Origin of the sequence: Parachryseolinea silvisoli, assembly GCF_021190955.1 — a bacterium.
In the GTDB taxonomy this organism is placed as follows: domain Bacteria; phylum Bacteroidota; class Bacteroidia; order Cytophagales; family Cyclobacteriaceae; genus Ohtaekwangia; species Ohtaekwangia silvisoli.
Genome location: NZ_JAIOAO010000002.1, coordinates 1,152,449 through 1,383,134 on the forward strand (window position 1 = coordinate 1,152,449; position 230,686 = coordinate 1,383,134).

Sequence of the window (230,686 nt, forward strand, 5' to 3'; positions counted from 1 at the left end):
GCCGATCAGTTTGCGGAAATCTTCTACGGCGTTGTCTTTCTCGAGGATCATCGGCACGATGGTGCCAGAGGACATATACGCGCAAAGCTCGTTGTAGAAAGAGCGTTCTTTGTGGATGGCATAGAACTGGCCAGCCAACGCAGCAGAAAGTTGAGTTTTCTTCAGTGCGATGATCTTAAAGCCTGCTTCTTCGATCCGTTTAATGATCGCTCCGGTATTGCCCGCACTGACGGCATCGGGCTTCAGCATTGTGAAAGTTCTGTTTGTAGCCATTTTTTGTTATTGTTATTTCGTTTGGTTTATGGATCGCGGCCGGAGAATGTTTTAAACGGCGTCCGGCAAGCGGCGGCAAAAATAGAAAAAAAGGTGGTCTGTGCACTGTTAAAAAAAATACTCATTTTTGCGCCTTGCTATAACCCTGACCATGCAAAACATCCAGGCCTTTAAGGATTATATGGATCAGCCACGGAAAGTGGTTATTCTCACGCATTTTAAGCCCGATGCCGACGCGCTTGGCTCGTCGTTGGGGTTGGCCGGCTATCTGAAGAAAAAAGGCCACGCCGTGCAGGTGATCACGCCCAGTGATTATCCCGATTTTATTGCCTGGATGCCGGGAAACAGCGAGGTGCTTGTTTTCCAAAAGGACCGGCCGCAGAAGGCGCGCCAGGTGGTGGAGGCCGCCGATATTATCTTCTGCCTCGATTTCTCCAGCCTCAACCGCATTCACGACCTGGGCGAAATGGTGAAAATTTCGACGGCCCGCAAGGTGCTGATCGATCACCACCTCGAGCCCGAAAAGTTTGCCGACTTTGAGCAGTGGGACGAAACCGCGGCATCAACTGCCGAACTGGTGTATCAGCTGATCGAGCAACTGGGGGACAAATCGCTGATTGATGCCAATATTGCGAGCTGCCTATACGCAGGCATTATGACCGATACCGGGGGATTTCGCCATCCCAACACCACGCATAAAGTATTTCAGATCGCGGGCGAGCTGGTGGGCCTGGGGGCGGAACCGGCCAAGGTCTCGAAGCAGATTTACGATACCAACTCGCTGGAGCGCCTCCGGCTGATGGGCTATGTGCTAAGTGAAAAGCTGCAGGTACTGCCCGAATACAGAACGGCCTACATGGCCCTGTCGGCCGAAGACCTGAAGAAATTCGCTTCGCAGACGGGCGACACGGAGGGACTGGTGAATTATGGCTTGTCGATTAAAGGCGTGCGCCTTTCCGTGATGATCTCGGACCGGCGGGATAATATTAAACTGTCGTTCCGGTCGCTCGGGAGTTTTTCCGTAAACGACCTGGCGCGTAAACATTTTGAAGGGGGAGGTCACCGCAATGCCGCCGGCGGCCAGACCAATCTGACACTGGACCAGACGTTGCAGAAATTCCTGGACCTGTTGCCCACCTACAAAGACGAGCTCACGGCCGATGAGCCCTAAAAAAGTGTTACCTAATTCCAACTTTATAATCTAAATACTTGTCTAATCATGAAGATGACCAAACTCGCGAACGTGCTGATGGGATTGCTGTTACTCGGTGTAGCCGCATGCAAAAACGCCGAAACAAAAGAAACTCCCAATGGCTTTAAGTACCAGGTAGTAGAAGCTGGTGACGGCATTGTGCCGAAGCAAGACCAGTTGCTGGTATTTGAATACATCATGAAAGATTCCAAAGATTCCGTTTGGATCGATACCTATGAAAATGGCTTTCCCGGCGTGATCCGCATTCAGGACACTTCGGCGCTGAAGACCGAAATCGGCATGATGCAAATGTTCCGCCAGCTGTCGGACAATGACAGTATCACGATCAGCAAGCCTGCCAAAGAATTCTTCAAGGACGTGCTGGGCCGCCCCCTCACGCCGGAAGTTGACTCGACCGTCACCATTACGTGCAACCTGCGCGTGATTGAAATTCTCGACATGCAGAAGTTCAACGAATTCCAGGCCAAGTTGTACGAGAAGCGCAAAGGCAAGCAAAAAAGCAAAGACGAAAGCGCGATTGACAAATACATCGCCGAGAAAAAGGTCGCCGATGTGAAGACCGACACCAGCGGTATTCGCTACGTAATCCACAACAACGCCGGTGGCAAGAAACCCACCGCCGCTAGCTGCGTGGAAGTGAAATACGAAGGTAAATTCCTGAAAGACGAGCGTATTTTCGACAAGAATGAAAAGATCGCCTTCTCCCTGGGCCAGGTTATTCCGGGTTGGAGAATCAGCATTCCGATGCTGGGCATTGGCGATTCGGCAACATTCTACATCCCCTCTGCGCTTGCCTACGGACCACAAGGCTACCCGGGCGCTATTCCGCCGGACGCCATTTTGATTTTTGACGTGACGCTGCTGGGTGTAGGCGATACCTACGACCAGGAAGCACACGGCTGTAAGTAGAAAAACATCCATACCCATCATGAAGAGAAGTGTTCATAGATTTTTCGGAATTGCCCTGGTAGCCGCGGCGCTGCTTGGCGTGAGTAGCTGCCTGGATTCACCGGACGACATTGTCGACCCGAATATTCAGTTGCAAAAGGATATCGCGACCATCGACAATTACATGTTGACAGAAGGTGTATTCGGCTATCGCGAGGACGAGTATACCAAGATCCGTTTCGTTATCAAGAAACTGGGAACCAAGCTGCCGGCACGCACTACGGCGACAAAGATTTCGGCTGACTACAAGGTCTTCTCGATTCCTCCGGGAACCACACCGTATGACCAGGGAAACATCACCAGCACGCAGTTGGGTACGTTGATCTCGGGTTGGCAAACCATGGCGATGAAACTTCCTGTGGGTACAATCGCGGATCTTTACATTCCTTCTCTATGGGCATATGGCACAGGGGGCAAAGGCGAGATTCCTGGCAACATGCCGCTGCTGTTCGAAGATTTTGAAATACTCAACGCCGAAATCACCAGCGCAGAGCAAAACCAGTTTAAGTCAGACACCACCGCTATTCGCACATACCTGGAAGGGAAAGATTACACGGATGTAGTCTACGACACCACGGGTATTGCGTACCGGGTCACGACGCAAGGCGGCGGTTCCCAACCGAGCTGGTTCAGCAAGGTAACGTTCAAGGCGCAGTACAAGCTGCTCACAGACGATACCCGCGCGGTGACCGATGTACTGGAACTGAAGCCGCAGGAAAACGTAACGGATAGCCGCCCCGTCGATTATATCCAGGGTCTCATGATCGGGTTGCAACAGCTGCGCGAAGGCTCGAAAGCCACGTTCTACATTCCGTCGGGATTGGGCTTTGGCGTGCAGGGTGCCTCTAACAATGCTGGTACGACCGTCATTCCCGCGAATTCCAACATTATTGTCGACATCGAAGTGATTGCCGTTAGTCAATGATTAAACTTTGTTTTGCCTCCAATAACAAACACAAGCTTGAGGAAATCAGCCAGGTGGTGGGAGGTTACGTTGATCTGTTAAGTCTGAACGATATTAAATGCTTTGAAGAGTTGCCCGAAACCCGTGATACGATGGAGGGCAACTCTTTACAAAAAGCAGTCTACGTGCTCGATCATTATCACGTTCCTTGTTTTGCCGACGATTCGGGCCTGGAGGTGGAAGCCTTAAAAGGCGCCCCCGGCGTATACTCAGCGCGTTATGCGGGCGACCACCGCAGCAACGAGGACAACATCGACCTGTTACTCAAAAATCTGTACGGTGACACCAACCGGCGGGCGCGCTTCCGCTCCGTCATTACGTTGGTAGGCCTGGAGGAAAAGCCGGTATACTTTGAAGGCATTATACCGGGCACCATCATTGCCGCGCGGCGCGGTACGGGAGGCTTTGGCTACGACCCGATTTTTGTTCCCGAGGGTCACAATCGTACCTTTGCAGAAATGAGCCTGGAAGAGAAGAATGCCATGAGCCATCGCGCCATTGCGGTGCGCAAGCTGGCTGACTATCTCAAGGAGAGATAACCGCACGGGAGCTACCATGAAACCTGTTTACACCATCGGCATTACCGGCGGCAGTGGCTCCGGTAAAACGCACTTCATAAAACAGCTGGCCGGCCGGTTTCAGCCGAACGAGATTTGCCTCATTTCGCAAGATCATTATTACAAACCCATTCATTTGCAGGTGCGTGACTCCGAAGGCATCGAAAATTTCGACCTGCCGGAGGCCATCGACCGGGAAGCCTTTCACCAGGACTTGCTGAAGCTTAAGCGCGGCGAGACATTGCTGAAACAGGAATATACGTTTAACAATGTCGATGCAAATCCCGGTATACTGACGTTTACTCCGGCGCCCCTCCTGATCATCGAGGGGCTGTTTGTGCAATATTTTCCGGAGATTGAACAAGAGCTCGACCTGAAGCTTTTTATAGAAGCCAAAGACCACCTGAAGCTCAGCCGCCGCATTCGCCGCGACAGCGAAGAGCGGGGCTATCCGCTGGACGATGTGCTGTATCGCTACCAGCACCACGTCATGCCGATTTACGAAGCTTATATCAAGCCGCTGCAGCACAAAGCCGATCTGGTCATTCCCAACAATCACCATTTTGAGCGCGCCCTCGACCTGCTCACGCTGGCGCTGAAGCACCGCATTTCGCAAATGGAATCGTAGATCCAGCGATCAAAAATGCAGGCCAGGCAGGCCCGCCTACCGGCAGGCAGGCCTAAAAACGCTGTTTTCAGGCTTCCTCAAACGAAATCTTGCACATTGCCGCCAAATGTCTACTTTTGTACCCCTTGTATAGACATGGCAGGAAGAGCTGACATACGATTTGGAACCTTGGCGGCGGGCGTTTTAACGGCCGTGATCGTCATTGTTTCGCAGCTTTTTTACTTTCAGACGGCTGCCCATCATCCCAAAAAAGAAGTAAAGACCGAGCAGCAGGATTCGTCTACGCCCGACGGTACTTACATCACGCTGCCGTCGAGTACCTTGCCTTCATCCTCCCACGTCGTTTTTCAGCAACAGGTTTTCTGCCTTTTCACTGTACTGGTGAAAACGGTAGAGACATCCGCACCTGATCGCAGCGTTTCGCCGACACCCAGCCGGTTTTTTAGAACGCTCTTCAGGACCATCATTTCTCCGAACGCACCCTAAGGCTTCAGCTTCCTGGTACTTGCCTGAACTGACCGGTTTGAGCCGGCAGAACTTCAGCTATTCTTTTTCTCCTGTATTTTACTTTTTACCAAACCATATGCAAAACAAAGGATTAGTAATTTCTCTCGCGGTAGTGATCACACTACTGTGTTTTTACTACCTGTCGTTTACGTTCGTCTCCTACAACGTGCAACGCAAGGCAGTAGCCGCCGCCGCCGATGCGAGCGGTAACATCGACATTAACAAAAAGCAGGCTTACCTGGACTCCGTGTGGACTACACCGGTATACAACTTGCTGGGGGCAGAATTTACCTACAAAGAGGTAAAAGACTCTGAGCTTAGCCTTGGCCTTGACCTGCAAGGCGGTATGCACGTTACCCTGGAAGTATCGCCTGCCGACATTATCAAAAGCCTGAGCGGCAACAGCCAGGACTCTGCTTTCCTGAGCGCCCTGCGTGTAGCCTCTAAAGAACAAAAGACCAGCCGCGACAACTACAGCACGCTGTTCTTCCGCGCGTTTCGTAAGGCTAACCCCGACAAGCGCCTGGCTTCTATTTTCGCAAACTCCTCTACGCGCGATAAGATCGCTACCAACGACGACGACAAGAAAGTGATTGACGTTGTAGACAGCGAAATTGAAAGCGCCATCGATCGTTCCTTTACGATCCTCAGCAACCGTCTCGATCAGTTTGGTACGTCGCAACCTAACATTCAGCGCCTGCCGGGCACCGGCCGTATTCAGGTAGAAATTCCGGGTGCTGACAACCCGGCGCGTGTACGCAAGCTGTTGCAAGGTGTGGCACGTCTCGAATTCTGGGATGTGATTGAGCCCAACACGCTGAATACGCAATTGCTCGCCATCAACGACGTACTCGTAAAAGAACAAAAGGCTGCCGCCAAGCCGGCTGTAGCTACTGGTGCAACGACCAGCACCGATACTACCAATGCTGACGGCGACGATCTTTCTTCCCTGCTCGGCGATAGCACCAAAACTTCTTCGGCTGATTCTGCTGCTGCCCAAAAAGGTCTGGACTCGCTGCAGAACATGGCGAACGTGTCGGCTCTCTTTTCTCTGAGCAATCCTCCGAGTGCGTTCCGCTATGCGCTGAAAGACACCGCTAAAATCAACGACATCTTCCGTCGTCACGACATCCGTAACCTGCTGCCCCGCACGGTAGGCGTTTTCTGGGCGAACAAGCCTGACCAGGTGGGCAACCAGGAGTCACTCGAGCTTTTCTTCCTTGATATCGGCCGCGACGGCAAGTCCCGCCTGACGGGTGAAGTCATCACCGATGCACACAGCGACCTGGACGAGTATGCCCGCCACGCAGTAAGCATGAAAATGAACGCGAAGGGTACACGCACGTGGGCAAAATGGACGGCAGAAGCTGCCAGCAAATCACCGAAAGGTAGAATCGCTATCACGCTGGATAACACGGTATACTCAGCTCCTTCAGTAAACGGCGAGATCCCCAACGGTAACTCGCAGATCTCCGGTAACTTTACCGACATTGAAGCGAAAGACCTTGCCAACGTGCTGAAGGCTGGTTCGCTGCCGGCACCGACGAAGATCGTAGAAGAATCATCGGTTGGACCTACACTGGGTGCTGAGTCAATCCGCAACGGTATCCTGTCGATCATCGTGGGCTTCCTGATCATCATCTTCTTTATGCTGGTGGTTTATAATACCTCAGGTTGGGTAGCTGACCTCGCGGTAATCCTCAACTTGATCTTCCTGTTGGGTGTTCTGGCGTCGTTAAACGCAGCGCTCACACTGCCTGGTATCGCCGGTATCTTGTTGTCACTGGCCATTGCGGTAGATGCGAACGTACTGATCAACGAACGTGTAAAAGAAGACCTGAATTCTGGTAAGAGCCAGGAAGCTTCTATTCGTGCGGGGTACAAAGGTGCCTTCTCGGCCATTATCGACTCGAACGTAACGACCTTCATTAAAGGTCTTGTGCTGTTGGCCTTCGGTACTGGTCTGATCTATGGCTTTGCGCTGAACCTGATCATCGGTATCGTGTGTTCGTTCTTTACATCGGTATTCTTTACCCGTGTTATTTTCGAATACTACACACGTCGTGGTAAGAAGATCGCCTTCTCACGCAGCTGGTCCAAGACACTGTTCCGCAGCATCAATTTCGACTTTATCGGCAACCGTAAGATTTATTATACCATCTCGGGGGCCATTGTAGTAGCCGGCATCGCCATGATCGCCTTCAAAGGCTTTAACTACGGTGTGGACTTCAAAGGTGGTCGTACATATATCGTGGGGTTTGAAAAATCAATCTCGGCTTCTGACGTACGCGGTGCGCTGACCCAATCGTTCGAAGAAACCCCGGAAGTAAAAACCTTTGGCGGCACAACGAAATACAAAATAACCACGAGCTACCTGGTGGACGACGATTCTGATGAAGCAACTGTAAAAGCAGAACAGCGGCTCGAAGAAGGTCTGGCGAAGATCGGCGACAATAAGGCTGAAGTATTGAGCTTCTACAAAGTAGGCCCGACGATTGCAAACGACATCAAGGTGTCGGCTGTATGGTCGCTGCTCATTGCCGTAGTACTGATGTTCCTCTATATCCTGATCCGTTTCCGCAAGTGGCAGTTCGCCCTCGGTACAGTAGTGAGCTTGTTCCACACGGTGTTAGTCGTGCTGTCGCTCTTCGTACTGTTGGAGCCGATCATGCCGTTTACCATGGAAATCGACCAGGCTTTCGTCGCCGCGATCCTGACGGTAATTGGCTACTCCATCAACGACTCCGTGGTGGTGTTTGACCGCGTGCGCGAGTTCCTGTCGCTGAAGAAAAGCTCTGAAAGCACCTCTTCGGTGGTAAACAATGCCTTGAACGACACGTTGAGCCGTACCCTCATTACCGGTATGTCGACGCTGTTCGTACTGGTGATCCTCTTCTTCTTTGGAGGCGAAACGATCAAAGGCTTTACGTTTGCCATGTTGATCGGTGTATTGATCGGTACCTATTCGTCACTCTGTATCGGCACGCCGGTACTGGTTGACTTCTCACCCGAAGAAAAACAAGCCGAGCCGAAGCCCGTTGCGGCGTAAGCATACGCTTAATAATACTGAAAGGCCGCCTCGATCGAGGCGGCCTTTTTTGTTTTTAAGGATATGTCAGATTTTGGAACTGTGTATAGATGCCAGCAATATCTTTCTATTACCGGAAGCTTTTCCCGAGGTTCTTTTGCTTCAGCTGATCACGAAACTTCCGCGCGTTCCAGAGCGCCTGTTGGCGGATAGCGTGGTGCAGCGTGGCATTTACCTCATAGCCGATCAGCAACACGACGGTAACCAATTGTACCCATACCATAATGGCAATCAGCACCCCGATCGAGCCATAGACCTTGTTATAGGTGGCGAAGTTGGTGATGTAATAGGAAAATCCGTAACAGACTACCAGTGTGAGCAGGGTGGCGATGAACGATCCGATGGAAAAGAAGCGCCAGTTGTAGTGGATCGCCGGGCCGAAATAATAGAGAGCCGAGATGGCGATAAAGAATACGATGAAGATGACCACGAAGCGTAGGGAAAACAGCAGGAATACGGTAAAGCTGCTGAGGTGCAGCCAGGAGAATTGCTCGAAGTATTCCAGTACTAACTGACCTACTACCAGCAGGATAATGGCCAGGAACACTACAAAGGCGAGGTTAAAGGTAAGCCCTGTGGCGATGAGGCGGGTCTTGAGGCCGCTGCGGCGCTCGACTGTGCGGTAGCAGGCGTTGAAGGCGCGGATGAGGGCCATCGTGCCGTTGGTGGAGAGGTATATCGAAAACACAAAGCCTAACGAGAGGAGGCCGCCGCGCTGGTTGCTGACGATGTCCATGACGGTAGGGGAGATCACATCGTACATACTGGCAGGCATCATGTCGCCCAGAAACCCCAGAATGCTTTCGTTGGTGATGTCCGGAAAGAACCGGGTGATGTAGGGGATCAACGTAAAGAGAAAGATAATGGCGGGGAAAATGGCCAGGATAAAATTATAGGCCACGGCGTTCGACCGGTCCATGATCTCATCTTCTGCCAGGTTGTGAAAGAACAGCTTGATGATCTTATACAACGAAACGTTCTCGTATTTCTTTAGCCGTATTTTCCGCAATCGTGTAATGAATCGCCGGCCGGGATTCCATTGGAGGATAATGCGTTTGTGTTTATACTTCATCGTGCGCTGTGCATTTGCCGTAGACGATGTGCTACGGTTGTTAAAGCTAACGACTGGCGGCTAATAACAAAAGCCTAAAAGTAGGGTGCGAGCAGATCTTCCATGGCCTGCGGCGGGCGGCAAGGCCGGCTGGTCGTTTTGTTGACAAAAACCAGAAGGGTTTCACCCTGGTTGATCAGCTTATTGGCCTCGTTGAAGATCTCGTATTCAAACTTGATGCGAATGCCGGGCTTCTCGCGAATGGTTGTGACGATGCGCAGCAGCTCGTCGTAACGGCCCGGCGCCAGGTATTTGGCGTGGTTTTCCAGCACCGGCAGCATCACACCCATGTCTTCCAACGCCTTGTAGCTCATGCCCAACTGGCGCATGGCTTCCACCCGGGCTACTTCGTAGTACATGGCGTAATAGCCATAATACACATAGCCCATCTGGTCGGTCTCGCCGTAGCGTACCCGCACGGTTGTTTCGGAACGATACATGCTACTGCTGTTGTCTTCTCAGGGCTTCGCCCTTTTTCTGTTCGATGGTAAGCGCTTTTTGGTAACGGGCGGCGTTCCGCATGTGCTCCTCGTAGCTGTTGGTAAAATTATGCTCACCCGAAAAGTCCTCCTTTGCGCACATGTAGTAATAATCGGTAGGTGTATAATTCAACACGGCGTCGAGCGAATGGATCTCCGGCATGTTGATCGGCCCCGGTGGTAGTCCCGGGTATTTATAGGTATTGTATGGCGAGTCGATTTCTTTGTGACCGTTCAGCACGCGTTTCAGCGAAAAGTCACCGACCGCAAAGACCAGGGTAGGGTCGGCCTGCAGGGCAATGCCTTTGCGCAGGCGGTTCAGGTATAAGCTGGCAATGACGGGGGCTTCGCTTTTACGAATGGACTCGGCCTGTACGATAGACGCCAGGATGGAAACCTCCATGGGTGTGAGGCCGGCCTTCTTGGCTTTCTCAACGCGCTCGGGGCTCCAGAAGCGATCGTACTCTTCGTGCATGCGATTGACCAGGCCATCGGGTGAAATGTTATAGTACACTTCGTAGGTATTGGGAATGAACATGGCCAGTACGTTGTCTTTCGTAAAGCCATCGTGGTTGTTCATGGTAAACTTGATCACCGCCGCTTCAAACTCCTCGGGCGTCATGCCCAGGTTGCGGGTGATGCGTTGCGCCAGGTCTTTCACCAGCCGTACGTTGTTAAACGTGATCTTCACGGGCTCCTGCTTGCCCGCCCGCAATATGCGCAGGGCCTCCAGATTAGTCATGTTGCTGCGGAGCACGTAGCGACCGGCCTTTATTTGGTTGGCGTAGCCGGTCAATTTGGCCAGAAAACTGAAGGAAATGAGGTCGTTAACATACCTTCCCTTGTGAAGCTTTGCCTGGAGATCCTTAAAGTTGTCTTTTTCGTCGACAACGAGGAGCTTGCTATCCATCTGCACCAGGATATTGGGCGTGTACACGATCTGATAGGCGTAATACGCAAACGAAATACCGAGGACGGAAACTACCAGAAAAACAACAATACGTTTATTCGCTTTCATAACACTCTTGAGCTGCAAAAATACTAAAATGCCCCGGAACCGCGCCCGGGCGGGAATGGTTATCTTTCCAGCATGGCAGCCGAATTAATAAGCATACACCCCCGTAACCCCGAACCCCGTAAAATCGAACAGGTGGTAGCGGTATTAAAACGTGGGGGCATCATAATCTACCCCACCGACACCATTTACGGCATTGGTTGCGACCTCATGAACCGGAAATCGATCGAACGGCTGTGCCAGATCATGAATATCAAACCGCACAAGCTCGATCTTTCGTTCATCTGCAACGACCTCAGCCACATTTCCGAATTCGCCAAGCGCATCGACACGCCGGTGTTTAAAATTCTCAAAAAAGCCCTGCCCGGACCTTATACGTTTATCCTCGAGTCCAGCAGCCGTGTGCCGAAAATATTGGATGTAAACAAAAAGACCGTCGGCATCCGCATTCCCGATCACCACATTCCGCGCATGTTGGTAGAAAAACTTCAGAACCCGCTCATCACAACGTCTATCAAAGACGATGATGCGATCAAAGCCTATACCACCGACCCCGAGGAGATATACGAAGATTTTAAACACCAGGTTGACGTGGTTATAGACGGCGGCATCGGCGGCAACGTACCCTCCACCGTCGTCGACTGTACCACTGACCCGATAACCATCATCCGCCAGGGGTTGGGTGATATTGAACAGTATTTATGAACGGTTGGGCAACATTGGCACGTATTGTGTAAAATTGTATAGACTAAAAAACAACCGCCCATGCGAATAATTCCCACGCTGACACTAACGCTGTGTGCTTTTGGCACATGCTATGCACAGCAATCCACCAACTTGTTTCAAACCCGCGATTTCACCGCCGAAAACCTCTTTACCGAAAACATCGAAGGCCCCGCCTTTGACGCCGCCGGTAAACTGTACGTCGTAAACTTTCAGCAAGATGGCACCATCGGTCAGGTTGCGCCCAACGGTGAGGTATCGCTCTTTGTAAAACTGCCCGACGGTAGCACCGCCAATGCCATTCAGTTTGGCAGTGATGGCACCATGTACCTCGCCGACTTCGCTGCCCATAACGTGTTACAGATAAACATGAAAACCAAAGCCGTGCGTGTCTATGCACACACCGACGGCTTCAATCAACCCAACGATATTTGTATCAACCGCCGCGACCAGATCTTCGCTTCTGACCCCAACTGGAAAGAAAGCACCGGCAAGCTCTGGCGTATAGACAAGGGTGGTAAACCCGTGTTGCTCACCGACAAAATGGGCACTACCAATGGCATCGAGCTGAGCCCCGACGAAAAGACCCTATACGTAAACGAAAGTGTACAAAAGAAGATCTGGGCGTTCGATGTCGATAAGCAAGGTAACATCTCTAATAAGCGCCTCTTTGCCGAGTTTCCGGACTTTGGGTTTGATGGGATGAAGTGCGATAAGAAAGGCAACCTATATGCCACCCGTTATGGAAAGGGTGTTGTCGTGGTACTATCCCCGCAAGGGAAGATTATTCGCGAGGTGGTGTTGAAAGGGAAAAAATGCAGCAACCTGGTATTTGGTGGTGCCGGCGGGAAGCATGTATATGTGACGTTGCAAGACCGGAAGGGGATGGAAACATTTGAGAATGATATAGCCGGCAAGAATTACTAATTCAATACCTCCCGCAGCACGGGAAGTGATTTAACTTCGCCGATCGTCTCGATGTGATCGGTGTAAAATTTTAGAATAAGCTCCAGCAGCTCACGGCGTTGAAGGTTCGTGAGCTGCAGCGGGGCGTCGTACTCCGTTTTTATCAGCGTTTCCAATAGTCCCTCGGTTTCTTCCGTGGCAAAACGCCCACCCACCACTTCGTTTTTAGTATGTGCGCCAAAGCCCAGGTGGCGGCTTAGCTTTAAGAGAAAGAGCAGGTGGAAATTCTCGACGCCTTCTGTCTGGCGATCCAATGCCATAAACGAGTGGATCAGAAATTGACATAGCTCCTGCGCGTGGCTTTCCTCCTTGATGGTCTTGTTGATCATCTCGTTCAGAAACATGGCGATGGTCGACTTGCGCACATCGGTCGGTATAGATTGATAGGGGTAGAGACATTTGATCTCCTTGATGCGCATGATGCCGGCGTTCTCTTTATGATAGACCACAAGGTCCAGCAACGTCATGGGTTGGTATAATGCAATGCGGCTGCGGGCCGACTTGCTGCGCACGCCGTTGACGATGTAGGCCTGCATGCCAAACAGCTCGGTAAAGATGTTGACAATAATGGAGGTCTCGCCGTACTTGGTAAACCGGAAAACGATGCCCTGTGTTTTGTGCAGCATGTTAGTCGATCACGGCAATTTTACCCACGGCACTTTCGCTGCCATCGGGTGTAGACGCAAAAACAAGGTATATACCGGTAGCGGCGCGTTTGCCGTGATAATCTTGTACATTCCAGGAGGCCGTGCCTCCCTGCGCCTGGGTCTGCCAGATCATTTTGCCGCTGATGTCGGTGATCTTGACAATGGCGTCGGTCGTCAAGCCGTTGATCGCCACGGTACCCATAAACGCCGAGGTGACCGGGTTGGGAAATATTTTGACTTGTTGGAATACTGCCGTGCCTTCGGTGGCATCACCGCGGAACGATACCAGGCCCTTATCGGTGGCGAAAAATACTTCGCCCGTTTGGGCATTGATTTCGATGTCCAGGATGTTGTCGGAAAGGAGCGGGCTGTTGGCAGTCGTAAAGTGATGCACGAGGGCTTCGCCCGTGGGATTAAACAACCAGACACCGCGGCCGGTGCCCATCCACTTGCGATTGCCACCGTCGATGGCAATGCTGGTCACCTGGTCGTCACGCAACAGAAAGCGACTTTCAAAAATAGGTCGCGAGGCGTCGTTGGTTGGGTCGAAGAAATAGGATACACCCGCCGCCGTTCCGGTCCAGACGAGGCCGTCGCGGTCGGTCACCGCGGTCAGGACACTGCGATTCGGCAAAGCGCCCGACCCGGCTGTTTCTGTAATGTACTCCGAGCCACCGGTGGCCAGGTCATACACCAAAATACCGCCGTCTACTTCCGGATCCAACACCGCCCACACGTAACCGAAGGGGTCAAGGGCGAGGTCGATCGGATAACGCGCTGCCGTAAAGGGTGCCGTCACCGACTCCCACGTGTTGTCGGGCTTGAGTAAATGAAGGGGTGTGCTGGCGCCGTAGTTTGCTACCCATAGCCCCTCTGTTGCGGGCGCCAGGGCAGTGACCTTCACGGCCGCGCCATCGCTCTTCAGCGGGCTGTTGCCAGCCGTCAATACCTTAATGTTTTCACCCTGGCGTACTTCCAGGCCACCCTGGAACGACGCCGCGTATACAGTAGCGGTGTGGATGTCCACCGCCACATCGGTAATGTCGGGCAGCGTAGCCGTTGTGGCCGACCAGGTGCCCTGCTCAAATTTGTTGATTATCCCGGCGTGGTTCAGCGGCTGGCGTGAGGCGGAATATCCTCCCGACACCGCGTAGATCACGCCGCCCGCATACGTCAGCCGCGATGCCGGCGGTCCTGCAGGGCCATTGGGCAGGTACTGTTGAAACGCCCCTGTGTCGTCGGAAATTAGGCCGTTAAGCCCGTCACCGATCCAATATTTACCACGGTTTTCTAGTAGGGTTAGAGGCTGCCGAATAAGCGCGTCGGTAATGGGCGCGGGTTCGCCGGTACCGGTAAAGCGCCAGACTTTTCCACTTTCAATTACGAGCAGCGCCTGACTCGTAGCCGACACGGCCTGAAAAGTGCTGCCTACAAAAACACTTTCTTTCGCCCAACTGCCGGCGGCAGTATACCGGTAAAGGCCGCGTGTGTCTAGCGCCGCGTATAGCGACCCTTGAAAGATCGCTACCGTCTTTGCGGCCGCGTTGAGCTCGCCGCTGTCGAAGTGTCGCCAGTTTCTAAAGTCCAGGAGGTTGGTGCTGACACGGCCTGCCAGGACACCTTTTTCAGTCGCCAGGAAAATGCTGTCTTCGCGCACAGCGGCGGCGTTGATCTTCAAGGTATTGCCGGTGCTGCCCAGGTCGCGCCACGTTTCTTTTACTTCGGCGCGCGGCAGGTCGAGCACCAGCACACCAAAGTCTGTGGAGAGATAGGCCAGGCTGCCTTGTACTAAAATATGGTTGATGCGTCGCGAGCCGGTAATGGTCGACTGGCGCAGTGGGTCCAGGGTCTTGAGGGTATTGTTCCAGAGTATATCGATCACGCCGTCGTCGTAGGCGATGAGTAGCTGTTTTGTGGTGGCGTCGGCCTGAATGGCGGTGATTGTGCCGCCGTGGAGGCCGTCGAGCTTCGAAATGACCGAAAGACTTTTGTCCTCGCGCGTGAAGATCATGATCGCATTGGCGGAGGCGCCATATACGTGCGCGTCGTCGGCCGTGATGGCGGAGATGGCATTAAAGGAGGCGTGCACACGCCAGGTGCCCAGCGGGATGTCTTGTGCCGTGGCCCAGAGGGTCGGCAGCAAAACAGCGGCCCAGCAAAAGAAGTTACGAAAGTCTTTCATCCCCAGGAAATTTCTATCGGTCCGGATCTTTTTTTCGTTCTTTCAAGCCTTGCATAAACGCCTGGCGGCTTCGCGCTTCATATTCGGAGCGCTGTCCCAGCATGACTTGTTGCTCGTGTTCGGTGAGCCGAAAGGAGAACGACGCCAGCTCGCCCGTTTGTGCGCAGATGGCGTGAACTTTTGTGACAAATTCCGCCACAGCCAGCAGGTTTGGCATCGACCCGAATGGCTTGCCTTCAAAATCCATGTCCAACCCGGCGACAATCACCCGCTTACCGGCATTGGCCAGGGCGTTGCAAACATCGACTATGGCCGGGTCGAAAAATTGTGCTTCGTCAATACCCACCACGTCGCAGTGCCCTGCCAGCAGTAAAAGGTCACTGGCAAAATCCACCGGCGTCGAGCGGATGGTCCGTTCGTTATGCGACACGATATGCTGATCGTGATACCGCTTATCGATCACGGGCTTAAAAATCTCTACCTTTTGACGTGCGATAATGGCGCGGTTTAGCCGGCGAATCAGCTCTTCGGTCTTGCCGGAAAACATGCACCCGGCAATGACTTCAATCCATCCGCCGCGTCTTCCCAGCTGTGGTTCGATAAACATGCGCTAAAATTAAGAGACTTTGCACATACGACCTACACCGCGTATGGGCGATTCACTGAATATCCATTAACTTTAAGGCCAGAGAAAGCTGTAAAAATCACAAACGAACTCATGGACGAAAAGATCAGTCTGGAAGCGATTGCCCTCTATGGAGATATGTATGCGGATGCCGTGCTGAAAGGATTCTTCGCGTCCAGGGACAAGATCACCGGACCTGATATCCTGAAGCTGTGCAACGTACACCAGGTCAACCTGTTTGTGATTCGCGAGCTTTTGCGAAGCTGGAAGGACGAAGCCAGGAAATTGAAGAGCCCCTACTTCGACTACGAGCACCCTGACGTGCGCGAGGCGCTGGATAATTTTATGGGCACGCTCTCCCAACAGATATCCATTGACCGGCAGCACTTTGCCCCGCTGTTAAAGAAGGCGTCGAGCCAGGCTCTCATGGCCATCTTCGACCCCTATGACTTTTACGTCATGATCCTGACCGGTAAAAACAACAAGCTTGAAGTAGCCTCCTTCCGCGACGAGATCAAATACATGAAGGTCAACAAGGCTCCGCTCGATAGAATGTTGCTGCGCATGGAGCAGCGCAACATGACGGAGCTGGCCGGCAACGAGGCCTTTGCCGTACTCGACGAGATTCTCGAAGAGGTGAATTTTACGCCCGAAGACGTAGACGAATATATAGAACAATTTTCGGCGGTCGTGCCACTGGATCCTGCGAGCTTCTATGTGTCGACAGCCCCCATCGTACCGCCGGTAAGGCAGGCTCCGCCGCCGCCCCCTCCCGTCGAAGTGCGCCGACCGGCGCCACCACCACCACCGGTGTCCACGCCGCCCATTTCGACTCCACCTGTTTCGCAGGCGCCGCCACAGCCCAAGCAACACAATACCATGCGTCCACCGGCACCTACCGGCGCGGCTGCATCGCTCAACGAAAAGCATAGCCGCGAGAGCCGCTCCTCGCTGGGAAATAACCTGCACAAGATCTCACGCATCAAAGACAGCCTGACGATCAACCAGAAGTTTATGTTCACCAAAGTGCTCTTTCACGGCGACTTCGAACTATTCAGCAAGGCTATTGATCGCCTTGACCAGCTCGACACCATCCAGTCGGCACTGCGCTACATTGAAGAAGAGCACGCGTCCACCTGGGATCGCGACAGCGAAGAGTTTCATGAATTCATGGAGCTTGTCGAGAAGCGCTTTATCTAGTGCCTACTTCTTTTTAGGCAGGCGGAACTTCAGCCGCACTTTTACATTGTCCTTGACCGGTTCGTCCGCACGTTTAGAAGGTTGCCATTTGGGCCCGTTTTTAATGAGGCGGATCACCTCTTCGTCGCAACCATAGCCGAGACCCTTCAGTACTTTAAAGTCCGTCATCCGGCCGGAGGATTCTACGGTGAACTGGATCGTTACCTTGCCTTCGACCTCGTTGGCGAGTGCCTGCTCGGGATAGTGCAGGTTGGTCTCCAGGTATTGTTTGTAAGCGCCACGGCCGCCGGCGGGGACTGCCAGCTGGAAGGTGGCGAGGTCTTCTTTCAACGGACCATTGTCGGTACCAAACCCGGTCACAACAACTTCACTCAATTGCGACACGTCCTGGTCCAACTGTACATCTACATTTTCGGTATCGCCGAGCGGCACTTCTTTGCTTTGCATGCCGATGAATGAAAAAGCCAGCGCGGTGTTGTTTTCATCTTCCACGCGAATGTGATAGTTGCCATTGATGTCGGTCACGGTTCCCTGATCGGTACCCACTACCATCACGTTCACGCCGGGGATGCCGGTGCCGTCGTCTGAGAGCGTTACTTTACCATGAACGGTTTTTGTCGGCATCGTGACATAGTTCAGGGTGTCGGCAGCACGCCTGGTCGATATACCGGCTACACGGCCCGAAAGAGTTGAAGGAGTGTATGCCAGCTCCTTTTTCGTCTCCATGTTTTTGTCTGCGTTTTGCATCGCGAGAGACTTGCGCTTGCGTGTGGCATCCTCCCGGTCCTCGGCTGGTTCGGTCCTGAGTTCAGCTTCTGGTGCTGCCGGTGGAGCCTGCTGGACTTCTGCAACAACAGGTTGTTGTTCTTCAAAATAGTCCGCCGATTCCCCGGCATCTGCTATTGGGCTTGGCGTTGACGTAGGTTCCGGGGCGCGGTTAAGGTGGAAAGATACAGGTTCATCTGCGGTATGCTCTTCGGGCTTGCTCGCAACAACGCCTGGTTTGGGAGGCGATGTCACGACGGAGTCAGCGTGTGGCCGGGCAGGAGCGGGGGCTTCTTCCTGGCGAGCCTGGGGTGGTGTTTGCAGGGCCAGCCGTTTGTCCGGGGTCGATACAATGCGCACAATGATCGCCGTAGCGACAGCCAGCAACAGCAGCGTGGCGGCAATGCGCAACGCCCAGACGCGTAGCGAGACCCCAGGGTCTTTTTGAGAGGCTTGCCGCAACGAAGCCTGCAACTGCTGCAGGTCGGCCGATAGATCCGCCGGGGCAAGCTGCGCCGCACCTTCCAGCGCTTCGGCCAGGAAGGGATCGTACAGCGCCTTTTTCTCCAGGGCGTGCATTTCCGCCGGCGAAAGCTCGCCGTTCAGGTATTGTTCGATATCGTGATGGTCGTTAGCCATGTTGTTCCATACAGATCTTCAGGTTCCGTTTGCCGTTCTGGATGTAGCTTTTTACGCGATTATCCTCAAAGCCCGTGGCCTGCACAATCTCTTTATAGCACAGTTGCTTTAGGTAAAACAATTGTACGCACTGTTTCTGTTCAGGGGCCAGCGTTTCGATGCATTTCTCTAATTTACTGAGATTTGCTTCCGTTTCTGGTGCCTCTTCCGGATGCGTCGCCAGCGCATTTTCCATAAGAAAACCTGGCATTTCTTTCTGTTGCCGGCTTTTCTGGGCCCGCAGCTGCATCAGGCAATGGTTGCGGGCCGTGACGTACAGCCAGCTTTTAAAGTTGGCGACCTCGTGCTCGCGCAGCACGGTGACCAGTTTCTCAAACAGCTGCATCACGGCGTCACGGCTTTCCTCCCGGTCCTTCAGGTACTTGAGGCAGACGCCATACACCAGCGGCATGTACCGGTTGTAAAGCTCGCCGGCCACGTCCAGACTTCCCTCCTTTCGATACAACGCCACCAGGGTGTCATCAGTACTATTTCTATAATGCGTGGCCTCCGGCATGGGGTTGAAAAATAGTGAAAAAAACACGGCGTTTTGAATGTTATCACAAGAAGGTACACACGTTGCACTTTTTTGCTATTTTTAAGACCGCATATGGAAGAACTCCCGAAACAACAATATACAGACGCCGAAAGACAGCACATCTTCAACGACGAGTTTATGCCCCACATAAACGCCATGTACAACTTTGCCTATCGCCTTACTTTAGACGGTGACGATGCAAAAGATCTGCTGCAGGACACGTATTTAAAGGCGTATCGATTTTTAGATTCATTTCAACAAGGAACTAATGCGAAGGCATGGCTGTTTCGGATTTTGAAGAACAGCTTCATCAATGACTACCGGAAGAAGAGTAAAGAACCTTCCAAGGTGGACTATCAGGAAGTTGAGAGCTATTATAACTCTGAGGAGGTAGATAGGCAAATTACGCCGGATCTGCGTGTGGAGGCGCTGAAAGACATGATCGGCGATGAGATTTCCAATGCGTTGAATGCTCTTGACGTTGATTTCAGGACGGTCATTATACTATGCGACCTGGAAGGTTTCAAGTACGAGGAAATGGCGAAGATACTGGATATACCAATCGGAACCGTTCGTAGCAGACTTCACAGAGCCCGTAATCTGCTGAAGGAAAAACTAAGTGAGTACGCGAAAGAAATGGGTTACAAAACCGTCTAACATCAAATGGATTCAGATAAGAGTTTTATGAAGCAAGACTGTCCTGAAAAGAACGAATGTCTTAAAAAGCTCCAGGCTATTCTGGACGGCGAAGCGACTCCCGAGCAGCGAACCGATTTTCTGGAACACCACCTGGAAGAATGTTTACCCTGCTATAAAAACTATCACCTCGAAGTGGCTATCCGCCAGTTGTTAAAAGCAAAATGCTGCCAGGAAGCTCCGCAGGATCTTATTGAAAGCATCAAGAGCAAGTGTACTGAAAAACTGTCCAGCTAATGGCAGGCAAAGCGTTGATTTTCTGTGCCCCCTCCGGCTCGGGAAAAACCACCATTGTAAGACACCTGCTCGCCAACAATCCATCCCTGGGTTTCTCCATTTCGGCATCCACCCGTGATAAACGCGGTCGCACCGAAGCACATGGCCAGGACTACTACTTCCTATCGCCTGACGAGTTCAAAAAGCGCATCGACGCCGACGAGTTTATAGAATGGGAAGAAGTATACGAAGGTAATTTTTACGGCACCCTCAAATCAGAGATCGAGCGCATCTGGAAAGAAGGCAAAGACGTCATCTTTGATGTCGATGTAAAAGGTGGCCTTGCCTTGAAAAAATATTTCGGCGACAAAGCCCTCGCTATTTTTGTAAAAGTCCCCTCCCTGGAAATTCTCAAAACCCGTCTCAACGACCGCGGTACAGAATCTCCCGAAAGCCTCTCCCGCAGATTGTTCAAAGCGCAGTTCGAAATGTCCTTCCAGGATAAATTCGACCAGGTGCTGGTGAACGAAACCCTCGACACCTCGCTGCGCGAAGCCCAAAAACTCTACGACGATTTCAAAACCCACTAAAAGCCGGTGAAAATCGGACTCTTCTTTGGCTCCTTCAATCCCATACACATGGGACACCTCATCATTGCCAACCTCATGGTGGGGTCCACGGACCTGAAGAAAGTATGGTTTGTCGTGTCGCCGCAAAACCCGTTCAAGTCAAGCAAAGGCCTGTTACACGAATTCGACCGGTACGACATGGTGCGGGCCGCGATCCACGACAATTATTCGCTGGAAGTATCCGACGTAGAATTTAACCTTCCCAAGCCCAGCTATACCATACACACCCTCGTGCACCTGCGCGAGCGGCACCCCGACACCGAGTTCAAAGTGATTATGGGCGAAGACAACCTCGCGTCGTTCACCAAGTGGAAGAACCACGAGCGTATCCTGGATGACTACGGTTTATATGTATATCGCCGCCCCCATGTGCAACTTTCGGAGCCGGTTACGCATCCTAACATTACCTTTGTGGAAGCCCCGCTGTTGGATATTTCGGCTACTTTTATTCGGAACTGCATCAGAAACAACCAATCTATTCGTTATCTGGTGCCGGATGTGGTGGCGGAAATAATTCGCGCAAAAGGATTTTACCAGGAGCACTAATAAACCCAGTTGTATGTCTTTTCTACCCCTGCTGCCCCGTCGTTTTATGGATCAAGGGCTGGCTTGCTATAAAACCCTTTGCCTCGCGGCGGGCATCGTTATGCTTTCGCTGCACGGCTATGCGCAAGGTATACGCGGTACGTTGCAAGACGAGACTGGTAAGCCCTTGCCCTATGCTACTATCTTTGTGCGGCAGATCGGTACCGGCACCACCTCCAACGAAAACGGCCTGTACGAAGTGGCGCTCGACTCGGGCCACTATGAGATTGTATACCAGTACCTGGGCTACGAAACCGCCGTGCGCATCATCGACGTCGACAAGAGCTTCCGCGAAGTAAACGTTTCTCTCAAGCCCCAGGCCACCGTCCTGCCCACCGTGGTGGTGCAGGACGGCAAAGAAGACCCCGCCTATACCATTATGCGCAAGGCCATCGCTAAAGCAAAGTACCACACTCAGCAACTCGATGGTTACTCCGCCCGCGTGTACATAAAAGGTGCCGGCAAACTAAAGGATTATCCCTGGCTGGCCAAGCGTACGCTGCAAAAAGAAGGCATCGAAAAAGGCCGCGTGTATATTTCGGAGTCCGTCAGCGATGTAAAATACACCCGACCCAAGAAGTTTGAAGAGAAAGTGATTTCCATTCGCAGCGATGGCAAAGACAACAATACTTCGCCCAACCAATACATCTTCGGCAGCTTCTACGAATCCGAAGTTGCAGAGACCGTCTCCCCTCTTTCGCCCCGCGCATTTTCATACTATAAATTTGAATATCTCGGCACCTTCCAGGATCGCGACTATGCCGTAAGCCGTATCAAAGTCATTCCACGCGTCAAAGGTGACAACGTCGTGGACGGCGTCATCAACATCGTCGAAGACTGGTGGAGCATCCACAGTATGGACATTCATACCACCCGCCTGGGAATAGACATCTATATCAAGGCCGTCTACGCCCCCATTGAAGACAAAGCCTGGCTGCCGGTGTCGCACCAGTTCCGGATTGATGGAAAGGTCTTTGGCTTTGAGTTTGAATATAAATACCTCGCCACGGTGAGCGACTACAAAATCAAGCTCAATCCTGCGCTCTACGTCGAGACGGACAAAATGGAAGTGATCGACGAGAAAATCCAAAAACAGGAAGCACGGCAGGCGAAGACCACGGCCCCACGTCGCCAGCCTGACAATGCCAAACAATTGCAAGAACGGCTGCAGTCCGGCAAAGAGATCACCCGCAAGGAACTAAAGACGATCATGAAGGACTACGAGAAGCAGGAGCTGCGCCAGCAAAAAGAGCCGGAGGTCCTCTCTGAAACGTTATTCGAAATCGACAGCGGCGCTTTTAAAAAGGACTCAACCTATTGGGCGTCTATGCGCCCCGTACCCCTGACGCCGGAGGAAGTAAAAGGCTACCAGAAGTCCGACAGCACCGCCGAAATTGAAGCCCGTAAAGACGCCGGTGATACCTTGAAGCAATCCAAACACGCCGGGTTCCAGCCGTGGGATCTGTTGATCGGCGACACCTACAAAGTCGCCAAGCACTCCAACATTAAAATACACTTTCCGATGCCCGGTTTCAACACCGTCGAAGGCTGGAATTTGGTATACAAAGTGTCGTTTGGCACCATCCTGCAAGACACCAACAAGACACGCCTGAGCATCACGCCCGCCTTCCGCTACGCCTTCTCCCGCAAGGTGGCATCCGGCAATCTGAAATTTGCATTGCGCAACAAGGTATACCGATTCGAGGTGGAGGGCGGCCGGTATGTGCGTCAGTACAATGCCGATCAACCGATCCTGCCGATCGTCAATGACTTCATGACCCTGTTATTGGAAGAGAACCTCATGAAGCTCTACGAGCGACGCTACGTAGATGTACTATACCGCCGCAACCTGAGTGACTTTGTGTCAGTAGAAGGCACGGCCTCCTGGCAACGCCGCCACATGCTGCAAAACACAACGAACTATAAATGGATAGATCGCAAGAGTATCGAAGATTATACTTCCAACATTCCGGTAAACTCCGAGCTGTTGGATACATCCTTTCCAGACCACGAGGCCCTCACGGCGTCCGTTAGCGTTGTAACACGCCCCTGGCTGAAATATCGCATTCGCAATCGCCAGCGCAACGAAGTGGAAAATTCTTCACCGACGTTGAGCCTTACGTATAGAAAAGGGATCTCCGACGTTCTCGGCAGCGACGTTGACTTCGATCAGCTCGAAGTAGGTGCGAAACATCAGATTGCGATCGGTGTGCGTGGTCGCCTGCATTTCGCTGTGCGTGCCGGCACGTTCCTGAATGACCGCCGCATGTATTTCATGGACTACAAACACTTCCTCGGAAACCGTACGCCTTTCAGCACCACCGATCCGGTGGGAAGCTTCCGTTTGCTGGATTATTATACCTATTCTACGCCCGACCGTTATTTGGCGGGTAATGTGTACTATCAATTCCGCCGCTTCCTTGTTACCAGCTTCCCGTTTGTGCGTATGATGGGGATTCGTGAAAACATCTTTGTAAACTATCTTGCCACGCCGACTTCTAAGAACTATACAGAGGTAGGATATTCTATTGATGGTATCTTACGCTTCTTCCGTTTGGAAGGTGCAGTGTCATTTCAGGACGGGCAGTATCATGACTATGGCTTTCGCGTAGGGATAGCTAGTTATTTGACAGTAAACTTCTCGGACAACTAATTGAATTGTGTTATAGTACCTGTGCCAGACGTACACTTAATGATCACCTGTTAGTCACCTGTTGGATCAGGTTTGACAGGTTGTTTTGAAATAATTTTCGTTGGTTTGAAAAAATGGAATTTGGGGTTCCGCGGAGGAGAGAAGGAGTTGCGGGACGGGTCGGAGCCAGGACGGAAAAAAGGCATTCTTCGCCGGGGATACTTCGAGTCTGCCACAGGGTTCCTCCATAGATGTTCCACGGATGAACCACGGATGATCTACGCTATATAGGAGTAGGACATGGCTGGGGCAGGCCTAAATCCAGGGAGATAAGAGCGCAGGTTAAATTGGCATCATGAGGCCACCCCGCGGACACCCTATTGTCTGTTTTCGGGAAGTGACGTAAATATTAGCTGTTTCAGGATGTTATTCATCCCACTCAAAATATTCATCCTTTGCCAGTTCGGCTTCTTTCTTCTTCTGCGTGCCTTTATTCTTAAATGCGTCCTTCAGTTCCTTCACCTCGTTCTTTAGATCCGAAACAATCTTCTTTTTCACTGCATCCGTATCGTACTGCACGCGATAATTATCCGCCGTTCCCGTAATCTTCAAGTATAGCTTGCTGCCCGAAGCGTCCTCCTCCACGGCCTGCATTGCCTCCGGATCGCGCTGCCGGGCCAAACGCAGCGGCGTAATGACCCGGTAGTCAATCTGCTGGTCAAACGTATGCGTACCGCTCACCCGCAGACTGGTGACATTGGTTCGTATTTCCATCTGCGGTATATAGATGGTTTTATTTTCAATATGAATATCATTCTTGATATCCGAGAAACGCAGATGGCTTAGCTCCTTATCATTCACATACCGATTCAACTTCTGCATGGGCTCGAAGTTGTTTAGCTCTCCACCTTTGATGGACACACCGATATCGGCAATCAACGTCTCCGGGAACAATCGCAGGCTCGGCTTTAATGCCATCTCCAGGTTCACGTCGGCATAGGCGCGGCCGCGCAAGTGTTTGTCTTCGATAAAGCTCTGTTGGAAATTTTCAAAGACATAAAAGGCACTATCGAGGTATACGCCGTTCACCTTGCATGTGCTCACGACATCGATCGCCTTTTTGTTCTTGGCGTCGATAATGCCCGAGAGCATCATGTCACCGCCCATGGCATGCAGTGTGATATTCCGCGATACGGCCATCTCGTTCTTCACGAGTAGGTCGCCGGTCAGGTTGGTGGCGTGAAAACGCTTATATGTCATCGCCTTCACATCGCAATTGAAGTTCAGATTGATATTTTTTGAAATGCTGAAGGCATACTCCTGTTCCTGTTTGCCGGTGGTCTGGCCAAAGCCAATCGCGAGCAGTTGGTTCATATCGATATAGTTCGACTTGAGGTCTGTTTCGATGCCGATGGGTTGGTTCTCAAACAGCAGGAAGGTGATGATATTCTTAAAGAAGCCGTTCAGCAAAAAGTCGCTGTTGCCCAGCTTGCCCGACACGTTGCTTAATGCCAGGTCGTTGTTGCTAAACTGCAGGTTGCCGCGCATACCTTCCAGGGGAATTTTACCTGCGCCGAATTTTAAACGAATCTCTTGTAATTCAATCGTCCCTTGTGTCGATACTTTTTGAGCAGTAGCCCGTCGTTTCAGTAGTCCTACCTTGCCCTCAAACGAGACATCGGCAAAAAGGTAGCCCGACACATCCGAGACGTTTTCCACAGGGTAGAAGTCCAGCAGCGAGCCCGCATCAACACGTCCCTTGAAATGGCAGATGACCTCGGGATCGTTAAAGTTCTGGAGCACGAAGTCAGCAACAAAAGACTCGTGATTAAGCTTGCCTTGAACGTTCTTCAATATCAGCACGGCCTTCGACAGGTCCGTAATGTCACCGCTGGCAAACGAGCCCTCCAGGGTAGCCTCTTCAATGCGTGACTTATACTCCGGGTGATAGATGGTGGCGTTGTCAAATCCGAACTTCACCGAAAACGCAGGACTTTTACGACGGCTGATCACGCCCTTTAATGTTGAAGAGAAATATACATCGCCTTTGCTCTGATACTTCTCCAGTCCATGCGTGGCCGACTCGGGCAACAAGGATACAATAGTTTGAATGTCGGTATCCTGGCCGTCTACCGTCAGGTCTATTATGTTGTCATCCTGCCAGCCGTAGCTGCCGCGAACGGCAAAGGAGGATTTCTTCAGTTTCAAGGTAGAAGGGTTGATAGTGAGCAGTCGGTTCTGATCGTCGTAGGCCAGGTCACTGTCGATTGTAAAGTTCTTTCCCGCGAGGTAGGCGGAGCCACCAATGTCGAGTGTTTCCGTGATTAGCTGGCCGTGTGCTTTAATGTGATAGACATTCTGCACGGAATGAATAGACGCATCCAGCGCATCGCTGGTGAACGTCATGTTCTTGTGGTCGTGCAGATCGACATAGTGAAATCGCGTCTTCTTCAGGGCTACGTGGCTCAGCTCAAAGGTTACTCCGCCGCCCCCTGTTCCATTGTCGCTTTCGGTGGCTTTAAAAATGGTATAGTTGTTTTGACCCTTGGCGTCTATGCGCAAGTTCGTTTCGCTGTTGTGGATCTGTACCCCGCGAATAGTATACTTGCCGCGCCAGAGCTCCAGGGGGTGTAACTGAAATGCAAGGGTGGAGGCTGTTAATAGTGGGTATTGCCCCGGATGGCTATCCTCGACATACACATCGCGGAGCACGATCGAGATTTGTGGGAACTTCTCAAACACCGAGACATCCATCTGGCCGATCTTGACCGGCGTCTGCAGGTTCTTGTTCGCCTCCTCGATGAACTGACGAATGATCTTGTCTTTAAACAGGAACACCGATGCCGTGAGGGAAAGTAAAAGCACGACAAGGGTCAGGACGAGATAAAAAAATATTTTCCGGACTGTCTTCAAAAGCTTAAAAAATGGTTTGCCAAAAATACAAGGCAAAATTCAAACCACAGAAAGACAGGCGGATAGAAAGCTGTAAAGTCAGTCCGGCGGACCCTACAGGGGCATCACTACTCACTCAGGGAAATCTTCTCAGGAATGAGGATAGCAGCCGGGAAATAGCGTTTTACGGCTGTATAGTCCTGCTGGGCCTCCATGCGGCTATAATATTTGCCCACCTTCACACGAAAAATGGGTTCGGTGAACTGCACCTCGGATTCCAGTCTGGGGAGGGAAGTCGTCAATTGTTTTTTTGCGTTCAGCGCCTCTTCCCGACGTCCGGAGTACACTTGAATGGTAAACCCGTCAATGTAGCGACGGTTCAGGTTGGTCCGGTCGATGCTGTCCAGCACCGTGTCCAGCTGCCTGTTCACGGAAAATCGCGCCTCCGTATAGGGCTGGGTCTTGCGGTCTTCCGGAGCTCCGGTGGTGGGAGGGGCTGTGGTAATAACGGGGGTGGTAGTAGTCGACTCAACCTTTGGGCGCCATACGGAAAGGTCTTCCGTATACTTGCTCACTTGTGAGGTACTGCTGGTTGTTTTTTGAGTGGTCTTGCACCCTGCCAGTAGCAGGATGCAAGACGTATAGATCATTCCTTTTGACAGGTGCATGCTATTCAATTATGATACAGCGGTTGTTGGCGATGTCTTCTTCTACTTTCTTATACTTCACGTCGCGCAGTACGCGGCCGTCCGGGTATTGAACGCTCACCTTGTCGTTACGGTTGGCTACCTTGTCTGACTTGATGGGCATTACCTTCTCCTGCGGTCTTTCGTAGGGAGCCTGGGCGCGGCCATTGCCGCCATCGCGCGTCTCGCCGTTGCCACCACCGCTCAGCAGTGAACGGGACTCTTCCTTCTGCTCGCTCAGGCGTACTTTGCTGCGTTGTATACGGGCTTCCTGTACCTGCTGCTCCTGCTCTTGTGTTGGGAAGTCAGCTTTTGACAGGAAAGCAATTGTGTCTTCGTTTACCTTGGCCACAAACCGTTTGAACAGGTCAAACCCCGAGAACTTATAGATCAGGAGCGGGTCCTTTTGCTCGTATACAGCATTCTGTACCGATTGCTTCAGGTCGTCCATCTCACGCAAGTGCTCTTTCCATTGCTGGTCGATGATGCTCAGCGTAATGACCTTTTCCATCGCCTTGATAAACTCGCCGTTGTTGGAGGTAATGCATTTGTTCAGGTTGGCCACGACGCCAATCTGCTTCTGACCATCGGTGACCTGAACCATCACGTTTTCAATGGTGGCGCCGCGCTCGCGGTGCAGCTGCGTGAAGCCCGGCAGGGCGCGCTCAGCCATCAGCTTGTTCTTATTATGATAACGCTCGAGGGCCTTATGGTACAGGTCGTCGCCGAGTTGCGCCTCGGTCATCTTGTTAAAGGCCTCTTCGGTTATGTCGTAGTCGAGACCGAACGTGCTCAAGGCACTCAGGCGCAGGCTTTCGTAGTCCGCGCCGTTCTTGGCATTGATTACCATGTCCTCCGACGTATCGTTCAGCATCGTCAGGATATCCAGCTCCAGACGCTCGCCAAACAAGGCGTTGCGGCGGCGCTTGTAGATAACCTCGCGCTGCGAGTTCATGACGTTATCGTATTCCAGCAGGCGCTTACGCGTGCCGAAGTTGTTCTCTTCTACTTTCTTCTGTGCGCGTTCGATGGAGCTTGTCACCATCGAATGTTGAATGACTTCACCCTCTTTGAGGCCCAGTTTGTCCATGATGCGGGCAATACGCTCCGGCATGAACAGACGCATCAGGTTGTCTTCCAGCGACACATAAAACTGCGATGTGCCGGGATCACCCTGACGACCCGAGCGACCGCGCAGCTGGCGGTCTACACGACGCGACTCGTGACGTTCCGTACCGATAATGGCCAGGCCACCCGCGGCGCGGGATTCCGGCGTAAGCTTAATGTCGGTACCACGACCAGCCATGTTGGTAGCGATTGTTACAGTACCCGGCTTACCAGCCTCTGCTACAATCTCTGCTTCGCGTTGGTGCTGCTTGGCGTTCAATACCTGGTGCTTGATCTTGCGCATCTGCAACAGGCGGCTGACAACTTCCGAAATTTCGACAGACGTTGTACCGACCAGCACCGGGCGTCCTTCGTTGGTCAGCTTGACGATATCATCAATCACCGCGTTGAACTTCTCCCGCATGGTTTTATATACCATGTCGTCGTAATCTTTCCGTACTGCCTGTTTGTTGGTAGGGATTACGACTACGTCCAGTTTATAGATATCCCACAGCTCGCCGGCTTCCGTTTCGGCTGTACCGGTCATACCGGCCAGCTTGTGATACATACGGAAGTAGTTCTGCAGGGTGATGGTCGCGTAGGTCTGGGTGGCGTCTTCCACCTTCACGTTTTCCTTCGCCTCGATCGCCTGGTGCAGGCCGTCGGAGTAACGACGACCGTCGAGTACACGACCAGTTTGCTCGTCTACGATCTTTACTTTTCCATCTACCAGGATGTATTCGGTATCTTTTTCAAACAGCGTATAAGCCTTTAGCAGCTGATTCACACTGTGAATGCGTTGTGTCTTGGTTTGATAGTCGCGGATGAGCTCCTCTTTGCGTTGGAGGCGTGTTGCATCGTCCAGGCCGGCTTCTTTTTCAAGCTTTGAAAGCTCGGTGCCGATTTCCGGCAGGATGAAGAATTTTGGATCTTCCCCTTCGCCCGTGATCAGGTCGATACCTTTTTCTGTCAGCTCCACGCTGTTGTCTTTTTCGTCGATGACGAAATACAGCGGAGCGTCGGCCTCCGGCATGTTGCGCTTGTTGTCCTGGAGGTAGTAGTTCTCCGTCTTTTGCAGAATGGCTTTGTTACCCGACTCGCTCAGGAACTTGATCAGTGGCTTGTGCTTCGGCATGGCGCGATGCGCGCGGAACAGCGGCAGGCCGCCGTCCTTTTCATTGCCTTCGGTTATAAGCTTGCGGGCGGTGTTGAGGTATTCGTTTATCAGCTTCTTCTGGGCTTCTACCAGCTTAAAGATGCGGGGCTTGAGGTCGTAGAATTCGTGCTCGTCGCCGCGGGGCACGGGGCCGGAGATAATGAGGGGCGTACGGGCTTCGTCGATCAGTACAGAGTCCACCTCGTCCACCATGGCATAGTGGTGCTTGCGTTGTACGAGGTCTTCCGGCTCGCGCGCCATGTTGTCGCGTAGGTAGTCGAAGCCAAATTCGTTGTTGGTGCCATAGGTGATGTCGGCACGGTATGCGTTGCGGCGGGCGCTGGAGTTGGGCTCGTGTTTGTCGATACAATCTATGCTGATGCCGTGGAACTGGAAGATCGGCGCCATCCACTCGCTGTCGCGGGTGGCCAGGTAGTTGTTTACGGTAACGATGTGCACGCCGCGTTTGGCCAGGGCGTTCAGGAAGGCCGGCAGGGTAGCCACCAGGGTTTTACCTTCACCCGTAGCCATCTCGGCGATCTTGCCTTCGTGCAGTACGATACCACCGATGATCTGTACGTCGTAGTGTACCATCTCCCACTTCTGCAGCGTGCCTGCGGCAATCCACTGGTTGGCCCAGCGGGCTTTGTCGCCGTCGATCTGGATATGCTCACGGCCGGCGGAAAATTGTATATCGAAATCCTGGGCGGTAACTTCCAGGTAGTCGTTCTCCTTGAAGCGGCGTGCGGTCTCGCGTACAATGGCAAACGCTTTCGGGAGCACTTTCATCAATACTTTTTCGAGGTCCTTGTTCCGCGTAAGCTCCAGCTCGTCGATCTGCATAAAGATGGCCTCCTTGTCCTGGATCTCCAGGTCAGGGTTGTCGGCGATCCTTTGGTGCAACGCCGCCAGCTGATTGTCGATGCTCTGCAGCTCCTGGTTGATGAAGTTCTGGATATTCTTCGTTTCGGCCCGTAAAGCGTCGTTGCTAAGCGATTTCAGCTTCTCACCTTCCTGTTGGGTTTGCTCCACCAACGGCATGATGCGCTTGATGTCTTTCTCTGACTTGGTTCCGAAGATCTTGGCAATGAATTTCAGCATATAATGGTCGTTATACTTTCGCCGCGCTGCGCCTACCGTTGTTCGCCCAGGGTAGCGTGTCACGGCTAAACCGGTGGGTAGAAAAAACGGATGACAAAGAGCGATCAGCCCTGTTTAGGGGGCTTAAAGTTAAATTGTTTTTTGAGATTTCAGGGGGAGCAATAACAGTTCCAACGCTTCTTTAAAGATCATTTTGGCAGGAAAGACAAGAAAAGAATCCGAAACATGCCAAGGGGACCGGCATGTCGACGCCGAGGTTCCTACACTCGGACAGTTTTTGGGGAAATGGGAAATTATGTCAGCTTTTGAAGGCGCTAGACTTCTACGTCGCCTTCAAAGACACACTGCGCAGGGCCGATGAGATAGACATTCGTAAAGCTACCATCGCCTGTCCGGGTAAACTCTACCGACAGCTCGCCGCCCAGGGCCTTGATTGCGACAGGTGAGGAATAACCCTCCAGCGCTGCGGCCAGTGCCGCCGCTGTAATGCCGGTACCACACGACAGTGTTTCGTCTTCAACACCGCGTTCATACGTGCGGACAAAAAGCGTGTTGTTTGGCAACCGTTGTACAAAGTTGACGTTCGTGCCGCCCGGTTTGAACGCGTCGCTGTAGCGGATCTTCCGTCCTTCTTCTACCACGGGGTAAGCCTTCACGTCGTCTACGAAGCGTACGTAGTGCGGTGAGCCGGTGTGAATAAAGTAGTCGTCGCCGTGCCGGGTGTGGCTGGCCACGTCGCCCATGCGCAGACGGATAATGCCCGTCGGCAAGAGCTCGGCGTCGTGGGGGCCGTCGTAGGCCTGAAAGGTAGCCGCCTTGTCAAGCAGACCGAGTTGCGCGGCCATGTGTACCGCGGCGCGGCTGCCATTGCCGCAGAGGCTCTGCGAGCCGTCGCTATTATAGTATTCCAGGTGAAAGTGCAGGGAAGGGTGTTTTTCGATCAGCATCAGCCCATCCGCCCCTACGCCAAACTTCCGGTGGCACAGGCGTGCAATCTGCTCCTGGGTAAGTTGCAGGCTGCCGGCGCGGTTGTCCACTACCACAAAATCGTTTCCAGTTGCCTGGTATTTATAAAAATGAAGTCTCATGAATGCCTCCCCGAAAATGGGATTATTTGATCTCCTCGTAGTCTACGTAGTCGCCGCCTTTTACGCCGCGTTTCTTCGTTTTTTTGTACGAATCGGCGTCTTTTTGCTGGTTTTTGTAATTCTTCAGTTGCTGCGCAGCTGCGCCGGCCCGGAAGAAGAATGAGCCTATTTTGTAGAAAACGTACGAAATGATGCCAATTATTAAAAGGAATCGAAACATAGCTGCTGTTATTAAAGCTTAACAGAAACGTAAAGGTAGAGGTTCGCCGCCAAATCCCCAACCGTCGGAAAATTGCGACTGGTGCGCACACGGGCGTCCTTTTCCTGTCAAACGTCTCGCCTACGGTGACGAATTCCAGTCATTATTTAGTTTAATAGGTATACCGGAAAAATTAGGTTTTTCTCCATTTCCTACATGGGTATGCACGTTCGGAGTTCTCTTATAATTGATAGTGTAGACCATACGTTATTCGCACCCACATTAAAACCTAAAAATTATATATGTTATTATCCCTGAAGAAATTCTCCGTTAGTTGTCGGGTACTTTTTGTACTATGCCTGGCTGTACTGGCAGCAAGCTGTAGCGACGACGACGCTGATCCTGCCGTTGTAAAAAGCAGCGCTAAGGCAATCACCTCCTTCAAGTTTGCTACCCCGGCAGCAACAGGTACTATCACTGAAAGCGACAAGAAGATCGCTGTAACAGTACCCGCAGGTACAAACGTTACTGAACTCGTGCCGACGATCGCTGTTTCTGAGAAAGCAACGATTGATCCGACCACGGGTGTGAAGCAGAACTTCACAAACGCTGTTACCTATACCGTAACAGCTGAAGACGGATCTACTCAAAAGTATGTCGTTACTGTAACAGTAGGAACAGATGACGAGGGGCCTGGTGAAGATGATATTACGGTAACGGGTATTTCGTCAGTAGAGGTGGCCAAGGGAGCAGAGTTCTATGTCACAGGCACAAACTTCGCTGTATTTACGGACAGCGAGATTGCTCTCACCAACATTGATTCCAAAGAGAAGTTCACCATTGGCGCTAACGAAAATTCGACGACGACGCGTCTGTACTTTACGATGCCTTTTATCATCGAGGTGGGTGAGTATGCGATTACTGTAACGAGCAAAAATCAGTCTGTTACGCTGGACGTTACACTGACAGTGAAGATTCCGGCTCCGGCAATCTCCGGAATTAGCACCGAAGAAGTTAATCAGGGTGGCAGTGTGACCATCACGGGTATAAACTTTTCAGAAACCGGCAACCTGATAAAACTGGTAGACGATGGCGGTATCCGTTACGGAATGGAAATTCTAAACGAATCAGCGAATTCGATCCAATTCACAGCGGAAGTACCCAACTATGGTTCCTATACCATATTGATTATCACGGCAGATGGCCTGGAAGTTGAATCGGTATTTTCAATTTACGTAGGCAATCGCCCACGCGTTACGTCGATCAACAAGTTAACCTTTGCCAGAGGCGAGCAGATCGTCATAACAGGTGAAAACCTGAAAGCAGAGGGCACCTCGGGCATATTCTACTTCTGGCCTGAAGTGGGCAATGGCTTCCAGAGGATTGTTACGGTGAAAGCCGACGGCACGGAAATGACCTATGTGATTCCTAACGACTTCACTCCCGGCAACTACGAAATGGAAGTACAGGTAGACTTCGAGATGATCGAGAAGTTTGATATTGTAATACAATAACGAAAAGAAGTTAAAATCATAAAAACAGGCTGCTCTCATCGGGCGGCCTGTTCTTTTATATCCATGCACAGGGTAGCCATTGCCATCAAAAACAAAGAAGGCGTCCTGGTGGGCGCCTTCTTGCTGTAGATCAATATGGTCAGATTTATTTGCTCAGATACAAATTCCGCTCGGAGTAAATCTTCATGAAATAATCGTCCATCAGGTCGTCGATAAAATAGATTGCCTCACCGGTGGATTTCATTTCAGGACCAAGCTCCTTGTTCACGTCCGTGAACTTGTGGAATGAGAAAACGGGCTCTTTGATGGCGTAACCTTTGCGTGTCGGATTGAACGTAAAGTCCGTTACTTTCTTCTCGCCCAGCATCACCTTCGTAGCATAGTTCACATATGGTTCATCGTAGGCTTTGCAGATGAACGGCACTGTACGCGATGCGCGCGGGTTGGCTTCGATGATATATACCTTGTCGTTTTTGATCGCAAACTGAATGTTGATCAGACCGACCGTTTGCAGCGCTACCGCGATCTTATTCGTGTAATGCTCGATCTGTTTGATCACCAGGTCACCCAGGTTGTATGGCGGCAGCACGGCGTAGGAGTCGCCGGAGTGGATACCCGCTGGCTCGATGTGCTGCATGATGCCGATGATATAGACATTCTCACCGTCGCAGATCGCATCGGCTTCTGCTTCAATTGCCCCGTCGAGGAAGTGATCCAGCAATACTTTGTTGTCGGGCAAGTGCTTCCAGATGTCGATGATATGATGCTCCAGCTCTTGCTCGTTAATCACGATCTTCATGCCTTGTCCACCCAGTACGTACGAAGGGCGAACCAGCAGCGGGAAGCCGATGGTCTTACATACCTCCAGTGCCTCCTCGGCATTGTTTGCTACGCCAAATTCCGGGTACGGTATACCGAGATCTTTCAGCAGGTTGGAGAACCGCCCGCGGTCTTCTGCCAGGTCCAGTGCCTCGAACGAGGTGCCGAGGATTTTGATGCCGTATTTATCCAGCTTCTCTGCCAGCTTCAGCGCCGTCTGACCGCCCAGCTGTACGATCACACCTTCCGGCTTTTCGTGCTCGATGATGTCATAGAGATGCTCCCAGAATACCGGCTCGAAGTATAGTTTGTCAGCAATATCAAAGTCCGTTGAAACCGTCTCGGGGTTACAGTTGACCATGATGGTCTCGTAGCCGCACTCTTTTGCGGCCAGTACACCGTGCACGCAGGAGTAGTCAAATTCTATACCCTGACCGATGCGGTTCGGGCCAGAGCCCAGTACGATGATTTTCTTACGGTTCGATACGGTTGATTCGTTTTCTTTGTCGAACGTCGAGTAGTAGTAGGGTGTCTTCGCTTCAAACTCCGCGGCACACGTATCGACCAGCTTGTAGACACGCTTGATGCCAAGCTCGGTTCTTTTCTTAAATACTTCGCTCTCGTAGCAGTCCAGCATGTGCGCGATCTGACGGTCGGCAAAGCCTTTTTCTTTCGCCTTGCGCAGCAGGTCGGTGGGAATCGTTGACAACTCGTACGTTGAGATTTCTTTTTCGAGCTCCACCAACTCCTCGATCTGTTTCAGGAACCAGCGGTCGATCCGCGTCAGCTTCTGAATGGTCTTCATGGCAATGCCCAGCTTGATCGCATCGTAGATGTGGAACACGCGGTTCCAGCTCGGATGCTCCAGGCTGTACAATAGTTCGTCCTGGTTTGTGAGCTCCTTGCCGTCAGCACCCAGACCGTTGCGTCGGATCTCCAGTGACTGGCAGGCTTTCTGCAGTGCTTCCTGAAAGTTGCGGCCAATGCCCATGGCTTCGCCCACAGACTTCATTTGCAGACCCAGCGTGCGGTCTGTTCCGGGGAACTTATCGAAGTTCCAGCGCGGAACTTTCACGATAACATAGTCAATCGCAGGCTCAAAATAAGCCGACGTGGTGCCTGTGATGGCGTTTTTCAATTCGTCCAGGTTATAGCCAATCGCGAGTTTGGCAGCAATCTTGGCGATAGGATATCCCGTAGCTTTCGAGGCCAGTGCCGACGAGCGTGATACACGCGGATTGATCTCGATGGCGATAATATCTTTGTCGTCGTCAGGGTTCAGTGAGAACTGCACGTTACAGCCACCCGCGAATTGGCCAATGCCGTTCATCATCTTGATGGCCAGGTTCCGCATGTTCTGGTATACGGTGTCGGGCAGTGTCATGGCCGGTGCGACCGTAATAGAGTCGCCGGTGTGAATACCCATGGGATCGAAGTTTTCGATCGAACAGATAATGATCACGTTGCCTGCGCTATCACGCAGGAGCTCGAGCTCGTATTCTTTCCAACCCATGATGCTTTGCTCGACCAGCACCTCGTGAATTGGTGATGCGTGCAGGCCCCGGTTCAGCGCTTCGTCAAAATCTTCGGGGGCATTTACAAACGCGCCACCCGTGCCGCCCAGGGTATACGAGGGACGAATAACCAGGGGAAAGCCGATGTCCTGTGCAATCTCTTTGCCTTGCAGGAAAGACGTTGCGGTACCACCCTCACAAACGCCGACATTCAGCTCCAGCATTTTCAGACGGAACTTCTCGCGGTCTTCGGTTGTCTCGATCGCCTTGATATCAACACCGATGATGCGCACACCGTAATGCTGCCAGATGCCCGCCTTATCGCAATCGATGCACAGGTTCAGCGCGGTCTGACCACCCATGGTCGGAAGAACGGCGTCGATGTGATGGCGCTCCAGGATCTCCCGAATTGACTTCTTGGTAAGCGGCTTCAGATACACGTGATCGGCCGTCACTTTGTCAGTCATGATGGTGGCCGGATTGGAGTTGATCAAAACAACTTCAATACCTTCCTCACGGAGTGAACGGGAGGCCTGCGAGCCGGCGTAATCGAATTCACAGGCTTGCCCAATGATAATAGGACCGCTACCGATGATCAGTACGGAGCGAATACTTCTGTCTCTTGGCATTATCGTAGTGGAATGGGATGTACAAAATTGCGCAAAAATATAACATGGCATGGAATCGTAAAGGGATTGGCCAGATTAAATATTCCCTGTAGGGGAGCGAGCCGCCAAATGCCGTCATATCGATGAGTTCAGCCGGACGTGACCCGAGACTGTTACCGTTTGAAAAACTTATTTTCATCGTTCAATAGGTTTTTTACATCTTTTGATTCGAAAAGAAGTGTTATGAATTTGAACCTGAGGGCGCGCGCGGAAAACACCTATGATGCCATCGTAGTGGGATCAGGCATCAGTGGGGGATGGGCGGCAAAAGAACTGTGTGAAAAAGGACTGAAAGTGTTGATGTTGGAACGCGGCCGCAACGTCGAGCACCCCAACTACCCCACCACGGCCAAAGATCCGTGGGAAATTGCGTACGGCGGGCGGCTGACGCGCGCGGAAAAAGAAAAAAGCCATGTGCAGACACGACACTACTCATTTCGGGGTGACAACAAACACTTCTATATAAACGACCTCGAAAACCCCTACACCGAAGTCCAGCGCTTCGATTGGGTGCGCGGCGACGTTGTCGGCGGCCGCTCCCTGTTGTGGGGACGCCAAAGCTACCGGTGGAGTGACGTCGATTTCTCCGCCAATGCCAAAGACGGCCACGGTGTAGACTGGCCGGTGCGCTACAAGGACCTCGCACCGTGGTACGGCTACGTCGAGTCGTTTATCGGCGTCAGCGGCCAGGCAGAAAAGTGGCCCAATTTACCCGATGGCAATTTTCAGCCACCCATGGAAATGAACTGCGTCGAGCAACACTTCCGGGGGGCAATGCAGAAGAAATTTCCGGAGCGGCTCGTCACCATCGGCCGGGTGGCAAACCTCACCGCCCCCGTAAAAGGCCGGGGCGTATGCCAGTCGCGTAACCTTTGCCACCGCGGTTGTTTGTACGGTGCTTATTTCAGCACCAACGCCAGCACCCTGCCCGCAGCATTTGCCACGGGCAACCTCACGCTACAGCCACAATCATTGGTTAACCGCGTGCTGTACGACGAGCAAGGAAAAAAAGCCACCGGCGTGGAAGTGGTCGACACCGCCACTCGCACCGTAACGGAATATTACGCGCGGCTTATTTTTCTGAACGCATCCACGTTGAGCACTGCGTTTATCCTGTTGAACTCAACGTCCGGTAGATTTCCGAATGGACTGGGCAACGACAGCGACCAGGTGGGGCGAAACCTGATGGATCACCACAAACACGCCGGCGCATATGCTGACGTCGAAGGCTTTGAAGATCGTTACTACATCGGCCGGCGTCCCAACGGGTTGTACGTGCCGCGGTACAGGAATCTACACGAGCAACGGACGGACTACATCCGTGGCTTTGGTTATTTGGGTGGAGCGTCGCGTGCGGGGTGGGGCGACCTGAACGGGCAGGACGTGATCGGTGCCGCGCTCAAAACAAAAGCGCAGACGCCGGGCCCGTGGCACTTTAGCCTTAATGGCTATGGCGAGTGCCTGCCTTACGCCGAAAACAGGGTAACACTGAATACCTCCGTACAAGACGTGTACGGACGCCCCACGCTCACGATCGACTGCTCCTTTAAGGACAACGAAAAGGCTATGCAACAAGACATGGCCAACTCGGCAGCCGAAATGTTGGAAGCGGCGGGCTATAAAAATGTAAGACCGTACGTCACGACCTCGTATCCTGGCAACGCCAACCACGAGATGGGTACCGCCCGCATGGGCAAAGATCCGAAGACCTCGGTGTTGAATGCCTTTAACCAGGTACATGCCGTGCCGAACGTATTCGTCACCGACGGGGCGTGCATGACGTCTAACGCGAGCGCTAACCCGTCGCTGACCTATATGGCACTGACGGCCCGCGCGTGTGACTACGCCGTAAAAGAACTAAAACGACTAAACCTATAACAACGTAGCATGAAACGACTTATCGTATGGCTGTTTGCCTGTTCTGCACTGGCGGGCTATGCCCAGAAGAAGGATAAAGACTGGCGACCGCTCTTTAATGGTAAAGACCTGACGGGTTGGAAACAGATCAATGGCAAAGCCCCCTACAATGTCGAAAACGGCATGATCGTCGGCACGACGATAGACGGCTCGCCCAACTCCTTCCTGATGGCCGATGGGACATATGGCGACTTTGTACTCGAGCTCGAATTTAAAATGGACGACGGCACCAATTCGGGTGTGCAGTTCCGCAGTGAAAGCAAACCCGACTACCTCGATGGCAGGGTATTTGGCTATCAACTCGACTTCGATCCCAGCCCCCGCAAGTGGTGCGGCGGTATATACGACGAAGCCCGCCGTCAATGGCTCTACCCGCTGGACTATAACCCGATCGCAAAAAGCGCCTATCGCAATACCCAATGGAATAGCGTACGCATTGAAGCGATCGGCAACAGTATCCGCACATGGATCAACGGTATACCGTGCGCCAACCTGGTGGACGACATGACACCGAAGGGTCTCATCGCGCTGCAAGTACATGCTGTGGGCAAAGGCGAGACGGCCGGTAAACATGTATGGTTTAAAAACATTCGCATCAAGACCGAAAACCTGCAGCCGTCACCCATCGACAATATTTACGTCGTAAACTTTGTGCCCAATACGCTTACGGAACAAGAAAAGAAAAACGGCGTCGTGCTGCTGTGGGATGGTAAGACCACCAACGGCTGGCGGGGAACAAGCAAAGATAGCTTCCCCGAAAAGGGCTGGGAGATTGTAGATGGTACCCTCAACGTTGTAAAGTCTGCCGGCGCGGAGTCGCAGAATGGCGGTGACATTGTCACAACAGACGAATATGCAGCGTTCGACTTACAATTCGAGTTCCGCCTGACGGAAGGTGCGAACAGCGGCGTGAAATACTTTGTCACGGAAAAAGAAAAAACACAAGGCTCGGCCATCGGCCTGGAGTACCAGATACTCGACGATGAGAAACATCCTGATGCCAAGCTGGGCGCCGTAGGCAACCGCACCCTGGCATCGCTGTACGACCTCATTCCTGCCAACCGCAATCCGCGCGGTGTGCATAAAATCGGTGAGTGGAACCTGGGTCGGGTTATTGTATATCCCGATAACCGCGTAGAGCACTGGCTGAACGGCTACAAAGTGGTGGAATACGTACGCGGCAATAACATCTACAAAGCCCTGGTGGCGCGTAGTAAATATGCACAGTGGGAGGACTTCGGCATGGCCGAAAAAGGCCACATCCTGTTACAGGATCATGGCGACCGCGTGTCCTATAGAAGTATCAAGATCAAAACCTTAAAATGACCAACAACCCCTGAATCCTATGAGTCACTCGAGAAGAGATTTTATCAAAAAAGCATCGGTCGTTACCCTGGGCGCGGCGGCCTTTAGTGCCAAAAGTTATGCAAACATCATCGGCGCCAACGACCGTGTGCGCGTAGGTGTCGTAGGCTTCTCCGACCGCTTCCGGCAGTCCTTGTTCCCGGCTTTTCAGAACCACTACCAGGAGCTGAACTTCGACATCGTGGCTGTCTCTGATCTGTGGAAGAAACGTCGCGAAGAGGGCCAGGCCTTCCTGAAAGAAAAATTCGGACACGACGTCCAGGCGTGCGTCAACAATGACGAGCTCTATAAGATCAAAGACCTGGACGCAGTCATCATCAGCACGGCCGACTTTCAACACGCGCTGCACACCATCGAGGCTGTGAAGGCCGGCTGCGATACGTATACCGAAAAGCCGTTTGCCGAGACGATGGAAGATGCTCGTGCCGCACTGAAAGCAGTAAAAGAATCGAAAAAGATCGTGCAGATTGGATCGCAGCGTCGCAGTGGTAAAAATTACCACGCAGCAGCGAAGTTCATCAAAGAAGGAAAGTTCGGTCCCATCGTCATGGTAGAGCTTACCTGGAACGTAAACCAACCCGGCCGTTGGCGTCGTCCGGCGCTGGTGGCAGAGCTGCGCGAACAAGACACCGACTGGAAACGTTTCTTGCTGAACCGCCCCGTGGAAGCCTTCGACCCGCGCAAGTATCTGGAGTACCGTCTCTTCTGGCCATACTCGTCGGGCATGCCCGGTCAGTGGATGAGCCACCAAATCGATACCGTACACTGGTTCAGCGAGCTGAAGCACCCACGCAGCGTCGTGGCCAACGGGGGAGTATACTTCTGGAAAGACGGCCGTAAAAATTGGGATACGACCACCGCCGTATTTGATTACGGCGATGACAAACAGGGCTTCCAGGTGCAGTTTACGTCCCGCATGATGAACGGCGACGAAAGCCCCGCCGAGATATACTATTCCAACGGCGGCGAGCTCAACCTAAACACCAACAAAGTGTCGTCGCGCGGCGGGCTCAAAGAAGGCCCTGCGGCGGCCATGAGCATGAAGCCCAACTTACTTGCCGACATGGACCTGACCATGACGGCCGAGAAAGTAGTGGCTTCCGCCAACACGGGTGGCGACGCGCTTACCTCCGCGCACATGCGCAATTGGATGGAGTGCGTGCGCAGCCGTCAGGAAACCAACGCACCCGTAGAGGCTGGTTATTCACATTCCATCGCCACGATCATGACCAACGCCGCGGTGCGCACGGGCATGAAGGCCACCTTCGACGAAAAGACACAAGAGGTGATGGCCGGCGGAAAAGTTTTTAAATACTGATTATTACGTTAGTTTCGGGACCACGGGCAGAGGACGTTATGTTCTTTGCCCGTAGTTTTTTATAGCGTCCACTACTGCATGCGCGGTGCTTCTTCTACCTTGCCCCCTCGTTCGTATATAATAACCCTGGCGATATGCTTGTTCTCTTCGACGAATTCAAACTGGAGGTCGCGGTTCCGGAGAAAAAACTTCGTGGTCGTCTCTGGAAAAGCTATTACCTGGAAGTTCGACGTTGTTATTTTTAAGGCATTGCCTTCCTGCTTTACGGTGAGGGTGCCGGCTTGTGATGAGTTGTAGGTTCCATTCAAACGCTTCAGCTTCGCCGTCGGTACCGGTATGATCTTCGTCTTCGCTGTATAGACCGCAGGCTTATGATCATAGCTCAGCACACGCGCCATCTTCCAGGCCCCGTCCTTGTTGAGCCACAAGTGACTAAAGCGCGCATGGCCGTCCAGGTATTCTTTCTTGCCCGCCTCGTGTACATAAAAGACATGCTCTCCCTGGAGAATGGCGCCATATAACATTCCGCTGTTATACATCGGAAAGAACTTGACCGTACCGGGCACTGCTTCACGGCGTAGCTGCCAGTTGGCGGTATTGCCACACAACCCCGTGCGGGTAGTCTCGCCAAACTTCTGCAGCCCCAGCGTCGGGCCACCTTTGTCGTGGTAAAATTCCAGGTCGTCAACAAAGAACAGTGTCATACTGTCGGCATTGCAGGTGTTATACGCGTGCCAGAAGAGGCTGTCCCGGTGGAGGATCGTTGCTTGTAATGCAGCAGCATCGCTGTGTTGATTAGATTGTGCCGCGGCAGGTGTATATACTATACAACAAACAAGAGCAGCGGTAAGGATACTGACAAAATGTATTTTCATAGAAACGTTGGTTTAAGAGTTGCATTACTATATCTACTATGATGCCAGTTGCAACACCTGCGTTACACGCACGGAAATGCGGGTTGCTTCCTGAAGTTTGTTCACCGCTGAACAAATCGACGAACAGATGTGAACACCGACCGATTTGCCCGCGTACCGATCACACACTGCACACATCGGTGAGATGGTGCCCGCTTCCGGACATTATTGTTCAGATACGATCGTAACGAGTCAGTGGATAGTGATGATTTTTTCCTTCTGGTGGGTATTTATAGAATGGCACTGGTTTAGTGACCTTCCTTCATTATTTTCGTGCACGTATGCTTCGTAACTATATCATTCTTGCCTGGCGCAACATCCTGCGCAGCAAGGTTTACTCCTCGATCAATATCTCGGGCCTTTCCCTGGGGATAACCTGTTGTCTGCTCCTGGCGCTATACATCCAGGATGAAATGGCGTACGACCAGCACCATGAGCGGCTGGGTGACCTCTACCGCGTTTACACGCACTTTGATACGGACTTCGGCTTCGGTCAGCCGAATATTCCCAGTATCTCGCCGCCTATTTTGCCGGCCGTGCGTGCGGAAGTTCCTGAGATCGAGGCAGCCGCCCGGTATGTCGGCGCCGGCGCGCAAAGCCTGATCACCTACGGTGACAATGTGTTTTATGAAGCCGACGGTGTTGTGGCAGACTCATCGCTGTTCAACGTGCTTACCTATGAGTTTATCGAGGGCAATCCGCGTCATGCGTTGGTCGATGCCAATACTGTTGTTATTACGGATCGACTGGCTCACAAACTTTTCAACAACGAGTCTGCACTCAACAAGCTCATTGAGATAAACCAGCAGGGTATACCGGTAACCTTTAAGGTCACCGGGGTCATAAAAGATCAGAAGAAGACCTTCGCGCACATCAACTTTGCTACCTCTATGACCAGCGAGGGCTATGCCAAGGACCTGCGCTCGGAATATATGATGAACCAATGGGCAGGCGAAAATTTCTTCAACGCCGTAGTTCGCCTCGCCCCCGGCCATGACATCAAAACAGTGGAGGCCAAGATGGACCAGGTACTGGCAAAGTACGGTACCGAAAGCCTTCGGGCACTTGGTTTTGCCAAATCGCTGCACCTCGAGCCGGTAAAAGATATATACATGCGTTCTGACATCGGCCAAAGCCCGCGTATTCGCTATATCTATGTTATTGCCTCCATCGCGATTTTTATCTTGCTGATCGCCTGCATCAACTTCATGAACCTGTCTACCGCCCGCGCCGGCAAGCGCGCCGCCGAGATCGGGATTCGTAAAGTGATGGGCGCCTTCCGCAGTACGCTGATACAGCACATTCTCGGCGAAGCCATGGTCATCGTATTGCTGGCTGTTGCCATCAGCTTAGTGCTGACACAGGTATTCCTGCCGTACTTTAATTATCTCACAAACAAGACGATCTCATTTGATACAGGCAACGCCGGCTACTTTGCCGTGGCACTGCTACTATTAACGGTCTTTACGGGATTGCTGGCCGGCAGCTATCCGGCATTCTACCTGTCGTCGTTTCAACCGGCGGAGGTACTAAAAGGCAAGTTTGCGTTAAGCAATGCCTCCGGGTTTTTGCGGCGGTCATTGGTGATCTTTCAGTTTGTAATAGCCATTACATTAGTGTCGGGCATGATCATCATTTCCCGCCAGCTCAGCTTCATGCAGAACAAAAACCTGGGTTTCGATGCTCATGCCAGGATTGTATTGCCGTTGCGTACGGTTGAGGCACGCAATCGCTATGAAGGCTTACGCAGTGAATTGCAGAAGTACGAAGCGGTAGAAATGGTGTCGGGCGCGCGTTTCGCGCCGGGTACCCGCGTTTTTGGCGACATGATATTTTATGCGGAAGGCGGATCGATGGAAACCGGCCGGACCAATTTCCGCAACGAGGTCGACCAGGGTTACATCGAACTGTTGGGCATTCCGATGCTGGCAGGCCGTACCTTCACAAACAATCGTGACATGGAGAGCCAGAATAAGATCATTGTAAACAGATCTTCGGCCAAACAATATGGCTATGCGCCGGAAGAGATGGTCGGCAAAAGCATATACTTCGATTGGGATAAAAAGAAGCATTCGTTCGAGGTGATTGGTGTCATGGAAGACTATCACCATATTTCCACCCGGGAGGAGATCAAACCACTCATCCTCGTTATGCCTGATACAATCAATGAGTACGAGGTAATGATTGCAAGCTTGCGTCCGGGAGGCGACTTCGAAAAGGCCGTAAAAGGCGTCGAAAAGATCTGGAAAGCACAAGTGGATAACACACCGTTTGAATATTCCTTCCTCGATGAAAACGTTCAGAAGCAATACGATGAAGATCGTCGCGTAGCGCGTATCATTACGGCGTTTACCTGTATGGCTGTGCTGATCTCCTGCCTGGGATTGTATGGTCTCTCGACTTACATGGCGGAACGTCGTTTCAAAGAGATCGGCGTGCGCAAGGTCATGGGCGCCAGCGTAAAACAAATCGTCACGCTCATGTCGTCCGAGTTCATCAAACTGGTATTGGTAGCGTTGGCTTTGTCAGTGCCCTTGTCGTGGTACCTCATGGACCTGTGGTTGCAAGGATTTGCCTACCGGGTTTCCGTCGATGTGCTTATATTTGTTTACGCTGGAAGTATCGCGTTGATCATTGCCCTGATCACCGTAAGCTTCGAGTCGCTCAAGGCTGCTTCGGCAAACCCGTTGACTGCCCTGCGGAGCGAGTAAATGTAGCTGTACAACCCAATCCGAATGAAAATAAACATCCTCGCCGGTGCATTGGCACTCGCTTGTGCCGGCTGCACGCCGGCGCATCAACCCGAATCCCAAGCCCCGAAAAACAACGCCATGGGCACCTGGCAGCTGGTAGCCAAGACCACATACATTGGAGACACAGTCAAACACGATAAAATTGAAGGCACAAGAACCATCAAGATCATCAACGACACCCACTTCGCCTTCCTTACCCACGAGGCACCCATACCCGGCGACACTGCCAAGGCGGCCCCTGTGTTCGTCGCCGGCGGCGGCACGTACACTTTACGCGATAGCATTTACACCGAGGTACTGGAATATTGTAATTTCCGCGAGTGGGAAAACCACGAGTTCACCTTCACGCTGAAAGTGAAAGGCGACAGCCTTATCCAGTCAGGCGAAGAGAAAGTGGAGGCTGCCAACATCAGCCAGACCATCGTCGAAAAATACCTGCGTGTTAAACCGTAACAAGGCAGTATACTTCGCAAAAAGAGGTTTTGCCAAATAAAAAACGGCAAAACCTCTTTTCATAAAAGAGCCTTTGGAACTGCTGAGAGGCTGGTAACGATTGCGTAATTTGGTGCATAAACCACAAGATCTATGTACTATTACCGATTGGGCAACATTCCTCCCAAGCGTCACACGCAATTCCGGCAACCCGATGGCAGCCTGTATAAGGAAGAGCTGGTAAGCTCCGAAGGATTCTCCGGCATCTACTCCAACTTATATCATACCTACCCGCCCACGCGTATCAAGGCCATAAAAGATCCCGTTAAATACGGGCCGACCCGCATCAATGATTACGCCCTGCGGCAAACCCACCTCAATACCTCCAAGGTTGCCACTACCGGCGACGACTACCTGAACGCCCGCAAGGTGCTACTCACCAATGCCGACTGCTCGATCTCCATTTGCGCCCCCCGCCAGCGCAAAATGGACTATTTCTATAAAAATGCAGAAGGCGACGAGGTACTGTACATACACGATGGCAAGGGCACGCTCATCTCACCCTTTGGCAAACTTGACCTCCGCCAGGGTGACTATATCGTTATACCCCGCACTGTAATCTATAAGCTTGAATTTGAAGAAGGCCCGTTGCGGCTGCTCATCATCGAGTCATCATCGCCCATCGAAACCGTGAAACGTTATCGAAATCAACTGGGCCAGCTCATGGAGCACTCGCCCTACTGCGAGCGTGACATCCGTCCGCCACACGAGCTGGTCACCGATACACGTCCGGGCGAATATTTACTGCAAATCAAAAAGCAAGGATACCTGCACCAGTATATATATGATTACAGTCCGCTGGACCTTGTGGGGTGGGATGGATTCCTCTGGCCTTACGCCTTTTCCATCCACGACTTTGAGCCTATCACGGGCCGCATACATCAGCCACCCCCGGTACACCAGACGTTTCAGGCACACAACTTTGTGATTTGCTCGTTTGTGCCGCGCTTGTTTGATTATCACCCCCAGGCCATACCGGCTCCCTACAACCACAGCAACATCGACTCCGACGAAGTCTTGTATTACGCCGAAGGTAATTTCATGAGCCGTCGTGGTATTGAACGTGGTTCTTTTACGCTTCATCCGGGCGGACTGCCGCACGGGCCGCACCCGGGAACAGTAGAGAAAAGCATTGGCGCAAAGGAGACCCACGAATTGGCAGTAATGATCGACACATTCAGACCATTATTCCTCACCAGTGATTCTTTGGAATTCCTCGACGCCAACTACCCCATGAGCTGGACCGATCCCGCTTCGGGACCCTTTCATGAGGTAAATACGCCATAATAACCGTTTTTCTGTTGATTCAGCGGGTACGGGCGATGAGCGATTTGTTTCCTTTTCGCCCGAAATATTACTACTGTGTTATATACGCATCATTGCCTAAACAAGGGGCATGTGATTTGCGTTTATTGTAGTGTCAAACAACCACTACATGTATGACGAACTTTGATCAGAAACACAAGATTTTGGCGTCGTTAGATTCGCTGGATCAGGAACAGACCCAGCAGGTCATGGCGTACATCAAAAGCCTGACGTACCGTTCGGCTGAAGAAATGTCGTACCAGAAATTTAAGCGCGAAGCATTGAAAGAGATCCGCCAGGCATTGGGTGGCACTCGCAAGATGCGACCGTATTTCTAGGCGTAACGCATCCGGACGGCCTACACCGGGATGATCAACATCCCGGCAGGGAATCATATCCTTCTCCAATAACTTCGGTATGCACCGAAGCAGGAAAGTTACCCTCTAAAAATACCCGCCGTATGGGAATACCCTACTAATTAAACTTTACGTAGTGCTCCCACTTCTCTAAGACATCCACAAAGTCTTGCGGCAAAGGTGATTCGAATTGCATAAACTGTTTCGTTATGGGGTGGTTAAAGCCCAGCGTCTTCGCATGCAGCGCCTGCCGTGGCATCAACTTAAAGCAGTTGTCAACAAATTGTTTGTATTTGCTAAAGGTGGTGCCCTTCAACACCTGGTCACCCCCATACATGGCGTCATTAAAGAGCGGATGCCCTAAATATTTCATGTGCGCACGGATTTGGTGTGTACGACCCGTTTCCAACTTGCACTCCACTAACGAAACATACCGCAAATCTTTTAAGAGGCTGTAATGCGTAATGGCATGACGGCCCATGGTGCCATCCGGAAAGGACGTTGTAATACGCCGGTCCTTTAAGCTGCGTCCTACGTTCACGTTAATAGTACCCGCCGGCGGTTCAGGCACCCCCCACACCAGGGCGTTATAGGTACGCTCGATCGTATGGTGAAAAAATTGCCGCGCCAGTCCGGAGAGCGTCGCTTCGTCTTTTGCAATTACCAGCAGTCCCGAAGTATCCTTGTCGATGCGATGCACCAGGCCGGGTCGCCCGGCATTGCCCTTCATTTCGGGCAGGTTCTGGAAGTGGTATACCAGGGCGTTCACCAGGGTGCCGCTCCAATTTTGGTAAGCAGGGTGCACCACCATGCCTGCGGCCTTGTCGACGATCAGCAAGTGCTCGTCCTCAAAAACAATATTTAGGGGGATGTTCTCGGGTGCAACCTCCGTATCACGCGGTGGCTCGGGAAAAGAAACGGTAACGACATCGTTCGGATGCACCTTGTAATTAGGTTTCACATCCTTGTCATTTACTTTCACAAAGCCGTCATGAATGCCGTTCTGTACTTTTGTACGGGTCACGTTTGCCATCCGGGCCTGCAAAAACTTGTCGATGCGCAGCAACGCTTGCTTGCGATCGGCCACAAACCGGTGATGCTCAAAGAGGGAATCATCTTCTTCCTGCTCCTGCCCACCGGGGGGTATCTCGTCTTCTTCGATCATAATCGACACAAAGGTAACGAAAGCAGCGTACCAATACCCCTCCGTATAAGTACGTACGGGCATACTTTTTACAAGGAAATACGGATAACGTTGAAACCTTACCCATCGTTGGCTTGTTCTACCTAAACCACTTAATGTACACTATGGTCTTTGCTGACGACATCCGGAAAACGATCTTGAAGCTCGCCGAAGAGCGGGGCGGAAAAGGTACGTTTGACGTAGCGGACATCGCCCGCACCATCGATCAGCAAAACTGGCGTATGCTCATCGACCAGGTTAAACTTGTCGCCGCCATGCTTGTGCGCGAAGGAAAGATCAGCACGACCCCTTCTGACGCGGCCGCATACATGGCGTCCACCAAACGTACGGGTAAACCGGGCGCTAAATCGTAACTCTCCTTTACCTTTTGGCATAAATTCATTTCTTTACCTGCGTGAAATTTCTTTCTTCACGTAGCGAAAACAATCTGTATGAAGAAAATCGCTTTGCTCCTGGTGCTGCTCATCTTAGGATCGTGTTTTTCAAAACATACACCCCCGGGGCCGTCCAATGCCTTTCAACCGGCCCGCAGAGTTTCCACGCTCACGGATAAGACACTCGAGGAAGTATCGGGCCTTGCCGCCAGCATCACTAACCCCGGCTACCTGTGGGCACACAACGATAGCAATTCCGGCCCTGAAGTATTCCTCATAGATACGGCACTCAACGTACGCCTTACCTGTGTCCTGAAGAATATCGACAACCGCGACTGGGAAGATATCGCCGTAGGCCCGGGGCCCGATCCGACGAAAAACTATATTTACGTAGGCGAGATCGGCGACAATCTTGCCAAGCATACCTACAAGTATATTTACCGGTTTGAAGAACCCGTGCTTACTTCCGGACAAACGCAGTTGGAGATAACCGACTTTACCACGCTATGTTTCCGGCTGGAAGACAAAAAGAAGGATGCCGAAACACTGCTGCTCGATCCCGCTACCAGGGACCTCTACGTCATCACCAAACGGGAAGAGCCCGTGCATGTATACCAGCTGAAATATCCCTACGATGGCGGCGATACGCTGGTGGCTCGCAATGTGGCTGCCCTGCCGTTAACGCAGTTGGTGGCCGGCGACATCCTGGCCCACGGCGGCGAGATTGTACTGAAGAACTACAAGAAGATATATTACTGGCCCAACGAGTCTCACTTGCCACCGGTGTCGGCCCTGGCCGAGCTGCCGCAGGAAATACCCTATGAAGAAGAGCCCCAGGGCGAGGCCATTGCCTGGCGCCGCGACGGCCGCGGATTTTACACGCTGAGTGAAACGAAAGGCAAGAAAAAAACGTACCTGTACTTCTACGCGCGCAAATAAATCCTCTCTACCTTCCGGCATGAAAAAGCTCCTGCTCCTGCTGTTGCTAGGCACTCCCTGGGTGGCCCCGGCACAAATCCATAGCTTTTACGACACCACGTTCTTTTTGCCCGGTCAGCGGCTGACGGAATCCAAAGCCCCCAAGCTGCAGGAAATCTCCGGCATCGCTGCCAGTATACGCAACCCCGGCTACCTGTGGGGTTTGAACGACAGCGGCAATCCGGCCGAAGTGTTACTTATGAACGACAGCCTCAGCATCAAGCTCGTCGTCGGCTTTGGCAAACAGCTCGTCAACCGTGATTGGGAGGACATTGCTGTAGGTCCTGGTCCCAAGCCCGGCAGGTCTTACCTCTACGTGGCCGAGATCGGCGACAACCTGGCGTTGTTTCCCTATAAAATTATTTATCGCTTTGAAGAGCCATCGCTGGCCGACGCCAAACGCGGCCAACTCGTCGTAAGCGACGTGACCCGCATCGTATTCCGGTTTCCCGATGGCGTAAAAGATGCCGAAACCTTGTTGCTGGATCCCGCCACGAAAAACCTGTACGTCGTCTCCAAGCGCGAGAATCCCGTGCACATCTATGCTTTAAAATATCCGTACGACAACGCCGACACACTGGTGGCGCCGATCGTGGCCGAATTACCCCTGACCATGATCGTCGGGGGTGACATTCGTCCCGACGGTTCCGTGGTGTTGAAAAATTACCGGCGTGTGTTCTATTGGGACAACCCCACCCATAAGCCATTGGAAGAATTGTTAAAGCAAGATCCTTCCATCATTCCCTACGAAGAAGAGCCTCAGGGAGAGGCTATGACCTGGCGCCGCGATGGCTCCGGCTTTTATACCCTCAGCGAGCGCAACCCGGGCAAGAAGACCTATTTATATTTTTACAAGCGTCGCGACGGAAAGACCGCTAAATAATTTTGGCTTTCCACTTGCCGGAGCGGATGTAGAAGAAGGCCATGCTGAACATCGACGTCCAGTATACCCACTCCGAACCCCACCCCCAGGTAATAGGCAAATGGAGGTATTCCAGCACGATGAATACATACCCGCAATAAATAAAGATTGTAATAAACTCGATGCGCAGGTTCACCACGGTGTTGCCGGTGCCCGTTACGGCGTTCAGCCACACCGTACCCACCGACATGAGCAACAACGCGATCGAAACAATGCGTACCACCGGTATTGCCTCGCGTATAAAGTCGTCACCTTGTCCATAGAATGACAGGAACCAATGCGGCACCAGGTTTAAACAGATAAAGATCACCAAAGAGATTGTAAAGCTGATGCCCGAGATGCGTTTGATGAGCGGCACCACCTCGGGGATTCTTCCTTGCCCGATAATATTGCTGACCATCGTATTGGTTGTGGAGGCAAAAGCCCACGAAAAGATGCCAAACAGTCCAAAGATGTTACGCATGGTATTGGAGATGGCCAACGCACGTGCACCGTGGTGTTCGATGAGGAGGTAAAAATACTCCCAGCTGGCAATGCTGATTGCATACTGCAGAATCAATGGCAGCGACTGCGTCAGGATAAGTTTTGTCGTGGGCCAACTGGCCGAGATGTCGTCAAAGAAGGCAAACGACCGGTGTAAGCCTTTCAGTCGGATTACCGCATAGATCACCAACAGGCCTATGCCTTCTGCGATGATCGAAGCATAGGCGGCCCCGTTAAACCCAAGTTCCGGAAAACCGAGCTTGCCATAGATTAAAGTATAATCGAGGAAAATATTCACGAGGGCCTCGCTCAACGTGCCCCATACCAGGAAACGCGTTTGGTTGGTGCCCACCAATAGTGCGTTGCGCATCACATACAGATATAATAGCGGCAACCCCCAAATGCGGATCAAAAGAAAATCGATCACTTGCTCAGCAATCGCTGGATTGTGAATTACAGCCCGCATCACCGTCGGTGCCAGCATATACGTGATCAGAATGCCAAGACCGGCAATGCCCAGGGCGATCCATACGCCGTGCAAGAACAGCCGGCCTATTTCATGCGGTAGATTCTGACCCGCCCGACGAGCAATGAGTGCCTGCAGACCGTTGTTCAAGCCGCTGCCGATCACCGCAAAGATCAAATAGTACACACCCGTAATACCGGCACTGGCGAGCTCTTGTTCACCCAGTCCGCTCAGAAAGATGTTGTTTGTAATGAAATTGATCTGCGGCACCAACATCGAAAGCGTGATCGGCAACGCCATGCCCAAAATAGACCGATAGCCGGTTTGTAACTTCAATTCCATACGCCCGCAAATATTGGCAATGTGTCTCTCATACAGGTATAGTTAGGCGGAAAGTTTTTAGGAAACGGGTTTTCGACTCCAACTGGATTAGAACACCCCTATACCAGAAGCGCCCCCATACTTATGGGGCTCCGTGTTTTCCCAGGTTTTTGTTTTGAAACCAAACCTCTGCCTGCTTTCTTCGTTGTTTAGCTTTCAAACATCCCACTCTATGAAATCAAAAATTTTACTGGTAGGGCTGCTGGGCGCGGCATCTCTGGCGTCGACCATGCCAGTGCGCGCGCAGGGGCTCATGAACAAGCTCAAGCAGAAGGCTGAACAAGCGGCCGAGAAAGCGCTGGATAAGAAAGCACAGGAGAAAACGGGCGTAAACACCGGTGGCTCGTCAGACACACAAAGCACGGGCTCGTCTGGGAGCAGCAGTTCCGGCAATCCCAGCAACAAAGGCGGTGGTGGTCTGGTCACAACACCACCCGATGTAAAAGCAAACCTCGCCGAGGCCGAAACAGCGTTCAAGGCAACAAGCTATGGCGAAGCACGTTATGCCGTGCAGCAAGCCATGCTCGGCGTGGAAATGGAGATCGGTAACAAAGTATTGCTATCACTCCCCGAGACCGTCAGCGGTCTTCCGTTCCAGAAGCCGTCCGACAAAGTGACCTCTACCGGCTGGGGCTGGGTAGGCCTTACCATCGAACGCGAATACCTCAAAGATGATAAACAACTGCGTACGCTCATTGCCAACAACTCGGCGTGGATGTCCGCCATTAACCTCTACCTGGCCAACGGGGGCTATGCGCAAACCACCGGCGGCGAGCAGAACTGGAAACAAACCAAAGTAAAAGGCCATCGCGCCGTGATCGAATACGATGAGTCGAGTGGCTACAAGCTCAGCGTACCGCTGGGGCAAACTTCGCTCATTGTATGGGAAGCTGTCAACTTCGCCACGGAACAAGAGGTTATGACCGCCGCCAATGCGTTTGACATAGATGGTCTCATCAAGACCCTGGGCGAACAATAGCCCGTTTATTCACCCTGTTAACAACGATCATCATGAAGAAACTAACCATACTGATTGTCGCGTTGCTGCCCCTTGTGGCCTACGCACAAGATTTTAACAAAGACCTTGCCTCAGCACGCACAGCCTATAGCGGCGGCAAACTCGAGGATGCCCGCTTCGCCATGCAGCAGATGCTGAACGATATAGACGTGCTGGTAGGAAAAGAGATCATCAAAATATTGCCGACCAAGATGGATGCCCTCGCGTCCAACGCCAAAGAAGATCAGGTAACGGCCAACACCGGTATAGCAGGGGCGCAGGTTCAACGCACCTATGGCACCGGCCCAAAAAACGCAACAGTCGACATCATGAGCAATTCGCCGCTTATCGGTTCCGTTAATGCCATTTTATCCATACCATTCGTAGGAAATTCAAGCGACGGTACGCAGAAGGTTGTGAAAGTACAAGGCTATAAAGGAATCTTACAAAAGAGCACGGACACGGAAACAAACAAGGAGAACTTTACCCTGCAGGTGCCGCTGAACTCCGCGCTGCTCACCTTTACTGTAAACGAAAGCAACGAAGCCGATGTGCTGCGATTGGCCAACACCATTCCTGTAACACAGATCGCTAAAATGGTGCAGTGATACTTTAAGAATATACTCAGACGCGTAGCGCAAAGAAATAGCCCGTCCGAAGAAAGGAGTTTCCGTTACCGGAGCTCCTTTTTTATGTCTTATTAGTTCAGGCGCAGCTCGGCCTTCATGCCGCGCAGCTGGTTTAAGAGCGCCTGCTGCCACGTTGTGTCCGCATCCCACTTGGTACCCAGGAACACATTGCCTGAGTCGATGTGCTTAAAATATATCTTGTACACGACCTCGTCCGAGGGAATGTTCCTGAGCTCTTGCTGCGGACCAGGGTAGGCCACCGATACCAGGGCTGTCTCACCCGGTTTTACCTGGTAGCCCAGCAATTCCTTGGCCACGCTGCCGCGTGTACGCACAATACAAAGCACATATAACGAGCCCTGCTTGCGTAGATCTTTTTCGGGAACGCCGGGCTCCGTCATTTTATACTTGAGGGTATAGTTGTCTTTAAAAATCTGCTCGAGTTCTTTATCCAGCGCCTCGTCGCCAAACTTCGGCACCGCCAGGGGATCTACTTTCAGGTCCATGGCAAAGAACTCATTGCGCTTACCCAGGATAGGATTAACTGTCAGGCCCGTCTCGGGCTGATCATTGATCAGCAGATTCAATTTCTTTAAACCGCTGGAGCTGGTGCGGTACACCGTTTTCAGCGCCTCCGTCAGGTTGCTATTGGTTACCGACCACGCAGATTGCTTGCCATCGAGCACCGTCTCCTTGCCGTTGAATACCGTGATCGTGATGCGATACCCTTTGCTGTCTTTCTCGATAAATACCAGGTTGGAGAACTCGCGCTTCAGCAGGTAATCGCCGAATGCGCGGGTGATGTCCTTGCTGGCCATGAGCATATCCAGATCGAAGTATGCCACGGCATCGATGCCCGACCGCTGAAAATACTCTTGTGCGACCAGTAGTTCTTTTTCCGTGAGGGTATAACTGTGAAAGACCGCCGTGCGGGTAGCCAATAGCTTCTCGGGCAGCGGGCCGGTGAGGTTCAACCGGTCGATCCAATTGTCGGGAGTAAAATAACTTTGGGCGCCGGCGGGTTGAAACAGGCCGGTATACAAAACAAGCAGGAAACACGCAGACAGAAAGCGCAGGTCCTTGGTCACAGGGGGCATCGGCATGGGTTAAAAACGCAAATAGCGACGAATGTATTTTAAATACCAATAAAAAAACCGCTTTCATCCGTTTTAATCGGATAAGTTGCCAGGGCGCGGCAGCTGGAATCCATTGCCCGGCCGGTTTTTAGCTCAAAACGGTAATTGTGCCACGGGCAAATGATTTCCCCCACATGGTTGACGTGCCCCTTGCTAAGCGACTCCTGGTTGTGAGTACAGGCATCCTGCACGGCATAAAAATCGTCGCCGTAATGCACCAGTGTGATGCGCCGGCCATACACCACAAGCAGCCGCGGCTTGCCAGACAGTAACTTTTCTCTTGCCTCCGCGAGGCTGGAAAAGATTTTGACCCACTCCATATTCTTTGTCGTTGGTTGCCAGACTGGGAATCAATATCTTGTCTCCCCCACATCCGATCCTATGATGAAGATACGCGTTTGTAGTCTACTTTTACTAACCCTTGCCTCGGGCGCCATCGCCCAGGTGAGCCCCAAGCTGCAGGCTAAGCTCGAACAACAAGCCCGCCAGCTCGAACCTTCCGTCATCACCTGGCGCCGCCACCTGCACCAATATCCCGAGCTGTCGAACCGCGAAGTAAAGACTGCCGCCTATGTCGCCGAACACCTGCGCAAGCTGGGCCTCGAAGTACAGACCGGCATAGCCCACACGGGCGTGGTGGCCCTGTTGCGCACCGGCAAGCCCGGGCCGGTTATTGCCCTGCGCGCCGACATGGACGCATTGCCTGTAACGGAACGCAACAGCCTGCCTTTTGCCTCCAAAGAGAAAACCACCTTTAATGACCAGGAGACCGGCGTCATGCACGCGTGTGGTCACGACTCGCACGTGGCGATCCTCATGGCCGTAGCTGAGATCCTCAGCAAAAACAAAAACGATCTCAAAGGCACCATCAAGTTTATCTTCCAGCCCGCCGAAGAAGGGCCACCCAAAGGCGAGGAGGGCGGGGCCGACCTCATGGTGCGCGAAGGCGTGCTCGACAATCCTAAGGTAGAAGTAATCTTCGGCCTGCACATCCAGGGCATTCGCAAGCTCGGCCAGATCGCCTATAAACCTGCCGGCATGATGGCCGCCTCCGATTGGTTTACCATCAAAGTAAAAGGCAAACAGTCACACGGTGCCGCACCGTGGCTCGGTATAGATCCCATCGTCGTGTCAGCGCAAATCATCAATGGTATTCAGACTATTGTGAGCCGACAAACCCAGCTGACAAAAGAACCCGCCGTTATCTCCGTCGGCATGATCAATGCCGGTGTGCGTCAGAACATCATTCCCGAGACGGCCGAAATGAGCGGTACCATCCGCACATTCGACCCCGCCATGCAGCAAGATATACATGAGAGGCTAAAACGCACTGCCACGCTCATCGCTGAAAGCGCCGGCGCCACGGCCGAAGTAACGATCGACCGCAAGACCCCGGTAACATTCAACGACCCCGCCCTGACGGAGAAAATGGTCGCCAGCCTCGTGAAAGCCGCCGGTGAAGAAAACGTGGCCCGTATTCCCGCCGACACCGGCGCCGAAGACTTCGCCTACTATCAGCAGAAAGTCCCCGGCTTCTTCTTCTTCGTAGGCGCCTGCCCGCCCGACACAGATCCCGCCAAAGCCCCTTCACATCACACTCCCGACTTCATGATGGACGAACGCGGCATGCTCACCGGCCTCAAAGCCATGCTCAACGTCACTGTCGACTACATGTACAATAAAACAGAGTGAGTGTGAGAGCGAATACTGGTATTTTCCTTCGCTCTCGCGCTCACACCCACACTGTTTTTACTTCCCCACTAGCCAGTAATTCCCTCTACAGCACGGTTCCTCCGCAAAGGTTTCCGAAGAAATATACTATACCACACATTGTAGAAAAATGGGGAATTAAAAACCATTCATAACATTTCCCCAAATAACATGCAGATATAGTTGACATTACAGTGTCAATAAGACAATATTGCGCCGTGAAATAGGTTTGGAATATAGATAGAAAACTAAACCCCATTAACAATTTGATAACACCCAACCAAAAATGACCCAATCCCTAACCTTCCTCTGTCGCTTTGTAGTTCTGCTTGCCTGCTTAACGATCTCCGCCGGTGCTTTCGCCCAGCACGAGTATCGTATCAAACTGTACCAGCATACATCTTCGCTGGAGACAGTGTATCAATATCAATCGGATGGTGCAACAAGCGAGAAGAGTGGTGACCGGCATTTCACCACGGGTACATTTTCGGTTGCATTCAACCTGGTGTCGCTCCGCGGCGGGTTCCATCATGAAGTAGAGATTTTTATGCCGGAGATCGACCGCTCAGCGCAAAACATACAGTTCCCCAAGAACTTTGGACTATCCCAAAGCGCGCGGACAAGAGATGTTATCAGCACGTATGCTGCCCGCTACGAGATCAATCAGGACATCACCAATGTGACCAAACGTTTTGTTCTCAATCTCGGACTCGCTGTTAATCCATATCATATCGAGATGGAGTTTAATCCACGCGAAGGCAATGTATACAATCGAAATGTGCGCGTTACGGGCGCAAACATCAATATTATTCCGCGTGTCAGCTGGCAGCTGACCGATCGGCTTAGCCTGGAGTTGAATGTTCCCGTAAATGTTTTCAATGTATACAGAAGCAAACAGCACGTCGACAACCCTATACTTCCGAAGGAGGGGCAAACCAACGCCGGCACGGAGCATAAGTTCTTCGAGGACATATACACCGTGCGCTTTGGCGTAGCCTATACTCTTTAATCCATAATCGCGACCACGCGCGCCGGCGCCGCCGACGCACCTTTGATCTTCAGCGGAAAGAGTGCCACTTTAAAACCCTGGAAGGGTAGTGCATCGAGGTTGGTAAGCTGTTCCAGGTGGCAATACTCTTTTTCACGACCCACGAGGTGGCCTTCCCAGAAGAGCTCGGCATTGCCGCGCTCCCTGGCCTTTTGCACCATGTAGCGCAGCGGCAAGTCCCAACCCCACTGGTCGATGCCCATCACCTTGATGCCCTGGTCGATTAGCCAGGTCGTTGCTTGCGCGCTCATGCCCGTGCCGCGCTCAAAGAACTCCTTTGTGCCCATATGCTTGTCGCGCCCGGTTTTGATCAATACAATCAGCCCGGGCTTTAGCGACAGGTTGTTCTTCGAAAGGAACTGCTGTAGATCTTCGACCGTGATGGCCTCGAAGTCGGCCTTGTGTTTCATGTCAATGACAATGCCGTCGCCATAGCACCACTCCAGCGGCACCTGGTCTATTGTTTTAGCCGGTTTGCCTTCGCTGGTAGGCGCATAGTGCCACGGCGCATCCAGGTGCGTAGTGGAATGGACACCCATTTGTTGAATCGAATCGTCGGCCCAGCCAGTAAAGTTCTTGGGGAATAAGCGGAACGGTAATCCCAGGTAGCGGATCAACCAACGCGCCTTGCGGTGCGGCTTGTGTTTGATCTTGACCTTCATAAAGAAAGGGTCGCCGGGGTTGTACTGGATGGTCTTGGAGAGATCGATAATTTTCATGTCAGTCGTTTTACCTGTAACGAGGGGCTTTGTGGCTGCAAAAAGAAAGACTGCGGCGCAGCTTTACAACTTTTTAGTGTCACTTTCTTTTTTCAATACGGCTCCTCGTACCACCGGTATTGATAGCACCAGGCTCGCCAGCACTATGCCCAGGGCCGCCCCTGCACTAACATCCCGCGCGGTATGCACCCCCATCGCTACGCGGGATATCGCCACCAGCATCGCCCACGCCAACGGGAGCAGGTGCAACCAGCGGAATCGTTTTCCCGCTAAATGATAGATAAAGAACGCGAGGATCGTACCGAGTAAGAAGGTGTTAAAGGAATGCCCCGAGGGAAAAGAATATCCTACCTCGTCAATCCAGTGCGCCACGACACGCGGATCCATATTCCGGAAAGTAACAGTATCCGGTAATATCAGGTTTTCATAAAACTTCCGCCGCTCGGGCTCAGCCAATGAATAAAGCGAATCCAGGTCGGCGGTAGATTTCGACTCGTGTAAAATATAGGTGTGGCTTGGCCGGTGTACACGAATGAGCGTCTTGATTACATTCTCATTGAGGTACGCAAACGACGCAAGAATTGCACCAAGCGTTAGTACCGTCAGAAAAAATACCCTGGCCTTCTGCGTCAGCGAGTTGAACGAACCGGCATATAAGATCGCTGCCAACAGTACAATGACGGTCGTGCCCCGTTGGCCACCCGACTCCGTCATACCATACATAAAGGCACACCATGCGCTATCGCGCGAGCATGCACTGAATGCCACGGGCAACACAAAAACAGTAAAAACCAGCAGCCCGTAAAATGACAGAACTGCGGGTAAGATCGGACGGAGAAGGCGCATGATACTAGCGTGATTACTTCAACAGCTCGCGCGAGATCACCATCTTCTGAATCTCGGTGGTGCCTTCATAGATCTGTGTGATCTTGGCGTCGCGCATGAGCCGCTCTACGTGATATTCTTTTACATAGCCATAACCGCCGTGAATCTGTACAGCTTCCGATGTTACCTCCTGGGCGATCTGTGAGGCAAACAGTTTTGCCATGGCGGCGGCCTTTACAAAATCTTGCTTTTGATCTTTGCGCCACGCCGCCTGGTGTACCAACAAACGTGCGGCATCGATCTTGGTGGCCATCTCGGCCAACTTAAATTGAATAGCCTGGTGTTCCGAGAGGTTCTTGCCAAACGCTTTGCGTTCCTTCGAGTACTTCAGCGCCAGCTCGTACGCACCGGCAGCAATGCCCAGTGCCTGCGAGGCAATACCGATACGGCCACCATTGAGTGTGGTCATGGCAAAGCTAAAGCCAAAACCGTCGTCGCCGATGCGATTGGCCTTTGGCACTTTTACGTCGGTGAACATGAGTGAGTGCGTGTCCGACCCGCGAATGCCCATCTTGTCTTCTTTCTTGCCCACTACAAAACCAGGCATGCCCTTCTCAACGATTAGCGCATTGATGCCTTTGTGTTTCTTCGCAGCATCGGTCTGCGCAATGATAATATATACACTTGCACTGTTGCCGTTGGTGATCCAGTTTTTAGTGCCGTTCAGCAGGTAATAGTCGCCTTTATCTTCGGCGGTTGTGCGTTGGCTGGTAGCGTCAGAACCGGCTTCGGGTTCGGAGAGACAGAAAGCGCCAATCAACTCGCCGGTCGCCAGGGGCTTCAGGTATTTCTCTTTCTGTTCTTCTGTGCCGTATTTTTCCAATCCCCAGCAAACAAGGGAATTGTTAACGGACATACATACGGACACCGACGCATCTATTTTCGAAATTTCCTCCATGGCCAGCACATACGAAATGCTGTCCATGCCGCCGCCGTTGTATTTCGGGTCAACCATCATGCCCATAAAGCCGAGCTCGCCCATTTTTTTTATCTGGTCCTTCGGGAATTTTTGTTCGGTGTCTCGTTCGATGACCCCTGGTAGAAGCTCATTCTGTGCAAAATCGCGTGCTGCCTGCTGTACCGCCAGGTGCTCTTCAGTAAGTTGAAAATTCATAAAATAATAGCGTATGGGTTAATGATAGACAGGCAATATACTGTGTGTTTCTTTTTCTTTATAGGCAGAACGCCGAAAAAAGAGAAGCCCGGGCGGAAGACCCGGGCTTTGGATAGTATAGTCTTAATAAGATGTTACTCGTCGCGCTGACCGAGGAACAGCATCACGTAATAAAACAGCGTTGTCAGCGCACCGATGGCGGCAACCACGTACGTCATAGCGGCCCATTTCAGCGCATCTTTGGCCATATCGTATTCGGCATTGTTTACAATACCGCGGGATTGTACCCACGCCAATGCGCGCTTGCTGGCGTCAAATTCCACCGGCAGGGTAATCAGCGCAAACAGTGCAAACACACCGTAACACGCAATGATGATCAGCAACGCCAGGTTCCAGGGAAGGACGTGCGAGGCAAACATAGATCCGAATATCATCACCATAAACAAGAAGTTAATCACGCGTGCGCTGATGTTTTGGATCGGCACCATGGCCGAACGAAACTCCAACATGCTGTAGGCGCGGGCGTGCTGCACAGCGTGACCGCATTCGTGCGCGGATACGGCCGTTGCGGCGGCGTTGCGACCGTGGTATACACCTTCGCTCAGGTTTACCGTTTTGGTCGCCGGGTTATAGTGATCCGTCAGCTCGCCCTCTACACTAATGACTTGTACATCGTGAATGCCGTTGTCGGCCAGCATCAGTCGTGCCACTTCCGCACCGGTCAGGTCACGCGTGAGATGCGTCTGTGAATATTTTGCAAACTTGCTTTTCATCCGGGCACTGACAATCATGCCAATGATCATGAAGAAAATACCAATAACGAAAGCTCCCATGTGTATTCTATTGATTTAAAAAGGTTATTTCTATTTACTTGAACAGGCTAAGTATCAAGGTTTGCGCCAAACCCGAAGGACTGCCAATTCGACATAATAACAAACGAAATTAAAGGGTTTCGGGTTCTATAAAACCGATTCTGGCGCCGGTATGCCGGGACGACAGGGAGCAAGTGGCAGGCTGATGCTCACCTCGGTGCCTTCGCCGGGTGTGCTCGAAAGGTCAAGGGTGCCGCTGTTGCGGCTGATAAATTCCTGGCACAGCAAAAAGCCCAATCCTGTGCCTTTTTCTTGTTGTGTGCCTGACTTGGTAAAATATTCGTGACTGTTTAACAAACGCGCTTTTTCATCGGCAGTAAGGCCGATGCCGTAGTCGCGCACGCGCACCGTGCACATGGTGCCCTGGCCGACGGCCGAGATCACCACCATCCCACCCGATTTGGAGAACTTAATCGCGTTGTGCAACAGGTTGCGGAGAATAAGCTGCAGTTGGTTGGTGTCGGCGAGAATATCCAATCCTTCTCCGATTTGTTTTTCCAGTGTCACTTGCTTGCGTTCGGCAAATTCCGCCAGCAGCGCGCAGGCTTCGTCTACTGCCTGTTGTACGGCAAGGGTCTTCTTTTCGGTGCGAATGCCGTCCATTTGGCTCAGCGACCAGCTGAGCAAGTTCTCTAGGGTGCGCTGGGTGCTGTTAAGGTTTGTTTTTAGTTTGTCAGACACCGCGATAAATTCCTGTGGCGTCATGATGTTCGCCGTCAGCAGGTGCAGCAGCGATTGCAGGTTGGCAACGGGGCCGCGCAGGTCGTGGCTGATGACGGAAAAGAGCTTCGACTTTAATTGATTAAGCTGTTGCAGAAACTCCGCCTGTGACTCGACCTCCTCTTTTTGTTGTTCAATAGCCAGATTGCGCTCCGCCAGCGCCTGGTTAGCACGTTGTTGTGAAATGCGCAGGCGCACCAGCAACAGTATAACCACTACCAGCAGAACAACACCAACCGCCAGCACAATCATCAGCATGCGCTGAATTTCCACCCGGTGCTTCTGGGCCATATTCTTGTGGGCCAGCGTTTCGATTGTACGATCTTTTGTCTCCAGTGCATAGAGCGATTGTATTTCCTGGATTTGCCGGTTCTTCTCGGCATTATACAAACTATCTTTTAAGATACTTACCCGCTTGAGTTGCTGTGCAGCGGGAATGCCCCGGCCCATTTGCATATAAACTTCTGCCAGCAACGTGTGCGCACGTACTTGTAGCGTCAGGTTGTGAATACGGTCGTTTAAGGCCATTGACTGTCCCAGGTAATGAATCGCACGGTCGTATTGCTTGCGGCGATACGCAATGTCAGCTGCGTAGAAATAAGAAAAGCCCAGGGCGCGGGTATTTCCCACCAGGCTGTCAAGTGTCATCGACTTGCGGTTATACAAATCACTTTTTTCATAATCGCCCATGTCCAAATATGCCCGCGCTTTGCGGCCATAGAGGATGCTTACGCGCAAGGAGTCATTTATCCCCCGATAATAAGCAATTCCTTTGTCGGCATAGGCTAAGGCCGAATCGTAATGTTTCGTTTCTGCCAGCAGCGTAGACTTCTCGCGATAGGTGTCGGCCAGCAATTGGTCATCGTGGTGCTTCTCCGCCAGGCGCTGTACTTTGTTGAGAAATTCTTCCGCCTGTACATAGTCATCCCGGTCGATGAACGTACGCGCAAGCCCCAACATGACCCGGCCACGCAGGTTTGTATAGGCATGCGAATCTTGATCCAGCAAACGCAGCGCTTTGTAGCCATACTCCGTGCTAAGCCGGTAATTGGTTTTGGTCCAATTCGCTTTGCTTAACACATAATAACTATATGCCTCGAGGTAAAGATTCTTTTTCGGTTGGACTTGACTGAGCACTGCGTGGGCCAGTGCAATCGATGAATCAGGTTGAGACAGAATAAGACCGTACGCCTGGGAAGCTACGCTGGCGAGATGAACGCTGTCAGCCGTTTGCAGCACCGGGGCAGTAGTAGAAAGCCCTGCTGCGGCATACCATAAAAGCGCTATAATTCCCTTCATTCGTCATAAAACGTTGAAAGTAAAATCTTTCCGGCATGACATAAAAATCAAATCACCGTAAAAAGGCATGTAAGATTCGCCGTTCATAAAATACATTTTTTTAAAACATTATGCTGCCGCTGTAAAGTATAACGTGGCCCGGATATTGTTTCGTTACCTTTGTACGTTACAGCGTAACAATATGCTGCGGAGCCTAAGCCTGATAATACTCGTGTTGATGGATTTTGTTGCGGTGGCGCAACAAATAACCGTCAAAGGTACCGTGCGCGATGCCAGTGGTGAACGTTTACCTTCTGCCTACGTGCTTTTTACCCCCGATTCTATTCACACCACGACCGACAACCAGGGTCATTTTTCGGTGCGCCTACCTACGGGCTCCAAGGTATGCCAGGTCACCTACATTGGGTACGAACGCTATCAAAAGTCGTTCACGCTGCGGGGCGACACAACCCTTACCGTTGCGCTACGATCCGCTCCAGGCCAGTTGCAGGAAGTGGTCATCACCGGTACACGCAATGTCCAGCAAGACGTCTTTAACTCCAACCGCACCAGCACGTACCTTCTGACGAAAGAAGACATCAACGCGTTGCCTGTATTGGGCGGCGAAGCGGATGTTATTAAAGTATTGCAACTGTTGCCCGGTACGTTGCGCGGCGCCGACGGAAGCTCTGATCTCTTCGTGCGCGGCGGCGCGGCAGACCAAAACCTCGTGCTGCTCGACGACGTGCCCATCTACAACACCAGTCACCTCTTCGGATTTCTATCGGTGTTTAATCCCGACATCCTCGACCACGTAGAGGCTATCAATGGTGGCTTCCCAGCCGAGTTCGGCGGTCGCTTATCGTCTATCCTCAACATCAAAACCACCACCGACGTTCCCGAACGCACACATGTTTCCGGCGACATCGGTGTCCTCGCGTCGCGTCTCTTCATCGAGCAGCCGCTCGTCAAAGACAAAGCAAGTATTTGGATTGCCGGTCGCCGCACGTATATCGACCAGGTGGTAAAGGCGCTCGGCGAAGAGCTGCCCTATTTCTTTTACGACCTCAACGGCAAAATAGTGCTGAAGCCCACACCGCGGGACCATATAGAAATGAGCTATTACGGTGGCGAAGACGTACTCGACTTCTACCGTGACCGCGACAACGACGGCAGCGGATTCACGACTACTTACGAAGCCGGCAATAACAGCCAGTCAGCCCGTTGGACACATGCCTTCGACCACGGGTGGAAAAGCGAGCTCTCCGCCATTCGTTCGGAATACCGGTATAACATTCGCAATGCCTTTGAAGACAACGAGCTGGTGGCGTTCTCTGACATCGAAGACTACGGTGCCCGCTGGTCGATACACAAAGACTCTTTGCGCGGTAGTGCCTCATTTAAGACCGGCGCTGAATGGACACGGCACGCAGTAAGTCCCAACATTATTAATACTCAGGGCACGTTTTCTCAGATCTTTGAAAGCAGCATTGCCCAGGGCCGTATTGCCAATGAGTTTGCCGTACATGCGCAATACGAATGGTCACCTCTGACACACCTGCGTATCAATGCCGGTATGCGCGGATCCATGGCCGCCGTCACCAATCGCAACTACGTCAATCCCGAGCCCCGGCTGTCGGCGCGCTACTCGCTGACAAACAACCAGGCGCTCAAGCTCAGCTATTCGCGCATGGTACAGTACATACATCGCATATCAAGCTCCGCGGTATCGTCGCCCACCGACATCTGGTACCCGGTAACCGATGCCATTGTGCCGCAGACATCAAACCAACTGGCCCTGGCGTGGCAGAATACCTTTCGTGAAGACAACATATTCCTAAGCGTGGAGGCCTACTATAAATCCATGAACCACCTTATTGGCTACGAGGAAGGCACCAACCTGTTCATGAACAACGACTTTGAGTCAAGGCTTATCCAGGGCCGTGGCCGCGCCTGGGGACTGGAACTATTGCTGCGCAAAGAAGCGGGCCGTTTCAAAGGGTGGATCAGTTATACCCTGTCATGGTCACGACGCCAGTTTGATGAGGTGAATGACGGAGCCTGGTTCTACTCGCGCTACGACCGTCGCCACAACGGAGCAATTGTGGGACAGTATGCCCTGGGCAAACGCTGGGCCGCATCGGTGGTATGGGAGTTTATATCGGGCTCGCGCTTTACGCCGGTTATTGGGCAGTATGCCGTCGCCGCCCCCACGCTAACCGGTGTCGACCTCATTCCCATATTCTCTGGCATCAACGAGGTAAAGCTGGCCAACGCACACCGCCTCGACATCGGCATCAAGTTCAAAAGCCGTCCGCACCGCCGTTACCAGTGGGAGTGGTTTGCCGGCGTATACAACACGTACAACCGCGCCAACCCGGTGGCGATTACCATTGAGCAGGACGACGACGGCACACTGCGTTACGAACAGCCGGGCCTGTTCGGTGCCATTCCCTTTATCAGCTACGGTTTTAAATTTTAAGGATACCCTAACATGAAGCAACACTACCTCACACGGCAACAAGGTCTGATCGGCGCAAAGCTTCTCACGCTGGGACTACTGGTGGGCAGCTGCTTGCCGGAGCCGCTGCCAGTGGACGGCATCCCGGTGCTCAATCCGCAGATTGTAGTGTCGACACAAATCGTTCCCGATCAATTGCCGAATGAATCATTTATCGTGTTGCTCACCAAGACCTTTGGCGCGCTCGATGCGAGCGATGACACCGATCCTTATGAGCTTATTGAACAGATTGCTGTAGACGATGCCGTCGTCACCATCACCGGTCCCGACAGTACGTACAATCTGCTTAATATCGGAAGTGGTATATATGGAGGAGTGTTTATACCATTTTTGCCAAATGCTTCGTACCGGTTGGATGTTGTCAGTGAGTCCCTCGGATCCGTAACGGCCACGACCACTGTGCAGCCGCCCATCACCTTCGATGAGCTTATCACCGAGTTGTACTTTAACGGTTATGACGACACTTTGCTGCAAGTCACACAACAGTTTACCGACCCTGTGGGCAAGGATTATTATATGGTCAATGTACAAGACATCAGACGCCAGGATGTCTTTGAGAACCTTCTCAATCCACGGGACTTCACGCGACTGATTGACGATGTGAATTTTGATGGGGAAAAACACCGCGAATCGTTCCGCGTCGTGTATCGCGATTACTACGCCGGTGACACAACGGCTATTTACCTTGCACGTATCAGCGAAGAATATTATAACTTTATGAAACTGCGGCTCGACAATCGTTATAGTTTTGTTGAATACCTCAGCGAACCGGTAAACTATCCTACCAACGTAGTCGGTGGAAAAGGTTTTTTTAACTTATACGTGCCCGACGTGCGGATCAAATATGTGGGGGTGGATTGACAGCGGTGCAACCACGCGGCACGTTCTTTTAGTAGGTGATTCGGGAATTATTAAACCGCACGAACGGCCATGGAAAATAAAAGCAAGCGTGACGAGATCATCGAAGTTGTCAATAAACTGTTCATCTATACCGACACCCGGCAGTGGAGTCGCTTACAAGAGGACGTGTTTACTCCCATCGTACAATTTGATCGGGGACAGGAAGGAATTGTAGGCCTGTCCGGGACGGACATCGCCAGGTTGTGGGACGAAGGTTTTCGCGATCTGGGAGCCATTCACCACCAAGCCGGGAACTACCTGGTGAATTTCGGCCACGAGTCCATTGAAGCAGACGTCTTTTGTTATGCCGTGGCCTATCACTTTACCAAAAAAGATCCCGTAGAAAAACTGCGCGAATTTATTGGACAGTACAATCTGCATGTTGTCCTGACAGACCTGGGGTGGCGTATCGATAGCTTTAAATATACGCCTACCTACCGTAGCCCCGACGCCGCGACCGTGTAGCCTGAGAAGGATTATTTCTGGATTGGGGTTGGGGCGTTGCTCTCAAAGAAATTGTTGAGCAACGAGATCAGCTCCGGGGCGGTGAGGTAATACATCACCTTCACATTGCGCGTATTAAAATCGGCCAGTAAATCATAGTACGCGGTTTCGGTCAGGGCATACTTTTGCATCAACCCGCTTTTGGTTTCCGGAGTATTAATGACCACATCGACATATGTCTGCGCCCGGGCGTTGTCTTCCTTGAGCCAGACCAGCTTGCGCTTTTGTTTCTTCGTCCGCGATAAATAAAATGGTACTCGACGGCGGTCGATCTTTTCGTTCTCCTCGTCAAACAGGCCCTCATACGGATCCATCCGTCGCGATTGCACCGTAACAGTACTAAGCAGAATGCTCTTGTCACGCATGCGGATAACGCTCGGCTCCCAATCCCACAACGGTTGCTCGATGGTTTGGTAGCCTACCACCGACAATATCAGCGTATCCCGTCGCGTAGCGGTAATCGCAAAGTTTCCCTGCATGTCCGTAGAGGTGCCGCGCATAGAATTCTTCACACGCACATTCACAAACGGCAACGCCGCAAACGTAGTAGAATCCACCACCACGCCTTTAAACGTTTCCTGCTGTGCAAACAATGCTGTGACCGAGCACAAAAGAAAGGAGAGGAGGAAGGAGAGTCTGCGCAGCATCAACAGCATTTACGGGTTTGTCAGCGACAGTATGATGTCGGCATGGCCCGAAAAAGTTTTAAGCAGCGTCGCGCGATCGGCCATTTCAAAGTCTGCAAAGTCAAATCCCGGGGCTACCGTGCAACCCGCCAGCGTATAGCGGCCAGGTGTTTCCAGGCGCGCGCCAAACCAGGTGTTGGCAGGTACGACCACTTGCAACGAGTCGCCATGCTCGATATCAGCGCCTAACCGGTGCACCGTCAGCCCGGTTTCTTCGTGCAATACATAAATGGAAAGACTGTCGCCGGCGTGGTAATGCCAGAGCTCGTCGGAACGGATGCGGTGAAACACCGAACGATCCTGATCCCGCAACAAAAAATAAATGGCAGTAGAGAAGCTCCGCCCGCCGGTAAAGCGTGCCGGCAGGCCGGAGGTCTCGATAGATTCCGCAGCGCGGTACGTCTCACGGTAAAAGCCTCCTTCCGGGTGAGGCTTCAGGTCTAAACAACGTACCCAATAGGCTGCGTCCTGCATGATGTGATATTCGATTAAAGGTGATCGTTCTGCTCGTGTAATTGCGCATCCACTACAGCGATGGCTGCCATATTGACAATCTCGCGAATGGAGCTGCCCAGCTGCAGCACGTGCACCGGCTTCTTCATGCCTAACAAAATCGGACCAATCGCGTCCGCACCACCGATCTCCATCAACAGCTTGTACGCAATATTACCCGACGCCAGGTTGGGAAAGATGAGCGTGTTGGCGGGCTGGTCCGCCAGGGCGCTGAACGGGAATGTTTCCTGTTGTATCCTCGTATCAAACGCCACGTTGCCTTGAATATCACCTTCTACCACCAGCGACGGATTTTTTTCCCGCGCCAACCGCACCGCCTCGCGTGTTTTGGTTGGCACTTCACCCTTCGACGAACCGAAGTTGGAGTACGATAATACTGCGATGCGTGGGTCCATATCGAAGAACTTCACACCGCGCGCGGTGAGCTCAATGATACCGGCCAGCTCTTGCGCATTCGGATTGACATTTACCGTAGTGTCAGCGAAGAAGAACGTGCCATTTTTGTTCATGATGATATACATACCCGCTACGCGGTCGACGCCGTCGGCGGTGCCGATGATCTGGAGCGAAGGCAGAATGGTTTTCGGATAGTCTTTGGTCAGACCGCTGACGAGCGCATCGGCGTCGCCGAACTCCACCATCATCGCGCCAAAGTAATTGCGCTCGCGCATCTGGCGCATGCTGTCCAGGTAGGAGAGACCCTTGCGCTGGCGCTTCTGGTATAAGCGCTCGGCGTAGCGGGCTACTGTAGCGTCGTCTTCGCGCGGGTAGATGATCGGGCAATCCGCCAGGTCGAGGTCGTACTCTTTGATCAACGCGAGGATCTCTTCGCGATTACCCAGCAGGATCGGATGCGCGATGCCTTCGTCTTTGAGAATCTGTGCCGCCTTAAGAATCTTGTGGTGATTTGCTTCGGCAAAGACCACGCGCTTGGGATTCTGTTTGGCGCGCTCGATGATACGCGAAATAAGCTTCTGATCGATACCGATGCGGCGCTGCAGGTCATGGTGATACGCCCCCCAATCGGTGATCGGGTGTTTCGCAATACCCGAGTCCATCGCCGCCTTGGCCACCGCCGGTGATACGGTGGTAATCAGGCGTGGGTCGAGCGGCTTGGGAATGAGGTACTCGCGACCAAACTGAATGCGGTCGGTTCCGTAGGCTTTTGCCACCATGTCGGGTACGGGTTCCCTGGTCAGTTCCGCCAAGGCACGCACCGCGGCGAGCTTCATCTCCTCGTTGATCTCCTGCGCGCGTACGTCTAGCGCACCGCGGAAGATATAGGGGAAACCCAACACGTTGTTTACCTGATTAGGATGATCGGAGCGGCCTGTTGCCAGGATAGCATCTTGCCGCGTGCGGCGTGCCAGGTTATAGTCGATTTCCGGGTTCGGGTTGGCCAGCGCAAACACGATCGGGTCTTTGGCCATGTTGTTAAGGTCTTGTGGCGTAATGGCGTCGGCGACCGAGAGGCCTATAAATACGTCCGCACCGACCATTGCTTCTTGCAGCGTGTTGAAGGGCACGTCGAGTACAAACTGTTGTTTGATGGAATCCAGGCCCGTGCGCCTGGTGTTCAGCACGCCCTTGCTGTCGCACATAATGATGTTTTCCTTCCGGGCGCCCAGGGCGATGTATAGCTTGGTACAGCTCACCGCGGCGGCACCCGCACCGTTCACGACGATCTTGACGTCGGCCATTTTCTTGCCTACAATCTCGAGCGCGTTTAGCAACGCCGCGGCCGAAATGATCGCGGTGCCGTGCTGGTCGTCGTGCATGACCGGGATGCTCATTTTCTCCTTCAGCTCCGTTTCGATCTTAAAACACTCAGGGGCTTTGATGTCTTCGAGGTTGACGCCACCAAAGGTGGGCTCCAGCGATTTCACGATCTTGATAAAGGAGTCTGGATCCTTCTCGTCGATCTCAATGTCGAATACATCGATGCCGGCGAACTTCTTGAACAAAACACCTTTACCCTCCATGACGGGCTTGGACGCTTCCGGACCAATGTCGCCCAATCCCAATACGGCCGTACCGTTGGAGATCACGGCAACGAGGTTGCCCTTTGCAGTGTACTTATAGACGTCCTCCTTATTGGCGGCAATTTCTTTGCAGGGTTCGGCCACCCCGGGAGAATACGCTAACGCGAGGTCCAGCTGGGTACTCAGTACTTTGGTCGGTACTACTTCAATCTTTCCCGGCTGCCCTTGCATATGGTAATTCAGGGCGTCTTCCTTTCTGATTTTAATAGACATGCAGTCGTTGGTTGTTAAAGGGCCAAATATAATCACCTTAAATTTATTGTGATTTGCGAATTGATTTTTGGAATTTTACCCGAGATGGAAAAATCAGACATGATCTACGGCACCCGGGCCGTGATAGAGGCCATTGTGGCAGGAAAGGAAATCGAAAAAGTGATGATTCAGTCTGGGTTGACCAATGACCTGATAAAAGAGCTCATCGCGACAGCCAAAAATCATCGGGTACCTTTCACATTCGTGCCGGCCGATAAGCTCAAACGCATGTCTTCCCGTAACCACCAGGGCGTCATCTGCCTGTTGGCCGCCGTAACCTTTGTGCCCCTGGATAATCTCATCGATAAGGCCTTTAGCGAAGGCCGTGAGCCCTTTTTCCTGCTCATGGACCGCGTCACCGACGTTCGCAACTTTGGTGCCATGGCCCGTACGGCGGAGTGCGCCGGCCTGGACGGTATCATTATTGGCGAAAAAGGCAGTGCCCCCATTACCAGCGACGCCATGAAAACCTCGGCTGGCGCCCTTAATCACCTGCCGGTAGCACGTGAAGCCGACCTGAAAAAAACCGTCAAACTGTTGCGTGACAGCGGTATACGCGTAGTAGCATGTACAGAAAAGGCCAAAGAAGACCTCTACGACGTAAACCTGACAGGCCCGATCGCCGTCATTCTGGGCTCAGAAGAAGATGGCATTTCAGATGTATTGATCCGCGAAGCAGACGAACTGGCCCGCATCCCCATGCAGGGAAAGATAGGCTCCCTCAATGTATCGGTCGCCGCCGGCGTCGCCATCTATGAAGTAGTGCGCCAACGCCGCAAAGGATAAGATAATAAGGGCGTTCCATAGGGGCTTCTCTATGGCATACTTATAGGCATACCTATACCATAGCTATGGATACCTTATAGTAAGCTTATAGTGAGTTTAGTATAACCCATCCAAACCGATCACCGCCAACATTAAAATAAGCCTCGGATTGAGGCGCGTATCTGGCGTATGAGTCCTAGCCCGCCTACCGGCGGTATGCCAACACCGCACGTTCAATCATATCACAGCAATCATGCAACTGCTCTTCCGTAATAATAAGCGGTGGAGCAAAACGAATGATATTGCCGTGCGTAGGCTTCGCCAGCAGCCCTTCCTTCATAAAATCCATACACAGATTCCAGGCCGTCTTGCTTTCAGCCGTATCGTTGATCACAATCGCATTCAACAATCCTTTTCCGCGTACCAGCGTAATCAGATCCGTCTTGCGAATCAACGCTTCCATACGCTGACGGAAAACCACGCCCAACTGCGCCGCATTCTCCGCAAGACGCTCATCCAACACCACTTGCAACGCCTCGATACAGACTGCCGCCGCCAGCGGATTACCGCCAAAGGTAGAGCCGTGCTCGCCCGGGCGGATCACCAACATAATATCGTCGTCCGCTAACACACAGGATACTGGCATGGTACCGCCTGAAAGCGCTTTGCCAAGGATCAACAAGTCAGGCCGTACATCTTCATAATCAGATGCCAACATTTTACCGGTGCGTGCAATGCCCGTCTGGATCTCATCCATCATGAGCAATACATTGTTCTTGCGGCACAGCAGCTCCGCTGTTTTCAGATAGCCTTCTGCTGGAATATACACGCCGGCCTCCCCTTGGATCGGCTCGATCCACAGTCCGCAGACATTCGGATTCGCCAACGCCGTTTCCAGTGCCGCCGTGTTGTTATACTCGACTATTTCAAAGCCCGGCATAAACGGCCCAAAGCCGCCGCGTGAGTCGGGATCGGTAGAAGCAGAAATAATGGTAGTCGTACGACCGTGAAAGTTTTTGCGGGCAACAACAATAACCGCCTGATCCGTGGCAATACCTTTTTTGGTATAGCCCCACTTGCGCGCCAGCTTGATTGCTGTCTCGTTGGCCTCCGCGCCACTGTTCATAAAGAGCGCTTTCTGATATCCGAAGAGCTCACAGATATACTTCTCAGCACGCCCGAGCTTGTCGTTGTAAAATGCACGCGAGGTGAGCGTAAGCTCTTTCGCTTGCCGGATCAGCGCATCGATAATACGCGGATGGCAGTGTCCCTGGTTGACGGCGCTATACGCCGACAAAAAATCATAGTAACGTTTGCCCTCTACATCCCAGACAAACACACCTTCGCCCCTGCACAGCACGACGGGCAGCGGATGGTAATTGTGCGCTCCGTACTGATCTTCCAGCGAAATAGCTTCTTGACTTGATGTGATGGCATGCAGCATATACAATAAACTTCAGGGTATCAGGCAAATTTACCAAATCACGTCCGTAAACCCTAAATAGAACCCCTCCCTTCGCCAAAAATGAAAACTTTAAAGTTTTTACGACTGTTTTCGAAAGAAATAGGATCAGACATGACAAATTGCACCCCAAAATTAAAACGTATTTAAAACAACTAATAGATAGGGGCTGGCGCAGCCCTGACGCAAAAGGTAGTAGACTGGAAAAAGAAAAAAGCAATTCCGGAAAAAATAATAGACCAAGAAAAAAGAAAAGAGATAAACCGGTTCGTTTAACCCACCGAACCAGGAAACCGCAAACAAAAGAATGGAAATAGTACTATTGATAATAGGTCTCGCCATCGGCGCCCTCGCTGCCTGGTTCATTGCCAAATACAAATTCACCGCCGAAACCCAAAGCTTTTCCGGCCCGCTGCTGGCCGAACAAGAGCGTAGCAAAGTTTTGCAATCGCAATCGCAAGTACTCAAGCTTGAGCTCGACGCCGAACGCGCACGCCTCCTGGAAATGAATCACAAGCTCGCCGCCGCGCAAGCCGACTACCGCAACCTGCAAGAGCGTTTGCAAGATCAGCGCAAAGAAATGGAAGCGCTCAATGAAAAGTTTGCGCTACAATTCAAGAACCTCGCCAACGATATTTTTGAGGAAAAGAGCAAAAAGTTCACGGAGCAAAACCGCACAAACCTTTTCGACATCCTCAAGCCGCTCGGCGAAAAGATTACCGACTTTGAAAAACGCGTCGAAGACACACACAAAGACACCATCACGCGCAACGCGGCCCTACGCGAGCAGCTCGAGAACTTGCAAAGGCTCAACGTGCAAATGACGCGCGAAGCCGAAAACCTCACCCGCGCTTTACGCGGCGACGCAAAAACCCAAGGTGCCTGGGGGGAGTTTATACTCGAAAGCATCCTCGAAAAATCGGGCCTCGAAAAGGATCGCGAGTACTTCATTCAGGAATCTTTCACCACGGCAGAAGGCCGTCTACGTCCGGATGTAATTATACGCTTGCCCGAAAAGAGACACGTCATCATAGACTCAAAAGTGAGCCTCACGGCCTACACAAACTTTGTCAACGCAGCAACGGAGGAAGAAAAAGTGGCGGCCCTTAAAAGCCACCTGATATCGATTCGCCAGCACATGAAATTGCTGGGCGATAAAAATTACCAAAAGAATATAAGCGACAGCAGCCTCGATTTTGTCATCATGTTTATACCGGTAGAACCGGCCTATATTCTCGCGATCCAAAGTGAGCAGATGTTATACGAAGAAGCGCTCGAACGCCGCATCGTTTTCGTAAGCCCTACGCTATTGATTCCTTCGCTTCAGCTCATTAAGAATAACTGGAAACAAGAATATCAGACACGCAATGTGATCGAGATCGCCAGTAAGGCCGGCGATCTGTACGATAAATTCGTGGGCTTCTCAGACGACATGATTTCCCTGGGACGCCATCTGGAAACATCCAAGAAGTTTTACGAAGAGTCCATGAAAAAACTCTCCGTAGGCAGTGGCAACCTGGTAGGGCGTGTAGAAAATCTTAAAAAACTCGGCGTCAAAGCCGGCAAGTCGATCGACGCTAACCTATTAAAGCGCTCGGAAGATCAACCCGATATGTTCGAACGGTAAGCATTTAGGTGATGCCGGTGCGAGTCTTAGCCCGTGTCGGGCGGAGACTCGTACCTACCATCGTGCCAGTCTTAGCCTGTATTAATAAACCCTCCCGATCTGTTCCACAATAACCTTCTTCAGCGCCAACGCATCAATCACTCCCTGCTTGCCATAAATGATCTTTCCCCCCGGAGCAATAAACAGCGTATACGGCAACGACCCCTCCCAATTCTTATCCAGCGCCTCAATAAAAGCGTACTTATCTCCATTAAATATATAGTTCTTCGTCGATGCCTGTTTCTTCGTCAAAAAGTTCAATGCATTCGGCTTTCGATTGATATCGTCCAAACTAATGGTCACCAATTCAAACTCCCGGTTCCGATACATCCGGTTCATATTCACAAACTCCGGAAACTCCGCTACACAAGGCCCGCACCACGTGGCCCACACGTTAATGAGCTTATAATTTGTACCTTCATTCTTCAGCAACGCCTGTAGTTGCTCGCTATTTAATTCATCAATCGTCACTTTTTCTTTTGCCCACTCGCCCGCGGCCTGGTTAGCAAAGTCGCGTTTGTCGGGCCACTTGATCGAGCAACCAAAGGTTTTGGTTTTCTCCACCGGGACAGGCTTGCCGGCGACCAATGCGTCGAGCGCTTGCCGCGTATCGTGCACCGTAGCAGTGCCGGGCTTTTCCTTGTCGTCGATGCGCCCGGTGTAGCGCAACGTACGCTTCGCGTCGAAGATAAAGACGTGTGGCGTGGCCTGCGGACCGTAAAGCTTTGATACAGCAGACGTTTCACCATCATAGAGATAGGGAAAATTAAATTGTTTGTCGCGGGCGCGGATCTTCATTTCTTCAAACGTGTCGCTCAGGTCGGTATAGCCGAGTTCATCGAGACGTATGGCTTGCGGGTCGTTAGGCGAGATGGCGACCACGCCTACGCCTTTGGGATTATAGTCGGCGGCGAGTTGTTTGATGCGGTCTTCATAGGCCTGGGCCGTGGGGCAATGGTTGCAGGTGAAAACAACCATCAGGAACTTGTATTGGGCAAAGTTTTTGAGTGTGTACGTTTTGCCGTCCGTGCCGGGCAGCGAGAAGTCGGGTGCAGCGGCGCCAATGGCCAACGGTACGGGGTCGGAGGCATGTAGGGTTTCCGGCACGCAAAAGACCAGCAGGGTGATAAGGGCAAGGGGTTTCATGGGTGCAAAGGTTTGTTTTACCGAATTTAACCATTCTGCTTTATTCTCCGCGACCGAATACACTGACGGTAAGACCTGCATCCCGGCGACCGCATTTACCGGCTGTCGATGGTTTGCCATGTACCATAACCCTCGTTTATACTATTTCCCCTGGAGAATAGTTAATATCTTTGTAATCAAGCTTATGAAGTCATTTCTTTCCATTCTGCTGGTGTTGGTGGTCTGTACGGCCTACGGTCAATCGTCCAAAAAGCGCAAGCGCGACGGCGATACTTTCCAAAATTCACCGTCGACGGTGGACCCGAACTTTGCGCCAGCGGAAGCACCCCGGCATCATTCCAAACGCCGTAGCGGCAAAGGCCCCACGGTGGAGTCGCAGAAAGAATATGCCGACCGCATGCATGCGACCGTAAAGGCTAAACGCCGGGCAGAGAAGGAGATGATGAAGCCCCAATACTCCGATCCCATGTACTTTGGCCATAAGCGTCCGCCCAAAAAACGCCCACCCGGCAAAATGAAGTTCTGTAAGGTATGCGGCATCCGGCATTGATTTGACTTGATTAAGGGAGTACATTGCAGGGATGACTTGCCAACCTCCTTAAATTAATTCATACATGAGCCAAATTCTAGCCAACGTCTTCCCGGCGGAAGACGTCATTCCCGAAGCATTCCGTCTTGCCCAGCCTATTGACCAGCGCGAGTACCTCGTCGGTGGCGAGCTCAAAACCTGGACCGGCAGTCTCAATCCCGTCCTCAGCCCGGTATTTGTAAAAGACGGCGCCGGCTATACGCAGAAAGTCATTGGCAGCACGCCGCTGCTCACCACTAAGGAGTCTCTCGAAGCCCTCGACGCTGCCGTAAAGGCATACGACCTTGGCCAGGGTTTCTGGCCCACGCGCAGTGTCACGGAGCGCATCGCCCATGTCGAGAAATTCCTGGCCGCCATGCGCCAGCGCCGCGACGAAGTAGTCAAGCTGCTGATGTGGGAGATCGGCAAGACCCTCAAAGACTCCGAAAAAGAATTCGACCGCACTTGCGACTATATCGTCGATACCATTAAGTCCTATAAAGATCTTGATCGCAATGCTGCCAAGCTCGTAGAAGAGCAAGGCTTCATGGCACAGATCCGTCGCGTGCCCCTGGGAGTATCGTTGTGCATGGGCCCCTATAACTATCCACTGAACGAAACATTCACCACACTCATCCCCGCACTGATTATGGGCAACACCGTGATCTTTAAGCCGGCCAAATATGGTGTATTATTGATCCGCCCACTACTCGAAGCCTTCCGCGACAATTTTCCCGCCGGTGTGATAAACATCATCTACGGCCGCGGTCGCGAGACTGTCGGCGCGTTGATGGAATCGGGCAAGCTGGATGTGTTTGCGTTCATCGGCACCAACAAAGGCGCCAACGAGCTGAAGCGCCTGCACCCCAAGCCGCACCGCCTCAAAGCCATCCTCGGCCTCGACGCCAAGAACCCCGCCATCGTCCTGCCCGACGCTGACCTGGATATAGCTGTCAGCGAATGTATCACGGGTAGCCTGTCGTTTAACGGCCAGCGGTGCACCGCGCTGAAGATCTTATTTGTACACAACAGCATTCTCTCGAGGTTCCTGGAGAAATTCCACGCAGAAGTAAAGAAGCTCAAACCCGGCATGCCGTGGGAAAATGGTGTATCACTTACGCCACTACCCGAACCTGGTAAAGTAGAATATCTGCAGGAGCTGGTAGAAGACGCCCGCAAACACGGTGCGCAGGTAACAAACGAAAACGGCGGCGAATCGCTCAACGCCTTCTTCTATCCGGCAGTAGTATGCCCCGTCAACGATAAGATGCGTTTATACTTTGAAGAGCAGTTCGGCCCCGTCATTCCCATCGTGCCATTTGAAACTGATGACGAGCCAATCCAATACGTAGTCAACTCCAACTTTGGTCAGCAGGTAAGTATCTTCGGCACGGAGTCAAAACGCATTGCCCTTTATATCGATGCCTTCGTCAATCAGGTTGGTCGCATCAACGTTAATGCACAAAGCCAGCGCGGCCCCGACACCTTCCCCTTCAACGGCCGCAAAGATTCCGCCGAAGGAACCTTGTCCATCGCCGATGCGCTGCGCGTATTTTCTATCCGCACGCTCGTGGCCACGAAGAGCACTGATAAAAACAAACAGATTATTAGCACCATCATTCGTAACCACGAATCAGCATTCCTGAGTACCGACTATATCTTTTAACACCAATAGGTAACAAAAAAAACACCCGGAGGTCTCGATTAATCGAAACCCCGGGTATCGTTCTTCCTCGTAGTGGTTACTTCTTATCGTCGTCAAATAGCTCCTGGAACTTTTGTCCCAGCTGGCGGAAGCCTAGCCGTACTTTTTCGGCCGTATTGCGGGCGCCCTTTTTCACATCGTCCCAGGTTTCTTCGGTAGAGTTCTCAACTTTGTCGAGGGCCTTATCGAGTTCCTGCTTCTCTTCATTAAGCTCGCGACGGGCTTCTTCCATTTTGGCTTTGCCGTCGTCTGAAGCGTTATCGATCTTGACACCGAGTTCGTCGATCTCCCGGTCGATATCTCTTCGTAACGAGCGAAGCTCCTCTTTTACTTCTTCCCGCTCCTGGTCGAATTTACGACCGGCGGCTTCTCCTTTGTTGCCTTCACATTGTGTCAGCATCAAAGCTACAACGGTAACGCAAACAAATGCGAGGATAATCTGCAAAAACTTCATGACGTAATTAGATTTCCGATTCGATTATCTGGCGAATCTCTTCTTTCTTTTTACCCAGCTTTTGTTGCAGGCGTCCCAGCAGCTCATCTTCCTTGCCTTCAGCAAAGACCAGATCATCGTCGGTCAACTCACCGTATTTTTGTTTCAGTTTGCCCTTTACTTCGTTCCAGCGGCCTTTCAAATCGAGCGTTGTCATAGTCGTATGATTTAAGTGATTTACTGTTGAATTGTTTGCGGTCATAGATCAAACAATCATACCGTTGTTGAAAATCAATAGAATAATGCTGGGAGAGAGAAATTCCTAAGAATGTATGTGTATTTCATTCTACAGTATCATGTCGCGCGCTATGATATAATTATAGAGCAAGGTATGTCGCTCTTAACAAATATACACGTTGGCATGAAATTCTATTGGATATGCTCAAGTAACTAAAACGAAAATATTATGATACGCTGGACTGTAATCTTTCTGATAATAGCGATTATCGCCGCTATTTTTGGATTCGGCGGAATTGCTGCAAGTGCAGCTTATTTTGCCAAAGTAATTTTCTTCATTGCTGTAGTGATCTTCCTGGTGTCTTTGATTGCCGGTGCTACACGGAGAAATTGATGTTGCAACAACGCCGATCTATAGGATTGGCATACCTTTCAAAAGATCCCCTGTTATACGTGACAGGGGATTTTTTTGTTTATAGGATTTACGTTTTGCTTCACAACGTCTGCCCCTGTACGCAATCTAATATTATATATAGGGTCATGCTGTCTCTAAACAGATGAATGCGGCGCGTTAGATATGCTCATAATGAGGAATAGAACGTCCTAAAATGGGGAGGCGATTGTACGGATGAGCGGCCATAAGAAGGGCTTTTCGGTAAAGCGCCAAGTGGCATAGTTATTTTTCCCATGTTGGTACAAAACTCAAAACAAACTTGTACTTAAGAACTAGACTATGAAAACACAATTGAAACACATTCTGTTGGTTGCGGGGATAACGATATTGACCTCAGCTGCGACTACGACATTCGCCCAGGACCGCAAAGCGGGTATCAAAGGCGGCCTGAACGTCAGCAATATGTATGTTGACGATGTAGACGATGAAAATGCCCGTTTCGGCTTCAACGCCGGTGTATACGGCGAGATCATTTCTACAGAGACATTCGGCCTGCAAGTGGAATTGTTGTATGACACAAAAGGTTCCAAATTCCAAACCGATGGTGCGATTGACCAGGAGTTTAAGTTTAACCTGAACTACCTCGATTTGCCGGTGTTGGCAGTCTTTAAATTGGGTGAAGCAGTGGAGATTCACGCCGGTGGTTATGCAGGTTACCTGTTGAATGCCAGCACTAAAACCGAAGGCGATCTGGGCAACAGCACGGATGAGCTTGATAAGGACAATTTCCGTTCGTTAGACTACGGTTTGATCGGTGGTATCGGTTTTAACCTGGGGGCAGCTCAAATCGGTGCCCGCTATAACTATGGTCTGGCCAGAATTGCCGATTCTAACACTGCCGAAGACTTCCTGGGTAATTCCAAGAACTCTTACGGCCAGGTATATCTGGCACTCAATCTCAATCACAAGCCGTAGTACAGGTTTGTTGCGGTAATGATTGAAATTGCCGAGGCCCGGAGATCTTTCTCCGGGCCTTTTTTTGTTCTATAAAGGCCTTAGGCATACCGCTCCGCCGACCATCGTTCCCTAACGCGACCGTTAAAAAGGAGGTAATATTGTCATTTCGACATGCCAGGCTGAAGACCGGCACCAGCCGGCGGTAAAAAGACGGGTTATGGCCTTGCGCAAGAATAGTATTTATCGTCGTGTATTCATACGGCTTTGATAGGGCTTAAGTACGGCTTTAGTAGGGCTTTAGTGCGGAGTATCCCGCGCCTACTTTTCCTTTTCTCCAGGTACTATGATAGTTCCATTTTTTTGAAAGGCCGTATAGCCTTATCCGGATTACGGAAAAACTGTATAGTTTTTTCCGTATCGGACAAATGTGCCCTTTTCTGGGAACTGTTGGGAACATGTGGGAATATGTGAGAACATGTGGGAACTGTTATTATGATTTGCCTCGCGCTGCGGATATGTTTGAGTCGCTGCTGCATAGAAGGCGGCCATTCAGCCTGTAGTGGCTGGATGAATACTTAATATTTTTCTTTTATGGCAGCAAACATGAACCATACCAAAGCCCCCGTGGCGATGCTAAAGATAGCACGCGACAAGGGCCTCTTTGTTTACTTATATAACGACCTCCGCTATCGGACAACATCAAAAGCGAATCAATGTATAGCGTCTTTCAGCTTCTCCCGTTGTTTATCCGCACTAGGGTCGCCCATCAACATCCCCCATGCTTTCAAACCATCCACACGGTCAAAAATCACTTTAAGCACCGCTACGCCCGGAATTGCCAGGAACATACCCGGCACGCCACACAGCGCACCACCGATCAATACCCCAACGATGGTAGCCAACGCGTTGATCCGTACCTTCGAGCCCACGATCAACGGCATCAGGAAGTTGTTGTCGATGAACTGAACGGCCATCAGGACAACACCCACCCACAAAACGTCACTGAGTTCGGGGCTGGATATCATGGTAATGATCATACAGAATACATTTGCCACCAGCATGCCTACGTAGGGAATGAGGTTCAGCAGTGCGCCGACAAGCGCCAGAAATATGGCGTAGTGAATGCCCAGGATCAAAAAGCCTGCAGCATTGAGGGTAAAGACGATGGTCATTTCGATGAGCAGCCCGAGAATATAATGTTGGGATACATTTTGGCACTCTTGTAGAATTGTAACGACATGTTCTTCACTGCTGTTCTTAAACGAGTCCACCAGGAACTTTTTAATGAGGTCTTTGTAATACAACAATAGAAACGTATAGATGGGAATAAATATCAGATAGGAGAATATTTCCGTCAGTGAAAGAAATGTCTTGCCGACCAGGGCCGGGCCGGAAGTTTTGATCTTTTCAGCCGTATCGTGTATATATTGGTTTTGTTTACGAATGCCGACGTGGAAGTTTTGTGATACCCATTTTTGACCATCGTGCAACAGGCCGTCGAATTTTTCCTTGATCATGTCAGAGTCGTCAAGGAAGTTTAGTACCTGCGTTGTGAGGAAATAGAGAACACCAAACACCAATACGAGCGAGATGATGAGCGACAGAATCACGGAAAGGATTTTTGGTATTTTTTTGCGTTGCAGGAATTTGACTGCTGGCAACAGCAACGCTGCCAGCAACATGGAAAAGAAAAGTGGCAGGAGTATGTCCTGGCCGATGTAAAGTGCTGTGGCGATCAGGCTGATACTGATCAGGTTAAAAGATAGCCGTCTGTAAAATGGGTCGGATTCTTTAGAAATGGTCATAATAGGCGGTTCGGGAAGATGTTTAGTGATATATACTGTGTAAAATCGTGCCCTTTCGTTAAAGGTAACAGTTCCTGAAATCCGTGTAATTCTAAAGGGATATCCCTATAAGTGGGGAATTTGCTCTACGCGCCCCTTGCGCCGGATGCACTCGGCGCGGGCACAGTTCTTTTGGCAGAAGGGGAAAGGTACTGTTCGACATATAATGTTATGAAGCACTCCCGCGAAATCAGCCAATTAAACACCCTCGTTAGTTTGCACTTTGACCGCATTGCCTGTTATGCACAAGCAACTGACTTGTTGACACCAAGTGCGAAGGGCCTTGATGCGGCGCCTTTTTTCGGCCAGTTGGCGCAGGGTTGTTTGCATGCGGTAGAAGAGCTTGCAGCGGAGATCAAGCGACTGGGCGGCATGCCGACCGAAGGGCAGACGCTGGCGGGAAAAACATTATTGCTGTGGATGGAAGTGCAAACCGCCGTCTCCGGCGATACGCTACAAACTATTATGGGCTCGTGTCTGCGGATGAACCGCCTGGCGGTACGTGGCTACGAGCGTGCCATTGGCAGCCAGTCGGCGTTTAGCGACATCGTGCGGCAGCACCTGCTCGACCACAAGATCGGGCTCGAAGCAACTTCGACGCTGATTCAGAGCTACAAGGAGCTGCAGAGCTCGTGCCTGGTCAGCGAGCATATATAGACGAAATAAGTAAGGTTATGAAATACGCCACATTCATCCGCCTATGGGCAATTGTTGCATGTGTCACCGTTGCCGCCTGTAGCCGGCCGCAGGAAAGCAAAGACGCGGCTGAAGAAAAGAACCGCGAGAAGTTCGAGAACAAAACCGATGAGCGCGACGCGCAGTTTGTGGTCGAAACGGCCAACAGCCTGCACACCCTGATTGCATTGGCCGACGTGGCCATTGAAAAAAATTCCCCCCGCACCAGCAACGCTGCTATGGCGGTGAAGCCCGACTTTCAAAGTCTGTTGAGTGAGATGGAGGTATTTGCAACGTCGCAGGTAATAACACTGCCTGACGAGGCGACAGCGTCGGACGTCGACCATGTGCGCGCGTTGCTGGATGAGAAGTCCAGCAAGTTTGATGAAAAATGGTGTGCGGAGATTCGCGAAGAAAATAAACATTTGATCGGCGAGATCGAGTCGTATGGTGCGACCACCAACGACCTGAACTTAAAGACCTGGCTGAACAGCGCACTGCCGCAGGTGCGTGCCGTGCAAGATAAGCTCGTCGACTTGGAGAATGCTATTTCGGAACGGTAAGGAACAAGTATCATGACAAAGAACGCCACAGAGATACCCTACATGAACACCCTGCGCGCATGTCGCACGCGTATGTCGCAGGAAGGTTACAACGACGACTTCCGCGCTACAACGGCGGGGATTCGTTCGATGCAGGCTGACACGATATATAAGGTGGAAGACGTGCGGGTTATTACGTCATATCGGTTCGAAGGGCTCACCAACCCCGCCGACCATGCTGTGATGTACGTCATTGAGACAAACGACGGACGCAAAGGCACGTTGGTAGATCTGTACAGCACCCATACTCACACCCACCCTTCGGTTGCCAGGTTGCTGGCAAAGGCGGGAGCACGATAACATGCGCATACTACGGCAAATATGGTCCGTGTTAAAAAAGGCCGGTACTGAGTTCATCGAGGACAATGGTATGAAGCTCAGTGCTTCACTTTCTTACTATACCCTATTTTCCCTTGGCCCTATTCTCATCATCATCATTTCGTTGGCAGGTGTGTACTGGGGAAGGGATGCTGTGGAGGGCCGTATTTACGATGAGATCAACGGGCTGGTCGGAAACGCCGCCGCCTTGCAAATACAAGACATTATTAAGAACATTGAAAAGTCCCAACTGGGTGCTTCTGGGGCTGTGATAGGGTTTATTGTTTTGCTGGTAGGGGCGACCGGAGTATTTACCGAAATACAAGATTCGATCAACTACATCTGGTCTATTCGCTCAAAGCCCAAGAAGGGTTTGCTCAAACTTTTAATAAACCGACTGATCTCATTCTCGCTCATTGTCAGCGTAGGCTTTCTGCTGATGGTGTCGCTCATTCTAAATGCCTTACTGGATCTGCTGCACGACCGGCTGGCGATATACTTCAACGATGTGTCGGTCTACCTGTTTCAAGGGTTGAATTTCATGCTGATCTATGTCGTGATTGCGTGCCTGTTCGCCATCATCTTTAAAGTGCTGCCCGATGCGTCCATTCGCTGGCGCGACGCCTTCGTGGGCGCCGCCTTCACAGCTGTATTGTTTTTAATCGGCAAGTCGCTGATCAGCGTGTATGTCACCAATTCCAGTATTGGCGTAACGTATGGTACGGCGGCATCGATTGTTATTTTGTTGCTGTGGATTTATTATACCTCCATCATTCTTTACTATGGCGCCGAATTTACGAAGGTATATACTGTTAACTATGGCGGGGGTATAAAACCCGACAAGACTGCAGTCTTTATCATAAAACAGGAAACGCGTGAGGTGCCCGGAGACCAGCGCATAAACGTTTTGCACTAGGCATGCTTACAATTCTATGGACCTACGTTCTAACGCGCCCTTCTGGCTTCTGAAACATGGCATTCTTAATAGCTATCCCTCACTGCCGACGTCGACCCGGGCAGACATTGCTATTATTGGCGCGGGCATTACCGGCGCGTTGATGGCGGACCATCTGTGCAAAGCAGGCTTTGATGTATTAATGCTGGACCGCCGTCATGCAGGCCATGGCAGCACAGCTGCCAGCACGGCCTTGATACAATATGAAATTGACACCCCGCTACATAAGCTTATTCCGCTCGTCGGCGAGCAGCACGCAGTCCGCAGCTATGCGCTGTGTTTGGAAGCGATCGACCGCTTGGGTGCCATTGCCGGAAGGTTTAAGGGTGTAGAATTTGTGAAGAAGCCCAGCTTTCAATTCGCTTCCTTTCGCAAGCACGTAGAAAATCTTCGGAAAGAGTATACACTGCGGCGTCAGCACGGCATTTCTATTGTGCATTGGCTGGAGGAGAGCGACGTACGTGAAAAATATACTTTCGCCGCTCCCGCAGGCCTGCTTTCAAGTGATGGCGCCGAACTGGATTGTTACCATCTTACGCATGCCTTGCTATCGTCCAATCAACGGCGTGGTTTACAGGTTTACGATAACACCGAGGTTGTGGGTATACGGCATCGCAAACGCAGCGTTGAACTGCTCACGGCGGGTGGGAATACCGTCACCGCCCGCAAGCTTATTATCTGCTGCGGCTATGAATCACAGCGGTATATACCAAAGGTGATTGAATCGCAGCATTCGACGTATGCGATCGTGAGTGAGCCTTTCGAGGAAGAGAATTTCTGGCATCGCAACAGCCTGATCTGGGAAACGGCGATGCCCTACCTATACATACGCACAACGTCCGACAAACGTATCCTCATCGGCGGCAAAGACGATGACTTCTATCAGCCCGCCAAACGTGACGCCCGCATCCCGCAGAAGCGGCAGCAATTGGAACATGCTTTTCGGAAGTTATTTCCTGCTATAGCTTTTAAAACAGACTTCTCGTGGGCGGGTACATTTTGCGGTACGAAAGATGGGTTACCGTATATTGGCAGCATCCGGCAGCGGCCGCATACATACTTTGCACTGGGGTTTGGCGGAAATGGTATAACATTTAGTGTTATCGCCGCGGCGATCGTGCGGGACTTGCTACTGGGCAAAAGTAATCCGGATAGCAAGATTTTTACGTTCAACCGTTAGCCCGACCGTATGCCACAAGACCAGTTCCTCAAGTTCCCAGGCTGATCGGGTAATTCCACCCTCAACGGATGTAACGCTACGTTCAAATTCCAGGTTTGTGACGTTTTTCACAGCCTGGCACTATATTTTATTATCCGTTGCCGGATAACACAATACCGTATGAAACGCCGTCGCTCTATCGTCATTGCCGCCCTGGTATTCGGGAGTATGACGGCGTATAGCCAGGCTACCGACAATGTTGGCATAAAAGACTCTCTTCAGGTAGCAATGGAACGTGAGCAGCTTTCCACGGCACTGATGCAACTGCGCGATTCGATCGTGCAATCGGTGCAGCATTTGGAAGCACGCAAGCCCGGTATGGTGGCCAAGGCCAAGCGGCCGGTCGACAAAGCCCTCAAAGACCTTCATGTTTACCAAAAACGCGTTCAAAAGGACCTGGACGAACTTGTAGCAGCCTCTAAAAAGGGGTGGAACACTGATGTGGCTACGCGGCTGCGCGCCAGTCTTAACAACGTACGTCGTGAACATAACCGCATTCGCCAGAACCTCCAGTCATTGTTAACCTCTCAATCTTGAATGACGTTTAATTATGTTATCTTTTATATAGTGCTTTAATCTCCGGATTGTCTCTCTGTGTTTGTTACAGCCCTGTCTATAGCTGTAATGACACAGGGAACCCTCCAGGAAAAATTCACGTTATCAAAACAGCGCAAAAAAGCACATCAGTTTTTCCATAATTCCGTCGCTTTTCGTGTAAATCCGGGTATTTTATCCCAGTCGTAGTACCCTTTTTGAGTAAAAAAATCTACATATTTGTACAGGTGCTTTTGTACAGCACCTTGTCGATAAATATTTATTGGCCTGGTTTTCAGTCGTTTGCATAAAATTTTCAGACGGGTCAGATTTTTGGTGCTGAGGTTGCATAAGCTTTTGTTCGATAAACCCGAAACATTATGCTTCACCAGAACCTTACACAGAAGCAACAGCTTAAGATTAATCCCCAGCAGCTACAAATGCTGGAGCTGTTTCATTTGACAACACTGCAACTGGAACAACGCATAATTCACGAGCTCGAAGAGAATCCCATCATAGAGGAAAAAACTGATAACGACGACACCGCCGCTACGACCAGTAAGGACGATGTTCAGGAGTATCAGGATTGGGACGAGTATGGTTATGACGATGTTCCGGACTACAAGACGGAGAACAAGCATTACTACCAGCAGGATGATATGCCGGACAAACCGATCATAGCACGACGTGATTTTCGCGAAGACCTCAAAGAACAGCTCTCGGCCATCAAGATGTCGGAAGCTGAGGCGACCTTTGCGCATTTCATTATCGATAACCTGAATGAGAAAGGTTTCCTGGAAACATCCCTCGACACGCTGGCGGATGATTACTCTCTGAAGACTATGAGCTGGATTGAGGCTGACGATGCCGATAAGATCCTGAAAAATATCCAACACCTGGAGCCCGCCGGTGTGGGTTCCCGGACACTGCAGGAATGTATGATGCTGCAACTGCGCCGCATGAACACGAAACGTCCCGACGTAAAGGCCGCTATTCGCATCCTGGAAGATTTTTATACGGACCTCAAAGGCCGCAACTTTGAGAAGATCGAAGAAGCATTGGGCATTGACGAGGAAGAGCTGCGTATGGTACTCGAGTTGATGGCCAATCTGAATTTGAATCCCATCGGTACAACCGAGGAAAAGACTAACGTCGAAAGCATTATTCCCGACTTTATCGTTACGCATCGTGACGATGGCGTGGAAGTATGCCTGGCCAACCAGCGTTCATCCAACCTGTTCATCAACAACCGTATGAAGTCGATGGTGAAGGATGCTGAGAAAGGTAAAGATCAACGTACCTTCCAATACTTGAAGAGCAAGCTCAACTCCGCCGAGTGGTTCGTCAACGCCATCCGGCAGCGGGAAGGCACGATGTTGAATGTGATTAATGCTATTGTGCAGTATCAGTACGACTACTTCCTGGAGGGCGACAAGTCGTTGCTCAGGCCGATGATCCTGAAGAACATTGCTGAACGCGTCGGGGTTGATATTTCAACGGTATCGCGCATCACCTGTAACAAGTATGTACAGACGCCGTTTGGCACCATCCTGCTGAAAGACATCTTTAGCGAAGGCATTGAAAACAAACAAGGTGCCATTGTCAGCAACAAGGTCATTCAAAAAGAAATTGAGGAAGTGATCAAGACCGAGGATAAAAAGACGCCGTACTCAGACCAGCAACTGGCGGCGGTGCTGGCGACCAAAGGATTTAACATCGCCCGGAGAACGGTAACGAAGTATCGTGAGCATCTCCAAATCCCGGTAGCACAGATGCGTGCTTTCTGGGCTTGATTTTTTCGTCTTGAAAAAGGTTACTAAAAGATATGGCAGAAAAAATTCTAATTATTGATGACGACAAGGACATGTGCCTTGTGCTAAAGCGCTTTTTATCGAAACATGGCTTTGAAGCCGTGGAAGCCAACAGCGGTAAGAAAGCGCTGGAGGTGCTGGAAAACACAAGTCCCGATCTGATCTTGTGTGACTTCAAGCTCGAAGATATGGATGGCACAACTATCCTGAAGAACATCAAAGAACGGCTTCCGGCCGTACCTGTGATCATCATTACCGGTTATAGCAACATTAAGACAGCCGTGGAAGTCATGCGGCTGGGCGCGATCGACTATGTCACCAAGCCCTTGCTGCCGGACGAGATTCTGCTGACCATCAAACGTGCGCTGGCCAACCCTTCAGGCCCCGTCGAGTCGATGCCTTCCAACGAGTCAGCATCGGCCTCCTCTTATACGCCTAAGTCTCAAACGCAGTATGCCAAGAAAAGTGATCGTCAGCAGTATATCTTCGGCAACAGCCCGGACTTTAAAAATATACTCAACCAAATTGACCTGGTAGGACCTACCAACTATAGCATCATCATTTATGGTGAGAGCGGTAGCGGTAAAGAAGCGATTGCACAGGAAATTCACAAGCGAAGCAAGCGCAGCGATAAACCTTTTATTGCCATAGACTGCGGTGCGCTTTCTAAAGAATTAGCCGGCAGTGAGCTGTTCGGTCACGAGAAAGGCTCTTTTACCGGCGCCCTGAACCAAAAGATCGGCAGCTTCGAGCTTGCTAACGGTGGCACGATCCTGTTGGACGAAATCGCCAACCTTCCGTATGATGTGCAGGTATCGCTACTGCGTGTAACGCAAGAGCGTAAAATGAAACGCGTCGGAGGCACAAAAGACATCGACCTCGATGTGCGTATCATCGTGGCGAGTAACGAAAAGCTCTGGGACGCTGCCCGTACCGGCCGCTTCCGCGAAGATTTATACCACCGTTTCAACGAATTCCAGATCAACGTACCGCCGCTGCGTGAACGCAAGAACGACATCATGACGTTTGCGATGCACTTCCTGACCATTACCAACCAGGAGCTCGGCAAGAACGTAAAAGGCTTCAGTGCCGAGGTAGAAAATATATTTAAGAACTACATATGGCACGGAAACCTGCGTGAGTTGAAGAACGTTGTGAAACGTGCAACACTGCTGAGTGACACCGATATTATTGAGACGCGTACCATTCCATTTGAGGTATCCAACTACAGCAAGCTTCAGTTCGACGGAAACGGCGGAGATGCAACCCCGATGGGCAGCAGCTCGTCACCTGCCGACCATGGACTGCCGTATCAGCCTACCCCTTCACGCCCTGTAATCAAAGAGTCCGGCTTGAAGGGCGCGGGCATTGACGCGGAGTATGAAATTATCCTCGAAGCCCTGAAGCGTGTAAATTTTAATAAAAGTAAGGCAGCCAAACTACTGAAAATCGATCGTAAGACGTTATACAATAAGATCAAGCAATATAAGGAGCTCAATAATATTGAGTTTCAGCAGGAGGTATAAGCGTGGAGGGCATAAATTATCTGAGCGAAATATTCGACATGGAAGAAGGCAAAGACTCTTTTGATGGGAGACTCGCTGATTTCTTTCCGGGGATAGTCTATGTCTACGACGTCGACCGCCGTTGCTTGAAGTATATAAACAAACGCGTCACAGATTTTCTGGGACTGCCGCTGGAAGATCTGAAAGACTGCTCACTCGATCAATTCATTTTTCCCGAAGACTTAGCGCAGGTACAACGCGAGCTGGAGAAATTCTACGATTTACAGGATAATGCGTCGCATGCCTACAATAGCCGCATGACACACCGTCAGGGTGGCTGGCGTTACTTCCGCACCCAGGGCTCGGTGCTCCGGCGTAAGGCGGATGGCACGGCGTCGTCGCTACTGTTCATAGCGCAGGATATTACTGATCAGTGGAAAGGGCAGGAGGAAGTGCAGGCGTTACGTGAGCTGCTCCACGAAACGGAGGCACTGTTACAATTCGGCAGCTGGAATTGGGATGCTGCTACAGATACCACACAGTGGACACAAGGTCTGTATCAGCTATTTGAATACCTTCCCGAAGAAGTTGCGAGCATTACCCGCGAGTTCTTTTTTAAGCATCTGTCGCCGGAAGATGCCGCTAGCTTCCAATATCACGTGAAAGAAGCTATCGATACACAAACAGGTTTTGAGTGTGAGTATGGCATTACGACACGCGCCGGCGTACAGAAATTTGTTTCGACCAAAGGCAAAGTGATTCTGGGAGAAAAGAACGAAGTCGTAAAGATGATCGGTATTACCCGTGACATTACACCCTTACGATATTTTGAGCGCGAACGTGAGCGCAGCATTCGCGAGCTAAACCGCTCTAACCGGGAACTGGAAGAATTCGCCTATGTGGCATCACATGACTTGCAGGAGCCGCTACGCAAGATATCGACGTTTAGTGAGCGATTGAAAGCGAAATTTATGACGCAGCTGGGCAGCGAAGGTTCGTTGTACGTAGAGCGTATTCTGGCGTCGACAGAAAACATGCGCATTCTCATCGACAACCTGCTCGAATTTTCGCGCATGGCCCGGAGTTCCTATGCATTTTCGCGTACAGATCTTAAGAAAACTATACAGTCTGTTACGACCGACCTGGAGCTGAAGATTGAAGAGACCGGTGCTCAGATCATGATCGGTCCGCTGCCGGAAGTGGAAGTGGTCGAGGCGGAAATGAAGCAGCTGTTTAACAATCTGCTTGGTAACGCCATCAAGTTCCGCAGCGAAGGAAAGCTGCCAGTCATCACGATCAGTAGCGACAAAGCTACGCGCCGCGACAAAGAAGACCAGCATTTGCCGGCGGACAAAGAATTTATCAAGATCACGATACAAGACAATGGTATCGGTTTTGAAGAAGAATATGCTGAAAAGATTTTTCAGATCTTCCAGCGGTTGCACGGCAAATCGGAATACCCAGGATCGGGCATCGGCCTGGCCATTTGTAAAAAAATCATGGACAACCACAACGGTGCGATCTATGCCGAAAGTACACCGGGCCACGGTGCCGCCTTTCATCTGCTCCTTCCCGAAAAACAATTCTGACCGTATATAGAGTACATGCAGCAGTCCAACGTTACACGAATTCTCATTGTAGACGACGATGAAGATGATTTCATCATAACCAGTGATTATATCCGCAGCATCGAGGGCGTGCGCTATGAAATCGATTGGTGTCCGACATATGCCCGGGCTGTGGAGCATATTCGTCAGCGTCAGTACCAATTATACCTGGTAGACTATCGCCTGGGCGCGAAAACGGGTCTGGACCTTTTGAAAGAGGCCGTTAAACTGAACTGTGAAGAACCTATCATTCTCCTGACAGGGAAAGGCAACAAAGCAGTCGATAATGAGGCGATGGTGATCGGAGCCATGGACTATCTCATCAAGTCAGAGCTGAACACCGAGAAGCTTGAACGCAGCATTCGCTACTCGCTCGAACGTGCGGGGGCGTTGAAAGCATTGCGTTCGAACGAACGCAAATACCGCATCATTTTTGAGCGTTCTAAAGACGCCGTCTTTATTGCCGATGAAGGCCTGCGTTTTCGAGACATGAACAGTGCCACGTCGGAGTTGTTGGGCTATGCACAGGGAGACCTTTTAAACCTGTCGTTATACGACCTGATCCTGGAGGGCAAAGACAAGGTATATGACGGTTTGTCGCGTTCGAAGGAAATTGACGATGTCGAGATTACCCTGGCCGACCGGCAGGGTGAAAAAAAATACTGTATCATTTCGGCTTCGCTGGAAACCGGCAACGACGACAGTCCATACGTGCAAGGCATCATTCACGATATTACCAACTTGAAGAAAGCCGAGAAAGCTACGCTCCAGGCCGAAAAGCTGGCCGCGACAGGTCGATTGGTCCGCACATTGGCACACGAGGTGCGCAACCCGCTGAACAATATTCAGATGTCGGTCGAACAGTTGATCCCCGGTAACCAAAGTGACGACGACACTCCTTTCTTAGAGATCATTCACCGTAACTCTAAACGCATTAACGACCTCATCACCGAGCTGCTGGATTCGTCGAGGCCGACGGAGATGATCTTCAAACGCGTCATTCTACAGACGGTGCTGGACGAAAGTATCAGTGCGGCGCTGGATCGCATTACACTGCAGCGCATCAGCATGAAGGTAAGCTATCCGGATGTACCGTGCTATATTCAGGCCGACGCCGACAAACTGAAGGTCGCGTTCCTCAACATTATTATAAACGCGGTAGAAGCGATGCGCGACCGGCCGGGCGAGCTAAGCATTAAGGTGACACCGTCGGCGTCGCAATACGCGGTCGAGATTGCAGACAACGGATGTGGTATACCGCAAGAGAGTATCTCCAAACTTTTCGAGCCCTACTTCACGTCTAAACGCAACGGCATGGGCCTTGGCCTGGCGGCGACGCTGAATATTCTACAGACGCACAAAGCGCACATCGACGTACGTTCCAAAGAGAATGTAGGCACTACCTTTGTGATCGCTTTCCCGGTGCAATGATCAAATAAAAGCTACCATTTTGCTGAGCGTGCTTTCCCAATAGTGGGCCTCCTCAGGCACAACACGGATCAGGCATAATTTAGGATCATCCAACCCTAATGGGAACCATTCGGTAAGGGGCGGCACCCACAGCTCGTGTTCTTTTGCTTTGTCGCGTACGATGGTGCACGTACCGTTGATGTGTATATAGATATTTTTTGACGGCCGTGCATAGATAAGCGCGACAGCCGCGTGCTCACTGGCGTCTTGCACTTTGTCGGAGAGCTCATTGGTAAAAAACCAGACGCGCCCGTCGCGGTCGACGTCCAGGGTCATCATCGGGCGGCTGGTGGTTTTACCGCCGCTGTCGGTCGTCATAAGCATGCATACTTCAACATCGTTGAGCAATTCCTTAAATTTTTGGATCGCGGGCGGATACGCAGGTGCGGTTTTCATGGCGTTGGTGATACAAGGGTGGAGAATGCAGAGTGGGTGTGGCAAATAGGGTATTCTTATTCGCTTTCGCTCTCACACTCACTCTGTTTTATCAGCGTCCCCGCGGTTGACGGCTTTTCGTTGCTCATCTTCGTTTACCCGTACATTGTCGGGGGTGCTATTTTGTACGGTAGGTTGCCGTGCGTGTTCAGCTTCCTCCTGCAGGCGTTCCTCTTGAGCCGTGGTTTTCTTTTTACGGCCAGGTTTAGCGGGTTTTTCTGTTGTTCCAGGTTTTCGGGAAGCGGGAGAGGCCGGAGTGGTATGTTGCGTTTTCATGATGTTTCATTTAAGTGAACAACTAAAAAACGAATGCCAACACGAGAGCTTTTTCGAAGATACCGGTTTTTTTTCAAAATACAGTGCAGGCGCGATATTGTATGCTTTCGCAAGTGAATCCGTATATTTGGTTAATTTATTCACTTTATGAGTAAGGCATTTATCCTGGTGGCTGAAGACGATGCCGACGACCGTTATCTCATGCAGACTGCGTTCCGCGAAAAAGGTTATTCAGACAGGATTGAATTTGTGGAAAACGGCGTAGAGCTGCTCCGTTTTCTGGAAATGGCAGAAAACACCCACGGCGGGCCGGAATTCCCGGGATTTATCCTACTCGACCTGAACATGCCAAAAAAAGACGGCCGTGAAGTACTGCGCGACCTGAAGCAGCATCCCGTATTTAAGCGTATCCCGGTCGTTGTATTCACCACGACAAAGAATGACTCCGAAATAAAGCGCTGTTATGAATTGGGTGCGAACAGCTATGTTGTAAAGCCCACCAGCTTTGAATCGCTATTAAGCGTTGTCGAAAATATTCGCAATTACTGGTTCCAGGTTGCGTCTACTCCATAGCGGCTACACCATTCGGTTTTGCTTTCTTTTTAAAAAGCCTGCCCAGGAAAGGCGCCAGGTTGTTATAGATGACGTGCGACGATACATTTTTCAACATCGGTGGCAGGAACAGTCGTGTGAGTAAATTCCCCGACAGAAATTTCTTTACAATCAGATCGATGGCCAGTGATGAGCCCGTCGTAACGAGCGCTTCGTTGCGGGTTTCCCGGTTGGTAAACTTGCCAATGACGCGAACCAGGCCCAGCACCGGTTTAAACTCTTCTTTGATCTCGAGCATGTCTTCGCGAATTTGTTCTTTTTGCACCTTCAGCTGTGACCGTAGGCGCTCTTGTTCAGCAAGCAGGTCATTATACGAGCGTATTGTGCTATTCATAGATTTTTTGAATGATAAAATCGCGTATAAAAGGTGCAATGTATTTCTTCCGGAAAATGAAGATAACGCCGATGAAGAGCAAGTATATACCGGCCATGATAAAAAAGCCGCCAATCATGTTGTCGATCGCTTTGCCGATCCACCAGCTAAATCCAAAGCCGGAAAACAACAGGACAAACAATACCAGGAAGCCGATAAAGATGGCGGTGATGCTTACTGAGGCAATTCCTGCGGTTTTTTCGGTAGCGTTGAGAACGGTTAATTTATAATAGGTTTCCAGGTAATCACTTACATGGTCCGTCAGGTTTTCAGCCTTGTTTTTAAGCTCGTCCATGATACAGTTAGGTTTGGCGGTGGTTGACAAAAGGCATCGGAAGCACCCGTATTGACCGGCTGCTTCCGGCACCGTGTACACGTGCTCGACTTACGGAGCCATGTACGCTGTTTTTGTTAGGTTAGCGATTCCTTTACGCGGCTGTAACGGGCTGCAGCGTCGTGGCCCAGACCTCGCGCTTCTTTCAGGATCGTATCTTTTGCGTCGCTTGCCTGCTCGCGGCCGGAAATGATCGCTTTGGTCAGATCCTCCGCGAAGTCGGAAGCGGCTTTGGAGATTCTCTTGCGCATGTCGTTACCACTGTTGGGAGCAACCAACATACCGATCACAGCACCGGCAGCTGCCGCGCCCAGGATCCCGAGGATTATTTTACTACTCTTATTCATACCCTTATTTGGTTTGATTTGCAAGAAATAGGTAAAAAATTGTTCCCCTCACGAAAGCATATGCACAAGGCCCGTCAGCTGGGTATGAATATCTACAGCAGCCAAAATGGGGTTTTACGGGATTCTTTTACGCATCTTTTGTATAGATTTTGTATCATTGGACTGAGTTGATGAAGCGTATACTAATTATCGATGATGAAGAAGACCTATGTGTGCTGATGCGCGCATACCTTCAGCCCCTGCAGTTCGATGTACACCTGGCATTTACCCTACGGGATGGGTTGCAAAAAGCCCGGGAGTTGTCTCCGGATATATTGTTCCTGGACAATAACCTGCCCGACGGCCTGGGCTGGGACACCGTAGGCCAATTGCGTACGCTTTTACCACAAAGTAAGATCAACCTGATGAGTGCCTTTACACATTTGCCCCAGGAGCTTGAAAATATACCGTTGGTAAGATTTCTGGAAAAACCGATCAGCCTCAGCACGCTGAAGAGCTTCCTCTGATCTATTCTTTGTTGCGCTTTTTGCCACGCGCTTTGTCGTTTTCAATGTTGAACGACGACTTAATGCCGGAAAAGAGCGATTTCCACCAAAAATTAAAGATGGCCTTTTTACGGTCGCGGTAGAACAGCACGGTCCCCGTTTTCTTCTCTCCCGTAAAGAGTTTACCCGCGTCGTCCTGAATGAAAGTATTCAGCGCAAAGCTCAGGAACTCATTCTTGAGCGTACCGTCTTTGTCTTTATCGCGATCTTTCTTGCGATCCTTCTTTTTGGGTTTGCGCAGGCCGGCAACTTTCAGGTCATGATAGCTTAAGTCGACGGAGCCATCGGAGCGGATGTCGTTGAACCGGAATTGGAACGCCAACCGGGTCATCACGCCGCTTTCAATCTTAATCTTGGCCTGAGGCTGTAATATATCATTCAGGCTGGGCAACGGAAACGCTAGCAGGGTGCCTTTGAGGAAAGCGGGTTTCTTTGTACGCGAAAAGGTGCACTGTATAGCCAGCTTCCCCTTGCCCATAAAGTTGGCCGCGGCAATTAGTACCGGGGCCTCGGCCGTGCTGTCTTGTGTAATATGCGTGAGCGTGGCATTCAACTCGTCAAAGAAGACGGTGCCACTGGAGTCGGCTTTTTCGCCCACCTCTTCGTATGAAATAAAGCTCTTCACCAAATGCAAGGTATCGATGCGCAGGTAAAACGGTATACGCTTTATTGCGTCGATCGGCAAGGGTGTATACGTCTTATTGGGAAAAGGGTAATGTTTATTGCGATAAATACGTAATGTGGTGCTCGTCTCCAGGCGGTCAGCGGTGAAAAATGTAGAGTCTCCCATACCCACTTGAAAATTGCGCAGGCTGAGATAAGGAATGAGACCTTCAAAACGATCCACCTCTTGCCCCATGCGGCGGGCAAAGGCACGTTTGGAGTATCGCGGCTTAATCGTGATGGTGTCGGCCTCTAATTGTTGTAAGGTTTTGTTGATCGTCAGTTGGTGGATGCCAAAAGTATACAGGGCTGTGACGATCCGGGTGGAATCAAGACGGATGCCGCCGACGTCGAAGGCCTGTGGTAAACGCTTATCAAAGGTGAACGCCGCTGCGGCGAAGTGCAATGAAACAGATAACGTATCGTGTTGCACGGTATCGGTTTGTACCAGGGTGAGACCAGGGATGTGCAGCGAATCTATTTCCAATACGAAGGACGATGTCTTTTGTTTTTTTGCTGTCGCCTCGTCCACTTTTGCGCTGTCTTCTGCAGCAGGCTTTGTTAGCAGTAGCATAGGGTGGTCGATGTGGGCGCGAGCGATATGGAGGCGCTTGCGGAACAGTAATGGTAAAAGCTTGATGGAAGAAATTTCAATGCGGGAAGATCGCAGGCGCAGGTGTTGTGCAGGCACACTCAGTTCGAACGAGTCGACGACCACGTTCATGCCTGCGAGGTCGATGTGTAACGAATCGTAATGAATGTCGATACCTTGCTGCTTCAGGTCGGCTACGGCTATGCGGGCTTTTTGTTGTAAAAAGGCAGGCAGGCGGGTGTAGCCCACAAATGCCAACACTCCCAATACAAGGACGCCGGCGGCGAAGATTAACAGAATTTTTTTGCGTTTCATGATATCACCCCGGCGGGGCTTTCAGAAAAAAAATCCCTGAAGGAGTATAGCTCCTCCAGGGATCCAGAGATAGCGGATGGTATCGCTACGAATTGCCAAGCTGATTTTTTTCAGCAAGCTTCTTCATTTTTTTGTTTGCGAAGATTGCTACTTCTACCCGACGATTTTGGTTGCGGCCCGCATCGCTGGCGTTGTCGGCAACCGGTTGGCTTTCGCCATAACCCACTGTCGACAGCCGTGTATTTTTTACAGCCTGCGCAGTCAAATACGAAGCTACAGCCTTTGCACGCTGCTCTGACAGTGTTTGGTTTAGTTCGTCGCCGCCCGTGTTATCGGTGTGACCCTCGATGAGAATCTCAGTATCTTCGTACTTGTTCAGCGTGGCGGCCAGCTCGCGCAGGTTTTGCTGCGTGGTATTGTTAAGCTGTGACGAGTTCAGTGCGAAGAGTAATCCTGAATTGAAGGTGATCTTGATCCCTTCTCCTACGCGTTCTACTTGTGCCCCTTCGAGGTCGCGCTTAATTTCTTCTGCTTGTTTATCCATCTGACGGCCGATCAACGCGCCGGCCGCACCGCCTACCGTCGCACCGATGATGGCGCCGACGGCTGTGTTACCCGACTGGTGGCCGATTACGCCCCCGATAGCACCTCCGGCACCGGCGCCGATGGCACCACCCTTCATGGTATTATTTGCCTGGCAGCCGCCAAGCAAACCTGCTGTGATGGCCGCTGTGGCCAACAGCAAGGTCGATCTTGAAATCAATTGCTGTACGGTTTTCATATCTTCATTAGTTTAGTTTATTTACTCGCTGCCCGCCAACGTTAAAACTTCGGCGGGCAGGCGATAGATTGTCACGCTCGTCGAATCACGCCCAGTAACAGCGAGACGATAGCCAATACGATAAGAACATGGATCAAGCCTGTAGCGCTATAATAGAATACGCCCAGCAGCCAGCCGATAATCAAGATGACCGCAATTAAATACAATAGTGATCTCATATAGGGGTTTGTTAGTTGTTATTAATATGGTTTCGGAGTATGGAATAAAAAAGCTTGCCATTGCAACACACGCAGGTGGTGCTCTATACACAATGCTTATTATACGCACCTGTAGGGGTCTGGGAAATAACGTTCGGTTATCGCTATTGGGTATTTTTTTGCACAGCGACCCGACGCATGGGCGATTGCGAGCGGGGTACAAGTTTTACACTGTACTGGCGAGAGCATAGTACTTTACCGCATGAAAATCAGAAATTTCTTAATACGCATAGCTGATATATACCGATTTGTTGCCCGTGCGGTGCGTGAAACCATCCTTCCACCCTATGAATGGAAGGAAACGTTGCACCAATGTTTTGTCGTGGGCAACCGGTCCCTGTTCCTCATCGCCTTTACGTCCTTTTTAGCGGGTGTCGTATTTACGCGGCAATCGCGACCGTCACTTGCGTCGTTCGGTGCCGAGTCGTGGCTACCCTCGCTGGTATCACAAGCGGTAATACGTTCATTGGGGCCGTTGATCACAGGGCTGATCTGCGCAGGCAAGCTAGGCTCTAATATTGGTGCCGAGTTGGGCAGCATGCGTGTATCCGAGCAGATCGACGCCATGGAAGTGTCGGGCACGCGGCCGTTTTCGTACTTAGTAGTAAGCCGCGTTACGGCGACGACACTGATGCTACCGTTACTGGTAGTGTTCGCAGATGCCATGGCATTGCTGGGGTCTTATCTGACCGTGAACACGATCAACAGCACTGGCTTTATGCTATATTTTAACGACGTGTCCGTATCCGTCACGTATGTTGATATATTTTCATCGATCATCAAGGCCGGGTTCTTTGGCTTTGCCATCGGCATTGTAGGATGCTACGCCGGTTACCATGCTGAACGTGGCACGACAGGGGTTGGGCGCGCCGCCAATACCGCTGTCGTGGCATCGATGATCCTGATCTTTATCGTAGACTTGTTAAGCCTGCAATTCATTAATCTCTTCCGCCGATGATCACGCCTTTGCAAAATAACCGGCATACCTCTGCCGCCGGAACACAGCAAGCTGACGACGCCGTAGTCGCCAGTGTACGCAACTTACAAAAGTCTTTCGGCGATGTAATCGTGTTGCGTGATGTAAACCTGGACCTCTACGCTGGCGAGAACCTGGTCATCCTTGGACGTTCGGGTACTGGCAAATCGGTCCTGATCAAATGTATGGTGGGTTTAATTAAACCCGACGCTGGCTCGATCAACATTCTTGGCTACGATGTATTGAAACTAAATCAGGACGAACTAAACGAAATGCGCCTGCAAGTGGGATTTTCGTTTCAGGGTAGCGCCCTTTACGACTCCATGACGGTGCGCCAAAACCTGGAATTCCCGCTTCAACGCAATCTGGGCATTTTTGATCAGACAGAATTAAATGAGCGAGTGGTGAATGCGTTGGAGGATGTGGGGTTGGAATCGGCCATTGATAAAATGCCGTCGGAGCTTTCGGGCGGTATGAAAAAGCGCGTAGGCATTGCCCGCACGTTGATTCTGAACCCCAAGATCATGCTGTACGATGAACCTACGGCCGGGCTGGATCCGATCACCTCGATCGAGATCAACGATCTGATTGTAAAGGTGCGCGACAAATATAAAACAGCCTCCATCATCATTACGCACGATATCAGTAGTGCCCGCCATACAGCGGACCGCGTCATTGCGTTGGTGGGAGGATATAATAAACAGGAAGGAACATTTGATGAGATCAAGCAAACTACGGATCCGGAACTCCAGCCCTTCTTTAACTATTGACAGTATTATCTGAAAACATTAAGTCTATACGATTATGAAAACAGCGGAAGTAAAACAGGACATAAAGCTCGGCATCTTTGTCGTAAGCGGAGTGCTGCTATTTGTCCTGGCGGCGTTCTTTATTGGTAGTGAGAACAATTTGTTCAGCCGCACCTTTACGGTGATGGCCGTTTTTAAAAACGTGGAGGGTCTCAAGCGCGGCGACAATGTGTGGTTGTCCGGTGTAAAAATCGGCACCGTACGGGATGTAACGATCGCCGCCGAAGGCAAAGTATTGGTGACCATGTTGCTGAAGGAAAAACAGAATGAATTTATCCGGCGTGATGCTACAGCGTCGGTCGGCTCAGATGGACTGGTTGGTAACAAGATCGTGGTGATACGCCCGGGCGTTGCGCCCCAAAATATTGCTGATAACGACACGATCAATTCATTGTCGCCAACAGACACGCAAGACCTCATCAACATCGCGAAAGATGTAGGAGAAAATACACGTTCACTGACGTTCAATTTGAAGGAAGTCGCACGCCGGGTGAGTGACGGGCAAGGCATCGTAGGGGACCTGATTACTGACAAGGGCTCGTTCTCACACGATCTGCGTGAGACCGCCACCAACCTGCGGCAAGTTGGCGCGAATATGAGCAAAGCATCGGCACAGTTGAATGACCTGGTGTATGAAATGAAAAACGGCCAGGGGGTAATTCACAAGCTGGTGTCGGACACGACGATGGCAGCCGTATTTGACGACGCGTTAGCAAATGTCCAGAAGGTGTCGGCTAATTCGGCGAAGATCGCCAGCGAACTGGAAGAAGTAGTATCAAAAGTAAATAACAACGACAACGCCTTGGGTAAGCTGCTGGCCGATACAACCTTTGCAAACCGCATGGAAAAAACGATGGTCAATGCGCAGAGCGCCTCGGCAAAGCTGGATGAGAATATGGAAGCGATGCAGCACAACTTTCTGTTGCGAGGATATTTCCGCAAAAAAGAGAAGCGCGAACGCAAGGCGGCCGAAGCTGGGGATAAATAGAGTCAGTGCGGACAAATATGCCGCACGCGTAGATGTTCATCTACAGCGCCAGCGTCTACTGGCAAGGCATAACGGGTATACGATTTTTTACCGTTGCCTACAGCAACCCATTAAAATTCAGGATATCATGGAAAAGACAACATCAAAATCAAAGAAGACCGCGTCAAAAGACGACGCGTCCTTATTAGAGAATTTCTTTGTAGAAGAGCTCAAAGACATCTATTGGGCTGAAAAACATCTGACGAAGGCTCTGCCGAAAATGCAGAAAGCCGCTACATCAGAAAGTCTTGCAACCGCATTTGCTGACCACCTGGTGGCAACCCAGGAACACATCTCACGCCTCGAGAGAGTATTTGAAATGCTGGACAAAAAGCCGCAGGCTAAAAAGTGCGACGCGATGGAAGGCATTCTCAAAGAGGGCGAGAGCATTATCTCAGAAACCGAAGCAGGATCGGCTACGCGCGATGTGGGCCTGATTCTGGCTGCGCAGAAAGCCGAGCACTACGAAATTGCTACCTATGGCGGTTTGGCCCAATTGGCCAAGACCATGGGCCGTGAAGACATCAAGAATTTGTTAGGCCAGACACTGGACGAAGAAAAAGAGTGCGATGAGCTGCTCACTTCGCTGGCCGAAGAGGATATCAACGAAACAGCTGACCAGGAGTAAGGTTACAGCTTCCTGTCAGCTTTATAGGTCAGGGCATAGCCCTGACTTTTTTTCGATATACTGCTATGGATATACCTGCTGTATCACTAACACACCGCGAGTTCCTTCGCATAGACCGCAATTACGCACAAGCGGCGAAGGCGGCATCATTAAAATATATAACGGACACGTCACGTGGCATTACACGCCTGCGTAAAGGGAAAGGCTTTGCCTATATGCTGGAGCGAAAAGCAATACGTGATAAAGATGAAATTCTGCGCATTCGCAAGCTGGCCATTCCGCCCGCGTGGACCGATGTATGGATCTGTGTTGACCCCATGGGGCATATACAAGCCACGGGCTTTGACTTGCGTAAGCGCAAACAATATCGCTACCATCCGTTATGGTCGGCCTTGCGTAATGAAACCAAATTTCATCGGTTATATGAATTTGGTAAAGCATTGCCGGCGCTACGATTACAATTAGAGAAAGATTTGAGCCGGCAGGAGCTTCATGAAGAAAAAGTACTGGCTGCCGTGATTGCGCTCATGGAACGTACCTATATCCGCATTGGTAATGATGGATATGAAAAACTTTACGGCTCGTACGGATTGACCACATTAAAAGACAAGCACGTCTCCATTGAGGGCAGTAACCTTCAGTTCTCCTTTAAAGGCAAGAAAGGCATCTTTCACAATGTGTCACTGCGTAACAAGCGGTTGGCGTGTATTGTAAAGGAGTGCCGGGAGATTCCGGGCAAGGAGTTATTTCAATACTATGACCGCGCCGGCGTGCGCCACCCGATCGATTCGGGCATGGTCAATGGCTATATCCAGCATGTTACAGGATTTGAATTTACGGCGAAGGACTTTCGTACGTGGGCCGGATCGCTGCACTTTTTGCGCGAGATAAAGACGATGGGTGAGGTGGAGCGGGCGGCCGAAGTGAAGCGTAATATACTCCGTGCGCTTGACGCGGTAAGTAAGAAGCTGGGGAATACGCGAACGGTGTGTCGTAAGTATTATGTACACCCGTCGTTGGTTCGCCTCTACGAAGAGAACAACCTGCAACGTTACTTCAAGGAGCTGGACGCGATCGAAGTAAACGACGGACAGGCTGATCTCACCGCAGAGGAAAAAGTATTGATGAAAATTCTAAAGGCCATGCACTAGGGCGGTGCTTATTTCTTCCGGCCGACCAGGTATCCTTTGGTACCGAAATACAAGATATACAGATAGCAAGGCAGCATAATCCAGTAAGCCGATTGCGCATTGTGCAGTTTATCCGACAGCGAGCCGTAGATCAGCGGAAGAATAGCACCACCGGCAATGGCCATGACCAGCAGACCCGAGGCTTGCTTCGTAAATTTACCGAGGCCGTCCAGTGCCAATGGCCATACAGCGGGCCAGATAAGCGAGTTGGACAGACCGAGCAGCGCGATGAAGAGCACCGACGTAGCACCGGAAGTCAGCACGGCCAATACCGTAAAGATGGCTCCTGAGATAGCACAGATCTTCATGGCGAGCTCTTGTGAGAGTATCCGGGGAATGGTAAAGATACCGGTGATATATCCCACCAGCATAAAGGCCAGCGTAGCTTGCGAGAAGTAGCGGGCCGTAGACATCTCAATATTTAAGTATTTACCATAGCTGATGATGGTATCGGCGGCCATTACCTCCACACCTACATAGACGAACAGTGCCAGTGCACCGAGAAACAGGTGCGGGAACTGGAAGATGCTGGTTTTGCCGGGGACGGATGCGTCATTGCTTTCCTCGGAATCTTCTTCGTTGATCTCCGGTAATGACGACAGGATAACGGCGACAGCCAGGACCACGAGGACTGCTGTGATAATAATATAAGGAACGATTACGCGTGAAGCGAGCTCTGCCAGTTGCGCTTCTTTCGCCGCAGCATCCATGACCTTCAGGGCGGCCGTCAATTGATCTGCGTCTTTCAGCGCAATATAACCGAAGACAATACCCGCCAGGATACCGGCTACTTTGTTACATACCCCCATAATGCTGATACGCTGCGCGGCACTTTCGATCGGGCCGAGAATGGTAACGTACGGGTTAGATGCCGTTTGCAACAAGGCAAGGCCAGTACCAATAATAAAGAGGCCGGTCAGGAACAGGTTGTAGTTACGGGATTGTGCTGCCGGTATAAAGATCGCGGCACCCACGGCCATCACAAGCAAGCCAAGTGCCATCCCCTTTTTATACCCGGTAAGGTTCAATACATACGAAGAAGGTATACCCATCACACCGTAGGCAATAAAGAAAGCAGTGGTTACAAGATAAGCCTGGAAGTCACTCTCCAGCTGACAGGCTATTTTCAGGTACGGTATCAGCGTACCGTTGACCCAGGTAACAAAGCCGAAAATGAAGAAGAGTGTTCCGATGATGATCATCGGCACCAGGTAGCCTTTCCTTTCGTTGGTCATACAGGTGGTGTTTTTTAGGTTTTAGGTTAGGTAAATAGGTTATTATTGTTCGTGTGTTCTATGCACACATGTCTTAAAACTTCTATTTTTGGGGCCTTATTACTTTTTAAAGCGCGAGGCCTTGAGTATTATTTTTTTGAATTTATCAGGAGGAAATTTTGTAAAACTTCCCATAAGCCCGTCAAAATCCTCCTAAAATCAAAATGTTCGCGCAAACACTTCGTTTTATCGATCTGAAATAAACTAAAACCCCATGGACACACCAAATCGCACGCAAAAAAAAGTCACCCTTTTAGTTATGGCCGCCGGCATGGGAAGCCGTTACGGAGGCATTAAACAGATCGATGGTTTTGGTCCCAGCGGCGAGACCATCATGGATTATTCCCTTTTTGACGCAGTGCGTGCGGGTTTTACAAAGGTCGTCTTTATTGTGCGTGATGAAATCCTTGAGACGGTAAAAGAAAAATTCCTGCCAAGGCTGCAAGGCAAAGTAGAGGTTGAATTTGTCGTGCAGTCCATTGATAAGCTGATCCCTTCCTCCTATAACATCACCGAGCGCACCAAGCCCTGGGGTACAGGCCATGCGTTGCTGTGCGCCAAAGACGTCATTCAAGAGCCGTTTGTGGCCATCAATGCCGACGACTTTTACGGCAAAGATGCATTCGCGTCGGTAGCAAATTATTTCAAGAACGATACGACGGGTGCTCACGCCATGGTTGGCTTTACGTTGAGCAACGTGCTGTCGGAACATGGCAGCGTATCGCGCGGTGTAGGCGAGCAGGATGCCGAAGGTTATTTGCAATCCGTCGTTGAGCGCACGACCATCGTACAGGAGAATGGCAAAGTCATTTCGAAAGAAGCTGCCGGCGACCGTGTGCTGGATCCATCGGCGCCCACGTCGATGAACTTCTGGGGGTTCCATCCTTCCGTGTTTGCACTGGCCTCGTCGATGTTCGACGACTTCCTGAAAGAAAATAATCAGAACCTTAAGTCGGAGTTTTATATACCCCTGATCGTAAACGAGCTGATCCACCGCGGCCAGGGCAAGGTGAAAGTGCTGGGCGGCGGCAACATATGGTTTGGCGTTACCTATAAAGAAGACAAAGAAGAAGTGTCATCTAAAATCCGGGCGTTGATCGAGAAGGGCGAATACCCTTCAAAGCTCTGGTAAGAATTATAAGAAGTCGTTGGAGTTCGGGCGGGCTTTCAGGTCATTGACAAACCGCCTGAACTGCTCTTCCTTATCTTTTTCACAAACGATCACCACGTTGCCGAATTCCCCGACGAGGTAGCCGTTCAATCCCTGTACAACGATAAGCTTATCCGGCGAGCCCTTGACAATGCAGTTGCGGGAGTCGTATAGCTGTGCGTTGGCGCTGATCACGTTGTTATTCTCGTCTTTGGGAGAAATGTCGTGTATGGATCCCCACGAGCCCAGGTCGCTCCAGGTAAAGTTGCCCAGGCACACATACACGTTAGTGGCTTTTTCCATGACACCGTAGTCGATGGAGATGCTCTTGCATTGCGAGTAGGCGCTGAGAATGGCTTCCTTCTCGCCGGGCGTATCGAGGCGGGGCTTTACGCCCTCATCAAACACTTCTGACATTTCGGGCAGGTGTTCGTGAAAAGCTTTTAAGATGGCCTGTACACCCCAGATAAAGATGCCGGAGTTCCACACGAAGTCACCACTCTCGATGAACTTCTTGGCGAGCGATAGCTCAGGCTTTTCAGTAAAGGTCTTCACCTTTTTTGCAAAAGCCTTTTCGGTGTGGTATTGAATATAGCCATAGCCCGTCTCGGGACGGGTGGGAGTGATGCCAAGGGTAATGAGCTTGTCCTGCGCGCGGCCCTGATCAGCGGCCTTGCGAATCACGTCCTGGAACTCCTGTTCTTTCAGGATGAGGTGGTCGGACGGTGTCACGACGATCACGCCTTCACTATTCCGTTTTGCGATCTTATAGCTGGCGTATGCGATGCAGCAGGCGGTGTTCTTCCGCATGGGCTCGGCCAGAATCTGGTCTTCATGCAGGGTTGGCAGCTGTTGGCGTACGAGACCGGCGTGCTCTTCATGCGTGACGACAAATATGTTCTCCTGGGGGCAGATCGGAAGGAAACGCTCAAACGTGGATTGGAGTAAGGTTTTTCCTGTACCGAGAACGTCTAAGAATTGCTTGGGTTTAGAATTACGGCTATATGGCCAAAAGCGCACGCCCACGCCACCGGCCATGAGGACAACATACAGATTTTGATTCATTTAAGTGTTTTGTCGATAAGACGTTTTACAAAAGACGTTTAATGCAGAATTTTATAAAAGACTTTTCTGTTTTTTTAAACGATTCCTTCCTTTAGCAGGTCGTGCAGGTGAATAAAGCCGGCTACTTTGGTGCCTTCCAGCACAACTAATTGGGTGATATTGTTGGCCTGCATCTCATGTAAGGCTTTGACTGCAAATTCATCTTTTTCGATCCTTTTGGGATTGGGGCTCATAATACTGGCAGCTTTAAGGTGAGCGAGTTGGGTGAGGTCGCTGCTCTTCTCGAGCATGCGTCGCAAGTCGCCGTCGGTAATGATACCCAGGAGGTTACGATCGCTGTCAACGACAGCCGTACAACCTAACCTTTTCGATGAGATTTCCATGATAACATCCTTCAACGGCGATTCAGGGCTTACCAGCGGTAGCTGGTTATTGATATAGATGTCGGAGACCTTTAGGTATAATTGTTTGCCCAGGGAGCCACCAGGATGGAACTCGGCAAAGTCTTTGCTACTAAAATTGCGAAGCTCGAGCAAGCATACTGCCAGGGCATCGCCTATAGCCATATGGGCCGTGGTACTGGTGGTCGGTGCAAGGTTGTTGGGGCACGCTTCCTCCGCAATCGTTGCATTGAGTATAAAATCGGCCTGCTGTGCTAAATATGAATTTGTATTGCTCACAAGGGCAACAAGCTTGGAGCCTCTACGTTTCAATAACGGAATTAGTACTTTGACTTCCGGGGTGTTACCACTTTTGGAAATACAAATGACAATGTCCTGTTTTTGGATCATGCCCAGATCGCCATGTATAGCATCGGCAGCGTGCATAAACAGCGCCGGGGTTCCGGTAGAGTTCAACGTGGCAACAATTTTATTGGCAATGATGGCACTTTTGCCAACGCCTGTAATGACAACTCGCCCGCTTGCAGAATAAATTTCGTTCACGCAGGCTTCGAAGCTATCGTCAATAAAATTGGTGAGATTCTGAATTGCTAAGGATTCGTTTATTAATACCTCCTGTGCAATTTTTTTGATATTTTTTCCTAAATTCAATGCCTTTTCAAAATTATCTTTGTCTGTTGACAAAGATATATAACTTATCAGACGAAATGATGTTGGTAGAAGAGAAAGATGCGCTAAAAGAAAGACTTAAAGAAGTATTCGGTTACAGCCAGTTTAGAGGTAATCAAGAGACGATTATCCGCAATCTACTGGATGGTAGAAATACATTTGTCATCATGCCGACGGGCGCTGGTAAGTCATTATGCTATCAGCTGCCGGCGATGATGAAAGACGGCCTTGCGATCGTTATATCACCGCTCATCGCACTCATGAAGAACCAGGTGGATCAAATGAATGCCTACGGTGTAAACGCACGCTTCTTAAACTCTACCCTGAGCAAGAGTGAGATCACGCGGCTGAAGAAAGATTGTATGAATGGCAACGTAAAGCTTTTATACGTTGCACCGGAGTCGCTGAACAAAGAAGAGACAATAGAGTTCCTCAAGAAAGTGAATGTAGCCTTCGTTGCCATTGACGAAGCGCACTGTATATCAGAATGGGGCCATGACTTCCGTCCGGAATACCGCCGTATTAAGAATATGATTCAGAACCTGGGCGATATGCCGGTGATCGCGTTGACCGCCACCGCCACGCCCAAGGTACAGATCGATATTCAGAAGAACTTGCAGATGGAAGAGGCCGATGTATTTATCTCTTCCTTCAACCGTAAGAATCTGTACTACGAGGTTCGTCCTAAAAAAGAGACGAAGAAACAGCTGATTAAATTCCTGAAAGAACATAAAGGCAAGTCGGGTGTGATCTATTGCCTCAGCCGTAAGAAGGTGGAGGAGATCGCCCAGCTGCTGAACGTAAACGGCTTTAAAGCCGCTCCGTACCACGCCGGGCTTGATCCGGATGTGCGGATGAAGAACCAGGACGATTTCCTCAACGAAGAAGTAGACATCATCGTGGCAACCATCGCCTTTGGGATGGGTATCGACAAGCCCGATGTGCGCTTTGTGGTACACTACGATGTGCCCAAGTCGCTGGAGGGGTATTACCAGGAGACCGGCCGCGGTGGTCGTGATGGACTGGAAGGGCTCTGCCTGATGTTCTATAGTCATAACGACCTGAGCAAGCTCGAGAAGTTTAATAAAGATAAGCCGGTGCAGGAGCGCGAGAATTCGCGCATCCTGCTACAGGAAATGGAATACTATGCAGAGTCGCCGGTATGTCGCCGTCGCCAGCTGCTGCATTACTTCGGTGAAGAGTATACACAAGAGAACTGCGGTATGTGCGACAACTGCGTACATCCGCGCGAGCGCTTTGACGGCACGGAAGCCGTGAAACTGGTGATACAAGCCGTAAAACAAACCAACGAGCGCTTTGGTCTGAACCACCTCGTGAACGTTATCCGTGGCACAGAAGATGAATATGTGAAAAGCTACGGCCACTTCGACCTCGCCGTATATGGCAAGGGTGGTGACGAGGACGTCGACTACTGGAAATCGGTCATTCGCCAGACGCTGATCTATCAATTCCTGGAAAAAGACATTGACAATATCGGCGCGCTGAAGGTCTCACAAAGAGGTGAGGACTTCCTGCGGAAGCCGCACGCAGTAGAGCTGGCACGCGATCACGACTTTACCACGGAGATTGACGAAGAAGAAGAGTCAGCCGAACGCATGCCGGTCAACACTAAATCGTACGACGTGAAGTTGTTCGAGATGCTGAAAGCCCTGCGTAAGAAGATTGCCAAGGATAAGAATCTGCCGCCGTATGTGATCTTCCAGGATCCGTCGCTGGAAGAAATGGCAACGACCTATCCAACCACCAAGGACGAGCTGGCCCAGGTGAACGGTGTGGGCATGGGCAAGGTGAACAAGTTTGGTGATGAATTCCTGACACTTATTCAGCAGTTCGTAGACGAGCACGACATCGAAACCGCCAATGACGTGGTGGTGAAGTCGTCGGTAAACAAGTCGAAGACGAAGATCCTGATCATTCAGCAGGTTGATCGTAAGGTGGACCTGGAAGAAATTGCCGAAACGGTGAAGCTGTCGTTTAGCGACATGCTGACGGAGATCGAAAACATCTGCTACTCGGGCACAAAACTGAACCTGAACTACTACATCGATCAGGTTCTGGACGAGCATAAGCAGGACGATATACACGATTACTTCATGAACGCCGATACAGACAGCATGGAGGCCGCCCTGAACGACGATTCCATCGCCGACTATTCAGAGGAGGAAATCCGCCTGATGCGTATCAAATTCATGTCTGAATACGCGAACTAAGAAATCCAATCTGCCGGCTGGCGGTGGCGCACCTTTTCAGAGGAGTGCCACCGCCGGCCAGATTGTTTTTATTACCGGATTTCGCGTCTATCTTTGAGGTTCAACGAGATTTGAACCCATGAATATCCTCATAATTGGTAACGGCGGCAGGGAGCATGCTTTGGCCTGGAAGATTCGTCAGAGTCCCCGGTGCAGCAAGCTGTTTGTGGCCCCCGGCAACCCGGGCACGGCCCAGGTAGCGGAGAATGTGCCCATTGCAACCGACGACTTTTCCAGCCTGGGCGAATTTTGTCTTGCCCAATCCATCAGCCTGCTGGTGGTCGGCCCTGAGGCGCCGCTGGTAAAAGGCATCCGCGACTATTTCGAACAAGACCCCAAGCTTCAACATATTCTAATCGTAGGGCCCGGCAAAGTGGGTGCTCAGCTGGAAGGAAGCAAGGATTTCTCCAAGCAGTTTATGGTGCGCAATGGCATTCCCACCGCCAAAGCCCGCACCTTTATGGCCGCCGAGTTGGACCAGGCCATGGATTATATCAGCACGTGTAAGCCCCCGATCGTATTGAAGGCCGACGGCCTCGCCGCTGGCAAAGGCGTGATCATCAGCCTGAGCCAGACAGAGGCCAAAGCCGTGATCAAAGACATGCTGGTGAACAAGAAGTTTGGTGAAGCCAGCGCTAAAGTGCTGATCGAAGAATTTCTGAACGGCATCGAAGTGTCGGTGTTTGTACTGACCGACGGTAAAGATTATGTCATTCTGCCTGAAGCAAAAGACTATAAACGCATTGGCGATGGTGATACCGGTCCGAATACGGGCGGTATGGGCGCAGTGTCGCCCGTGGTGTTTGCTACCCCGGCTTTTATGAAGCGGGTAGAAGACGAAGTAGTAAAACCTACGATTGCGGGCCTCCAAAAGGACGGTATTGACTATAAAGGATTTATATTCGTAGGAATTATGAACGTGGGTGGCACCCCTTATGTAATCGAGTACAACGCCCGCATGGGCGACCCCGAGACACAGGCGGTAATGCCCCGTATTAAAAGTGACCTGGTCGATCTGCTGGAAGCTGTGGGCAAAGGTGCCCTGCAAGGCAAGACCATCGAGATCGATCCGGACCATTCCGTAACGATCGCGCTGGTATCCGGCGGCTACCCGGGTGAATATGAAAAAGGCAAGGCGATTGATGGCCTGGGCAACTATGAGCCTACGCTGGTCTTCCATGCCGGCACCAAGCAGCAACAGGACAAGGTTGTGACCGAAGGTGGGCGTGTGCTGGCCGTGTCGGGTAAAGGATCGTCGCTGGAAGATGCTCGTGCAAAGGCCTACGCAGTGGCCGATCAGATTCAATGGGATGGCCTGTACTTCCGGAAGGATATCGGCCAGGATTTGTTGAACTTTAAAATATAACCACTATGGGATGTTCCTGTGGAACGAAAAGTAAAGACGGTAAAGTCGCCGGCTGCCAGAACAACGGCGCGTGTGAGACCGGCGGCTGTAATAAGATGAATGTATTCGACTGGCTGTCGAACATGGATGTGCCGGTAGAAGATAAATTTAATATCGTAGAAGTGCGCTTTAAGAATGGCCGCAAGGAGTTCTTTCGCAACGTCGATAGGCTGGGACTAACCACGGGCGATGCCGTGGTGGTAGAAGTTCCCAACGGTCATCACATCGGCCACGTATCGCTGCAGGGCGAGCTGGTGCGGTTGCAGATGCAAAAGAAGAAGATCGCCAACGACGGCGAGATCAAAAAGATATACCGCCTGGCGCACCAGAAAGACCTCGAGAAATTTGAAGAGGTAAAGAAACGAGAGCTGCCTACGCTATACCGCACGCGCGAGATTGTCCGTGATCTGAAACTCGAAATGAAGCTGTCGGATATCGAATACCAGGCCGACAATATCAAAGCAACATTCTTTTATTCGGCCGACGACCGGGTAGACTTCCGCGAGCTGATCAAGCTCCTGGCAGGCGAGTTTAAGATTCGCGTAGAGATGCGGCAAATCAGTCTGCGCCAGGAAGCAGGCCGCCTCGGTGGCATCGGTGTCTGTGGCCGTGAGCTGTGCTGCTCCACCTGGCTAACCGATTTTAAGAACGTGGCAACGAGCGCGGCGCGCTACCAAAACCTGTCGTTGAACCCCAGCAAACTGTCGGGCCAATGTGGACGCCTGAAGTGCTGTCTGAATTACGAGCTGGAAACCTATATGGACGCGCTGGAGGATATACCGAAGATCGAAGCGCCGTTGCAGACCGAAAAAGGTGAAGCAACGCTGCAGAAGACCGATATCTTCCGCAAGATCATGTGGTTTGGCTTCAAAGAAGAAAACACCTGGTACCCGCTCAACATCGAGCGCGTGAACCACATCTTACGCATGAACCGCGAGGGCAAACGCCCGGCGACACTGGATATCGACATTGTAGAAGAGAAAGTCATGGGCGGCCCGCTGAACAGCGATCTGGACCAGATGGACAAGAAGTTCAAGAACAAGTCGCGCACCAAGAAGAAAAAGAAAAAGGGCCCCGAGAGTGGTCAGGGACGTGGCAATACCAACGCTCAGGCCGCTGGTGCAGAAGGTGCCGCGCCAACAAAAGACACACACAATGCTGCGGGCGACCAGGTGCAAAGTGGCGGCGGCCGGCAGCAACAGCGAAATTCGGGCGGCAACAACCCGCAGCAAAAAAATAACCCGCAGAACCGCCAGGGACAAGGCCAGGGAAATCCTCGTGGCAACCGCGAACAACGCGGCGGTGGTGGCAGTGAAGGGGGTGGCGGTAACCGCGAAGGGCGGAGCCGTAACCGTAACCGTGGGAATCGCGGCGGCGGACAAGGCCGGGAGAACCGCGGTGGAGGAGAAGGTCAAACGCCCAAACCCGATAACCCGCAATGAGCGTGAGAGCCGTATGGATGATCGTCGCAGGACTGCTGGTAGCGGCCTGCGGTGACGACAACCGTGTGTACGAGAAGTATATAGACTTTGAAGACCGCCATTGGTTGGTATCCGAAAAGCCCGAGTTCGAATTCGACATACAGGATACACAAGCGCGGTATGACATTATCGGGAACATCAGAAACGAAGTGTCCTATCCGTGGTCAAGAATTTTTATTACCTATTATCTGAATGACTCGACCGGCAAGCAGCTGCATAAAAACCTGCTCGGCAATTACCTGTTTGACGCCAAGTCAGGTAAGCCGCTAGGCACGAGCGGGCTGGGCGATATATATGATCACCAGCTGGTATTGTTAAGTAACTATCAGTTCTCCAAGCCGGGGAAGTATACTGTAAAGCTGGAGCAGTTTATGCGGAAGGATACGCTCGATGGCGTGTTGGCCGTGGGCCTGCGGGTGGAGAAGATTGTGCCGTAAAGTAAGTAAAAGCCATAAAAAAGAAGGGCGGGATATACATCCCGCCCTTCTTTTTTATTACGCCTTTATTTAAGCCACAACTTGTTCTTTCTTTACAGTGCTGGCGATCGGTGTAAAAGTAGCACCCTGCGCCAGGATAATACCCACACCATCCTGCTGAGACCACTCGCGCAGCTTAGACAGGCGCACTTGCCCAACCATATACTGTTTGCCGCTCGCAGCATAACCCGACTGGAACTGCTCAAAATCCTGAATCGAAATTTTGATCGTGTCATCGAAGCTGACGTGTGCATCTACAATGAGGTCGTTCGAGAACTCGAAGCGATCAGCCTGGTGGAATTTTTTATACTCATAGGCATAGTCATACGACAGCGCGGAGATGTCAGACAATACCGCCGATCCGGTAGGGTAACTACCAGCGCCCTTGCCGATAAACAATTGTTTTTCAGCGAAGGCACCTTGCACTTGTACGGCATTATACTCGTTGCGTACGGAGGCGAGCGGGTTAGTGGCTTCTATGAACTGCGGTGCCACGAAACCATATACCTTGTTCTGAATGCGGAACGAACGTGCGATCAATTTGATGAAGTAGCCGTTGTCACGGGCGAACTTCAGGTCCTGGTCGGAGATCTTATCGATGCCGATGTTGATGATGTCTTCAGGTTTGAGAAACAGGCCAAAGGTGTGGGCAATGGCAATGACCAGTTTATACTTGGGGTCGTAGCCTTTCACGTCGAGGCTCGGGTCGCTTTCGGCAAAGCCCAGCTCTTGCGCTTTCTTTAGCGCATCGGCGTAGGTCTTCTTTTCTTCGAAAACTTTCGTGAGGATATAGTTGGTGGAACCGTTGAAGATACCTTCGATGCTGTTCAGCAGATCGTTGTCATAATACTCTTCCAGGTTGCGCAGGATGGGAATGCTACCGCAGACGGCTCCTTCGTAAAGCACTGGAAGGCCGGTTTGCTTTTGCAGGTTGTAGATTTCCTGCAGGTGTTCGGCCAGCATCTTTTTGTTGGCAGTGATTACAGCTTTGCCGTTGAGGAGGGCGGTCTTTACTATTTCAAAAGCAGCACGGGCGTCGTCGATGAGCTCGACAACAACATCAATCTCGGGATTGTTAAGAATCTCTTCTTTGTCGAAGGTAAAGAAGTCATCGTTTACGGGACGTTCTTTGGTTTTATTTTTAACGCAGACCTTTTTGATCTCGGCCTCTACACTGCCATGTGTTTCGTTCAGTACGTGATAGAGTCCTTGTCCCACACATCCGAATCCAAACAAACCTAACTTTAGTTTCTTTCTCATGATAATACCGTGCTTAATTGCTTTTGCTGATAAAAGTGTTTTATGACTGAATCCAATTGTTCGAACTCCACCAGGAAGCCGTCGTGTCCATAGAGCGAAGTAAGCTCAATGTACGTGGCCCCCGGAATGTTAGCGGCCAGGAATTTTTGCTCGTGTACCGGAAAGAGTATATCGGTGTCGATGCCGACTATAAGAGTCCTGGCCTGGACAGTCTGCAGCGCTGCTTCGATGCTTTCGCGCGTACGGCCTACATTGTGGCTGTCCATCATTTTAGAAAGTGTATAGTACGAAAAGGCATCGAAGCGATTCACGAGCTTCTCGCCCTGGTATCGTTGGTACGTGGAGGCGCGAAAGTCGTCGAGCTTATCGTGGTCCTTTTCGATCTGTGTCTGGTTGAATGTTTCGTAGTAACGATAAGAAAGCATACCGATAGCACGGGCAGCCTTGAGGCCCTGGGCACCGGCGCGTGGATCGTTTTCTTTCCACGTAGGATCGGCTTCGATCGACAGGCGCTGTGCTTCGTTAAAGGCAATGCCCCACGGTGAGTGCGCAGCGTTTGTCGCGAGGGCAATAAGATGTTTGAAGACACCGGGTTGCTGAATGGCCCATTCCAACGCTTGTTGTCCACCGAGAGAGCCGCCGAGCAATGTATGGATACTATCGATCTGTAATTCCCGACGCAGCAGGTCGAAGGCACGCACCGAATCGCGGTTCGTCAACGTCGGAAACGCGTGATAAAACGGCTTGCCGGTTTCGGGATTGATCGAAAGTGGGCCGGTAGAGCCATAGCAGCCGCCGAGCATGTTCGCGCAGATGATGAAATAATGTTTGGGATCGAACGCGCTGCCCTCACGGAACAGGTCGCCCCACCAATCGGTGAAATCAGAACTGCCCGTCAGTGCGTGACAAACCCAGACGATGTTGGAACGATCGTGGTTGAGCTTCCCTAATGTGGTATATCGCAGTTGAAAACCTGGCAATACGCCGCCGGCTTCGAGCGGAAAGGGATGCTGGTGGTGGAATGTATGATCGTGCTTTTGCATGCTTCACTTACTCTCCCCGAAGTCGCCTTTCCGGGTTTACCGGAAAGGGACGTTCAGGTACTCTATAAACTACTTTAACTTAGGATACTAATTCTCCTTCGAATACTTTCTCGAAGGCTTGCTGCAAATCTGCCTTCAGGTCATCGATATGTTCGATGCCCGCGGAGATGCGCAGCTGATTCGGTAAAACACCCGCAGCGGCCTGCTCCGCATCGCTAAGCTGCTGGTGCGTGGTGGCCGAAGGTTGTATAATGAGCGTTTTGGCATCGCCCACGTTTGCCAGGTGGCTTACCAATTTCAGGCTATCGACAAAACGCGTCGTGTGCTGTTTGGTGCCGCGCAGCGTGAACGAGAATACACCGCCAAAACCATTGCGCAGGTATTTCTTCGCCAGCTTGTGATGCGGGCTGCTCGGCAGGCCGGGATAATACACTTTCTCCACCAGTGGGTGCTGCTCCAGCCATTGTGCCAGTGCCAGCGCATTATCGACGGAGCGTTGTACACGCAGCGACAGTGTTTCCAATCCTTGCAGTAACAAGAAAGCGTTGAAAGGGCTCAGTGCCGGACCAAAGTCGCGCAAGCCTTCTACGCGTGCGCGAATGATAAAGGCAATATTGGGAAGCCCCAGTGGATTACCTTCACCAAATACTTCCGCGAACTTCAAACCATGATACCCTTCGGAAGGCTCCGTAAACTGTGGGAATTTACCATTGCCCCAGTTATAGTTACCACCATCAATAATGACACCGCCAATAGAAGTACCATGGCCGCCAATCCATTTGGTAGCGGAGGCGACGACGATATGTGCGCCGTGCTCGAGTGGACGGAAGAGATAACCTCCCGCGCCGAACGTATTGTCGACGATGAGCGGCAGGTCATGCTTCTTGGCAATCGCGGCGATTGCTTCGAAGTCCGGTATATTAAAGCCCGGGTTACCGATAGTTTCCAGGTATAAGGCTTTGGTGTTTTTATCGATCAGTTTTTCAAAGGATTCGGCTTTGTCCCCGTCAGCGAAACGCACATCGATACCGAGGCGTTTGAAGGCTACTTTGAATTGATTATAGGTACCGCCGTATAAGAACGACGTAGTCACAAAATTGTCGCCAGCCTGAAGTATATTATTGAGGGCAATGAATTGCGCGGCTTGTCCTGAAGCCGTGGCGAGGGCGGCGACGCCGCCTTCCAGTGCTGCGAGGCGTTTTTCAAACACATCGTTGGTTGGGTTCATAATGCGGCTATAGATGTTGCCAAATTCTTTGAGGGCAAAGAGGTTGGCGCCATGCTCGGAGTCGCGAAACCCGTACGAGGTAGTTTGGTAAATGGGTACGGCGCGTGCGCCTGTAGTGGGATCTATTTCCTGGCCTGCGTGAAGCTGTAATGTTTCGAAACGTAAGGTCGACATAATGTTAATGTTTTATTCAGTGAATGATTTGTTGTAGAAGTTGCGCGACGTGGACGTAGCCGTAATCGTACCTGTCACCGGGTAGATCGTACGCTAGTGTGTTGCTAATGGCGGTGCGCTGCTAGCAACGACACATACAACAACAGGCGTTGTTGCACATACAACAAATAATAGAGCTGAATAAAGCAGAGACGTAAGCACGCGGACCCTGAAGAAGGGCCGATCCGGGAAAGATGGTGTTGATGATGCTTTTCATTTTCATCGTTTTATATTTCCCGGCCTGGACCATCCAAGCCGGAGTCAGGATTTAGCACCTTTTCCCTATTGGGAGTGGTTGCTAGCGCTTCTTAGAGCCTGTCTCTCCGCGCTTCTTTATAAATCGATTGGCAAGATGTGCCTATTCGACTTTGATACTACAAACCTAGAGCCTGAAAAGCTGCTTTCCAAACGCTGTCAGAAAAAAATTATGGCAAAACACCGTACGAGTGTTCGGAGAATTGCGTAAAAACCGCACTGGAAATGTCGTGAAGGCGCTTTTGAACCGCGCCGGATGGAATCTGAAAAAGACCCGCCACACCTGGTTGACAGCGTGTGGCGGATGAATTTTGAATATCTTAGGTCAGCATGCCGCCGTCAACCTGCAGCACCTGGCCGGAGATGTACGTGGACATATCCGAACCCAGGAACACACACGCATCGGCGACGTCTTCGGGACGGCCGCCGCGCTTCAGCGGAATGGCGTCGCGCCAGGTTTGCACGACTTTCTGATCGAGCACGGCCGTCATTTCGGTCTCAATAAAACCGGGCGCCACGGCATTTGAGCGGATGCCACGTGAGCCAAGCTCCAGGGCAACCGACTTCGTAAAGCCAATGATGCCGGCTTTTGATGCCGCATAGTTAGCCTGACCGGCGTTGCCCTTCAGACCTACCACCGACGTCATGTTGATGATCGAGCCGCCTTTCTGTTTCATCATTTGTTTGGTGACAGCCTTTACCGTATTGAAGCAAGACTTCAGGTTGACATTGATGACCTTGTCCCACATCTCTTCCGTCATGCGCAGCAGGAGTGTATCGGCTGTGATGCCGGCATTGTTTACGAGGATGTCCAGCGAGCCAAAGTCGGCGATCACATCGTTGATCAGCTTCTCCGCTTGCGCGTAGTCGGATGCATCCGAACGGTAACCTTTCGCCTTCACACCTTTAGCGGAGAGCTCCGCCTCGAGGGCTTGTCCCTGCTCTACGCTGGACAAATACGTGAAGGCTACTTGTGCGCCTTGCTCGGCATACTTCAAGGCAATAGACCTTCCGATGCCTTTTGATGCGCCTGTGACAAGCGCTGTTTTTCCTTGTAATAGTTTCATACCAAAAAGTTCAAATTCCGGTGTTAAAATTAAATGTTGCACCCTCCGGTTTTGCCGGAAGGATTGCTGCCAAAAAGTGCCAAAAATAGTCAATTCCTGCAAAAACACGAGAAAAGGGCGCCGGGAGCATTCCTTATTTCAAACGTTGCGTAAATGTAGTGGCACCGCGTATATTTGGCAGCGAATTATAAATCCTATACTATGTCAAAATATGATCTGATTGTGATCGGGAGTGGTCCCGGGGGGTACGTGGCAGCCATCCGTGCCTCTCAACTGGGAATGAAGGTAGGGGTAGTGGAGAAGGCCGAAATAGGTGGTATCTGCCTCAACTGGGGCTGTATCCCCACCAAAGCATTGTTGAAAAGCGCAAACGTTTTTGAATACATCAAGCACGCCAAAGATTACGGTGTAGAAGTAAAAGACTTCAAAGCCGATTTTACAGGTATAGTAAAGCGCAGTCGTGACGTGGCTGCCAGCAACAGTAAAGGTGTACAATTCCTGTTCAAGAAAAATAAGATCGACCTTCTCGAAGGGTTCGGTAAACTGAAGAAAGGCGGCAAAGTGGAAGTGACCGATGCTGCCGGTAAGAAGACCGATTACGAAGCGAAACATACGATCGTGGCAACCGGAGGTCGCTCACGCGAGCTGCCTGCCATGAAGATCGACGGCAAGAAGATCATCGGCTACCGCGAGGCCATGGTGCTGCCGGAGCAACCCAAGAAAATGCTGGTCGTAGGCTCCGGCGCTATCGGCATCGAGTTTGCGTACTTCTATAACGCACTGGGCACGGAAGTGACTGTCATCGAATTCCTGCCACGCATTCTACCGGTTGAAGACGAAGAAGTGTCCAAAACACTTGATAAGATCTTTAAGAAGGATGGCATGAAGATCTATGTCAACTCGGAAGTAACGAAAGTTGACACCTCCGGCAAAGGCTGTGTGGCCACCGTAAAAACGCCCGATGGCGAGATCAAACTGGAAGCAGACATCGTACTGTCGGCCGTAGGTGTAGCAACAAACCTCGAAGGTATAGGCCTGGAAGATGTGGGTGTGAAGACCGAGAAAGGAAAAGTGTTAGTAGATGATTTCTACCAAACCAACGTGCCCGGCGTATATGCCATCGGTGATATTGTAAAAGGCCAGGCCCTGGCACACGTAGCGTCTGCCGAAGGTATCATTTGCGTAGAAAAGATCGCGGGTCAGAACCCTGAACCGTTGAACTATAACAACATTCCAGGCTGTACCTATTGCACACCAGAAGTTGCTTCGGTAGGGTATACCGAAGAAGGCGCGAAGAAAGCCGGCTATGAGATCAAAGTGGGCAAGTTTCCGTTCTCCGCTTCAGGCAAAGCAAAAGCTGCCGGCGCCACCGACGGCTTTGTGAAAGTGATCTTCGATGCGAAATATGGCGAATGGCTAGGTGCGCACTTCGTCGGTGCGAACGTAACGGAGATGATTGCCGAAGTTGTAGCCGCGCGTAAGCTGGAAACAACAGGCCACGAGATCATCAAGTCCGTGCACCCGCACCCGACAATGAGCGAAGCGATTATGGAAGCAGCGGCGGCTGCTTATGGTGAGGTGATTCACTTGTAAGTCGCCTTACTGAAAAGATAATATAAGAGCGGCTGCCCAAAAGGTAGCCGCTTTTTTTGACGGTCGTATAACAACGAGAGGCATTAAGAATAAATGACAATGAAAAAGAATCTGATTTTGTGTATCTGTTTTCTGCTCGTGCTCGCGGGATGCAGCAAACCAGAGCTGTTTAAGGCAAATCAAATCGAAGAAATCAGAATTGAAGAAAATACTTCCTCCCTGGATGCTGCCAAAATCGTCACCGATCGTGAAGTTGTAAAGCAGTTTATTGAAGCAATAAATAACGCCGAGCCAGATTCAATAAAGTTCTCTCCAAAATGGCGGATATTAATGACCGACGAAAAAGGAAATGTACACATGGTTTTCTGCACGAAGCACAACTTCAAGTACAAAGGGAAGTTCTACAAATCGGAAGAAGACATGGAGCAGATTCTTATGCGTGAAGATCGCGAAGGGAAAAGAAAATGAAATAAGATCACCCACCTCATCCCGTCGCTCACACACGCAAGCGATTATTTTGGATTAAATAAGATGCTTGATCGAGGCAAAAATTTCGTCGTGCACGATGGTGAGACAGTACTCCATCGCTGCCTCGTGATCCGGATCTTCTTGTAACGTTAGCATGATCGGACTGTAGTGAACCCAATTGACAGGTGCTATCTGCAACTCCTTCAGGGATTTCCACATGAAGGTTGTTTTTACTTTCGATAGATTTTCAATCTGATACCGTTCTGAGAGATAAGCCCTTAGACTTGCTTCGCTAAGGATTTTCTTGATTTCATAATTTCGAAGTTGCTTTACAAACGAGGTGGCATCGTTGATGTTGAATACCTGATCTTTAATCTTCTGCATACGGTTAAAGGCCAAATATAATTCATCGCGATAAATTAGACACATAAATTTTCAAACAACGCGAAAATCATCAGCGTCCGGCCATAGAATGCCTAGGGGCCACGTTGTTTCCAATGCGTGGAACCGCGGGTCTGGCGCGAGCGGTAAACACTCGCGCCAGAATATATTATGCGCCTGCAGCGCCGAGGATCTTCGCGGCGCCGGCGTATTTCACTTCTTTGACGATGCTATCGCCGTATAGCGCTCCGAAGCGGATGCCGATTGTAAGTACCAGCGTATAGGCTTCGTCTTCTGGTATCCGGTCCAGCGCTATTTCCAATGTGGAGGATGGGCAGCCTTGCTTAGCGGGATACCAGGGTGTTTCTGAATTAACCGTACCCGTACCGTTAGTGAGGCCTCCATACCATTTCGGAGGCAGAAGCTCTTTGCGGTCGAGGTCATAGAGGAAGTCGGGGGCCATGCCCAGCGAGATCTCGAAGCGAAACAGCGCGTGATCGTCTTGTGGAAGAAAATTGATCCCTCGCATCAGTGCTGGGATCTCTACACGGGCTGTGAGGGTGGCGCGGTCCAGGGACCACTCCAGTGTGGTCCGGACGATCGTATCGAACAGATTGATTTTATTGAGTGGGAACCCTCGCAGTACATCGGGATATCGGGAGAGAACAATGTTACGTGTGCCCCATTCGCTCAGGCCATCTTGCTTTTGTACGAGCCTGATTAGCGCGTTGATGGGCCCGGTGAAGTTGAATCCGCCAGACAAGTCCCGAAGGGTGTGAAAGGTCCACCGCACATGCTGTGCAGCCAGCGTAACAGCCGTAAACTCTCGGTGATGCCGTCGTGTGTTGGAAAAGTTTTCGCCATGCAGCACGTCTTTGCGGTCAGGGCCGCCTTTCTGCCGAACAATTTTTTTGTCTACACCACGCATCTCGTAGATGCTGAAATCTCCTAATGGCCCGGTTATATCGAGCCCTTTTAATGTTGCCATACGTATATAATTGGTTAATTGATTACAATAACATCCCAGGGTAACCTCCAAAGAGGTCACCGTAAGTCAGCAAAATCTATTCATAATATCGATATACCCGTGTCTGTCGCGAGGGGCGAGCGACTATTGTGCTAGTCCTTTCTGTACTAGCTTATCTCTAGCATAAGTCTAGCTTGACTCTAGCTCAAGACTAGGTCATCCCCCCTCTATCCCGCCTCCGTAAAACAATTTTTGGGAAGCCGTGATATCTTTTTTTATACTGCTCTAAAAAACACGATCGCGGTGATCTTTGCAAATGCAGGGATGCGTGGACTGCCGGATATGGCCGTTTTGTCCTATAATGTCCTAAAATGTCCTATTATTTCCGCGTACGATTGCGGTATGGAATTGAATGCTCCTGCTAACGCTCGCCGTCATACTCGGCACAAGTGCCGCATCGCTGATGCGAACACTTGCGCAGAGGGTAGACTTAGAAGAAAAAAGAAAGGCCCGTCTTAAAGAAGAAAGGCGTGCCGGGTGTGAAGTGTATTTCGGAAACCGGGTCGATCTCGTTTTGAAGTCTTGACTCGGTGTCGAACTGGGCTTCGTTCCATGCGTCATTGAGCAGGTTCTCGGCTACAAAGCTTAACTCGAACCTGGAGCGTGTATACTTCAACACGGCGTCGGCCAGAAAGTATCCTTTTGCTTCGACGGAATTGTCTTCGTTGGCCGCGCGATCGCCCATGTAACGGTAGCGGAGGCTGCCGTTGATGCCATTCTTTAACCGGAACGAAAGACCGCCGATGCTGGTAAACGTTGGTGCCAGCGGAATGTAATCTTCGCCTTCGGGGGCATCTTCTACTTTGGGATTTGTCAGGTTTACGTCGCCGTCGAGGTAGAGCCAGGGCATGATCTGATAACGTAAGGAAAGGTCAAGGCCCTGGCGCAAGGTCTTTCCACCGGGTTCGACGACGCCTTCATCACCGACGTAGACAAATTCCTGATCCAGGCGCAGTGTCCAGGCGGCGGCGGTCAGCAGCAGCTTGTTGCTTATCTTCACCGTTGCGCCGACATCCACGCCGTAAGCCTTCGGGAGGATGTCTTCGCCGCGTTGGGCTACGACTACGCGCGTATCATTAGAGTGAAAGCCGATGCCGCTTTTTACAAACAGGTTTAGCGTGCGCGTCGCATTATAGCTGACATTAAGCTTGGGGCTGACAGTGGCTTTGCTGACACTTTGCCGATCGTACTCGGGCGTAAGCGCATCGATATAATTGAAGGTGAAATGGTCGAGGCGTACGGCGGCGTTTACCGAGAGCTTCTGCGAGAGGCGCAATGTTTCCTGCACGTAGGCATACAGGTTTGTCTCGTCGATGTCGCCGCGTGCGATGTCGTTTAGAAATATCTTGCGCGACCGGGTATGGTACAGGTGTAGATCGTTGATGTCATCGTATCGGAAACCTGCTCCGACTTCGCTTTGCACGGGCCGGCTGGCGAGCGCAAGATCCTGCGTGTAGCTACCGCGATAACCATAGATGTTGCGGGTTTCGCTTTGAGTGATCTGGTCGCCGTTGACTGGGTCGTTCAGGAAGAACGTGAAATTCGAGATGAGGTTAAAATCGTACCGGCTGTAATATAGCTGGTTTTCGATCATGGCCCCGTTGTCGAGCGTCTTCAGGTGTTTGATCCAGGCATTCGAACGTGATGTCTCGCCGCCTTCCGTGGGGTCGATCGAGCCAAAACGGGTGATGGCGCCGTTGGCGACGGCGCGCTCAGGTACCTGCCCCGAGGCATCCCAATGGCTGTTGAACGTCGACAGCCCTGCCGTGACGAACTGACTGCTGTCGAGATAAGCAGTATACTTGCCCATCAGATTCAGCCGGTTGAAGTTTTGGTTTGCGTCGAAGAACCCGTCGGTGCGGAAGTATTCGGAAGCGATGTAGGCGTTGCTGCGCCGGTCATCGTGCTGCTTGTCGAACAAGGTAATGGCATTCACGTTGCGGAAGGTGCCAAAGCGGCCGCCTTCGATCTTGATCATATCCTGGTCGAGGGCATCGCGGGTGTGGAATGCGGCGTAGCCAGCCGTGGTCATGTTTCCCTTGGCGGCATAGTAGGGGCCTTTGTTAAAATCTACGGTGCCGACGATCTCAGGAATAAGAAAGTGCAGGTCAGAGTAGCCCTGGCCGTGCGCGTGTGACACCATGTTGACGGGCATGCCGTCTACTTCCAGGTTGATGTCGGTGCCGTGGTCGATGTCGAATCCGCGCAGGAAGATTTGCTCGGCTTTACCCCCACCGGCGTGCTGCGCGATAAAGAGGCCGGGAACCATGCGCAGAATATCTTGCGACGTGTTGATCAGACGCAAGCGGATGTCTACCTGCGAGAGTGTGTTTGTCTCCCGTACCCGTTGATCCTGTACGACGACGTCTTCCAGTAGTAAGTCGCCGGGCTTGAGCATGGCGTTGAAGACGGCTGTTTCGCCGGATTGGATCATGACGGGTTGTTGCACGGCGGCGTAACCGACGAATGTTATCTGTATATCATATTGGCCGGCGGGTAGGCCGGTGACCCTGAAGTGGCCGAGTTTGTCTGTGGAGGTGCCGCGGTTCAATGACGGCAGGTAGACGTTTACGTCTGGCAAGGGGACCTTGCCCTCTTGCGTGATGGTGCCAGTTAGCGTGCCCGTGTTTTGTGCAAACAAGAGGGTAGGAGCTAACAGTACTATGTATAGTATTGATAGTATACTTTGTTTCATAGAAGAAATGGTGAAAAAATAATTGGGGTTCAGGCATGCCATGTATCGGCGATCGGCGCAAGTATTCGTGCCATTGCGTCTATCGTTGGCATTCTCCACGCCAGTCTGAAGACTGGCACCATGGTAGGCACTCCCGATAGCTATCGGGATCTCCGCCCCGAGACGGGGCTAAGACTTGCGCCAGATGCGCGTTTTTATACACGGGATTAATGAACCTCTAAATGTTAATGGACGTGCGGTTAATCCGAGGAGGTGGAGTCACAGGAGAACGGTATGAGGAAAGAGGTACGTTTGTCCTGCTCGGTGGTATGCGGTTCAGGAGTTGACGTATGAAGAGAATGTCTGTGATGGATTGTGTATATAAAAATAGGCTTACCAATGACGGCAGCTCCGCACTAGCCGGCTCCGGCGCGTGGGTATGGACTTCGTTAGATGCGTGATGATGGTGGTGATCGTCGAAGGAGTGGTCATGCCCATGATCGTGGTGATGGATGTGAATATGGCTGTGGGCGTCGAGGTAGTGCAGGAGGTCGTGCCCCATTTCCAGTGCGCCGTAGCTGAGCATGGTCATGGCGTATACGATCAGTATCAGGGTGCTTCCGCGGGTCACACAGCAAAAGTAGGAAAATGGGTGGGCTATAAAAGAAAAAGAGGTTGCCGGATGGCAACCTCTTTTTGGTATTGGGTGATGTTTTTGATTAGAAGTTCGAGCGGTCGAGCTGTAGGGCGGCGCCGTGCTTTGAGTACGCATTCTCGACCTTCTCGGCCAGCTCTTTCTCGCCGTATTGTGCCAATACGCGTTGCAGCTCGCCGAGGATGATGACGTTTACCTGCAGGTCGCGGCCGTAGTCGCGCGTGCGGATGTAGTAGTCGGCCAGGGCGTCGGCGCGGGGCCACATGATATTCGCAATCTCGATGGCTTTTGCTTTTTCGCCCACTTCGAAGAGTAAGGCGACAGCTTGCGCCGACGTATAGTCATACGGGATCGACGTGTCGGGCATGTGCGAGAGGCTAAACAGCAATACTTCGCGGGCTTTGGCGGTTTCACCTTTGTTGACGAGTGCCTGAGCCAGGGAATTGAAGCTGCTGCGGTGGTTGAGCACGAAATTACGATAGTCCTGTGTATAGTATACGTTTGGATCGTCCAGGTTACGGAACTGGAATTTCTTCAACATATTCTCCGTGCTCACTTTGGTGTTGACCAATTCAGATTGGTTGAACGAGTTGGGGTTAAACACCGGCAGGATACGATAGGCATTGCCTTCCTGTACTACGTAGCGGCTCAAGTCTACATTGAATTGCGCCAGTGACGTGTTGTTGACATAGAGCGGACGCTCCCAGTTGGCGGAGGCCAGCATATCGAGCATCGCGAGGTCTTTTCTTTCCAGGGCGTTGCCTTTTACGCGCAGGTGCATTTCGGGTACCACGAGGCTGTCCATGCCTTCGGGGATGATGCCCAGGCTACGCACTTTGTCGACGTCTACTTTCAACACGATGTCCTTGGTGGGCAACATATAGCGCTCGCCGCGGTATTCGGGGTGCAGCAGGCTCTTGTTGTTGTCGCGTAGCAGCTCCAGGTATTTTTTCAGGTCCATCTGTTTGATGCCTGCATTGTAGTACGGAATGTACTGTGTCTTATCGTCGCGGTAGTTTTCTACCGTAAGGGTGTATGGGAATGGCTTCGATTCATACGCAGCGCGTGTAGTCTGCTCGATGTACCAGTCGGTGTTGTAATAGCTCAACACGATTACGCGTACGTCGGTGCGCACACCCTCCACGTCCTGTGCATACCAGAGGGGGAAGGTATCGTTATCTCCGCCGGTGAACAGCACGGCTTCCGGCGCGCAGGATTGTAAATAGTTTACCGCTGAGTCTACGGAGAAGTAACGGTTTGCACGGTTGTGATCATTCCAGCCTTGTTGTGCCATGAGCACGGGCGCCGAAAAGCAAACCAGTGTAGCGATGATGGCCGCGGTCTTTAGGTTGCCCATTATTTTACCTAACCACTCTGCGATGGCAATGACGGCAAAACCGATCCAGAAACAGAAAGCATAATATGAGCCTGTATAGATATAGTCACGTTCGCGCGGCTCGGTAGGCGGCGAGTTGAGGTATACCACCAGTGCTACACCCGTGAGGATGAAGAGCAGGGCTACCACCACGAAGTTGCGCGTGTTGTGTACCGATTGCCAGAACATGCCGATGAGGCCAAGCACGAACGGGATCATGAAGAAGTTGTTACGGCCGGCATTTTCGGCCAGCTCCGTTGGCAGCTTGTCGAACCAGTGCAGCGGACTGAGCCAGTCGGCGCCCTGAATGTCGCTCTCGCGGCCGGCAAAGTTGAACATGAAATAACGCATGTACATGTTGCCGATCTGGTGGTCGAACATGAAGTACAGGTTGTCGGAAAAGAACTTCGGCTTTTCGCCTTCTTGCAGGCCCAGCTCGGAGCGGTAAATGCGTGCGTGTTCCGGGTCGCTGCTATAGATCCGTGGCAGAAAGGTTTGCTGACCGGGGTCGTACTCGTATTCGAATTTGTGGTCTTTGATCTCGTATTTGTCTTTGCCTTTTTTGTAGATGGCGGCGCCTTCTTTAATGCCGGTTACCTGGGCGGTGAAGTACGGGCCATACAGTAACGGGCGGCTACCGTACTGCTCACGCTTGAGGTAGCTTACGAAGCTCATTACATCTGACGGGTCGTTTTCGTCAATCGGTGGGTTGTCGTTCGAGCGGATCACGACCAGGGCGTACGATGCGTAGCCGATGAGGATGAAAGCCACTGCGTTGAGGAACGTGTTGAGCACGACGCGCTGCCGCTTTTGTGAGAACACGATGCCCCACACCAGTGCGGAAACCAGAATGATTGTAAAGACCAACGCGCCGGTGTTAAACGGCAGGCCGAGGGTGTTGACAAAGAACACTTCGAAGTGGCCCGCGAACGTCGGCAGACCAGGGATGATGATCTCGTTGATAAAGAAGATGATCAGGAGGCTGATCAACATCGAGGCGATCACCCCCCACATGGTCGGTGTATATTTTTTGAAGTAATACACCAACGCCAGTGCAGGGATCGTTACAAGGTTCAACAAGTGGACGCCGATGGAGAGGCCCATCATGTAAAAAATCAGGAGCAACCAGCGGTTGGCTTTGGATTCGTCTTCAATAACATCCCACTTCATCATGGCCCACACCACAAAGGCGGTGAAGAATGACGACATGGCGTACACTTCCGCTTCTACGGCTGAGAACCAGGCGGAGTCGGAGAAGGTGTAAGCCAGTGACCCCACGAGGCCGGCGCCGAGCAGCACCCAAATTTTGTCGGACGGGATTTCCTCCGAGGCGCCGATTTTCATCAGCTTGCGGCCGAACAGGGTAATGGACCAGAACAGGAACAGCACGGTAAACGCGCTGGCGAGTACGCTGCTGAAGTTAATCCAGTATGCAACTTTCGTAACATCGCCCATGGCGAGGAAAGAGAACATGCGCCCGATGAGGAGGAATAACGGAGCTCCCGGAGGGTGGGGTACCTGCAGCTTGTAGGAAACGGAAATGAACTCACCGCAGTCCCAATAGCTGGCTGTTTCTTCCATGGTAAGCCAGTAGCTTATGAGCGCAATCGCGAAGACGCCCCAGCCAACGATGTTGTTGAATTTCTGAAAAGTTGAATTCATGAGGTTTTAAAGACTTAGGGGGCGAAAATAAGTAAATAATGCCTAAAAACGGTGTCCCAGGGTTATTTGTAGACGATCACATAAAACACCAGCCAGAGTAGGAAAATAAGCACATACGAGCACAATACGATGGTCCAGACGTACCGCCGGTCTTTTTGTGCATAGTGGTGGATGCCGGCGACCAGGGCGAAGCAATAGGCGATCTCAAATACGTTGAGGGCTCGCAGAGGGTAGGCCCAGCGTTTGTCGAGGGTGTTGTAATCAAAAAAATGTATCAGGGATAACGGGTAAAACCCACGTATGTCGTTATAAGTAGGGTCGGTCTCGATAACCATGAACCAGGCGATTTTCAAGACCTCGGGAAGGAGGAAGATAAATTCGGCGCCGATGACAACCCCGAAGCATTGGCTGTAGGTGACGCGGTAGCCAAACATGAAACATCCCACCCAGATGACAAAGGCGATGACGACGAATTTCCAGGCGTAGATAAAGGGGATGGAAAAGTATTTAAGGGCGTTGATGATCTGCAGGATGCCGCCCTGGGGGCGATCTTGCAGGAATTCGAACGCGGCGGTCTCGTTTTCAATAAATGCAATTTTGATGTATAACAACAACAGGGAGGCCATACACAACAGGATAAAAAGCAGCTTTTTGTCGGCAGCAAAGAAAGATTTAGTTTCGTGCATGGAGTGTTCTGTATTCAAGATTTTCCTTCTCGTGGTGGTTCTCCTGCTGGTTGCCGACATCCCGGGCCAGGCGCAGCCGAGCACCCGAAAAGATACGACCATCATTTTGCTTTCCAATGTGGGGGTCCAGTTGGAGTGTACTCAGGCGTTGAACGATCTGTATAATTTTAAGTTTCCCCAGGCGGAGTTCCAGTTTCAATACCTGCGGGCCCGCTACCGGTGGCACCCGCTGCCGTATTTCCTGATGGGACTGATCGAGTGGTGGAAGATCATGCCGAATACCAAGGACACCTCGCACGACGAGAAGTTCCTGGCGTATATGGACTCAACCATCGAGGTGGGCGAGAAACTGTATGACGATTACCCGGCCTACAAAACGGAAGCAGCCTTTTTTCTGGCGGCGGCCTATGGTTTCAAGGGCCGCCTGTATTCGGATGAAGAGCGTAAGAACTGGCGCAAGGCTGCCTCGGCCGGGAAAAGCGCGCTGAACTATCTCGAGGAAGGCAAGGAGCAAGAAAATCTGAGCCCCGAATTACTCTTTGGCGATGCGCTGTATAATTATTTTTCGGTGTGGGTGCCCGAGAACTATCCCGCCTTGCGACCGGTGCTTTGGTTCTTCCGGAAGGGTGACAAGGCCTTGGGGCTAAAGCAGCTGAAAGAGGTGTCGTACAACGCCTTTTATACACGCACGGAGGCCATGGTCTGGCTGATGCGTATTTTGAACAGCTACGAGAAAGACCAGCAGCAAGCCTTTCAAATCAGTGAATATCTTTTCCAAACCTATCCGGATAATCCCTATTTTCATCGGTATTATGCCCGGATGTTGTATTCGCTGGGCCGGTATATGGAAGCAGAGCCGGTTTGCAAGAACATCCTGGCGAAGATCGACAGTGGTCAGGTAGGCTATGAAGCCACCAGCGGCCGATACGCGTCCTTCTTCCTGGGGCAAATCTACGAGGCGCGGCGTAAGCTCGACGATGCCAAGAAGCAGTACGAGCTATGCATGAAGTTTGCCGAGCAGATCGGCGCGACGGAATCGGGTTATTACCTCTACTCCATGATTGCCCTGGGCGAGATTGCTGAAAAACAAGGACATAAGGCGGAGGCCAAGACCTGGTTTAAGGCGGTGCAGAAGAAAGCAGGGCGTAAGGACGAGGCCTACAAAGATGCCAAGTGGAGGCTAAAACGATTAGAGAAAGGGGACTAGTGAATCCCACTAAAAAACAATAAGTGGAGCTCAGGGATCTTATCGTTACACCGTTTTTGATTGTGCTGGTGTATGTCGGCGCGTATCTGGTTTACCTACGGGTAACAGATGACTGGACGCGTCGCTATTTTTTTCCGGCGCTGACAGCGAAGATCGTGGGGGCGCTGGCACTGGGGTTTGTATATCAATTTTATTACAACGGCGGAGATACCTATAATTTTCATACACACGGCAGCCGGCACATTTGGAGGGCCTTTATGGACAACCCGGAGACGGGATTCAAGTTGTTGTTTTCAAACGGAAAAATGCACAGCGATGTGTACGAGTACGCAAGCCGTATCGCCTTTTTTCGGGATGCTCAATCGTACGTTGTCATCCGCATTGCTGCGGTGTTTGACCTGATCACATTTTCATCGTATTCGGCCACGGCGGTATTATTCTCGGTCGTGAGCTTTATCGGTTTATGGATGCTCTTTCGTTCATTTTACGAACTTGCGCCCGAGCAACACAAATGGATCGCCCTGGCAACGCTGTTTATTCCGTCGGTTGTTTTTTGGGGGTCGGGGTTGCTCAAGGATACCATTACGCTGGCAGGCCTGGGTGTCGCAACGTTTTGCGTCAAACGCATTTTTCTGGATAGGCAATTCAGCATATCGCGGTTGATCACGCTAATCATATCCTTCTATTTGATTTTTCTGATCAAGAAGTATATCCTTTTATGTTATCTGCCGGCCGTCATGGTATGGGTATATGCCGTCAACCTGACATATATACGCTCGGCGATGTTGAAAATGCTGATGTTTCCGGTCATTACCATGCTCGTGGCAATACTGGGATACTATGCAGTAGCACAGGTGGGGAAGGATGATCCGCGGTATGCGCTTGAGAAGCTGGGAAGCACGGCAAAGCTTACGGCGTATGATATTGCGTATCAAACGGGCCGCGATGCCGGCAGTACCTATTCGCTGGGAGAGCTTGATGGATCTTTCGGCGGCATGATGAAGCTCGCCCCGCAGGCAGTGAACGTATCATTGTTCCGGCCCTACCTCTGGGAGGTTCGTAATCCGTTGATGCTGATGTCGGCGCTCGAGTCGACGGCATTGTTGGTATTGACACTTTATGTACTGGTGGCGAGACGGCGTATGATCACGCGTTCGCTGGCAAACCCGCACGTCATTTTTTGCCTGGTATTCAGCATTACCTTTGCTTTTGCCGTGGGCGTGTCGTCGTTTAACTTCGGCACCCTAAGTCGGTATAAGATTCCGTTGCTGCCATTTTACACCCTGATGTTAATTCAGTTGTATTTTGTGAACAGACCGAGTACCGTAGATGCGTTGGAGCGTACGGAGTAGGCACGGAGGATCTTTTCCCGTCCCTTTTCGCCCATGCGGCGGCGCCGGTCTTTGTGTTTAATCAACACTTCCAATGCGTCTAGCCATTCCGGTGGGGTGCTGCATAAGAACCCGTTTTCCCCCGGGTCAACGATCTCCGTATTAACGCCAACCGGCGCGACGACGGCGGGTATCTCCAGCGCCATGTATTGCAGAGCTTTGAAGCCGCATTTGCCTTTGGCCCAGATGTCGTCGGTCAGGGGCATGATGCCGATGTCGATCTGTAAAAGATCCTGTGCCTCTTGCTCTTTGCGCCACGGCACAAAACGAAAGTGTTTGAGCGCCAGCGTCGGAGCCTTGTCGGCAATGACGACGAACTCGATGCTATTGCCGTGCCGTGCTTCCAATGTTTGAAGCACAGGGACAATGTCGTCGAGATACTTGAGTGTAGAGTGCGAGCCCGTCCAGCCGATGGTGGTGACAGTCCGGGGAGGTTGCGGTGGATAGAGGGTTGGATTGTGAAGGTGGTCGGTGTCGATGGTGGTCGGGTTGATCACGACATGTGGTGTAAACTGCCGGGCGTAATCGGCTAAGTAAGCATTGCCGCAACTAACCTTATAGCTCCACCGGCAAATGGCGGCCACCTTGCTGTGCCATTTGATACGTGCCGCGATGCTGTTGGCATCAGACGTATTGGGAAGCCAGATTGCGTCGTCGAAATCATAGATGATCTTTTTACGCAATACCCTGGCAATGAACCACTCCAATACCGGCGGACCTACGGGCAACGCTTCGCGGTGAATGAAGACCATGTCGTAGGAGAGTATCAGGAACGGTGCGAACATTCTGCGCAGCACGCCGCGCACAAAGCCCATGACTTTCTGAACAGCGTGACCTTTTTTATACAGGATTCTCCATGCCCTGATATCCCAAAAGGATTGGTATCGATAGGTGATACCGGCTGTTGTCAGTAAGGGAAAATACTGTTCAAAGCGAAAGCGCTGGGACGGCGATTCTTTTACCGGGTACGGTATGAGCAAAAATAATTTCATTGTAAATTCACCTAAAAATCGGGAATTAGAGAGAATTTAGCGTCCTTCTATCACAGGAACTTTTCTGAATGACTCCACAGATATCCTTCATTATTCCGCTGTACAACGAGGCACTGGTGTTTCAAAAGCTCATTCAACGGATCGATGCGTTGGCGGAACGTGTGGAGCAGACACTGGAAGTAATTCTCATTGACGATGGGAGCCGGGACGAGACCCCATACCTGATGCGGCAGGTAGCCCTGAACAATCCTCGGTATCATTGCATTTTTCTTTCGCGCAACTTTGGTCACCAATATGCGCTTAGCGCAGGCCTGCGGTATGCACGCGCGACGGAAGCTGTCATGATTCTGGATGGCGACCTGCAAGACCCTCCGGAATTGTTTTTTGAATTCTATCAATGTTACCTCGAAGGTTTTGACGTCATTTATGGCGTGCGGAAAAAGCGGAAGGAAGGAGCGTTTAAGAGAGTGAGCTATTTTTTGTTCTACCGCTTGCTCCAACGTATTTCCAATACACCCGTGTTTCTGGATTCGGGTGACTTTTCGATGATCAGCAGACGGGTGACCAATATCATCAACAGCATGCCCGAGGACAACCGCTTCCTGCGCGGACTGCGCAGTTGGATAGGCTTCAACCAGAAGGGAGTTCCGTATGAGCGGGATGCGCGGGCAGGCGGCGAGCCGAAATACACACTGGCGCGGTTGATGAAGCTGGCCTATGAAGGCGTATTTAATTTCAGCGTTTTCCCCATCAAGTTTCTGACCTTTTCCGGGGCATGTTGCCTGATTCTTGCCGTGGGCTACTTTGTTATCACCCTTGTGCGCAAACTGGTGTGGGGCGATGTGCCGGTGGGATTCACGGCGCTGCTGTTTATGGTCATCTTATTCGGCGGCATTCAGCTTGTTTCGATCGGTATCATCGGCGAGTACGTGTCGCGTACGTTTTTGCAGGTAAAGAACAGGCCATTGTTTATTGTCAAAGAGCGAATTACTGAAGGACAAATTATTCATGACTAGAGAAGTGATCATGTTATCACCGGCGGCCCCGGTGAGTATGGCAGATGAGTGGTACGCGATTGCCTCACCCGACCATTTTTGGATGGAGTGGCGCTTTCGTGCGATTATACATAACCTGCATAAAGCCGGTAAATTGACACCGGGAACCGGCGGACGTTTTCTTGAGATCGGTTGTGGACATGGCGCCTTCATTCAACAGCTCGAGCGCGACCCCACCATCGTTACCGATGGGTGCGATCTGAACCTATATGCATTGCAACAGATCCCTCCCGTGAAAGGCAATATTTACGTATACGATATATATAAGCAACAGTCAGAGATGCTCGGCAAGTATGCCGGTGTATTTCTGCTGGATGTGATCGAGCATATCGACGACGACCGCAGTTTTTTAAAGGCGGCGCATGACCACGTGCAACCCGGTGGCCTGGTGGTCGTAAATGTTCCGGCCTTGCAGACGCTTTTTAGCAAGTATGATACAGCGGCGGGTCACAAACGGCGGTATACACGGCAAAGCCTGCGCGCCGCGTTGGAAGCCAGTGGCCTGGAACCGCTGCATGTTGGCTATTGGGGACTGTCGCTGATACCTATAGCTGTTTTGCGCAAGCTATACCTGGCGTTTGTGTCACCAGACAAAGTCATCGAACGCGGATTTAAACCACCTGCTCCGGTGGTGAATATGTTGTTTAAAGTGTTGATGAAGTTGGAGATGGCTATCTTCAAAGCACCCCTACTCGGTACGTCTGTATTGGCCGTAGCCCGAAAGCAAGCAAAATGACCGAAGCGCGCTTCCTGTTTGTTCAATATGGTGTGGTGCTCCTGCTGACGGCGGGAGTGCTTTGTCTGTTGGGAAGCATCGGGCAGCGTATTGTCGGATGGCGCATAGGCAATCCGTATGCGTCGTGGCTGGCCCGGGGATTTGTGGGGTACCTGTTGGTCCTGATCGTCTATGCGGTGGTATGTACAGGAGGTGTAACGGTAAATCTTGTTTTTGTCCCGATACTGGCGTTGGCATTCTGGGAAGTTCGGAAAAACCGGGCAACGATCGCGCCTGTCGTGCGGCCTGCCCGGTCCGTTGTAGGATCTGCGCTGGCGGCACTGGTGCTGCTGTTCGCGTGGAGTTGGTGGACGTTGTATACCGATCTGCACGACATCATGGCCGACTATGGATACGCAGATTATGTGCTGTATAGTCGAATATCTCATATGATTGGTGTCGCCGGATATGAGAACGGATTTAATTTTCTGAATACCTATGATGCGACGTATCACGGTGCGGAACCCTATCATTATTTTGATCTGTGGGGTGGCTCGGTGGTGGCGACGATATTCTCTTTGAATCATTACCTCACACTAAAGTTGGTGGTATACCCGCTCTTTTTCTGGTTTATATTTTTGGGATATGGCGCGCAGGTTCACCGGCCTGATACGCCCTGGCGTTCGTTTTTTGTGTTGATTCTGCTGTTGTTTATCAGCGGAGTATACTTTCATTTTTATCGATACCATCCTTTTCTGCAATCCCTGGCAAGCTTGCAATTCAATGTGCTGACGCCGACGATCAACAAGCTGTCCTATTTTTATGTTTTTCTGTTGTCGGCTTTGTTGTTGTATCGACACGGGCAAACGAATCTGGCGTTGCTTTGCCTGTGTAGTCTACCCGTGGCAAACATTGTTTCGTTTCCGGTTTGGTGCGCTGCCGGTGGTGTTGTCGTCGTGGCGTATTTGAGGAAGGCTGTACCGGCAAACATGTTCTGGCAGCAAGTTCTTTGTATCGCAGTGCCGGTGTGTGGTGTTTTTATCTTTTATGCGATCTTCAAACAAAATGAGCTGGGATTGGGAGGGGCGGAAATTGCCGCGCCCGCAAAATTGTTGGTGCAGGCAGCGGACGGCTTTCAGTGGCGCACGCGGTTTAATATTGTGGTGGGGAGTGTGCTGCACTTATTTATTTTATATGCGCCTATTGTATTGCCGCTGCTGATCTTTTTTGTTGTGAATAAGATATGGCCGACAAAGCGTTATTTCTTGCCGGCAGGTGTTGTTGCACTGTGCATCCTGGGTGGTATCGGCGCCTGGGCTTTGTTATACCAGGAACTGAATTCCTTTCAGGTGTTTAGCAATATCAGCATTGTGTTGTTAAACATCCTCGTGGCAGTCGGTGTTATATACGTGTATAACCGGCTTCCGAGTCGGTCGGTAAAGTATAGCATAGTATGTTTAACGCTGATGATGGCCCTGTTGCTTGTGCAGGGAGCCCAGGCATTTTCACGGCTGCATGCGCCGGACGTGCATTCGTCCGAATATCTGGGCGCGGTGCAACGGGCTGTGGCGCAATACCGTCTTCGGGCCGGTGTTTCGATTAAGGACGCCAGGGCCTTGCAGGATATTTTCTCGAAATATAACGCGGCGTATCCCATGGGAGATTATTTGGTCGTCATGCGGGATGGTCTTTCGGTTGTGAATATCGGCGACTTCAACACACCCATAGACTCGTCGTCGGTATTAAACCAATACCGGTCGGTGAAAGCTATTCAAAACGGATTGTTTTATAAGCAGGTAATGCAGGCGCACAAAAACGAGGTTCCGTCCGGGGACGTTATCGAACGTGAGCAGGTGGCGTTTATTCGCCGCCATCGCATGCAGTTTGTGATCCTGTCGGCCAACGCAGCCTTGCCGGAAGCATTGGCAGCGGAGGTGGTGCACGAAATAACGGATTCAAAATCAGGTGAGCGCTTTTTGATCTTAAAGTAAGGGAATGACGCAATACACAAGGAGATCATTGACCATAGCCCGAAAGCGGTAAAATTGAGATGGAACTGAACAGAACAGATATGCATCTGGGACACATTCTGGTGCGCTGCGCGGACGGGATCATCGGCGCGACCGCTGCGCTGGTAAAGAAGCGATACGCGATGGTGGTCATACCGTTCTTCGCGGCAGTACTTTCGTTATTTTTTGCATTTCCATCGTACGATGTTGCCAGTAAGCCCGAAATGGCCCACAGTTGGGATGCGGTATTGTTACAATCTCACAATGTTCTGAATGCAGTTGAGTACGATCCTGCCAGCCATGCCGCAAATATCGCTTTTCGGTTTACTCCCACGTTGTTGGGCGGTTTGTTGGGGATTCACACGCTGAAGGCTTTTCTCGTGTTTCAGGGTGTGGCCCTGATTATCCTGTTTGTGCTGATTGGCCGATTGTTTCAGCGGCTCGTTACTGATAATGTGGTGGCCTGTTTGCTTACGCTGGCCACGGCATTTGTGTTTATCGGCAACGTGCTGTGCTCGGATTATCGCGGATTCTTCGACGTATTTGCTTTTCTTTTCCTGGTAGCCGGTATGCTTGCCGGACCCTCCATCCTGACATTTCTTTTTTTACTGCTGGCATATTTCACCGATGAACGCGCGTTGATTGCCTCTAGTCTGGTATACCTGCTCTTTGTGTTTGCCAATCTGCGCGACCTGACGGACTTGAAATTTAAGCATCTGTTTTTTTTTAACAAGCAGATGGTGGCCGTACTGGCGTCGTGGGTTGTTTATTTTGGGATTCGATCCTATCTGTCGCATGTATTCGGTTTTCGGACCAACGCGACGGGCCTGACAGATTACCTGGCATTAACCCAGGGGAGACAGATCAACCTGGCGCCGTTTGCTATGTGGACGGGGCTGGAAGGTTTTTGGATCCTGGTGATAGTTGCTCTTTTTGTATTGGTCTACGCACGTAAGTATTCCTTTGCTTTCTTATACATCCTGGGTATGGGCGTGATTATCTTTGTGGCTGTCTGTGTGTTCGACATGACGCGAAGCATGGCCTATCTGCTGCCTGCGATATTTGCGAGCCTGGTGGTGCTGCAGAAAACACAGACAGAACGCACGCTGCGTTACATCGCCCTGGGCGTATTGGTGGTTTGCTTGTTTCCAACCTACTATGCCGGCGGAACAAGCGATATCAGCGTCTTTTATCCGATGCCCATGCAGGTGTTCAGGATGATGCGGTAACGGGGATGGATGCCATGGAAAATAGTCGTACTATGAAGAATCTCGAAGATGTATTAGTTATAGAGCCCCCGCGTAAGTTCTCCCTGAACCTTACCGAAGTCTGGCAATACCGGGAGCTGTTCTATTTTTTCACCTGGCGCGATGTCAAGGTCAAATACAAACAAACTGCCCTGGGTGTGATCTGGGTCGTCATGCAACCTTTGCTGATGGTGCTTATTTTCACCTTGTTCTTCGGCCGTGCGCTGAATATCAAGACCGATCCGCTGCCATACCCCTTGTTTGTTTTTTCCGGCTTGCTGCTGTGGAATTTTTTCTCCTCCAGTATCATTACGGCGGGCAACAGCATGCTGAACAATGCACCCATCATCAAGAAGATCTATTTCCCGCGGATCATCATTCCGACATCGTCGCTACTGGTATCCTTTATTGATCTGGCCATTGCCTTTGTGGTATTTGTCGCCATGCTGGTGTACTATGCCGTAGACGTGGAGTTGCTGTCGATCCTGCTCTTCTGGCCGCTCGGGTTACTGATTACCCTTGTCGGCGCATTGGGCATCGGCAGCCTGCTGTCGGCGCTGACCGTGAAGTATCGGGACTTTCGCTACGTTGTGCCTTTTGGCCTGCAGCTGGCGCTGTTTGTAAGCCCGGTGATCTATCCCACCACCGTCACAGGCCATGCCTGGATTGGCTACTGTCTGGCTATCAACCCCATGTACGCGGCCATAACATTGTTCCGTGCCGGGTTGATGCATATGACCTTCGACCTGCCCCTGCTGTACATAAGTACGGTATCGACAGTTATTTTTCTGGTACTGGGATTGTATTATTTTAGAAGAACGGAAGCATACTTTGCTGACATTGCGTGAAATCCATCCTCGACATTGAGCATATCTCCAAGCTCTTTCTGATCAGTCATCAAGGGCTGCCTTATTTAAGTCTGCGTGAGCGTCTGACGGGTCTTTTCCGTGGCCGTGAAAAACAAGAGCCCTTCTGGGCTTTGCAAGATGTTTCATTTTCCGTGACACCTGGCGAGTCGCTGGGGATTATTGGTAAGAATGGTGCCGGCAAGTCTACCTTGTTGAAGATTCTCTCCCGTATTACGCCGCCCACGAGCGGCCGGATCGTAAGCCGGGGCCGCATTGCCAGCTTGCTGGAAGTGGGAACGGGCTTTCACCAGGAGCTTACCGGTCGGGAGAACATTTTTATGAACGGCTCGATCCTCGGCATGCGCCGGTCGGAGATCACGGCGAGCTTTGACCAGATAGTGGACTTTAGTGGCGTAGAGAATTTTCTCGATACACCCATCAAGCATTATTCCAGCGGAATGCAGTTACGCCTGGCGTTTGCTGTGGCGGCACACCTGGAGCCGGAGATATTGATCGTAGACGAAGTATTGGCCGTGGGCGATGCCGAGTTTCAAAAGAAGTGCTTGAAAAAAATGGAAGACGTGGCCGGCCAGGGGCGGACAATTTTATTTGTCAGTCACAATATGGACGCCGTGACAGCCCTGTGCAAAAAGGGTGTCTTTTTGAAGCAAGGTCAGGTAGAAGGTTATGGTGACATTCACGAGATCGTGCGCAGCTACCACGACGAGACGCACCATAACAGCATGACACTCGAGAAAGGTTCGGTTCGCTCGGTAGAGATCCAACAACAAGGCGAGACGCTTGTGCTGACTGTAAGCTACCAGCACGACGCGGTGATTGATTATCCCAACCTCGGCTTTTCTATACGCGATATGTTTGGCCATCCGCTGGCGGGTACAAACCCGATGAAGTCACAAGTAAATATGTATCCCTACAAACCTTCGCGCGAGGGACGCATCGAGGTAACGATATCGTCGCCGAAGTTCATGGAGGGCACCTATCAGCTATACGTATGGTTTGGCGATAGCCGGCGCAACTTTTTCGAGACAAAGGACCCCATCCTGTTTCAGGTAACAAAGATGAGCCCTGAACAAGGCCGCAATGCAAAATTTGACGGCTATATAATTCCTGAGTGCCAGTGGAATTTTTTCTAACGACATGCTATGCTTGAACCATTGAAAAAGGTATACCGGAAGATCAAGTACGGTTTTTTTACGACACCGCAGAAAGAATATATCAATTTTCATAAACGGCGGCAGCAGACGCTGTTGGACGCATATCGGAAAACGAATGTCGTTCGAAAGCTTCAGATCGGTGCGCAAAGCAACTCGATCGAAGGGTGGCTGAACGTAGATATTTTGCCGAAGGCCAACACCGTGGCCTATATGGATGCCACCGAGACCTTTCCTTTTGAGAGCAATTCATTGGATTATGTTTTTAGCGAGCACATGATCGAGCATGTGAGCTATGAAGGCGGGCGAAAGATGTTGCAGGAGTGCTATCGGACTTTGAAGCCGGGCGGCAAGATACGGATCGCTACACCCGACTTGCAGACGGTTGTACGTGTGCTGACCAATAGCCAGGACCCGGACGTGCAGCGGTACATCCGGTTTTATGTTGACCGGTTTGTCGGTCCCACCGTGCCCTATGACCCGGCGCAGATGGTGAACACACTGTTCTATCAATTTGGGCATCAGTTTATTTACAATGAGTCGTCGCTGTCGCATGCTTTACGGCAAGCGGGGTTTACCCAGGTGCGGCGTTGTGCTGTGGGGGTGAGCGACGACCCCATGTTGCGGAATGTAGAGCAACACATGGTGGAGATGGGTGAGGCGAACAACGCCCTGGAGACGATGATCTTAGAAGCAACGAAGTAATGGCCGCTGTATCTGTTCTGATACCTGCTTACAACACGGAGAAGTATATCGCGGAGACGATCCGGTCGGTGATGGCCCAAACCTTTACGGACTGGGAGCTGATCGTCGTAGACGATCGTTCGACCGATGGTACCGCAGACATTGTTGCCGGCTTTGCTGCCGCGGATGCCCGGATCAAACTGATTCGAAATCAGGAGAACCTGGGGATGATGGGCAACTGGAATTACGGATTATCGCTTTGTACGGCACGGTATTTTGTCAAACTCGATTGTGATGACGTATGGGCACCCGAGATGCTACAGGCATGTTATACTATCCTGGAACAGGATCCGTCGGTGGGCATGGTGTTTTCACAGTACCGGCTGATTGACGACAATAACCAGCCCCTGCCCAGCATTGGTGGAGACCTGCCGGCCTATGCGCGGAATGCGGCGTTTACAGGAACTTCGCTGGTAAAGCGCGGCACGTATGGCATGTTGATGGACAACGTATTGAAGCAGGGCATCGGCTTGATCCGGCGACGCATCTTTGAAGAGATCGGTCCTTTCTCTCTGCACGATTCCGGGGATACGGAAATGTGGTATCGCATTGGGGCGCACTATCGCATCTACGGGATCAACCAGATATATTATTCTTACCGGGTACGGCCCGACAATTTTACCCGTACACAAATACTAAAGCTGAGCAAGCGGGAAAGGAACCTGTATGACGTGCGGCGCATGATTATAACCTATTATTATCAACAGGGGCAGCTCACGGCGTCGGAATACCACGCATTTATGCGTGACAACCAATTCGAGTACGACAAGAGCGCCCTGTATGCCTATCGCGTGCAAGGTAAGTGGGGCAAAGCTCTCCAACTATTGGCAGGCACCTTGCTGCGACATCCACTTAGAATGACGCGTTTTTATTTCGGACGGCTTGCGGACCGCTTCACACGAAAGGAATCGTCTACTCAAACAACAACGGTATGATCAAGGTTGGTTTTTGTGTTTCATACGATTGGGAGATGTTGAAGCGGTCGTTGCCGCGGGTATATGCGTATGCGGATAAGATCTGTTTTTCACTCGATAAAAATCGTACGAGCTGGAATCGTCAACACTATACATTTGATGAAGTAGCCTTTGCTACCTGGCTGGCGCAGGCGGATCCGGACAAAAAGATCGACCTGTACGAAGACGATTTTTCCATCGATGGGCTCTCTCCTATGCAAAACGACAGCCGGCAGCGCATGCTGATGGCCCAGCGGTTGGGAGAAGGGGGTTGGCACGTGCAGGTAGACAGCGACGAATATTTTCTGGACTTTGGAGGCTTTACCCGGCAACTTAAAAAGATTAACCCGGCTCCTACGGGCAAGGAGAAGCCGGTAAATGTTTGTGTTTGTTGGGTTCCGTTGATCCGACGCGTACCCAATGGGTATATCTATGTCGACTTTAAAGATCAGGTGCCGGAAGTGGTACCGGTGGCCACGACCTTGCCGCACTATGAACGTGCGCGGCACAGCGGGCATTTTAATATCCTGACGTCGCACTATGTGATTCATGAAACCTGGGCGCGGTCGGAAGACGAGCTTTGGTTTAAGATGAATAACTGGGGACATGTGGGTGATGAATTGGTGGAGCGGAACACCCGGCAGAGCTATTACAATCTCTGGAAAGTATTGGATGAGTATAATTATCAATACTTGTCGAATTTTCACCCGGCGCAAGCGGCCGTGTGGCCCACGTTAGGATTCTGCCCGGGCAAGTCCGTGGAAGAGTTTATGCAAAACTATAAGCCTCCCGTTTTTCCGCTTTCGCCGCTCCGCCTGGCGATGCGGAATAATCGGAACGTAGCGCGGATCAAGGCGTTGTATACTAAATTGTTTTCATGATCGAGCTGTCCATCGTCATCATCAACTACAATACGTTTGGTCTTACCTGCCAGTGTATTGATAGTATTGTCGAACAGACGCAGGACGTGCGGTATGAGATCATTGTCGTGGATAATGCTTCGCGCGAACGTGACCCGCAGGATTTCGCTGCGCGCTATCCGTTTATCAAGCTTGTGAAGAGCGAAAAGAACGTGGGCTTTGCCGGCGGAAACAACCTCGGCATCGCGGTGGCCGAAGGACAATACATTGTCTTGCTGAACAGCGATACGGTGTTGCAGAACAACGTGATGCATATTTGCCTGGACTACTTGCGCACACACCCACGTGTGGCGGTGGTCGGGCCGGCGCTGTTCTTTGACGATGGCACGCGGCAGCATAATTGTCAGCGGTTCCCTTCGATACGGTATAAGCTCTTTGAGCTGTTCCGGCTGCAAAAGTTCCTTCCCCGTCGTACCGGTGGAAAAATACTGTTGGGCTATTTCTTTGATCACACCGAACCGGTGGAGACGGACTGGATTTGGGGCACGTGCTTTATGTTTGAGAAGAAACTGCTGCTCGAACTAAAAGATAGCAAGCTGGCGGAGACTTTCTTTATGTATGGTGAGGATATGCAGTGGTGTCTGGAGTTTAAGAAGCTGGGCTATCATATTGCCTACGATCCGGCGGCCAGGGTGTTGCACCTGATGGGTAAGAGCGGCGGAGCGAAATCGGATCTGATCGAAAAGAATGCCGCTATCTTTATGAATATGTATTACTCGCCGGCAGAGCGATTTGTGATCCGGCAGTTAGACCGTTTACTAATGCCATGACAGCGACCGTAGAAAATAGTGAGGTAAAGCTTTCGGTGGTGATTCCCACGTATCAGGGAGCACTGCGCATCTTGACAGTACTACGCTCGTTGGAGCAACAATCGTTTCGGGACTTTGAGGTGATTGTCGTGATTGATGGAAGCACGGACAACACCGAGGCCGTGGTGCAAGGGGCGGATGTCAACTTCCTGCTTCGCGTGGTAGTACAACAGAACAAGGGGCGGGCAGGTGCGCGGAATGCCGGCGTACAAGTGGCAAGTACAGACGCCGTTGTATTTTTTGATGACGATGTGATCGTTGCGACAGATGTACTGGCATGTTACTATCAATATCACCAACGAGGAGAGGCTCTGGTGGTCGGGGGGCTTTATTCCGTACAAGAAAGCCAGAACGAGTTCTTTCACTATTTTGAATATCTCAATATGAAGTGGAGCGCCAACCTGAACGGAAACACGGCAGGGTATATGAAGGCACCGTATATGTCGGCGGCGAATGCCTGCGTGCAAAAAAAGATCTTTTACGAAGTGGGTGGTTTCGATGAAGGCTTGCGTGATGCCGAGGATTTTGATTTGGCGATAAAGTTGTTCGAGAGGGGATATAAGCTGTATTTTGATCCGGCATTGCGTGCCGGCCATCATCTGCAACAGAGCATGCAGGTATATGTGCAGCGCTTGAATCAATATAAAGATGCCCGTCGAGCGCTACGCGAACGCAATCCGGCCGTAAAGAAGTATACCGCGGAAACGCCCTGGCAAGGAAATCTATTGAAGAAAATGATTTATCATTTCTTTGCATTCCCTTTTTATATCCGGTGGGCGGATGCGGGTGTATTTACCTTTCTGCCGGTAAAGATTCGCTACCGGTTTTATGATGTGATCGTCACGGCAAACTCCACGAACTTCGTATGAAAAAGAAGCTGGTGTACATTCTGTCTTTTGTGGAAAAGTCGTTGCCCGTCGAGTGGGTGATTGAAAACCTGGACCGCACAAAATATGACTTGTCCTTTATCATGATGGGAAGAGACAACACACCCTTTACCCAATTTCTGCAGCAGCAAAATGTGCCATACGACGTTGTGCCGTATGACGGCAAGGGCGACCTGCTGCCAACCTTTTATAAGATTTTCAGGATTCTGCGTCGTACGAGGCCACACGTGGTGCATGTACACTTATTTTACGCTGGCATTATCGCACTGCCGGCGGCCTGGCTGGCCGGTGTACGAAGTCGGATCTATACACGACACTATAGCAGCTATCACCACGACTATTTTAAGAAGGGCGTCGTTCTCGACAGGGTTATCAATTTCTTTTCGACCCGGTTGGTCGCTATCAGCCAGGTGGTGGAGAATGTGCTGGTAACGCGGGAACACGTGGCGCCGAAAAAGATCACACGGATTCCGCACGGATTTGATTTTTCTTACTTTGTGCGCCGGTCGGAAGAGATCGAAGCGGTGCGAATCAAACACGGCATTCCCGCCGGGAAACATCCGGTGATTGGGGTCATTTCCCGCTATACGCATCTTAAAGGTATTCAATACACGATTGAGGCATTTGCTGCATTGCGCCAACATTACCCGCAGGCACACCTTGTCCTGAGCAATGCCAACGGTAACTACAAGGCGGTGCTGTCCGCGAAACTGAACGCATTGCCACCGGGCTCTTTTACGGAGATTTTGTTTGAGGAGGACGTCCGCGCGCTGTATGCGTTGTTTGATGTCTTTGTGCATGTGCCAATCGCGCCTGATTGTGAGGCGTTTGGGCAGACGTACGTGGAAGCGCTGGCGATGCGGGTGCCTTCGGTCTTTACGTTGTCGGGCATTGCCCGGGAGTTTGTGGAAGATGGCGTGAACGCCCGGGTGGTTCCCTACCACGATGCTGCCGCGATAGCGCACGCGATCCAGGAACTGCTACAAAACGTGACGCTGCGCGAGCGTGTTACTACCCAGGGATACGAGGCGGTGACCCAACGGTTTGGTATGCCCGTAATGATCGAACGCCTGGATGCTGCGTACCAGGCGTCTTCAAAAACACGCATCTGACGGAAAAACACACCTGCTTAAGGTTTCCTCTGGCGGTCTGCTTAATTTTGCTCAAAAGGTCTTTATCATTCCTTGTCGTAAAATCAGATGTTCCTCTCCATCATCATTCCCACCTATAACCGTGCCGGTTTTATCGGTAAGACCTTAGCGTCATTGCTGGTCCAGGATGCATCCGCATCCGATTTTGAAATCATTGTGATTGATGATGGAAGTACTGACAACACCCGGGAGATGATGGAATCCTTTGATCGCACGCGCGTGCGCTACTTTCGTAAAGAGAATGGTGAACGGTCGGCGGCACGGAACTATGGCGCCCGCCTGGCGAAAGGTGATTACATTAACTTTTTTGACTCGGACGATCTGGCCTATCCGCATCACGTACGCACGGCGCTGGAAACGGTGCAGCGATTACAGTCGCCCGAAGTTTTTCACCTCGGCTATGATGTGAAAGACGATAAGAACCGGCTGACGCGGACGATGTGTGATTTGCCGACGAAGGTAAACGGCCGGCTGATCGACGGCAATCACCTGAGTTGCAACGGTGTATTTATCCGCGCCGACGTTTGCGGGCAATATCCATTTCTCGAAAATCTGCATGTCTCGGAAGACTACCAGTTGTGGCTGCGCCTGGCGGCAAGATTCGATTTTCATGCCATCAAAACAGTGACGTCTACGGTGGTCGATCATCAGGCGCGTAGTGTGTTTAAGATCCATGAAGAGAAGTTTCTGAAGCGCATGGCGCTGTTACAAACGTCACTGGAAGCGGACGAACGCTTTATGCAGGTATACGGCGGCCAGCTCGGAACCTTTCGGGCTTACCTTTTTATTCATACGGCCTTACACTTCGCGATGGCGGGGCTGTCGTCGGCCAAAGTATTTCGCTACCTTTTGGCGGCCGTCAAAAATAAGCCGACGGTGCTTTTCTCACGGCGGTTTGCGGCCGTCCTCAAAAATACGATCCTATAGCACTTGAATGATATGACCCCTCAACTGATCAATCCGAACATGGGTGCTCCGCTTACGCAGCGGGGAGATCTGCTGATCGATAGCCAGGGGGTTACGTTTCCCCGGGTGAACGGTGCCTGGCGTTTTGTGAAGAGCGATAATTATACGGGGAGCTTCGGGTTTCAATGGAACCGTTTTGAGCGAACCCAGGTGGATCGCTTTCAGCGGCATTCGTCGCAGAGCTACGATCGGTTCTTCGCCGTCACGCGCTGGAACGAACAGGATTTGTCGGCACAAAACATTTTAGAAGTGGGCTCGGGCGCGGGCCGGTTCTCACAGGTTGTTTTACAGCATACACAGGCTACGTTGTATAGCGTGGATTATTCCGATGCCGTAGAAGCAAACTATCGCAACAACGGCAGCGATGATCGTCTGAATCTTTTCCAGGCGAGTGTCTATGAGTTGCCGTTTGCTCCCGGGCAATTCGATAAGGTGTTTTGTTTTGGTGTGCTGCAGCATACCCCAGACGTTAAACGCTCGGTAGCGAGCCTGATCCGGATGGTAAAACCGGGTGGTGAGCTGATCGTGGATTTTTATCCGGTAAAAGGATGGTATACGAAGATCCATGCGAAATATCTGCTGCGCCCGTTTACGCGCCGGATGGATCACCTCCGGTTGTTGAATCTTATTGAGAAACATGCAGACAGGCTTATCCGTGCGTATCGTTTTTTTGATCGCCTGGGGCTGGGCCGGATCGTAAACCGGTTTCTACCGGTCTGCGACATTCGCCGCACACTGCCGACGAATCTGTCGGAGGCGGAACTGCGTGAATGGGTGATATTGGATACCTTTGATATGTTCTCACCGCAATACGACCAGCCGCAGCGCCTGGAGACCGTTGCCAACTGGTTTGCGGAAGCGGGCATGCGCGAGGTGATTCCCTCGGTTGTGCGGTACGGCGATGGCAACGAAATCTATACAGTAAAAGGCATACGATAGCTTATGTGCGGCATTTCAGGTATTCTCTCGCCAGCGGGTGTAACGCGTGAGCGGATTGGGCAGATGACCACGGCCCTGGCGCATCGCGGCCCCGACGCACACGGCGTATGGGTAAATTCGGCTGCAACCATCGGCCTGGGGCACACACGGCTCAGTATCATCGACCTGAGCATTGGCGCGAATCAGCCTTTTTACTCGCGAGACAACCGGTATGTGGTGGTCTTCAATGGCGAAATCTACAACTTCCAGGCACTGCGCAACGAGCTCAACGAACGTCATGGCATAACGTTCCGCACGACGAGCGATACCGAGGTATTGGTCGAAGCGTTTGCCGTGTGGGGCAAAGGCGCTGCCGCCCGGCTCGAAGGCATGTTTGCGGCCATTATTGCCGACCAGCAAACTGGCAAGGTATACCTGTTGCGCGACCGCGCAGGTAAGAAACCCCTGTTCTATTTTCAGTCTGGAACGACACTGGCGTTTGCCTCTGAGATGAAGGCGTTGTTGCGCGACCCCGAGATACGACAGGCGGCGAAGATCAATCGCGACGTTTTTACAACTTTTCTGCACCTGGGCTATATACCCGGCCCGGCGACGATTTACGAAAATATTTTCAAGTTCCCGGCAGGGCATATCGGCGAATGCGATGCCTCACTGCGGATCTACGCCCGGCCCTATTGGCAGTTACAAGATCACTTATCGGATGTGATCCTGACGGATGCGGCGCAGGCGAAAGATACCTTGCGTACGCTGTTGCACGATGCCGTGGCGAAGCGCATGATTAGTGACGTACCGCTGGGCGCATTTCTCAGTGGCGGCACCGATTCGTCGCTGGTGACGGCTGTCGCGGCGGCACAACGGAGCACGCCCCTGAAGACCTTTAGCATTGGCTTTGAAGAAAGCAAGTTTGACGAAAGCCGGTATGCACGCGCGGTGGCCGAACACCTGGGCACAGACCACACAACTTATACGCTGTCTGAGAAGGAAGCGCTGGGTATAGTGGAAACCTATCTGCAACATTTTGACGAACCTTTTGCGGATACCTCAGCCATCCCCACCATGCTGGTGTCGCGCCTGGCGCGGCAGCAGGTAAAGGTGGTGCTGACGGGTGATGGTGGGGATGAGCTTTTTCAAGGGTATGGCGCATACACCTGGGCCAACCGCCTGGACCGGACTGGCATGGGACTGTTGCGTGTACCCTTCAGGGGAGTATTGAAGGCTGCCGGCACAAGCCGCCTGGAGCGCATTGGGCACCTGCTGGCGTCTCCCCTGGGAAATGAACGAAGTCATATCTTTTCACAAGAGCAATATTTCTTTTCACAGCAAGAACTGGATACGTATGCCAACGGGTTTACGCCCTTTCGCTATCAGGATGCCACGGATAGTAAACAGCGCTTTACAGCGGGCGAACGACAGGCGCTGTTTGACCTGGAGTATTACCTGTGTGACGACCTGTTGGTGAAGATAGACCGGGCATCGATGTATTATGCGTTGGAGTGCCGTTCGCCTCTGCTGGACCATCGCCTCGTCGAGTTTGCTTTCTCACTGGATGCTTCGCTGAAAGTCCGTGATGGACGCGCCAAGTGGCTCTTGAAAGAGCTGCTACGGGAATATATTCCGTCGGAATTGATAGACCGGCCCAAGTGGGGTTTTAGCGTGCCGCTGGCCACGTGGTTGAAAGGTGATTTGCGTTACCTGGTGGAACGTTACCTGAGCCCGGAGGCAGTAGCCGCCGCGGGGGTTTTGGATGCCGGTTATGTCAAGCAGTTGGTGAATGGCTTCTTTGGTGGGAAGGATTATCTCTATAATCGCCTGTGGGTATTGATTGTTCTGCACAAGTGGCTACACGATAACGGATAAGGCGATGGCCGAAAATGTATTATACCTTTCGTATGACGGCCTGACCGATCCGCTGGGACAATCACAGATATTACCGTACCTCGCGGGGCTGGCCGGGCTGGGGCATCGTATTTCCATCATTAGCTTTGAGAAAGACGATATGCTGGAAGCCGGTGGTGAACAGATACATCAGTTTTGCCGGAAGAATAATCTGACATGGTACCCCCTGCGGTATCATAAACAGCCGCCGGTATTTTCTACAGTGTACGACGTTTGGCGTATGCGGCAGCTGGCACACACATTGCACGCGCAAACGCCGTTTACGATTGTGCATTGCCGAAGCTATATCACGGCGCTGGTAGGGCGCTGGTTGAAGAATAAGCATGGCATACGGTTCATCTTTGATATGCGCGGGTTCTGGGCGGACGAGCGTGTAGAAGGAGGGCTTTGGAACCTAAGTAACCCATTGTACCGCCGTGTATATAATTTCTTTAAAAGACAAGAGCGCAAGTTTCTGCAAGATGCCGATGCGGTGATTGTGCTGACCATGGCCGCACGGGTGGAGATCCTTTCGTGGGGCGTGGACGATAAGATTACGGTTATACCCTGTTGTGTCGACTTGCAACTTTTTGATCGCGGGGCGGTGGCAACCTCGGATACCGACGCGTGGCGCACACAATTGGGTATACCACCCGGGGCCTATGTGCTGCTGTACCTGGGTTCCATCGGAACCTGGTACCTGTGGAACGAAATGGTTTTGTTCTTTAAACACCTTCAAAGAGAACATGCAAATGCTAAATTTCTTGTCCTCACGCCCGATGCCGACAAAATTATACCCCATGCTGATTTTATTGTCCGGACGGTGAGCCGGCAGGAGGTACCTGTCCTGATCAGTTTGGCAGATGCCTCCATCTGTTTTATCAAGCCATCGTTTTCGAAGAAGGGCTCGTCGGCGACGAAAATGGCCGAGGTGCTGGCGATGGGGGTACCTGTTATTACCAACCCTGGGTGGGGCGATGTGGCCTTTCTGGCAGATAAGCTTGATAGCCTGCTGGTGGTGGACCCGCACGCACAACAAACCCCTATTATTCCGGTATCATCCGGTCCGGTATCGCGTGCATTCTTTGATGACTTTTTCTCATTGGCCGAGGGGGTAAAGCGGTATAACGCGGTATATCGTGGGCTCGGCCACTAGCCGATCTTCTCTTGTACTTCACCTGCGTTTTATTCCTCTTAAATTATTATTAACAGCCGTTAGCCATAGAATTGCATTTTTCCCTTATTTTTGGCCAAATTTTATTTGGAAAACGAACCCTCGCTTATATTTATGATTAAGAACATCAAACTAGACGGTACGGATCGTAAGATCCTGGAAATCCTCCAACGTAATTCGAATATTACGAATGCACAGTTAGCCAAGGAGATCGGTCTGTCGCCAGCACCGACACTGGAGCGTGTGAATAAGCTGGAGACTTCCGGGGTGATCAGAAGTTATCATGCCGTGATCGACCCGGCCGCCGTAGGCTTAGGTGTAAGCACATTTGTGATGGCTTCGTTGAAGGGTCACAATAAAGAAAACATCAACAAGTTTATAACCGCTATCAAAGCAGTAGACGAAGTGGTGGAATGTCATCACATCACAGGCTCGGGCGACTTCATTCTGAAGATTGTGTGTGCCGACATTGCGGCGTACCAACAATTGATGTTGGACAAGGTATCGAATATTGAAGTGGTTGACAGCCTGCAGTCGATGGTGATCCTCTCTACCTTCAAAGACAGTAAATCGCTTCCAATACCGGGATAACAAGGAAGAAATATGCTTGCTGAAAAAAGTTTTATTCTCGATGCCGACCAGGTAAAGCAGAAGATTCGGCGCATGGCATTTGAGATCTATGAGCACAACTTCAAAGAAAAGAATGTCGTGCTTGCGGGAATCGAAGGGCAGGGATATGTACTGGCGAAATTGCTGGCGAAGCAGCTGGAAAGTATCTCGCCCCTGGAGGTCAAGCTAGTGAAGATCAGCATCGATAAAACGGCGCCGCAGCAAAGCGAGATCACGCTGGATTGCGACCTGAAGGATATACGTAAACGCAGTATTATTATGGTAGACGATGTGCTGAATACGGGGCGCACGTTTACATACGGTATGAAGCCGTTCCTGAGCATTGAAGTAAAAAAGATCGAGACGGCAGTATTGATCAACCGTAGCCATCCGCTTTTCCCTGTTCACGCCCAATATGTGGGGTATGAGCTCTCCACCACGATAAAAGATCACGTCGAAGTAGACCTGACAAAGGATACTATGGCGGTGTACTTACACTAGGCTTTTCTATTATTACTACCATCATGTCTGTTCACAAACAAGATATCAAGCGCATTACCACGCACCAGTTACAAGAAATGAAAAACCGGGGCGAGAAGATCGCGATGCTGACGGCCTATGATTACAGCATGGCCCAGCTGATCGATGGCGCTGGTATCGACGTCGTCCTGGTGGGTGACTCGGCCTCAAACGTAATGGCGGGCCATGAAACAACCTTGCCGATCACGTTGGACCAGATGATCTACCACGCTGCCTCGGTAGTGCGCGCCGTGAAGCGTGCGCTGGTGGTGGTCGACCTGCCGTTTGGTTCATACCAGGGCAGCTCGAGCGAGGCGCTTCGCTCGTCGATTCGCATCATGAAAGAAGCCGGCGCCCATGCTGTGAAGCTGGAGGGTGGCCATGAAATAAAAGAATCTGTTCAACGCATTCTCAGTGCAGGCATTCCCGTGATGGGCCACCTCGGCCTGACACCGCAATCCATCTATAAATTCGGAACGTATTCCGTACGCGCGAAGGAAGAAGCCGAGGCGCAGACGCTGCTGGAAGACGCCAAACTGCTGGAAGAATGCGGGTGCTTTGGTATCGTGCTGGAAAAGATCCCGGCAGTGCTGGCTGGAAAGGTGTCGTCGTCATTGCATATACCCCTTATCGGCATTGGTGCCGGGCCCGATGTAGACGGGCAGGTGTTGGTGATGCAGGACATGTTGGGCATTACGCAAGAGTTCAAGCCGCGATTCCTGCGACGGTATGCAGACCTCAGCAGCATCATTACCGGTGCTGTGGGAAAGTACGTCTCTGATGTAAAGTCCAAAAGCTTTCCGAACGCAGACGAGAAATATTAGGCTATAGTCCCTGTCGTGCCATCTCCCAGCCGAGCATACTTTTCTTGCGGGTAGGCTCCCAACGATATTCTCCCAATATACCGTCTTTGCGGATGACGCGATGACATGGTATCAGGTATGCCACATGATTGGATCCTACCGCAGAGCCTACGGCCTGCAGGGCCCGTGCGTTTTCAATCGACGACGCGATCTGTTGATACGTGGTGACATGTCCTTCGGGAATGCGCAGGAGGGCCTCCCATACTTTTATCTGAAAATTAGTACCCTTGACAAAGACATGTAGCTTCTTTTGCTGCGGCTGATCCTTTGCCGGAAAGATCTGTCCGATGAATGCCTGAGTAAGCTCCTGGTCCTGGTGGAACACTGAGTTATGCCAGTGTTCCTTCATGGCGTGCAAGGCTTGCGTGACATCTTCGTCTGCTTGTAGAAATGACATCCAGCAAATGCCGCGCGCCGTCACGCCGAGCAGGCAAAGGCCAAACGGCGTTTCGTGAAAGCCGTATTCAATGTGAATGCCGGCACCACGTTGTTTATACTCTTGCGGGGTAACAGCTTCCAGGGTTGTGAACAGATCGTAGACCCGTGATTGGCTGGAGAGCCCGGCAGACTCGGCGGCTTCCATCAGGTTACGCGACGCCTGTAGCCGGTCTTTCAGGAAATCGATCGTGAGAAATTGCAAGAAGCGTTTGGGGCTGATACCGGCCCACTCCGTAAAGAGGCGTTGGAAGTGAAAGGGGCTTACGCTCACTTCGTCGGCTACCTCACTCAGCTCAGGCTGACGTTTGAAGTGCTCTTCCAGGTAGCGAATGGCTTGCTCGATGCGCCGGTAGTTGATGTCGTCCTCGTGTGTCGTCGCCATAAAACAAAATTAGTGGTTTGTAATGACACAAAGGTCGCATGCGGCCCACGCCATCTCAACCCGCTTCTTGCGCATAAAAAGGCCCGGCATGTGCATGCCGGGCATTAGTTTACAGGTATTTATGACGTGGAGAGATTATTTCACGGCCTCGGCATGCTGGTCGATGCAGGCATCGGCACAGCGGTCGCACGCTTCGGCACACTGACGGCAGTGATCGTTGTTATGTTTTTTACACTCTTCGGCGCATAGACGGCAGGCCTCTACGCAGGAGGTGAGAAAGTGATTCGCGTTTTCCGAATCGCGCAACAGCAGGCGGGCGCCCAGTGTGCAAATGTCTGCACAGTCGCGGTCGGTTTCGATACACCGGGCCATCATGGCCGGGTCTTCTTCATACAAACAAGCGGCAGCGCAGGTTTCACAGGCCGCTGCACAGTCCAGCAGGATTTGTACCAGCTCGCTGTGCGCATGTTCCATAGTCTTTTTCTGGTCTTTCATAACAGCATGAGATTTTTAGTTCACCATTGGATATCTCTTGCGTGCGGAAAAAACCATACCCGCTTCGGAATTGCTATTATTGACCGCGGTATTCGGAAGGCGTGCGTTGGGTAATCTTCTTAAAGGCGTTATTAAATGCCGATTTGGAGCTATACCCTACCTGCAGGCCGATCTCTTCGACTTTGATGTGGGGCATTTCTTTGAGCAGACGCCGGGCCTCTTTAATCCGATATTCCGCGGTGAGCTCGGAAAAGCTCTTGCCGAGCCCTTCGTTGACGGCTTGTGACACCGCGTGTACCGAGGCATGCAACGCCTGGGCCAATCCCGGCAGGGAGAAGTCGCTGTTGAGAAAAGGTTTCTCTTCTGCCATCAGGCGCGTGAGTTTTTCGAGCAGCTCTTTTTGTGCGGCGGGTGTGACGCTCGAGTTTTTATACCGCGGCGCCTCGACCAGGCCGACCTGGTTAAAAAAGCCGGACTGCCGGATGATGTTGAAGCTTGTAAAGTACGCCGTCAACGAGAGGAACGCGGCCGACAGATGATCGCCGGTGTCAGCACGATAGATCAATTTTACCAGCAGGATGATGCCGAAGACCAGGCCCAGGTGCAGGATGCCCGCCCGCACTTTACGCAGCACAGGATTTTGGGTGTGTAGTAACGACTCCCGTTTTTGGCGAAATGCTTTTACCACTTCGACAACGACGAGGATACCGTATAGAAAGAGGCTGATGAGAAGTGTGGCGGAATGATTGTCGGTGACCCAAAACGGGCGAGGGTCGAAAGCGTAGTGCACTTCGCGGTACGGCAAGCCTGGGTGGTAAGATGAAATATAAGCGTTATACTTTTCATTCTCGGGTTGTAGCAGAAAGGGCAATTGCAGGAGCAGGTATATTACAGGAAATATGAAATGCAGGTAGGGGCGCTTGCCGGGGGTGCCATGAATGAGGCTTACCACCATGAGGTATAATGCGGGACCAATGAGGAATGCTGGCGCTTCTGAGAAGTCGACAAGGTGTAGCATGTGCCGGATGTAGCCGGTATACATCAGCAGGACTTCCAGCAGGCACGCCGCCATGGTCAGTAATAAAATGCCATGGTACAGATTGGCGGGTATCTTTCGGTTTTCGCGGGTCAGGAAAAAGAAGGACAGGAAGAGCGCCTGGACAATGCCCAGGAGGATAAAGACGGCGAAGAGGTCAACGCGATACGGCATTCGCGTTGCTAGCGGTTGATAACAAAATGTTTGAATCCCTGCCACTCGCCAGGCAGCACGTGTACACGGTCCACTTGCGCCAGGGGCGGCCCCTTGCGGCACCAGGTCAGGAACATAGTCAGGGTCATCTCGTCGCTTTCCGCTTCGACGTACACACTGCCGTCAGGCTCATTGCGGACAAAGCCCTTTACCCCGAGCGTGTCGGCCTGCTCTTTGGTAGAGGCTCTGAAAAACACACCCTGCACCTGGCCGGTTATTTTGATCGAAACATGCTTGACCATGACTTTTTTAGATTCATCGAATCTTAAATGTAATAAAATTTAAATTTCGGTGTCCGGATTGGGAAAGTTGGATCGTCATAAGGGCATTTAAACCAAAAACCAATAAACAATGGAAAAGTACATGTTCGTATTCATGGGTGACGACGCCAGCCGCCTTTCGCCCGCTGAACAGGAAGCCAGCATGCAAAAGTGGTTTGCCTGGGTGGACAAGCTTACCAAGGCCGGCCGTTACGTTGCCGGCGAAGCGCTGTTGCCGGGTGGGAAAACGATTGTTGGTACAAAAAAGACGGTGACCGACGGCCCGTTTGCCGAAGGCAAGGAAGTGGTCGGAGGCTTCTTTGTTGTCTACGCCAAAGACATGGACGAGGCTACGGAAATGGCCAAAGACTTCCCGGACTTCGAGACCGGGGGTGTCGTAGAGATCCGCGCGGTGCAGAAATTTGATATGTAGGTATGCGGAGAATACTGTTTGCCGTCCTGGCGGCGATGCTGCTGGGACGGTGCACTGGTCCAGCGGACGATGAAGGCAACGTGGCCATTGCCCGGAAGATGTTCGAGGCCTTTAATGCGCATCAGTGGGAAGCGATGGCTGGGTACTACAACGAGCCTGCATCGTTTTTAGATCCTTCGTTGGGCAAGGCGTATGTTGACCAGCACCGGGCGGATGTCGTGCGGAAATACGCGGAGATGGAACAGCTGTTTCCGGATATACAGGACCAGATCACGGGCATCTATCCTTCGGGCGATCGCGTGGTGGTGGAGTTTACGTCGACGGGTACTATGGGTGATAGTGTTTCTTTTTCGCTTCCGATCGTTACGGTGCTCACTTTTCAGGACGGTCACATTGTCAAAGATGCTACGTACTACGACCTGGAAAATCCATAAATTTATGGATGCAGGAATCTGAATCTGTACAGGAGAAAGTGGGTCATCTGTTCCGTCATGAGGCGGGGCGGATGACCTCTGTTCTTACCCGGCTGCTGGGTGTACAGGCTTGGGAGGAGGCGGAGGACATTGTACAAGATACGCTGTTGCAGGCGTTGGGTTCGTGGAAGCTCAAAGGCGTTCCTGACAATCCTTCGGCATGGCTGTACACGGTCGCCCGGCGAAAAGCCGTTGATAAACTGCGGCAGCGCCGGATGCAGGGGCAGCACCACACTGTGATCGGGCAGGCGCTTTACTCCGAATACACCTTATCGCCAGCGGTGCAGCAACTCTTTCTCGACAACGAGATCGAGGACAGTCAGCTACGAATGATGTTCGCCTGCTGTCATCCTTCCATCGCATACGAGGCGCAACTCGCACTGATCTTAAAAACGCTTTGTGGTCTTAGCGTAGGCGAGATTGCGCACAGCTTTCGTACCCATGAAGAGACCATTGGCAAACGGCTGTATCGCGCTCGCGAGAAGATACGGGAGGAAAAGATAGCATTAGAATTACCGCCGTCAGGTGCATTGCCGGCACGCCTGGACGCCGTGTTGCATGCGATCTATTTACTTTTCAACGAAGGGTATCATTCAGCACACCCGGATAAGCTGATCCGTCACGAGCTTTGCGCAGAGGCTATCAGGCTGGGGCTGCTGCTACTCAAGAATCCGGTTACGGCATTGCCGGGGGTATATGCACTGCTCGCGTTGATGTGTTTTCAGGCCTCGCGCGAAGATGCACGTACGACAGCGGAAGGGAGCATGATATTGTTGAAAGAACAGGACCGCAGTCGTTGGAATACGGCTTTGATCAAAAAGGCAGAATATTTTCTGGAGGTTTCGGCTACGGGCGAAGAAATATCCGCCTATCACGTGGAAGCCTCCATTGCGTCCTGCCACGCACAAGCAACGACATTCGGCGAGACTGATTGGAGCCGGATCGTGCAATTATACAACGTCTTAGAAACGATCAAGCCCGGTCCCTTCGTAGCATTGAACCGAGCGATTGCAATAGGTTATGCTTTCACACCAACAGCGGGCATAAATGCTCTGAGAGCCATACCTGATATGCAGAATGATTATTTGTGCCTGTCGGCGCTTGGTGATTTTTATGCAGCCGACCATGCATTTATAGAGGCTCGGTCGAGTTATGAGCGCGCATTGCAGCAGGTGCCGACAAATGCAGGGCGCATGTTGTTGCAGCATAAGCTGGCGGCATTACCCCTCGGCTAACAGCCGGTCAATTTCTTGCCGGATGGTGGCTTCCCGCTCAGCATAAGTACCGCGAACGAGTACATACGGAATGTCGCGTTGCTCCAGCGCTTGCCGGAAAACGGTAAACATTTGCTCCCGCTGATGACCCAGGTCGCGTAAGTCATCGGCTACCCAGGGGACGTCGATGTCGAGCAGAAAGTAGCACTCGTAGGATACCTGGCGCTCTAGGTCGTATAATATTTCTGGCACTACCTGGAGGTAGTGATTGGAGTATAATTGTGTCGTGATGATGTCGGTATCGCAGAACAATAGCTTGTTGGCGGTTTGTAGCTTCTGTTCAATGCGTGCGTGTTGAGCATGCCCAATTCGGATGATGTCGTCGACGGTGAAGTCATTGGAGGTGATGATCTCGCGCGCTACTTCGGGCACAAATTCTGTTTGGTAGTGTGCTGCCAGTCGTTGAGTGAGCGTCGACTTGCCGGTACTCTCAGGTCCATAGATGCAGATCTTTTTGACGAAGTACGGTCGCACGATGAGTGGTATATACTCCCAGTACCGAAAAGGGTGTTGCCGGATCGCCGTGGCCGATATGGGCACCTGAGTGCGTGGCGGGTCGAACGGTATATAGGTAGCACCAAGATTTATGGCAAAAGGCTCTCCGTAGGCTTCGGAACTGAAGAGGACGTCGATGGGAGGATAGGTCTTCAAAATGAATGTGCTCCATACTTTTGTTCGTTGCAGTAAGGGGAGTGATTCGTCGTCGAAGTCGTCTATGACGATGTTGGGTTTGATCGCGGGGTTGTCCTGACAAAGAGCTTGCAGCCAGGAGAAACGCAAGGCAGCGGGGATCGGGTCGTGCGGTGTATAGCTCATGGACACGATCAGCTCGTCGCAGTGCCCGGTGGCAAAGTGGATCAGGGCGAGGTGACCCTTATGTAAGGGCATGAACTTGCCAATGACCAGTCCGCGTTTCATGCAGGTGTCCGGCTATAACCGCGATATTCTTTGATCCAATGCCAAAGGCCAAACGCAGCGATGATGGTAAAACCGAAGTATAACACACTGTAGAGCATAACGCCCTTTATATAATATAAATAGGTGGCGACTACGTCTACAATGATCCAAATGATCCAGCACTCGATCTTTTTGCGGATCATGAAGAAGGTGGTGATGACACTCATGACGAGGATAAAGGAATCGGCATAGGGAAATGCGCTGGGGAGCGCAAAGACCAGCGGGAACCATTCATGCAAACGGGCTGCCAGGGCACCCAGGGCGGCCGTGCCGGCGATGGTGACAAGGCTGATGAGCATAAAATTTCGCCAGCCCATGTAGCTTACCTTCAATTCTTGTTTCCGGTCTTCCTCTCCCGGTTTGGGATGCGTCCACTGCCACCAGCCAATGGCATTGGTAACGAAAAAGAAAATTTGCAGGAACATGTCGGGATAAAGCTGCACCTGGTAATACAGAAAAAACGACAATACAACGTTTACGATACCGATGGGCCAGCTTAAAACTTCGGCGCGGGCGGAAAGCCATACAGCGATGGTGCCCGAGACGAATCCAAAGAATTCCAGGTAGCTCATACGGTAGCCGAGGAGCTCGAAGAAAATGTTGTCAATGCTAAAAAAGGACATGAATGCGTGCTGGAAAAAGCGTAATTTTGGAGGCTCAATATAGTGCGATATGCAAAGATTTGCGTGATTGGGCAGTTTCTTTTGTTTTTCTTCCGATCGAGTATGAAATACCTGAGTTGTTTGTTGGTGGCTGCACTTTCAGTTTGCCAGGCCGTGGGCCAGGATGTTACAAAGAGTTCTGGCAGAACATTGTTGAATGATCGAAACGAATGGTCAGAGGGTAGTATTTTGCTATCCGATAATACGGAGCTTAAAGGCATGGTGAAGTACGATGACCACGATGGAATTCTGTCGTACAACAATGGTGATAATACCCGGGCATTTGGTCCCCGCAGCGTATTGGGTTTTGAGTTCTTTGATAATTCGCGGCAGCACCAACGCATCTTTTACACGTTGGACTACGAGGCGCCCGACAATATTCGGAAACCATTGTTTTTTGAAGTGCTTCGTGAGTACAAAACGTTTGCGGTACTGGTGAAATTAGATCCGGTGCAAACAGAGAAAAAGGCAATATTGTTGCCGGGTCAGGCTTTTGACGGGTTCAGCGCCGTCAATCCTGGCGCAGGGACGTTGAAAAAAACAGTTGTGTCTCAAGTCGAAACGGTATACCTGATGGGAACAGATGGCGAAATAGAAGCTTACTTCAGAAACAGATTGGAACAGGATGGCTTCGCCTCTGCTACTTCGGGAAAAGATGATAAGGTGAAAGGTAAAGTCATCGATCGTGACCTGCTCGAAAAATATACCGGTCCTGAATTGTATGCGAAACTGACGGCGTACGCAAAGGAGAATGATCTCAAGTTTAAAACACTGGATGATTTATTGAAAATCCTCGACCACCACAAAGAACTGCTGAAAGCAACAGAATAAAGTTAGCGCTATATGAAAAAGCTCGCATGGTTGGTAGTATGTATTTTATCCGCATTTCCACTATTCAGTCAGCAAAACGCTAAAAAGAAGAAGTCGCAGGGCGAGACACTCCCCTGGTACGAAGGAAGTATTTTGCTCACTGACGAAACCCGGTTGGTGGGGCAGGTGCGATATGATGACCGGCATGGCGTGTTATCGTATCAGGACGGCGACGATTCGAAAGCATTTAATGAACGTCGTGTCATAGCGTTTGAGTTTTTTGATCAGGAACTAAAACAACGACGGCAGTTTATAACACTTCCTTTCGAGGAATCGGGACAACCATTTTTCTTTGAAATATTGAAGGAGCTTAAAACCTTTGCCATTCTGGTCAAAACAGATCTTTTAGAAATGAAGCAAAACAACGCTGGCGGAGGCAGCCCTCATATTAATGCCTCGGGCACTGCTGTCGCACCATCAACAATGCCCGGTAGTGTGAGGGCTACTCAGCTCGAGACGGTTTATCTTATGAGCAAGGACGGCGAACTCTTCCGGTTATTTAAAAGATCTGTCGATCATGATCCGGACGATCTGGTTCAGACTGACGGTGAAAATGATAGGGGTAAAGGTTTTTATGCGGATCACCTTATAGCGTGTATTGGTAAGAATCGTTACATGTTATTGGAAAAATATGCCCAGGAAAACAAACTATCTTTTAATCGAAAGAGGGACTTGGTAAAAGTAATGAATTATTATGCTCAGACGCTGGAGCCTAGTGATGATTAAAGCCGGATACATATATTCTTCGTATCCGTAAAAAACTTCAACGCTTCCCAGCCTCCCTCACGGCCTACGCCCGACTGCTTCATGCCGCCGAACGGCGTGCGCAGGTCGCGGTATAACCAGCAGTTTACCCAAATGATACCGCTCTTAACTTGCGCCGACACGCGGTGGGCTTTCTTCAGGTTCTCCGTCCAGATCGTCGCGGAGAGGCCATAGTCTGTAGCATTAGCAGCCTTAATCACTTCTTCTTCCGAGTCAAACGGCATCACAGTCACGACGGGGCCGAAGATTTCCTCCTGGTTCGTGCGGCATTGCTGCGGTAAGCCGGTAATAATCGTGGGGCCCAGGAAGTAGCCGTTTGCGCATTCGTCTTTCAGCAGTATACGTGTTCCGCCGGTCACGATCGTGCCGCCCTCTTTCTTCGCGAGCTCGATATACGACAATACTTTTTGCAGGTGCGCTTCGGATACCAATGCCCCCAGGTGTGTTCCATCTTGTAATGGGTTGCCCACCACTAACTTATTGGTTTGCTCGACAAAGGCCTCCAGGAATTTGTCATATATACTCCGTTCGACGAAGATGCGCGAGCCGCACAAACAAATCTCTCCCTGGTTTGAGAACGACGATCGTATGGAAGTACTCACGGCCTGTTCGAAGTCGGCGTCCGCGAAGATGATATTCGGGTTCTTGCCGCCCAGCTCTAATGAAAGTTTTTTGAATTGGGGGGCTGCGGTGGCGGCGATCTTCTTGCCCGTGGCCGTGCCGCCGGTAAACGATATAGCAACGATATCAGTATGTTCAATAATAGCTTGTCCGGCTTTGGCGCCGAGGCCGTGGACAATATTTAGTACACCTTCGGGCAGGCCGGCTTCCATGCACAACTGTGCGAAGAGGTATGCCGTCATAGGAGTAAGCTCTGAGGGCTTCGCTACGACCGTGCAGCCTGCCGCAAGGGCGGGCGCAATCTTCCACGTGAAGAGGTATAATGGCAGGTTCCAGGGAGAAATACAAGCTACGACTCCTATTGGCGTGCGTGCAGTATAATTCACAGCTTCCTCACCGGTGAGGTGTGCTTCGGTCGATGTATGCAGCGCGGCGGTAGCGAAGAACCGGATGTTGGCAGAGGCACGTGGAATGTCGAGCGTACGCGCCAGCTGTACAGGCTTGCCGTTGTCAATGCTTTCGGCAAGCGCCAGTTTGTCGAGGTCGCGGTCGATCAGGTCGGCGATGCGCAGGAGAATGGTCGATCGTTGTTCTGCTGGCATACCCGACCATGCGGGGAATGCTTTTTTGGCAGAGCCGGCCGCCTGCTTGACATCGCCCAGGTCTGAGTCGGGCACAAGACTGTATACTTCGCCGCGAGCGGGGTTGACGTTGTCCAGGTATTGATACGACCGGGGCTCGCAAAGTACGCCGTTTATATAGTTCAGAATTTTCTCCATGGTTATAAGCTGCCCGTGCGGCCGCCGTCTACAGGCACATTGATGCCGTTAATATATCCCGCTGCCGGCGAAGCCAGGAAGGCGACCGCGGCGGCTACTTCGTGCGGTTCGGAAATACGCCCGGCCGGTATTTCGGCCATCATCTCCTGTTTCGCTTCCTCAAAGCTCTTTCCTGATTTTTGCGCTTTGCTTTGGATCAGCCCTTCCAGGCGGCCTGTCATCGTAGCACCGGGAAGCACATTGTTGACCGTGATACCGAACGGCGCCAGCTCCACGGACAATGTCTTGGCCCAGTTGGCCACGGCACCGCGGGTGGTGTTGGACACGCCGAGGCCTTTAATGGGAATTTTAACAGAGGTGGAGATGATATTTATAATACGGCCGTATCCGTCGCGGCGCATGCCGGGCACGACTGCCTGAGTAAGCAGGTGGTTGCAAAGCAGGTGTGCAGAAAATGCCCGTACAAAATCGTCGGGTGTCGCGTCGAGCGCCGGTCCGGCCGGCGGGCCCCCTGTGTTATTTATCAGGATATGAACCGTTTGCGTGGCGACGTAAGCCTGTACTTTTTCCTGTAGTTTATTGGGTTGGCTGAAGTCGGCCACGATATAATCATGCTGTTGCCCCGAGTACACTTGTAGCTCGCGCACGACGGCCTGCAGCTTGGCCTCGTCGCGTGATACGAGGGTGATGCTGGCACCGAGGAGTGCCAGTTCGATGGCCGAAGCCTTACCAATGCCTTGGGTGCTACCGCACACCAGGGCTCGTTTGCCGTTTAAATCGAGGTTCATCGCGTGGTTGAAACGATCATAATCTTTGTTAAATTAAAGGAGTAATTGCGCATTAACCAAAATACCGATGGCCATCCGCAGACCTTTTCATCTCAAACAGTGGGTACAGGAAAACCGGGACCTGCTCAAACCGCCCGTGGGCAACAAAAATCTATACGCCGATGCGGGCGATTATATTGTCATGATCGTGGGCGGCCCCAATGCCCGCAAGGATTATCACTTCAACGAGACCGAGGAGCTGTTTTATCAATTGGAAGGCAACATCAATGTGCGCATCCAGGAAGACGGCAAGCCGGTTGACATTGCCGTGAAAGAAGGCGAAATGTTTTTGCTACCTGCCCGCGTGCCACACCGCCCGGAACGGCCGGCCGGAAGTGTAGGGCTTGTCATCGAGTGTAAGCGCCTGGAGACGGAAGTGTTGGATGGCCTGGTGTGGTTCTGTGATAACTGTAATAACACGCTACACGAATATCGCTTTCACCTCGACAACATCGAGAAGGACTTCCTGCCACGCTTCCGCGAGTTCTACGGCAGTGTCGACCTGCGTACCTGTAAGAAGTGTGGTACGGTCATGGAGGCCGACCCACGATTCATTTAAAATATAGTGTGCCGGGCGGAGCCCGCAGTATAAAATAAGGCTCCTGTGTTGTGCACAGGAGCCTTATTTTATATGCAGTATTCAAGGCGCTACTGCGCTAAACTAAACCGTATTTGTGTGCCAAAGCGGGTTGTGGCACGCCGGTAGGAGTTGGATACCAATGGCTCGTTGATAGTACGTTCAAAATATAGCTGTATGTTAAGCTTCTGGTTTACAACATAGCTGATGTTAGGACGCAGCTGGAAGTTGATGTTACCGTTCGTAATGATGTTTGTCTCGTAAATCTTCCGTTGGATGGTTTTGGTATCGGCTACCGATACGTTCATCCGGAACGTGACGTCGTTCTTTAATACCACTGTACGGCCCTGTGATTTGAAGGGCAGTTTCATATTGTTTTTGGTATAGCCCAATTCGAATGAAAAGTCTTTCGTACTCAATTCGGTCACCTGTGCGTTAGAAACGGTCAATGCCAGGTCGCGTTTGGTTTTATACTGGAAGTTGGCCGAAAGTCGCCCTTTCGTGCGCATGTTCACACCGATAAGGGGCGAGAATTGTTCGCTGATGAGTACCTGGCTGATGATGTAGACAGGCACCAGTTGGTCGACATTATTAGTGCCTGTATTATCGCGTGGGAAGAACTGGCCATAGTAGGAAACGTTGTAGTCCGTTATGGGTCGGTCGAGCTCCAAACCCCGCACGTCGCCGCCTTCACTGAACTCCAGGGAGTTTTGGTAGTTGACGACAGAGTACGACGCCTGGTAAGCATGTGAAAGGGTGATCGAACTAAAGATATCTTTGAACATACCCAATTTGTTAAGCCCCGTGTAGTCGATGCGCCAGTTTGGCATTGGGATTTTGGGGAACGGCGAGAGGTTCACGCGCTTGGCATCGCTGCCGGTGTATGCGGCAATGAAGGCGGGGATCAATACGTCTTGCGATGCTAATTTGTATTGTGACTCGGTGGTATCAGGTGTTGGATTATTGCGGTAAATAATGTTGAAGCGTTGCCGCACCTCTTCCAGGTTCTGCTCGAAATCCTGGAATACGGCGGATACGATCTTGTCATTGCTGCTGTTAAAGGCAGTTCTTATGTTGATTGTAGAGATGCGGTAACTGCCACCGCGGCTGGGGCTGAGGTCTCGGAATTCATTTACCTGGTTAGCGGTATCGTAGCGGAAGATGGATTGGAACGTGCTGTTTGTCTCCTTTTTCAAATCGAGTTGAATTTTTAGATCAGGGGACGGTTCGACGTTGGCGCGCAGGTTGATGTTCTCGGTGCGTGTTTGGGTAAAAGGCGTGGTGAGGCTTTCATTTTTGGTAAGCCATCCTTTGGCGGCGGCCTTATGGCGGATGTTCGGGTTCTGACTGCCGAGGACAAAATCCCAGCCTGGGGCATTCCAATCCTGGTCCATACCGAAAAATTTGGGAGAAGGTTCAAAACCCGTAAGCATAGTGCCCCGCGTAACAGTATAAGTACCGTTGATGGAACGCACGGACATGAGCAGGCGCAACAGACCCTTTACCGCGCCGGGTACTTCGGCCGGAGCTTTTGTTTTGGTCGTGTCGGGTTTCGGGGCCGCCTTCTGCAAGCGCGGGTTTGTCACGATCTTCGACGGCTTTTTAGGCGTGTTGAGGTCTTTCAGGATCTTTACTTTGTTATACAGTTTGAGCATGTCCAGACGGCCGGAGAAGTTTTGATCCTGGCTATTCTGAATGGTGTTCTTAAAGTCGTATGCGTCGAGGATATCGCCCCGGGGTTTTTCTTCGGGTGGCAACTCGTCGGGATAGTTGACCGGGCCGGCCTTCCAACCGTAGGTTATTTGGTGACGATACTCGGCGCCGATCCAGTCGGTCACTGGAATTTTATCTAGTGGCAACGTATAGTTTACCGTCACATTTTGTGTGAAGTTTTTCATACGCCCCAGCTTTTTGATGTTCTTGATGATATAGTTGCGCTCGGGCTGGGTATCGACTTCACCGTCTATTTCGTTCTCGGGTTCATCAATGACAGCGTCGGCACGCGAGCTATATTCCAGCGATAGCCCTTTGGAAATGTTCCACCGCAGGTTGTATTGCCGGGTAAAGGTAAAATACTTCATGTAGTTCGGTCTCGACTCGATGAATTTACCATAGCCGGCAGAGTTACGATAGATGGTGGAGGTCAGCGAGCGATCCAGGTCCATGCGTGCTGACAAACTGCTCGGGAGGAAGCTGATGTTAAAGTCTTTGATGGCCTTGAGCCAGGGTGAGGACAGCCCCTTCGCATTCTTGAAGGGCTCGATGCCGGTGGCCTTCGGGCTGTAGGTATAGGCAACCGAGCCGCGGTATTGTTTTTCAAACAGCTCCGCCATCGTAAAGTTGGTGCGGCGGCGGTCACTGTACGAGTAGCTGAAGGCCAGGTTTTCGATGTCCCACAAATGTGTTTTTGCATCGGGGTTTACTTTTACCTTACGGACGTTGACGAAGTTTATACTTCGCCCTACCGTTCGGTCGCGGGCGATGTTGAGGTAGTTCTTTCGGTCATCTTCATTCAGCGACTGTAGCGCAGCGTCCAGCTTTAAGTCGGGGTTGGCGGGATCATACAATGGCGTGATGGTTGTATTTTCGTAGCTGACGAACATCGGTATTTTGATGCCGGTGTTACCGGGGAGTAATTTGTCGACGTTGACGTTTGCCGAGATATCGTAGCCTGTTGTTTCTTCGCGCGTACGCTCCCCTATCTTAGAGCTTACGCTCCCAAAGCCAAAACTGGTATGCCGCACGGCGCCGGTAAGGGTGGCAAAATCAGCAAGCTTGGCGCTCATGGTCGCGTTGACGGCCCAGCCGGGGGTTCGGTTAAAGTCTGTGACGCGCAGCTCGTTTGCCCAGAGACATACCTGGAAGGCCCGTTTGTCAGGCGTGCGCGGATTGCGCACACCGATCATAATGGATTGTACTTCTGTCAGATCAGGACGGCCAAAAATGCGGACGCCGTGGTAGCCCACGATGCGGTGACCACTCTGTGGATAAAGTATGTTCATGGAAACACCTTCGCGATCGCGGTCGGCCTTGAGGCGGTAGAGCTCGTCGAGGGCGAGGTCGATCTGGTTTTCGTCGGGCCAGACCGATACCGGGTCGGTATCGGAGATGTTGGTCATCTTCAGGGGAACTTCGATCTCGTAATAGTTGGAGTCAAGATCTTTCCCCAGACGGATGAAACCGCGCAGGTCGTTGTCGGCGGCATCGCCGTGTGCATGGAAGTACATTTTTACACGGCCGTAATTGAACAGGTCGAACGAAACGTTTTTGTAGATGGACCGGGCATCGCCGTCTTTTACAGCGTCGGCGCAAAGTTGTACAGACTGCTCGTTCAACAAGCGTGATACGGACGAAGTATTGTCACGGTCACGCACTACGCCGGGCGGAATGACGTAGGGAGACTTGTTGTCATTGCCTTTCCCGTTTTCTTCCAGATTCACCACGGATACCGTAAAATCTTCAGGGGTTAGCTCGGGCGTGGGAGCGATACCACCTTCTTGCAGGCTGTTGGTATATCTCCGCCAACGGCTGCCCACCATGCGGAAGTTGGCGAAGCGCAGGACGACCGGCTCGCGGAAGCCCGTGAGTACCATCCGTGCATACCGCACGGATTTAAAGCCTTCAATGTTGCCGTATTGATCTTCGAACTCGCGTACGGGAATGCGGTATAGATACCAGTTTACCTGCTCGCCGGCTTCGTTCCGGTTGTCGGTGGTAATTTTATCGACGATATATTTCCGTCCCACGGCCAGCCCACCGGGCGCCAGGTCGATGTTGTAGCTATAATATTCTTCCAGCTCGCTCAGCGTGTTATCGGCGTTCAGGTCTTCGTTGTCGGGAATGGTCGAGCCGGCGGGTGTATACAGGTCGCTTGAGCCGTTGGCCACCGGCGAGTTGCCGTCTATGCCGTTGATGTTTTTGTAACGCTCCAGGATCTTTGCATCGCGATTGTCGAGTTCGTCGCCGAGGAAATATTGGAAGTTATCGGCAGAGGGGTCGTTTTGAATGCGTGCTTGTCCCTCGGGGTTCAGGCCACTCAGCTGGTTGAGGTAATCCTGGAACGTATCAGTCTCTCGCTGTGCCGTCACCCCGTCGAAACCTACGTCTTGCCGGGCACGTGCACCGGCGTCAAGGTCGAAGGCGTTTGTAACATATTGGTCAGACGCCACATATCCCCAGGCGTTTTTAGTAGCCTGCTCGAGGTCGTTCTCGCCGCGCGGCAGGCCGTTCTCAAAAGCATGTTTGCCGTCTCGGGCGACATCTTCGGAAATACTTCCCAGATGGAAAATCAGCTTACCGCCGGTCTCGTTGCGCTTGGCAGGCGAGATGCCGTCGTTGATTACACCCTGCGGGGAGTTGATGAACGGATCGAGCAGCCAGAATTCAACGTACTCAATATTGGCTTTGTCAAAGTCTACTTCGGTTTTGATGGCGGTGGTAATACCCCCCCAGTTCTCCTCCGGGCGCGGCAGGAAGCCATCGGCCGTGACGGTGGGGTTGTAATTATACGGGCCACGTTCGCGTGGATAGTATGCCACGTCAAAAATCTGTTCCCAGAACACACCCTGTGTGAGCTGTTTGGCCGGAAAGATTTCCTGCGGGCCGACGGGACGTACATAGTGGTTTTTGATATCGTCTTTGGAAATGTTCGAGGGCTTTACGGCACCACCGTCGCGGTAGAATTGGTTGTCGACCTGATACCAGGCCAGCTTGGCCCGCTTGTACCCGATCTGAAGAATGTCCGCCGAGCCGACCGGTATGTTGGACGGCCCAAAAGCGTTGCCGCTGGTTTTGGGTGTGGCGGCCAGTTTCCACGCCGTGGGGTTCATGAGCGTATAAGGCGTGGCGGTATTCTCGAAGTCGTCGATGTAGCCCGTGCCTTCGCCATCGATGATGTTGGACGTGCCGGGCAGCAGCTGCGCGAATTCGCCGGTGAAGTTCACGGCAGACTGTTCTTTGGTTTCCAGGAAGGGCAACGCATCGACGATCTTGGTGAGCAGGCGGCTCTTTTTGTTGATGTTAAAGTCAAAGCCATACTGAACGTTACGCGCTGGCTCGGTGCCGATCTGGTTGCGGCTGATCATGGGTCGTTCGTTATAATACAGCAGGGTGGAACCGAAGTTGACGTCTTCGCTGAGCTTGTAGTCAAAGCGCGATCCCAGCAAGCTCCGCGTTTGGAATGCAAAAGGGTCGGATTGTTCGTACTGCACCTGGATCTCTTTGTTGGAGCTGAGAATGGATTCGTTCAGGATCGTTACCTTACCAAAGGTATAGTCCACCACGTAATCGCTGCCTTCGGTCAGCGGCATGCCACCGGCGTATAGCTTCACCGATCCTTGTGACACACCAAAGCCGGGTATAAGAATCTCTTTAGAGGAGCCTGCACTGTAGGTACCCACGAGCCAGAATTTATTTTTTGTGGCATACAGCTCTGCATCGGCTTTGGTACTGCGGTACAGGGTGTCGTACGAATATTTCTGGATCATGTAGTCCCGCCGGGAATCACTGGCGAAGGCCTCCCGTAATCCTTCACTGAATGGCTCCAGGTAAGGAAAGATGATCTGCCCCGTCGAGCTATTGATGGTGATGCCTTCGACGTAGTCGAAGTTACCGTCGAAGCCGGGATCGTTTACCGGGTTGAGACGGTCGAGGCCCAGGATGTCGAGCAGCTGGCGGGCGCGGATGGTTTCACCGCCATCTTGTAGCTGGGGGTTGTCAACACCCGTACGCGCGTCCCGGTAGATTACGCGCAGCTGGAAGTCTTCACGGCTCAACTGGTTGACGTTGAGGTTATAGATGTTTTTCATCATCAGGTCCCAGGTGGGAATGATCCTGCGCTGCTGGTCGCGGATCGCCACTTTGCGGGGGCGCAGCATTTTTAACAAAATAACGTCGTCGTCCCTGAGATCGGAGTAATCCTCGGACAGCTCGCCGACTTTATACGCCCGTCCGTTATAGGTGTATTCGTACGCTACGGCCAGAACTTCGTCGTTTTGCAGTTTGCGGGTAAGGGTGATATACCCCAACTGCTGGTGATAGGTAAATTCTGTCGGTGCCAGCTTACGTGCTCCCGTTATTTTTTCGTAGTCGGTGCCGTTTTCCAGTGACATGGGTTCCAGTTTTCCATTGGCACCGTCTGCCCCGCGGGCGCCGGCAATCATCGGAAACCTGCTCTGATCCGTTAATCTGGAGTATAGCTGGTTGGCCGCGTTCGCGTTGGGAAGTCTTGGGTCGAGCGCGCCGGCGGCGGTGTTATTATAAACGCGTCGAGGCTCGCCAAGGTCCATCAGCGCAATCGCGTTGCGCATGGTTTGCGTGTCGTTGTTCCGGTTGAGAACATACACTTCCACACGGGTGATGTTCACCCCCGAAATGATCTGCGGGATATTGCTGATCCACTTGCGATAGTTGTCACGGAAGAAGTGACCGAGGAAGAAGTGGCGGTTGTCGTCATAGTTGGAAGCGATGATTTCGAAGGGCCGTCCCTGGCCACCGCCGTTGCCGCCGCCGATGTCGATGGACGAGGCCTTGCCGCGTTGGGTGGTGGCAATGGTCGTCACCATGAGCTTGCCAAACTGCATCTGTGCCTTGATACCGAAGAGGTTCTGCGCCCCCTGAATGAGGGTATTGTTCAGCGGCAAGCTAACGTTACCGATTTCAAGCTTTTGCAGAATATCTTCTTTGAAGCCAGTGTATTCGATCTTCATGTTGTTCTGAAAATCGAAGGAGTTGTTGTTGTCGAAGTTGGCGGTGACCTGTAGTTTTTCGCCCACCTTACCCGTCACGCTCATATTGATCTGCTGGTCGAACTCGAACCCACCGTTTCGCTGCATGCGGATGGTCTGGTTGGGATTGTTGTTGCGCTGAAAGGAGGCACCGAAATCGAGGGTTACAAAGCCGCGGGGTATGAGCTCGATGTAGCTGCCACCAAAGATGCGGTCGAGTATCGGGCTGATGAAGATCTTCGGAATCAGGCCCCGGCCGCTGACAGCGCTTTCACCGTCTTGCGCCCGGGCGCGGCTCTGCCAGTAGCTTTTTAACGCCTGCCGATCCTGGTACTGTTTGAACTCCTCGAAGGTCATGCTCGAGGTGGGGCGATAGTTCATGTCGCCGATCTTTTCGTAGATGGTATAGTTCATGCTCGTGTCGATCTCGACATCGAGCTTCATTTGCTGTGGGTCTTTCAAATAGAACGGCGAGGCCGAAGAGGTATTTGAGAACGGGTCACCGTACCGATCGGTCGGTCGGTAGGTAGGGCGACGGTTGGAGCGATAGGGTCGGGAGGTCGTGTCCTGCGCATTGACGCGCGTAGTATCCTGCCGTTGAGCCAGGGCCTCGTCGGTAAAGGTAAAGATGCTTAGGCACGTAATGATCAGGCCCCCAAGCTTGGATATAACCTGACGTTTCTTTGTAAAGACTTTCACTACTTAAAATCTCGTAAACCCGTTTGTGCTTTGTCGCTGCGTAAAAAATTTAAAAACCTTCCGTTCCAGCGACCTCTTCCATCCCTTGTTTCAGCCAATAAGGACCTGTGCGGTTCCGGCTAGACACATCGTTCTCCGAACTCCTAACTATTCTTCAAAGCTTGTTTAACCAAATCTTCTAATGTAAGGGTATTTCCTGATTTTTTTAGGACGGCATCCACACTTTTCTCCGCTGCCGCCTTGGGCAAGCCCAGCGTGAGCAAAGCTGATAACGCCTCTTTGCGCAAAGTATTGTTTGTCCCTATAGAAATTGCCGGCTGGCTTTCCTCCCACGACTCCTTTTTGAGTTTGTCCTTTAGATCGATAATAACCCGTTGTGCCGTTTTGCCGCCGATGCCTTTGATCCGCTGCAATGCGCCGGCATCTTCTTGTACAATAGCCGTTTTCAGCTCGCTGCTGTTCATGTAGGATAACATGACAATCGCCGTGCTGGGGCCGACGCCGTTTACCGTGATAAGCTGCTGAAATAGCCGCTTTTCGCTTTCGTTACTGAATCCAAACAATACGTGGGCGTCCTCCCGGATGGCTAGGTGGGTATGAAGCAGGATGTTTTCCTGTTCTTTGATCTCCGAAAATGTTTGCAGCGAGATGGTAACGAGGTAGCCGATGCCATTAACATCAATAATAACATGGGTGGGCTCGCGATGAACGAGTCTACCCTTCAGGAAAGCGATCATAGGTTAAAAAGTGGGTTGCTCAGGATACAAAGATTGCAAAAAAAGATGTACAAGGCATCAGGGCGGACGTGGATATTGACGGGCTGGCGCGAAAATACAATCCGCGTGTCAGCGCGAGAGCGGAAGGGTGGTAGTGGACGGGACCGACTGGGCGGTCGCGTTAAGGGAATGTAAACAAACTGTGTTGCTGGCACGGGCCATTAGTCGTGGGGCGCAGGCAGTAAACAAGCAGACCAAAACTTGCTTTCATTGTGTGGAATGTTGCGTCAATCGCCGTGTGAACCTTTTGGTTACCGAATACCATTTTTTGTACTGCCTATTTTTTTGGAATGAATTTTTCTATAGGATTTTTCCGGTATGTATGAAAGGATATTTCCTGGCAGGATATGATGTGCGGGGTATAAGGAAAAATATTTTTAAATATTTTTTGTGTTGTCAGGCCAATGTGTCAGTAGGTGTCTTTGCAACACGTTGCATGGATTGGTACGCTTGAAGTCCATGTTTGCTTCAAATTTTATATGCCATAATTTCCGAATATACCGTTTATGTGATGTTACAGGCAGTTCACCTGTGCTTTGTGCGAAGCTGTCGAATTTTTCCTTCTACAAGAAGGGCCTATCTTCGTGGTCGGTATGTTGGCTTTCTTACGATATGTGTGTGTCATAGGCATCTTTATGTCTGTGGGTATTTCGTGCGATCCTGCTCAAACAGCTGCGCGCATGAAGCCCATATATCGTCTCGATCTCGAGGCGATTGTACGACGCGGGTATATTCGTGCGTTGGTCGATAACAATTCCACGAGCTATTTTATTTATAGGGGTAGAGCGATGGGCTATGAATATGAGCTGTTGCAGCTGCTTGCCAAACAGTTGAATGTAAAGCTCAAGATTACCGTTACCAATGGCGTCGACCATGCTATACAGCAACTACAAGCAGGCGAAGGTGATATACTGGCTTTTCCGCTCACCATCAACAAGCCGCGCAAAGAACTCATTGCATTTACACAACCTCACTTCAATACTTACCAGGTACTCGTACAACGCAAGCCGGAGAACTGGCGAACGTTAACGCAAGACAAGATCGATGCCGCGCTGGTGCGTACACCGACAGCTCTCAGCGGGAAGCAAGTGCACGTGATGAAAGGTACAAGCCACGCTATGCGGATGCGCAATTTGTCCGACGAGATTGGTATGGATATCGATGTGATGGAAGACACGGTCGTGGTCGAGAGTGAGGGGCTCATTCGTCAGGTGGCGACTGGTGAGATCGAATATGCTGTAGCCGATCATACGATGGCCCAAGTCAATGCGGCGTATTATCCCAACCTCGATGTGCGCACTGTATTAAGCATGTCGCAGCAGATTGCCTGGGGAGTACGGAAAAATTCTCCCGCGTTGTTACAGGCGATAGACGAATGGCTACGGGAAATCAAAAAGGCGCCTACGTTTATGGTGATCTACAACCGTTATTTTAAAAGTCCGCGTACGTCGCTTTCGCGTATGCGAAGCGATTATTTCTCATACGGTGGCAACCGGCTTTCTCCGTACGATTATATGATCAAGCAAGGTGCCTTGCGCCTGGGATGGGACTGGCGGTTGCTGGCGGCAGTGGTATACCAGGAGTCGAAGTTCGATCCGCGGGGTGAATCGTGGGCCGGCGCGAGGGGACTGATGCAGCTTATGCCGGAGACGGCCCGTCGTTTTGGTGCGCGTGACCTGAACGACCCACAGCAAAGTATTCGTGCCGGTGTGGGGTATTTAAAATACCTGGACCGGTATTGGACCAAGTCGATACCGGATTCCGCGGAGCGACTCAAATTTGTGCTCGCGTCGTACAATGCGGGACTCTCACACATATTGGATGCCAAGAAACTAACTGAAAAATATAGCGACGAACGTGAAGACTCTTCGCAATGGGATGGTCATGTACAGTCGTATCTCCTCAAGAAATCTGATCCCAGGTTTTACCGCGACCCGCTTGTATCGGCAGGCTATTGCAAGTGCGAAGAGCCGGTAAACTACATCAAAGATGTGTTAGATCGTTACGAAGAATACCGCGTCCACATCAAGGACGATGTAATCGATTTGCAAGCTGTTCAAAATTCAGTGACGGCCAGGTAGTGGCGATGTCGGGCTGGGCCAGGATGTCGTCCATGATTTCCTTTTGCTTTCGTCCGGTTTGCAGCGCATCGGCATAGCGTATGTTTTCATGAAATGTAACCATGGAGTATAGGGGTATCCACTTGTCGGGGTAAAGCTCGTGGATGCGGGCTTCGATCTTTTTGCGCAGAACGAATTTTTCGTCGGCCACCAGGTCGCGCATCTCGATGAAGTTGTCAAGCGCCAGTTGCGCGATCGCATCGGTGTCGGGTTTGCGCAGTTGTTGAAATTCCTGGATGGCTGCGTCCCAGTGATCGTGGTGCCGCTGCAAGAGCTTGTTTAATACAGAACAATCTTCAAAGCCTGCGTTCATGCCCTGCCCGTAGAACGGTACGATAGCGTGCGCAGCGTCGCCGATAAGCACGGTGGTGTGTCGCACCCACGGATAACACTGCGTGGTGATCAGCGAGCCCGTCGGGTTGTGGTTGAAGTCATGGAGTGCTTCCGGCATGAGTTTGATGACGTCGGGAAAAGTCTCTTCCAGGAAACTACGTATAGCGGCATCCGTTGTAAGCGATGCAAATGAGTTCTTGCCCTCGAACGGAAAGAATAATGTGCCGGTGAAGCTTCCGTCGGGGTTGGGCAGCGCGATCATCATAAAACTTTCACGTGGCCAGATGTGCAGTGCATTTTTCTCCAGGGCGAACTGGCCGGAGGCAGCGGGTATATGCAGCTCTTTGTAGCCATGCTCGATATAGTGCTGCGAAAAATCAAAACGATCGGTGAGCTGTAAGCCCAGGCGCACGGCCGAGTAAGCGCCATCGGCGCCCACGATACCGTCGAAATGATAGGTGGCCAGGTGGTTTTCGGGGGACGCGGTGGTGATGGCTGATCGCTCGGTGTCGATGTGTGTGACGCGTTGTTCGAAGTGAAAGACGGCGCCCATCGCTTCGGCTTTGTTCATCAACACGATGTTAAGATTGCTGCGCGAGATGGAATTGATGAACTGTCCTTGTTTGCCGTATGGCTGCAGGTTGGTGTTGCCCTGGCGGTCATGCACCATGCGGCCATGCATGGGAATGGCCACGGCACGTAAGTCGTTGGAGAGGCCGACTTCGTCCAGCGCATGCAGTCCGCGGTTGCTCAGCGCCAGGTTGATCGAACGGCCGGCGCCTGACTGGTTCTTGCGCATGTCGGGGCGACGTTCAAAGATCGTTACATGATATCCCCGTCGCAACAGATAAATGGCCAGCAGGGAACCTACGAGCCCTGCACCGGCAATAGCGATATTTTTTTTCATTCTATATAAAGCTAGTATAAAGAATCGGACAGGAGTGTGACAAAACGAAATACCTCTTCGAAAGTATTATATAGCGGCACGGGCGCAACACGAATGACATTGGGTTCGCGCCAGTCGGCGATGACGCCTGCGTGGGTAATGCTGTTAAAGGTCTTTTTGCCCTGGCGCTTCATGAGGATGGAAAGCTGACATCCGCGTTGACGGGGGTCGTCAGGTGTGATAACAGTATAATATTTTCCATCGGGGTCGGCCTGGCTTAACAGAAACTCGAGAAACCCCGTGAGCCGCAGGCTTTTCTGCCGCAGCTTCTTTATGCCCGCCTCCTGGAAGATCTCCAACGAAGCCAGCAACGCAGCACTTTGAAAGATGGGCACGTTCGAGAGCTGCCATCCATCGACACCGGGTTGCGGCTTAAAACCTTTCTTCATTTGAAAGCGTTCACCCTCGTGGTGACCCCACCAGCCGGCAAAGCGAGGCAATGGTGCGTTAGCATGACGGTTGTGGACAAAGGCGCCGGCGATTGCGCCAGGCCCGGCGTTGAGGTATTTATAGCTGCACCATACGGCAAAGTCTACGCTGTCGCGGTGCAGGGCCAGCGGCACGTTACCGACGGCGTGCGCGAGGTCGAAACCCGCATAGGCGCCCGCCTGGTGTGCTGCCGCAGTAATGCGCGGGATGTCAAAGAACTGCCCGGTATAGTATTGTACACCGCCCAGGATCACCAGGGCAAGCTGACTGGCATTTTCGTGAATGGCATGGAGAATGTCTGCTGTGCGCAAGGTATACTCGCCGACGCGCGGCGCCAGCTCGACGAGGGCGGTCGTTGGATCGATGCCATGATACCGAAGCTGCGACTCAAACGCATATTGGTCGGAGGAGAAAGCGCCCGCTTCGGTAATGATCTTAAAGCGCTGGGCGGTGGGTCGGTAAAATGACACCAGCAGCAAGTGGAGATTGACCGTGAGCTGGTTCATGGCGACTACTTCGTTCGCTTGCGCACCGACAAGCGCTGCAAGCGCCTTCTTGGAGAACTTATGATAATACAACCAGGGCCGTTGTGCGTGCACGTGGCCTTCTACGCCCAGGGTTGCCCAATCGTCCAGTTCAGCTTGTAGATACCGTTTTGTGGTTTTGGGCTGCAGGCCGAGGGAGTTGCCGGCCAGGTATAAGGCGGGGCCGTTGCCGGCCGTCGGCAACAGGAATTTTTTGCGAAAGGACGCGAGGGAATCCTGGCGGTCGAGTGAACGGGCAAATTTTAAAGAATTTTCAAACATGGTATAGCGCTGAGGGCAATCGTTAAAATGCGTAAACAAGAGGGAATTTATAATCTTTTTGGCCTTATTTCCCAATCTTCCATTCTTCCTGTATTTTTGGCCCCATAATAACGCATTAAACCATAAACCATGAACATTCCTGAAGGACTGAAGTACACCAAAGATCACGAGTGGGTGAAAATTGAAGGCGATATAGCGACTGTCGGTGTAACAGACTTTGCCCAGAGCGAGCTGGGTGATATCGTGTATGTAGACATTACCACGGTCGGTCAGGACGTAGCCGAACACGATATTTTCGGAACGGTAGAAGCTGTAAAGACCGTATCGGACCTGTTTATGCCGGTATCCGGTAAGGTGCTGGAAGTGAACCCTGTACTGGAAGCCAGCCCGGAAAAAGTGAATGAAGATGCGTACGGCGAAGGCTGGATGATCAAAATAAAGGTCACGGGTTCTGCCAGCGGCCTGCTTTCCGCTGCCGAATACAAGGAACTTATCGGCAAGTAAAGCGTTTTACAATATGCCGACCGCCACGCCCACCCGGCTTGCTGGGGTTGAGCACTAACGCTACCATCATGATAGAATTACCCGTCATATCATCTCCGGAAACCCGCAAGCGCAAGCCAGACTGGCTGCGTGTAAAACTGCCGGTGGGTCCTGAGTACGCCAAAGTGCGCAAGCTTGTAGACAACTACAAGCTTCATACGATTTGTGAGAGCGGCAACTGCCCGAACATGGGCGAATGCTGGGGAGCAGGCACGGCAACGTTCATGATCCTGGGCAACGTCTGTACCCGCAGCTGCACGTTCTGTGCGGTGGCGACGGGTCGTCCGACAGAATACGACATGGAAGAGCCTAAACGCGTGGCAGAAGCCATCAAGCTGATGGGTGTAAAACATGCAGTGATCACTTCGGTAAACCGCGACGAGTTAAAAGACCGCGGTGCCGAGGTATGGTATCAAACTGTGGTCGAGACCAAGAAGGAAAGCCCCGAGACAACGATCGAGACGCTCATACCCGACACAAAAGGCAACTGGGACGCACTGTATCGCATGATCGAAGGCAAGCAAGAGGTGGTGTCACACAACATGGAGACCGTAGGCCGCCTGTATCGCATCGTACGGCCACAAGCTAAATATGAGCGTAGCCTTGAACAGATCCGCCGCATTCGCGAAGCCGGTATGCGTACCAAGACGGGTATCATGCTGGGCATTGGCGAAACCAAAGAAGAAGTATTCAAGGCGATGGACGACCTGGCCGCAAACGGTCTGATGATCCTGACCCTGGGGCAATATCTGCAGCCTACGAAGATGCACCTGGAAGTAGCCGAGTTTATTCATCCGGACATGTTCGAGATGTATCGTGAAGAAGGGTTACGCCGTGGATTAAAGTATGTAGAGTCTGGTCCCTTGGTGCGCTCCAGCTATCATGCTGAACGGCATGTAAACGTGCCGTTGGACTAGATTTGCTTTCGACGATCACAATAATAATGAAAAAGGTATTCCAAATAGGAATACCTTTTTATTTGCGATCTGTTCAATCAGCGTGAGAGATTATTCACCCGAGTCGAGGCTTGTGAAAACTTTTACATTTACATCTGCGGTGATGTCGATCTCATGGCCGGTTCTATTGTATTCGTCATTAGCAGGAACCAAAGCATGAAACTTGAACTTCAGCTCGCCGGTGGCGGAGTTAAAGTTATACTCCGTAACAGCTTCTGATGCGTCCAATCCGAAATATTGATTTAGCCTGAAGAATTTCCTGTCGCTGGAGATAATCGCTACATATGTATTGAATTGAAGGTAATCGCCGCCATTGCTGTAGCGGTCATAGTCAATATCAATGTAGCTATTGCTGCCTTCGCTAGGGGATATGATGGCAGAATTGTAGCGTGTAATATCAAAATCAGTTTCTGTTTCGCCACCTTCGGATTCGTACTCCCATACAGAAGAAGTATATGTGACATCTGGGCCAATCGGGCTAAATTTAAAGTCGACGGTTTGATCAAATGCTACATCATCGATCCGGGTACCTTTATATCGTACAACAACATTTCCGTATTGTGTGGCCTCGTCAAAGCCAACACCATTAGCGCCGGTGTCGCCGGTATCACCTTTGTCACCTTTGTCACCGATTGCTCCCGGTTCACCATCTTCGCCTTCACAGGCCGTAAACAGAAGTCCCGAAGTTGCCATTGTAAAGATCAAACCAAACGTTAGAAGTTGTTTCATAAAGAGAGATAATTAATTAAGATTTAATTTTTATTATACTATATTTCCTTGTGACTATGAGGAAAGGCGGAAGTAGCTACTTAGTAAGTAGGTGTTGTGATTATTTTGGGGTGTCGATGTCCTGGACAACCTTTACGTTCACTTCGGCCGAGATCTCCAGGTCGTTGTTTGTATCGTTGTATTTGTTGTCTGCTGGTACAGTACACTTGAATTCAAACATAAGCTCGCCGGTAGCAGCGTTGAACGAATATTCAGAGACGGCTTGAGAAAATGGCAATTCAAAACGTGGATATGTCGAAAAAGACTTCTTGTCATCGGATATGATCGCTACCTGTGACTCGATATTAACGGTAGATTCGCTGCCATCAGCAGGTTTGTCGAAAGAAAAACGTACATAGCTGGTGCTGGAGCCTGACATCATCGCCGAATGATAACGGGAGAGCTCAAAAGCAAGAGCGGATTGGCCTTCGCCATACTCGTATGATGACACGGATGACGTCCAGGCCAAATCGGGTCCATTAGGACTAAATTTAAAGTCAAATGTTTTGTCGAACGCTACATTATCGATCCGAGCACCTTTATATCGCACGACGATATTGCCGTATTGTGTCAGCTCATCAAATCCTTCACCGTCTGAACCCATGTCGCCTGTATCACCTTTTTCGCCCTGGGCACCACTTATTCCCGGGTCGCCATCACCGCAGGCCGTTAATAGAAGCCCTGACGTTGCCATTGTAAAGATCAAGCCGAACTTTAAAAATTGTTTCATAGTAAATAGTTAGGAGAAAAAATTATGAAAATGCTATAGAGTTGAATGATTAGACGCTAGACCCCACGGACATGTAGTAAAGACAAACTCCTGCAAATACCTAAAACAATTCTTTTCCGGCCAGGGGAAAATTCCCTGGTACATGACTGGTTACCTCGAAATTGTGGGTAGGGTAGCTTGTGAGATTAGTCTTTTACACACTCATCTTAGCGACGAATATGTACGAAGGTAAAAAAAATAAGTTCGGATAGAACGAGTCTTTTTTGTTCAAAACTTACATACCTCGGAAAACCTTCACATTACAGTGGCCAGTACGTGTCGGTCATGGCCTGCCGTATTTAAGTCCAACGTTTATAGCGCTGTAAGCTGTATTCCAGATCAAGAATGCTAGTGGCCGCGTTGTAAGTGTATTTCTGGTTCCCCTGTAAGCGCAACCGGAGAATAGTCATCCTGCAAGACGAAGAATTTAAAATCACTGGTCTTTTTACGACGTTCTAAGGCAAAACTTTACATCTTCTCAAAAACCTTCACATTTACAGTAGCCGCAACGTGCAGGTCGTGGCGTGTTCCGTTGAATTCAAAGTCTCCAGGCACATCGAAATTCAATTTTAGGCTAAACTGGCCGGTAGCTGGGTCGTATGTATACTCCTTCTCGCCGGTGAGCGCGTAGGGTTCATAGTAATCATCCAGAAAGAAAAATTTGAAATCGTCAGTAGTGATGACAGTTCTGAGATAAAAAAATACGTTGGTTATCTCCGGTTTACCCCCATCATTAGAAAAATGCACATTCAAGGTTATCTGGTTGTCCTGTAGCCCCTCCGCCACAGTACTATAAAATCGTCGTATGGTAATGATATGGGCATTTTCTTCTATGTCTACAACGGAAGAAGTGTTAATACCATTGACCCCCACCGGTGTGAATTTGAAGTTGAGATCCTTTTTAAACGCTTTGCCGTCAGGCCGGTGCCCGTCAAGGGAAATGGCGACGTTACCATATTGTGTTGCTTCTTCAAAGCCCACGCCGTCTTCTCCGTCCTTTCCGTCTTCTCCGTTTTCACCTGGCCGACCTTGCTCACCTTGTTCGCCGGCGGGGCCCGGATCGCCGTCTTTGGCGCAACTGGTAAACATATAGGCAGCCAACGCCACGGTCAACATCGCAATGAATTGTAAAGGGTTTTTCATAAAGATTAAAGCTATTACGTAATGACTATAAACTATGGGGATATATAGTATTCAAGCAGCGTGACTACGGTCCCTGATCGATATACTGGAAAACTTTTAGGGTCGCCACCATCGTGATTTTGAGTCCGGATATGCCGATGTCGTTTTGTTGATGAGACTCTTTAAGAGTCAATCGAAACGAGAGATCGCCGGTAGCAGCATTGTACTGGCAATCTTCAAAATCGTCGACAGACAGCATGCCGGCAAAGTCTTGCTGTACCGCAACCAGCTTCGTAGCGCTGGCGTGCATGTAGGTATGAATAGTGCATTCATTAGGAATGACAATATTGCCATCTCCTGTTGGGATCACGTCCAGGTTCAGATGGACGAAATTGTCTTGTAGGTCTGGGGGAAGATCAACCGCACCGTAAAAGCGACGGACACTAAAGTTATAGAAGTCGTCAGAAACAGTAGCTAACGACCCGATCATAAAACCAGTGACACCTACCGGTGCATGTTTAAAGTTGACACTGTCGGTGAAATCTCTGCCGTCAGCGAGTTTGCCCGCAAAGCTGACAACGATATTACCGTAGGCGGTAGACTCCTGAAAGCCGTCTCCGTCTTTGCCCGGGTCACCATCAGCGCCATCAGGACCGTCGAGGCCGTTGGCACCTTTTGGGCCAGGGTCGCCGTCTTTGCCATCAGTACACCCGAACAAAAGCAGGCACCCCAGTACCGGGACCGTGGCAAGCATAGCGCATAAAGACATTTTCATGTGCGAAGGGTTAGGGGGGTTTTCAAATAGAAGTCAGCAGGATCGACTTAATGGCACAAAACGGTAGAATTAGTGTACGAATATCCGATATTCTGGTTACGGTTCCAACACTCTGTTGGCCATCGATCTAAACTAATTAACGTCGGTGATTATTTTTTGATGCTTACATCCACAGAATATCTTGTGTATAAGGTATGAATGGCTTTGCTGCGGCTGGAGGGTGGCTTTAGTATGATCGAATATCGCTATAAGGTCCCTATAAGGCTCTATAAAAAAGAGGCCGTCTCTTTTGGGGAGACGACCTCTGTAGATTCTTTTCCTCGCTGTTATTTCTTATCTGCTTGAATGCGTTGCTCGCGGTTCACTACTTCCCAGGCTGTGTAAAAGACTGCCTGTGCACGTTTGGCCAGCAGGTCGAACTCGATGCGGCTTACCTCGTCGGTAGGCTGGTGGTAGTCTTCGTGAATGCCGTCGAAATAAAACACGATCGGAATGTTGTTTTTTGCAAAGTTCCAGTGGTCGGAGCGGTAGTACAACCGGTCAGGGTGATTCTGGTCGTTGTACGTGTAATCGAAGAGCAGGTTAGTGTATGTCTTGTTCGCGGCCTCGTTGATGTTGTGCAGCTCGGTCGAAAGTTTGTCGGAGCCAATCACATATACATACGGTGCACTGTCTTTGTGTTGGGGGTCGCGACGGCCCACCATGTCGATGTTCAGATCGACTACCGTTTTCTCTAACGGGAACACCGGGTGCTGTGTGTAGTAATCCGAACCCAGCAAGCCTTTTTCCTCGCCCGTTACCAGCATGAACAGCATGCTTCGGCGCGGGCCTTTCCCTTCTTTCTTCGCGGTAGCAAATGCTTTTGCGAGTTGCAGCACTGACACTGTACCGGAGCCGTCGTCGTCGGCGCCGTTGTTGATCAGGTCGCCTTCGCCTCCGGATTTCTTACCAATGTGGTCGTAGTGTGCTGTCACCACCACCAGCTCGTCTTTCTTGTCCGTTCCTTCCAGGTAACCTAGCACGTTGTCGGTCTTGAGCACCTTTACATCCATGGCGGTTTTGTATGTCAGCGTGGTCGGCTTTATTTTTTTCAATGCGCCTTTCTTGGTGTCTTCGTTGGTAGCCTTCAACAGTTTCTCTGCAGGCTGGTTCAGCGCCTTGGTGGCTGTGGCCGTCGAGATAAAGAAGATCCCGGAGCTGGCAGAATTGGCCTCGGGTTTCTTCAGGGACAAGGCACCACCACCCAGATAGCCCTTGAACTGGTTTACCAGGTCTTTGAAGGCATCGGCGTTGTTGTTCCAGAGCAGGACCATGCGGGCTTTGCGCTCGCGTGCGATAGCCATGGGGTCGCGGAAATTTTCTTCGCTTTCCACCAGGATCACAACAGCCTTGTTTTCAACCGAACCCAGCTGATCAAAATCTTCTTTGCGTCCTTTGCCGGCAAACACCAGCGGAAGCGATACTTCGCCGCCAGAGTCGCCATTGCCGTAAAACACCACATCTTCGAAGTTTGTAAACTTCTGCTGCCCCGCTTTAATATAGATGTCGCCGGGAATGCTGGTATACAGCTCTACCGCCTGGTAGTAGCTGTTGCCATTGACGGGGCCGGTCAGGCCGAGCTCCTCAAAGTGGGCCTTAATAAAAGCGGCTGCCATTTTCTGTCCGCGTTTGCCGGTCTCACGACCTTCGAGGGCGTCCGAGGCCAGGATCGACAGATTTTCTTTCAGGTCGGAGGGAGTTATCAAGTCACCATATTTCTTGGCAACGGGATCTTGCGCCTGGAGCCTGTTGCCGGCCAGGGCACTCACCAGTACAACGAGTAGGGTTAATTTCTTCATGGTTAATGAGTTTATTTTTAGGTGTTTTAGCACGCAATATCAGCAAGTAATCATGAACGATCAAACCGCTCCTGTATCTACGGCCGGGAACTACATGGTTTGCGGATGGGTTAGAAAGGGTACATGAGGTATTCGTGCTGTATACTAAAACCCTATATACTCGCTCGTGAAATAGCACTTTTTGAATCGTGTAAACTTTTTACTTCCTGGGGAAACGTGCTTCAAAACTTCCGGAGTCTTTTCCTTACCTTTGCAGCCTTACAGACGTTTGTCTTTTGTTAGTCCACCTAAAATATTGAAAATCAATAACTCAGATGAAAATAGACTCGCAGTACTCCGAGAAGTTTGAAAGCCGCCACATAGGTCCCGATGCACGCCAGGTAGAAGAGATGTTGAAGGTGATTAAAGCGCCATCGATTGATGCACTGATCGACCAGACCGTTCCCGCAACAATACGGTTGAAGAAGGCACTTAATCTTCCGGCAGCAAAATCTGAGTTTCGTTTCCTGCAAGATTTCAAAGCACTGGCGGGCAAGAATAAAGTGTATAAGTCGTACATCGGCACCGGTTACTATAACACCATCACTCCGGGCGTAATCCTCCGCAACATTCTGGAGAATCCGGGATGGTACACGGCCTACACACCGTACCAGGCTGAGATCGCACAAGGCCGCCTGGAAGCGCTGATCAACTACCAAACGATGATCATTGAGCTGACCGGCATGGAAATCGCCAACGCTTCGTTGCTGGACGAAGGTACAGCGGCGGCCGAATCGATGCACTTGTTGTTTGCCTCGCGCAAGGCTTCTAAAAAGAACGCGACTACTTTCTTTGTAGACCAACATACATTCCCGCAAACCATCGACGTGCTGCAAAACCGCGCTACGCCGATCGGTGTTAACCTGGTAGTAGGTGACATAAGCACTCTGGATATTTCGTCTCCCGAGCTCTTTGGCGTGTTTGTACAGAACCCCGATAACAATGGTGCTGTAAAAGACTACTCCGCCTTCATTACCACGGCACACGCGAAAGACGTGTTTGCCGTTGTTGCCGCCGACCTGATGAGTTTGCTGCTGACGAAGTCGCCCGGCGAAATGGGTGCTGATGTGGTGGTAGGTTCTTCGCAACGCTTTGGCGTGCCGATGGGCTTTGGTGGTCCGCATGCGGCATTCTTTGCTACGAAAGATGACTTTAAACGTCAGATGCCCGGCCGTATCATTGGCGCGTCGATCGATGCCTCCGGAAACCCGGGCTATCGCATGGCACTGCAAACCCGTGAGCAGCACATCCGCCGCGAGAAGGCTACCTCCAACATCTGTACAGCGCAGGTGTTACTGTCGGTCATGGCCGGCATGTATGCGGTGTACCACGGCCCCGAAGGACTGCGCAAGATCGCCGGCCGTATCCACGGCCTCACCCGCGCGCTGGACTCCGGTCTGAAAGCTGCTGGCCTGAAGCAAGAGAACGAACAATACTTCGATACACTGAAAGTGGCGGTTGCCGATAAGAAAGCGGTAGAGCGTGAAGCGCTGAAGCGTGGCGTAAACGTGCGTTACTTTGCCGATAACCACGTGGGCATTTCGCTGGACGAGACCACGTCAGCCGAAGATATATCCCAGTTGCTGGAAATCCTGACGGCGGCGGAAGGTAAGAAGGCCTCTGCCGTATCCCCGAATGGCATGGAGATGAACTGGCCCGCGGCGTTGTCGCGGAAGTCACCCTATCTCACGCACCCGGTGTTTAACACGCACCACTCTGAACACGAAATGCTGCGCTATATCAAGCGCCTGGAAAATAAAGATCTTTCCATGGTACACTCCATGATCTCGCTGGGATCCTGTACCATGAAGCTGAACGCTACCGCCGAAATGATTCCGGTGACGTGGCCCGAGTTTGGTAACATTCACCCGTTCGCACCGGCGGACCAGGTACTGGGATATGCCGAGCTGACGACCAACCTGGAAAACTGGCTGAAAGAGATTACCGGTTTTACCGGTGTATCGCTGCAGCCGAACAGCGGCGCACAAGGCGAGTACGCCGGCCTGATGGTGATTCGCGCGTATCACCTGGATCACGGTGACAGCCACCGCGACATCGCCTTGATCCCTGCTTCGGCACACGGTACAAACCCGGCCAGCGCTGTGATGGCGGGTATGGATGTCGTTGTGGTGAAGTCGGACGAAGATGGTAAGATCGACGTGGCCGACCTCAAGGCCAAAGCCGCACAATACAAAGATCGTCTGTCATGTCTCATGGTGACCTATCCGTCCACACACGGTGTGTTTGAAGAATCCATCATCGAGATCTGCGAAACGATCCACGCCAACGGTGGCCTGGTATACATGGACGGCGCGAACATGAACGCCCAGGTAGGCCTGACGTCGCCCGCGAACATCGGCGCCGACGTATGCCACCTGAACCTGCACAAAACCTTCTGTATTCCGCACGGTGGCGGTGGCCCTGGCATGGGTCCCATCTGCTGCAACGACAAGCTGAAGCCTTACCTGCCGGGACACGCTGTCGTGAAGACCGGCGGAGAGAAAGCCATTCAAGCCGTATCAGCTGCTCCCTGGGGCAGCGCGAGCATTCTGACGATTCCATATGCTTACATCGCGATGATGGGCGGCGATGGTCTGACCAACGCCACGCGCTATGCGATCCTGAATGCAAACTATATCAAGAGCCGCCTGGAAGGCCATTATAAGATTCTCTATACAGGTGCCAACGGTCGTTGCGCACACGAGATGATTGTAGACTGCCGCGATTTCAAGAAAGCTGGCATTGAAGTGGAAGACATTGCCAAGCGTTTGATGGACTACGGATTCCACGCGCCGACCGTGTCGTTCCCGGTAGCGGGCACCCTGATGATCGAGCCAACAGAAAGCGAACCGAAAGAAGAGCTGGATCGTTTTATCGAAGCGCTCATCGAGATCCGCAACGAGATCCGCGAAGTGGAAAACGGCAAAGCCGATAAAGAAAACAACGTATTGAAACATGCGCCGCACACTGCGGCCGTGATCACCGCCGACGAGTGGACACGCCCGTACAGCCGCCAAAAGGCTGCGTACCCGCTGCCATTTGTGAAAGAAGCAAAATTCTGGCCTACCGTGAGCCGCGTAGATAATGCCTATGGCGACCGCAACCTGATGTGCAGCTGTTTGCCACTGGATGAGTACGAGAAGACGGGAGAGACCGTAGAGGCATAATATCGCCCGACGATAATATTCCAGGAGGCTATTCCGAAAGGGATAGCCTTCTTTGTATAAATGTGAAGGATTAAACTGCTGGCATGTTTCATGCTATAAACAGAACGTATATGAAGGCCGGAAACGTAAAGCGTATGTTTAAAGGAAAGGCTGTCGTCACTATGATCGTGCTGGCAGCGCTGTTGCTGCTATCTCGGCCGGGTTATAGCCAAAAGGGTGGTGTATATAAACAGAAAAGCACTTACAGCGGCTTTCCGTCGTTGATATGGCCGAAGCTGTATGCCACTTCATTTGAAAACGCAAAGGACGATCTGGGCGAGTATGACAAGCCTGTATTTTCCGACGCGGTATTGGCCATGCAGGGTAAAATCGTTACGCTACCCGGGTATATGATGCCTTTTGAGAACGGCATCAAGGGGAATCACTTTATGCTTTCATCGCTACCCATCAATGCATGTTTCTTTTGTGGTGTGGGTGGTCCCGAAACGGTAGTAGAAGTATTTGCGCTAAAGCCGATGACGTATACCGAAAAACCGATCGAGGTGAAAGGTAAGTTGATGTTGAACGAACGCAATCCCGACCAGATGATTTATATTCTGGAAAATGCGGAAGTGCTGGGCGAGATCGGATTCTAAACAATACACAACATACAAAAGCAGCCCCGGCAAGGATTACTTGCCGGGGCTGTTGTTTTTAGTTCAGACCGTGCTGGTCGAGAAGGTACACCAGGGCGGCCATGGAGGCGGCGCCCAGCTCCAGCTCGCGCTTGCTTACTTTGTCAAACGTATCTTCGCGCGTGTGGTGGTAATCAAAGTAACGTTGTGAGTCGGGCAGGAAGCCGAGGGTGGTTACACCTTGCGGCTCCAGCGGACCAATGTCTGCGCCGGCGCCTTCCTCCTCAAAATCCGTCAATCCGTACGGTGCGAAGAGTGGCTTCCAGCTTTTGATGCGGGCTTTGGGGCCTTCCTGGGCATTCATGGTAAAGCCGCGTGGGGTAAAGCCGCCGTCGTCAGACTCGATGGCAGCAATGTGTTTCTCTTGTTTGAGCGCTGCCTGGCGTGCATACTCCAGACCACCGCGCAGACCATTCTCTTCGTTCATAAACATCACGGCGCGGATGGTGCGCTTGGGTTTATAGCCGATCATTTTCATGAGGCGCAAGACTTCCATGGATTGTACACAGCCGGTGCCGTCGTCATGCGCACCCTGGGCCAGGTCCCATGAGTCAAGGTGGCCACCGACAACAATTATCTCGTTCGGATATTGCGAGCCTTTGATTTCGCCAATGACATTAAAGGACGGCGCGTCGGGCAATGTTTCGCAGTGGGTCTCGAAATAAAATTGGAGATCCTTTTCGGTCTGCAACAACTTGCTCAGCAGTTCTGCATGGCGGGTGCTGATCGCGATAGCCGGAATCTTGGGAATGTTTAGGGCATAGCGCAACGAGCCGGTGTGTGGGTAGTCTTCCTGATTCATGCCCATGGAGCGAACAATGACACCCACGGCGCCATATTTGGCAGCTTCAGAAGGGCCCAGGGCACGCTGTTCGACGGCACCACCATACGCCGCAAAGGTGTTGATCTGTTTGAGATCCATCGGGCGGTTAAAGAATACAATCTTGCCTTTGATTCTTTTCTCGCCCAGCTGCTTCAGCTCGTCAAAGCTCTTTACCTCGATCACCTGACCGGTAACACCTTCCGGGCCGGTGCCTACTGACATGCCCAAGGCGCAGACATTCATTTCGATCGTGCCCTTTTTGGAATTTACGATACGGGCCTGTTCCTGCTGGCCGCGGATCCAATGGGGTACCATAACGGGCTGCAGCCAAACGCTGTCGGCGAAATTTTCCATTTCGTGCCGGCTCCATTCCACACCGGCAGCGGCGCCCGGTGAGCCACTCAATCGTGCGCCTATGCGGGTCGTGAGGTATTCCAGGGCGGCGTAGCTCTTGCCCTGGGTGAGCTCTGTATCGAAGATTTGACGGATGGCCGACGCATCCGGCGACTGGGCAAACGCGGGTGTGGCGATACAAGCAAACAACAGCAAGCGTACAGTGTCTTTTATCATAATCAGTTTAGTCGTTTAGCAGCGGTTAATATATACATGTGGTGATTGGGATCCTTGTCGTTTAGTACCAATGTGCCTTCCAGGGTAATCGGTTTGGTAGTGAAGGGAATCTTGACGGGTGTTTGTACTTCGATGACGGTTTCCGGGCCGGCCGCCCCGCAGAAGAAACAGAGGTTGAACGGCAAGGACGAAAGCATAAATCGCCCTTGTCCGCCGAGCTCTTCCAGCGGAATGATATAACCCTTCAAGCTGATCTTTTTGTTGTTAAAGGCCTTCAACTGTGGGCTGAAGACAGGCACCTCGACATCGTATCCGCTCTTGTCCTTTCTGTTTTCAAACCGTACGTTGGCCAGGGTATCCCAGAAATTCTGTTCCTGCGACGCCACCGTGAGGGGCAGTAGGAGTAGGGACAGGAGAAGAGTCTTCATAACATTTCAATGATACGGATTTTTTGATGTTTTTGACGAAGACAAACGTTGCGGTATACCGCATCTCTAAAAAGTATATTTTCTACAACGTGTGTTTACCCGAAAAATCCGTTTTTGTTTGTTCGGGCTCTGGTAAACCTCGTACTTCGTAACTGCATTAGCGCATTACAGGCATGGGATTTTTGTTTGAATCGTTTGCCGGCTGGAAGCAGTATAGCGAACAGACGGGGTTACCGCTCCACCAGGTGGTATTGGAATATGAACATGAGCAGAAAGGCCGCCGGGAGGAAGAGACGTGGGAAGGCCTGGCACAGGCGTGGAGTGTCATGAAGGATGCTGTACGTTCAGGGCTTGAAGACGAGATGGTGTCGCGGTCGGGCATGATCAATAACGGCGCGAAAAAGGTATACCGCTATCCAACGCCGGTATTGTCGGTAGAGTTTCAGCAGTTGATCGCACGGGCACTGGCCGCGAAAGAAGTAAACTCGTGCATGGGCCGTATCGTGGCGGCTCCTACCGCGGGTGCCAGCGGTATCATGCCGGGGGTACTGTATACGTTACAAGACATTCATAAGATTGACGACCATACAATTTTAGAAGCCATGCTGATTGCAGCGGGTGTCGCGTTGATCATGGAACAAAAAGCATCGATCGCGGGGGCAGTCGGCGGATGTCAGGCCGAGACCGGCACTGCGGCGGCGATGGGGGCCGGGTCGATTGTACACTGCCTGGGCGGTGATACCGACCAGGTGTTTAACGCTGTGGCTATTACTGTACAATGTATGCTGGGCTTGGTGTGCGACCCCGTGGCGGGACTGGTCGAAGTACCGTGTGTAGTGCGAAATGCCAGCGCCGCGGCCATCGCCAACAGCTCGGCTCAAATTGCCCTGGCGGGTGTCAGTGCCGTAATACCCGTAGATGAAGTGATTGAGGCCATGGGCGAGATCGGCTCCAGCATGGAGACACGTTATAAAGAAACTGCACTGGGCGGCCTGGCGGCTACTAAGACCGGGCAGGCTATTGCCAAGCGGGTGCTGATACACGACATCGAAGTTTTGCCCGATGAAGTATAATGTCTTCCCGACTTATCGAATGACGTCGGGCAACACTTCGTTGCCAAAGAAATAGATCATGCTGCTAAAAAGCACCGACCAGAACGCGGCGCTGACAAACATATAGAAGATCAGCTTTTCTTTGGGGGTACCAAAGCTGATGGCCAATAAACACCCCCCGATGGGTGATAAAATAACCGGTGTCAGAATGGCCACACCCAGTAGCCCATACTTTTGCCACAGGACGACGACCTTACGGGTGCGTTTGGAGAACACGGGGCGTTTGGTTCGGACCCGTGCCACTTGCCGCCGCATAAAATCTCCAAAGAACGAAAAGAGTAACACCACGGTCATCATACCCGCCACCGTGACGAGAATGGTCGTGATAAGTGTCAGTCCTGCTGCATAGCCACCTATCGGTCCAAGAATAAACTTGAACATGCTTGAAAAATAGACGGGTATGACTTTCAGGATGGATTCCCACATAGGTGCTGTGTTGCTGTGTTGCCGTTCCGCGTTGTACTACAATTTTGTGCCATAGCTCAGGTCACCAGCGTCACCCAGTCCGGGGACAATGTAAAACTTATCGTTCAGACTTTCGTCGATGGCACAGGTCCAGAGGGAGTACGGTACGTTGACGTGTTGGGCCAGCTGCTTAATTCCTTCGGGTGCTGCCACCAGGGCGACGACGTGCAAATGCTGGGGTTGCCCGCCTTTTTTGGTCAGCAGATCGATGGCGTCGGTAGCCGAACGGCCCGTGGCCAGCATCGGGTCGACGAGGATAACTTCCCGGCCCGTCAACGCCGGGGTTGTGATATATTCCGTGCGTACAGTCAGTTCGTGGGCAAACTCGTCGCGGTAGGCACCGACGAACGCGGCGTCGGCCCGGTCGAAGACATTGATGAATCCCTGGAAATAAGGCAGGCCTGCACGCAGGATCGCTACCAGGAGCGGCTCCTGTTTCAGCACGTTGATCCGGGTTTTGTCTAGCGGGCCCTCCACGATACGGGTGCCGTACTGAAGCTTTTTAGAAACTTCGTAGGCCATGATCTCGCCCAGGCGCTCCATGTTTTTCCGGAAACGCATACGGTCGCGCTGAATGTCCCGGTCGCGTAGCTCGGCCAGGAACTGATTGGCAATTGAATTCTGTTCGCTGAGGTTGAAAACCATGGATGCGTTTTTTTCTAAGCAAAATTTAGGATAAAGTTGTAGATAAAAACGCTAAACTGTGCGCGAATGATACAAGAATTCAAGCTTTTAAAGCAGCTGTGCGAGGTACACGCACCCTCGGGCCGCGAGGTGGGCATGAAAGATTTTCTGCTGCGCTACATCGCCAAAGAAAGTAAGAAGTGGAAAGTGAAGCCCGAAGTATACCACGGCGAAGAATTTCAGGATTGTATCGTGCTGAAGTTTGGCAAGCCGCGCACCGCGATCTTTGCTCACATGGACAGCATCGGTTTTACCGTGCGTTACTTTAACCAGCTCCTGCCCATTGGCAGCCCCGATGCCGATGCCGGCACCGTGCTGGTAGGCGAAGACAGCCTGGGCGCGATTGAATGTGTGTTGGAATTCGACAAAGACAATCATGCCTTTTATTCCTTCGGCCGGCAGATAGACCGTGGCACGGAGCTTACGTACAAGGTAAATTTCCGTGATAGTAAAATGTATATCCAGTCAGCATACCTCGACGACCGCCTGGGTATCTACGCAGCGCTAAAAGTTGCTGAGACATTAAAGGACGGCGTCATAGTATTCACCTGTTGGGAAGAGCACGGTGGCGGCAGTGTACCCTACCTGGCCAAGTTCATTTATGAGCAGTGGCAGGTGCGCCAGGCATTGATATCCGATATTACCTGGGTGTCAGACGGCGTAGCGCCAGGCAAAGGTGTAGCGATCTCGATGCGCGACCGGAACCTTCCGCGGCGCAGCTTTGTCGATCGTATTATTGGCATTGCGCGCAAACGACAGGTGGATTTTCAATTAGAGGTAGAAGGCATGGGCTCGAGCGATGGCCGCGAGCTGCAGGTGTCGCCGTATCCGTTTGACTGGTGCTTTGTAGGCGCGCCAGAAAGCGGGCCGCATACGCCGGACGAGCGCGTGCATAAGCATGACATCCGTACCATGATCGAGCTGTACCAATGGCTGATGAAAGACCTGTAAAAATCACGCGGAACCACTGGTCTATTGGGTGTTACAATTTCTTTTATCTTTGTGCCCCCTTAGCGGGAGCACTATGCAAATAAAAGATCTGGAGTTTAAGCAATTCATCAATAAATCGAAGATTCAGGAGGCGATTCGTGGGCTTGCCCAGCAGATCAACACGGATTATAAAGACAAGACCCCGGTGTTTCTGCCAATCCTGAATGGTTCCTTTATTTTTGCCGCCGACCTCATTAAGCAGATCGAAATTTCGTGTAAAGTATCATTTGTAAAGGTTTCTTCGTATTCCGGCACAACAAGCTCCGGCCAGCTCAAGACGCTGATCGGCATGGATGCCAGCCTTTTTAACCACGACGTGATCGTGGTAGAAGACATTGTCGATACGGGCCAGACATTGCAAAAAATTATCGAAGAGCTGAAAGGCTTAGGAACAAAGTCAGTAGAGGTTGTGACGCTGCTACGCAAAGAGCCTGCCCGCGAAAAAATGATCAACGTAAAATATACGGGATTTGAAATCGAAAACGAGTTTGTTGTGGGCTATGGGCTGGACTACGATGGACTGGGGCGGAACCTGAAAGAGATTTACAAAGCCGTGAAGTAAAATGCAAGCGATTGTAATTCGTGCGTCATTCCGTATCTTGGGCGGCTTATGTAACCTAAATTCTTAAACGACAACACAGATCATGATCAATCTCATTCTCTTCGGCCCGCCTGGGGCTGGTAAAGGCACGCAGAGCGCCAAGCTCATCGAGAAATACTCGTTGACGCACATTTCTACCGGCGATCTGTTTCGTAAACACCTCAAGGAAGGCACGCCGCTCGGCAAGCTGGCCCAAGGGTATATGGATAAAGGAAACTTAGTGCCCGACCAGGTGGTGATCGACATGGTGGATGATAAGATCAAGAGCAGCGGTAACATTACCGGTATAATCTTCGACGGCTTCCCGCGCACCATACCGCAAGCCGAGGCGTTGGACAAACTACTGGCTTCCAAACAAGCTCCCATTAAGGTGTTGATAGAGCTTGTCGTGCCCGAAGATGAGCTGCGCACGCGCCTGGCCGACCGCGCCCTGAAAGAAAACCGCCCCGACGACGCCAAGCCGGAAGTGATCGAAAACCGCATTTCTGTATATAAGTCAGAGACTGTCGCAGTAGCGCAGTACTATAAAGAACATAAAAAATACGCCTCCGTTATTGGTGTGGGTAAGATCGACGAGATCTTTGTAAACATCTGTACTGAGATCGACAAAAGCTTACTGGTAAAATAATCCGACATCGTGTCTGCTCCGAACTTCATTGACTACGTTAAATTCTGCTCACGCTCCGGAAAAGGAGGTGCAGGCTGCCTGCACTTTCACCGCGAGAAGTTCATCCAGAAGGGTGGACCCGACGGGGGCGATGGAGGCCGGGGCGGAAGTATCATCTTGCGCGGCGACTCCCAGCACTGGACGCTCCTGCACTTGAAATACCGCAAGCATGTTATCGGCACCGACGGCAATCCGGGCGAAGAGCAAGACCGCACGGGCGCCTCAGGCAAAGACGAAATCATTCCCGTGCCGCTGGGCACGGTGGCCCGCGACGCCGAGACCGGCGAAATCCGTTGCGAGATTACTGAAGATGGTCAGGAATTCGTGTTGACGCCGGGTGGCCGCGGGGGCAAGGGCAATGCCTATTTTTCAACGCCCACACACCAGGCGCCCCAGCACGCGCAACCCGGGGAGCCCGGCATCGAAGAGTGGATCATCCTCGAGCTGAAGCTGCTCGCCGATGTAGGCTTGGTAGGATTTCCCAACGCCGGCAAGTCCACCCTGCTGTCGGTGGTGTCCGCCGCCAAACCCAAGATCGGCGATTATCCCTTTACGACACTTACGCCTAACCTGGGCGTTGTTTCATACCGCGAAGGGCTGTCGTTTGTCATGGCCGACATACCCGGTATAATTGAAGGCGCCGCCGAAGGGCGTGGGCTTGGTACTCGCTTCCTTCGCCACATTGAACGCAATTCCCTGTTGCTGTTCATGATCCCGGCCGATGCCAACAACATTCAAACAGAGTACGACATTCTGCTAAACGAGCTGCGCAAGTACAACCCCGAGCTACTCGACAAAAAGCGCATCCTGGCTGTTTCTAAATCAGACATGCTGGACGATGAGCTGAAGACCGAAATGAAACGAGAGCTGCCGACTGACCTGCCCGCGGTGTTCATCTCCTCCATCACCAACCAGGGCCTTGTCGAGCTCAAGGACCTGATCTGGTCACACCTACACTAGAAACCTCTTTTTCGCGATCCCCTGCCACTTCAGGCGTGCCCATGCGCTTTTCAATGGCATTTAAAACCCATCGGGTAGGTAAGGCACCTGCCTGCCGGACTGACTACCAAAGGTAGTTTTCCCAATTTCTCAGGAATGCCAGTTTGGCATGTGATAGCTTTGGCAAAATTGTTGACATTTGCCCCTTCATTAATTTGTAGTTACCATGCAACCAGAAAATAAGGACCAGCGCGAAGAATTCGATCAAAATCAGGAGACGATCTCTGAGAATACAGAAGAAATGGCAGAAGCTGTCAAAGGGGCTGACAATGCGGAGGAGGATTTGACGGGTGGCGCCGAAAATGGCGGCCTCGTCAAGGTACAGGCCGAGCTGGCCGAACAGAAGGACAAATACATCCGCCTGTATTCTGAATTTGAAAACTTCCGTCGCAGAACGGCCAAAGAAAAGATCGAAATGATTGCGTCTGCCAACGAGCAGTTGATCAAATCGCTTTTGCCGGTGGCGGACGACTTTGAGCGCGCCGAGAAATCGTTCAAGGATCGCAACGACAAAGAGTTGGAAGGCTTCTTCCTGATCTACAATAAATTTAAAAAAACGCTCGAGCAGTACGGCGTAAAGATAATGGAGCTGGGTCCCGGCTCAGACTTTAACGTCGACATGCAAGAAGCCATTACACAAATTCCTGCGCCCAATGAAAAGCTGAAAGGCAAGATCGTGGATGTTGTGGAGAAGGGTTATTTACAAAACGATAAGGTGATCCGGTTTGCCAAAGTGGTAATCGGAAGCTAATTCATATTACTTACATGTCTACCAAAAGAGATTATTACGAAATACTGGGCGTTAGCAAGACGGCTACTCCGGAGGAAATTAAGAAGGCCTATCGCAAAACGGCCATTCAGTTTCACCCGGATAAAAATCCCGGTAACAAAGAAGCTGAAGACAAATTCAAGGAAGCCGCCGAGGCATACGAAATCCTCAGTGACGCCGACAAGCGCGCGCGCTACGATCGTTTTGGTCATGCCGGTGCCAACGGTGGCGGAGGCTATGGCGGTGGCCACAATATGAATATGGAAGATATCTTCAGTCAGTTTGGAGATATTTTCGGTGGTGGCAGCCCCTTTGATAGTTTCTTTGGTGGTGGCGGCGGCGGTGGACGACGTCAGCGCAAGGGCTCGAACCTTCGCATCAAGCTGAAGCTTACGCTGGAAGAGATTGCGGCAGGCGTAGAAAAGAAAATAAAGGTTAACCGCCTGGTACGGGCAGAAGGGGTAACGTTCAAGACGTGTACTACCTGTAACGGCACGGGCCAGATCAAAAAGGTCGTAAACACCATGCTGGGTCAAATGGTCTCGGCTACGACTTGCTCTACCTGCGATGGCAGCGGCCAGATTCTTGACAAACGCCCTGCTGGCGTAGACAATTCTGGCCTTGTATCGAAAGAAGAAATCTTGTCGGTAAAGATCCCCGCCGGAGTTGGCGAGGGTATGCAGTTGGCCATGTCGGGTAAAGGCAATGAAGCTCCGGGCGGCGTAGCCGGCGATCTGCTCATCCTTATCGAAGAACAGGAAGACAAACAGCTGAAGCGCGACGGCAACAACCTGATCTACGAGCTTTATATCACGGTGGTGGACGCTGCGCTGGGTACATCGGTAGAGGTTCCTTCCGTCGGTGGCAAGGTGAAGATCAAGATTGAGCCAGGCACACAAAGCGGCAAAATATTGCGCCTACGCGGCAAGGGCCTGAAAGACGTCAATGGTTATGAGACCGGCGACCAGCTTATCTATGTGAATGTGTGGATTCCGAAAAAATTGACCGCCGATGAAAAGGCGAAATTGGAGAGCCTGCGCAGTGCGGTAAACTTTCAGCCACACCCGGATGCCAGCGATAAAGGATTTTTTGAAAGAATGAAGGAATACTTCAGTTAAACATCGCCATTCCCTTGGAAACCCTCGTTTAATACGTAGAACACGTACCTGGACGAGGGTTTTTCATTTTATTTATTGTTTAAACTTACAACCGTGTAACCTGTAGAGAGCAGGGCCGTAATAATTCACCATGCGTAAGAAGATTTGGCTAACATGTTGCGGAGTTGCGCTTGGCGGGATAGTTTTCGGCCAGATCAAAAAGCAGTTTACGGTCGAAGACGTCCAATCGTGCGAAAGCGTGCGTCTGAGCCTGCAAGCCAACAGCGGCAATTGCTACATCAAACCCAGCCAAAATCCCGAAATTCTCAACGTTTTTAGCAATCAGACCGAAACCGAATACGCACATAACTTTCGAAAAGAGATCAAAGGCAGAACCTGCGAAGTGCAGTTGAACCTGGAAGATAGCCAATCAAGCTCCCTGGGTGAGTCCATCTCCACCCACTTCTTTGGCGGTACCGAAGGCGGCGGCGACAAGCTGTGGAAGATGTACCTGACCGATATGAAGCCGTACCTGTTGGAGTTAAAATATGGCGTGGGCAATGCCAATGTCGACCTCTCCGGCCTGGCAATTAAAAAATTGAAAATAAGCTCGGGCAGTGCCAACGTAACTGTAGGCTACAATTCATCGCTGGAAAACCAGATCGACATGGACACGTTCATTGTAAAGGTGGACCTGGGCTCTGTTAACGTAAAAAATCTGAACCTGTCGCGCACACACTTTGTGCAGGCCGATGTGGGCTTTGGCAATGTAACGCTCGACTTCAGCAATAAGCCGTTGGTGCAGAATATCGTGAAAGGCAGCGTAGGCGCCGGCAACCTGTTGATCCTGATGCCCAGCGATGAAATACCGGTGTTGGTAAAGATTCACGACTCGTGGCTGTGCAGCGTAAAGATGCCCGGAAGCCTGGTAAAGATCAAGGAAAATACATTTGCCAACGCCGCGTACAGCAAAGATCCCAAAGGCGGCCTGACATTCGACCTGGATGTATCGATGGGCAGCATTGTGTTTAAAGAAACAAAAGAGGTTGAAGTAAAAGATCCCAAGTAGTTGTCGCCCGTCAGGGCTTTTATTTTTTTTCCCTTCCGGTAATTTTATCTTGTAAGCCGATACTAATCGGCCAAACAACCACCATCATTGGAAGCGCTTATTGCCCACGAGGTAACAAAACGGTATTCGCAGCACCTGGCACTGGATCGCGTAAGCCTGGCTATTCCGGCGCAGACGATCTTTGGTCTGTTGGGGCCAAACGGTGCCGGCAAGACCACCCTCATCCGCATCATCAATCAAATCATCCAGGCCGACGAAGGTACTATCACCCTCTTTGGTGAACGGTTACAGGAAAAACACATCGGTACGATTGGCTACCTGCCCGAAGAGCGGGGCCTGTATAAAAAGATGCGCGTCGGCGAGCAGCTGATCTATTTTGCACAGCTGAAAGGTCTGAGCCGCCAGGAAGCTGTTGCCCGCAGCAAGGCGTGGATCACAAAATTTGAGATCAAAGAGTGGTGGAATAAAAAGGTAGAAGACCTGAGCAAAGGCATGGCGCAAAAAGTGCAGTTTATCAGTACCGTAATGCACGAGCCGCGCCTGATCATTTTAGACGAACCCTTCTCCGGCTTCGATCCCATCAATGCACAGCTGATCACGAAGGAGATCCTCGAGTTGAAAGAGAAAGGGTGTACGATCATCTTCTCCACACACCGCATGGAAACTGTAGAAGATCTGTGCGACCATATTGCGCTGATCGATAAATCGAAGAAAATACTCGAAGGGTCCAAACGACAGGTCAAAGAGACCTACCGCACCCATACCTATACCGTTGAGCACCGGGGGGCGTTTGACCTGGATGCCGCGAAATACCGGTTAATCCAACAACGCATCGTGGAAGATAATTTCTATAAATCGGTTATTGCCGTAAATGACAACAGCGGTCCGAATCAGCTCCTCCGCGACCTGATACCGGTAACGGAAGTGCATAGCTTTATTGAAAAGATACCGACCATGAGCGAGATCTTTATCACGTTGGTGAAAGGAGGGAACCATGAATAAGATTTGGCTCATTATGAAACGCGAGTTTCTCACGCGCGTACAAAAGCGCTCCTTCCTGATCGCCACGATCCTTATACCGCTCATCTTTCCGTTGATCATGGGGATAACGGTCTATTTCTCGTCGGAGCAAAAGCGCCACGCCGAGAAAAAGGAGATTCAATATGTAGACGAGAGCGGTTTGTTTGTACCCGATACATCAGTTTTTCGCTTCAAGCCCTTTCCCGGTAATTTCAGCCAGGCCCGATTGTTACTGGATGCCGACTCCAACGCCGTAGGAACACTGCTGCATATTCCAAAACTGGACGTGATGCGGCCGGCGGGAATCACGTTGTATGGCAAGACAAATCTGAGCCCCTCGGACATTGCCAGCCTGGAGCAGATGCTGGAGGACCGCATCCGCGATGTTAAGATGAAACAGCTGAAGGTCGATCAAAAATTACTGGATGAGCTCAAGACCGACGTGTCGATCGAAGCCATTACAGTGACAGAAGGCGGACATGAAGAGGCCTCCGACTCGACCATATTGTTTGGCATGGGCATGGCCTGCGGCATCCTGATGTATATGTTTATCTTTATCTATGGTGCGCAGATCATGCAGGGCGTCATTGAAGAGAAATCCAGCAAAGTCGTCGAGATCATCGTGTCGTCGGTCCGGCCCTTCCAATTGATGATGGGTAAGATTCTGGGGCTGGCCTCGGTGGGCTTACTGCAGTTTTTGATTTGGATTATATTGATTACCGTGGTATCCACTACGTTGCTGACCTACTTTGGTGTGTCCATGCCACAGCAGCAGATGCTGGAGGAGGTAGGCCGGCAATATCCGGACACTGCCGCGGCACAAAACTACGCTGTCGCTTCGTTTATGAAGATCTGGGACCAAATACCGCTCACGTACGTCATCCTCAATTTCTTGTTTTACTTCCTCGGGGGCTACCTGCTCTACGGTGCGCTCTTTGCCGCGGTCGGTGCCGCGGTCGATAGTCCAGCCGAAGCACAGCAATTTATGTTCCCCATCACCATCCCGATGTTGATTGCGTATCTGAGCTTGTTTGCCTTTGTGTTGGAAGATCACGATAGCGCAATCAGCGTGTGGCTGTCGATCATACCGTTTACAGCGCCTATCACCATGATTGGCCGGTTAGGCTTCGGCGTGCCGTGGTGGCAGTTGCTATTATCGCAAGGATTGCTGATCCTGGGCTTTATATTTACCACCTGGGCCGCAGGCAGAATCTACCGCATCGGCATTTTGATGCACGGTGCCAAAGTGAATTACCGCGTACTGCTGAAGTGGTTTTTGATGCGAAACTAGCATGAGTAAAAAGTCTTCAATACCGGGACTGGCATTTTATCAGAACAATTCCGCCGCCAAGTGGATCGTGCTGGGCGTCGCTGTCCTGATCAGTGGAGGATCCATTTATTATACTAAAATACTTGTCGACCAGCTGAAAGGCCGCGAGCGGCAGCAGGTGCAACTATATGCTAAAGCAATAGAATATACCGCCAACGAAGACGATACCGGCGGCGATGTAAACTTCATTGCGCAAGAGATTCTCTTTCAAAACAACTCGATCCCCATCATACTGGCCGACGAGAAAGGTAACGTTCTGTCATACCGCAACCTTGACCTGGTAGAGACCTGGTCCACCAAACGCAAGGATGCTTTCCTGGCCGACGCCATGGAAACCATGAAGACGACCTACGAGCCCATCACCGTCACGTTGCGCGATTCCCAAACAGGGGAGGTGTTTGGCGTACAATATATTTACTATAAGAATTCTTTCCTGTTGATTCAGCTGATTGCCTATCCCTACATTCAGTTGTCCGTCATCGCAATCTTTGCTTTCATTTCCTATCTGGCGTTTAGCTACTCCAAGGCAGCCGAGCAAAACCGGGTGTGGGTAGGCCTGGCGAAAGAGACAGCCCACCAGTTGGGTACACCGCTGTCGTCGTTGATGGCATGGGTGGAGGTGTTGCGGGAAGATCCTGCCATAAACCAACGGGGTATCGTAGAGGAGCTTGAAAAAGATGTGTACAAACTGCGGATTGTGACCGAGCGGTTTTCCAGCATTGGTTCGGTGCCTACACTGAAACGTGAGAACATCGTGTCGCTGGTTAATAATGTCGTAAATTACCTTCGACCACGTGTTTCTGCCAAAATACGCATTGAAGTATTTACCCTGTCAGACCATATCGATGCGGATGTGCATGCACCGCTGTTTGAATGGGTCATTGAAAACCTTTGCAAAAATGCGGTGGATGCGATGGGGAACTCTGGTACCATTGCTATTAAGGTCCTGCGGGGCAACGAAGGCAAGGTCTTTATCGATGTGTCGGACACGGGCAAGGGTATACCCCGGTCGAAAATCAGTATGGTGTTTCGGCCTGGCTTTACTACAAAAAAACGGGGCTGGGGCCTGGGCCTTGCGCTGGCCCGGCGCATTATCGACACCTACCACAACGGTAAGATCTTTGTAAAAAGCTCGGAAGAGAGCCAGGGAACTACGTTCCGCATCGTGCTAAATGCGGCACCGGAGAGCTTTGTGCAAGGGCCGCTGCCGACAGCTTAAAAAGGAGGAATAATTCAGCTGGCGCTCTTTGTTCTTTTTGCCCAAACGGCTACTTTTGCGGTCGATTTCAGAACCCTGAATCAGACCCTGAATTCGAAAACAACATACAATGGCAAATATTGGAAAGATCACCCAGGTAATTGGCCCAGTCGTAGACGTCGCCTTTGACGGCGAAGGGGCAAAGTTACCCAACATCCTGGACTCCCTTATAGTAATGAAAGGTGACGGTACCAAAGTCGTTTTGGAGTGCCAGCAGCACCTTGGCGAAGACCGCGTTCGTACCATCTCCATGGAAGGAACAGAAGGCCTTGTGCGGGGAATGAAAGTGGAGGATACCGGCTCGCCAATTCGCATGCCGGTGGGTGACGATATTAAAGGCCGTCTTTTCAACGTAATCGGTGAGGCCATTGACGGGATCAAGCAACCAAAAGGTACGCAGTCCCTGCCCATTCACCGTTCGGCGCCCCGTTTTGAGGATCTTTCCACGGCGACCGAAGTACTGTTCACCGGTATTAAAGTTATCGACTTGATCGAGCCCTACGCAAAGGGTGGTAAGATTGGATTGTTTGGTGGTGCCGGTGTAGGCAAGACCGTATTGATCCAGGAACTGATCAACAACATCGCAAAAGCATATTCTGGTCTCTCTGTATTTGCCGGTGTGGGTGAAAGAACCCGCGAAGGAAACGACTTGCTGCGTGAAATGATCGAAGCAGGCATCGTGAACTACGGTGAAGAATTTAACAAGTCCCTGCACGCCGGTGGCTGGGATCTTTCCAAAGTAGACGAAAAAGGTCTGGCTGACTCGAAGGCAACCTTCGTGTTCGGACAGATGAACGAGCCTCCCGGAGCGCGTGCGCGCGTGGCCCTGTCGGGTCTGACCGTAGCGGAATATTTCCGCGATGGTGATGGCAAAGGTAAAGGCCGCGACATCCTGTTCTTCGTAGATAACATCTTCCGTTTCACACAAGCAGGTTCTGAAGTATCGGCCCTCCTCGGCCGTATGCCTTCCGCCGTAGGATATCAGCCTACCCTGGCAACCGAAATGGGTGCCATGCAAGAGCGTATCACATCGACTAAAAATGGTTCTATTACTTCTGTACAAGCAGTATACGTGCCGGCCGATGACTTGACCGACCCTGCGCCGGCAACGACCTTCGCTCACTTGGACGCTACTACCGTATTGAGCCGTAAAATCTCCGAGCTGGGTATCTACCCGGCCGTAGACCCGTTGGACTCTACCTCACGGATTTTGCGTCCGGAGATCGTAGGCGACGAGCACTACGACTGCGCACAGCGCGTGAAGAGCATTCTGCAGCGCTACAAAGAACTGCAAGACATCATCGCCATCCTCGGTATGGACGAGCTTAGCGATGAAGACAAGCTGGTCGTAACCCGCGCCCGCCGTGTGCAGCGCTTCCTGTCACAGCCTTTCCACGTGGCAGAAGCCTTTACCGGTCTGAAAGGTGTGCTCGTAGACATTAAAGACACCATTAAGGGCTTCAACGGCATCATGGACGGTCACTATGACCACCTGCCGGAAATGGCCTTCAACCTGGTCGGCAGCATCGAACAAGCTGTTGAGAAAGGCGAGAAGATCATGGCCGAAGCCAGAGGATAATATTCATTTCAGGTTTCAGGTACGGCCTGCAAGCAACGCTGTACCTGTAACCTTTAACCCGATACAAATGCACCTGGAAATATTAACTCCCGAGAAAAAAGTATTTGAAGGCGAAGTGTCCATCGCCACCTTTCCTGGCGAGGATGGCTCCTTCCAGGTGATGGATCACCATGCACCCCTCATCAGCTTGCTGAAAGCTGGCACCGTAGAGTACAAGGGGAAAGAAGGTGCGCACCAGATTGCAGTTACCGGCGGGGTTGTGGAAGTGTTGAAAAACAAAGTTATCGTGCTGGCAGACAGCGTGGTGGGATAGTCTTACGCCAAACAGGTATAAAAAAAGAGACTGCTTTTGGAAGCAGTCTCTTTTTTTATGGGTATGTGCGGCACATACTATTGACGCACCAGCCATTTGATCAGGAAGACCACGCCAATCACAATCGAGATCACGCCCAGAACCCAGAAGGCCTCGTTTACGCCGCCAAAGAGTGTCAGCGTCAGACCGACGGCACCAAAAATGATCGCCAGCTTCAGGTCGTTGTCCATTACCTGCACCGCCTTTTCTGCAGCGCCCTTATCGCCTGCTTTCACGGCCTTTACATACGCTTTTACCTGGCTCTTGATCTCCCGGCGAAACTCCCGCTTCTCGTCCTTCGTCATGGCTTTATACCGTTTGGACAGGTTGGCGGCGGCTTCCCCGGCCGCCGGGGCTTTCAGCGCCGGCTCGGCCAGCGTAATGGGAGTGGCCTCAGTGCTGGCCACCAGGGTGCTTTCATTTAAAGACAGCGGGCTGATGGGTTGTGCTTCTTCGGATAAGAGTTGCAGCTGCGGTGCATTGGCCTTCCGGCCACTGTTATAATCATAATGATCAAAGTGATAGGCATACCGGGGCGACGAGCATGCCGCAAAGAGCAGCGCTGCCGCTACCAGGAGTGGATAATTTCTCATAAGGCTTCTTACTTGTTTGTTTTCCGGAAGCCGGAAAATATCCTGCCAAGGAAGCGCTTCTCAAATTTCCAGAAAAAGTCGAATTGGCCGAATAAAAAGCCATACGCCAGGAGCACGACGTTATAGAGCGGTAAGATGAAAATATAGTATAAAACGGTCACCAGGGTTGAGCCGGCAGCAGACTCACCAAACAAAAAAAGCAGTAAAGGCCTCTTGATGAGAGCGATCGTGATACCTGTGCAGGCAAACACCACCAACACGACCACCACCTGAAAGATGCTGCCGAGTTGCCAGCGTTGTCTGAGTTTTTCAATCCACGAACTGTTATTCATAACGGTTAAATTTAGCGGAAATATCTCCACAATTCCTCGTCGGGTATCGGTGCCTCGCACGATACCGGTTCCTTCTTTACCGGGTGCATAAAGGTCAGCTTACGGGCGTGCAGGCAAATGCTGCCATCGGCGTTGGGCTGGGAAGCACCATACTTTACATCGCCGGCAATGACACAGCCCATGCTGGCCAGTTGCACACGTATCTGATGCGACCTGCCCGTGATAGGATGTACTTCCAACAGCCAATGCCCTGCGGCGCCGGTCAACACGCGGTAGTGTAGCTCCGATCGCAATGCACCCGGTGTTTCTTTACGGTAGGCCGTGGTTTTGTTTTTCACTTCGTCCTTCTGCAGCCAATGCACCAACGTGCCTTGCTGCTCCGGCGGCTTTTGCCCGACGATAGCCCAGTATATCTTGGTCGTCTCGCGCATGCGGAACAGCTCGTTCATACGCTCCAATGACTTGGAGGTACGCGCCAGTACAACGACACCGCTAACGGGCCGGTCGAGCCGGTGCACCACGCCCAGAAATACAGCGCCGGGCTTATCGTACTTTTCTTTGATATAGGCCTTGCAAAGATCGACCAGGGGTGTGTCGCCCGTCGCATCGCCCTGCACCAGGATGCCCGACCGCTTGTTGACGATCAACAGGTGGTTGTCTTCGTAGAGTACGTCAAAGGGCTCTTGCATACCGGATAAGGTGTACTAGAACTCGGACGTGAAGTGAAATTCAATGTCGGGGAAGTTGTCCTGCACCATCTGCAACCAGCCACGCGACTCCGCCATAAAGACCAGCTTGTCGTCTTTGTCACGGGCAATGTGCCGCTGCTTCGAATCAACAAACTCTGCCAGCTTCTGCGGATTCTTACTGCTGATCCAGCATGCTTTATAGATGTTCTGCGGCACAAATTGTGCCGTGGCGTTATACTCGTTTTTCAGACGGAACTGAATGACTTCAAACTGCAGGGCCCCTACAACACCCACCACTTTGCGTTTGCCAAGCTCATACGTAAACAGCTGCGCAACGCCTTCTTCCATCAACTGCAGCAAGCCTTTTTCAAGCTGCTTGGTTTTCATAGCGTCCATGTTCACCACTTCTTTGAAGATCTCGGGTGAGAAGCTTGGGATACCGGTATACATGAACTTTTCACCTTCGGTGAGTGTGTCACCGATCTTGAGGTTGCCGGTATCAAAGATACCGACGATGTCGCCTGGCCAGGCTTCTTCTACCGTTTCGCGGTCCTGTGCCATGAAGGCCGTGGCGTTGGAGAAACGCACGCTCTTGTCCTGACGTACGTGGAAGTAGTTGTTGCCGCGTTCGAACTTGCCCGAGCAGATGCGTAGGAAGGCAATGCGGTTCCGGTGCTTGGGATCCATGTTGGCGTGGATCTTAAAGATAAAGCCGGAGAACTTTTTCTCCTCAGGCTCGACAATCCGCACCGAGGTTTCACGTGGTATAGGATGTGGCGCCAGGCGAATGAACGCATCAAGCAATTCTTTCACACCGAAGTTATTCACCGCGCTGCCAAAAAATACAGGCGCCACCCGGCCATTCAGGTATGCGTTTACGTCAAACTCGGGATATACGCCTTCGATCAACTCGATGTCGGCGCGTAGTTGTCTGGCATTGTTTTCACCGACGTAGTCGTCCACCACCGTGTCCGTGATATCTTTTATTTCGATGCCTTCTGCAATCGTGGTCTTGCTGGAGGTAAAAAGGTGGAGGCTCTTTTCGTAGACGCTATAGACTCCTTTAAAATTCTTACCCATGTTGATGGGCCAGCTGAGCGGTCGCACTTTGATGTTGAGCTTTTCTTCAATCTCGTCCAGTAGTTCGAACGGGTCGCGTCCTTCGCGGTCCAGCTTGTTGATGAAGCAGATCACGGGGGTGCTGCGCATGCGGCAAACCTCCATCAGTTTTTCTGTCTGAATCTCCACGCCCTTGACACAGTCGATCACCATGATCACACTGTCCACGGCCGTGAGGGTCCGGTATGTGTCTTCGGCAAAGTCCTGGTGACCCGGGGTGTCGAGCAGGTTGATCTTGACGTCTTTATAGTTAAAGCCCATCACGGAGGTGGCGACGGAGATACCGCGTTGCTTTTCGATCTCCATCCAGTCCGACCGGGCGTGGTCCTTGATCTTGCTGGATTTCACGGCGCCGGCTTTTTGAATGGCGCCCCCAAAGAGCAGCAGTTTTTCTGTCAACGTGGTTTTGCCGGCATCCGGGTGACTAATAATGCCAAAGGTTCGGCGTTTGGCGATTTCCTGTTCTAAGCTCATGGGTAATAATTCGGTCGGCAAAGGTAGGAGAAAAGAAGAATAAGATACGGCGGGAAAGAAATGTGAAAGTGCTATTTTGAAGCAAAATCTTTAGGGTATGAAGTATAGAACGTTTGGCCGCACCCAGTGGCAGGTAAGTGAAATCGGTTACGGCATGTGGGGCCTGGCAGGCTGGTCGGGCTCTGACATGAAAGAAGTGATGCAGTCGCTAGGCCGTGCAATCGACCTGGGCTGCAACTTTTTTGACACCGCCTGGGCCTATGGCAACGGCAAAAGTGAGAACATCCTGGCAGACATTTTAAAACAGTATGCCGGTAAGCGGCTGTACGTCGCCACGAAGATTCCCGCCAAAAATTTTACCTGGCCGTCTCGGCCATCGTTCACCCTGGAAGAGTGCTTCCCGGCGTCACACATTATTGAATACACGGAAAAAAGTTTAAAAAATCTCGGTGTCGATTGCATCGATCTGCAGCAATTCCACGTGTGGGAGGACGGTTGGGCCGGCCACGACGACTGGAAGAACGCGGTCGAAAAGTTGAAGCGCGAGGGGAAAGTGAAGCACTTTGGCGTAAGCGTAAACCGCTGGGAGCCTGACAACGTGTTGAATACGCTGCGCACAGGCTTGATCGACTCGGTACAGGTCATCTATAATATTTTTGACCAGGCGCCGGAAGACAACCTCTTCCCGTTGTGCCGCGAGCTCGGCGTCGGAGTCATTGCCCGCGTGCCGTTTGACGAAGGCACCCTTACGGGCATGCTGACAAAAGAGACGGTCTTCCCTGCCGACGATTGGCGGTCCACGTATTTTGTGCCGGAAAACCTGAATGCCAGCGTAGACCACGCAGAGGCATTGCGGCCGCTGATCCCCGCGGGCATGACCATGGCCGAGATGGCGTTGCGGTTCATTCTGGGCAACGACGACGTGCACACCATCATCCCCGGAATGCGGAAAATCCGTAACGTGGAGGCCAACATTGCGACGAGCGATGGCCGGGGGCTGCCAGAAACGTTGCGTCAGACATTGAAAGGACACCGCTGGGACAGAACGCCCACATCATGGTCGCAATAGAAGATTGGACCTGTCATTGTGTCATTTTATTGGGGAGAAAATTGGGTTGGCATAACCATTGAAGAAGGGGGTTGTACAACCTTAAAAACAACAGAAAGAAAATATCATGGGAAAGATTATTGGAATAGACTTAGGAACCACCAACTCGTGCGTAGCCGTAATGGAAGGCAACGAACCCGTGGTGATCGCCAACAGCGAGGGTAGAAGAACCACACCTTCTATAGTCGCTTTCCTGGATAACGGTAAGGGCGAACGTAAAGTAGGTGATCCTGCTAAACGCCAAGCTATTACCAATCCTCAAAATACAGTTTCCTCGATCAAACGCTTCATGGGTAAGAAGTTTGATGAGGTAACAGGCGAAAAGAAAATGGTATCGTACCAGGTAGAAGGTGGCAACAACAACACGGTACGGGTACGTATCGGCGACCGCCTCTACACACCGCAGGAAATCTCTGCTATGATTCTTCAAAAAATGAAGAGCACCGCAGAAGACTACCTGGGCACCACTGTAACAGAGGCCGTTATTACTGTACCTGCCTACTTTAACGATGCTGAGCGTCAGGCTACCAAAGAAGCCGGCCAGATCGCAGGCCTGGATGTAAAACGGATCATCAACGAGCCTACTGCTGCTGCGCTGGCGTACGGTTTGGATAAGAAAAACAATGACATGAAGATCGCCGTCTACGACTTGGGCGGTGGCACATTCGATGTTTCCGTCCTCGAGCTTGGCGACGGCGTGTTTGAAGTAAAATCTACCAATGGTGATGTGCACCTCGGTGGTGACGACTTCGATATGCGTGTCATGAACTGGCTGGCCGATGAGTTCCATAAAGAAGAGAACGTCGACCTGCGTAAAGACCCGATGGCACTGCAGCGTTTGAAAGAAGCTGCTGAAAAAGCGAAGATCGAGTTGTCCAGCTCACAAGAGACTGAGATCAACCTGCCCTATATCACATCGGTAGACGGTGTGCCCAAACACTTGGTGAAAAAACTCAGCCGCGCGAAATTCGAGCAGCTGGTAGATGACCTGGTGCGCAGAACACTGGAGCCTTGCCGCCTCGCGATAAAAGATGCTGGTATTAACGTATCAGAGATCGACGAAGTAATCCTGGTCGGTGGTTCTACACGTATCCCCCGCATCGTGGAGGAAGTAGAGAAGTTCTTCGGTAAGAAGCCTTCGAAAGGTGTTAACCCGGACGAAGTAGTAGCCGTAGGCGCTGCGATCCAGGGTGGTGTATTGACCGGTGAAGTAAAAGACGTACTGCTGCTCGACGTAACCCCGCTGTCGCTGGGTATCGAAACGCTGGGTGGTGTGATGACCAAACTGATCGAGTCGAACACAACTATTCCTTCGAAGAAGTCGGAGACATTCTCCACAGCGGCTGACAGCCAGCCTTCGGTAGAGATACACGTGCTGCAAGGTGAACGTCCGATGGCGAAAGACAACCGTAGCATCGGTCGCTTCCACCTCGACGGTATCCCGCCGGCACCGCGCGGCATCCCGCAAATCGAAGTAACATTCGATATCGATGCCAACGGTATCCTGCACGTATCGGCTAAAGACAAAGGCACCAACAAGGAGCAGAAGATCCGCATCGAAGCTTCTTCGGGCCTGACGGACGCCGAGATCAACAAGATGAAGCAGGAAGCACAGGCAAATGCCGATGCCGATAAGAAAACGAGAGAGCGTGCTGAGAAAATCAACCAGGCTGACTCACTGATATTCCAGACGGAGAGCCAGTTGAAAGAATACGGCGACAAGCTTTCTGACAGCAACAAGGCTGCGATCAACAGTGCACTCGAGAAGCTGAAAGAAGCACACAAGGCGCAAGACCTGGCAGGCATCGAAAACGGTGTGAACACACTGAACACAGCATGGCAGGCCGCTACGACGGAGATGTATCAGAATACGGGTGGTGCTCCTGGTGCAGCACCGGGCGCAGGTGCCCCGGGCGGTAATGCTTCGAACAATTCGACTGACAACGTATCGGATGTCGAATACGAAGAAGTAAACGACAAGAAATAATCTTGAGAAGTTAGTTTAACATAGTAAATGGTTTGGAAGGCCTTCCCCACGGAAGGCCTTCTTTTTTTACCCCGAAAATGCGGCTTACGAACGCCCTTTCGTTTGTAACGGATTGAAAAAGAGCCTGCTGGCCAATAAAAGGTTGCCCGTTCTCTGGCGAATGTCTTTCCGCACGCATTATATTTGCGCGTTTTAAAAAATACAGTCCTTATGCTAGTAATGAAATTCGGAGGCACCTCAGTAGGGAAGCCTGAACGCATGAAAAAAATTGCGGACCTTGTATCAGGCGTTCCCGGTAAGAAGATTGTTGTCCTTTCTGCTTTATCAGGCACGACTAATTCACTCGTCGCCATTGGTGATCATCTGTTGCTGGGACAACGCGCCAAGGCGGAGGAAGTAATCGTGGCCCTGGAAAATCATTACCAGGTATTCATTAAGGAACTGTATGGCAGCGAGGGCTTCCTCGCCATCGGACAAGAGATCGTAAGCCGCTTCTTTATCTTCATTCGTCTGCTGGCCGCCGGTCAGTTCGACAACAAAGGATACCGCGAGCTGTTAGCGCAAGGCGAGCTCATCTCTACCGAGCTGTTCTACCAACACCTGCAAGAACGTAAGATCAGCGCGCGCTTACTGCCGGCGCTATACTTCATGTCCATCGATGAGAATGAAGAGCCCGAGCTGGAAAAAATATCCGAACGTTTGAAGCCGCTCGTTAGCTCGCTGGCCAATGTAGAGATCATCATCACCCAAGGCTATATCTGCCGTAATCATCGCAATGAGATCGACAACCTGAAACGCGGGGGCAGTGATTATACCGCTTCCCTGATCGGCGCTGCGATCCGTGCGGAAGAAATCCAAATCTGGACCGACATCGACGGCATGCACAACAACGACCCGCGCATCGTGAAGAAGACCGTGCCGATCTCCGAACTGACCTTTGACGAAGCGTCTGAGCTGGCCTACTTTGGTGCGAAGATTCTGCACCCGTCTACAATCGTCCCCGCGCAGAAATATAACGTACCGGTGCGGTTGAAAAACACCATGGATGAAAAAGCCTTTGGTACCATCATTACCAGCAAAGGCACGGAAGGTTCGTTCAAAGCCATTGCTGCAAAAGATGGTATTACCGCGATTAACATCAAGTCATCACGCATGCTGATGGCGTACGGCTTCCTGCGCCGTGTGTTCGAGGTGTTTGAAAATCATAAGACGTCAATCGATATGATTACCACGGCAGAGGTATCGGTGTCCCTAACCATTGACAACGATGCACACCTGCCCTCCATTGAAACGGAGCTGAAGAAATTCGGTACCATCGAAGTGTATAAAGATCAGGCGATCATCTGTATTGTCGGTAACAAGATTACCGAGCAGAAAGGTATGCTGAACAAAGTATTTGATGCCCTTTCGGAAATACCGGTGCGTATGGTATGCTGCGGTGGTAGCCCAAACAACGTGACGGTACTGGTCGACAAGAGCTATAAAGAGAAGGCCTTGAATGTGCTCAACGAAGAGCTCTTCGGTCTGAAGTAATGGAATCTATACTATCATCACCGGACACAGTTTCCGTCGCGAGAGGTGTCCGGTGTTTTTTGGTGTAACACGTAAGTTTTCTTGACCCTTGTAAGAAATACCCCGTTCACGGTTATCAACCCCGATTTTTAGGGTAGAAAGCAGATTTTAGGGGTTTTGTCACTTTCAGCCAGTGTTATTTTTTGCTGATTTTGGCATCCTAAAACGCCTTATCTTCCTGCGTAGGGGCTTTTTAACCGGGCGTCGGCCCGGTGGCCGGGTGCCAACCCCCGGGGTGCACAAAAAAAGCGGTACAAAACCGTTAACTTTGAAGTTTTAGCGTTCACTATGGCGTTTGATATTTTCTTAACACTTTTCCTGGTGTTGCTAAATGGTTTTTTCGTTGCTGCCGAATTTGCCATTGTTAAAGTCCGGTCCTCGCAAATTGCTGTACAAGCCGGCAATGCACGGAAGGCTGCTGCACAGATCATCATCGACAACCTCGACGGCTTTCTGGCGGCTACGCAATTGGGCATTACACTCGCCAGTCTCGGTCTTGGTTGGGTGGGCGAAGACGTCGTATCCCGTATCATCCTAAACGTTATGGATGCCTTTGGACTGCCACTCGACGAAGCCCTCGCACATCGTATCGCGGTGCCGGTAGCCTTTGCTACGCTGACCGTACTGCACATCGTTTTTGGCGAGCTGGCACCGAAGTCCATAGCCATTCGCTACCCGACCTCTACAACGCTGGCGGTATCTGTTCCGCTGCGTATCTTTTATTTCATTTGTAAGCCCGTTATTTCGTTGCTGAATGGTTTTGCCAATCTGGTACTGAAGATTTTTGGTATAAAACCTATGCACGAGCAAGACGAGATTCACTCCGAAGAAGAACTGAAACTCATCATTGCGGAAAGCGAAGAAGGTGGCGCCATTGAAAGCAGCGAGCGCGAGCTGATCCAAAATGTATTTGACTTTGACGACCGCATTGTAAAACAGGTCATGGTGCCGCGCATAAAAATCTCGGCTATTAACGTAACCGCCACGTTGGATCAGGCACTGCAAATCGTGCTCAAGGAAGGGTACTCACGCTACCCTATATACGACACCAGCCTGGACGATATAAAAGGTATTGTGACCGGCAAGGACATTGTACAACACTTCATCAACAAGACCAACAAAACGCTGTTGGAGATCGCCCACCCGCCGTATCTCGTGACAGAGAATAAACCGATCGACCATCTGTTGCGCGAATTTCAACGCAAGAAGATCCAGATGTCGGTGGTGATCAGCGAGTATGGTGGCACCATTGGTATTGTGACCATGGAAGACATCATCGAAGAACTTGTCGGCGAGATTCAGGACGAACACGACCACGAAGCGCAGATCGTGATCCAGAGTGGCAACACCTTCCAGGTGATTGCCACGTCGCCCATTCACGACATCAACAAAGAGCTGGATATACCCTTTGCCGAATCGGAAGATTACGATACCCTGGCCGGACTTCTCTTGCAGCATAAGCCTTTCGACTTGCGCGAAGGCGAAGAATTCGAGCTGGATGGCTACATGGTGCGTATCATCAAGATGACCAAGACGCTGCCAGAACTGGTAGAGCTGCGCGTTCTCGACAGCCCCACACATAATACAGACTAGAAGAAACAAAGCGGGCGTGGAGTATGAGAGCCAAGATGGTGCTCTGGTTTTTCTCCGCTCTCACACTCCACACTCACGCTGTTTTAAGCCGACACCAGTTGCTTCAGCGAAAGCTCAAACGACGCTTGCGCAATCCCCGTCTTACCCTTGTTCACAGCATACGTCCTATCCAATGCCTTCCGGATAGTCTGCGCAATATCCTGGAAGATCGCGGCGTCCTCCATCTTTACTTCACTCTCCATAAAGAAGGCAAAGACCCGGGCCATGCCACAGTTGGCAATGAAATCTGGTAACACCGAAAACTTCTGATCAGCGTATAGCCCTGTCGGGCCAAAGAAAATCTCCGGATCTGCAAAAGGCACGTTCGCGCCACACGAGAAAACTTCCAGGTGCGAGGCCATCATGCGGTCTACCTGTTCGCGGGTAATGAGCCGCGATGCCGCGGCCGGTATAAAGATTTCGAAAGCAAGATCCCAGATGCGCGTATTGGCGACATCAAATGGCAATAGATCGGGCGACACCAGTCTGTTGCCGTTGCGATCTGTGACAAGCTGGCGGATCTCTTCCAGCGTAAAGCCGTCCTGATTGATCAGCCCGCCTTCGTGGGTGAGAATGCCGACTACTTTTACACCCATCTGTGCCAGGTAAAAGCCGGCCGCCGCACCCACGTTGCCCCAGCCCTGTACCACGGCGCGTTTGCCGGCCACGTTGCCGCCCCACAATTCATAATAATGTTTGACAGCCTGTGCCACGCCATAGCCGGTACACATGTCGGCCACGGTATACTTCTTTTGTAGAGAAGGCGTGAACTGCTCGTCTTCAATAACTTTCACCACGCCCTGGCGCAGCTGCCCAATGCGGTTTACCTTCTGGGCTTCGGTTGGTTTATAGTGCCCGGTAAATACACCCTCTTGTGGATGCCAGATACCGACATCTTCCGTAATGGGGATTACCTCGTGAATCTCGTCTACATTCAAATCGCCACCGGTGCCATAATAATACTTCAGCAACGGCATGACCGATGCATACCACCGTTGCAGCACACCCGCTTTGCGCGGATCGTTAGGATCGAAATTGATACCGGACTTTGCACCGCCGATGGGTGGGCCCGACACCGTAAACTTTACCTCCATGGTTTTTGCCAGCGACTCTACTTCGCGTTTGTCAAGGCCTTTGCGCATGCGTGTTCCGCCACCGGCGGCGCCGCCGCGCAAGGAGTTGATGACGACCCAACCTTCGGCTTCAGTCTCACTGTCTTTCCATTCAAAGACAATCTCGGGGCGCTTGTTCTCAAATTTCTGTAAGAGTTCTTTCATGGGGAAAAAAGGGCTTCAGTTTAGGAGCTGCGAGTTTACGCGTTTACCGCCGAGCTTCAAAATAAAGCACGCACGGAATGTGCGTGCTGAAACACCTATAGATATAGTATACGATGAATGGTGGCGTTATACCAGGCCAACGGTGAGGCCGGAGGAACTATCGCGCGACGCCAGTGTAACCGACTTCAGGCAGTTGACCTCGTTGCGGCTGCGCAACACACCCAGGAACGCAAAGACCAGCGCTTCTTTAAATTTGATCACCGTTTCATCCGGAAGGATCAGCGAGATTTGGTCACCGCAATGCTCCAGCAGGCAGCTCATGAAGAAGTGGTTGAAAGCGCCACCGCCGGTACACAGCACACTGGCCGCGCGGTTGCCCACGCTTCCCAGAATGGCATCGCCGACTTCGCGTGCCGCGGCGACCGTGAAGGTATGCAGGCGGTCGTGTAGGGCTATCGTGTCTTTGTCGAGCAGGGGACGGAATTTCTTTTCAAAGATCTCGCGGCCGAGCGAGGGCTTTTTCGCGCGCAGCGGCTCATACGCTTTGGTGAGCGACTTTAAAAGACCTGTATGCAGCTCGCCCTCAGCGGCCATAGCACCACCGGCGTCATATCCTTTTCCGGCCTTGCCAGCCAGGTAATTCAAGCCCATGTTTACAAAGGCAGCATCCCACGCCAGGCGTTTGCCTTTTACATCGAGCGATAAATTGGCAATACCCCCCAGGTTGAGGCAAACATCGTATTCGTGAAACAGGTGTTTATCACCGACGGGCACAAGGGGTGCACCTTGCCCGCCGTAGAGCACGTCCAGGCCGCGGAAGTCGTATATGACGGGTTTCTCTGCCGAGGTGTACAAGGCCTGGCCGTTGCCAATCTGCAGTGTAAAGCCGTTGTCGGGCTGGTGGAACACCGTGTGACCATGCGAGGCGATAAAGTCTACGTTCACCTTATGCTTGCTCAGGAACGTGCGGCACGCCTGCCCCAGGAAATGACCGTACTCCACGTCCAGGGCGACTAATGCCTCGCCGCTGAGCTGATGGGCGGCCTTCAGCTTCTTTTGCCAGGGCGATGTGTATTTCAGCGTCTCGGCTTGTACGATGGAAAATGTCCAGCCGGCATCGGTCCGTTTGAACGTACAGTAGGCAAGGTCCAAACCATCCAGGGATGTGCCCGACATCAGGCCGAGGACTTTGTACACATCTTTTTTAGAGTTGTTCTTTGAATCCATACTTTTGAAGTGGTCTGTCGGCATCGCGGCCAAAACTGTAAATTTTCAAACGGCATGAATATAGTGGTTGATTATGGGAACTCATCAGCCAAGGTGGGGATATTTGAAGGGACGGTCCTGCAGGAGAAGCACATATTTCGCGAAGAAGATGCTTTGCAGCAATTTCTACAGAACTTTCCGGCGGTTCATTTCATCATAAGCTCGGTAAATGCCGATGCCGCCCGCGTGGCAAGCTGGACCGCGGCCCAAAAGAAATTTGTGCTGCACCACTCGTTGCCACTCCCCATCCGGAACTTGTATGCCACACCGCATACGCTGGGGGTGGACAGACTGGCAGGGGTTTGCGGTGCGCAGCAGCTGTTTCCAGGCAGTCCTTGCCTGGTCATTGACGCGGGCACGTGCATTACGTACGACTTTCTGGACCGCACGGGAGCGTACCACGGCGGCGGAATTTCGCCCGGCCTGAACATGCGCTTTGAAGCCATGCACACGTTTACCGCCCGTTTGCCGTTAGTGCAAGCAGCGGATACGGTCGATTTGATCGGCAACAGCACCGAAACATGCATGCAAAGCGGTGTGATCTACGGTCTTCTGGAAGAAGTGGATGGCATAATTCGCCGCTACCAGGAGAAATTTGAAGGTTTGCAGGTGATTTTGTGCGGGGGTGATGCCCTATTTTTTGAAAACAAACTTAAAGCGTCCATATTTGCGAGCCCTGAACTGGTTCTCAGCGGATTAAACAGCATTTTGATCTATAATGTCAGTCTTTAAAAAGCTTCTCTTTCTGGGTATTGTTGTGGTAACGTCCGCAGATGTGTGGGGTCAGGCAGCAAGCTCACCTTTTACCAACTTCGGCATCGGAGATCCCTATGGCAATTCGCTCATCCACAACCAGGGCGTGGCGGGTACCGGCGTGGCCCAACCGCAATTCTGGTATATCAATAACCAAAACCCCGCCTTGCTGGTGTTCAATTCTCTCACGTCGTTTGAAGCAGGTATGGTGTACGAGCAGCGCAAGATCAAAAGCGCTGAGCTGAGCGAAAAAAGCACTGGTGGCAACATGAGCTACCTGGTGACAGCGTTTCCCATCAAGACGAACAGATGGACAACGTCTGTGGGGCTGATGCCCTATACCAATGTTGATTTTTCATTTCAATACGATACCACTTTTGTGGACGACGACAACCGAAAGGCCTATTACAGCGAGTCGGCAAGCGGGGGGCTTACGCAACTGTACTGGTCTAACGGCGTTCGGATCAACAAAGAAATGAGCGTAGGGCTACGTGCTTCGTATATTTTCGGCCCGATCGAAAACATATATTCTGATCAGTTAGACCGCACGCCCACCGTAGTGACACGCGAAGAAAAGACAAGTGTCTCGGACTTTAATTTTGGCGTTGGCTATTCGTTTAGCCGCGACTCCCTCTGGGGAAAGAACTACCGTTTCAGCGCGGGCGTTGTCTATAATCTAGGCACTTCGCTGAAAGCCAAAATGAAAGACCGATTCTATGCGGTGAACGCCGCTGGCGATACGTCAGACATTTATCCGCTGTCAAGCACTCGGGGCAACATTGATATCCCCTCCTCGATTACTGTGGGGCTAGCGTTAAGCCGTGGTCTGAAGTGGAGCATAGCTACCGAGTTTATGTACCAGGACTGGTCCGATTTTAAGAGCGTTAACACCGACGACGAAGGTCTTGGCAAGTCGTGGCGCGTAGCATTAGGCGGCGAGATCACGCCCGATCCCGTGGCGCTGGGTAGTTACCTGAAGCGGATCACCTACCGCGGTGGGCTAAGCCTGGAACAATACCCCTTCCTGCCCAATGGTAAAGCAGTAAAGGACTACGGTGCAAGCGTGGGCATGTCGTTACCGGCCGGCCGGTCGAACGTCAACATTGCCTTTAAAATGGGGCGTCGGGGTGATCGTGCGCAAAATATCCTGGAAGAAAGCTACGTCAAGATCTATTTTGGCATAACTTTTAATGATACCTGGTTCATCAAGCGTAAGTTTGACTAAGCGCCTTTTTTGAAATAGTACAAATAATGAAAGGCCGTAATGTTATGGCCTTTCGATTTTATATGATGCGATACCTGTCCATAGTGTTTGTAGCTGTTTCCCTGATCGCCTGCGACCAGCCGGAGGCCAAAGAGCCTTTGGAATACAAAGGGCCGCTGCGCGAGGTAGAGAACATGGAAATGTTTTATACCGAGAATGATCACGTCAAAGTGAAAATGCAGGCCGCACTGGTATACGAGTTTTTGAGTGGCGATCGCGAATTTCCAAAAGGCGTCTACCTGGAATTTTATACCGAAGAAGGAGCCCTGGAGTCAACGTTAAAGGCCAACAACGCCTACTTCTTTAAAGAACAGAATCTATGGCGCGGGCGCGGCAAAGTAGAAGTTAAAAATATTGCCAAGAAAGAACAGCTGAATACCGAAGAGCTCTTCTGGAAACAGACCGATCAGAAAATCTACACCGAGCAGTTTGTCACGATCAAAATGCAGGACGATGTGATCTATGGAACGGGGCTGGATGCCAAACAAGACCTTTCCGACTATGTCATTACGCATCCTTACGGCGACGTCGGGTACGAGGGAGAGCAGTAATATTCCGCTCGATCAAAGCACGTTGTTTAATTGCTCCTTGATTTTCTCCAGCTCTTCCTTCATCACCACCACGTGCTTTTGAATCTCCGCATCGTTGGCCTTAGAACCGATGGTGTTGATCTCGCGGCCAATCTCCTGCGAAATAAAGCCCAGCTTCTTGCCGTTGGACTGACCCTCTTGCAATATTCCAATGAAATAGTTCAGGTGTGACTTGAGACGGACTTTTTCTTCGTTGATGTCCAGCTTCTCGACGTAAAAGATAATCTCTTGTTCGAGCCGGTTGGTATCATATCCTTCTTCACCGAAAAAGGCGTCGACATTTCCTTTGAGCTTCTCACGGATGCGCTGTACGCGCTTGGGGTCGAGTGCTTCTACATTCTTCAGCTCTTCGCCGATCAGGGCGCAGCAATCCTTCAACATCTTACCGAGCACGTCGCCTTCCGCCTTCCGGAATTGATCGCACTTTTGTATGGACTCGTTCAGGAGCTTGCGAATGATATTCCACTCCTCGTCATTACCTTCTTCCTTCTGGCTGCTTTGAATAACGTCGGGTGAGGAGAGGGCTAGTTGAAACAGATTGTCATACGGCGCCACAACACGGTCGGCCAGTTTTTTGAGCTCGCTGTAATACGCGACAAAGAGTGCTTCGTTATAGGATTGTTTTAAACTGGTGTCGCCATAGCGTTGATACTCTACGACGATAGAGACTTTGCCACGCTCGAGCTTTTCGCTCACCAGGTTTCTAAGCTCGATCTCCTTTTCGGAGAATAGCTTGGGAAGCCGGAGGTTCAAATCCAGAAACTTGGAGTTAAGGCTTTTTATTTCTACGCTGATTTGCCGCTGGCCGTCATCGTATGTCGACTGGCCGAAGCCTGTCATGGATTTTATCATAGAGCTCAAAAATTAAAAAGGGCGGCATGATGAGTCATGCCGCACCCAAATGTTGTGCAAGATAGAGAATTGTCGGTCAGAAGTCGAACCCGAGCGTTACGTAAAATTGCGGGTCGCGCACCTTGTAATTTTCAACCGGCCAGGCCAGGTCGCACTTTACATAATATCCCAGGAACATGGTGCGCAGGCCGGTGCCGTAGCTATACAGCCAGGGGTTCAGGTAATTCTTGATCTCGGCTTCAAAGGGACCGCCTTGTACAATAGTATAGCTTACACTATTGTTCGACGAGAAAGGCGGCTTGCCCGACCAGCTCGTACCCATGTCGTAGAACGCTGTCAGCTGCATGTGGCGCAGGAAGTTCGACGAGATCGGTCCATTTACCAATGCGCGGATGAGCGGTACACGCAGCTCGGCGTTGAACAGCAGTACGCTGTTGCCGAAGAGCGTGCCGTAATCAAAACCACGCAAGCTGGTAGCATACTCGAGGAAGAGCAGGTCCGGGTTAGGATCGGCAACGCCATCCCGGTTCAGGTCAACTGACGAGAGTGGGTTGGGCTGGCCCTTGCTGGTCCGGCCGGTATAACGCGAGTCGTTAAAGAGCCAGTTATCCATGCCGCCGAGCATGTATAGCTTCGGTGAATTGCCAAAGAACGAGCCGCCAAAGCCGCGCAAGGCGAGGACTATTTCCTTATAGATAGGCTGGTAGTGACGCAGGTCGATCGAAACCTGGCTAAAGCTCAGCGCCTCGTTGCTCAGGCCTTGATAGTGCTGGAAGCTGACCTTGCCGCGCGAACCTTCAATAAGGTTGAGGCCCGTAGAAACAGAGTTATCGTATACAAGCTCCGACCGAACGCCGGCGTAATAATTGTTTATCGGCTCGGCGACGGGCTCGGAGGAGGGATAGTCGGCGATTCCCAGGTCTGCCGTACGGGTTACCGCGCCGAATGGTTTTACCGTTATCCGCAGGCGGTCTGTAATGGGCAGCGATGCGCCCAGCTCTAAGCGGTTTAAGGTATATTTATAATCCGTGCTGTTATTGATGTCATCGTTCGTGACAGTTTCCCAGCGAATGGCTTTGCGGTCAAAACGCGCGCTGAAGTCAATCTTGGCCGGCAGATATTGGAACTCGGCATATACATCGCCGCCGCGCAGGTCGATCGGTGCCATGATGCCGCCGTAAAACCGGTAGTTCTCCAGCATGTCGTTCATCTGGGTCTCAATCAGCAGCCCCACGCTCCGCAGCTGATCCACGACCAGGGATGTTACCAGGTTGTCGGCGCTAAACTTCGACTCGTATGGGTACGGACCCGTGACACGTCGCCGGTCACGTGCTTTCATATACCGATTCATGAACGACTCCGCCGGTTGCGTTTGTTTCACAGCGTCGTCCTCAAATACGTAGTTGTCGGTATTCACGACATCGGGCTTCTTTTCGGGGGCCGGTGGCGGTGTCTTTTCCGTGCTGTTTATCGGCTGGCCATCGAAAGTATAATCGTCGGTATTGACCTCACCCGGTTTGAGCTCGGGGGCTGTACGCGTCACGGTATCGGCCGGTACCTTCACCGTGTCCGCCGGCATCTGCACCTTGGCGGTGTCGGTAGGTGGCACGTCGACGGTATCTTTTTCCTTATTGGCCTCTTTCAGACGTGCGTTGAGCAGGTCCTTGATGCTCATGTTTTTGTTGCTCTCCTGCTTGCGCCTTTCGCGAATGACACGGGCTTGCTGAAGTTCCTTACGGCGGGTGGCCGGTGTAAATACCTGGCGGTTTACGTCAAAGCTCCGGTCCACAAAAATATGCTGACGTTGTCTTTCCGTCATCACCATCGCCATCGTGCCGGTGCTAAGGTTCAGATCGTAGTCTTTAATGCTGGTATCGAAATTGGTGACCTGCGAATAGATGCCGGTAGCCTGGTTGTATTTAAACAGGTTGACAATACCGCGTTGGTCGCTGAGGTAGTATACATTGCTCTGGTCTGCCGCCAGGGGCATGATGTCTTTGCTCAGCGTATTCGTGACGCGCTTCAACGTGGACGATGTGCTATCGAGATCGTAGATAAAAAGATTATAGTTGTTGTTGAGCTTCTCAAACTCCGGTTTAGCGTTGGCCTTGAGCGAGTCGGTCGTGCGGTTGGAAGAGAATACAATCCGGTTTGTGCCGGGAATAAACGTCGGATCGAGGTCGTCGTACAGGTCGTTGGTCAGGCGGCGTACGCGGTCGCGGCGGGTGCTTAACAAAAACAGGTCGCTCTTCCCTTCGAAGTCGGCGCTGAGGATGATCAGGCGGCCGTTGTCGGAGAAGTGAAGGCTCCGGATGTTACTGAATTTCTCGAGGGCGCGGGGCTGCTTGGTTTTTGTGCTCAGGTCGTAGAGCCAGAATACATACTCGCCGCGTTTTACGCCGATAACCCCCAGCGTGCTGGCGTCCGACCAGGCAATGATCGGCTGACGGTAGTCCACACGTTGGTTGATCACTTTGCTACCGCCGGAAATAATGGTCTTTTCTTTACCGCTTGACAGCGACTGTACTTTTACAATATACCGGCCGCGGTCGTTTTCGGCATAGGCAATATAGCGCCCGTCGGGGCTCAGTTTCACCTGGGTAAACTCCGTAGTGCGGTTGTGGCGGCGGCTGAATTGCAGCGAGTCGGCAGGGGCGACGTAGGCCTTGGCCGTGGCCGATTCCATTTCGGTATAATAACGTTGCCACTCCGTCAGCATCTGCCGGAAGCTGATGCCGAGCGTGATCTGGATGCTCTTCTCCTCGTTGCGCGTCACACGCGTATAATTGAGGATGTTGGCCATGCTGCTCTTGCCGTACTTCTCGGTAATGAAGTTCCAGATCGACTGGCCTACCAGCGCACCTTCCTTGCCACCGAGCTTCGTCGCGCGTTTGGCTTTGCGTGAACGCACCAGCGTGCGGATATAGTCATCCATTTCGGACGTCCAGCCTTTGGCAACATACAGGGATGCACCGTTCGTAAACCAGTCGGGCAGGTTCATGAGGATGGAGCTTTGGAAAATGTCTTTGAGGTTTCCGCCGAACATCATCTCGTTCACCATCAGGTCGGAGATGCGGACTAATAATTCTTCCTTGAATTCCTGGGCCGTGCCCAGGTGTGCTACTTCGATATAGGGTTTGATGAATTCTGTTTCGCCGCCAACCTTGTACACGTTACGGTTCAGGCCCATGTTGCTTTGGCGCAGGTCGGCCAGGGAATTGTAAACGAATACTTTGGTTTTGAAGTACGGCGGGTAGTCGATCATGTCGGTGATGCGATCGAACTCCCCTTCGAGGTATTCCAGTGCTTGCTGCGCTACACCTTTGCGGGCGTCGTAATAATAAATATCGAAATTTTCGCCACTCAGGTATTGCCAGTCGAACTGGCGGTATTGGATACGGTTCTTGCCGAAGACCTCTCTGGCCTGCTGAGCAAACCCGGTAACGGAGATCATCACAATCAAGAAAACAGCTAGTAAACCTCTGCGCAGCATCATAGTCATTTAGGGGAACTCAATATAATGATTTATAACGTTCAATATCTATCTCTTTGTTTAAGGGCACCTGATTTTCCAGCCGGCGGATCAAAACCTCGGAAAAGTACGGCGACAGGCTTACACCCTTCGTGCCCAGCCCCGTAAAAACCGCTACTGACGGGTGTTCCGGATGGACGCCCACCAGGGGGCGCCGGTCGGGCACGGTGGGACGGAAGCCCCACTCCTGACTGGTAATTTCGTACGGGAAATCCACCAGCTCTTTCAATTTTTGCCCGAGTGTTTCTCTGGCGGCCGGCGTAATCGTCGGGGTGCTGTCGTGGAAGTCGTACGTGGCGCCCACGCGTCGCTCGCCGGGCTCCGTACCAGGCACCAGGTAAACGCCGCGGTTGATGATGGCATTGTGTTGAAAGTCTGTTTTGATGCGGATCGTTTCACCCTTCAGTGGCTTTACCGGCAGCCATTCAAACCCCTTAGCCGGCACCACGCCCTGACAAAAAATAATCTGGGCTGCCGCGTATGTTCCGTATTGTACACCGTTCGGTGCTATGTGCAGGTTGGCGGGGTCAAATGACGTTTGCAGCAAAGTTCCTTCGGCGGTAATCCAGCTGCGTACAGCGTCGATATACCCGGTTGTGTCGAGGTACCCACATTGGCGGAGCAGCAGTCCGCCCCAGGGATCGTGAATGCCGGGTATCGCGGGGCGCTGGTGGATGGTGTCGATGTAGGGGGCATACCCCGGCTCGGCACTCCGGGCCATCCAATCGTTTTGCTCTTCAATGGAAAGAAAGGGACGATAGAGCGGCATGGGAAAGAAAAATTTTCGAGCCGTGCGTGCCTCTACAGCCTGATAAAATTCGTGCAGATAGGGGAAGAGTGTGTCGGCAAGCCACGTTTTTGTCATCTTCTTGCCGGTAATGGGATTAAACAGCCCGGCGGCAATGCGCGACGAGCTGTTGCCGGTGGGTTGGTCGATGACGACGATGCGCTTTTTACGCTGCAGCAGTTGCACTGCCACGGCCGAACCGGCCAATCCCTGGCCCACGACGATATAATCCACTGCCTGCACGGTACAAAATCGAGGGCTAAAATTGGAAATAATTCTCTGGCCTTCTGAGGAATTCCCAGTTATTTTTGCCCATGCTTCAAATTCACTCTTTTGTTTTTAATCCCTTACAAGAGAATACCTATGTACTCGCCGACGAAACAAAAGAATGTGTCATCATCGACCCGGGTTGTTATGACGCGGAAGAGCGGTATGAGCTGGCGGATTTTATCGAAACCCAGGGGCTGACGGTAAAAATGCTGCTCAACACCCATTGTCATGTAGACCATGTGTTGGGCAATGCCTTTGTGAAAGACACGTACAAAACCAAGCTGTACATACACCCGACGGAAGTCGCCGTGCTCCAGTCTGTCAAGGTCTATGCACCGCACTATGGCTTCTTTCAATACGCCGAAACCGAAGCCGATGCCTTTCTGCAAGCGGGTGAAACGCTGACCTTTGGCAACCAGCAGCTGCAGGTGCTTTTTGTACCGGGCCATTCACCCGGCCACGTTGCGTTTTACCATGCCACGCAAAAAGTGCTGATCGGCGGCGACGTGCTGTTTTATAACAGCATCGGCCGAACCGACCTGCCGGGGGGAAATTTCGACACGCTGATCCACAGCATCCACGAAAAACTTTTTACCTTGGCTGACGATGTAACCGTCTATCCGGGCCATGGTCCTGAAACAACCATTGGGTATGAAAAACGCACGAATCCATTTGTTGGCGTATCATCCCCGCGACCTTAATTTTTTATGATCCGACACCTGCCGAATTTTCTCACCTGCTGTAATCTTATTTCAGGCTGCCTGGGAATTGTTTTCCTGCTGGAAGGCCGCTCTGTGCCCGCCGCCTATTTTGTGTGGGCCTCCTGCGTCTTCGATTTTTTCGATGGTTTTGCAGCGCGGTGGCTAAACGTCTCGTCGCCCATCGGGCGTGAGCTCGACTCCCTGGCCGATGTGGTCAGCTTCGGCGTACTGCCGTCGATGGTCATGTACAAGCTCATCGGCGCGCATTCGTCCAGCGAAGCGCTGCCCTACATTGCATTCACCATTGCCGCCTTCTCCGCCATGCGGTTGGCGATCTTCAACATCGATACGACCCAGTCCGATTCCTTTAAAGGACTAAACACCCCGGCCAATACGATTTTTATCACGTCGCTGCCCCTGCTGCCTGCCCACATCGGCGCGTGGCTCTACCAGGATTGGCTGCTGGTGACCATCACCATGGTTTTTTCACTACTGCTGGTCTCGCGCATCGAGATCTTTGCGTTGAAGTTTAAGAACTTCTCCTGGCAGGACGATACCAATAAGCTGCGGTTTACCTTTTTGTTGCTGACGGGATTACTGTTAATACTTTTCCAGGTGTCTGCTCTGCCCCTGGTTATACTTTTATACATCGGCATGTCGTTAGGGGCTAAAGCACTGTCCAGATAGTTCACGATCCTATTCCCATAGCCTTGCGCGCAAACATTTCTATAAGGTATTTGCTGGCGGGCCTTCTGGCCCTCGGCCCCTTATTGCTGAGGGCTCAATCCTCCGTGCTACACGCTGGCAGCTGGTATAAAATGGGCATTCCCGCCCGCGGCGTTTACCGCATTTCATACGACCAATTTCGAAAGATGGGCTTTGCCGGGTCGATCGATCCACGCAACATCCGCGTGTATGGCAACGCCGGCGGTATGCTGCCGCAACCCAACGCCGCCGCGCGGCCGGAAGATTTGACGGAGAGCGCCATCTTCATACAAGGTGAAGACGACGGTGTATTTAATTCCGGCGACTACATTCTTTTTTATGCCGAAGGGCCCGCGCTGGAACGCTTCGATGCACTCCGGCGCATTGCGCGGTACGAAAGCAATCTGTATAGCAATCGCAATTATTACTTCATTACCGTCGGCGATACCCCCGGCAAACGGCTGGGAGAGGCTGAAAATTTAAGCGGTAGCTATCCGGTTGTAAACCGGTTTGACGACTACGCCTACCACGAAGTAGACCAACACAACGAGCTGGAGTCGGGACGCGAATGGTTTGGCGAAACGTTTTATACCGCCAGCGAGCAAGTCGTTACCGTAGAGATGCCGGGCGTCATCGAGGGCGCGCCCCTTCAGCTGGTGTCAGATGTTATGGCCCGGTCCACCAGCAGTACATCGTTTAAGGTATATGTAAATAATACACTGCTCGGAGAGCAGGTCATCCCCGGGTTGCCCGACTCGCAATATGCCATGAAAGGGGTGCACAACCGCGATACCTTACAGTCCGTAGGAACCGTGCCCGTCGGCGGCCGGACCACACACGAAGTAAAATTTCAATATGTCAAGACAGGTTCGGGGACAGGTTATCTGGATTTCTTTTTGTTGAATGTCCAGCGCGCGCTGGCGATGTACAAAGACCAGGTAATTTTCCGCTCCACGGCAAGTATAGCGCAACCAGCCTCCACCTTTACGATCGAAGGCGCGGGAGCTCAAACGACCGTCTGGGATATTACCGATCCGTCGACACCGGCTTTGCAAACCACGGCAGCCTCGTTTTCTACTACGACGACTACATTAAAAGAATTTATCGTTTTCCGTCCCACAGCACCGGCACCGGAATTTATAGGGAGCGTAGACAACCAGGACTTGCACGGCATGGCTACACCCAACCTGATCATCGTGGCATACCCTGATTTTTCAGGTGCTGCGCAACGGCTTGCCGCACACCGCGAATCACACAGCCACTGGACGGTTCAAATCGTCACGCCACAGGAAATTTATAACGAATTCTCTTCCGGTCGCCAGGACATCACAGCAATACGGGATTTTGTCAAGTATATTTATGACAAAAGTCCCGGAACCCTGCGGTCGCTTTTACTGATGGGTAGAGCGTCGTACGACTATAAAGATCGGATGTTGAACAATACGAACTTTGTGCCTGCCTATGAATCGCGTAACTCGCTGGAGCCGCTGGCGACCTATTCGTCCGACGATTATTATGGATTTTTAGAATCCAACGAAGGGGAGTGGAGCGAAGAAGTAGTACAGAGCCATACACTGGACATTGGCGTGGGGCGCCTGCCGGTAAAAACAATAGCAGAAGCGAACACCGTAGTGGATAAAATTATCTATTACGACACCAATAAAAAATCATACGGCCGCTGGCGTAAGCAGATTATGTTTGTAGCCGACGACGGTAACAACGACGACAGGTTTACGCGCGACCACCAGTTTCAGGCAAACACCATGGCCGAATCCATCGAAAGCCTGCATCCTGAATTCGATACACGCAAAATCTTTATGGGGGCCTACCACAAGACCGTTCGGCCCAATGGCGAGGTGATCCCCGAAGTAAGTGAAGATATCGTTCGCGCGTTTGATCGCGGTACGTTGATCATCAATTATACCGGCCACGGCTCCGAACAGGTGTGGGCGGACGAGCGTGTCTTTACCGATGCCGAGATCAACGACCTACAGAATAAATTATATCCGTTTGTCGTTACCGCAACCTGCGAGTTTGGACGCAACGATGACCCTGCCGTGGTATCGAGCGCCGAGCAAACACTGTTACATCCCCAGGGCGGCTCCATCGGTCTGGTGACGACCGCCCGCCCGGTGTACTCGGCGACAAACTTCGATTTGAACCGGGCGTTCTATGAAGCACTGTTTGAAAAACAAGACAACTACTATAAGCCACTCGGAGAAGTGTATCGCGATACAAAAAACAATAGCGGCAACGCGATTGGCAATCGTAATTTCTCTTTGCTGGGCGATCCATCGTTGACACTGGCCATGCCCTACCAGGAAGCCGTCGTCACCACCTTGCAGACATCCACAGGCTCGGACACGCTCAAAGCCCTGTCGACCGTAGAAGTAACGGGCGAGGTACGCGACGCCAGCGGCAACCGGCTCGACAATTTTACCGGTATACTGGAGGCAACGCTTTTTGATAAACCGACAGCCTATGTAACCGTCGGAAAAAACAACCCGCCCTTTTCCTTTTCGCAACGGGACAATGCCTTGTTCCGCGGCAAAGCGAAGGTGGACCACGGCACCTTTACGTTCTCCTTTATTTTGCCCAAGAATCTGCGGTATGAAATCGGGCCCGGTAAGCTGAGCCTGTATGCGTCTGATCCGGAGCATATGCTGGACGCTGCGGGGTCGACAGATGACTTTCAGGTTGGCGGCAGCGAACCGAACGTTGCGCCCGACAATACTCCGCCGCAGATCACGCTTTACATGGGCGACACGACCTTTGTTTCAGGAGGTATTGTAAATCCATCTACGACACTTGTTGCGCGGCTGGAAGATGCCAGTGGCATAAACATTTCCAACTATGGCATTGGCAATAACCTGGTGGCCATAGTGGATGACGGTACAGCATACGCCGTCAGCGACTATTACGAAGCCGATGTAAACGATTTTACGCGTGGCTGGCTGAACTTCCCCCTGCATAACCTGACGCCTGGCCGTCATACCCTGACGCTGAAGGCCTGGGACACCTATAACAACCCGGCGCAAGCGCAGATTAATTTTGTGGTAACAGATGGTGAAGCACTGGTTATCGAAACCTTCAGCAACTACCCCAATCCTTTTCGTGACGGTACGACACTTTTCTTTACCCATAACCGTGTGGGCGACGACCTGGAAGGCGAGCTGGTCGTGTACGACGTCACGGGGTTGGAGCTGAAACGCGCTACCTTCACTGTTTTTGAAAGCTCGTATCGCGTGGAATTGCCACGCCTGACCACGTCGGTGGACCTGGATAAAAATGTTTCCGGGGGCTTATACCTGGCGCGCGTTGCGGTTCGTTCATTAACCAATGGTTCTAAAAATGAGCGTGTTACAAAGCTTATTACCGTTAAATAATTATCTTTATACCCTTGAAACTAACTCGGATGAAGCTTAGAGTACTTTTCACTGTGGTTCTGTCGACCACGTTTGCCAGTCAAATTTTCGCCCAAGGCTCTGTGTCTAACCCCGGTGAACTGATCGGTCAGAACAACGCCATTACTACGGCGGTTCCGTTTTTGGCTATTTCACCCGACGCCCGGCATGCTGCATTGGGCGATGCCGGCGTGGCAACTTCGCCGGATGCAAACTCTGCGTACTGGAATGCGGCCAAGCTGGCCTTTATCGATAAACAATATGGTGGCACCCTGTCGTATACTCCCTGGCTGGGGAAAATCGTAAACGACATGAAGATTGCCTACTTGTCAGGCTTCTACAAACTGAACCGGGAACAAACCGTCGCGTTCTCGATGAAATATTTTGACCTCGGCGACATCACCTTCACGACCGGCCCCAACCCTGCCGACGTGATCGGTGTCTACAACCCGCGCGAGTTTACACTTGATGCAACGTACTCACGCATGTTGTCCGAGAACTTTAGCATTGGCGGTACCGCGCGTTACATCCACTCCAACATTACCGGCGCCTTTTCCGGTAACGATGCGCAGCCCGGCAAGAGCGCCGCGGTAGACTTTGGTGTGTACTACGTAAAGCCGATGACCGGTGTGAAAAATTCCACCTTGTCATTGGGCGCCACCATCACCAACATTGGTGGTAAGATTTCGTATACCGGTGGTGACAACAAAGACTTCCTGCCCACCAACCTGCGTGTGGGTACTGCCTACAAAATGGAGCTCGATCCATACAATACCATTACCTTTATACTCGACTTCAACAAGCTGTTGGTGCCGACACCGCCTGTGTATGATTCCGCCGGTAACATCTATGCCGGCAAAGACCCTAACCGTTCACTGTTGAGCGGTATGTTCGGCTCGTTCTCCGATGCACCGGATGGTTTCAAAGAAGAGATCAAAGAGGTTATGACCTCACTGGGCATCGAATATTGGTACAACAATCTCTTTGCTGCACGCGTGGGCTATTTCAGCGAATCCAAGACCAAAGGCAATCGTAAATACATGACCCTCGGCGCCGGTTTCCGCAAAGACCGCTTTGGGTTTGATATTGCCTACCTGGTGCCCACCAACAAGCGCGAACACCCCCTGGCCGAAACACTGCGCTTTACGCTGCATTTCACGGTAGCGCCTACCACGCAGGAAAAAGAAGAATCAGTTACTGACTAATCGCTGAATGCTAAATCGTAGTGTAGCGCCTCCGTTCACCCGGAGCATCGACTTTGAATTAATTCAACCTCGTACGCAAGTACTGGCCAACGGCCTGAAGATGTTTATTGTCTCGGGAGGTTCGCAGGAAGTGGTGCGCGTAGAAATTCTGATGCGCGCCGGCCGCTGGTTTGAAAAGACCTCGGGGGCCGCCTACTTTGCCGCCAACCTCTTGTCGAAAGGCACGTCTGCAAAAAGCAGCTACGAAATCGCACAATACTTTGACCAATACGGCGCGCACTTTGAAGTAAGCGCCGGGTTGGATGTCGTATCACTGTCACTCTACACGCTCACAAAAAATCTGGCGCCTACCCTGGCCCTGGTACGCGAGGTGTTGGAAGACTCTACCTATCCCGAGAAAGAGCTCACCCAGCTGAAGTCAATTTATATTCAGAACCTGAAGGTAAATCAGGAGAAGACCAGCTTTCAGGCCGGTAAGCTGATCCGCCGCAACCTCTTTGGGGAATCTCATCCCTACGGTAAAGAGCTGGAAGAAAAAGAAGTAGAAGCGCTCACACGCGAGCAACTGATACAGCACATGCAGGCCTTTGGCAAAGACCTGGTCGTGTTTGCCTCGGGCCGTGTAAACGAAGCGGCGGAGCAGACTATACGTGAAACGCTCTCGTCGTTAGCCCTCTCGCCCGTCGCGCCGAAGACAATCGAACCGATACATGCACTGCCTTCTCACCAATATCAGAAAAAGGAGGGGAGCATGCAGTCGTCGATCCGCATGGGCCGCAAAAGCATCGGGCGGGCACATACCGACTATGCCCCTGTATTACTGATCAATCATATCTTAGGTGGATACTTCGGCTCGCGCCTCATGAAGAACATTCGCGAAGACAAGGGACTGTCCTACGGTATATACTCATCGTTACAAACACTTCAGCAGGATAACTACATGGTCATTGGTGCGGACGTGAACAATGAGAACCTGGAAATGACCTTTGCTGAAATCCGCAAAGAGCTGGGCCGCCTCTACACCGACCCTGTAGGAGCCGAAGAGCTCGAAATGGCGCGCAACCACTTCATCGGCAGCCTGCAGTCCGAGATCACCACCCCGTTCGCCCACGCCGAGAAAATCAAAAACATATACCTGCACGGCCTCCCGGCCGATTATTATCAAACCCTGATTCACAAACTGGATGCCCTGACAGCAGAACAGCTGATGCACACGGCAAAGCAGTATTTTGAAGAAGATAGCTTCTTTGAGGTGGCAGTGGGGTAGTGTTTTAACAAGTTCAGAATCAATTAAATAAAGAAAATAAAGGTCCGTGATACCATTCCTCCCGCAAAAATCAGAGATTTGAAAGCCGTATAATCTCTATCTTCACGGGACTTATCACACCTATGGATCTAACCATCTTCTTTTCTCCCCTCGACGAATCGCTCTACTCCGACATCACGGCACACTCCAGCTTCTACAAAAACATCGTCGCGTTCAGTGACAAGATGCCGGACTATAAAGGCGCGCACATCGCGATCTTTGGCGTCGGCGAGGCCCGGGGCGCGGCGCGCAACGCCGGAACTGCCGAGGCACCCGATGAGATTCGCCGGAAATTATACCGGCTGAAGAAAGGCACCGGGGCATATCGCATTGTCGACCTGGGCAACCTGCGCCTGGGCCACGACCTGGAAGAGACCTATGTGCGTGTAAGCGAGGTATGCCGCATGCTGTTAGAAGACAACGTGCTGCCCCTTATTCTGGGTGGTTCACAAGATTTGGACTACGGTCAATATGGGGCGTACGAAACGATGGACAAGTTGGTCAGCCTGCTGAATGTCGATGCCTTTTTAGACCTTGACGACAAGAGCGAGGCCGGGGCAAGCAGCCATCATATACACCGTATACTTCTGCATGAGCCGAACTACCTGTTTAGCTATACACACCTGGCCTATCAAACATACCTGATCGATCCCATGTCCGTGGCCGTGCTGGAGAAGTTATACTTCGAGGCTTTCCGCGTGGGACAAATGCGCACCAATATGCAGGAGATGGAGCCCGCCATTCGCAATGCCGATATGCTGTCGTTTGATGTTACCGCCGTGCGCTCGTCGGATGCGCCGGGCAATGGTAATGCACAGCCGTTTGGGCTCACGGGTGAAGAGGCCTGCCAGGTATGTTGGTATGCGGGAATGAACGAAAAGCTTAGCTCCGCCGGGTTCTATGAATATAATCCGGCATTTGACGACGTCCATAAAAAAACAGCTTCGGTGGTCGCTACCATGGTGTGGTATTTTATTGAAGGCTTCTACCATCGCAAGCACGAGCCGAACTTTAAGAGCAACGACTTTATGAAATACTCGGTGTCGATGCCCGTAGAGCCGGAGGTCATTACGTTCTACAAAAGTAAGTTCAGCGAAAAGTGGTGGATGGAAGTGCCCTACCCCAATGGACGGCAGAAGTATGCACGCAACAGCATTGTGCCCTGCAGCTATAACGATTACCAGGGAGCGCTCAAAGGCGACGTGCCCGAACGGTATATTAGCATGCTGGCGAAGCTGATCTGACCTGTAATTGCCGGGAATAATAGTACTTTTGGGATTCCATGAAACTATTAGATATCATTCTCCTTTCCCTTGCGGTAGCTTTCCTGATCATCGGTATTCATCAAACGATGACGCTCGGCATTGGTCAGGCATACTGGGCGCTCATGCTCACATCGGTATTGTTTTTTGTGATTGTACTGCGAAAGAAGAAGCGGTAACCTATGGACATAGCGCAGTTGCTTTGCATCGTGCTCACCATCCTCTTCGGTTCTTTCTTTGCGGGCATCGAACGTGCCTTTCTGTCGGCCAATACCCTGGAGGTTGAGCTCGAGGGCCGGCTTGGCTCATCCGCTGCCCGCATCATGACATTTTTTCTACGCCACCCCCTGTGGCTGCTCGCCACTACCCGGCTGGGCTATATCTTGTCCGTATTGACGTTTGGTGTGTTGATGGGCCGGTTCCTGCT

Annotated in this window: 208 protein-coding genes and 1 riboswitch (2 of these 209 cut by a window edge); of the genes, 123 read left to right on the plus strand and 85 right to left on the minus strand. The window is 51.5% G+C overall.

What is annotated here, in order from left to right; genetic code table 11:
• A protein-coding gene (gene ndk / locus K7P01_RS14740; protein WP_267294267.1) for a nucleoside-diphosphate kinase crosses the window boundary here: on the minus strand, positions 1 to 273 show its 5' portion. 147 nt of this gene lie to the left of the window's left edge; only the first 273 of its 420 coding nucleotides appear in the window; it begins with the start codon at positions 271 to 273; its stop codon lies beyond the left edge, outside the window.
• 151 nt (positions 274 to 424) lie between these two features.
• On the opposite strand from ndk, the gene K7P01_RS14745 reads away from it, so the two are divergent.
• The 7 genes from K7P01_RS14745 to secDF all read left to right on the plus strand — a co-directional run bounded on the left by K7P01_RS14745 (position 425) and on the right by secDF (position 8,139).
• On the plus strand, positions 425 to 1,444 hold the full coding sequence (locus tag K7P01_RS14745; protein WP_267294269.1) for a DHH family phosphoesterase: 1,020 nt from the start codon (positions 425 to 427) through the stop codon (positions 1,442 to 1,444).
• A 48-nt stretch (positions 1,445 to 1,492) separates the two neighbouring features.
• The gene (locus K7P01_RS14750) at positions 1,493 to 2,395 is read left to right on the plus strand and encodes an FKBP-type peptidyl-prolyl cis-trans isomerase (RefSeq protein ID WP_267294271.1); all 903 of its coding nucleotides are present in this window, start codon (positions 1,493 to 1,495) and stop codon (positions 2,393 to 2,395) included.
• Between the two features lie 19 nt (positions 2,396 to 2,414).
• Complete coding sequence (locus K7P01_RS14755) at positions 2,415 to 3,359, plus strand: FKBP-type peptidyl-prolyl cis-trans isomerase (RefSeq protein WP_267294273.1); 945 nt, start codon at positions 2,415 to 2,417, stop codon at positions 3,357 to 3,359.
• On the plus strand, positions 3,356 to 3,937 hold the full coding sequence (rdgB, locus tag K7P01_RS14760) for an RdgB/HAM1 family non-canonical purine NTP pyrophosphatase (RefSeq protein ID WP_317987619.1): 582 nt from the start codon (positions 3,356 to 3,358) through the stop codon (positions 3,935 to 3,937). Before K7P01_RS14755 ends, rdgB begins: the two co-directional genes overlap by 4 nt.
• Before the next feature lie 16 nt (positions 3,938 to 3,953).
• Positions 3,954 to 4,583 (plus strand): uridine kinase family protein, encoded by a 630-nt coding sequence (locus tag K7P01_RS14765; RefSeq protein ID WP_267294275.1) that lies wholly within the window; start codon positions 3,954 to 3,956, stop codon positions 4,581 to 4,583.
• Between the two features lie 135 nt (positions 4,584 to 4,718).
• Positions 4,719 to 5,069, plus strand: coding sequence for a hypothetical protein (locus K7P01_RS14770; RefSeq protein WP_267294277.1), 351 nt, complete (start codon positions 4,719 to 4,721; stop codon positions 5,067 to 5,069).
• Between the two features lie 97 nt (positions 5,070 to 5,166).
• The gene (secDF, locus tag K7P01_RS14775) at positions 5,167 to 8,139 is read left to right on the plus strand and encodes a protein translocase subunit SecDF (RefSeq protein WP_267294279.1); all 2,973 of its coding nucleotides are present in this window, start codon (positions 5,167 to 5,169) and stop codon (positions 8,137 to 8,139) included.
• A gap of 109 nt (positions 8,140 to 8,248) precedes the next feature.
• Here secDF and K7P01_RS14780 read toward each other — a convergent pair whose 3' ends face one another.
• The 3 genes from K7P01_RS14780 to mltG all read right to left on the minus strand — a co-directional run bounded on the left by K7P01_RS14780 (position 8,249) and on the right by mltG (position 10,786).
• Complete coding sequence (locus tag K7P01_RS14780) at positions 8,249 to 9,250, minus strand: YihY/virulence factor BrkB family protein (RefSeq protein WP_267294281.1); 1,002 nt, start codon at positions 9,248 to 9,250, stop codon at positions 8,249 to 8,251.
• Between the two features lie 74 nt (positions 9,251 to 9,324).
• Entirely contained in the window at positions 9,325 to 9,729 is a 405-nt protein-coding gene (locus K7P01_RS14785; protein WP_267294283.1) for an acyl-CoA thioesterase, read from the minus strand.
• A gap of 1 nt (position 9,730) precedes the next feature.
• Positions 9,731 to 10,786: an endolytic transglycosylase MltG gene (mltG, locus tag K7P01_RS14790; protein WP_267294285.1), complete on the minus strand. Its 1,056-nt coding sequence runs from the start codon at positions 10,784 to 10,786 to the stop codon at positions 9,731 to 9,733.
• A gap of 72 nt (positions 10,787 to 10,858) precedes the next feature.
• Between mltG and K7P01_RS14795 the strand changes: the two genes are divergently transcribed.
• Positions 10,859 to 11,488 (plus strand): L-threonylcarbamoyladenylate synthase, encoded by a 630-nt coding sequence (locus K7P01_RS14795; RefSeq protein WP_267294287.1) that lies wholly within the window; start codon positions 10,859 to 10,861, stop codon positions 11,486 to 11,488.
• Positions 11,489 to 11,548: 60 nt separating this feature from the next.
• The gene (locus tag K7P01_RS14800; RefSeq protein WP_267294289.1) at positions 11,549 to 12,433 is read left to right on the plus strand and encodes an SMP-30/gluconolactonase/LRE family protein; all 885 of its coding nucleotides are present in this window, start codon (positions 11,549 to 11,551) and stop codon (positions 12,431 to 12,433) included.
• On the opposite strand, the gene recO is transcribed toward K7P01_RS14800, so the two are convergent.
• From recO to K7P01_RS14815, 3 genes are read right to left on the minus strand one after another with little or no spacing between them, the layout of a single operon-like run.
• The gene (recO, locus tag K7P01_RS14805) at positions 12,430 to 13,098 is read right to left on the minus strand and encodes a DNA repair protein RecO (protein ID WP_267294291.1); all 669 of its coding nucleotides are present in this window, start codon (positions 13,096 to 13,098) and stop codon (positions 12,430 to 12,432) included. The two genes, K7P01_RS14800 and recO, sit on opposite strands and share 4 nt — an antisense overlap.
• 1 nt (position 13,099) lies before the next feature.
• Entirely contained in the window at positions 13,100 to 15,301 is a 2,202-nt protein-coding gene (porZ, locus tag K7P01_RS14810; protein WP_267294293.1) for a type IX secretion system anionic LPS delivery protein PorZ, read from the minus strand.
• Between the two features lie 13 nt (positions 15,302 to 15,314).
• Positions 15,315 to 15,908, minus strand: a complete 594-nt coding sequence (locus K7P01_RS14815; protein WP_267294294.1) for a thymidine kinase — start codon at positions 15,906 to 15,908, stop codon at positions 15,315 to 15,317.
• 111 nt (positions 15,909 to 16,019) lie between these two features.
• On the opposite strand from K7P01_RS14815, the gene K7P01_RS14820 reads away from it, so the two are divergent.
• On the plus strand, positions 16,020 to 17,126 hold the full coding sequence (locus tag K7P01_RS14820; RefSeq protein WP_267294296.1) for a hypothetical protein: 1,107 nt from the start codon (positions 16,020 to 16,022) through the stop codon (positions 17,124 to 17,126).
• Between the two features lie 3 nt (positions 17,127 to 17,129).
• On the opposite strand, the gene K7P01_RS14825 is transcribed toward K7P01_RS14820, so the two are convergent.
• Positions 17,130 to 18,530: a TonB family protein gene (locus tag K7P01_RS14825; RefSeq protein WP_267294298.1), complete on the minus strand. Its 1,401-nt coding sequence runs from the start codon at positions 18,528 to 18,530 to the stop codon at positions 17,130 to 17,132.
• Positions 18,523 to 19,113: an RNA polymerase sigma factor gene (locus K7P01_RS14830; RefSeq protein WP_267294300.1), complete on the minus strand. Its 591-nt coding sequence runs from the start codon at positions 19,111 to 19,113 to the stop codon at positions 18,523 to 18,525. Before K7P01_RS14830 ends, K7P01_RS14825 begins: the two co-directional genes overlap by 8 nt.
• Positions 19,114 to 19,179: 66 nt before the next feature.
• Here K7P01_RS14830 and K7P01_RS14835 point away from each other — a divergent pair, with 66 nt between their 5' ends.
• From K7P01_RS14835 to K7P01_RS14855, 5 genes are read left to right on the plus strand one after another with little or no spacing between them, the layout of a single operon-like run.
• Positions 19,180 to 19,764 (plus strand): sigma-70 family RNA polymerase sigma factor, encoded by a 585-nt coding sequence (locus tag K7P01_RS14835; RefSeq protein ID WP_254085367.1) that lies wholly within the window; start codon positions 19,180 to 19,182, stop codon positions 19,762 to 19,764.
• Positions 19,765 to 19,770: 6 nt separating this feature from the next.
• Entirely contained in the window at positions 19,771 to 20,040 is a 270-nt protein-coding gene (locus K7P01_RS14840) for a zf-HC2 domain-containing protein (protein WP_267294303.1), read from the plus strand.
• On the plus strand, positions 20,040 to 20,609 hold the full coding sequence (gene gmk, locus K7P01_RS14845; RefSeq protein WP_267294305.1) for a guanylate kinase: 570 nt from the start codon (positions 20,040 to 20,042) through the stop codon (positions 20,607 to 20,609). The genes K7P01_RS14840 and gmk overlap by 1 nt, the downstream gene beginning before the upstream one ends.
• Before the next feature lie 6 nt (positions 20,610 to 20,615).
• Positions 20,616 to 21,194, plus strand: coding sequence for a nicotinate (nicotinamide) nucleotide adenylyltransferase (gene nadD, locus K7P01_RS14850; RefSeq protein ID WP_267294307.1), 579 nt, complete (start codon positions 20,616 to 20,618; stop codon positions 21,192 to 21,194).
• A 13-nt stretch (positions 21,195 to 21,207) separates the two neighbouring features.
• The gene (locus K7P01_RS14855) at positions 21,208 to 23,886 is read left to right on the plus strand and encodes a DUF5686 and carboxypeptidase regulatory-like domain-containing protein (RefSeq protein ID WP_267294309.1); all 2,679 of its coding nucleotides are present in this window, start codon (positions 21,208 to 21,210) and stop codon (positions 23,884 to 23,886) included.
• A gap of 405 nt (positions 23,887 to 24,291) precedes the next feature.
• On the opposite strand, the gene K7P01_RS14860 is transcribed toward K7P01_RS14855, so the two are convergent.
• From K7P01_RS14860 to K7P01_RS14880, 5 genes are all read right to left on the minus strand, one after another.
• A complete protein-coding gene (locus tag K7P01_RS14860; RefSeq protein WP_267294311.1) occupies positions 24,292 to 26,778 on the minus strand; it encodes an AsmA family protein in 2,487 nt (828 codons plus the stop codon).
• Positions 26,779 to 26,885: 107 nt separating this feature from the next.
• Positions 26,886 to 27,425 (minus strand): SPOR domain-containing protein, encoded by a 540-nt coding sequence (locus K7P01_RS14865; protein ID WP_267294313.1) that lies wholly within the window; start codon positions 27,423 to 27,425, stop codon positions 26,886 to 26,888.
• 1 nt (position 27,426) lies between these two features.
• Positions 27,427 to 30,807: a preprotein translocase subunit SecA gene (secA, locus tag K7P01_RS14870; protein WP_267294315.1), complete on the minus strand. Its 3,381-nt coding sequence runs from the start codon at positions 30,805 to 30,807 to the stop codon at positions 27,427 to 27,429.
• Positions 30,808 to 31,121: 314 nt separating this feature from the next.
• Entirely contained in the window at positions 31,122 to 31,895 is a 774-nt protein-coding gene (dapF, locus tag K7P01_RS14875; RefSeq protein WP_267294317.1) for a diaminopimelate epimerase, read from the minus strand.
• 22 nt (positions 31,896 to 31,917) lie between these two features.
• Positions 31,918 to 32,115 (minus strand): hypothetical protein, encoded by a 198-nt coding sequence (locus K7P01_RS14880; RefSeq protein ID WP_267294319.1) that lies wholly within the window; start codon positions 32,113 to 32,115, stop codon positions 31,918 to 31,920.
• Positions 32,116 to 32,396: 281 nt separating this feature from the next.
• Between K7P01_RS14880 and K7P01_RS14885 the strand changes: the two genes are divergently transcribed.
• Positions 32,397 to 33,608 carry a DUF5018 domain-containing protein gene (locus K7P01_RS14885; RefSeq protein ID WP_267294321.1) on the plus strand — a complete coding sequence of 404 codons (1,212 nt, stop codon included), beginning with the start codon at positions 32,397 to 32,399 and terminating at the stop codon, positions 33,606 to 33,608.
• A gap of 145 nt (positions 33,609 to 33,753) precedes the next feature.
• Here K7P01_RS14885 and carB read toward each other — a convergent pair whose 3' ends face one another.
• Positions 33,754 to 36,570: a carbamoyl-phosphate synthase large subunit gene (gene carB / locus K7P01_RS14890; protein WP_267294323.1), complete on the minus strand. Its 2,817-nt coding sequence runs from the start codon at positions 36,568 to 36,570 to the stop codon at positions 33,754 to 33,756.
• Positions 36,571 to 36,792: 222 nt separating this feature from the next.
• On the opposite strand from carB, the gene K7P01_RS14895 reads away from it, so the two are divergent.
• Genes K7P01_RS14895 through K7P01_RS14905 form a run of 3 tightly spaced genes read left to right on the plus strand, consistent with a single transcriptional unit; the run spans position 36,793 to position 41,209 of the window.
• Positions 36,793 to 38,487: a GMC oxidoreductase gene (locus K7P01_RS14895; RefSeq protein WP_267294325.1), complete on the plus strand. Its 1,695-nt coding sequence runs from the start codon at positions 36,793 to 36,795 to the stop codon at positions 38,485 to 38,487.
• 9 nt (positions 38,488 to 38,496) lie between these two features.
• Positions 38,497 to 39,852, plus strand: a complete 1,356-nt coding sequence (locus K7P01_RS14900) for a 3-keto-disaccharide hydrolase (protein ID WP_267294327.1) — start codon at positions 38,497 to 38,499, stop codon at positions 39,850 to 39,852.
• Positions 39,853 to 39,871: 19 nt separating this feature from the next.
• On the plus strand, positions 39,872 to 41,209 hold the full coding sequence (locus K7P01_RS14905) for a Gfo/Idh/MocA family protein (protein WP_267294329.1): 1,338 nt from the start codon (positions 39,872 to 39,874) through the stop codon (positions 41,207 to 41,209).
• 71 nt (positions 41,210 to 41,280) lie between these two features.
• On the opposite strand, the gene K7P01_RS14910 is transcribed toward K7P01_RS14905, so the two are convergent.
• On the minus strand, positions 41,281 to 42,084 hold the full coding sequence (locus tag K7P01_RS14910; RefSeq protein WP_267294331.1) for a nuclear transport factor 2 family protein: 804 nt from the start codon (positions 42,082 to 42,084) through the stop codon (positions 41,281 to 41,283).
• A 320-nt stretch (positions 42,085 to 42,404) separates the two neighbouring features.
• Here K7P01_RS14910 and K7P01_RS14915 point away from each other — a divergent pair, with 320 nt between their 5' ends.
• The 4 genes from K7P01_RS14915 to K7P01_RS14930 all read left to right on the plus strand — a co-directional run bounded on the left by K7P01_RS14915 (position 42,405) and on the right by K7P01_RS14930 (position 47,011).
• Complete coding sequence (locus K7P01_RS14915; protein ID WP_267294333.1) at positions 42,405 to 44,834, plus strand: ABC transporter permease; 2,430 nt, start codon at positions 42,405 to 42,407, stop codon at positions 44,832 to 44,834.
• A gap of 24 nt (positions 44,835 to 44,858) precedes the next feature.
• Positions 44,859 to 45,329 carry a hypothetical protein gene (locus tag K7P01_RS14920; protein ID WP_267294335.1) on the plus strand — a complete coding sequence of 157 codons (471 nt, stop codon included), beginning with the start codon at positions 44,859 to 44,861 and terminating at the stop codon, positions 45,327 to 45,329.
• A gap of 132 nt (positions 45,330 to 45,461) precedes the next feature.
• Complete coding sequence (locus K7P01_RS14925; protein ID WP_267294337.1) at positions 45,462 to 46,655, plus strand: homogentisate 1,2-dioxygenase; 1,194 nt, start codon at positions 45,462 to 45,464, stop codon at positions 46,653 to 46,655.
• A gap of 152 nt (positions 46,656 to 46,807) precedes the next feature.
• Positions 46,808 to 47,011 carry a hypothetical protein gene (locus K7P01_RS14930; protein ID WP_267294339.1) on the plus strand — a complete coding sequence of 68 codons (204 nt, stop codon included), beginning with the start codon at positions 46,808 to 46,810 and terminating at the stop codon, positions 47,009 to 47,011.
• A gap of 136 nt (positions 47,012 to 47,147) precedes the next feature.
• Here the strand turns inward: K7P01_RS14930 and K7P01_RS14935 are convergent, their stop codons facing one another.
• The gene (locus tag K7P01_RS14935) at positions 47,148 to 48,194 is read right to left on the minus strand and encodes an RluA family pseudouridine synthase (protein ID WP_267295344.1); all 1,047 of its coding nucleotides are present in this window, start codon (positions 48,192 to 48,194) and stop codon (positions 47,148 to 47,150) included.
• A gap of 143 nt (positions 48,195 to 48,337) precedes the next feature.
• Between K7P01_RS14935 and K7P01_RS14940 the strand changes: the two genes are divergently transcribed.
• From K7P01_RS14940 to K7P01_RS14950, 3 genes are all read left to right on the plus strand, one after another.
• Positions 48,338 to 48,586: a DUF3253 domain-containing protein gene (locus K7P01_RS14940; RefSeq protein WP_267294341.1), complete on the plus strand. Its 249-nt coding sequence runs from the start codon at positions 48,338 to 48,340 to the stop codon at positions 48,584 to 48,586.
• 78 nt (positions 48,587 to 48,664) lie between these two features.
• Complete coding sequence (locus tag K7P01_RS14945) at positions 48,665 to 49,546, plus strand: hypothetical protein (RefSeq protein ID WP_267294343.1); 882 nt, start codon at positions 48,665 to 48,667, stop codon at positions 49,544 to 49,546.
• Between the two features lie 19 nt (positions 49,547 to 49,565).
• Positions 49,566 to 50,468, plus strand: a complete 903-nt coding sequence (locus tag K7P01_RS14950; protein ID WP_267294345.1) for a hypothetical protein — start codon at positions 49,566 to 49,568, stop codon at positions 50,466 to 50,468.
• On the opposite strand, the gene K7P01_RS14955 is transcribed toward K7P01_RS14950, so the two are convergent.
• Entirely contained in the window at positions 50,461 to 51,798 is a 1,338-nt protein-coding gene (locus K7P01_RS14955; protein ID WP_267294347.1) for an MATE family efflux transporter, read from the minus strand. The genes K7P01_RS14950 and K7P01_RS14955 overlap by 8 nt on opposite strands.
• A 211-nt stretch (positions 51,799 to 52,009) precedes the next feature.
• Here K7P01_RS14955 and K7P01_RS14960 point away from each other — a divergent pair, with 211 nt between their 5' ends.
• Both K7P01_RS14960 and K7P01_RS14965 read left to right on the plus strand, forming a co-directional pair.
• On the plus strand, positions 52,010 to 52,816 hold the full coding sequence (locus tag K7P01_RS14960) for a hypothetical protein (protein ID WP_267294349.1): 807 nt from the start codon (positions 52,010 to 52,012) through the stop codon (positions 52,814 to 52,816).
• Positions 52,817 to 52,848: 32 nt separating this feature from the next.
• Entirely contained in the window at positions 52,849 to 53,442 is a 594-nt protein-coding gene (locus tag K7P01_RS14965; RefSeq protein ID WP_267294351.1) for a hypothetical protein, read from the plus strand.
• 92 nt (positions 53,443 to 53,534) lie between these two features.
• Here K7P01_RS14965 and K7P01_RS14970 read toward each other — a convergent pair whose 3' ends face one another.
• Both K7P01_RS14970 and K7P01_RS14975 read right to left on the minus strand, forming a co-directional pair.
• Positions 53,535 to 54,566 carry a hypothetical protein gene (locus K7P01_RS14970; RefSeq protein WP_267294353.1) on the minus strand — a complete coding sequence of 344 codons (1,032 nt, stop codon included), beginning with the start codon at positions 54,564 to 54,566 and terminating at the stop codon, positions 53,535 to 53,537.
• 32 nt (positions 54,567 to 54,598) lie between these two features.
• The gene (locus K7P01_RS14975) at positions 54,599 to 54,919 is read right to left on the minus strand and encodes a Rieske (2Fe-2S) protein (RefSeq protein ID WP_267294355.1); all 321 of its coding nucleotides are present in this window, start codon (positions 54,917 to 54,919) and stop codon (positions 54,599 to 54,601) included.
• Positions 54,920 to 54,980: 61 nt separating this feature from the next.
• Between K7P01_RS14975 and K7P01_RS14980 the strand changes: the two genes are divergently transcribed.
• Together K7P01_RS14980 and K7P01_RS14985 are read left to right on the plus strand one after the other, a co-directional pair.
• Positions 54,981 to 56,291 (plus strand): amidohydrolase, encoded by a 1,311-nt coding sequence (locus K7P01_RS14980; RefSeq protein ID WP_397311102.1) that lies wholly within the window; start codon positions 54,981 to 54,983, stop codon positions 56,289 to 56,291.
• 304 nt (positions 56,292 to 56,595) lie between these two features.
• Entirely contained in the window at positions 56,596 to 57,318 is a 723-nt protein-coding gene (locus K7P01_RS14985; RefSeq protein ID WP_267294357.1) for a hypothetical protein, read from the plus strand.
• Here K7P01_RS14985 and K7P01_RS14990 read toward each other — a convergent pair.
• From K7P01_RS14990 to K7P01_RS15010, 5 genes are all read right to left on the minus strand, one after another.
• On the minus strand, positions 57,315 to 58,076 hold the full coding sequence (locus tag K7P01_RS14990) for a cyclase family protein (protein ID WP_267294359.1): 762 nt from the start codon (positions 58,074 to 58,076) through the stop codon (positions 57,315 to 57,317). The genes K7P01_RS14985 and K7P01_RS14990 overlap by 4 nt on opposite strands.
• 63 nt (positions 58,077 to 58,139) lie before the next feature.
• A complete protein-coding gene (locus K7P01_RS14995; RefSeq protein WP_267294361.1) occupies positions 58,140 to 58,922 on the minus strand; it encodes a phosphatase PAP2 family protein in 783 nt (260 codons plus the stop codon).
• A gap of 13 nt (positions 58,923 to 58,935) precedes the next feature.
• Positions 58,936 to 60,075, minus strand: coding sequence for an acyl-CoA dehydrogenase (locus K7P01_RS15000; RefSeq protein WP_267294363.1), 1,140 nt, complete (start codon positions 60,073 to 60,075; stop codon positions 58,936 to 58,938).
• 134 nt (positions 60,076 to 60,209) lie between these two features.
• Complete coding sequence (locus K7P01_RS15005; RefSeq protein WP_254085399.1) at positions 60,210 to 60,908, minus strand: zinc metallopeptidase; 699 nt, start codon at positions 60,906 to 60,908, stop codon at positions 60,210 to 60,212.
• 126 nt (positions 60,909 to 61,034) lie between these two features.
• Positions 61,035 to 62,966, minus strand: coding sequence for a tetratricopeptide repeat-containing sensor histidine kinase (locus tag K7P01_RS15010; RefSeq protein ID WP_267294366.1), 1,932 nt, complete (start codon positions 62,964 to 62,966; stop codon positions 61,035 to 61,037).
• 181 nt (positions 62,967 to 63,147) lie between these two features.
• Between K7P01_RS15010 and K7P01_RS15015 the strand changes: the two genes are divergently transcribed.
• From K7P01_RS15015 to K7P01_RS15025, 3 genes are all read left to right on the plus strand, one after another.
• Positions 63,148 to 65,427 carry a TonB-dependent receptor gene (locus K7P01_RS15015; protein ID WP_267294368.1) on the plus strand — a complete coding sequence of 760 codons (2,280 nt, stop codon included), beginning with the start codon at positions 63,148 to 63,150 and terminating at the stop codon, positions 65,425 to 65,427.
• A gap of 12 nt (positions 65,428 to 65,439) precedes the next feature.
• Complete coding sequence (locus tag K7P01_RS15020; RefSeq protein ID WP_267294370.1) at positions 65,440 to 66,327, plus strand: DUF4249 domain-containing protein; 888 nt, start codon at positions 65,440 to 65,442, stop codon at positions 66,325 to 66,327.
• A gap of 69 nt (positions 66,328 to 66,396) precedes the next feature.
• Positions 66,397 to 66,831 carry a nuclear transport factor 2 family protein gene (locus K7P01_RS15025; RefSeq protein ID WP_267294373.1) on the plus strand — a complete coding sequence of 145 codons (435 nt, stop codon included), beginning with the start codon at positions 66,397 to 66,399 and terminating at the stop codon, positions 66,829 to 66,831.
• Between the two features lie 11 nt (positions 66,832 to 66,842).
• Here K7P01_RS15025 and K7P01_RS15030 read toward each other — a convergent pair whose 3' ends face one another.
• Genes K7P01_RS15030 through K7P01_RS15040 form a run of 3 tightly spaced genes read right to left on the minus strand, consistent with a single transcriptional unit; the run spans position 66,843 to position 70,324 of the window.
• Positions 66,843 to 67,517 carry a carboxypeptidase-like regulatory domain-containing protein gene (locus tag K7P01_RS15030; RefSeq protein ID WP_267294375.1) on the minus strand — a complete coding sequence of 225 codons (675 nt, stop codon included), beginning with the start codon at positions 67,515 to 67,517 and terminating at the stop codon, positions 66,843 to 66,845.
• 9 nt (positions 67,518 to 67,526) lie between these two features.
• On the minus strand, positions 67,527 to 68,030 hold the full coding sequence (locus tag K7P01_RS15035; RefSeq protein ID WP_267294377.1) for a cupin domain-containing protein: 504 nt from the start codon (positions 68,028 to 68,030) through the stop codon (positions 67,527 to 67,529).
• A 14-nt stretch (positions 68,031 to 68,044) separates the two neighbouring features.
• Positions 68,045 to 70,324, minus strand: coding sequence for an NADP-dependent malic enzyme (locus K7P01_RS15040; protein ID WP_267294379.1), 2,280 nt, complete (start codon positions 70,322 to 70,324; stop codon positions 68,045 to 68,047).
• Positions 70,325 to 70,408: 84 nt separating this feature from the next.
• Between K7P01_RS15040 and rlmB the strand changes: the two genes are divergently transcribed.
• Positions 70,409 to 71,149 (plus strand): 23S rRNA (guanosine(2251)-2'-O)-methyltransferase RlmB, encoded by a 741-nt coding sequence (rlmB, locus tag K7P01_RS15045; RefSeq protein WP_254085407.1) that lies wholly within the window; start codon positions 70,409 to 70,411, stop codon positions 71,147 to 71,149.
• A 184-nt stretch (positions 71,150 to 71,333) separates the two neighbouring features.
• Here rlmB and rocD read toward each other — a convergent pair whose 3' ends face one another.
• On the minus strand, positions 71,334 to 72,572 hold the full coding sequence (gene rocD / locus K7P01_RS15050; protein ID WP_317987620.1) for an ornithine--oxo-acid transaminase: 1,239 nt from the start codon (positions 72,570 to 72,572) through the stop codon (positions 71,334 to 71,336).
• 325 nt (positions 72,573 to 72,897) lie between these two features.
• On the opposite strand from rocD, the gene K7P01_RS15055 reads away from it, so the two are divergent.
• A complete protein-coding gene (locus K7P01_RS15055) occupies positions 72,898 to 74,217 on the plus strand; it encodes a DNA recombination protein RmuC (protein ID WP_267294382.1) in 1,320 nt (439 codons plus the stop codon).
• Between the two features lie 81 nt (positions 74,218 to 74,298).
• On the opposite strand, the gene K7P01_RS15060 is transcribed toward K7P01_RS15055, so the two are convergent.
• Positions 74,299 to 75,402 carry a redoxin family protein gene (locus tag K7P01_RS15060; RefSeq protein WP_267294384.1) on the minus strand — a complete coding sequence of 368 codons (1,104 nt, stop codon included), beginning with the start codon at positions 75,400 to 75,402 and terminating at the stop codon, positions 74,299 to 74,301.
• Positions 75,403 to 75,586: 184 nt separating this feature from the next.
• Between K7P01_RS15060 and K7P01_RS15065 the strand changes: the two genes are divergently transcribed.
• Positions 75,587 to 75,952 (plus strand): hypothetical protein, encoded by a 366-nt coding sequence (locus K7P01_RS15065; RefSeq protein ID WP_267294386.1) that lies wholly within the window; start codon positions 75,587 to 75,589, stop codon positions 75,950 to 75,952.
• 64 nt (positions 75,953 to 76,016) lie between these two features.
• The gene (locus K7P01_RS15070; RefSeq protein ID WP_267294388.1) at positions 76,017 to 77,636 is read left to right on the plus strand and encodes an NADP-dependent glyceraldehyde-3-phosphate dehydrogenase; all 1,620 of its coding nucleotides are present in this window, start codon (positions 76,017 to 76,019) and stop codon (positions 77,634 to 77,636) included.
• A 76-nt stretch (positions 77,637 to 77,712) separates the two neighbouring features.
• Here the strand turns inward: K7P01_RS15070 and K7P01_RS15075 are convergent, their stop codons facing one another.
• On the minus strand, positions 77,713 to 78,129 hold the full coding sequence (locus tag K7P01_RS15075; protein WP_267294390.1) for a sll1863 family stress response protein: 417 nt from the start codon (positions 78,127 to 78,129) through the stop codon (positions 77,713 to 77,715).
• A gap of 7 nt (positions 78,130 to 78,136) precedes the next feature.
• Positions 78,137 to 78,325, minus strand: a complete 189-nt coding sequence (locus K7P01_RS15080) for a CsbD family protein (protein WP_254085413.1) — start codon at positions 78,323 to 78,325, stop codon at positions 78,137 to 78,139.
• A gap of 249 nt (positions 78,326 to 78,574) precedes the next feature.
• Between K7P01_RS15080 and K7P01_RS15085 the strand changes: the two genes are divergently transcribed.
• Entirely contained in the window at positions 78,575 to 78,739 is a 165-nt protein-coding gene (locus K7P01_RS15085; RefSeq protein WP_267294392.1) for a DUF1328 family protein, read from the plus strand.
• Positions 78,740 to 79,078: 339 nt separating this feature from the next.
• A complete protein-coding gene (locus tag K7P01_RS15090; RefSeq protein WP_267294394.1) occupies positions 79,079 to 79,714 on the plus strand; it encodes a porin family protein in 636 nt (211 codons plus the stop codon).
• A gap of 692 nt (positions 79,715 to 80,406) precedes the next feature.
• Here the strand turns inward: K7P01_RS15090 and K7P01_RS15095 are convergent.
• A complete protein-coding gene (locus K7P01_RS15095; RefSeq protein WP_267294396.1) occupies positions 80,407 to 81,501 on the minus strand; it encodes an AI-2E family transporter in 1,095 nt (364 codons plus the stop codon).
• Between the two features lie 210 nt (positions 81,502 to 81,711).
• Here K7P01_RS15095 and K7P01_RS15100 point away from each other — a divergent pair, with 210 nt between their 5' ends.
• The 10 genes from K7P01_RS15100 (at position 81,712) to K7P01_RS15145 (ending at position 92,197) form a co-directional block, all read left to right on the plus strand.
• Positions 81,712 to 82,197 (plus strand): PA2169 family four-helix-bundle protein, encoded by a 486-nt coding sequence (locus tag K7P01_RS15100; protein WP_267294398.1) that lies wholly within the window; start codon positions 81,712 to 81,714, stop codon positions 82,195 to 82,197.
• Positions 82,198 to 82,214: 17 nt separating this feature from the next.
• On the plus strand, positions 82,215 to 82,778 hold the full coding sequence (locus tag K7P01_RS15105) for a DUF4142 domain-containing protein (protein ID WP_267294400.1): 564 nt from the start codon (positions 82,215 to 82,217) through the stop codon (positions 82,776 to 82,778).
• A gap of 12 nt (positions 82,779 to 82,790) precedes the next feature.
• Positions 82,791 to 83,117, plus strand: a complete 327-nt coding sequence (locus K7P01_RS15110) for a hypothetical protein (RefSeq protein WP_267294402.1) — start codon at positions 82,791 to 82,793, stop codon at positions 83,115 to 83,117.
• Between the two features lie 28 nt (positions 83,118 to 83,145).
• Positions 83,146 to 84,051 carry a YihY/virulence factor BrkB family protein gene (locus K7P01_RS15115; protein ID WP_267294404.1) on the plus strand — a complete coding sequence of 302 codons (906 nt, stop codon included), beginning with the start codon at positions 83,146 to 83,148 and terminating at the stop codon, positions 84,049 to 84,051.
• 16 nt (positions 84,052 to 84,067) lie between these two features.
• Positions 84,068 to 85,270, plus strand: coding sequence for an NAD(P)/FAD-dependent oxidoreductase (locus tag K7P01_RS15120; RefSeq protein WP_267294406.1), 1,203 nt, complete (start codon positions 84,068 to 84,070; stop codon positions 85,268 to 85,270).
• A 159-nt stretch (positions 85,271 to 85,429) separates the two neighbouring features.
• Positions 85,430 to 85,846, plus strand: coding sequence for a hypothetical protein (locus K7P01_RS15125; RefSeq protein ID WP_267294408.1), 417 nt, complete (start codon positions 85,430 to 85,432; stop codon positions 85,844 to 85,846).
• Between the two features lie 377 nt (positions 85,847 to 86,223).
• On the plus strand, positions 86,224 to 87,636 hold the full coding sequence (rpoN, locus tag K7P01_RS15130) for an RNA polymerase factor sigma-54 (RefSeq protein WP_267294410.1): 1,413 nt from the start codon (positions 86,224 to 86,226) through the stop codon (positions 87,634 to 87,636).
• Between the two features lie 32 nt (positions 87,637 to 87,668).
• Entirely contained in the window at positions 87,669 to 89,180 is a 1,512-nt protein-coding gene (locus tag K7P01_RS15135) for a sigma-54-dependent transcriptional regulator (RefSeq protein ID WP_267294412.1), read from the plus strand.
• Positions 89,181 to 89,218: 38 nt separating this feature from the next.
• The gene (locus tag K7P01_RS15140; protein WP_267294414.1) at positions 89,219 to 90,748 is read left to right on the plus strand and encodes an ATP-binding protein; all 1,530 of its coding nucleotides are present in this window, start codon (positions 89,219 to 89,221) and stop codon (positions 90,746 to 90,748) included.
• Positions 90,749 to 90,763: 15 nt separating this feature from the next.
• Positions 90,764 to 92,197 carry a hybrid sensor histidine kinase/response regulator gene (locus K7P01_RS15145; protein ID WP_267294416.1) on the plus strand — a complete coding sequence of 478 codons (1,434 nt, stop codon included), beginning with the start codon at positions 90,764 to 90,766 and terminating at the stop codon, positions 92,195 to 92,197.
• On the opposite strand, the gene K7P01_RS15150 is transcribed toward K7P01_RS15145, so the two are convergent.
• Together K7P01_RS15150 and K7P01_RS15155 are read right to left on the minus strand one after the other, a co-directional pair.
• Positions 92,198 to 92,632 carry a pyridoxamine 5'-phosphate oxidase family protein gene (locus tag K7P01_RS15150; protein WP_267294418.1) on the minus strand — a complete coding sequence of 145 codons (435 nt, stop codon included), beginning with the start codon at positions 92,630 to 92,632 and terminating at the stop codon, positions 92,198 to 92,200. It abuts the gene before it with no gap.
• Between the two features lie 78 nt (positions 92,633 to 92,710).
• Positions 92,711 to 92,947, minus strand: coding sequence for a hypothetical protein (locus tag K7P01_RS15155; protein ID WP_267294420.1), 237 nt, complete (start codon positions 92,945 to 92,947; stop codon positions 92,711 to 92,713).
• A gap of 147 nt (positions 92,948 to 93,094) precedes the next feature.
• Between K7P01_RS15155 and K7P01_RS15160 the strand changes: the two genes are divergently transcribed.
• The gene (locus tag K7P01_RS15160) at positions 93,095 to 93,520 is read left to right on the plus strand and encodes a response regulator (RefSeq protein ID WP_267294422.1); all 426 of its coding nucleotides are present in this window, start codon (positions 93,095 to 93,097) and stop codon (positions 93,518 to 93,520) included.
• Here the strand turns inward: K7P01_RS15160 and K7P01_RS15165 are convergent.
• The 3 genes from K7P01_RS15165 to K7P01_RS15175 all read right to left on the minus strand — a co-directional run bounded on the left by K7P01_RS15165 (position 93,510) and on the right by K7P01_RS15175 (position 94,613).
• A complete protein-coding gene (locus K7P01_RS15165; RefSeq protein WP_267294424.1) occupies positions 93,510 to 93,893 on the minus strand; it encodes a hypothetical protein in 384 nt (127 codons plus the stop codon). The genes K7P01_RS15160 and K7P01_RS15165 overlap by 11 nt on opposite strands.
• The gene (locus tag K7P01_RS15170; RefSeq protein ID WP_267294426.1) at positions 93,886 to 94,227 is read right to left on the minus strand and encodes a hypothetical protein; all 342 of its coding nucleotides are present in this window, start codon (positions 94,225 to 94,227) and stop codon (positions 93,886 to 93,888) included. The genes K7P01_RS15165 and K7P01_RS15170 overlap by 8 nt, the downstream gene beginning before the upstream one ends.
• A 116-nt stretch (positions 94,228 to 94,343) precedes the next feature.
• Positions 94,344 to 94,613, minus strand: coding sequence for a YtxH domain-containing protein (locus K7P01_RS15175; RefSeq protein WP_267294428.1), 270 nt, complete (start codon positions 94,611 to 94,613; stop codon positions 94,344 to 94,346).
• A gap of 170 nt (positions 94,614 to 94,783) precedes the next feature.
• Between K7P01_RS15175 and K7P01_RS15180 the strand changes: the two genes are divergently transcribed.
• Positions 94,784 to 95,119 (plus strand): response regulator, encoded by a 336-nt coding sequence (locus K7P01_RS15180; RefSeq protein ID WP_267294430.1) that lies wholly within the window; start codon positions 94,784 to 94,786, stop codon positions 95,117 to 95,119.
• 1 nt (position 95,120) lies between these two features.
• Here the strand turns inward: K7P01_RS15180 and K7P01_RS15185 are convergent, their stop codons facing one another.
• The 3 genes from K7P01_RS15185 to K7P01_RS15195 form a co-directional block, all read right to left on the minus strand.
• Complete coding sequence (locus K7P01_RS15185) at positions 95,121 to 96,728, minus strand: DUF748 domain-containing protein (RefSeq protein ID WP_267294432.1); 1,608 nt, start codon at positions 96,726 to 96,728, stop codon at positions 95,121 to 95,123.
• Between the two features lie 85 nt (positions 96,729 to 96,813).
• Entirely contained in the window at positions 96,814 to 97,509 is a 696-nt protein-coding gene (locus K7P01_RS15190; protein ID WP_267294434.1) for an OmpA family protein, read from the minus strand.
• A 71-nt stretch (positions 97,510 to 97,580) separates the two neighbouring features.
• Complete coding sequence (locus tag K7P01_RS15195; RefSeq protein ID WP_254087854.1) at positions 97,581 to 97,727, minus strand: lmo0937 family membrane protein; 147 nt, start codon at positions 97,725 to 97,727, stop codon at positions 97,581 to 97,583.
• Between the two features lie 241 nt (positions 97,728 to 97,968).
• Here K7P01_RS15195 and K7P01_RS15200 point away from each other — a divergent pair, with 241 nt between their 5' ends.
• The 5 genes from K7P01_RS15200 (at position 97,969) to K7P01_RS15220 (ending at position 102,357) form a co-directional block, all read left to right on the plus strand.
• On the plus strand, positions 97,969 to 98,724 hold the full coding sequence (locus K7P01_RS15200; RefSeq protein ID WP_267294439.1) for an MlaE family ABC transporter permease: 756 nt from the start codon (positions 97,969 to 97,971) through the stop codon (positions 98,722 to 98,724).
• Complete coding sequence (locus tag K7P01_RS15205; RefSeq protein WP_267294441.1) at positions 98,721 to 99,512, plus strand: ABC transporter ATP-binding protein; 792 nt, start codon at positions 98,721 to 98,723, stop codon at positions 99,510 to 99,512. Before K7P01_RS15200 ends, K7P01_RS15205 begins: the two co-directional genes overlap by 4 nt.
• A gap of 34 nt (positions 99,513 to 99,546) precedes the next feature.
• Positions 99,547 to 100,539, plus strand: a complete 993-nt coding sequence (locus K7P01_RS15210) for an MlaD family protein (RefSeq protein WP_267294443.1) — start codon at positions 99,547 to 99,549, stop codon at positions 100,537 to 100,539.
• Between the two features lie 127 nt (positions 100,540 to 100,666).
• Positions 100,667 to 101,206, plus strand: a complete 540-nt coding sequence (locus K7P01_RS15215; protein ID WP_267294445.1) for a YciE/YciF ferroxidase family protein — start codon at positions 100,667 to 100,669, stop codon at positions 101,204 to 101,206.
• A 65-nt stretch (positions 101,207 to 101,271) separates the two neighbouring features.
• Positions 101,272 to 102,357: a DNA topoisomerase IB gene (locus K7P01_RS15220; protein ID WP_267294447.1), complete on the plus strand. Its 1,086-nt coding sequence runs from the start codon at positions 101,272 to 101,274 to the stop codon at positions 102,355 to 102,357.
• Positions 102,358 to 102,365: 8 nt separating this feature from the next.
• On the opposite strand, the gene K7P01_RS15225 is transcribed toward K7P01_RS15220, so the two are convergent.
• On the minus strand, positions 102,366 to 103,631 hold the full coding sequence (locus K7P01_RS15225; protein WP_267294449.1) for a sugar MFS transporter: 1,266 nt from the start codon (positions 103,629 to 103,631) through the stop codon (positions 102,366 to 102,368).
• A gap of 253 nt (positions 103,632 to 103,884) precedes the next feature.
• Here K7P01_RS15225 and K7P01_RS15230 point away from each other — a divergent pair, with 253 nt between their 5' ends.
• Positions 103,885 to 104,802, plus strand: coding sequence for a nucleotidyltransferase family protein (locus K7P01_RS15230; protein ID WP_267294451.1), 918 nt, complete (start codon positions 103,885 to 103,887; stop codon positions 104,800 to 104,802).
• Positions 104,803 to 104,805: 3 nt separating this feature from the next.
• Here the strand turns inward: K7P01_RS15230 and K7P01_RS15235 are convergent, their stop codons facing one another.
• Both K7P01_RS15235 and K7P01_RS15240 read right to left on the minus strand, forming a co-directional pair.
• Positions 104,806 to 105,885, minus strand: a complete 1,080-nt coding sequence (locus K7P01_RS15235; RefSeq protein WP_267294453.1) for a mannose-1-phosphate guanylyltransferase — start codon at positions 105,883 to 105,885, stop codon at positions 104,806 to 104,808.
• A 74-nt stretch (positions 105,886 to 105,959) separates the two neighbouring features.
• Complete coding sequence (locus K7P01_RS15240) at positions 105,960 to 106,937, minus strand: KpsF/GutQ family sugar-phosphate isomerase (RefSeq protein ID WP_267295347.1); 978 nt, start codon at positions 106,935 to 106,937, stop codon at positions 105,960 to 105,962.
• Between the two features lie 59 nt (positions 106,938 to 106,996).
• On the opposite strand from K7P01_RS15240, the gene recQ reads away from it, so the two are divergent.
• From recQ to K7P01_RS15260, 4 genes are all read left to right on the plus strand, one after another.
• On the plus strand, positions 106,997 to 109,186 hold the full coding sequence (recQ, locus tag K7P01_RS15245; protein WP_267295348.1) for a DNA helicase RecQ: 2,190 nt from the start codon (positions 106,997 to 106,999) through the stop codon (positions 109,184 to 109,186).
• A 118-nt stretch (positions 109,187 to 109,304) separates the two neighbouring features.
• Positions 109,305 to 110,591: a phosphoribosylamine--glycine ligase gene (gene purD / locus K7P01_RS15250; protein WP_267294455.1), complete on the plus strand. Its 1,287-nt coding sequence runs from the start codon at positions 109,305 to 109,307 to the stop codon at positions 110,589 to 110,591.
• A 5-nt stretch (positions 110,592 to 110,596) separates the two neighbouring features.
• The gene (locus K7P01_RS15255; protein WP_397311103.1) at positions 110,597 to 112,072 is read left to right on the plus strand and encodes a stage 0 sporulation family protein; all 1,476 of its coding nucleotides are present in this window, start codon (positions 110,597 to 110,599) and stop codon (positions 112,070 to 112,072) included.
• The gene (locus K7P01_RS15260) at positions 112,069 to 112,548 is read left to right on the plus strand and encodes a gliding motility lipoprotein GldH (RefSeq protein WP_267294457.1); all 480 of its coding nucleotides are present in this window, start codon (positions 112,069 to 112,071) and stop codon (positions 112,546 to 112,548) included. The genes K7P01_RS15255 and K7P01_RS15260 overlap by 4 nt, the downstream gene beginning before the upstream one ends.
• Positions 112,549 to 112,617: 69 nt before the next feature.
• Here K7P01_RS15260 and K7P01_RS15265 read toward each other — a convergent pair whose 3' ends face one another.
• The 4 genes from K7P01_RS15265 to fabG form a co-directional block, all read right to left on the minus strand.
• Positions 112,618 to 113,847, minus strand: a complete 1,230-nt coding sequence (locus tag K7P01_RS15265) for a homoserine dehydrogenase (protein ID WP_267294459.1) — start codon at positions 113,845 to 113,847, stop codon at positions 112,618 to 112,620.
• Positions 113,844 to 114,890 (minus strand): homoserine O-acetyltransferase MetX, encoded by a 1,047-nt coding sequence (metX, locus tag K7P01_RS15270; RefSeq protein ID WP_267294461.1) that lies wholly within the window; start codon positions 114,888 to 114,890, stop codon positions 113,844 to 113,846. Before metX ends, K7P01_RS15265 begins: the two co-directional genes overlap by 4 nt.
• A gap of 79 nt (positions 114,891 to 114,969) precedes the next feature.
• Positions 114,970 to 116,292, minus strand: coding sequence for an O-acetylhomoserine aminocarboxypropyltransferase/cysteine synthase family protein (locus K7P01_RS15275; protein ID WP_267294463.1), 1,323 nt, complete (start codon positions 116,290 to 116,292; stop codon positions 114,970 to 114,972).
• Between the two features lie 263 nt (positions 116,293 to 116,555).
• Positions 116,556 to 116,673, minus strand: a riboswitch (SAM riboswitch).
• Positions 116,674 to 116,906: 233 nt separating this feature from the next.
• Entirely contained in the window at positions 116,907 to 117,653 is a 747-nt protein-coding gene (fabG, locus tag K7P01_RS15280) for a 3-oxoacyl-[acyl-carrier-protein] reductase (protein WP_267294465.1), read from the minus strand.
• 201 nt (positions 117,654 to 117,854) lie between these two features.
• Here fabG and lpdA point away from each other — a divergent pair, with 201 nt between their 5' ends.
• Both lpdA and K7P01_RS15290 read left to right on the plus strand, forming a co-directional pair.
• Positions 117,855 to 119,246, plus strand: coding sequence for a dihydrolipoyl dehydrogenase (lpdA, locus tag K7P01_RS15285; protein ID WP_267294467.1), 1,392 nt, complete (start codon positions 117,855 to 117,857; stop codon positions 119,244 to 119,246).
• Between the two features lie 99 nt (positions 119,247 to 119,345).
• Positions 119,346 to 119,714, plus strand: a complete 369-nt coding sequence (locus K7P01_RS15290) for a hypothetical protein (RefSeq protein ID WP_267294469.1) — start codon at positions 119,346 to 119,348, stop codon at positions 119,712 to 119,714.
• Between the two features lie 54 nt (positions 119,715 to 119,768).
• Here K7P01_RS15290 and K7P01_RS15295 read toward each other — a convergent pair whose 3' ends face one another.
• From K7P01_RS15295 to K7P01_RS15320, 6 genes are all read right to left on the minus strand, one after another.
• On the minus strand, positions 119,769 to 120,098 hold the full coding sequence (locus K7P01_RS15295) for a hypothetical protein (RefSeq protein WP_254083644.1): 330 nt from the start codon (positions 120,096 to 120,098) through the stop codon (positions 119,769 to 119,771).
• A 166-nt stretch (positions 120,099 to 120,264) separates the two neighbouring features.
• A complete protein-coding gene (locus K7P01_RS15300) occupies positions 120,265 to 121,083 on the minus strand; it encodes a hypothetical protein (protein WP_267294472.1) in 819 nt (272 codons plus the stop codon).
• A 469-nt stretch (positions 121,084 to 121,552) separates the two neighbouring features.
• Positions 121,553 to 123,817: a TonB-dependent receptor gene (locus K7P01_RS15305; protein ID WP_267294474.1), complete on the minus strand. Its 2,265-nt coding sequence runs from the start codon at positions 123,815 to 123,817 to the stop codon at positions 121,553 to 121,555.
• Between the two features lie 217 nt (positions 123,818 to 124,034).
• Complete coding sequence (locus K7P01_RS15310) at positions 124,035 to 124,427, minus strand: hypothetical protein (RefSeq protein WP_267294475.1); 393 nt, start codon at positions 124,425 to 124,427, stop codon at positions 124,035 to 124,037.
• Positions 124,428 to 124,515: 88 nt separating this feature from the next.
• Entirely contained in the window at positions 124,516 to 127,488 is a 2,973-nt protein-coding gene (locus K7P01_RS15315) for a glycosyltransferase family 117 protein (RefSeq protein WP_267294476.1), read from the minus strand.
• Between the two features lie 62 nt (positions 127,489 to 127,550).
• Positions 127,551 to 128,174: a hypothetical protein gene (locus K7P01_RS15320; protein WP_267294477.1), complete on the minus strand. Its 624-nt coding sequence runs from the start codon at positions 128,172 to 128,174 to the stop codon at positions 127,551 to 127,553.
• Between K7P01_RS15320 and K7P01_RS15325 the strand changes: the two genes are divergently transcribed.
• A complete protein-coding gene (locus K7P01_RS15325) occupies positions 128,173 to 129,381 on the plus strand; it encodes a tetratricopeptide repeat protein (protein ID WP_267294479.1) in 1,209 nt (402 codons plus the stop codon). The two genes, K7P01_RS15320 and K7P01_RS15325, sit on opposite strands and share 2 nt — an antisense overlap.
• 23 nt (positions 129,382 to 129,404) lie before the next feature.
• Positions 129,405 to 130,733, plus strand: a complete 1,329-nt coding sequence (locus tag K7P01_RS15330; RefSeq protein ID WP_267294481.1) for a hypothetical protein — start codon at positions 129,405 to 129,407, stop codon at positions 130,731 to 130,733.
• On the opposite strand, the gene K7P01_RS15335 is transcribed toward K7P01_RS15330, so the two are convergent.
• Complete coding sequence (locus tag K7P01_RS15335) at positions 130,676 to 131,764, minus strand: glycosyltransferase family 4 protein (RefSeq protein WP_267294483.1); 1,089 nt, start codon at positions 131,762 to 131,764, stop codon at positions 130,676 to 130,678. The two genes, K7P01_RS15330 and K7P01_RS15335, sit on opposite strands and share 58 nt — an antisense overlap.
• Before the next feature lie 68 nt (positions 131,765 to 131,832).
• Here K7P01_RS15335 and K7P01_RS15340 point away from each other — a divergent pair, with 68 nt between their 5' ends.
• From K7P01_RS15340 to panB, 19 genes are all read left to right on the plus strand, one after another.
• Complete coding sequence (locus tag K7P01_RS15340; RefSeq protein ID WP_267294485.1) at positions 131,833 to 132,780, plus strand: glycosyltransferase family 2 protein; 948 nt, start codon at positions 131,833 to 131,835, stop codon at positions 132,778 to 132,780.
• Positions 132,773 to 133,555 (plus strand): class I SAM-dependent methyltransferase, encoded by a 783-nt coding sequence (locus tag K7P01_RS15345; protein ID WP_267294487.1) that lies wholly within the window; start codon positions 132,773 to 132,775, stop codon positions 133,553 to 133,555. Before K7P01_RS15340 ends, K7P01_RS15345 begins: the two co-directional genes overlap by 8 nt.
• On the plus strand, positions 133,552 to 135,525 hold the full coding sequence (locus K7P01_RS15350; RefSeq protein WP_267294489.1) for a hypothetical protein: 1,974 nt from the start codon (positions 133,552 to 133,554) through the stop codon (positions 135,523 to 135,525). Before K7P01_RS15345 ends, K7P01_RS15350 begins: the two co-directional genes overlap by 4 nt.
• A 59-nt stretch (positions 135,526 to 135,584) precedes the next feature.
• On the plus strand, positions 135,585 to 136,772 hold the full coding sequence (locus tag K7P01_RS15355; RefSeq protein ID WP_267294491.1) for a hypothetical protein: 1,188 nt from the start codon (positions 135,585 to 135,587) through the stop codon (positions 136,770 to 136,772).
• A gap of 32 nt (positions 136,773 to 136,804) precedes the next feature.
• A complete protein-coding gene (locus K7P01_RS15360; protein ID WP_267294493.1) occupies positions 136,805 to 137,638 on the plus strand; it encodes an ABC transporter permease in 834 nt (277 codons plus the stop codon).
• Positions 137,635 to 138,792, plus strand: coding sequence for an ABC transporter ATP-binding protein (locus K7P01_RS15365; protein ID WP_450091443.1), 1,158 nt, complete (start codon positions 137,635 to 137,637; stop codon positions 138,790 to 138,792). Before K7P01_RS15360 ends, K7P01_RS15365 begins: the two co-directional genes overlap by 4 nt.
• A 9-nt stretch (positions 138,793 to 138,801) precedes the next feature.
• Positions 138,802 to 139,515, plus strand: a complete 714-nt coding sequence (locus tag K7P01_RS15370; RefSeq protein WP_267294495.1) for a class I SAM-dependent methyltransferase — start codon at positions 138,802 to 138,804, stop codon at positions 139,513 to 139,515.
• Positions 139,515 to 140,489 carry a glycosyltransferase family 2 protein gene (locus tag K7P01_RS15375; protein WP_267294497.1) on the plus strand — a complete coding sequence of 325 codons (975 nt, stop codon included), beginning with the start codon at positions 139,515 to 139,517 and terminating at the stop codon, positions 140,487 to 140,489. The genes K7P01_RS15370 and K7P01_RS15375 overlap by 1 nt, the downstream gene beginning before the upstream one ends.
• On the plus strand, positions 140,486 to 141,388 hold the full coding sequence (locus tag K7P01_RS15380) for a hypothetical protein (protein WP_267294498.1): 903 nt from the start codon (positions 140,486 to 140,488) through the stop codon (positions 141,386 to 141,388). Before K7P01_RS15375 ends, K7P01_RS15380 begins: the two co-directional genes overlap by 4 nt.
• Positions 141,385 to 142,197 (plus strand): glycosyltransferase family 2 protein, encoded by an 813-nt coding sequence (locus K7P01_RS15385; protein ID WP_267294501.1) that lies wholly within the window; start codon positions 141,385 to 141,387, stop codon positions 142,195 to 142,197. The genes K7P01_RS15380 and K7P01_RS15385 overlap by 4 nt, the downstream gene beginning before the upstream one ends.
• Positions 142,194 to 143,105: a glycosyltransferase family 2 protein gene (locus K7P01_RS15390; RefSeq protein ID WP_267294503.1), complete on the plus strand. Its 912-nt coding sequence runs from the start codon at positions 142,194 to 142,196 to the stop codon at positions 143,103 to 143,105. The genes K7P01_RS15385 and K7P01_RS15390 overlap by 4 nt, the downstream gene beginning before the upstream one ends.
• Complete coding sequence (locus K7P01_RS15395; protein ID WP_267294505.1) at positions 143,102 to 144,235, plus strand: glycosyltransferase family 4 protein; 1,134 nt, start codon at positions 143,102 to 143,104, stop codon at positions 144,233 to 144,235. Before K7P01_RS15390 ends, K7P01_RS15395 begins: the two co-directional genes overlap by 4 nt.
• Positions 144,236 to 144,322: 87 nt before the next feature.
• Complete coding sequence (locus K7P01_RS15400) at positions 144,323 to 145,201, plus strand: glycosyltransferase family 2 protein (RefSeq protein ID WP_267294507.1); 879 nt, start codon at positions 144,323 to 144,325, stop codon at positions 145,199 to 145,201.
• Positions 145,202 to 145,213: 12 nt separating this feature from the next.
• On the plus strand, positions 145,214 to 146,179 hold the full coding sequence (locus tag K7P01_RS15405; RefSeq protein WP_267294509.1) for a class I SAM-dependent methyltransferase: 966 nt from the start codon (positions 145,214 to 145,216) through the stop codon (positions 146,177 to 146,179).
• Between the two features lie 3 nt (positions 146,180 to 146,182).
• Entirely contained in the window at positions 146,183 to 148,036 is a 1,854-nt protein-coding gene (gene asnB / locus K7P01_RS15410; RefSeq protein ID WP_267294511.1) for an asparagine synthase (glutamine-hydrolyzing), read from the plus strand.
• Positions 148,037 to 148,040: 4 nt separating this feature from the next.
• Positions 148,041 to 149,210, plus strand: a complete 1,170-nt coding sequence (locus K7P01_RS15415) for a glycosyltransferase (protein ID WP_267294513.1) — start codon at positions 148,041 to 148,043, stop codon at positions 149,208 to 149,210.
• Positions 149,211 to 149,342: 132 nt separating this feature from the next.
• Positions 149,343 to 149,819: an Lrp/AsnC family transcriptional regulator gene (locus K7P01_RS15420; RefSeq protein ID WP_267294516.1), complete on the plus strand. Its 477-nt coding sequence runs from the start codon at positions 149,343 to 149,345 to the stop codon at positions 149,817 to 149,819.
• A 12-nt stretch (positions 149,820 to 149,831) separates the two neighbouring features.
• Positions 149,832 to 150,338 (plus strand): phosphoribosyltransferase family protein, encoded by a 507-nt coding sequence (locus K7P01_RS15425; protein WP_267294518.1) that lies wholly within the window; start codon positions 149,832 to 149,834, stop codon positions 150,336 to 150,338.
• A gap of 23 nt (positions 150,339 to 150,361) precedes the next feature.
• Entirely contained in the window at positions 150,362 to 151,180 is an 819-nt protein-coding gene (panB, locus tag K7P01_RS15430; protein WP_267294520.1) for a 3-methyl-2-oxobutanoate hydroxymethyltransferase, read from the plus strand.
• A gap of 1 nt (position 151,181) precedes the next feature.
• Here panB and K7P01_RS15435 read toward each other — a convergent pair whose 3' ends face one another.
• The 4 genes from K7P01_RS15435 to K7P01_RS15450 all read right to left on the minus strand — a co-directional run bounded on the left by K7P01_RS15435 (position 151,182) and on the right by K7P01_RS15450 (position 154,025).
• On the minus strand, positions 151,182 to 152,039 hold the full coding sequence (locus K7P01_RS15435) for a methylated-DNA--[protein]-cysteine S-methyltransferase (RefSeq protein ID WP_267294522.1): 858 nt from the start codon (positions 152,037 to 152,039) through the stop codon (positions 151,182 to 151,184).
• Positions 152,040 to 152,174: 135 nt separating this feature from the next.
• Positions 152,175 to 152,513 (minus strand): four-helix bundle copper-binding protein, encoded by a 339-nt coding sequence (locus K7P01_RS15440; RefSeq protein ID WP_267294524.1) that lies wholly within the window; start codon positions 152,511 to 152,513, stop codon positions 152,175 to 152,177.
• Between the two features lie 97 nt (positions 152,514 to 152,610).
• Positions 152,611 to 153,744: an AraC family transcriptional regulator gene (locus tag K7P01_RS15445; RefSeq protein ID WP_267294526.1), complete on the minus strand. Its 1,134-nt coding sequence runs from the start codon at positions 153,742 to 153,744 to the stop codon at positions 152,611 to 152,613.
• Positions 153,745 to 153,752: 8 nt separating this feature from the next.
• Positions 153,753 to 154,025, minus strand: coding sequence for an acylphosphatase (locus K7P01_RS15450; protein ID WP_267294528.1), 273 nt, complete (start codon positions 154,023 to 154,025; stop codon positions 153,753 to 153,755).
• Between the two features lie 109 nt (positions 154,026 to 154,134).
• On the opposite strand from K7P01_RS15450, the gene K7P01_RS15455 reads away from it, so the two are divergent.
• Genes K7P01_RS15455 through K7P01_RS15465 form a run of 3 tightly spaced genes read left to right on the plus strand, consistent with a single transcriptional unit; the run spans position 154,135 to position 156,184 of the window.
• Positions 154,135 to 154,476, plus strand: coding sequence for a YciI family protein (locus K7P01_RS15455; RefSeq protein WP_267294530.1), 342 nt, complete (start codon positions 154,135 to 154,137; stop codon positions 154,474 to 154,476).
• Between the two features lie 2 nt (positions 154,477 to 154,478).
• Positions 154,479 to 154,910, plus strand: coding sequence for a nuclear transport factor 2 family protein (locus tag K7P01_RS15460; RefSeq protein WP_267294532.1), 432 nt, complete (start codon positions 154,479 to 154,481; stop codon positions 154,908 to 154,910).
• Positions 154,911 to 154,918: 8 nt separating this feature from the next.
• On the plus strand, positions 154,919 to 156,184 hold the full coding sequence (locus tag K7P01_RS15465; protein ID WP_267294534.1) for an RNA polymerase sigma factor: 1,266 nt from the start codon (positions 154,919 to 154,921) through the stop codon (positions 156,182 to 156,184).
• On the opposite strand, the gene K7P01_RS15470 is transcribed toward K7P01_RS15465, so the two are convergent.
• Both K7P01_RS15470 and pnuC read right to left on the minus strand, forming a co-directional pair.
• The gene (locus tag K7P01_RS15470; RefSeq protein WP_267294536.1) at positions 156,170 to 157,141 is read right to left on the minus strand and encodes an AAA family ATPase; all 972 of its coding nucleotides are present in this window, start codon (positions 157,139 to 157,141) and stop codon (positions 156,170 to 156,172) included. The genes K7P01_RS15465 and K7P01_RS15470 overlap by 15 nt on opposite strands.
• Positions 157,138 to 157,803, minus strand: coding sequence for a nicotinamide riboside transporter PnuC (gene pnuC, locus K7P01_RS15475; RefSeq protein ID WP_267294538.1), 666 nt, complete (start codon positions 157,801 to 157,803; stop codon positions 157,138 to 157,140). Before pnuC ends, K7P01_RS15470 begins: the two co-directional genes overlap by 4 nt.
• Before the next feature lie 102 nt (positions 157,804 to 157,905).
• On the opposite strand from pnuC, the gene K7P01_RS15480 reads away from it, so the two are divergent.
• Complete coding sequence (locus K7P01_RS15480; RefSeq protein ID WP_267294540.1) at positions 157,906 to 158,673, plus strand: hypothetical protein; 768 nt, start codon at positions 157,906 to 157,908, stop codon at positions 158,671 to 158,673.
• 12 nt (positions 158,674 to 158,685) lie between these two features.
• Positions 158,686 to 159,438, plus strand: coding sequence for a hypothetical protein (locus K7P01_RS15485; protein WP_267294542.1), 753 nt, complete (start codon positions 158,686 to 158,688; stop codon positions 159,436 to 159,438).
• Here the strand turns inward: K7P01_RS15485 and K7P01_RS15490 are convergent.
• Positions 159,435 to 160,877, minus strand: a complete 1,443-nt coding sequence (locus K7P01_RS15490; RefSeq protein WP_267294544.1) for an aldehyde dehydrogenase — start codon at positions 160,875 to 160,877, stop codon at positions 159,435 to 159,437. The two genes, K7P01_RS15485 and K7P01_RS15490, sit on opposite strands and share 4 nt — an antisense overlap.
• 2 nt (positions 160,878 to 160,879) lie before the next feature.
• A complete protein-coding gene (locus tag K7P01_RS15495; RefSeq protein ID WP_267294546.1) occupies positions 160,880 to 161,665 on the minus strand; it encodes an SDR family oxidoreductase in 786 nt (261 codons plus the stop codon).
• Between the two features lie 67 nt (positions 161,666 to 161,732).
• Between K7P01_RS15495 and K7P01_RS15500 the strand changes: the two genes are divergently transcribed.
• Positions 161,733 to 162,263 carry a 3-hydroxyanthranilate 3,4-dioxygenase gene (locus tag K7P01_RS15500; RefSeq protein ID WP_267294548.1) on the plus strand — a complete coding sequence of 177 codons (531 nt, stop codon included), beginning with the start codon at positions 161,733 to 161,735 and terminating at the stop codon, positions 162,261 to 162,263.
• A gap of 89 nt (positions 162,264 to 162,352) precedes the next feature.
• On the opposite strand, the gene sov is transcribed toward K7P01_RS15500, so the two are convergent.
• Complete coding sequence (gene sov / locus K7P01_RS15505) at positions 162,353 to 169,705, minus strand: T9SS outer membrane translocon Sov/SprA (protein ID WP_267294550.1); 7,353 nt, start codon at positions 169,703 to 169,705, stop codon at positions 162,353 to 162,355.
• A gap of 143 nt (positions 169,706 to 169,848) precedes the next feature.
• Complete coding sequence (gene ruvA / locus K7P01_RS15510) at positions 169,849 to 170,442, minus strand: Holliday junction branch migration protein RuvA (protein ID WP_267294552.1); 594 nt, start codon at positions 170,440 to 170,442, stop codon at positions 169,849 to 169,851.
• A 719-nt stretch (positions 170,443 to 171,161) separates the two neighbouring features.
• Here ruvA and K7P01_RS15515 point away from each other — a divergent pair.
• Positions 171,162 to 172,562 (plus strand): MltF family protein, encoded by a 1,401-nt coding sequence (locus tag K7P01_RS15515; RefSeq protein WP_267294554.1) that lies wholly within the window; start codon positions 171,162 to 171,164, stop codon positions 172,560 to 172,562.
• On the opposite strand, the gene K7P01_RS15520 is transcribed toward K7P01_RS15515, so the two are convergent.
• Both K7P01_RS15520 and kynU read right to left on the minus strand, forming a co-directional pair.
• Positions 172,507 to 173,841 (minus strand): FAD-dependent oxidoreductase, encoded by a 1,335-nt coding sequence (locus tag K7P01_RS15520; protein ID WP_267294556.1) that lies wholly within the window; start codon positions 173,839 to 173,841, stop codon positions 172,507 to 172,509. The genes K7P01_RS15515 and K7P01_RS15520 overlap by 56 nt on opposite strands.
• A gap of 11 nt (positions 173,842 to 173,852) precedes the next feature.
• Positions 173,853 to 175,115 (minus strand): kynureninase, encoded by a 1,263-nt coding sequence (kynU, locus tag K7P01_RS15525; protein WP_267294558.1) that lies wholly within the window; start codon positions 175,113 to 175,115, stop codon positions 173,853 to 173,855.
• A 129-nt stretch (positions 175,116 to 175,244) separates the two neighbouring features.
• Here kynU and gcvH point away from each other — a divergent pair, with 129 nt between their 5' ends.
• Together gcvH and lipA are read left to right on the plus strand one after the other, a co-directional pair.
• On the plus strand, positions 175,245 to 175,619 hold the full coding sequence (gene gcvH, locus K7P01_RS15530; RefSeq protein ID WP_267294560.1) for a glycine cleavage system protein GcvH: 375 nt from the start codon (positions 175,245 to 175,247) through the stop codon (positions 175,617 to 175,619).
• Between the two features lie 68 nt (positions 175,620 to 175,687).
• Positions 175,688 to 176,575 (plus strand): lipoyl synthase, encoded by an 888-nt coding sequence (gene lipA / locus K7P01_RS15535; RefSeq protein ID WP_267294562.1) that lies wholly within the window; start codon positions 175,688 to 175,690, stop codon positions 176,573 to 176,575.
• Between the two features lie 90 nt (positions 176,576 to 176,665).
• Here the strand turns inward: lipA and K7P01_RS15540 are convergent, their stop codons facing one another.
• From K7P01_RS15540 to K7P01_RS15560, 5 genes are all read right to left on the minus strand, one after another.
• Complete coding sequence (locus K7P01_RS15540) at positions 176,666 to 177,343, minus strand: collagen-like protein (RefSeq protein WP_267294564.1); 678 nt, start codon at positions 177,341 to 177,343, stop codon at positions 176,666 to 176,668.
• A gap of 100 nt (positions 177,344 to 177,443) precedes the next feature.
• Positions 177,444 to 178,112 (minus strand): hypothetical protein, encoded by a 669-nt coding sequence (locus K7P01_RS15545; protein WP_267294566.1) that lies wholly within the window; start codon positions 178,110 to 178,112, stop codon positions 177,444 to 177,446.
• A gap of 507 nt (positions 178,113 to 178,619) precedes the next feature.
• A complete protein-coding gene (locus K7P01_RS15550; protein WP_267294568.1) occupies positions 178,620 to 179,294 on the minus strand; it encodes a collagen-like protein in 675 nt (224 codons plus the stop codon).
• 64 nt (positions 179,295 to 179,358) lie between these two features.
• Positions 179,359 to 180,027, minus strand: a complete 669-nt coding sequence (locus K7P01_RS15555; RefSeq protein WP_267294570.1) for a hypothetical protein — start codon at positions 180,025 to 180,027, stop codon at positions 179,359 to 179,361.
• 347 nt (positions 180,028 to 180,374) lie between these two features.
• The gene (locus K7P01_RS15560) at positions 180,375 to 181,886 is read right to left on the minus strand and encodes a M28 family peptidase (protein WP_267294572.1); all 1,512 of its coding nucleotides are present in this window, start codon (positions 181,884 to 181,886) and stop codon (positions 180,375 to 180,377) included.
• A 314-nt stretch (positions 181,887 to 182,200) separates the two neighbouring features.
• Between K7P01_RS15560 and gcvP the strand changes: the two genes are divergently transcribed.
• Positions 182,201 to 185,092 (plus strand): aminomethyl-transferring glycine dehydrogenase, encoded by a 2,892-nt coding sequence (gene gcvP, locus K7P01_RS15565; protein ID WP_267294574.1) that lies wholly within the window; start codon positions 182,201 to 182,203, stop codon positions 185,090 to 185,092.
• A 110-nt stretch (positions 185,093 to 185,202) separates the two neighbouring features.
• Entirely contained in the window at positions 185,203 to 185,727 is a 525-nt protein-coding gene (locus tag K7P01_RS15570; RefSeq protein WP_267294576.1) for a hypothetical protein, read from the plus strand.
• A 58-nt stretch (positions 185,728 to 185,785) separates the two neighbouring features.
• Here the strand turns inward: K7P01_RS15570 and K7P01_RS15575 are convergent, their stop codons facing one another.
• Both K7P01_RS15575 and K7P01_RS15580 read right to left on the minus strand, forming a co-directional pair.
• Complete coding sequence (locus tag K7P01_RS15575; protein ID WP_267294578.1) at positions 185,786 to 187,159, minus strand: M28 family peptidase; 1,374 nt, start codon at positions 187,157 to 187,159, stop codon at positions 185,786 to 185,788.
• Positions 187,160 to 187,161: 2 nt separating this feature from the next.
• Positions 187,162 to 187,587, minus strand: a complete 426-nt coding sequence (locus K7P01_RS15580; protein WP_267294580.1) for a hypothetical protein — start codon at positions 187,585 to 187,587, stop codon at positions 187,162 to 187,164.
• Positions 187,588 to 187,760: 173 nt separating this feature from the next.
• Between K7P01_RS15580 and sdaAA the strand changes: the two genes are divergently transcribed.
• A complete protein-coding gene (sdaAA, locus tag K7P01_RS15585) occupies positions 187,761 to 188,660 on the plus strand; it encodes an L-serine ammonia-lyase, iron-sulfur-dependent, subunit alpha (protein WP_267294582.1) in 900 nt (299 codons plus the stop codon).
• A 12-nt stretch (positions 188,661 to 188,672) separates the two neighbouring features.
• On the opposite strand, the gene K7P01_RS15590 is transcribed toward sdaAA, so the two are convergent.
• Positions 188,673 to 189,125 (minus strand): hypothetical protein, encoded by a 453-nt coding sequence (locus K7P01_RS15590; RefSeq protein ID WP_267294584.1) that lies wholly within the window; start codon positions 189,123 to 189,125, stop codon positions 188,673 to 188,675.
• Between the two features lie 36 nt (positions 189,126 to 189,161).
• Entirely contained in the window at positions 189,162 to 189,809 is a 648-nt protein-coding gene (gene upp, locus K7P01_RS15595; protein ID WP_267294586.1) for a uracil phosphoribosyltransferase, read from the minus strand.
• Between the two features lie 66 nt (positions 189,810 to 189,875).
• Here upp and K7P01_RS15600 point away from each other — a divergent pair, with 66 nt between their 5' ends.
• From K7P01_RS15600 to atpC, 12 genes are all read left to right on the plus strand, one after another.
• Entirely contained in the window at positions 189,876 to 190,799 is a 924-nt protein-coding gene (locus K7P01_RS15600; RefSeq protein WP_267294588.1) for a M20/M25/M40 family metallo-hydrolase, read from the plus strand.
• 73 nt (positions 190,800 to 190,872) lie between these two features.
• Positions 190,873 to 191,400 carry a hypoxanthine phosphoribosyltransferase gene (hpt, locus tag K7P01_RS15605; protein WP_267294590.1) on the plus strand — a complete coding sequence of 176 codons (528 nt, stop codon included), beginning with the start codon at positions 190,873 to 190,875 and terminating at the stop codon, positions 191,398 to 191,400.
• Between the two features lie 82 nt (positions 191,401 to 191,482).
• Positions 191,483 to 192,067 (plus strand): adenylate kinase, encoded by a 585-nt coding sequence (locus tag K7P01_RS15610; RefSeq protein ID WP_267294592.1) that lies wholly within the window; start codon positions 191,483 to 191,485, stop codon positions 192,065 to 192,067.
• A 9-nt stretch (positions 192,068 to 192,076) separates the two neighbouring features.
• The gene (obgE, locus tag K7P01_RS15615) at positions 192,077 to 193,066 is read left to right on the plus strand and encodes a GTPase ObgE (protein ID WP_267294595.1); all 990 of its coding nucleotides are present in this window, start codon (positions 192,077 to 192,079) and stop codon (positions 193,064 to 193,066) included.
• 205 nt (positions 193,067 to 193,271) lie between these two features.
• Positions 193,272 to 193,856 carry a nucleotide exchange factor GrpE gene (locus tag K7P01_RS15620; protein WP_267294597.1) on the plus strand — a complete coding sequence of 195 codons (585 nt, stop codon included), beginning with the start codon at positions 193,272 to 193,274 and terminating at the stop codon, positions 193,854 to 193,856.
• Between the two features lie 14 nt (positions 193,857 to 193,870).
• The gene (gene dnaJ / locus K7P01_RS15625; protein ID WP_267294599.1) at positions 193,871 to 194,992 is read left to right on the plus strand and encodes a molecular chaperone DnaJ; all 1,122 of its coding nucleotides are present in this window, start codon (positions 193,871 to 193,873) and stop codon (positions 194,990 to 194,992) included.
• 130 nt (positions 194,993 to 195,122) lie between these two features.
• Positions 195,123 to 196,040: a hypothetical protein gene (locus K7P01_RS15630; protein WP_267294601.1), complete on the plus strand. Its 918-nt coding sequence runs from the start codon at positions 195,123 to 195,125 to the stop codon at positions 196,038 to 196,040.
• Between the two features lie 87 nt (positions 196,041 to 196,127).
• Positions 196,128 to 197,042: an ABC transporter ATP-binding protein gene (locus tag K7P01_RS15635; RefSeq protein WP_267294603.1), complete on the plus strand. Its 915-nt coding sequence runs from the start codon at positions 196,128 to 196,130 to the stop codon at positions 197,040 to 197,042.
• On the plus strand, positions 197,035 to 198,351 hold the full coding sequence (locus K7P01_RS15640; protein WP_267294605.1) for an ABC transporter permease: 1,317 nt from the start codon (positions 197,035 to 197,037) through the stop codon (positions 198,349 to 198,351). Before K7P01_RS15635 ends, K7P01_RS15640 begins: the two co-directional genes overlap by 8 nt.
• A 1-nt stretch (position 198,352) precedes the next feature.
• Positions 198,353 to 199,609 (plus strand): sensor histidine kinase, encoded by a 1,257-nt coding sequence (locus tag K7P01_RS15645; protein WP_267294607.1) that lies wholly within the window; start codon positions 198,353 to 198,355, stop codon positions 199,607 to 199,609.
• Between the two features lie 109 nt (positions 199,610 to 199,718).
• On the plus strand, positions 199,719 to 201,227 hold the full coding sequence (gene atpD / locus K7P01_RS15650; protein ID WP_267294609.1) for a F0F1 ATP synthase subunit beta: 1,509 nt from the start codon (positions 199,719 to 199,721) through the stop codon (positions 201,225 to 201,227).
• Positions 201,228 to 201,294: 67 nt separating this feature from the next.
• The gene (gene atpC, locus K7P01_RS15655; protein WP_267294611.1) at positions 201,295 to 201,540 is read left to right on the plus strand and encodes an ATP synthase F1 subunit epsilon; all 246 of its coding nucleotides are present in this window, start codon (positions 201,295 to 201,297) and stop codon (positions 201,538 to 201,540) included.
• A 77-nt stretch (positions 201,541 to 201,617) separates the two neighbouring features.
• Here atpC and K7P01_RS15660 read toward each other — a convergent pair whose 3' ends face one another.
• From K7P01_RS15660 to K7P01_RS15675, 4 genes are read right to left on the minus strand one after another with little or no spacing between them, the layout of a single operon-like run.
• Positions 201,618 to 202,172 carry a hypothetical protein gene (locus tag K7P01_RS15660; RefSeq protein ID WP_267294614.1) on the minus strand — a complete coding sequence of 185 codons (555 nt, stop codon included), beginning with the start codon at positions 202,170 to 202,172 and terminating at the stop codon, positions 201,618 to 201,620.
• Positions 202,173 to 202,180: 8 nt separating this feature from the next.
• Complete coding sequence (locus K7P01_RS15665) at positions 202,181 to 202,504, minus strand: DUF6787 family protein (RefSeq protein ID WP_267294616.1); 324 nt, start codon at positions 202,502 to 202,504, stop codon at positions 202,181 to 202,183.
• A gap of 11 nt (positions 202,505 to 202,515) precedes the next feature.
• Entirely contained in the window at positions 202,516 to 203,193 is a 678-nt protein-coding gene (locus K7P01_RS15670; protein ID WP_267294618.1) for an RluA family pseudouridine synthase, read from the minus strand.
• Positions 203,194 to 203,208: 15 nt separating this feature from the next.
• A complete protein-coding gene (locus K7P01_RS15675; protein WP_267294620.1) occupies positions 203,209 to 204,786 on the minus strand; it encodes a peptide chain release factor 3 in 1,578 nt (525 codons plus the stop codon).
• A gap of 97 nt (positions 204,787 to 204,883) precedes the next feature.
• On the opposite strand from K7P01_RS15675, the gene K7P01_RS15680 reads away from it, so the two are divergent.
• The 4 genes from K7P01_RS15680 to K7P01_RS15695 all read left to right on the plus strand — a co-directional run bounded on the left by K7P01_RS15680 (position 204,884) and on the right by K7P01_RS15695 (position 211,046).
• Positions 204,884 to 205,855 (plus strand): aldo/keto reductase, encoded by a 972-nt coding sequence (locus tag K7P01_RS15680; RefSeq protein ID WP_267294622.1) that lies wholly within the window; start codon positions 204,884 to 204,886, stop codon positions 205,853 to 205,855.
• Positions 205,856 to 205,961: 106 nt separating this feature from the next.
• Positions 205,962 to 207,881 carry a molecular chaperone DnaK gene (dnaK, locus tag K7P01_RS15685; RefSeq protein WP_267294624.1) on the plus strand — a complete coding sequence of 640 codons (1,920 nt, stop codon included), beginning with the start codon at positions 205,962 to 205,964 and terminating at the stop codon, positions 207,879 to 207,881.
• 210 nt (positions 207,882 to 208,091) lie between these two features.
• Positions 208,092 to 209,414, plus strand: coding sequence for an aspartate kinase (locus tag K7P01_RS15690; protein WP_267294626.1), 1,323 nt, complete (start codon positions 208,092 to 208,094; stop codon positions 209,412 to 209,414).
• A 327-nt stretch (positions 209,415 to 209,741) separates the two neighbouring features.
• A complete protein-coding gene (locus tag K7P01_RS15695) occupies positions 209,742 to 211,046 on the plus strand; it encodes a hemolysin family protein (protein WP_267294628.1) in 1,305 nt (434 codons plus the stop codon).
• Between the two features lie 83 nt (positions 211,047 to 211,129).
• Here K7P01_RS15695 and K7P01_RS15700 read toward each other — a convergent pair whose 3' ends face one another.
• Together K7P01_RS15700 and K7P01_RS15705 are read right to left on the minus strand one after the other, a co-directional pair.
• Positions 211,130 to 212,362 (minus strand): Glu/Leu/Phe/Val dehydrogenase dimerization domain-containing protein, encoded by a 1,233-nt coding sequence (locus K7P01_RS15700; RefSeq protein ID WP_267294630.1) that lies wholly within the window; start codon positions 212,360 to 212,362, stop codon positions 211,130 to 211,132.
• A 126-nt stretch (positions 212,363 to 212,488) separates the two neighbouring features.
• Positions 212,489 to 213,589, minus strand: a complete 1,101-nt coding sequence (locus K7P01_RS15705; RefSeq protein WP_267294633.1) for an anhydro-N-acetylmuramic acid kinase — start codon at positions 213,587 to 213,589, stop codon at positions 212,489 to 212,491.
• 54 nt (positions 213,590 to 213,643) lie between these two features.
• Between K7P01_RS15705 and K7P01_RS15710 the strand changes: the two genes are divergently transcribed.
• Genes K7P01_RS15710 through lptC form a run of 3 tightly spaced genes read left to right on the plus strand, consistent with a single transcriptional unit; the run spans position 213,644 to position 216,196 of the window.
• Positions 213,644 to 214,360, plus strand: coding sequence for a type III pantothenate kinase (locus tag K7P01_RS15710; RefSeq protein WP_267294635.1), 717 nt, complete (start codon positions 213,644 to 213,646; stop codon positions 214,358 to 214,360).
• Positions 214,347 to 215,606 carry an outer membrane protein transport protein gene (locus K7P01_RS15715; RefSeq protein WP_267294637.1) on the plus strand — a complete coding sequence of 420 codons (1,260 nt, stop codon included), beginning with the start codon at positions 214,347 to 214,349 and terminating at the stop codon, positions 215,604 to 215,606. Before K7P01_RS15710 ends, K7P01_RS15715 begins: the two co-directional genes overlap by 14 nt.
• A gap of 44 nt (positions 215,607 to 215,650) precedes the next feature.
• Entirely contained in the window at positions 215,651 to 216,196 is a 546-nt protein-coding gene (gene lptC / locus K7P01_RS15720; RefSeq protein ID WP_267294639.1) for an LPS export ABC transporter periplasmic protein LptC, read from the plus strand.
• Between the two features lie 12 nt (positions 216,197 to 216,208).
• On the opposite strand, the gene K7P01_RS15725 is transcribed toward lptC, so the two are convergent.
• The 3 genes from K7P01_RS15725 to K7P01_RS15735 all read right to left on the minus strand — a co-directional run bounded on the left by K7P01_RS15725 (position 216,209) and on the right by K7P01_RS15735 (position 221,649).
• Positions 216,209 to 217,087 carry a YicC/YloC family endoribonuclease gene (locus K7P01_RS15725; RefSeq protein WP_267294641.1) on the minus strand — a complete coding sequence of 293 codons (879 nt, stop codon included), beginning with the start codon at positions 217,085 to 217,087 and terminating at the stop codon, positions 216,209 to 216,211.
• Between the two features lie 76 nt (positions 217,088 to 217,163).
• The gene (locus K7P01_RS15730) at positions 217,164 to 220,583 is read right to left on the minus strand and encodes a translocation protein TolB (RefSeq protein ID WP_267294643.1); all 3,420 of its coding nucleotides are present in this window, start codon (positions 220,581 to 220,583) and stop codon (positions 217,164 to 217,166) included.
• 16 nt (positions 220,584 to 220,599) lie between these two features.
• Positions 220,600 to 221,649 carry an NAD(P)/FAD-dependent oxidoreductase gene (locus K7P01_RS15735; RefSeq protein WP_267294645.1) on the minus strand — a complete coding sequence of 350 codons (1,050 nt, stop codon included), beginning with the start codon at positions 221,647 to 221,649 and terminating at the stop codon, positions 220,600 to 220,602.
• A 71-nt stretch (positions 221,650 to 221,720) separates the two neighbouring features.
• Here K7P01_RS15735 and K7P01_RS15740 point away from each other — a divergent pair, with 71 nt between their 5' ends.
• The 8 genes from K7P01_RS15740 to K7P01_RS15775 all read left to right on the plus strand — a co-directional run.
• The gene (locus K7P01_RS15740) at positions 221,721 to 222,377 is read left to right on the plus strand and encodes an MBL fold metallo-hydrolase (RefSeq protein WP_267294647.1); all 657 of its coding nucleotides are present in this window, start codon (positions 221,721 to 221,723) and stop codon (positions 222,375 to 222,377) included.
• A 6-nt stretch (positions 222,378 to 222,383) separates the two neighbouring features.
• On the plus strand, positions 222,384 to 223,064 hold the full coding sequence (gene pssA, locus K7P01_RS15745) for a CDP-diacylglycerol--serine O-phosphatidyltransferase (protein ID WP_267294649.1): 681 nt from the start codon (positions 222,384 to 222,386) through the stop codon (positions 223,062 to 223,064).
• A 104-nt stretch (positions 223,065 to 223,168) separates the two neighbouring features.
• Entirely contained in the window at positions 223,169 to 226,468 is a 3,300-nt protein-coding gene (gene porU, locus K7P01_RS15750; RefSeq protein WP_267294651.1) for a type IX secretion system sortase PorU, read from the plus strand.
• 29 nt (positions 226,469 to 226,497) lie between these two features.
• Positions 226,498 to 227,691: a type IX secretion system outer membrane channel protein PorV gene (gene porV, locus K7P01_RS15755; protein WP_267294653.1), complete on the plus strand. Its 1,194-nt coding sequence runs from the start codon at positions 226,498 to 226,500 to the stop codon at positions 227,689 to 227,691.
• Between the two features lie 7 nt (positions 227,692 to 227,698).
• Positions 227,699 to 228,958, plus strand: coding sequence for a M16 family metallopeptidase (locus K7P01_RS15760; RefSeq protein ID WP_267294655.1), 1,260 nt, complete (start codon positions 227,699 to 227,701; stop codon positions 228,956 to 228,958).
• Positions 228,959 to 229,080: 122 nt separating this feature from the next.
• A complete protein-coding gene (locus K7P01_RS15765; RefSeq protein ID WP_267294657.1) occupies positions 229,081 to 230,241 on the plus strand; it encodes a formimidoylglutamase in 1,161 nt (386 codons plus the stop codon).
• Positions 230,242 to 230,279: 38 nt separating this feature from the next.
• Entirely contained in the window at positions 230,280 to 230,438 is a 159-nt protein-coding gene (locus K7P01_RS15770) for a hypothetical protein (RefSeq protein ID WP_267294659.1), read from the plus strand.
• Between the two features lie 3 nt (positions 230,439 to 230,441).
• Positions 230,442 to 230,686 carry the beginning of a hemolysin family protein gene (locus K7P01_RS15775; protein ID WP_267294661.1) on the plus strand. 1,042 nt of this gene lie beyond the right edge of the window, so the window shows 245 of its 1,287 coding nt (coding positions 1-245); the start codon lies at positions 230,442 to 230,444; its stop codon lies off the right edge, out of view.

Bases quoted from the DNA above. Each gene is read 5' to 3' on its own strand.
- K7P01_RS15030 (WP_267294375.1), bottom strand. From the start codon at position 67,517: ATGCTGCGCAGACTCTCCTTCCTCCTCTCCTTTCTTTTGTGCTCGGTC.
- K7P01_RS15425 (WP_267294518.1), top strand. From the start codon at position 149,832: ATGCTTGCTGAAAAAAGTTTTATTCTCGATGCCGACCAGGTAAAGCAG.
- K7P01_RS14865 (WP_267294313.1), bottom strand. From the start codon at position 27,425: ATGCACCTGTCAAAAGGAATGATCTATACGTCTTGCATCCTGCTACTG.
- K7P01_RS14915 (WP_267294333.1), top strand. From the start codon at position 42,405: ATGCTTCGTAACTATATCATTCTTGCCTGGCGCAACATCCTGCGCAGC.
- K7P01_RS14770 (WP_267294277.1), top strand. From the start codon at position 4,719: ATGGCAGGAAGAGCTGACATACGATTTGGAACCTTGGCGGCGGGCGTT.
- ruvA (WP_267294552.1), bottom strand. From the start codon at position 170,442: ATGATCGCTTTCCTGAAGGGTAGACTCGTTCATCGCGAGCCCACCCAT.
- recO (WP_267294291.1), bottom strand. From the start codon at position 13,098: ATGCTGCACAAAACACAGGGCATCGTTTTCCGGTTTACCAAGTACGGC.
- K7P01_RS15070 (WP_267294388.1), top strand. From the start codon at position 76,017: ATGAGCCAAATTCTAGCCAACGTCTTCCCGGCGGAAGACGTCATTCCC.
- asnB (WP_267294511.1), top strand. From the start codon at position 146,183: ATGTGCGGCATTTCAGGTATTCTCTCGCCAGCGGGTGTAACGCGTGAG.
- K7P01_RS14780 (WP_267294281.1), bottom strand. From the start codon at position 9,250: ATGAAGTATAAACACAAACGCATTATCCTCCAATGGAATCCCGGCCGG.
- K7P01_RS15680 (WP_267294622.1), top strand. From the start codon at position 204,884: ATGAAGTATAGAACGTTTGGCCGCACCCAGTGGCAGGTAAGTGAAATC.
- K7P01_RS15160 (WP_267294422.1), top strand. From the start codon at position 93,095: ATGAGTAAGGCATTTATCCTGGTGGCTGAAGACGATGCCGACGACCGT.
- K7P01_RS14950 (WP_267294345.1), top strand. From the start codon at position 49,566: ATGAAAAAGCTCCTGCTCCTGCTGTTGCTAGGCACTCCCTGGGTGGCC.
- K7P01_RS15570 (WP_267294576.1), top strand. From the start codon at position 185,203: ATGAAGGCCGGAAACGTAAAGCGTATGTTTAAAGGAAAGGCTGTCGTC.
- rdgB (WP_317987619.1), top strand. From the start codon at position 3,356: ATGATTAAACTTTGTTTTGCCTCCAATAACAAACACAAGCTTGAGGAA.
- K7P01_RS15725 (WP_267294641.1), bottom strand. From the start codon at position 217,087: ATGATAAAATCCATGACAGGCTTCGGCCAGTCGACATACGATGACGGC.
- K7P01_RS15325 (WP_267294479.1), top strand. From the start codon at position 128,173: ATGGAGTGTTCTGTATTCAAGATTTTCCTTCTCGTGGTGGTTCTCCTG.
- carB (WP_267294323.1), bottom strand. From the start codon at position 36,570: ATGCCAAGAGACAGAAGTATTCGCTCCGTACTGATCATCGGTAGCGGT.
- K7P01_RS15645 (WP_267294607.1), top strand. From the start codon at position 198,353: ATGAGTAAAAAGTCTTCAATACCGGGACTGGCATTTTATCAGAACAAT.
- K7P01_RS15340 (WP_267294485.1), top strand. From the start codon at position 131,833: ATGACTCCACAGATATCCTTCATTATTCCGCTGTACAACGAGGCACTG.
- K7P01_RS15765 (WP_267294657.1), top strand. From the start codon at position 229,081: ATGGATCTAACCATCTTCTTTTCTCCCCTCGACGAATCGCTCTACTCC.
- K7P01_RS14785 (WP_267294283.1), bottom strand. From the start codon at position 9,729: ATGTATCGTTCCGAAACAACCGTGCGGGTACGCTACGGCGAGACCGAC.
- K7P01_RS15255 (WP_397311103.1), top strand. From the start codon at position 110,597: ATGGGATGTTCCTGTGGAACGAAAAGTAAAGACGGTAAAGTCGCCGGC.
- gcvH (WP_267294560.1), top strand. From the start codon at position 175,245: ATGAACATTCCTGAAGGACTGAAGTACACCAAAGATCACGAGTGGGTG.
- K7P01_RS15385 (WP_267294501.1), top strand. From the start codon at position 141,385: ATGATCGAGCTGTCCATCGTCATCATCAACTACAATACGTTTGGTCTT.
- K7P01_RS15575 (WP_267294578.1), bottom strand. From the start codon at position 187,159: ATGATAAAAGACACTGTACGCTTGCTGTTGTTTGCTTGTATCGCCACA.
- K7P01_RS15555 (WP_267294570.1), bottom strand. From the start codon at position 180,027: ATGCTTGCCACGGTCCCGGTACTGGGGTGCCTGCTTTTGTTCGGGTGT.
- K7P01_RS14765 (WP_267294275.1), top strand. From the start codon at position 3,954: ATGAAACCTGTTTACACCATCGGCATTACCGGCGGCAGTGGCTCCGGT.
- K7P01_RS15100 (WP_267294398.1), top strand. From the start codon at position 81,712: ATGAAGCACTCCCGCGAAATCAGCCAATTAAACACCCTCGTTAGTTTG.
- K7P01_RS15440 (WP_267294524.1), bottom strand. From the start codon at position 152,513: ATGGAACATGCGCACAGCGAGCTGGTACAAATCCTGCTGGACTGTGCA.
- K7P01_RS15320 (WP_267294477.1), bottom strand. From the start codon at position 128,174: ATGCACGAAACTAAATCTTTCTTTGCTGCCGACAAAAAGCTGCTTTTT.
- K7P01_RS15675 (WP_267294620.1), bottom strand. From the start codon at position 204,786: ATGAGCTTAGAACAGGAAATCGCCAAACGCCGAACCTTTGGCATTATT.
- K7P01_RS15335 (WP_267294483.1), bottom strand. From the start codon at position 131,764: ATGAAATTATTTTTGCTCATACCGTACCCGGTAAAAGAATCGCCGTCC.
- metX (WP_267294461.1), bottom strand. From the start codon at position 114,890: ATGCAAAAGCACGATCATACATTCCACCACCAGCATCCCTTTCCGCTC.
- K7P01_RS14970 (WP_267294353.1), bottom strand. From the start codon at position 54,566: ATGCCGATGCCCCCTGTGACCAAGGACCTGCGCTTTCTGTCTGCGTGT.
- K7P01_RS15290 (WP_267294469.1), top strand. From the start codon at position 119,346: ATGAAAAAGAATCTGATTTTGTGTATCTGTTTTCTGCTCGTGCTCGCG.
- K7P01_RS15200 (WP_267294439.1), top strand. From the start codon at position 97,969: ATGAAAATCAGAAATTTCTTAATACGCATAGCTGATATATACCGATTT.
- K7P01_RS15005 (WP_254085399.1), bottom strand. From the start codon at position 60,908: ATGGGAGCTTTCGTTATTGGTATTTTCTTCATGATCATTGGCATGATT.
- K7P01_RS14910 (WP_267294331.1), bottom strand. From the start codon at position 42,084: ATGAAAATACATTTTGTCAGTATCCTTACCGCTGCTCTTGTTTGTTGT.
- K7P01_RS15010 (WP_267294366.1), bottom strand. From the start codon at position 62,966: ATGAAGGGAATTATAGCGCTTTTATGGTATGCCGCAGCAGGGCTTTCT.
- K7P01_RS15455 (WP_267294530.1), top strand. From the start codon at position 154,135: ATGGAAAAGTACATGTTCGTATTCATGGGTGACGACGCCAGCCGCCTT.
- K7P01_RS15540 (WP_267294564.1), bottom strand. From the start codon at position 177,343: ATGAAACAACTTCTAACGTTTGGTTTGATCTTTACAATGGCAACTTCG.
- K7P01_RS15545 (WP_267294566.1), bottom strand. From the start codon at position 178,112: ATGAAACAATTTTTAAAGTTCGGCTTGATCTTTACAATGGCAACGTCA.
- K7P01_RS15020 (WP_267294370.1), top strand. From the start codon at position 65,440: ATGAAGCAACACTACCTCACACGGCAACAAGGTCTGATCGGCGCAAAG.
- K7P01_RS15135 (WP_267294412.1), top strand. From the start codon at position 87,669: ATGGCAGAAAAAATTCTAATTATTGATGACGACAAGGACATGTGCCTT.
- K7P01_RS15470 (WP_267294536.1), bottom strand. From the start codon at position 157,141: ATGAAACGCGGACTGGTCATTGGCAAGTTCATGCCCTTACATAAGGGT.
- K7P01_RS15770 (WP_267294659.1), top strand. From the start codon at position 230,280: ATGAAACTATTAGATATCATTCTCCTTTCCCTTGCGGTAGCTTTCCTG.
- K7P01_RS15515 (WP_267294554.1), top strand. From the start codon at position 171,162: ATGAAGCCCATATATCGTCTCGATCTCGAGGCGATTGTACGACGCGGG.
- K7P01_RS15095 (WP_267294396.1), bottom strand. From the start codon at position 81,501: ATGACCATTTCTAAAGAATCCGACCCATTTTACAGACGGCTATCTTTT.
- K7P01_RS14840 (WP_267294303.1), top strand. From the start codon at position 19,771: ATGGATTCAGATAAGAGTTTTATGAAGCAAGACTGTCCTGAAAAGAAC.
- lptC (WP_267294639.1), top strand. From the start codon at position 215,651: ATGGCCTTTCGATTTTATATGATGCGATACCTGTCCATAGTGTTTGTA.
- K7P01_RS14965 (WP_267294351.1), top strand. From the start codon at position 52,849: ATGAAGAAACTAACCATACTGATTGTCGCGTTGCTGCCCCTTGTGGCC.
- K7P01_RS14930 (WP_267294339.1), top strand. From the start codon at position 46,808: ATGACGAACTTTGATCAGAAACACAAGATTTTGGCGTCGTTAGATTCG.
- K7P01_RS15500 (WP_267294548.1), top strand. From the start codon at position 161,733: ATGGCCATCCGCAGACCTTTTCATCTCAAACAGTGGGTACAGGAAAAC.
- K7P01_RS15065 (WP_267294386.1), top strand. From the start codon at position 75,587: ATGAAGTCATTTCTTTCCATTCTGCTGGTGTTGGTGGTCTGTACGGCC.
- K7P01_RS15610 (WP_267294592.1), top strand. From the start codon at position 191,483: ATGATCAATCTCATTCTCTTCGGCCCGCCTGGGGCTGGTAAAGGCACG.
- K7P01_RS14855 (WP_267294309.1), top strand. From the start codon at position 21,208: ATGTCTTTTCTACCCCTGCTGCCCCGTCGTTTTATGGATCAAGGGCTG.
- K7P01_RS14995 (WP_267294361.1), bottom strand. From the start codon at position 58,922: ATGCGCCTTCTCCGTCCGATCTTACCCGCAGTTCTGTCATTTTACGGG.
- K7P01_RS15315 (WP_267294476.1), bottom strand. From the start codon at position 127,488: ATGAATTCAACTTTTCAGAAATTCAACAACATCGTTGGCTGGGGCGTC.
- K7P01_RS15580 (WP_267294580.1), bottom strand. From the start codon at position 187,587: ATGAAGACTCTTCTCCTGTCCCTACTCCTACTGCCCCTCACGGTGGCG.
- K7P01_RS15715 (WP_267294637.1), top strand. From the start codon at position 214,347: ATGTCAGTCTTTAAAAAGCTTCTCTTTCTGGGTATTGTTGTGGTAACG.
- K7P01_RS15035 (WP_267294377.1), bottom strand. From the start codon at position 68,030: ATGCAGGACGCAGCCTATTGGGTACGTTGTTTAGACCTGAAGCCTCAC.
- K7P01_RS14935 (WP_267295344.1), bottom strand. From the start codon at position 48,194: ATGATCGAAGAAGACGAGATACCCCCCGGTGGGCAGGAGCAGGAAGAA.
- K7P01_RS15660 (WP_267294614.1), bottom strand. From the start codon at position 202,172: ATGAGAAATTATCCACTCCTGGTAGCGGCAGCGCTGCTCTTTGCGGCA.
- K7P01_RS15700 (WP_267294630.1), bottom strand. From the start codon at position 212,362: ATGAAAGAACTCTTACAGAAATTTGAGAACAAGCGCCCCGAGATTGTC.
- K7P01_RS15590 (WP_267294584.1), bottom strand. From the start codon at position 189,125: ATGTGGGAATCCATCCTGAAAGTCATACCCGTCTATTTTTCAAGCATG.
- K7P01_RS14940 (WP_267294341.1), top strand. From the start codon at position 48,338: ATGGTCTTTGCTGACGACATCCGGAAAACGATCTTGAAGCTCGCCGAA.
- K7P01_RS14985 (WP_267294357.1), top strand. From the start codon at position 56,596: ATGACCCAATCCCTAACCTTCCTCTGTCGCTTTGTAGTTCTGCTTGCC.
- K7P01_RS15195 (WP_254087854.1), bottom strand. From the start codon at position 97,727: ATGAGATCACTATTGTATTTAATTGCGGTCATCTTGATTATCGGCTGG.
- K7P01_RS14835 (WP_254085367.1), top strand. From the start codon at position 19,180: ATGGAAGAACTCCCGAAACAACAATATACAGACGCCGAAAGACAGCAC.
- K7P01_RS15090 (WP_267294394.1), top strand. From the start codon at position 79,079: ATGAAAACACAATTGAAACACATTCTGTTGGTTGCGGGGATAACGATA.
- K7P01_RS15350 (WP_267294489.1), top strand. From the start codon at position 133,552: ATGACCGAAGCGCGCTTCCTGTTTGTTCAATATGGTGTGGTGCTCCTG.
- K7P01_RS15395 (WP_267294505.1), top strand. From the start codon at position 143,102: ATGAAAAAGAAGCTGGTGTACATTCTGTCTTTTGTGGAAAAGTCGTTG.
- K7P01_RS15305 (WP_267294474.1), bottom strand. From the start codon at position 123,817: ATGAAACAAAGTATACTATCAATACTATACATAGTACTGTTAGCTCCT.
- K7P01_RS15215 (WP_267294445.1), top strand. From the start codon at position 100,667: ATGGAAAAGACAACATCAAAATCAAAGAAGACCGCGTCAAAAGACGAC.
- K7P01_RS15485 (WP_267294542.1), top strand. From the start codon at position 158,686: ATGAAAAAGCTCGCATGGTTGGTAGTATGTATTTTATCCGCATTTCCA.
- K7P01_RS14925 (WP_267294337.1), top strand. From the start codon at position 45,462: ATGTACTATTACCGATTGGGCAACATTCCTCCCAAGCGTCACACGCAA.
- K7P01_RS14885 (WP_267294321.1), top strand. From the start codon at position 32,397: ATGTTATTATCCCTGAAGAAATTCTCCGTTAGTTGTCGGGTACTTTTT.
- K7P01_RS15465 (WP_267294534.1), top strand. From the start codon at position 154,919: ATGCAGGAATCTGAATCTGTACAGGAGAAAGTGGGTCATCTGTTCCGT.
- K7P01_RS15665 (WP_267294616.1), bottom strand. From the start codon at position 202,504: ATGAATAACAGTTCGTGGATTGAAAAACTCAGACAACGCTGGCAACTC.
- K7P01_RS14955 (WP_267294347.1), bottom strand. From the start codon at position 51,798: ATGGAATTGAAGTTACAAACCGGCTATCGGTCTATTTTGGGCATGGCG.
- K7P01_RS15620 (WP_267294597.1), top strand. From the start codon at position 193,272: ATGCAACCAGAAAATAAGGACCAGCGCGAAGAATTCGATCAAAATCAG.
- rpoN (WP_267294410.1), top strand. From the start codon at position 86,224: ATGCTTCACCAGAACCTTACACAGAAGCAACAGCTTAAGATTAATCCC.
- K7P01_RS15275 (WP_267294463.1), bottom strand. From the start codon at position 116,292: ATGTCGACCTTACGTTTCGAAACATTACAGCTTCACGCAGGCCAGGAA.
- K7P01_RS15235 (WP_267294453.1), bottom strand. From the start codon at position 105,885: ATGAATCAAAATCTGTATGTTGTCCTCATGGCCGGTGGCGTGGGCGTG.
- K7P01_RS15420 (WP_267294516.1), top strand. From the start codon at position 149,343: ATGATTAAGAACATCAAACTAGACGGTACGGATCGTAAGATCCTGGAA.
- K7P01_RS14755 (WP_267294273.1), top strand. From the start codon at position 2,415: ATGAAGAGAAGTGTTCATAGATTTTTCGGAATTGCCCTGGTAGCCGCG.
- K7P01_RS15435 (WP_267294522.1), bottom strand. From the start codon at position 152,039: ATGGCGACGACACACGAGGACGACATCAACTACCGGCGCATCGAGCAA.
- K7P01_RS15230 (WP_267294451.1), top strand. From the start codon at position 103,885: ATGGACACACCAAATCGCACGCAAAAAAAAGTCACCCTTTTAGTTATG.
- K7P01_RS15220 (WP_267294447.1), top strand. From the start codon at position 101,272: ATGGATATACCTGCTGTATCACTAACACACCGCGAGTTCCTTCGCATA.
- atpC (WP_267294611.1), top strand. From the start codon at position 201,295: ATGCACCTGGAAATATTAACTCCCGAGAAAAAAGTATTTGAAGGCGAA.
- K7P01_RS15370 (WP_267294495.1), top strand. From the start codon at position 138,802: ATGCTTGAACCATTGAAAAAGGTATACCGGAAGATCAAGTACGGTTTT.
- K7P01_RS15360 (WP_267294493.1), top strand. From the start codon at position 136,805: ATGAAGAATCTCGAAGATGTATTAGTTATAGAGCCCCCGCGTAAGTTC.
- K7P01_RS14980 (WP_397311102.1), top strand. From the start codon at position 54,981: ATGATGAAGATACGCGTTTGTAGTCTACTTTTACTAACCCTTGCCTCG.
- secDF (WP_267294279.1), top strand. From the start codon at position 5,167: ATGCAAAACAAAGGATTAGTAATTTCTCTCGCGGTAGTGATCACACTA.
- dnaK (WP_267294624.1), top strand. From the start codon at position 205,962: ATGGGAAAGATTATTGGAATAGACTTAGGAACCACCAACTCGTGCGTA.
- K7P01_RS14795 (WP_267294287.1), top strand. From the start codon at position 10,859: ATGGCAGCCGAATTAATAAGCATACACCCCCGTAACCCCGAACCCCGT.
- K7P01_RS15695 (WP_267294628.1), top strand. From the start codon at position 209,742: ATGGCGTTTGATATTTTCTTAACACTTTTCCTGGTGTTGCTAAATGGT.
- porZ (WP_267294293.1), bottom strand. From the start codon at position 15,301: ATGAAAGACTTTCGTAACTTCTTTTGCTGGGCCGCTGTTTTGCTGCCG.
- K7P01_RS15180 (WP_267294430.1), top strand. From the start codon at position 94,784: ATGAAGCGTATACTAATTATCGATGATGAAGAAGACCTATGTGTGCTG.
- K7P01_RS15445 (WP_267294526.1), bottom strand. From the start codon at position 153,744: ATGCCGTATCGCGTTGACCTCTTCGCCGTCTTTATCCTCCTGGGCATT.
- porV (WP_267294653.1), top strand. From the start codon at position 226,498: ATGAAGCTTAGAGTACTTTTCACTGTGGTTCTGTCGACCACGTTTGCC.
- K7P01_RS15550 (WP_267294568.1), bottom strand. From the start codon at position 179,294: ATGAAAAACCCTTTACAATTCATTGCGATGTTGACCGTGGCGTTGGCT.
- K7P01_RS15060 (WP_267294384.1), bottom strand. From the start codon at position 75,402: ATGAAACCCCTTGCCCTTATCACCCTGCTGGTCTTTTGCGTGCCGGAA.
- K7P01_RS15145 (WP_267294416.1), top strand. From the start codon at position 90,764: ATGCAGCAGTCCAACGTTACACGAATTCTCATTGTAGACGACGATGAA.
- K7P01_RS14820 (WP_267294296.1), top strand. From the start codon at position 16,020: ATGGACGAAAAGATCAGTCTGGAAGCGATTGCCCTCTATGGAGATATG.
- K7P01_RS14900 (WP_267294327.1), top strand. From the start codon at position 38,497: ATGAAACGACTTATCGTATGGCTGTTTGCCTGTTCTGCACTGGCGGGC.
- K7P01_RS14825 (WP_267294298.1), bottom strand. From the start codon at position 18,530: ATGGCTAACGACCATCACGATATCGAACAATACCTGAACGGCGAGCTT.
- K7P01_RS14800 (WP_267294289.1), top strand. From the start codon at position 11,549: ATGCGAATAATTCCCACGCTGACACTAACGCTGTGTGCTTTTGGCACA.
- K7P01_RS15345 (WP_267294487.1), top strand. From the start codon at position 132,773: ATGACTAGAGAAGTGATCATGTTATCACCGGCGGCCCCGGTGAGTATG.
- lpdA (WP_267294467.1), top strand. From the start codon at position 117,855: ATGTCAAAATATGATCTGATTGTGATCGGGAGTGGTCCCGGGGGGTAC.
- K7P01_RS15480 (WP_267294540.1), top strand. From the start codon at position 157,906: ATGAAATACCTGAGTTGTTTGTTGGTGGCTGCACTTTCAGTTTGCCAG.
- K7P01_RS15170 (WP_267294426.1), bottom strand. From the start codon at position 94,227: ATGGACGAGCTTAAAAACAAGGCTGAAAACCTGACGGACCATGTAAGT.
- K7P01_RS14745 (WP_267294269.1), top strand. From the start codon at position 425: ATGCAAAACATCCAGGCCTTTAAGGATTATATGGATCAGCCACGGAAA.
- K7P01_RS15025 (WP_267294373.1), top strand. From the start codon at position 66,397: ATGGAAAATAAAAGCAAGCGTGACGAGATCATCGAAGTTGTCAATAAA.
- K7P01_RS15175 (WP_267294428.1), bottom strand. From the start codon at position 94,613: ATGAATAAGAGTAGTAAAATAATCCTCGGGATCCTGGGCGCGGCAGCT.
- K7P01_RS15295 (WP_254083644.1), bottom strand. From the start codon at position 120,098: ATGCAGAAGATTAAAGATCAGGTATTCAACATCAACGATGCCACCTCG.
- K7P01_RS15710 (WP_267294635.1), top strand. From the start codon at position 213,644: ATGAATATAGTGGTTGATTATGGGAACTCATCAGCCAAGGTGGGGATA.
- K7P01_RS14975 (WP_267294355.1), bottom strand. From the start codon at position 54,919: ATGGAGTGGGTCAAAATCTTTTCCAGCCTCGCGGAGGCAAGAGAAAAG.
- kynU (WP_267294558.1), bottom strand. From the start codon at position 175,115: ATGTTTGAAAATTCTTTAAAATTTGCCCGTTCACTCGACCGCCAGGAT.
- K7P01_RS15400 (WP_267294507.1), top strand. From the start codon at position 144,323: ATGTTCCTCTCCATCATCATTCCCACCTATAACCGTGCCGGTTTTATC.
- K7P01_RS15140 (WP_267294414.1), top strand. From the start codon at position 89,219: ATGGAAGAAGGCAAAGACTCTTTTGATGGGAGACTCGCTGATTTCTTT.
- K7P01_RS15640 (WP_267294605.1), top strand. From the start codon at position 197,035: ATGAATAAGATTTGGCTCATTATGAAACGCGAGTTTCTCACGCGCGTA.
- K7P01_RS15520 (WP_267294556.1), bottom strand. From the start codon at position 173,841: ATGAAAAAAAATATCGCTATTGCCGGTGCAGGGCTCGTAGGTTCCCTG.
- K7P01_RS15670 (WP_267294618.1), bottom strand. From the start codon at position 203,193: ATGCAAGAGCCCTTTGACGTACTCTACGAAGACAACCACCTGTTGATC.
- K7P01_RS14945 (WP_267294343.1), top strand. From the start codon at position 48,665: ATGAAGAAAATCGCTTTGCTCCTGGTGCTGCTCATCTTAGGATCGTGT.
- K7P01_RS15265 (WP_267294459.1), bottom strand. From the start codon at position 113,847: ATGAGAAAGAAACTAAAGTTAGGTTTGTTTGGATTCGGATGTGTGGGA.
- K7P01_RS15040 (WP_267294379.1), bottom strand. From the start codon at position 70,324: ATGTCTATTAAAATCAGAAAGGAAGACGCCCTGAATTACCATATGCAA.
- K7P01_RS15000 (WP_267294363.1), bottom strand. From the start codon at position 60,075: ATGAATTTTCAACTTACTGAAGAGCACCTGGCGGTACAGCAGGCAGCA.
- K7P01_RS15760 (WP_267294655.1), top strand. From the start codon at position 227,699: ATGCTAAATCGTAGTGTAGCGCCTCCGTTCACCCGGAGCATCGACTTT.
- K7P01_RS15110 (WP_267294402.1), top strand. From the start codon at position 82,791: ATGACAAAGAACGCCACAGAGATACCCTACATGAACACCCTGCGCGCA.
- K7P01_RS15495 (WP_267294546.1), bottom strand. From the start codon at position 161,665: ATGAACCTCGATTTAAACGGCAAACGAGCCCTGGTGTGCGGTAGCACC.
- K7P01_RS15375 (WP_267294497.1), top strand. From the start codon at position 139,515: ATGGCCGCTGTATCTGTTCTGATACCTGCTTACAACACGGAGAAGTAT.
- K7P01_RS15225 (WP_267294449.1), bottom strand. From the start codon at position 103,631: ATGACCAACGAAAGGAAAGGCTACCTGGTGCCGATGATCATCATCGGA.
- pssA (WP_267294649.1), top strand. From the start codon at position 222,384: ATGATCCGACACCTGCCGAATTTTCTCACCTGCTGTAATCTTATTTCA.
- K7P01_RS15380 (WP_267294498.1), top strand. From the start codon at position 140,486: ATGATCAAGGTTGGTTTTTGTGTTTCATACGATTGGGAGATGTTGAAG.
- gmk (WP_267294305.1), top strand. From the start codon at position 20,040: ATGGCAGGCAAAGCGTTGATTTTCTGTGCCCCCTCCGGCTCGGGAAAA.
- K7P01_RS14880 (WP_267294319.1), bottom strand. From the start codon at position 32,115: ATGTTTCGATTCCTTTTAATAATTGGCATCATTTCGTACGTTTTCTAC.
- K7P01_RS14920 (WP_267294335.1), top strand. From the start codon at position 44,859: ATGAAAATAAACATCCTCGCCGGTGCATTGGCACTCGCTTGTGCCGGC.
- K7P01_RS15355 (WP_267294491.1), top strand. From the start codon at position 135,585: ATGGAACTGAACAGAACAGATATGCATCTGGGACACATTCTGGTGCGC.
- K7P01_RS15085 (WP_267294392.1), top strand. From the start codon at position 78,575: ATGATACGCTGGACTGTAATCTTTCTGATAATAGCGATTATCGCCGCT.
- K7P01_RS14960 (WP_267294349.1), top strand. From the start codon at position 52,010: ATGAAATCAAAAATTTTACTGGTAGGGCTGCTGGGCGCGGCATCTCTG.
- mltG (WP_267294285.1), bottom strand. From the start codon at position 10,786: ATGAAAGCGAATAAACGTATTGTTGTTTTTCTGGTAGTTTCCGTCCTC.
- K7P01_RS15205 (WP_267294441.1), top strand. From the start codon at position 98,721: ATGATCACGCCTTTGCAAAATAACCGGCATACCTCTGCCGCCGGAACA.
- K7P01_RS15490 (WP_267294544.1), bottom strand. From the start codon at position 160,877: ATGGAGAAAATTCTGAACTATATAAACGGCGTACTTTGCGAGCCCCGG.
- K7P01_RS14895 (WP_267294325.1), top strand. From the start codon at position 36,793: ATGAATTTGAACCTGAGGGCGCGCGCGGAAAACACCTATGATGCCATC.
- K7P01_RS15150 (WP_267294418.1), bottom strand. From the start codon at position 92,632: ATGAAAACCGCACCTGCGTATCCGCCCGCGATCCAAAAATTTAAGGAA.
- K7P01_RS15390 (WP_267294503.1), top strand. From the start codon at position 142,194: ATGACAGCGACCGTAGAAAATAGTGAGGTAAAGCTTTCGGTGGTGATT.
- K7P01_RS15450 (WP_267294528.1), bottom strand. From the start codon at position 154,025: ATGGTCAAGCATGTTTCGATCAAAATAACCGGCCAGGTGCAGGGTGTG.
- pnuC (WP_267294538.1), bottom strand. From the start codon at position 157,803: ATGTCCTTTTTTAGCATTGACAACATTTTCTTCGAGCTCCTCGGCTAC.
- K7P01_RS15630 (WP_267294601.1), top strand. From the start codon at position 195,123: ATGCGTAAGAAGATTTGGCTAACATGTTGCGGAGTTGCGCTTGGCGGG.
- rocD (WP_317987620.1), bottom strand. From the start codon at position 72,572: ATGCTGCATGCCATCACATCAAGTCAAGAAGCTATTTCGCTGGAAGAT.
- secA (WP_267294315.1), bottom strand. From the start codon at position 30,807: ATGCTGAAATTCATTGCCAAGATCTTCGGAACCAAGTCAGAGAAAGAC.
- K7P01_RS15730 (WP_267294643.1), bottom strand. From the start codon at position 220,583: ATGATGCTGCGCAGAGGTTTACTAGCTGTTTTCTTGATTGTGATGATC.
- K7P01_RS15705 (WP_267294633.1), bottom strand. From the start codon at position 213,589: ATGGATTCAAAGAACAACTCTAAAAAAGATGTGTACAAAGTCCTCGGC.
- K7P01_RS15260 (WP_267294457.1), top strand. From the start codon at position 112,069: ATGAGCGTGAGAGCCGTATGGATGATCGTCGCAGGACTGCTGGTAGCG.
- K7P01_RS15125 (WP_267294408.1), top strand. From the start codon at position 85,430: ATGAAACGCCGTCGCTCTATCGTCATTGCCGCCCTGGTATTCGGGAGT.
- K7P01_RS15165 (WP_267294424.1), bottom strand. From the start codon at position 93,893: ATGAATAGCACAATACGCTCGTATAATGACCTGCTTGCTGAACAAGAG.
- rlmB (WP_254085407.1), top strand. From the start codon at position 70,409: ATGGAAAAATCAGACATGATCTACGGCACCCGGGCCGTGATAGAGGCC.
- K7P01_RS15415 (WP_267294513.1), top strand. From the start codon at position 148,041: ATGGCCGAAAATGTATTATACCTTTCGTATGACGGCCTGACCGATCCG.
- hpt (WP_267294590.1), top strand. From the start codon at position 190,873: ATGCAAATAAAAGATCTGGAGTTTAAGCAATTCATCAATAAATCGAAG.
- K7P01_RS15690 (WP_267294626.1), top strand. From the start codon at position 208,092: ATGCTAGTAATGAAATTCGGAGGCACCTCAGTAGGGAAGCCTGAACGC.
- dnaJ (WP_267294599.1), top strand. From the start codon at position 193,871: ATGTCTACCAAAAGAGATTATTACGAAATACTGGGCGTTAGCAAGACG.
- dapF (WP_267294317.1), bottom strand. From the start codon at position 31,895: ATGAGACTTCATTTTTATAAATACCAGGCAACTGGAAACGATTTTGTG.
- K7P01_RS15300 (WP_267294472.1), bottom strand. From the start codon at position 121,083: ATGGCAACATTAAAAGGGCTCGATATAACCGGGCCATTAGGAGATTTC.
- lipA (WP_267294562.1), top strand. From the start codon at position 175,688: ATGATAGAATTACCCGTCATATCATCTCCGGAAACCCGCAAGCGCAAG.
- K7P01_RS15080 (WP_254085413.1), bottom strand. From the start codon at position 78,325: ATGACAACGCTCGATTTGAAAGGCCGCTGGAACGAAGTAAAGGGCAAA.
- K7P01_RS15460 (WP_267294532.1), top strand. From the start codon at position 154,479: ATGCGGAGAATACTGTTTGCCGTCCTGGCGGCGATGCTGCTGGGACGG.
- K7P01_RS15075 (WP_267294390.1), bottom strand. From the start codon at position 78,129: ATGAAGTTTTTGCAGATTATCCTCGCATTTGTTTGCGTTACCGTTGTA.
- K7P01_RS14750 (WP_267294271.1), top strand. From the start codon at position 1,493: ATGAAGATGACCAAACTCGCGAACGTGCTGATGGGATTGCTGTTACTC.
- K7P01_RS15105 (WP_267294400.1), top strand. From the start codon at position 82,215: ATGAAATACGCCACATTCATCCGCCTATGGGCAATTGTTGCATGTGTC.
- sdaAA (WP_267294582.1), top strand. From the start codon at position 187,761: ATGGGATTTTTGTTTGAATCGTTTGCCGGCTGGAAGCAGTATAGCGAA.
- K7P01_RS15015 (WP_267294368.1), top strand. From the start codon at position 63,148: ATGCTGCGGAGCCTAAGCCTGATAATACTCGTGTTGATGGATTTTGTT.
- purD (WP_267294455.1), top strand. From the start codon at position 109,305: ATGAATATCCTCATAATTGGTAACGGCGGCAGGGAGCATGCTTTGGCC.
- K7P01_RS15185 (WP_267294432.1), bottom strand. From the start codon at position 96,728: ATGAAACGCAAAAAAATTCTGTTAATCTTCGCCGCCGGCGTCCTTGTA.
- K7P01_RS15560 (WP_267294572.1), bottom strand. From the start codon at position 181,886: ATGAAGAAATTAACCCTACTCGTTGTACTGGTGAGTGCCCTGGCCGGC.
- panB (WP_267294520.1), top strand. From the start codon at position 150,362: ATGTCTGTTCACAAACAAGATATCAAGCGCATTACCACGCACCAGTTA.
- fabG (WP_267294465.1), bottom strand. From the start codon at position 117,653: ATGAAACTATTACAAGGAAAAACAGCGCTTGTCACAGGCGCATCAAAA.
- gcvP (WP_267294574.1), top strand. From the start codon at position 182,201: ATGAAAATAGACTCGCAGTACTCCGAGAAGTTTGAAAGCCGCCACATA.
- K7P01_RS15155 (WP_267294420.1), bottom strand. From the start codon at position 92,947: ATGAAAACGCAACATACCACTCCGGCCTCTCCCGCTTCCCGAAAACCT.
- K7P01_RS14905 (WP_267294329.1), top strand. From the start codon at position 39,872: ATGAGTCACTCGAGAAGAGATTTTATCAAAAAAGCATCGGTCGTTACC.
- K7P01_RS15190 (WP_267294434.1), bottom strand. From the start codon at position 97,509: ATGAAAACCGTACAGCAATTGATTTCAAGATCGACCTTGCTGTTGGCC.
- atpD (WP_267294609.1), top strand. From the start codon at position 199,719: ATGGCAAATATTGGAAAGATCACCCAGGTAATTGGCCCAGTCGTAGAC.
- K7P01_RS15210 (WP_267294443.1), top strand. From the start codon at position 99,547: ATGAAAACAGCGGAAGTAAAACAGGACATAAAGCTCGGCATCTTTGTC.
- K7P01_RS15055 (WP_267294382.1), top strand. From the start codon at position 72,898: ATGGAAATAGTACTATTGATAATAGGTCTCGCCATCGGCGCCCTCGCT.
- upp (WP_267294586.1), bottom strand. From the start codon at position 189,809: ATGGTTTTCAACCTCAGCGAACAGAATTCAATTGCCAATCAGTTCCTG.
- K7P01_RS15600 (WP_267294588.1), top strand. From the start codon at position 189,876: ATGATACAAGAATTCAAGCTTTTAAAGCAGCTGTGCGAGGTACACGCA.
- K7P01_RS15120 (WP_267294406.1), top strand. From the start codon at position 84,068: ATGGACCTACGTTCTAACGCGCCCTTCTGGCTTCTGAAACATGGCATT.
- recQ (WP_267295348.1), top strand. From the start codon at position 106,997: ATGTTGGTAGAAGAGAAAGATGCGCTAAAAGAAAGACTTAAAGAAGTA.
- K7P01_RS14990 (WP_267294359.1), bottom strand. From the start codon at position 58,076: ATGAAAATTATCGATCTCTCCAAGACCATCCAGTACAACCCCGGCGAC.
- K7P01_RS14815 (WP_267294294.1), bottom strand. From the start codon at position 15,908: ATGTTTATCGAACCACAGCTGGGAAGACGCGGCGGATGGATTGAAGTC.
- K7P01_RS15740 (WP_267294647.1), top strand. From the start codon at position 221,721: ATGCTTCAAATTCACTCTTTTGTTTTTAATCCCTTACAAGAGAATACC.
- K7P01_RS15405 (WP_267294509.1), top strand. From the start codon at position 145,214: ATGACCCCTCAACTGATCAATCCGAACATGGGTGCTCCGCTTACGCAG.